Annotated in this window: 227 protein-coding genes and 1 tRNA gene (1 of these 228 only partly in view); 120 read left to right on the forward strand and 108 right to left on the reverse strand. The window is 71.4% G+C overall.

The features are described 5' to 3' along the window. Positions 1-379 precede the first annotated feature (379 nt). On the reverse strand, positions 380-1,687 hold the full coding sequence (locus ACLJQM_RS09540) for an SWIM zinc finger domain-containing protein (RefSeq protein ID WP_410631361.1): 1,308 nt from the start codon (positions 1,685-1,687) through the stop codon (positions 380-382). 114 nt (positions 1,688-1,801) lie between these two features. On the opposite strand from ACLJQM_RS09540, the gene ACLJQM_RS09545 reads away from it, so the two are divergent. Continuing rightward, a complete protein-coding gene (locus ACLJQM_RS09545) occupies positions 1,802-2,311 on the forward strand; it encodes a PadR family transcriptional regulator (protein ID WP_360771868.1) in 510 nt (169 codons plus the stop codon). Further along, a complete protein-coding gene (locus tag ACLJQM_RS09550; protein WP_410630823.1) occupies positions 2,311-2,910 on the forward strand; it encodes a GyrI-like domain-containing protein in 600 nt (199 codons plus the stop codon). Before ACLJQM_RS09545 ends, ACLJQM_RS09550 begins: the two co-directional genes overlap by 1 nt. Here ACLJQM_RS09550 and ACLJQM_RS09555 read toward each other — a convergent pair. The 3 genes from ACLJQM_RS09555 to ACLJQM_RS09565 form a co-directional block, all read right to left on the reverse strand. Next, the gene (locus ACLJQM_RS09555) at positions 2,895-3,158 is read right to left on the reverse strand and encodes a hypothetical protein (protein ID WP_247021658.1); all 264 of its coding nucleotides are present in this window, start codon (positions 3,156-3,158) and stop codon (positions 2,895-2,897) included. The two genes, ACLJQM_RS09550 and ACLJQM_RS09555, sit on opposite strands and share 16 nt — an antisense overlap. After that, complete coding sequence (locus ACLJQM_RS09560; protein WP_410630825.1) at positions 3,158-5,224, reverse strand: AMP-binding protein; 2,067 nt, start codon at positions 5,222-5,224, stop codon at positions 3,158-3,160. Before ACLJQM_RS09560 ends, ACLJQM_RS09555 begins: the two co-directional genes overlap by 1 nt. A gap of 264 nt (positions 5,225-5,488) precedes the next feature. Beyond that, on the reverse strand, positions 5,489-6,427 hold the full coding sequence (locus ACLJQM_RS09565) for a helix-turn-helix transcriptional regulator (protein WP_410630826.1): 939 nt from the start codon (positions 6,425-6,427) through the stop codon (positions 5,489-5,491). Positions 6,428-6,511: 84 nt separating this feature from the next. On the opposite strand from ACLJQM_RS09565, the gene ACLJQM_RS09570 reads away from it, so the two are divergent. From ACLJQM_RS09570 to ACLJQM_RS09595, 6 genes are all read left to right on the forward strand, one after another. Continuing rightward, positions 6,512-6,898, forward strand: coding sequence for a VOC family protein (locus tag ACLJQM_RS09570; protein WP_360771858.1), 387 nt, complete (start codon positions 6,512-6,514; stop codon positions 6,896-6,898). 90 nt (positions 6,899-6,988) lie between these two features. Further along, positions 6,989-7,738, forward strand: coding sequence for a 3-hydroxybutyrate dehydrogenase (locus ACLJQM_RS09575; protein WP_410630827.1), 750 nt, complete (start codon positions 6,989-6,991; stop codon positions 7,736-7,738). A gap of 33 nt (positions 7,739-7,771) precedes the next feature. Beyond that, a complete protein-coding gene (locus ACLJQM_RS09580) occupies positions 7,772-9,100 on the forward strand; it encodes an MFS transporter (protein ID WP_360771852.1) in 1,329 nt (442 codons plus the stop codon). Between the two features lies 1 nt (position 9,101). Further along, complete coding sequence (locus ACLJQM_RS09585; protein WP_410630828.1) at positions 9,102-10,973, forward strand: helix-turn-helix domain-containing protein; 1,872 nt, start codon at positions 9,102-9,104, stop codon at positions 10,971-10,973. Positions 10,974-11,084: 111 nt separating this feature from the next. Further along, on the forward strand, positions 11,085-11,255 hold the full coding sequence (locus ACLJQM_RS09590) for a hypothetical protein (RefSeq protein ID WP_247021672.1): 171 nt from the start codon (positions 11,085-11,087) through the stop codon (positions 11,253-11,255). After that, positions 11,252-13,435 carry a TOMM precursor leader peptide-binding protein gene (locus ACLJQM_RS09595; protein WP_410630829.1) on the forward strand — a complete coding sequence of 728 codons (2,184 nt, stop codon included), beginning with the start codon at positions 11,252-11,254 and terminating at the stop codon, positions 13,433-13,435. Before ACLJQM_RS09590 ends, ACLJQM_RS09595 begins: the two co-directional genes overlap by 4 nt. Here the strand turns inward: ACLJQM_RS09595 and ACLJQM_RS09600 are convergent. Then, positions 13,432-14,634 (reverse strand): alpha/beta hydrolase family esterase, encoded by a 1,203-nt coding sequence (locus ACLJQM_RS09600; protein WP_410630830.1) that lies wholly within the window; start codon positions 14,632-14,634, stop codon positions 13,432-13,434. The two genes, ACLJQM_RS09595 and ACLJQM_RS09600, sit on opposite strands and share 4 nt — an antisense overlap. 174 nt (positions 14,635-14,808) lie before the next feature. On the opposite strand from ACLJQM_RS09600, the gene ACLJQM_RS09605 reads away from it, so the two are divergent. Beyond that, positions 14,809-16,176, forward strand: a complete 1,368-nt coding sequence (locus ACLJQM_RS09605) for a 3-hydroxybutyrate oligomer hydrolase family protein (RefSeq protein ID WP_410630831.1) — start codon at positions 14,809-14,811, stop codon at positions 16,174-16,176. Between the two features lie 252 nt (positions 16,177-16,428). Here ACLJQM_RS09605 and ACLJQM_RS09610 read toward each other — a convergent pair whose 3' ends face one another. Next, complete coding sequence (locus ACLJQM_RS09610) at positions 16,429-17,385, reverse strand: glycoside hydrolase family 6 protein (RefSeq protein WP_410630832.1); 957 nt, start codon at positions 17,383-17,385, stop codon at positions 16,429-16,431. Positions 17,386-17,693: 308 nt separating this feature from the next. On the opposite strand from ACLJQM_RS09610, the gene ACLJQM_RS09615 reads away from it, so the two are divergent. Continuing rightward, positions 17,694-18,092, forward strand: a complete 399-nt coding sequence (locus tag ACLJQM_RS09615; RefSeq protein ID WP_247021680.1) for a hypothetical protein — start codon at positions 17,694-17,696, stop codon at positions 18,090-18,092. 2 nt (positions 18,093-18,094) lie between these two features. On the opposite strand, the gene ACLJQM_RS09620 is transcribed toward ACLJQM_RS09615, so the two are convergent. The 3 genes from ACLJQM_RS09620 to ACLJQM_RS09630 are packed head-to-tail and all read right to left on the reverse strand — an operon-like array spanning position 18,095 to position 21,200. After that, positions 18,095-19,081 carry a hypothetical protein gene (locus tag ACLJQM_RS09620; RefSeq protein WP_410630833.1) on the reverse strand — a complete coding sequence of 329 codons (987 nt, stop codon included), beginning with the start codon at positions 19,079-19,081 and terminating at the stop codon, positions 18,095-18,097. After that, positions 19,078-20,322 carry an MFS transporter gene (locus ACLJQM_RS09625; protein ID WP_360771831.1) on the reverse strand — a complete coding sequence of 415 codons (1,245 nt, stop codon included), beginning with the start codon at positions 20,320-20,322 and terminating at the stop codon, positions 19,078-19,080. The genes ACLJQM_RS09620 and ACLJQM_RS09625 overlap by 4 nt, the downstream gene beginning before the upstream one ends. Before the next feature lie 5 nt (positions 20,323-20,327). Continuing rightward, complete coding sequence (locus ACLJQM_RS09630) at positions 20,328-21,200, reverse strand: alkaline phosphatase family protein (protein ID WP_410630834.1); 873 nt, start codon at positions 21,198-21,200, stop codon at positions 20,328-20,330. Between the two features lie 237 nt (positions 21,201-21,437). On the opposite strand from ACLJQM_RS09630, the gene ACLJQM_RS09635 reads away from it, so the two are divergent. From ACLJQM_RS09635 to ACLJQM_RS09655, 5 genes are read left to right on the forward strand one after another with little or no spacing between them, the layout of a single operon-like run. Further along, positions 21,438-21,692, forward strand: a complete 255-nt coding sequence (locus ACLJQM_RS09635; protein ID WP_360771825.1) for a hypothetical protein — start codon at positions 21,438-21,440, stop codon at positions 21,690-21,692. Continuing rightward, positions 21,689-22,690 (forward strand): FAD:protein FMN transferase, encoded by a 1,002-nt coding sequence (locus ACLJQM_RS09640; protein WP_360771821.1) that lies wholly within the window; start codon positions 21,689-21,691, stop codon positions 22,688-22,690. Before ACLJQM_RS09635 ends, ACLJQM_RS09640 begins: the two co-directional genes overlap by 4 nt. Beyond that, positions 22,687-23,256, forward strand: a complete 570-nt coding sequence (locus ACLJQM_RS09645; protein WP_410630835.1) for a ferric reductase-like transmembrane domain-containing protein — start codon at positions 22,687-22,689, stop codon at positions 23,254-23,256. The genes ACLJQM_RS09640 and ACLJQM_RS09645 overlap by 4 nt, the downstream gene beginning before the upstream one ends. Then, entirely contained in the window at positions 23,253-24,383 is a 1,131-nt protein-coding gene (locus tag ACLJQM_RS09650) for an NADH-ubiquinone oxidoreductase-F iron-sulfur binding region domain-containing protein (RefSeq protein ID WP_360771816.1), read from the forward strand. Before ACLJQM_RS09645 ends, ACLJQM_RS09650 begins: the two co-directional genes overlap by 4 nt. Further along, positions 24,380-24,574 (forward strand): ferredoxin, encoded by a 195-nt coding sequence (locus tag ACLJQM_RS09655; RefSeq protein ID WP_360771814.1) that lies wholly within the window; start codon positions 24,380-24,382, stop codon positions 24,572-24,574. Before ACLJQM_RS09650 ends, ACLJQM_RS09655 begins: the two co-directional genes overlap by 4 nt. Before the next feature lie 65 nt (positions 24,575-24,639). Here the strand turns inward: ACLJQM_RS09655 and ACLJQM_RS09660 are convergent, their stop codons facing one another. Beyond that, the gene (locus tag ACLJQM_RS09660) at positions 24,640-25,845 is read right to left on the reverse strand and encodes a glycosyltransferase (protein ID WP_410631362.1); all 1,206 of its coding nucleotides are present in this window, start codon (positions 25,843-25,845) and stop codon (positions 24,640-24,642) included. Positions 25,846-26,095: 250 nt separating this feature from the next. Here ACLJQM_RS09660 and ACLJQM_RS09665 point away from each other — a divergent pair, with 250 nt between their 5' ends. Next, complete coding sequence (locus ACLJQM_RS09665; RefSeq protein ID WP_360771811.1) at positions 26,096-26,419, forward strand: STAS domain-containing protein; 324 nt, start codon at positions 26,096-26,098, stop codon at positions 26,417-26,419. On the opposite strand, the gene ACLJQM_RS09670 is transcribed toward ACLJQM_RS09665, so the two are convergent. The 6 genes from ACLJQM_RS09670 to ACLJQM_RS09695 form a co-directional block, all read right to left on the reverse strand. Beyond that, positions 26,416-26,724, reverse strand: a complete 309-nt coding sequence (locus ACLJQM_RS09670) for a protease inhibitor I42 family protein (RefSeq protein ID WP_247021700.1) — start codon at positions 26,722-26,724, stop codon at positions 26,416-26,418. The two genes, ACLJQM_RS09665 and ACLJQM_RS09670, sit on opposite strands and share 4 nt — an antisense overlap. 4 nt (positions 26,725-26,728) lie before the next feature. Then, positions 26,729-27,145, reverse strand: coding sequence for a hypothetical protein (locus tag ACLJQM_RS09675; RefSeq protein WP_410630836.1), 417 nt, complete (start codon positions 27,143-27,145; stop codon positions 26,729-26,731). Positions 27,146-27,154: 9 nt separating this feature from the next. Further along, entirely contained in the window at positions 27,155-28,285 is a 1,131-nt protein-coding gene (locus ACLJQM_RS09680; RefSeq protein WP_247021704.1) for a C1 family peptidase, read from the reverse strand. A gap of 137 nt (positions 28,286-28,422) precedes the next feature. Next, entirely contained in the window at positions 28,423-28,713 is a 291-nt protein-coding gene (locus tag ACLJQM_RS09685; protein ID WP_410630837.1) for a hypothetical protein, read from the reverse strand. A 218-nt stretch (positions 28,714-28,931) separates the two neighbouring features. Continuing rightward, positions 28,932-30,818, reverse strand: coding sequence for a serine/threonine-protein kinase (locus tag ACLJQM_RS09690; RefSeq protein WP_410630838.1), 1,887 nt, complete (start codon positions 30,816-30,818; stop codon positions 28,932-28,934). Positions 30,819-30,879: 61 nt separating this feature from the next. Continuing rightward, on the reverse strand, positions 30,880-31,839 hold the full coding sequence (locus tag ACLJQM_RS09695; protein ID WP_410630839.1) for an SDR family NAD(P)-dependent oxidoreductase: 960 nt from the start codon (positions 31,837-31,839) through the stop codon (positions 30,880-30,882). Between the two features lie 105 nt (positions 31,840-31,944). Between ACLJQM_RS09695 and ACLJQM_RS09700 the strand changes: the two genes are divergently transcribed. From ACLJQM_RS09700 to ACLJQM_RS09710, 3 genes are all read left to right on the forward strand, one after another. Next, positions 31,945-32,490 (forward strand): DUF6069 family protein, encoded by a 546-nt coding sequence (locus ACLJQM_RS09700; RefSeq protein WP_410630840.1) that lies wholly within the window; start codon positions 31,945-31,947, stop codon positions 32,488-32,490. After that, complete coding sequence (locus tag ACLJQM_RS09705) at positions 32,490-32,906, forward strand: nitroreductase/quinone reductase family protein (RefSeq protein WP_410630841.1); 417 nt, start codon at positions 32,490-32,492, stop codon at positions 32,904-32,906. Before ACLJQM_RS09700 ends, ACLJQM_RS09705 begins: the two co-directional genes overlap by 1 nt. A 109-nt stretch (positions 32,907-33,015) precedes the next feature. Next, entirely contained in the window at positions 33,016-34,179 is a 1,164-nt protein-coding gene (locus ACLJQM_RS09710; RefSeq protein ID WP_410630842.1) for a pentapeptide repeat-containing protein, read from the forward strand. 64 nt (positions 34,180-34,243) lie between these two features. Here the strand turns inward: ACLJQM_RS09710 and ACLJQM_RS09715 are convergent, their stop codons facing one another. From ACLJQM_RS09715 to ACLJQM_RS09740, 6 genes are all read right to left on the reverse strand, one after another. Then, positions 34,244-35,047, reverse strand: coding sequence for an ABC transporter permease (locus ACLJQM_RS09715; RefSeq protein ID WP_247021718.1), 804 nt, complete (start codon positions 35,045-35,047; stop codon positions 34,244-34,246). Next, positions 35,044-36,021 carry an ATP-binding cassette domain-containing protein gene (locus ACLJQM_RS09720; RefSeq protein WP_247021720.1) on the reverse strand — a complete coding sequence of 326 codons (978 nt, stop codon included), beginning with the start codon at positions 36,019-36,021 and terminating at the stop codon, positions 35,044-35,046. Before ACLJQM_RS09720 ends, ACLJQM_RS09715 begins: the two co-directional genes overlap by 4 nt. Positions 36,022-36,099: 78 nt before the next feature. Further along, complete coding sequence (locus ACLJQM_RS09725) at positions 36,100-36,609, reverse strand: OsmC family protein (RefSeq protein WP_360771784.1); 510 nt, start codon at positions 36,607-36,609, stop codon at positions 36,100-36,102. Between the two features lie 76 nt (positions 36,610-36,685). Further along, positions 36,686-38,905 carry a M4 family metallopeptidase gene (locus ACLJQM_RS09730; RefSeq protein ID WP_410630843.1) on the reverse strand — a complete coding sequence of 740 codons (2,220 nt, stop codon included), beginning with the start codon at positions 38,903-38,905 and terminating at the stop codon, positions 36,686-36,688. 370 nt (positions 38,906-39,275) lie between these two features. After that, positions 39,276-39,791: a peptide-methionine (S)-S-oxide reductase MsrA gene (gene msrA, locus ACLJQM_RS09735; RefSeq protein ID WP_247021727.1), complete on the reverse strand. Its 516-nt coding sequence runs from the start codon at positions 39,789-39,791 to the stop codon at positions 39,276-39,278. Positions 39,792-39,882: 91 nt separating this feature from the next. Further along, on the reverse strand, positions 39,883-40,089 hold the full coding sequence (locus tag ACLJQM_RS09740) for a 4-oxalocrotonate tautomerase family protein (protein ID WP_247021729.1): 207 nt from the start codon (positions 40,087-40,089) through the stop codon (positions 39,883-39,885). Positions 40,090-40,205: 116 nt separating this feature from the next. Between ACLJQM_RS09740 and ACLJQM_RS09745 the strand changes: the two genes are divergently transcribed. From ACLJQM_RS09745 to ACLJQM_RS09755, 3 genes are all read left to right on the forward strand, one after another. Continuing rightward, entirely contained in the window at positions 40,206-40,886 is a 681-nt protein-coding gene (locus ACLJQM_RS09745) for a TetR/AcrR family transcriptional regulator (protein ID WP_410630845.1), read from the forward strand. Positions 40,887-41,029: 143 nt separating this feature from the next. Continuing rightward, on the forward strand, positions 41,030-41,413 hold the full coding sequence (locus ACLJQM_RS09750) for an STAS domain-containing protein (protein WP_410630846.1): 384 nt from the start codon (positions 41,030-41,032) through the stop codon (positions 41,411-41,413). Between the two features lie 298 nt (positions 41,414-41,711). After that, a complete protein-coding gene (locus tag ACLJQM_RS09755) occupies positions 41,712-42,011 on the forward strand; it encodes a hypothetical protein (protein ID WP_410630847.1) in 300 nt (99 codons plus the stop codon). On the opposite strand, the gene ACLJQM_RS09760 is transcribed toward ACLJQM_RS09755, so the two are convergent. Both ACLJQM_RS09760 and ACLJQM_RS09765 read right to left on the reverse strand, forming a co-directional pair. Continuing rightward, a complete protein-coding gene (locus ACLJQM_RS09760) occupies positions 41,983-42,108 on the reverse strand; it encodes a LysR family transcriptional regulator (protein ID WP_410631363.1) in 126 nt (41 codons plus the stop codon). The genes ACLJQM_RS09755 and ACLJQM_RS09760 overlap by 29 nt on opposite strands. A 72-nt stretch (positions 42,109-42,180) precedes the next feature. Next, positions 42,181-42,486, reverse strand: coding sequence for a hypothetical protein (locus tag ACLJQM_RS09765; RefSeq protein WP_247021737.1), 306 nt, complete (start codon positions 42,484-42,486; stop codon positions 42,181-42,183). A 124-nt stretch (positions 42,487-42,610) separates the two neighbouring features. Here ACLJQM_RS09765 and ACLJQM_RS09770 point away from each other — a divergent pair, with 124 nt between their 5' ends. Then, the gene (locus ACLJQM_RS09770) at positions 42,611-43,525 is read left to right on the forward strand and encodes a hypothetical protein (RefSeq protein ID WP_247021739.1); all 915 of its coding nucleotides are present in this window, start codon (positions 42,611-42,613) and stop codon (positions 43,523-43,525) included. 66 nt (positions 43,526-43,591) lie between these two features. Next, positions 43,592-44,029 carry a L,D-transpeptidase gene (locus ACLJQM_RS09775; RefSeq protein ID WP_360771765.1) on the forward strand — a complete coding sequence of 146 codons (438 nt, stop codon included), beginning with the start codon at positions 43,592-43,594 and terminating at the stop codon, positions 44,027-44,029. On the opposite strand, the gene ACLJQM_RS09780 is transcribed toward ACLJQM_RS09775, so the two are convergent. Both ACLJQM_RS09780 and ACLJQM_RS09785 read right to left on the reverse strand, forming a co-directional pair. After that, positions 43,984-44,472, reverse strand: coding sequence for a hypothetical protein (locus tag ACLJQM_RS09780; RefSeq protein WP_410630848.1), 489 nt, complete (start codon positions 44,470-44,472; stop codon positions 43,984-43,986). The two genes, ACLJQM_RS09775 and ACLJQM_RS09780, sit on opposite strands and share 46 nt — an antisense overlap. A gap of 31 nt (positions 44,473-44,503) precedes the next feature. Then, entirely contained in the window at positions 44,504-44,926 is a 423-nt protein-coding gene (locus ACLJQM_RS09785) for a hypothetical protein (RefSeq protein WP_410630849.1), read from the reverse strand. Positions 44,927-45,035: 109 nt separating this feature from the next. On the opposite strand from ACLJQM_RS09785, the gene ACLJQM_RS09790 reads away from it, so the two are divergent. After that, on the forward strand, positions 45,036-46,397 hold the full coding sequence (locus ACLJQM_RS09790) for an NAD-dependent succinate-semialdehyde dehydrogenase (protein ID WP_410630850.1): 1,362 nt from the start codon (positions 45,036-45,038) through the stop codon (positions 46,395-46,397). 3 nt (positions 46,398-46,400) lie between these two features. On the opposite strand, the gene ACLJQM_RS09795 is transcribed toward ACLJQM_RS09790, so the two are convergent. Then, positions 46,401-47,507, reverse strand: a complete 1,107-nt coding sequence (locus tag ACLJQM_RS09795; RefSeq protein WP_410630851.1) for an FAD-dependent oxidoreductase — start codon at positions 47,505-47,507, stop codon at positions 46,401-46,403. A gap of 66 nt (positions 47,508-47,573) precedes the next feature. On the opposite strand from ACLJQM_RS09795, the gene ACLJQM_RS09800 reads away from it, so the two are divergent. After that, complete coding sequence (locus tag ACLJQM_RS09800) at positions 47,574-48,257, forward strand: TetR/AcrR family transcriptional regulator (RefSeq protein WP_410630852.1); 684 nt, start codon at positions 47,574-47,576, stop codon at positions 48,255-48,257. Here the strand turns inward: ACLJQM_RS09800 and ACLJQM_RS09805 are convergent. Beyond that, the gene (locus ACLJQM_RS09805; RefSeq protein WP_410630853.1) at positions 48,247-49,581 is read right to left on the reverse strand and encodes an ABC transporter substrate-binding protein; all 1,335 of its coding nucleotides are present in this window, start codon (positions 49,579-49,581) and stop codon (positions 48,247-48,249) included. The two genes, ACLJQM_RS09800 and ACLJQM_RS09805, sit on opposite strands and share 11 nt — an antisense overlap. A gap of 80 nt (positions 49,582-49,661) precedes the next feature. Between ACLJQM_RS09805 and ACLJQM_RS09810 the strand changes: the two genes are divergently transcribed. Further along, on the forward strand, positions 49,662-50,684 hold the full coding sequence (locus tag ACLJQM_RS09810) for a LacI family DNA-binding transcriptional regulator (protein WP_360771747.1): 1,023 nt from the start codon (positions 49,662-49,664) through the stop codon (positions 50,682-50,684). Between the two features lie 102 nt (positions 50,685-50,786). Next, entirely contained in the window at positions 50,787-51,155 is a 369-nt protein-coding gene (locus ACLJQM_RS09815; RefSeq protein ID WP_360771745.1) for a DUF742 domain-containing protein, read from the forward strand. 8 nt (positions 51,156-51,163) lie between these two features. Here ACLJQM_RS09815 and ACLJQM_RS09820 read toward each other — a convergent pair whose 3' ends face one another. Both ACLJQM_RS09820 and ACLJQM_RS09825 read right to left on the reverse strand, forming a co-directional pair. Further along, positions 51,164-51,994 (reverse strand): alpha/beta fold hydrolase, encoded by an 831-nt coding sequence (locus ACLJQM_RS09820; protein WP_410630855.1) that lies wholly within the window; start codon positions 51,992-51,994, stop codon positions 51,164-51,166. Between the two features lie 40 nt (positions 51,995-52,034). Continuing rightward, positions 52,035-52,640, reverse strand: coding sequence for a TetR/AcrR family transcriptional regulator (locus ACLJQM_RS09825; protein WP_410630856.1), 606 nt, complete (start codon positions 52,638-52,640; stop codon positions 52,035-52,037). Positions 52,641-52,672: 32 nt separating this feature from the next. On the opposite strand from ACLJQM_RS09825, the gene ACLJQM_RS09830 reads away from it, so the two are divergent. From ACLJQM_RS09830 to ACLJQM_RS09865, 8 genes are all read left to right on the forward strand, one after another. Continuing rightward, entirely contained in the window at positions 52,673-53,536 is an 864-nt protein-coding gene (locus ACLJQM_RS09830; protein WP_410630858.1) for an SDR family NAD(P)-dependent oxidoreductase, read from the forward strand. Between the two features lie 106 nt (positions 53,537-53,642). Further along, on the forward strand, positions 53,643-54,971 hold the full coding sequence (locus tag ACLJQM_RS09835) for a purine-cytosine permease family protein (protein ID WP_247021785.1): 1,329 nt from the start codon (positions 53,643-53,645) through the stop codon (positions 54,969-54,971). Positions 54,972-54,982: 11 nt separating this feature from the next. Further along, the gene (locus ACLJQM_RS09840; RefSeq protein ID WP_410630859.1) at positions 54,983-56,524 is read left to right on the forward strand and encodes a hydantoinase/oxoprolinase N-terminal domain-containing protein; all 1,542 of its coding nucleotides are present in this window, start codon (positions 54,983-54,985) and stop codon (positions 56,522-56,524) included. Further along, on the forward strand, positions 56,524-57,594 hold the full coding sequence (locus ACLJQM_RS09845) for a DUF917 domain-containing protein (RefSeq protein ID WP_247021789.1): 1,071 nt from the start codon (positions 56,524-56,526) through the stop codon (positions 57,592-57,594). Before ACLJQM_RS09840 ends, ACLJQM_RS09845 begins: the two co-directional genes overlap by 1 nt. Next, the gene (locus ACLJQM_RS09850; RefSeq protein WP_360771725.1) at positions 57,591-58,685 is read left to right on the forward strand and encodes a DUF917 domain-containing protein; all 1,095 of its coding nucleotides are present in this window, start codon (positions 57,591-57,593) and stop codon (positions 58,683-58,685) included. The genes ACLJQM_RS09845 and ACLJQM_RS09850 overlap by 4 nt, the downstream gene beginning before the upstream one ends. Then, positions 58,682-59,392: an SDR family oxidoreductase gene (locus tag ACLJQM_RS09855; protein ID WP_410630860.1), complete on the forward strand. Its 711-nt coding sequence runs from the start codon at positions 58,682-58,684 to the stop codon at positions 59,390-59,392. The genes ACLJQM_RS09850 and ACLJQM_RS09855 overlap by 4 nt, the downstream gene beginning before the upstream one ends. Before the next feature lie 21 nt (positions 59,393-59,413). Then, positions 59,414-60,484: a DUF917 domain-containing protein gene (locus tag ACLJQM_RS09860; protein ID WP_410630861.1), complete on the forward strand. Its 1,071-nt coding sequence runs from the start codon at positions 59,414-59,416 to the stop codon at positions 60,482-60,484. Positions 60,485-60,530: 46 nt separating this feature from the next. Next, positions 60,531-62,012 carry a PucR family transcriptional regulator gene (locus ACLJQM_RS09865; protein WP_410630862.1) on the forward strand — a complete coding sequence of 494 codons (1,482 nt, stop codon included), beginning with the start codon at positions 60,531-60,533 and terminating at the stop codon, positions 62,010-62,012. Here the strand turns inward: ACLJQM_RS09865 and ACLJQM_RS09870 are convergent, their stop codons facing one another. From ACLJQM_RS09870 to ACLJQM_RS09880, 3 genes are read right to left on the reverse strand one after another with little or no spacing between them, the layout of a single operon-like run. Then, complete coding sequence (locus tag ACLJQM_RS09870; protein ID WP_410630863.1) at positions 62,013-63,737, reverse strand: hypothetical protein; 1,725 nt, start codon at positions 63,735-63,737, stop codon at positions 62,013-62,015. Continuing rightward, positions 63,737-64,051, reverse strand: a complete 315-nt coding sequence (locus ACLJQM_RS09875; protein ID WP_410630864.1) for a hypothetical protein — start codon at positions 64,049-64,051, stop codon at positions 63,737-63,739. Before ACLJQM_RS09875 ends, ACLJQM_RS09870 begins: the two co-directional genes overlap by 1 nt. Continuing rightward, entirely contained in the window at positions 64,048-64,563 is a 516-nt protein-coding gene (locus ACLJQM_RS09880) for a YbaB/EbfC family nucleoid-associated protein (protein ID WP_247021801.1), read from the reverse strand. Before ACLJQM_RS09880 ends, ACLJQM_RS09875 begins: the two co-directional genes overlap by 4 nt. 177 nt (positions 64,564-64,740) lie before the next feature. On the opposite strand from ACLJQM_RS09880, the gene ACLJQM_RS09885 reads away from it, so the two are divergent. Continuing rightward, positions 64,741-65,751 carry an aldo/keto reductase gene (locus tag ACLJQM_RS09885; protein ID WP_360771709.1) on the forward strand — a complete coding sequence of 337 codons (1,011 nt, stop codon included), beginning with the start codon at positions 64,741-64,743 and terminating at the stop codon, positions 65,749-65,751. A 55-nt stretch (positions 65,752-65,806) separates the two neighbouring features. Here the strand turns inward: ACLJQM_RS09885 and ACLJQM_RS09890 are convergent, their stop codons facing one another. Next, positions 65,807-66,274, reverse strand: coding sequence for a hypothetical protein (locus tag ACLJQM_RS09890; RefSeq protein WP_360771706.1), 468 nt, complete (start codon positions 66,272-66,274; stop codon positions 65,807-65,809). A 101-nt stretch (positions 66,275-66,375) separates the two neighbouring features. Between ACLJQM_RS09890 and ACLJQM_RS09895 the strand changes: the two genes are divergently transcribed. The 3 genes from ACLJQM_RS09895 (at position 66,376) to ACLJQM_RS09905 (ending at position 68,841) form a co-directional block, all read left to right on the forward strand. Continuing rightward, positions 66,376-67,065: a response regulator transcription factor gene (locus tag ACLJQM_RS09895; RefSeq protein WP_247021807.1), complete on the forward strand. Its 690-nt coding sequence runs from the start codon at positions 66,376-66,378 to the stop codon at positions 67,063-67,065. Beyond that, positions 67,062-68,333 carry a HAMP domain-containing protein gene (locus ACLJQM_RS09900; RefSeq protein WP_410630865.1) on the forward strand — a complete coding sequence of 424 codons (1,272 nt, stop codon included), beginning with the start codon at positions 67,062-67,064 and terminating at the stop codon, positions 68,331-68,333. Before ACLJQM_RS09895 ends, ACLJQM_RS09900 begins: the two co-directional genes overlap by 4 nt. Before the next feature lie 73 nt (positions 68,334-68,406). Next, on the forward strand, positions 68,407-68,841 hold the full coding sequence (locus tag ACLJQM_RS09905) for a hypothetical protein (RefSeq protein ID WP_410630866.1): 435 nt from the start codon (positions 68,407-68,409) through the stop codon (positions 68,839-68,841). A 113-nt stretch (positions 68,842-68,954) separates the two neighbouring features. On the opposite strand, the gene ACLJQM_RS09910 is transcribed toward ACLJQM_RS09905, so the two are convergent. Further along, on the reverse strand, positions 68,955-72,230 hold the full coding sequence (locus tag ACLJQM_RS09910) for a glucodextranase DOMON-like domain-containing protein (protein ID WP_410630867.1): 3,276 nt from the start codon (positions 72,228-72,230) through the stop codon (positions 68,955-68,957). Positions 72,231-72,354: 124 nt separating this feature from the next. Here ACLJQM_RS09910 and ACLJQM_RS09915 point away from each other — a divergent pair, with 124 nt between their 5' ends. Then, positions 72,355-72,765, forward strand: a complete 411-nt coding sequence (locus ACLJQM_RS09915) for an ATP-binding protein (RefSeq protein ID WP_247021815.1) — start codon at positions 72,355-72,357, stop codon at positions 72,763-72,765. 3 nt (positions 72,766-72,768) lie between these two features. Here ACLJQM_RS09915 and ACLJQM_RS09920 read toward each other — a convergent pair whose 3' ends face one another. The 6 genes from ACLJQM_RS09920 to ACLJQM_RS09945 all read right to left on the reverse strand — a co-directional run bounded on the left by ACLJQM_RS09920 (position 72,769) and on the right by ACLJQM_RS09945 (position 80,634). Next, positions 72,769-73,491 carry an ANTAR domain-containing protein gene (locus ACLJQM_RS09920; protein ID WP_410630869.1) on the reverse strand — a complete coding sequence of 241 codons (723 nt, stop codon included), beginning with the start codon at positions 73,489-73,491 and terminating at the stop codon, positions 72,769-72,771. A gap of 291 nt (positions 73,492-73,782) precedes the next feature. Continuing rightward, a complete protein-coding gene (locus tag ACLJQM_RS09925; protein WP_247021819.1) occupies positions 73,783-74,085 on the reverse strand; it encodes an STAS domain-containing protein in 303 nt (100 codons plus the stop codon). After that, positions 74,082-78,161 (reverse strand): SpoIIE family protein phosphatase, encoded by a 4,080-nt coding sequence (locus ACLJQM_RS09930; protein WP_410630870.1) that lies wholly within the window; start codon positions 78,159-78,161, stop codon positions 74,082-74,084. Before ACLJQM_RS09930 ends, ACLJQM_RS09925 begins: the two co-directional genes overlap by 4 nt. 96 nt (positions 78,162-78,257) lie before the next feature. Then, positions 78,258-78,680: an ATP-binding protein gene (locus ACLJQM_RS09935; protein ID WP_410630871.1), complete on the reverse strand. Its 423-nt coding sequence runs from the start codon at positions 78,678-78,680 to the stop codon at positions 78,258-78,260. Next, the gene (locus ACLJQM_RS09940; RefSeq protein WP_410630872.1) at positions 78,677-80,254 is read right to left on the reverse strand and encodes a PP2C family protein-serine/threonine phosphatase; all 1,578 of its coding nucleotides are present in this window, start codon (positions 80,252-80,254) and stop codon (positions 78,677-78,679) included. The genes ACLJQM_RS09935 and ACLJQM_RS09940 overlap by 4 nt, the downstream gene beginning before the upstream one ends. Then, positions 80,254-80,634, reverse strand: coding sequence for an STAS domain-containing protein (locus tag ACLJQM_RS09945; protein WP_410630874.1), 381 nt, complete (start codon positions 80,632-80,634; stop codon positions 80,254-80,256). The genes ACLJQM_RS09940 and ACLJQM_RS09945 overlap by 1 nt, the downstream gene beginning before the upstream one ends. Positions 80,635-80,802: 168 nt before the next feature. Between ACLJQM_RS09945 and ACLJQM_RS09950 the strand changes: the two genes are divergently transcribed. Next, positions 80,803-81,183, forward strand: coding sequence for an STAS domain-containing protein (locus tag ACLJQM_RS09950; protein ID WP_360771680.1), 381 nt, complete (start codon positions 80,803-80,805; stop codon positions 81,181-81,183). Between the two features lie 20 nt (positions 81,184-81,203). On the opposite strand, the gene ACLJQM_RS09955 is transcribed toward ACLJQM_RS09950, so the two are convergent. Then, positions 81,204-82,427: a PP2C family protein-serine/threonine phosphatase gene (locus ACLJQM_RS09955; protein WP_410630875.1), complete on the reverse strand. Its 1,224-nt coding sequence runs from the start codon at positions 82,425-82,427 to the stop codon at positions 81,204-81,206. 82 nt (positions 82,428-82,509) lie between these two features. Here ACLJQM_RS09955 and ACLJQM_RS09960 point away from each other — a divergent pair, with 82 nt between their 5' ends. Then, the gene (locus ACLJQM_RS09960) at positions 82,510-83,229 is read left to right on the forward strand and encodes a histidine phosphatase family protein (protein ID WP_247021832.1); all 720 of its coding nucleotides are present in this window, start codon (positions 82,510-82,512) and stop codon (positions 83,227-83,229) included. Then, on the forward strand, positions 83,207-84,076 hold the full coding sequence (locus ACLJQM_RS09965; RefSeq protein WP_410630876.1) for an NAD(P)H-hydrate dehydratase: 870 nt from the start codon (positions 83,207-83,209) through the stop codon (positions 84,074-84,076). Before ACLJQM_RS09960 ends, ACLJQM_RS09965 begins: the two co-directional genes overlap by 23 nt. Position 84,077: 1 nt before the next feature. Here ACLJQM_RS09965 and ACLJQM_RS09970 read toward each other — a convergent pair whose 3' ends face one another. From ACLJQM_RS09970 to ACLJQM_RS09985, 4 genes are read right to left on the reverse strand one after another with little or no spacing between them, the layout of a single operon-like run. Continuing rightward, the gene (locus ACLJQM_RS09970) at positions 84,078-84,797 is read right to left on the reverse strand and encodes an SDR family oxidoreductase (RefSeq protein ID WP_247021836.1); all 720 of its coding nucleotides are present in this window, start codon (positions 84,795-84,797) and stop codon (positions 84,078-84,080) included. Next, a complete protein-coding gene (locus ACLJQM_RS09975) occupies positions 84,794-85,645 on the reverse strand; it encodes an oxidoreductase (protein WP_410630877.1) in 852 nt (283 codons plus the stop codon). Before ACLJQM_RS09975 ends, ACLJQM_RS09970 begins: the two co-directional genes overlap by 4 nt. Before the next feature lie 41 nt (positions 85,646-85,686). Continuing rightward, positions 85,687-86,505: a helix-turn-helix transcriptional regulator gene (locus tag ACLJQM_RS09980; protein ID WP_410630879.1), complete on the reverse strand. Its 819-nt coding sequence runs from the start codon at positions 86,503-86,505 to the stop codon at positions 85,687-85,689. 54 nt (positions 86,506-86,559) lie between these two features. After that, the gene (locus ACLJQM_RS09985; RefSeq protein WP_410630881.1) at positions 86,560-88,122 is read right to left on the reverse strand and encodes an alkaline phosphatase D family protein; all 1,563 of its coding nucleotides are present in this window, start codon (positions 88,120-88,122) and stop codon (positions 86,560-86,562) included. Positions 88,123-88,259: 137 nt separating this feature from the next. On the opposite strand from ACLJQM_RS09985, the gene ACLJQM_RS09990 reads away from it, so the two are divergent. Continuing rightward, positions 88,260-90,488 (forward strand): PHB depolymerase family esterase, encoded by a 2,229-nt coding sequence (locus ACLJQM_RS09990; protein WP_360771663.1) that lies wholly within the window; start codon positions 88,260-88,262, stop codon positions 90,486-90,488. 7 nt (positions 90,489-90,495) lie between these two features. Here the strand turns inward: ACLJQM_RS09990 and ACLJQM_RS09995 are convergent, their stop codons facing one another. Together ACLJQM_RS09995 and ACLJQM_RS10000 are read right to left on the reverse strand one after the other, a co-directional pair. After that, positions 90,496-90,990 (reverse strand): methylated-DNA--[protein]-cysteine S-methyltransferase, encoded by a 495-nt coding sequence (locus ACLJQM_RS09995; protein ID WP_360771661.1) that lies wholly within the window; start codon positions 90,988-90,990, stop codon positions 90,496-90,498. A gap of 17 nt (positions 90,991-91,007) precedes the next feature. After that, positions 91,008-91,904 (reverse strand): glycoside hydrolase family 16 protein, encoded by an 897-nt coding sequence (locus ACLJQM_RS10000; RefSeq protein ID WP_410630883.1) that lies wholly within the window; start codon positions 91,902-91,904, stop codon positions 91,008-91,010. 323 nt (positions 91,905-92,227) lie between these two features. Here ACLJQM_RS10000 and ACLJQM_RS10005 point away from each other — a divergent pair, with 323 nt between their 5' ends. Both ACLJQM_RS10005 and ACLJQM_RS10010 read left to right on the forward strand, forming a co-directional pair. After that, positions 92,228-93,400, forward strand: coding sequence for a glycoside hydrolase family 64 protein (locus tag ACLJQM_RS10005; RefSeq protein WP_410630884.1), 1,173 nt, complete (start codon positions 92,228-92,230; stop codon positions 93,398-93,400). Positions 93,401-93,442: 42 nt separating this feature from the next. Beyond that, positions 93,443-93,655, forward strand: coding sequence for a hypothetical protein (locus tag ACLJQM_RS10010; protein WP_247021851.1), 213 nt, complete (start codon positions 93,443-93,445; stop codon positions 93,653-93,655). Between the two features lie 728 nt (positions 93,656-94,383). On the opposite strand, the gene ACLJQM_RS10015 is transcribed toward ACLJQM_RS10010, so the two are convergent. Beyond that, the gene (locus ACLJQM_RS10015) at positions 94,384-94,806 is read right to left on the reverse strand and encodes an ATP-binding protein (protein ID WP_410630885.1); all 423 of its coding nucleotides are present in this window, start codon (positions 94,804-94,806) and stop codon (positions 94,384-94,386) included. 343 nt (positions 94,807-95,149) lie between these two features. Here ACLJQM_RS10015 and rho point away from each other — a divergent pair, with 343 nt between their 5' ends. Beyond that, positions 95,150-96,211: a transcription termination factor Rho gene (rho, locus tag ACLJQM_RS10020; protein WP_410630887.1), complete on the forward strand. Its 1,062-nt coding sequence runs from the start codon at positions 95,150-95,152 to the stop codon at positions 96,209-96,211. A gap of 4 nt (positions 96,212-96,215) precedes the next feature. Here rho and ACLJQM_RS10025 read toward each other — a convergent pair whose 3' ends face one another. The 5 genes from ACLJQM_RS10025 to ACLJQM_RS10045 form a co-directional block, all read right to left on the reverse strand. Then, entirely contained in the window at positions 96,216-96,398 is a 183-nt protein-coding gene (locus ACLJQM_RS10025; RefSeq protein ID WP_410630888.1) for a hypothetical protein, read from the reverse strand. Between the two features lie 6 nt (positions 96,399-96,404). Continuing rightward, complete coding sequence (locus tag ACLJQM_RS10030; protein ID WP_410630889.1) at positions 96,405-96,683, reverse strand: hypothetical protein; 279 nt, start codon at positions 96,681-96,683, stop codon at positions 96,405-96,407. Positions 96,684-96,786: 103 nt separating this feature from the next. Further along, complete coding sequence (locus ACLJQM_RS10035; RefSeq protein WP_360771644.1) at positions 96,787-96,987, reverse strand: DUF3072 domain-containing protein; 201 nt, start codon at positions 96,985-96,987, stop codon at positions 96,787-96,789. A 58-nt stretch (positions 96,988-97,045) separates the two neighbouring features. After that, complete coding sequence (locus ACLJQM_RS10040; protein ID WP_410630890.1) at positions 97,046-97,468, reverse strand: hypothetical protein; 423 nt, start codon at positions 97,466-97,468, stop codon at positions 97,046-97,048. 64 nt (positions 97,469-97,532) lie between these two features. Next, positions 97,533-98,585: an NlpC/P60 family protein gene (locus tag ACLJQM_RS10045; RefSeq protein ID WP_360771639.1), complete on the reverse strand. Its 1,053-nt coding sequence runs from the start codon at positions 98,583-98,585 to the stop codon at positions 97,533-97,535. A 419-nt stretch (positions 98,586-99,004) separates the two neighbouring features. On the opposite strand from ACLJQM_RS10045, the gene ACLJQM_RS10050 reads away from it, so the two are divergent. Together ACLJQM_RS10050 and ACLJQM_RS10055 are read left to right on the forward strand one after the other, a co-directional pair. Further along, on the forward strand, positions 99,005-99,835 hold the full coding sequence (locus ACLJQM_RS10050) for a peptidoglycan-binding domain-containing protein (RefSeq protein ID WP_247021867.1): 831 nt from the start codon (positions 99,005-99,007) through the stop codon (positions 99,833-99,835). A 79-nt stretch (positions 99,836-99,914) separates the two neighbouring features. Then, positions 99,915-100,733 (forward strand): LLM class flavin-dependent oxidoreductase, encoded by an 819-nt coding sequence (locus ACLJQM_RS10055; RefSeq protein ID WP_247021869.1) that lies wholly within the window; start codon positions 99,915-99,917, stop codon positions 100,731-100,733. Here the strand turns inward: ACLJQM_RS10055 and ACLJQM_RS10060 are convergent. Then, positions 100,687-101,631 (reverse strand): threonine/serine dehydratase, encoded by a 945-nt coding sequence (locus ACLJQM_RS10060; protein WP_247021871.1) that lies wholly within the window; start codon positions 101,629-101,631, stop codon positions 100,687-100,689. The two genes, ACLJQM_RS10055 and ACLJQM_RS10060, sit on opposite strands and share 47 nt — an antisense overlap. An 85-nt stretch (positions 101,632-101,716) precedes the next feature. Between ACLJQM_RS10060 and ACLJQM_RS10065 the strand changes: the two genes are divergently transcribed. After that, positions 101,717-102,601, forward strand: a complete 885-nt coding sequence (locus ACLJQM_RS10065; RefSeq protein ID WP_410630891.1) for a LysR family transcriptional regulator — start codon at positions 101,717-101,719, stop codon at positions 102,599-102,601. 15 nt (positions 102,602-102,616) lie between these two features. Here the strand turns inward: ACLJQM_RS10065 and ACLJQM_RS10070 are convergent, their stop codons facing one another. Next, on the reverse strand, positions 102,617-103,534 hold the full coding sequence (locus ACLJQM_RS10070; RefSeq protein WP_360771631.1) for a LysR family transcriptional regulator: 918 nt from the start codon (positions 103,532-103,534) through the stop codon (positions 102,617-102,619). A gap of 73 nt (positions 103,535-103,607) precedes the next feature. On the opposite strand from ACLJQM_RS10070, the gene ACLJQM_RS10075 reads away from it, so the two are divergent. From ACLJQM_RS10075 to ACLJQM_RS10095, 5 genes are all read left to right on the forward strand, one after another. Continuing rightward, positions 103,608-104,537 (forward strand): DMT family transporter, encoded by a 930-nt coding sequence (locus ACLJQM_RS10075; protein ID WP_410630893.1) that lies wholly within the window; start codon positions 103,608-103,610, stop codon positions 104,535-104,537. 10 nt (positions 104,538-104,547) lie between these two features. Further along, entirely contained in the window at positions 104,548-105,444 is an 897-nt protein-coding gene (locus ACLJQM_RS10080) for an NAD(P)H-binding protein (protein WP_360771626.1), read from the forward strand. Next, entirely contained in the window at positions 105,441-106,019 is a 579-nt protein-coding gene (locus ACLJQM_RS10085) for a CPBP family intramembrane glutamic endopeptidase (RefSeq protein ID WP_410630895.1), read from the forward strand. Before ACLJQM_RS10080 ends, ACLJQM_RS10085 begins: the two co-directional genes overlap by 4 nt. 93 nt (positions 106,020-106,112) lie before the next feature. Further along, positions 106,113-107,894: a glycoside hydrolase family 76 protein gene (locus ACLJQM_RS10090; protein ID WP_410630896.1), complete on the forward strand. Its 1,782-nt coding sequence runs from the start codon at positions 106,113-106,115 to the stop codon at positions 107,892-107,894. A 22-nt stretch (positions 107,895-107,916) separates the two neighbouring features. Next, positions 107,917-108,519 carry a SecDF P1 head subdomain-containing protein gene (locus ACLJQM_RS10095; protein ID WP_410630897.1) on the forward strand — a complete coding sequence of 201 codons (603 nt, stop codon included), beginning with the start codon at positions 107,917-107,919 and terminating at the stop codon, positions 108,517-108,519. Positions 108,520-108,523: 4 nt separating this feature from the next. Here the strand turns inward: ACLJQM_RS10095 and ACLJQM_RS10100 are convergent, their stop codons facing one another. Beyond that, positions 108,524-108,997, reverse strand: a complete 474-nt coding sequence (locus tag ACLJQM_RS10100) for a MarR family winged helix-turn-helix transcriptional regulator (RefSeq protein WP_360771614.1) — start codon at positions 108,995-108,997, stop codon at positions 108,524-108,526. Between the two features lie 82 nt (positions 108,998-109,079). Here ACLJQM_RS10100 and ACLJQM_RS10105 point away from each other — a divergent pair, with 82 nt between their 5' ends. The 4 genes from ACLJQM_RS10105 to ACLJQM_RS10120 all read left to right on the forward strand — a co-directional run bounded on the left by ACLJQM_RS10105 (position 109,080) and on the right by ACLJQM_RS10120 (position 112,067). After that, entirely contained in the window at positions 109,080-109,721 is a 642-nt protein-coding gene (locus ACLJQM_RS10105) for an FMN-dependent NADH-azoreductase (protein WP_247021880.1), read from the forward strand. 186 nt (positions 109,722-109,907) lie between these two features. Then, positions 109,908-110,414 (forward strand): ATP-binding protein, encoded by a 507-nt coding sequence (locus ACLJQM_RS10110; protein ID WP_247021881.1) that lies wholly within the window; start codon positions 109,908-109,910, stop codon positions 110,412-110,414. Position 110,415: 1 nt separating this feature from the next. After that, positions 110,416-111,381, forward strand: coding sequence for a GlxA family transcriptional regulator (locus ACLJQM_RS10115; RefSeq protein ID WP_410630898.1), 966 nt, complete (start codon positions 110,416-110,418; stop codon positions 111,379-111,381). A 65-nt stretch (positions 111,382-111,446) separates the two neighbouring features. Further along, the gene (locus ACLJQM_RS10120; RefSeq protein ID WP_247025074.1) at positions 111,447-112,067 is read left to right on the forward strand and encodes a response regulator; all 621 of its coding nucleotides are present in this window, start codon (positions 111,447-111,449) and stop codon (positions 112,065-112,067) included. Here the strand turns inward: ACLJQM_RS10120 and ACLJQM_RS10125 are convergent. Then, a complete protein-coding gene (locus ACLJQM_RS10125; RefSeq protein WP_410630899.1) occupies positions 112,048-115,440 on the reverse strand; it encodes an indolepyruvate ferredoxin oxidoreductase family protein in 3,393 nt (1,130 codons plus the stop codon). The genes ACLJQM_RS10120 and ACLJQM_RS10125 overlap by 20 nt on opposite strands. A gap of 149 nt (positions 115,441-115,589) precedes the next feature. On the opposite strand from ACLJQM_RS10125, the gene ACLJQM_RS10130 reads away from it, so the two are divergent. Together ACLJQM_RS10130 and ACLJQM_RS10135 are read left to right on the forward strand one after the other, a co-directional pair. Next, positions 115,590-116,036, forward strand: a complete 447-nt coding sequence (locus tag ACLJQM_RS10130; RefSeq protein ID WP_247021884.1) for an Lrp/AsnC family transcriptional regulator — start codon at positions 115,590-115,592, stop codon at positions 116,034-116,036. 7 nt (positions 116,037-116,043) lie between these two features. Further along, positions 116,044-116,778, forward strand: coding sequence for a GNAT family N-acetyltransferase (locus ACLJQM_RS10135; RefSeq protein ID WP_410630900.1), 735 nt, complete (start codon positions 116,044-116,046; stop codon positions 116,776-116,778). Here ACLJQM_RS10135 and ACLJQM_RS10140 read toward each other — a convergent pair. From ACLJQM_RS10140 to ACLJQM_RS10150, 3 genes are all read right to left on the reverse strand, one after another. Continuing rightward, positions 116,775-117,764 carry a hypothetical protein gene (locus tag ACLJQM_RS10140; protein WP_410630901.1) on the reverse strand — a complete coding sequence of 330 codons (990 nt, stop codon included), beginning with the start codon at positions 117,762-117,764 and terminating at the stop codon, positions 116,775-116,777. The two genes, ACLJQM_RS10135 and ACLJQM_RS10140, sit on opposite strands and share 4 nt — an antisense overlap. Before the next feature lie 91 nt (positions 117,765-117,855). Then, positions 117,856-119,475: a thiamine pyrophosphate-binding protein gene (locus tag ACLJQM_RS10145; protein ID WP_410630902.1), complete on the reverse strand. Its 1,620-nt coding sequence runs from the start codon at positions 119,473-119,475 to the stop codon at positions 117,856-117,858. After that, on the reverse strand, positions 119,472-120,245 hold the full coding sequence (locus tag ACLJQM_RS10150; protein ID WP_360771600.1) for a cyclase family protein: 774 nt from the start codon (positions 120,243-120,245) through the stop codon (positions 119,472-119,474). Before ACLJQM_RS10150 ends, ACLJQM_RS10145 begins: the two co-directional genes overlap by 4 nt. A 116-nt stretch (positions 120,246-120,361) precedes the next feature. Here ACLJQM_RS10150 and ACLJQM_RS10155 point away from each other — a divergent pair, with 116 nt between their 5' ends. The 3 genes from ACLJQM_RS10155 to ACLJQM_RS10165 are packed head-to-tail and all read left to right on the forward strand — an operon-like array spanning position 120,362 to position 122,572. Then, a complete protein-coding gene (locus ACLJQM_RS10155; protein ID WP_360771597.1) occupies positions 120,362-120,751 on the forward strand; it encodes a GntR family transcriptional regulator in 390 nt (129 codons plus the stop codon). 13 nt (positions 120,752-120,764) lie between these two features. Continuing rightward, a complete protein-coding gene (locus tag ACLJQM_RS10160; RefSeq protein WP_410630903.1) occupies positions 120,765-121,625 on the forward strand; it encodes an ABC transporter ATP-binding protein in 861 nt (286 codons plus the stop codon). Continuing rightward, the gene (locus tag ACLJQM_RS10165) at positions 121,613-122,572 is read left to right on the forward strand and encodes a transporter (RefSeq protein WP_410630904.1); all 960 of its coding nucleotides are present in this window, start codon (positions 121,613-121,615) and stop codon (positions 122,570-122,572) included. The genes ACLJQM_RS10160 and ACLJQM_RS10165 overlap by 13 nt, the downstream gene beginning before the upstream one ends. A 189-nt stretch (positions 122,573-122,761) precedes the next feature. Here the strand turns inward: ACLJQM_RS10165 and ACLJQM_RS10170 are convergent, their stop codons facing one another. After that, complete coding sequence (locus tag ACLJQM_RS10170; RefSeq protein ID WP_410630905.1) at positions 122,762-123,607, reverse strand: SAM-dependent methyltransferase; 846 nt, start codon at positions 123,605-123,607, stop codon at positions 122,762-122,764. Positions 123,608-123,684: 77 nt separating this feature from the next. Then, a complete protein-coding gene (locus ACLJQM_RS10175) occupies positions 123,685-123,879 on the reverse strand; it encodes a hypothetical protein (protein WP_360771586.1) in 195 nt (64 codons plus the stop codon). Between the two features lie 201 nt (positions 123,880-124,080). On the opposite strand from ACLJQM_RS10175, the gene ACLJQM_RS10180 reads away from it, so the two are divergent. Both ACLJQM_RS10180 and ACLJQM_RS10185 read left to right on the forward strand, forming a co-directional pair. Then, positions 124,081-124,815, forward strand: a complete 735-nt coding sequence (locus ACLJQM_RS10180) for a sugar phosphate isomerase/epimerase family protein (protein WP_410630906.1) — start codon at positions 124,081-124,083, stop codon at positions 124,813-124,815. Continuing rightward, positions 124,812-125,915, forward strand: a complete 1,104-nt coding sequence (locus ACLJQM_RS10185) for a Gfo/Idh/MocA family protein (RefSeq protein WP_247021897.1) — start codon at positions 124,812-124,814, stop codon at positions 125,913-125,915. The genes ACLJQM_RS10180 and ACLJQM_RS10185 overlap by 4 nt, the downstream gene beginning before the upstream one ends. On the opposite strand, the gene ACLJQM_RS10190 is transcribed toward ACLJQM_RS10185, so the two are convergent. Further along, a complete protein-coding gene (locus ACLJQM_RS10190; protein ID WP_247021898.1) occupies positions 125,912-126,499 on the reverse strand; it encodes a TetR/AcrR family transcriptional regulator in 588 nt (195 codons plus the stop codon). The genes ACLJQM_RS10185 and ACLJQM_RS10190 overlap by 4 nt on opposite strands. 123 nt (positions 126,500-126,622) lie before the next feature. On the opposite strand from ACLJQM_RS10190, the gene ACLJQM_RS10195 reads away from it, so the two are divergent. Then, entirely contained in the window at positions 126,623-127,405 is a 783-nt protein-coding gene (locus tag ACLJQM_RS10195; protein WP_360771577.1) for a DeoR/GlpR family DNA-binding transcription regulator, read from the forward strand. After that, positions 127,402-128,595: an MFS transporter gene (locus ACLJQM_RS10200; protein ID WP_360771574.1), complete on the forward strand. Its 1,194-nt coding sequence runs from the start codon at positions 127,402-127,404 to the stop codon at positions 128,593-128,595. The genes ACLJQM_RS10195 and ACLJQM_RS10200 overlap by 4 nt, the downstream gene beginning before the upstream one ends. Here the strand turns inward: ACLJQM_RS10200 and ACLJQM_RS10205 are convergent. After that, positions 128,592-129,566 carry a cation diffusion facilitator family transporter gene (locus ACLJQM_RS10205; RefSeq protein ID WP_360771571.1) on the reverse strand — a complete coding sequence of 325 codons (975 nt, stop codon included), beginning with the start codon at positions 129,564-129,566 and terminating at the stop codon, positions 128,592-128,594. The two genes, ACLJQM_RS10200 and ACLJQM_RS10205, sit on opposite strands and share 4 nt — an antisense overlap. 53 nt (positions 129,567-129,619) lie before the next feature. On the opposite strand from ACLJQM_RS10205, the gene ACLJQM_RS10210 reads away from it, so the two are divergent. Then, positions 129,620-129,979, forward strand: a complete 360-nt coding sequence (locus tag ACLJQM_RS10210; RefSeq protein WP_247021902.1) for an ArsR/SmtB family transcription factor — start codon at positions 129,620-129,622, stop codon at positions 129,977-129,979. Here the strand turns inward: ACLJQM_RS10210 and ACLJQM_RS10215 are convergent, their stop codons facing one another. From ACLJQM_RS10215 to ACLJQM_RS10225, 3 genes are all read right to left on the reverse strand, one after another. Continuing rightward, positions 129,980-131,182, reverse strand: coding sequence for an SEFIR domain-containing protein (locus tag ACLJQM_RS10215; RefSeq protein ID WP_410630907.1), 1,203 nt, complete (start codon positions 131,180-131,182; stop codon positions 129,980-129,982). A 121-nt stretch (positions 131,183-131,303) separates the two neighbouring features. After that, positions 131,304-132,107 carry a MerR family transcriptional regulator gene (locus ACLJQM_RS10220; RefSeq protein WP_410630908.1) on the reverse strand — a complete coding sequence of 268 codons (804 nt, stop codon included), beginning with the start codon at positions 132,105-132,107 and terminating at the stop codon, positions 131,304-131,306. A gap of 7 nt (positions 132,108-132,114) precedes the next feature. Continuing rightward, the gene (locus ACLJQM_RS10225; protein WP_410630909.1) at positions 132,115-133,368 is read right to left on the reverse strand and encodes an amidase family protein; all 1,254 of its coding nucleotides are present in this window, start codon (positions 133,366-133,368) and stop codon (positions 132,115-132,117) included. 103 nt (positions 133,369-133,471) lie between these two features. Here ACLJQM_RS10225 and ACLJQM_RS10230 point away from each other — a divergent pair, with 103 nt between their 5' ends. Together ACLJQM_RS10230 and ACLJQM_RS10235 are read left to right on the forward strand one after the other, a co-directional pair. Next, on the forward strand, positions 133,472-133,642 hold the full coding sequence (locus ACLJQM_RS10230) for a hypothetical protein (protein ID WP_360771559.1): 171 nt from the start codon (positions 133,472-133,474) through the stop codon (positions 133,640-133,642). Between the two features lie 46 nt (positions 133,643-133,688). Continuing rightward, positions 133,689-134,135: a nitroreductase family deazaflavin-dependent oxidoreductase gene (locus tag ACLJQM_RS10235; RefSeq protein WP_247021905.1), complete on the forward strand. Its 447-nt coding sequence runs from the start codon at positions 133,689-133,691 to the stop codon at positions 134,133-134,135. On the opposite strand, the gene ACLJQM_RS10240 is transcribed toward ACLJQM_RS10235, so the two are convergent. Then, complete coding sequence (locus tag ACLJQM_RS10240; protein ID WP_410630910.1) at positions 134,132-134,902, reverse strand: ANTAR domain-containing protein; 771 nt, start codon at positions 134,900-134,902, stop codon at positions 134,132-134,134. The genes ACLJQM_RS10235 and ACLJQM_RS10240 overlap by 4 nt on opposite strands. A 95-nt stretch (positions 134,903-134,997) precedes the next feature. On the opposite strand from ACLJQM_RS10240, the gene ACLJQM_RS10245 reads away from it, so the two are divergent. Together ACLJQM_RS10245 and ACLJQM_RS10250 are read left to right on the forward strand one after the other, a co-directional pair. After that, a complete protein-coding gene (locus ACLJQM_RS10245) occupies positions 134,998-135,603 on the forward strand; it encodes an HSP18 transcriptional regulator (RefSeq protein ID WP_360771552.1) in 606 nt (201 codons plus the stop codon). 270 nt (positions 135,604-135,873) lie between these two features. After that, complete coding sequence (locus ACLJQM_RS10250) at positions 135,874-136,044, forward strand: hypothetical protein (RefSeq protein ID WP_247021908.1); 171 nt, start codon at positions 135,874-135,876, stop codon at positions 136,042-136,044. On the opposite strand, the gene ACLJQM_RS10255 is transcribed toward ACLJQM_RS10250, so the two are convergent. The 3 genes from ACLJQM_RS10255 to mdlC are packed head-to-tail and all read right to left on the reverse strand — an operon-like array spanning position 136,041 to position 140,268. Continuing rightward, a complete protein-coding gene (locus tag ACLJQM_RS10255) occupies positions 136,041-137,252 on the reverse strand; it encodes an MFS transporter (protein WP_360771548.1) in 1,212 nt (403 codons plus the stop codon). The two genes, ACLJQM_RS10250 and ACLJQM_RS10255, sit on opposite strands and share 4 nt — an antisense overlap. A gap of 11 nt (positions 137,253-137,263) precedes the next feature. Continuing rightward, positions 137,264-138,691: a benzaldehyde dehydrogenase gene (locus ACLJQM_RS10260; RefSeq protein WP_410630911.1), complete on the reverse strand. Its 1,428-nt coding sequence runs from the start codon at positions 138,689-138,691 to the stop codon at positions 137,264-137,266. Positions 138,692-138,693: 2 nt separating this feature from the next. Further along, positions 138,694-140,268, reverse strand: coding sequence for a benzoylformate decarboxylase (gene mdlC, locus ACLJQM_RS10265; protein ID WP_410630912.1), 1,575 nt, complete (start codon positions 140,266-140,268; stop codon positions 138,694-138,696). Positions 140,269-140,357: 89 nt separating this feature from the next. Between mdlC and ACLJQM_RS10270 the strand changes: the two genes are divergently transcribed. From ACLJQM_RS10270 to ACLJQM_RS10280, 3 genes are all read left to right on the forward strand, one after another. Continuing rightward, positions 140,358-141,260, forward strand: a complete 903-nt coding sequence (locus ACLJQM_RS10270; protein ID WP_410630913.1) for a LysR family transcriptional regulator — start codon at positions 140,358-140,360, stop codon at positions 141,258-141,260. Between the two features lie 133 nt (positions 141,261-141,393). Next, positions 141,394-141,471, forward strand: coding sequence for a tryptorubin family RiPP precursor (locus ACLJQM_RS10275; protein ID WP_360772027.1), 78 nt, complete (start codon positions 141,394-141,396; stop codon positions 141,469-141,471). 55 nt (positions 141,472-141,526) lie between these two features. Then, positions 141,527-142,579 carry a cytochrome P450 gene (locus ACLJQM_RS10280; RefSeq protein WP_410630914.1) on the forward strand — a complete coding sequence of 351 codons (1,053 nt, stop codon included), beginning with the start codon at positions 141,527-141,529 and terminating at the stop codon, positions 142,577-142,579. Here the strand turns inward: ACLJQM_RS10280 and ACLJQM_RS10285 are convergent. Beyond that, positions 142,551-143,306 (reverse strand): cellulose binding domain-containing protein, encoded by a 756-nt coding sequence (locus tag ACLJQM_RS10285; RefSeq protein WP_410630915.1) that lies wholly within the window; start codon positions 143,304-143,306, stop codon positions 142,551-142,553. The genes ACLJQM_RS10280 and ACLJQM_RS10285 overlap by 29 nt on opposite strands. A 156-nt stretch (positions 143,307-143,462) precedes the next feature. Here ACLJQM_RS10285 and ACLJQM_RS10290 point away from each other — a divergent pair, with 156 nt between their 5' ends. The 4 genes from ACLJQM_RS10290 to ACLJQM_RS10305 all read left to right on the forward strand — a co-directional run bounded on the left by ACLJQM_RS10290 (position 143,463) and on the right by ACLJQM_RS10305 (position 147,310). Beyond that, positions 143,463-144,407 carry an NmrA/HSCARG family protein gene (locus ACLJQM_RS10290; protein ID WP_410630917.1) on the forward strand — a complete coding sequence of 315 codons (945 nt, stop codon included), beginning with the start codon at positions 143,463-143,465 and terminating at the stop codon, positions 144,405-144,407. After that, complete coding sequence (locus tag ACLJQM_RS10295; RefSeq protein WP_247021915.1) at positions 144,407-145,423, forward strand: CE1758 family FMN-dependent luciferase-like monooxygenase; 1,017 nt, start codon at positions 144,407-144,409, stop codon at positions 145,421-145,423. Before ACLJQM_RS10290 ends, ACLJQM_RS10295 begins: the two co-directional genes overlap by 1 nt. A 41-nt stretch (positions 145,424-145,464) precedes the next feature. Then, positions 145,465-147,135, forward strand: a complete 1,671-nt coding sequence (locus tag ACLJQM_RS10300; RefSeq protein ID WP_410630918.1) for a BTAD domain-containing putative transcriptional regulator — start codon at positions 145,465-145,467, stop codon at positions 147,133-147,135. 91 nt (positions 147,136-147,226) lie between these two features. Then, positions 147,227-147,310 (forward strand) — tRNA-Leu (locus ACLJQM_RS10305). Here ACLJQM_RS10305 and ACLJQM_RS10310 read toward each other — a convergent pair. After that, positions 147,275-148,945, reverse strand: coding sequence for a recombinase family protein (locus ACLJQM_RS10310; RefSeq protein ID WP_410630919.1), 1,671 nt, complete (start codon positions 148,943-148,945; stop codon positions 147,275-147,277). The two genes, ACLJQM_RS10305 and ACLJQM_RS10310, sit on opposite strands and share 36 nt — an antisense overlap. 1,398 nt (positions 148,946-150,343) lie before the next feature. Between ACLJQM_RS10310 and ACLJQM_RS10315 the strand changes: the two genes are divergently transcribed. From ACLJQM_RS10315 to ACLJQM_RS10330, 4 genes are all read left to right on the forward strand, one after another. Further along, positions 150,344-153,838: a hypothetical protein gene (locus ACLJQM_RS10315; RefSeq protein ID WP_410630920.1), complete on the forward strand. Its 3,495-nt coding sequence runs from the start codon at positions 150,344-150,346 to the stop codon at positions 153,836-153,838. A gap of 68 nt (positions 153,839-153,906) precedes the next feature. Beyond that, positions 153,907-154,056: a hypothetical protein gene (locus tag ACLJQM_RS10320; protein ID WP_410630921.1), complete on the forward strand. Its 150-nt coding sequence runs from the start codon at positions 153,907-153,909 to the stop codon at positions 154,054-154,056. A 307-nt stretch (positions 154,057-154,363) separates the two neighbouring features. Then, positions 154,364-154,936, forward strand: coding sequence for a hypothetical protein (locus ACLJQM_RS10325; protein WP_410630922.1), 573 nt, complete (start codon positions 154,364-154,366; stop codon positions 154,934-154,936). Continuing rightward, positions 154,902-155,636, forward strand: coding sequence for a GNAT family N-acetyltransferase (locus tag ACLJQM_RS10330; RefSeq protein ID WP_410630923.1), 735 nt, complete (start codon positions 154,902-154,904; stop codon positions 155,634-155,636). The genes ACLJQM_RS10325 and ACLJQM_RS10330 overlap by 35 nt, the downstream gene beginning before the upstream one ends. Here ACLJQM_RS10330 and ACLJQM_RS10335 read toward each other — a convergent pair. The 4 genes from ACLJQM_RS10335 to ACLJQM_RS10350 are packed head-to-tail and all read right to left on the reverse strand — an operon-like array spanning position 155,626 to position 158,717. Next, a complete protein-coding gene (locus ACLJQM_RS10335) occupies positions 155,626-156,120 on the reverse strand; it encodes an NUDIX hydrolase (protein ID WP_410630924.1) in 495 nt (164 codons plus the stop codon). The two genes, ACLJQM_RS10330 and ACLJQM_RS10335, sit on opposite strands and share 11 nt — an antisense overlap. 55 nt (positions 156,121-156,175) lie before the next feature. Next, positions 156,176-156,991, reverse strand: a complete 816-nt coding sequence (locus ACLJQM_RS10340) for an endonuclease/exonuclease/phosphatase family protein (protein ID WP_410630925.1) — start codon at positions 156,989-156,991, stop codon at positions 156,176-156,178. Then, complete coding sequence (gene tmk, locus ACLJQM_RS10345; protein ID WP_410630926.1) at positions 156,982-157,614, reverse strand: dTMP kinase; 633 nt, start codon at positions 157,612-157,614, stop codon at positions 156,982-156,984. The genes ACLJQM_RS10340 and tmk overlap by 10 nt, the downstream gene beginning before the upstream one ends. Beyond that, positions 157,611-158,717, reverse strand: a complete 1,107-nt coding sequence (locus ACLJQM_RS10350; RefSeq protein ID WP_410630927.1) for a radical SAM protein — start codon at positions 158,715-158,717, stop codon at positions 157,611-157,613. Before ACLJQM_RS10350 ends, tmk begins: the two co-directional genes overlap by 4 nt. A 177-nt stretch (positions 158,718-158,894) precedes the next feature. Here ACLJQM_RS10350 and ACLJQM_RS10355 point away from each other — a divergent pair, with 177 nt between their 5' ends. Continuing rightward, positions 158,895-159,914, forward strand: coding sequence for a LysR family transcriptional regulator (locus ACLJQM_RS10355; protein ID WP_410630928.1), 1,020 nt, complete (start codon positions 158,895-158,897; stop codon positions 159,912-159,914). Here the strand turns inward: ACLJQM_RS10355 and ACLJQM_RS10360 are convergent. From ACLJQM_RS10360 to ACLJQM_RS10370, 3 genes are all read right to left on the reverse strand, one after another. Further along, entirely contained in the window at positions 159,911-160,711 is an 801-nt protein-coding gene (locus tag ACLJQM_RS10360; RefSeq protein ID WP_410630929.1) for a Scr1 family TA system antitoxin-like transcriptional regulator, read from the reverse strand. The genes ACLJQM_RS10355 and ACLJQM_RS10360 overlap by 4 nt on opposite strands. Further along, positions 160,708-161,040: a hypothetical protein gene (locus tag ACLJQM_RS10365; protein ID WP_410630930.1), complete on the reverse strand. Its 333-nt coding sequence runs from the start codon at positions 161,038-161,040 to the stop codon at positions 160,708-160,710. Before ACLJQM_RS10365 ends, ACLJQM_RS10360 begins: the two co-directional genes overlap by 4 nt. 84 nt (positions 161,041-161,124) lie before the next feature. Further along, the gene (locus ACLJQM_RS10370) at positions 161,125-161,709 is read right to left on the reverse strand and encodes a hypothetical protein (RefSeq protein ID WP_410630931.1); all 585 of its coding nucleotides are present in this window, start codon (positions 161,707-161,709) and stop codon (positions 161,125-161,127) included. A 195-nt stretch (positions 161,710-161,904) separates the two neighbouring features. Between ACLJQM_RS10370 and ACLJQM_RS10375 the strand changes: the two genes are divergently transcribed. Beyond that, on the forward strand, positions 161,905-163,164 hold the full coding sequence (locus ACLJQM_RS10375; RefSeq protein WP_410630932.1) for a helix-turn-helix transcriptional regulator: 1,260 nt from the start codon (positions 161,905-161,907) through the stop codon (positions 163,162-163,164). Here ACLJQM_RS10375 and ACLJQM_RS10380 read toward each other — a convergent pair whose 3' ends face one another. From ACLJQM_RS10380 to ACLJQM_RS10405, 6 genes are all read right to left on the reverse strand, one after another. Continuing rightward, a complete protein-coding gene (locus ACLJQM_RS10380; RefSeq protein ID WP_410630933.1) occupies positions 163,165-163,812 on the reverse strand; it encodes an HAD family hydrolase in 648 nt (215 codons plus the stop codon). It lies immediately after the preceding gene. A 41-nt stretch (positions 163,813-163,853) separates the two neighbouring features. Further along, a complete protein-coding gene (locus tag ACLJQM_RS10385) occupies positions 163,854-165,032 on the reverse strand; it encodes an amidohydrolase family protein (RefSeq protein ID WP_410630934.1) in 1,179 nt (392 codons plus the stop codon). A 9-nt stretch (positions 165,033-165,041) separates the two neighbouring features. Continuing rightward, positions 165,042-165,488, reverse strand: coding sequence for a nitroreductase family deazaflavin-dependent oxidoreductase (locus tag ACLJQM_RS10390; RefSeq protein WP_410630935.1), 447 nt, complete (start codon positions 165,486-165,488; stop codon positions 165,042-165,044). Next, positions 165,485-166,609 (reverse strand): MAB_1171c family putative transporter, encoded by a 1,125-nt coding sequence (locus ACLJQM_RS10395; protein ID WP_410630936.1) that lies wholly within the window; start codon positions 166,607-166,609, stop codon positions 165,485-165,487. The genes ACLJQM_RS10390 and ACLJQM_RS10395 overlap by 4 nt, the downstream gene beginning before the upstream one ends. Further along, positions 166,606-167,157: a hypothetical protein gene (locus ACLJQM_RS10400; RefSeq protein ID WP_410630937.1), complete on the reverse strand. Its 552-nt coding sequence runs from the start codon at positions 167,155-167,157 to the stop codon at positions 166,606-166,608. The genes ACLJQM_RS10395 and ACLJQM_RS10400 overlap by 4 nt, the downstream gene beginning before the upstream one ends. Before the next feature lie 82 nt (positions 167,158-167,239). Next, positions 167,240-167,647 (reverse strand): helix-turn-helix domain-containing protein, encoded by a 408-nt coding sequence (locus ACLJQM_RS10405; protein ID WP_410630938.1) that lies wholly within the window; start codon positions 167,645-167,647, stop codon positions 167,240-167,242. Between the two features lie 235 nt (positions 167,648-167,882). Here ACLJQM_RS10405 and ACLJQM_RS10410 point away from each other — a divergent pair, with 235 nt between their 5' ends. From ACLJQM_RS10410 to ACLJQM_RS10510, 21 genes are all read left to right on the forward strand, one after another. After that, the gene (locus tag ACLJQM_RS10410; protein ID WP_410630939.1) at positions 167,883-170,180 is read left to right on the forward strand and encodes a tetratricopeptide repeat protein; all 2,298 of its coding nucleotides are present in this window, start codon (positions 167,883-167,885) and stop codon (positions 170,178-170,180) included. Positions 170,181-170,638: 458 nt separating this feature from the next. Then, a complete protein-coding gene (locus ACLJQM_RS10415) occupies positions 170,639-170,944 on the forward strand; it encodes a DUF6355 family natural product biosynthesis protein (RefSeq protein ID WP_410630940.1) in 306 nt (101 codons plus the stop codon). Positions 170,945-171,252: 308 nt separating this feature from the next. Then, on the forward strand, positions 171,253-171,684 hold the full coding sequence (locus ACLJQM_RS10420; protein ID WP_410630941.1) for a hypothetical protein: 432 nt from the start codon (positions 171,253-171,255) through the stop codon (positions 171,682-171,684). Between the two features lie 1,050 nt (positions 171,685-172,734). Further along, a complete protein-coding gene (locus tag ACLJQM_RS10425) occupies positions 172,735-173,436 on the forward strand; it encodes an SAF domain-containing protein (protein WP_410630942.1) in 702 nt (233 codons plus the stop codon). Further along, entirely contained in the window at positions 173,436-174,263 is an 828-nt protein-coding gene (locus ACLJQM_RS10430) for a hypothetical protein (RefSeq protein WP_410630943.1), read from the forward strand. Before ACLJQM_RS10425 ends, ACLJQM_RS10430 begins: the two co-directional genes overlap by 1 nt. Then, positions 174,260-175,621 (forward strand): CpaF family protein, encoded by a 1,362-nt coding sequence (locus ACLJQM_RS10435; RefSeq protein ID WP_410630944.1) that lies wholly within the window; start codon positions 174,260-174,262, stop codon positions 175,619-175,621. Before ACLJQM_RS10430 ends, ACLJQM_RS10435 begins: the two co-directional genes overlap by 4 nt. A 233-nt stretch (positions 175,622-175,854) precedes the next feature. Continuing rightward, positions 175,855-176,517, forward strand: a complete 663-nt coding sequence (locus ACLJQM_RS10440) for a type II secretion system F family protein (protein WP_410630945.1) — start codon at positions 175,855-175,857, stop codon at positions 176,515-176,517. After that, positions 176,514-177,401: a secretion system protein gene (locus tag ACLJQM_RS10445; protein ID WP_410630946.1), complete on the forward strand. Its 888-nt coding sequence runs from the start codon at positions 176,514-176,516 to the stop codon at positions 177,399-177,401. Before ACLJQM_RS10440 ends, ACLJQM_RS10445 begins: the two co-directional genes overlap by 4 nt. Positions 177,402-177,419: 18 nt before the next feature. Continuing rightward, positions 177,420-177,614 carry a hypothetical protein gene (locus tag ACLJQM_RS10450; RefSeq protein WP_410630947.1) on the forward strand — a complete coding sequence of 65 codons (195 nt, stop codon included), beginning with the start codon at positions 177,420-177,422 and terminating at the stop codon, positions 177,612-177,614. A gap of 1 nt (position 177,615) precedes the next feature. Continuing rightward, a complete protein-coding gene (locus ACLJQM_RS10455) occupies positions 177,616-177,999 on the forward strand; it encodes a TadE/TadG family type IV pilus assembly protein (protein WP_410630948.1) in 384 nt (127 codons plus the stop codon). After that, complete coding sequence (locus ACLJQM_RS10460; RefSeq protein WP_410630949.1) at positions 177,920-178,891, forward strand: hypothetical protein; 972 nt, start codon at positions 177,920-177,922, stop codon at positions 178,889-178,891. Before ACLJQM_RS10455 ends, ACLJQM_RS10460 begins: the two co-directional genes overlap by 80 nt. A gap of 53 nt (positions 178,892-178,944) precedes the next feature. Beyond that, complete coding sequence (locus tag ACLJQM_RS10465; RefSeq protein ID WP_410630950.1) at positions 178,945-179,346, forward strand: TadE/TadG family type IV pilus assembly protein; 402 nt, start codon at positions 178,945-178,947, stop codon at positions 179,344-179,346. Further along, the gene (locus ACLJQM_RS10470) at positions 179,346-179,780 is read left to right on the forward strand and encodes a pilus assembly protein TadG-related protein (protein ID WP_410630951.1); all 435 of its coding nucleotides are present in this window, start codon (positions 179,346-179,348) and stop codon (positions 179,778-179,780) included. Before ACLJQM_RS10465 ends, ACLJQM_RS10470 begins: the two co-directional genes overlap by 1 nt. A gap of 18 nt (positions 179,781-179,798) precedes the next feature. Beyond that, entirely contained in the window at positions 179,799-180,194 is a 396-nt protein-coding gene (locus ACLJQM_RS10475) for a hypothetical protein (protein WP_410630952.1), read from the forward strand. A 120-nt stretch (positions 180,195-180,314) separates the two neighbouring features. Then, positions 180,315-182,642 carry a BTAD domain-containing putative transcriptional regulator gene (locus ACLJQM_RS10480; RefSeq protein ID WP_410630953.1) on the forward strand — a complete coding sequence of 776 codons (2,328 nt, stop codon included), beginning with the start codon at positions 180,315-180,317 and terminating at the stop codon, positions 182,640-182,642. An 802-nt stretch (positions 182,643-183,444) separates the two neighbouring features. Next, a complete protein-coding gene (locus tag ACLJQM_RS10485; RefSeq protein ID WP_410630954.1) occupies positions 183,445-183,702 on the forward strand; it encodes a hypothetical protein in 258 nt (85 codons plus the stop codon). Positions 183,703-183,746: 44 nt separating this feature from the next. Further along, positions 183,747-184,982 (forward strand): AAA family ATPase, encoded by a 1,236-nt coding sequence (locus tag ACLJQM_RS10490; RefSeq protein ID WP_410630955.1) that lies wholly within the window; start codon positions 183,747-183,749, stop codon positions 184,980-184,982. Between the two features lie 35 nt (positions 184,983-185,017). Next, positions 185,018-186,796: a vWA domain-containing protein gene (locus ACLJQM_RS10495; RefSeq protein WP_410630956.1), complete on the forward strand. Its 1,779-nt coding sequence runs from the start codon at positions 185,018-185,020 to the stop codon at positions 186,794-186,796. A gap of 104 nt (positions 186,797-186,900) precedes the next feature. Next, positions 186,901-187,584 carry a hypothetical protein gene (locus ACLJQM_RS10500; RefSeq protein ID WP_410630957.1) on the forward strand — a complete coding sequence of 228 codons (684 nt, stop codon included), beginning with the start codon at positions 186,901-186,903 and terminating at the stop codon, positions 187,582-187,584. 48 nt (positions 187,585-187,632) lie between these two features. Beyond that, entirely contained in the window at positions 187,633-188,055 is a 423-nt protein-coding gene (locus ACLJQM_RS10505; protein WP_410630958.1) for a hypothetical protein, read from the forward strand. Between the two features lie 40 nt (positions 188,056-188,095). Continuing rightward, on the forward strand, positions 188,096-188,356 hold the full coding sequence (locus tag ACLJQM_RS10510) for a hypothetical protein (protein WP_410630959.1): 261 nt from the start codon (positions 188,096-188,098) through the stop codon (positions 188,354-188,356). A 92-nt stretch (positions 188,357-188,448) separates the two neighbouring features. Here ACLJQM_RS10510 and ACLJQM_RS10515 read toward each other — a convergent pair whose 3' ends face one another. From ACLJQM_RS10515 to ACLJQM_RS10530, 4 genes are all read right to left on the reverse strand, one after another. Beyond that, a complete protein-coding gene (locus tag ACLJQM_RS10515; protein WP_410630960.1) occupies positions 188,449-189,060 on the reverse strand; it encodes a hypothetical protein in 612 nt (203 codons plus the stop codon). Between the two features lie 177 nt (positions 189,061-189,237). Then, complete coding sequence (locus ACLJQM_RS10520) at positions 189,238-190,200, reverse strand: C40 family peptidase (RefSeq protein ID WP_410630962.1); 963 nt, start codon at positions 190,198-190,200, stop codon at positions 189,238-189,240. 18 nt (positions 190,201-190,218) lie between these two features. Next, complete coding sequence (locus ACLJQM_RS10525; protein WP_410630964.1) at positions 190,219-191,256, reverse strand: replication-relaxation family protein; 1,038 nt, start codon at positions 191,254-191,256, stop codon at positions 190,219-190,221. Next, positions 191,253-193,766 carry a type IV secretory system conjugative DNA transfer family protein gene (locus tag ACLJQM_RS10530; protein WP_410630965.1) on the reverse strand — a complete coding sequence of 838 codons (2,514 nt, stop codon included), beginning with the start codon at positions 193,764-193,766 and terminating at the stop codon, positions 191,253-191,255. The genes ACLJQM_RS10525 and ACLJQM_RS10530 overlap by 4 nt, the downstream gene beginning before the upstream one ends. Positions 193,767-194,044: 278 nt before the next feature. On the opposite strand from ACLJQM_RS10530, the gene ACLJQM_RS10535 reads away from it, so the two are divergent. After that, complete coding sequence (locus ACLJQM_RS10535; protein ID WP_410630966.1) at positions 194,045-195,304, forward strand: DUF6236 family protein; 1,260 nt, start codon at positions 194,045-194,047, stop codon at positions 195,302-195,304. A gap of 68 nt (positions 195,305-195,372) precedes the next feature. Here ACLJQM_RS10535 and ACLJQM_RS10540 read toward each other — a convergent pair whose 3' ends face one another. The 5 genes from ACLJQM_RS10540 to ACLJQM_RS10560 all read right to left on the reverse strand — a co-directional run bounded on the left by ACLJQM_RS10540 (position 195,373) and on the right by ACLJQM_RS10560 (position 201,703). Continuing rightward, on the reverse strand, positions 195,373-197,163 hold the full coding sequence (locus ACLJQM_RS10540) for a VirB4 family type IV secretion system protein (RefSeq protein WP_410630967.1): 1,791 nt from the start codon (positions 197,161-197,163) through the stop codon (positions 195,373-195,375). A gap of 5 nt (positions 197,164-197,168) precedes the next feature. Further along, positions 197,169-198,206: a PrgI family protein gene (locus ACLJQM_RS10545; protein WP_410630968.1), complete on the reverse strand. Its 1,038-nt coding sequence runs from the start codon at positions 198,204-198,206 to the stop codon at positions 197,169-197,171. A gap of 12 nt (positions 198,207-198,218) precedes the next feature. After that, complete coding sequence (locus ACLJQM_RS10550; protein ID WP_410630969.1) at positions 198,219-199,961, reverse strand: hypothetical protein; 1,743 nt, start codon at positions 199,959-199,961, stop codon at positions 198,219-198,221. 366 nt (positions 199,962-200,327) lie between these two features. Then, positions 200,328-200,648 (reverse strand): pilin, encoded by a 321-nt coding sequence (locus ACLJQM_RS10555; protein ID WP_410631364.1) that lies wholly within the window; start codon positions 200,646-200,648, stop codon positions 200,328-200,330. Between the two features lie 122 nt (positions 200,649-200,770). Then, on the reverse strand, positions 200,771-201,703 hold the full coding sequence (locus tag ACLJQM_RS10560) for a sigma-70 family RNA polymerase sigma factor (protein ID WP_410630970.1): 933 nt from the start codon (positions 201,701-201,703) through the stop codon (positions 200,771-200,773). A 557-nt stretch (positions 201,704-202,260) separates the two neighbouring features. On the opposite strand from ACLJQM_RS10560, the gene ACLJQM_RS10565 reads away from it, so the two are divergent. After that, the gene (locus ACLJQM_RS10565) at positions 202,261-202,857 is read left to right on the forward strand and encodes a hypothetical protein (protein ID WP_410630971.1); all 597 of its coding nucleotides are present in this window, start codon (positions 202,261-202,263) and stop codon (positions 202,855-202,857) included. A 29-nt stretch (positions 202,858-202,886) separates the two neighbouring features. Beyond that, a complete protein-coding gene (locus ACLJQM_RS10570) occupies positions 202,887-203,921 on the forward strand; it encodes a TRM11 family SAM-dependent methyltransferase (protein ID WP_410630972.1) in 1,035 nt (344 codons plus the stop codon). Between the two features lie 196 nt (positions 203,922-204,117). Here the strand turns inward: ACLJQM_RS10570 and ACLJQM_RS10575 are convergent, their stop codons facing one another. From ACLJQM_RS10575 to ACLJQM_RS10595, 5 genes are all read right to left on the reverse strand, one after another. Further along, entirely contained in the window at positions 204,118-204,531 is a 414-nt protein-coding gene (locus ACLJQM_RS10575; protein WP_410630973.1) for a histone-like nucleoid-structuring protein Lsr2, read from the reverse strand. 243 nt (positions 204,532-204,774) lie between these two features. After that, positions 204,775-205,665 (reverse strand): DUF2510 domain-containing protein, encoded by an 891-nt coding sequence (locus tag ACLJQM_RS10580; RefSeq protein ID WP_410630974.1) that lies wholly within the window; start codon positions 205,663-205,665, stop codon positions 204,775-204,777. A 180-nt stretch (positions 205,666-205,845) separates the two neighbouring features. Then, on the reverse strand, positions 205,846-207,222 hold the full coding sequence (locus ACLJQM_RS10585; RefSeq protein WP_410630975.1) for a ThiF family adenylyltransferase: 1,377 nt from the start codon (positions 207,220-207,222) through the stop codon (positions 205,846-205,848). Further along, positions 207,204-207,590 (reverse strand): hypothetical protein, encoded by a 387-nt coding sequence (locus ACLJQM_RS10590; protein ID WP_410630976.1) that lies wholly within the window; start codon positions 207,588-207,590, stop codon positions 207,204-207,206. Before ACLJQM_RS10590 ends, ACLJQM_RS10585 begins: the two co-directional genes overlap by 19 nt. Next, positions 207,587-207,865, reverse strand: coding sequence for a multiubiquitin domain-containing protein (locus ACLJQM_RS10595; RefSeq protein ID WP_410630977.1), 279 nt, complete (start codon positions 207,863-207,865; stop codon positions 207,587-207,589). Before ACLJQM_RS10595 ends, ACLJQM_RS10590 begins: the two co-directional genes overlap by 4 nt. 167 nt (positions 207,866-208,032) lie before the next feature. Between ACLJQM_RS10595 and ACLJQM_RS10600 the strand changes: the two genes are divergently transcribed. Together ACLJQM_RS10600 and ACLJQM_RS10605 are read left to right on the forward strand one after the other, a co-directional pair. After that, positions 208,033-208,416 carry a helix-turn-helix domain-containing protein gene (locus ACLJQM_RS10600; RefSeq protein ID WP_410630979.1) on the forward strand — a complete coding sequence of 128 codons (384 nt, stop codon included), beginning with the start codon at positions 208,033-208,035 and terminating at the stop codon, positions 208,414-208,416. 30 nt (positions 208,417-208,446) lie between these two features. Further along, a complete protein-coding gene (locus ACLJQM_RS10605; protein WP_410630980.1) occupies positions 208,447-208,995 on the forward strand; it encodes an ImmA/IrrE family metallo-endopeptidase in 549 nt (182 codons plus the stop codon). A gap of 577 nt (positions 208,996-209,572) precedes the next feature. Here the strand turns inward: ACLJQM_RS10605 and ACLJQM_RS10610 are convergent. The 3 genes from ACLJQM_RS10610 to ACLJQM_RS10620 all read right to left on the reverse strand — a co-directional run bounded on the left by ACLJQM_RS10610 (position 209,573) and on the right by ACLJQM_RS10620 (position 211,588). Then, complete coding sequence (locus ACLJQM_RS10610) at positions 209,573-209,704, reverse strand: LysR family transcriptional regulator (protein WP_410630981.1); 132 nt, start codon at positions 209,702-209,704, stop codon at positions 209,573-209,575. A 200-nt stretch (positions 209,705-209,904) separates the two neighbouring features. Continuing rightward, the gene (locus tag ACLJQM_RS10615) at positions 209,905-210,600 is read right to left on the reverse strand and encodes an SRPBCC domain-containing protein (RefSeq protein WP_410630982.1); all 696 of its coding nucleotides are present in this window, start codon (positions 210,598-210,600) and stop codon (positions 209,905-209,907) included. A gap of 55 nt (positions 210,601-210,655) precedes the next feature. After that, on the reverse strand, positions 210,656-211,588 hold the full coding sequence (locus ACLJQM_RS10620; protein ID WP_410630983.1) for an NAD-dependent epimerase/dehydratase family protein: 933 nt from the start codon (positions 211,586-211,588) through the stop codon (positions 210,656-210,658). A 134-nt stretch (positions 211,589-211,722) separates the two neighbouring features. Here ACLJQM_RS10620 and ACLJQM_RS10625 point away from each other — a divergent pair, with 134 nt between their 5' ends. The 3 genes from ACLJQM_RS10625 (at position 211,723) to ACLJQM_RS10635 (ending at position 214,789) form a co-directional block, all read left to right on the forward strand. Then, positions 211,723-212,661 (forward strand): LysR family transcriptional regulator, encoded by a 939-nt coding sequence (locus tag ACLJQM_RS10625; protein ID WP_410630984.1) that lies wholly within the window; start codon positions 211,723-211,725, stop codon positions 212,659-212,661. A gap of 46 nt (positions 212,662-212,707) precedes the next feature. After that, a complete protein-coding gene (locus ACLJQM_RS10630; RefSeq protein WP_410630985.1) occupies positions 212,708-213,295 on the forward strand; it encodes a TetR/AcrR family transcriptional regulator in 588 nt (195 codons plus the stop codon). Positions 213,296-213,376: 81 nt separating this feature from the next. Then, positions 213,377-214,789, forward strand: a complete 1,413-nt coding sequence (locus ACLJQM_RS10635; RefSeq protein ID WP_410630986.1) for an amidase — start codon at positions 213,377-213,379, stop codon at positions 214,787-214,789. Positions 214,790-214,877: 88 nt separating this feature from the next. Here the strand turns inward: ACLJQM_RS10635 and ACLJQM_RS10640 are convergent, their stop codons facing one another. Further along, positions 214,878-215,789 (reverse strand): LysR family transcriptional regulator, encoded by a 912-nt coding sequence (locus tag ACLJQM_RS10640; protein WP_410630987.1) that lies wholly within the window; start codon positions 215,787-215,789, stop codon positions 214,878-214,880. Positions 215,790-215,982: 193 nt separating this feature from the next. On the opposite strand from ACLJQM_RS10640, the gene ACLJQM_RS10645 reads away from it, so the two are divergent. Genes ACLJQM_RS10645 through ACLJQM_RS10655 form a run of 3 tightly spaced genes read left to right on the forward strand, consistent with a single transcriptional unit; the run spans position 215,983 to position 218,258 of the window. Beyond that, complete coding sequence (locus ACLJQM_RS10645) at positions 215,983-216,606, forward strand: NADPH-dependent F420 reductase (RefSeq protein ID WP_410630988.1); 624 nt, start codon at positions 215,983-215,985, stop codon at positions 216,604-216,606. Between the two features lie 34 nt (positions 216,607-216,640). Next, positions 216,641-217,576, forward strand: a complete 936-nt coding sequence (locus ACLJQM_RS10650; protein ID WP_410630989.1) for an SDR family oxidoreductase — start codon at positions 216,641-216,643, stop codon at positions 217,574-217,576. Positions 217,577-217,589: 13 nt separating this feature from the next. After that, positions 217,590-218,258 (forward strand): NADPH-dependent F420 reductase, encoded by a 669-nt coding sequence (locus tag ACLJQM_RS10655; protein ID WP_410630990.1) that lies wholly within the window; start codon positions 217,590-217,592, stop codon positions 218,256-218,258. Between the two features lie 103 nt (positions 218,259-218,361). Here ACLJQM_RS10655 and ACLJQM_RS10660 read toward each other — a convergent pair whose 3' ends face one another. The 3 genes from ACLJQM_RS10660 to ACLJQM_RS10670 all read right to left on the reverse strand — a co-directional run bounded on the left by ACLJQM_RS10660 (position 218,362) and on the right by ACLJQM_RS10670 (position 220,097). Next, on the reverse strand, positions 218,362-218,514 hold the full coding sequence (locus tag ACLJQM_RS10660) for a hypothetical protein (protein WP_410630991.1): 153 nt from the start codon (positions 218,512-218,514) through the stop codon (positions 218,362-218,364). A 167-nt stretch (positions 218,515-218,681) separates the two neighbouring features. Continuing rightward, a complete protein-coding gene (locus tag ACLJQM_RS10665) occupies positions 218,682-219,305 on the reverse strand; it encodes an NADPH-dependent F420 reductase (protein ID WP_410630992.1) in 624 nt (207 codons plus the stop codon). A 57-nt stretch (positions 219,306-219,362) separates the two neighbouring features. Continuing rightward, positions 219,363-220,097 carry an SDR family NAD(P)-dependent oxidoreductase gene (locus tag ACLJQM_RS10670; protein ID WP_410630993.1) on the reverse strand — a complete coding sequence of 245 codons (735 nt, stop codon included), beginning with the start codon at positions 220,095-220,097 and terminating at the stop codon, positions 219,363-219,365. Between the two features lie 132 nt (positions 220,098-220,229). Here ACLJQM_RS10670 and ACLJQM_RS10675 point away from each other — a divergent pair, with 132 nt between their 5' ends. Beyond that, on the forward strand, positions 220,230-220,341 hold the start of the coding sequence (locus ACLJQM_RS10675) for a TetR/AcrR family transcriptional regulator (RefSeq protein ID WP_410630994.1). 515 nt of this gene lie beyond the right edge of the window; only the first 112 of its 627 coding nucleotides appear in the window; the start codon lies at positions 220,230-220,232; the stop codon falls past the right edge of the window.

Raw genomic sequence — 220,341 nt, forward strand, 5'->3', positions numbered from 1 at the left:
CGGGGGCGTGGTGGGTCGGGGTGGCGGCCGGCGCCGGCAGGGTTGGGGCGCGGGTCGCGGGGGCGTGGTGGGTCGGGGTGGCGGCGGGGGCCGGCAGGGTTGGGGCGCGGCTCGCAGGGATGTGGTGGGTCGGGGTGGCGGCCGGCGCCGGCAGGGTTGGGGCGCGGCTCGCAGGGATGTGGTGGGTCGGGGTGGCGGCCGGCGCCGGCAGGGTTGGGGCGCGGCTCGCGGGGGCGTGGTGGGTCGGAGTGGCGGCGGGTGCCGTGGAGTGCGGTGCCGACCGCGCAGGCGCGCTCGGTGAGTGGTGGGTCGGAGTGGCCGCGGGTGCTGGTGCCGGCCGGGATCCGGGTCGGACCAGGTGCAAGGAAGGGGACCTGGTTCACAGCCGCACCGCCCGGTTTTCGTGCCAGCACGTCAGGGGGCGCAAGCCTGCTGGGCTCCACTCGCCCGCCACCGTCAGCGGGTTGCCCGCCGACATCGCCAGCAACGGCCACGGGAACGCGTACGGGACCAGTGGCAGCGCCGTTCCGTCCTTTTCGGACAGACACCAGCCGCCGGGGTGTTCGGCCGGGGTCACCGACGAAAGCAGGACCGGCCAGCGTTCCAGCCACGGGTCCGCCGCCATGGCCTCCGCGTACGCCGCCAGTGCGGCCGGGATCGAGCCGCCCTCGGCAGCCGGGGCCGCGAGGGGGATTCCGCGCTCCACCACCAATGCCCGCAACGGGGCCGCGCCCGGGTAGAACGCCAGCTCCGCCGTCAGCAGGTGCCCGGGTGGCAGCGACGCGTCCAGCGGGCGGCCCGGTGGGGCGAACGACAGCACCAGCGCGTCCCGCCCCGTGCCGAGGCCGCGCAGCCACGTCCGGCGGGTGAGGAGGCGGTCGTTCTCCTCGTCGGCCGCGCCCGTGATCAGCCAATCGTCCGACACCCGCTCGCCGGATTCCAGGACGCGGGCCGTCTCCACCGAGAAGCCGAGCCTGGTCCGGACCGTCTCCGCCAACGGTGGCGGCAGCGAATCCAGCCTCGTGGCCGCGTCCGCCAGCAAGTACAACAGCGACAGTTCCGAAAGGAGCGCCTCCGGCCAGTCACGGCGGCCCACGGTGCCCGCGGCCCGGCGCAAGCCGCCCGCGAGGCCGGACGCCTGTGCGTCGACCATCCGGGCCGCGACCGTGCGCAGTTCCTCGCCGCCGTTGCGGTCGAAGCCCGCGAAGCCGGCGCCGATCCGGTCGGTCAGCCAGACCTTCAGCTCGGCGACACCGCCTTCGACGCGCGCGGCACGTTCGCCCGCCCGCCGCGCGGCGGCTTCCTCGTCCTTCGGCCCGGCCGCTTCCGCGCGTTTTTCCGCCCGCTGGGCGCGGTCGGCGCGCTCGGCCAGCCAGGAGTGCACCCACTCCGGTGGCTCGCCCGCGTCGATCTTCCCGGCCGCCCACAGCATCAGCAGCCCCAGTGCGTGCTTGCACGGGAACTTCCGGCTGGGACAGGAACACCGGAACGCGGGCTCGGCGAGCTCGACGCACGTCTGGTACGGCTTCTTGCCGCTGCCCTGGCAGAAGCCCCACACGGCGTCTTCGGACGCACCCGCGCCCGACCACTTGGCCGGCGCGGCGAGCGCCCGGCCCGCCTTCTCCGACGCGGGATCGGGCGCCAGCCCGGCCACGCGCTCCGCGGTCCACGGCACCGCCGTCACCACCTGTCCCCCCACTGTGCTCCCTCGCTTTCCGGTACTCGCTGAAGCATGCCAGCACCCACCGACAATTTCCGGAAGCGTTGACGAACGCGCCTATTCCAGTACTAGAATAGGCCCGTGCTCACCGACGCGGAACTCACGGTGCTCGGCCTGGTGACCGAGCGGCCGAGGCACGGCTACGAGCTGGACGAAGTCGTCTCCGAACGCGGCATGCGCGAGTGGACGGCGCTCGGCTTCAGTTCGATCTACTACGTGCTCGGCAAACTCCGCGACCGCGGCCTGGTCGCCGAAGTCGAGCAGGACCGCGCGCACGCCAAGGCGAAGAAGACGTACACGGCGACGGACGCGGGCCGGGCGGCGTGCGCGGCCGCCGCGGAAGCCGCCATCGCCGAACTGCGCCCGGTGCACCCGCCGGTGCTCGTCGGGCTGGCGAACAGCCCGGTCGTCGCGCCGGACCGGCTCGCCGCGGCGCTGGCCCGGCGAGCCGACGCGGTGGGGGAGCGGCTGGCCGAGGTCCGCCGCGCCGCCGCGGCCCAGCCGGACGCGCCGCCGTTCGTCCGGGCGATCTTCGACTACTCGATCGCGCAGCTCGAAGCGGAAGCCGCGTGGCTGGAAGGGATGTCCTGATGCCGTACGACCTCAAGAAAGAGCTGAAACCGCTCTACGCGCCCAAGAACACCGACTGGGCCCTGCTCGACGTGCCCGAGCAGCGGTTCCTCGCGATCGACGGCCGCGGCAACCCGAACACGGCCGAGAGCTACGGACAAGCCGTCGAAGCGCTCTACGCCTTCGCGTACACGATCAAGATGACCGCGAAGAAGACCGGCGAGGACTTCGTCGTCGGCCCGCTCGAAGGCCTGTGGTGGGCGGACGACTACGCCGCTTTCACCGTGCGGGCCAAGGACACCTGGCAGTGGACCATGCTCATCGCGCAACCGCCGTGGATCGGCGAAGACGCCGTCGAAGAAGCCCGGGAAACCGTGCGGCGCAAGAAGAAGATCGACGCGCCGGTCCGCCTCGAGAAGCTGCACGAGGGCCGCTGCGCGCAGGTGCTCCACGTCGGTTCGTACGACGACGAAGGCCCGCTGCTGGCCCGCCTGCACGACGAATTCTTGGAGGGCCAAGGATTGAAGCCGACCGGGCTGCACCACGAGGTCTACCTCGGCGACCCGCGCCGGGTCGCGCCCGGGAAGCTCAAGACCGTGCTGCGTCAGCCGGTGGGCTGATCCAGCTCGGCGAGCCCCTTTTCCCAGCGCTCCCGCCGTTGCGCGGAAGTCTGCTCCCACCACGGTTCGCCGCGCTCGCCCAGCGCCACCTTCGCCAGCTGGGTGCGCTCGCGGTCCTGGACGCGCCGGGCCGCCATCAGGTGCTTCTGCAGCCGGTCGCGGACGTCGGCCGGGATCTCCGGGTCGGTCGCGCGCCAGCGGCGGCCGTTGACGACGATGTACCGGCCGTCGGATGTGTGTTCGGGCATCAGTACTCGGAGGTCGCCGGCCAGGTGTCGTCGTGCAGGAGGCGCTTGAGGATCTTGCCCGTCGCGTTGCGGGGCAGGTCCGGGACGAAGTAGACGTCCCGCGGCACGGCGAACCGCGCCAGCCGCTGGTGGATGTACGCGCGGATGTCCTCGGCGTGCAGCGAAGCGCCGCGCCGGGGCACGACGTACGCGGCCAGCCGCTGGCCCCACTCCGCGTCCGCCACCCCGACCACCGCGGCGTCGTGGACGCCGGGCAGCGCGACCAGTGCTTCCTCGACCGGGCGCGGGAAGACGTTCTCGCCACCGGAAACGATCATCTCGTCGGCCCGGCCGGTGACGAACAGCCGTCCCGCGGCGTCGAGGTAGCCGACGTCGCCGGTGGCCATCAGATCCGCCGCGCGCGCCGGGTCGGTGCCGTTGGTGTAGCCGTCGAAGAGCATGTCGTTGCCGACGAAGATCTGGCCCTCGCCGCTCGGCGGCACCGGCTTGCGGTCCTCGTCCAGGATGGCCAGGCGGGTGCCGAGCAGGCAGCGCCCGGCCGTGGTCGGCGCCGCGCGCAGGTCGGCGGGGTCGGCGATGCTCGCCCACGACACTTCGGTCGAGCCGTAGAAGTTGTAGAGGACGTCGCCGAAGGTGTCCATGAACGACGTCACGAACGCCCCGGACATCGCCGAGCCGCTGCTCGCCACGATCCGCAGCGACGACAGGTCGTAGCGTGCGCGGACGCGTTCGGGCAGGTCCATGATCCGCTGCAGCATGATCGGCACGACGAACAGCGCGTCGCACTTCTGCTCGGCGATGGTCCGCAACGTCTCTTCGGCGTCGAACTTGCGGATCAGCGCCAGCGAGGCCCGCAGCGCCATGCCGATCTGCATCGCGGCGAGGCCCCAGCTGTGGAACAGCGGCGCCGCGACGAGGATGCGGTCACCGGCGCGCAGCGGGATGCGGTCGAGGATCGCGGCGGCCGAGCCGAGCCCCTTGGGTGTGGGGCGGCGCGCGCCCTTCGGCGTTCCGGTGGTGCCGGAGGTGAGCACGACCAGCCGGCCCGGCCGCTCGACCGGCTTCGGCGGGTCGGCGGGCGCGGCGTGGATCAGCTCGTCGACGGTCGGGTAGCCGGCGTCGGCGTCCGGCCAGGTGCTGATCCGGGCGAAGTCGCCGGGGACGTTCGCGATGGTCTGCGCGAACTCGTCGTCGGCGAGCACGGCGGACGGCTTGTGCTCGGCGAGCACGTCCTTGACCGAAGCCGCGGACAGGCCGGTGTTCAGCAGGACGACGTCGGTGCCGAGCTTGCTGGCCGCGACGAACGACTCGACCATCGCGGAGTGGTTGCGGCACATCAGCGCGATCCGGTCGCGTTCGCTGACACCGAGTTCGCTCAGTGCGTTGGCGAGCCGGTTGCTGCGCTCCTGGACCTGGCGGAACGTGCGGAGGTTGCGCTCGTCGTGCAGCGCCTGCTCGTCCGGTACGCGGCCCGCGGCAGCCTGGTAGCCGCCCGCGACGGTGGCGCCCCACTGCGCGAGGGACTGGAGCTGGCGGGCCAGCTTGTCCGGCCGCGCCGGGCTCAGCACGCCGGCGCGCAGCAGCACGCTCGTGGTGCGCAGCTTGGTCGCCTTGGTGCCGTCGCGATCGGCTTCGGTGTCGTACTGCCCGGCCAGGTGCAGGTCGAGCCGCCGGCCCAGGGCGCGGACGTCCTTCTTGATCGACGAGACCAGATCCAGGTACGCCGGCGGCAGCATCATCCGGACGAACAGCTCGGTCTTGCCGCCCGCCAGGGGTCTCAGCTCCAGGGAGACCCACGTGCCCTCGTCCGGGACGCCGCACCACACCACGTGCTCGCCCGGCCGGTACACGACGGCCTGCACCTGCGCCTCCAGCATCGGCCCGCGCTCGGGGACGATCCGGATCACACCCTTCGGCCCGCGCCCGCGCGAAGCCGGCTCCTGCACCTCGCACCAGCTGATCTCCGGCACGAACCGCGCGTACCACTCCGGCGATCCGACGATCTGCCACACCACGTCCGGCGTGTGCCCGACCACCGCACTCGCTTCGACCACATCGTCACGCATCGTCTGCCCTCGCCGAAGTGTCACCGAACACACGTTCAGGTCACGGAGGCGTCACAGTAACAGCAAACGGGTGATCACGGATACTCCGAACGGCCAGATACCGGTGAGTAACGGACACTCGTAGTAGGTCTCCCCCATGTCCAAAGTAGACCGATTAACGGGGTTCACCGAGCATAGCGGGCGAACGGCGTTCAAGCGCGGTGCTTCTCGGCGGGCGCTGGCCTGAACAGGCTCGATACCGCGCGTGTTCGGGAGCGTGCGGGATTACCGGGCATAACGGGCAACCAGCTCCGCGCCCAAGCGGGCCAGCTCGGCCTTCACCGACTCCGGACCCTCGACGTCGACCAGCGCGCCCCACCCCGCCAGCTCCTGCGCGATCATGATCGGCGCGGGCGCCGCGACCCGGGCCCGCACCCGGTCGTCCGGCAGCTCGGCGACGAGCTCGCAGTGCCGCCCGAACCGGTCCCGCAGCACGCCGAAGTGGCGCCGGCTCAGCACCACGTCCGCGGTCAGCGACGAACGGCGCTTCTCGACCTCCTCGACGACCTCTTCCCACACCTTCGCCAGCTCCAGGTCCGAGGGCCGGTCGGCGGGCTCCTCGCTGACGGTGGCGGCGGCGATCCGGTCGACGCGGAACGTGCGACGCCCCTTCTCCGTGCCGGCGACCAGGTACCAGACGTCGTCCTTGTCGACCAGGCCCCACGGGTCGACCAGCCGCTCCGACCGCTCGCGGCCGCCGTAGACCAGGTGGACCCGGCGGCGGGCGATGACGGCGTCCCGCAGCAGCTCGACCACCGGCGGCCGCTCCTTCGGGCGCTCGCCCCAGCCCGCCTGGTCGACGACGACCGCGTCCGCGGCGGCCTCGGCGTCCGCCCGGAACGTGCCGGGCAGCGCGCCCATGAGCTTCCGCAGCGCGGACTTGACCTCGGGGGCGCCGGCCGCGGCCGGGCCGGCCAGGAGGAACAGTGCCTGCGCCTCGCGGGCGCTCAGGCCGGAGAGGTCGGTGCGGGCGCCGCCGACGAGCTGCCAGCCGCCGCCGCGACCGGGCTGCGGGTACACGGGCACGCCGGCGGCCGAGAGGGCTTCCAGGTCGCGGCGGGCGGTGGCGACGGAGACCTCCAGCTCGGCGGCCAGCTCGCCCGCGGTGACCCGGCCGCGGGTCTGCATCAGCAGGAGGGTGGCCACGAGGCGGTCGGCGCGCATGGGGGAAGTGTCGCAAACAAAGTGCTCACTCGGTGCACACTTTCACCCCGCATGCTGGCTCCACACCGTCCGAGAGGAGCAGCCGTGCTGCGAGGAATGGCCACCGTTTCGTACTTCGCCGACGACCACGAGGCCGCGAAGGAGTGGTACGCCGGGTTCCTGGGCATCGAGCCGTACTTCGAGCGGCCCGGGTACGCCGAGTTCCGCATCGGCGACCACCAGCACGAACTCGGGCTGATCGACCGGAAGTACGTCCCGGCGAGCATGGGCGGGCCGAGCGGCGAGATCGTCTACTGGCACGTCGACGACCTCGAAGCGACCGTCGCCCGCCTCCACGAGCTGGGCGCGAAGGAGTACGAGCCGATCACCGAGCGCGGGCCGGGGTTCGTGACGGCGTCGGTCGTCGACCCGTTCGGCAACCTCCTCGGCGTCATGACCAACGCGCACTACCTGGCGGTGCTGGCCCGCTGACGAGGTGTGCGGCGGCACCACGGGATCTTCCCGGCTTGTAGCCGCCGCACACATGGTCCGCGACGCGGGTCACGCTTACCGTTCCCGTCCATGACCAGCGATCTGGACGGGCGCACCGCCCTCGTGACCGGCGGGGCCGGGGGCATCGGCCTCGCCTGCGTCCGCGCTCTCGCGGCGGCCGGGGCCAAGGTGCACGTCGTCGACGTGGACGCCGAACGCGCCGAAGCCGCCGCCACCGAAGTCGGGGGCTGGGCGCACGCCGCCGACCTGACCGACCCCGCCGCCATCGGCGCGCTGCCCGCCGAGGTCGACATCCTCGTCAACAACGCCGGCATCCAGCACGTCGCACCGATCGAGGACTTCCCGCCGGACGTCTTCACCCGCATCCAGTCGTTGATGGTCACCGCGCCCTTCCTGCTCATCCGGCACGCGCTGCCGTCGATGTACGCCAGGGGCTGGGGCCGGATCGTCAACATGTCGAGCGTCCACGGGCTGCGTGCCTCCCCGTACAAAGCCGCGTACGTCGCCGCCAAGCACGGGCTCGAAGGGCTCTCCAAGGTCGCCGCCCTCGAAGGGGCCGAGCACGGGGTCACCAGCAACTGCGTCAACCCCGGGTACGTCCGCACCCCGCTGGTCGACGGCCAGATCGACGCGCAGGCCGCCGAGCACGACATCCCGCGCGAGGACGTCGTCGCCGAGGTCCTCCTCCGCCGCGCCGCGATCAAGAAGCTCATCGAACCCGGCGACGTCGCTTCCCTGGTGGTGTGGCTGTGCTCCCCGCGCGCCGGCCACATCACCGGGGCGTCCATCCCGCTCGACGGCGGCTGGACCGCCGCCTAGATCCCGCCCGACCACAAGGAAGTGGAGCCCGCAGTGAGCCAACCCCACCGGTCGGCGATCGCCAAGATCGTCGGCGCGAGCCTGATCGGCACCACCATCGAGTGGTACGACTTCTTCCTCTACACCTCGGCCGCCGCGCTGGTGTTCAACAAGCTGTTCTTCCCGACGGCGGATCCGCTCACCGGCACGCTGCTGGCTTTCCTGACCTACGCGGTCGGGTTCCTCGCCCGCCCGGTCGGCGGCCTGGTGTTCGGCCACTTCGGCGACCGGCTCGGGCGGAAGAAACTGCTCATCGTCAGCCTGTCGCTGATGGGGGGTTCGACCGCGCTCATGGGCGTGCTGCCGACGTACGCCTCGGCGGGCGTCGCGGCGCCGGTGCTGCTGACGCTGCTGCGCCTCGTCCAGGGCTTCGCGCTCGGCGGGGAATGGGGTGGCGCGGTCCTGATCGTCTCCGAGCACGGCGACGACCGCCGCCGCGGGTTCTGGGCGAGCTGGCCGCAGTGCGGGGCGCCGGGCGGCAACCTGCTGGCCACCGCCGTCCTGGCGATCCTGTCCGCGACGCAGACCGACGCGGCGTTCCTGTCCTGGGGCTGGCGGATCCCGTTCCTGCTCTCGGCGGTGCTGCTGCTGATCGGGCTGTGGATCCGGCTGGCCGTTTCCGAGTCGCCGGTGTTCCTCGCCGCGCAGCAGCGGGCCGAGGAGCGCGGCGAGAAGCACGTCCCCGTCGTCGACGTCTTCCGCCACAACTGGCGCGAGGTGCTGGTGACCATCGGCGCGCGGATGGCCGAGAACGTGTCGTACTACGTGATCACCGCGTTCATCCTGGTGTACGTCACGACCGGGCTGCACCTGCCGAAGGGCATGGGCCTGACCGCGGTCCTGATCGGCTCGGCCGTGCACTTCGTGACCATCCCGCTCTGGGGCGCGCTGTCCGACCGCGTCGGCCGCCGTCCGGTCTACCTCTTCGGAGCGATCGGGATGGCCGTGTGGAGCTTCGCGTTCTTCGCGCTGCTGGACACGAAGTCGTCGGTCGTGATCGTGCTGGCCACGACCGTCGGGCTGGTGCTGCACGGCGCGATGTACGGCCCGCAGGCGGCGTTCTTCGCCGAGCAGTTCCCGACCCGCGTCCGCTACACCGGGCTGTCGGTCGGCGGTCAGCTGTCCTCGATCGCCGCCGGCGCCGTCGCGCCGCTGATCGCCGTGGCGCTGTTCTCGGCCTGGGGCAGCACGGTGCCGGTGTCGCTGTACGTCACGGGGATGTGCCTGCTCACCGTGATCGCGCTGCTGGCCGCCCGCGAGACCCGCGGGCAGTCGCTGCACGACGAGGGTGTCCAGGCGGAACAGGCGGCCGTTTCGCCCTAGCATGACCGCCGTGACCGCACCTTCCGACGCGTTGCGCCGGCTGCTCGACCTCCTCGCCTCCGGGGCGAGCACCGAGCAGCTGGCGCACGTCGTCGTGGCCGCCCGCGCCGAAGGCACCCTCGGCGCGGGCGACCTGGCCGCACTGGCCAGCGCCGGCGAGCTGGCCTTGCGGATCCGCGAGACGCTCGCCGAGCACCGGCGCCGTGAAGCCCAGCTCACCGCGCTGTTCGAGACCGCCAGCGAACTCGCCGCGCTGTCCGATCCGGACACCGTGCTGCGCTCGATCGTCCGCCGCGCGCGGGCGCTGCTCGGCGTCGACGTCTCCTACCTTTCGCTGAACCGCGAGGCCGAGAACAAGACCTACGTCCGGGTCAGCGACGGGTCGGTGTCGGCGGAGTTCCAGCAGATCGTGCTGGGCATGGGGGAGGGCCTCGGCGGGCTGGTCGCGCAGACCGCGCGGCCGTACGCGACTTCGGACTACTTCACCGACGAGCGGTTCAAGCACACCCGCCACATCGACTCCGGCGTCAAGGACGAAGGCCTGACCGCGATCCTCGGCGTCCCGCTGGCGATCGGTCCCAAGGTGCTCGGCGTGCTCTTCGCCTCCGACCGCGCCACCCGGGAGTTCACCGCGGACGAAGTAGCCCTGCTGTCCTCGCTGGCCGACCACGCCGCCATCGCGCTCGACAGCGCGAACCTCCTCGACCAGACGCGCCGCGCGGTCGCCGAGCTCAACGAAGCCAACGCGACGATCCGCGCGCAGAACGAGGCGATGGAACGCGCCGAGGACGCCCACGACCGGCTCACCGACCTCGTGCTGCGCGGCGGCGACCTGCCGGACGTCGCCGCCAACGTCGCCGGGGTGCTGCACGGCGACCTCACGGTGTACGACGCCGACGGCACGCTCCTGGCGAGCTCGGCCGCCCCGGCCGCGCTGGACCCGGACGCGCTCGCCGCGGCCCGGACCGCCGGGCGGGCGGTGTCCACAAAGGACTGCTGGGTGTGCGCGGTGCAGGCCGGTCCCGAGCTGCTCGGCAGCCTCGTGCTGGCCGGCCGCGCCGGGCTCACCGACCCCGACCGGCGGCTGTTCGAACGCGCCGGCGTCGTGACGGCGCTGCTGCTGATGCTCCGGCGGTCGGTGGTGCGGGCCGAGGACGAGGTCCGCGGCGAGCTGCTCACCGACCTGCTGACCGCGCCCGACCGCAACCCCCGCGCGCTGCTGGCCCGCGGGCGCCGGCTGGGCATCGACCTGTCGGCCCCGCACGCGGTGCTGGTCGCGCACGCCGACGGCGGTTCGCGGCGGCGGGTGGCGAGCGCCGCCGCCCGGCACGCGACGCTGGTCGGCGTGCACGCGGAGGAGGTCGTGCTGCTCGGCGAAGGCGACCCGGACGAACTGGCCCGCCGGGTGGCCGCCGACCTCGGCGCGGCGACCGGCCGCCCGGTCACGGTGGGCGCGGCCGGTCCGGCGAGCGGCCCGCCGTCGATCGCGGACGCCCACGCCGAAGCCGCCCGCTGCGTACGTGCCCTGCTCGCGCTCGGCCGCACCGGCGAAGGCGCGGCGATGGCCGGGCTCGGCTTCCTCGGCCAGCTGCTGGGCGACCGCGCGGACCTCGACGCGTTCGTCCGGCAGACGCTCGGCCCGGTCCTCGACTACGACGAGCGCCGCGGCACCGAGCTGGTCGCGACGCTGCGGGCGTACTTCGCGAACGGGGCCCAGCTCGCGCGCACGAAGGACGTCCTGCACGTCCACGTGAACACCGTCGTGCAGCGGCTGGAGCGGGTGGCATCGCTGCTGGGCGAAAACTGGCAGGCGCCGGACCGCGCGCTGGAAATCCAGCTGGCCCTGCGCCTGCACCGCCTCGGCTCGCGGTGATTTCTTCCAGCGTGCTGCGGACCAAAGCCCGTTGCGCCGGGCGGCCCTAGCGGGACGCGCCGCCACCGGGCATCGTGGAAGCCGACGGATACCGAGACGATGGGGGTTCTCGTGAAGGAATTCGAAAGCGCGCTCGCGGCGGGGTTCGACGTGGTCCCGGCCGAGGTGCCCGGGCTGGCGATCGACCGGCTCGACGGCGGCCAGTCCACCGGGTCCCCGGCGCGGCTGTGCTACACCTGGGTGGCGGACCCGGTTCGCCCGTCGGTCAGCCCCTGTAGGTGACCGAACCCGCCTCGCCGGTCGTCGGGTTCAAGCGGCACCTCGGTACCGCGGTGGTGCCCGGCGACGCGGTGTACGTGCTCTCCGAAGAAGGCGCGACAGCCTTGCGCGGGCCGCACGTGGAGTCCCTGGTCCCGTTGCTCGACGGCACCAGGGACTTCGCGGCCCTGCGCCGGGAACTGCCGCCCGACGTCCCGGCCGACGAAGCCGCCGGGGTGCTGACGCGGCTCGCCGAAGCCGGGCTGATCGGCCTGCGATCCGCGGTCTCCGACCCCGAATCGGCTTACTGGGACGCGGTGGACGGCGAACCCGCGTCCGGCCGGGTCGCGGTGCTCGGCGCGGACCCCGCGACGGTGGACGTCCTGCGCGCGGCCGGGCTCACCGTGGCCGAGGACGCCGGCCTTTCCCTCGTGCTGTGCCACGACTACCTCGCCGGCCACCTGTCCGATGTGGACGCCGAGCACCGCCGCGCCGGGCGGCCGTGGCTGCTCGCCAAACCACTCGGGGCGCGGGTGTGGCTCGGCCCGTTCTTCACCCCCGGTGAAGGGCCGTGCTGGCACTGCCTGGCCGCCCGGCTGTGGGGCAACCGGCCCGCCGAGGCCCACGTCCGTGCCGCGCTCGGCTTGCCCGGCCCGCTGCCGCGCCCGGAAGTCGCCCTCGCGCCGCTGACCGCCGTCGCGCTCAACCTGGTGGCCCTCGAAGCGCGCAAGTGGCTGGCCGGGCAGCGGTACCCGGGCCAGCGGGCGCTGTGGACGTTCGACAGCCGCGACCTGACCGGCGAGCGGCACGAGGTGCGCGCCCGCCCGCAGTGCGCGTCCTGCGGGAACCCGGAGCTGGTCCGCGACCGGACGCGGCGGCCCGTGGTCCTCGAATCCCGCCCCAAGACCCAGCTCGGCGGCGGCGGGCACCGCGCGTTGCCGCCGGAGCAGGTGCTGGGCGAACACCGGCACCTGGTCAGCCCGCTGACCGGCGTCGTCAAGGAGCTGCGCCGCGACACGCGCGGCCCGGCGCTGTTCGCGTCGTTCCGCTCCGGGCCGAACACCGCGCTGGGCCGGCGTGGTGCCGAGCGGCTGCGCACGGCGCTGCGCAGCGAGAACGGCGGTAAGGGCGTCACCCCGCTCCAGGCCGAGGTCGGCGCGCTGTGCGAGGCCCTCGAACGGCACAGCGGGCACTACGACGGCGACGAGGAACGGGTGCGCGCCAGTTTCCGTTCGCTGGGCGACAAGGCCGTGCACCCCGACACGTGCCAGTTGTTCCACGAACGGCAGTTCGCCGACCGGGCGCGGATCAACGCGCGGCACGGGCCGTTCCAGTTCGTCGGCGAGCCGTTCGACGACGACGAAGTGCTGGACTGGACGCCGGTGTGGTCGTTGACCCGCGGCGAGCACCGGCTGTTCCCGACCGCGCTGCTGTACTTCGACGCGCCCGGGCCGCCGTCCGTGCTCGCCGACTCCAACGGCAACGCCGCGGGCGGCACGCTGGAAGACGCGGTGCTGCAAGGGATGCTGGAGGTCGTGGAACGCGACGCCGTCGCGCTGTGGTGGTACAACCGCACCCGGCAGCCGGCGATCGACCTGGCCGCGTCCGGTGATCCCTGGATCGCCGAACTGCGCGAGGTTTACGCCGGGCTGGGGCGCGAAGTCTGGGTCCTCGACGTCACTTCCGACCTCGGGATCCCCGTGCTGGCCGCCGTCTCCCGGCAGGTCGGCGGGCCCCGCGAGGCGATCATGCTCGGGTTCGGCGCGCACCTCGACCCGGCCGTCGCGCTGCGGCGCGCGCTGACCGAGCTGAACCAGCTGGTGCCCGCGGTCCTCGACGGGTGGGACGGCGGCGACGACACGGACGCGGTGCGGTGGCTGCGGGACGCGACGGTGGCCACCGAGCCGTACCTGCTGCCTGCCCCGGGGCACCCGGTGCTCAGACCCGACGTCTCCTCACCCGACCTGCTGGCCGACGTGCACCTGGTGCGGGCGCGGCTGGAAGCGGCCGGGCTCGAGGTGTTCGTGCTCGACCAGACGCGGCCCGACATCGGCCTGCCCGTGGTCAAGGTGATCGTGCCGGGCCTGCGGGGGTTCTGGGCGCGGTTCGCGCCCGGCCGGCTCTACGACGTGCCCGTGCGGCTCGGCCGGCTGACCGAGCCGCACGGCTACGACGACCTCAACCCGATGCGGATCTTCCTCTAGCACTGGCCGTCGGCGAGCACCCAGTAACCCGACGACGTCTCGCGCAGCGCGTGCGTCGTGAAGGTGTTCCACAGACCCATGGCCTGGTTCGAGCCGTTGGCGTAGGTCTGGCCACCGCTCTGGTGCGCGCGCCCGGCCTGCGTGTGGGCGTAGTTGCTGGCGCTCACGCACGTCCCCGACGGCGGGGCGCTGGTCGTCGTCGTGGTGGTCGGCGGCGCGGCCGTCGTGGTGGTGCCGGTTCCCTTGTCCAGTCCCCAGAACACGCCGGTGTAGTAGCTGGAGCAGATCCCGGCGAGGAAGTACGCGCCGGTGCTGCCGCACTGCGTCGTGCCGCTGCCCGGGTCGACGGCGGTGCCGTGGCCCATGCCGGCGATCGAGTACAGCTGCACCTTGTCGCCGTAGTTCGTCACCGTCGTGCTGCCGGGCAGGGACTGGGTGCTGGTCGGCGTCTGCGAAACGCCGTGCACCGCGGTCCACTGGTCGCGCAGTTCGGTGCCGTTGACCGGGTAGACGGTGTAGTCGCCGGTGCCCTGCCAGATCGCGACACGCGGCCACGGCCCGCCGTAGCCGGGGTTCTGCGCGGTGACCTTCGCGGCCCACTGCGCCGGACTCAGGCTCTGGTTGTTCTGCTGGCAGCCCGACGCCTGCGTGATGCTCGTGGCGCACTGCGCGGGGAGGCCGGCCATGACGCCGCCGCCGGCGAAGACGTCCGGGTACGCGGCGAGCAGGTCCGCGGTCATCCCGCCGCCCGCCGAGAGCCCGGTGACGAACACGCGCTTGGTGTCCGAGCCGTGGTCCGCGACCGCCTTGTCCACCATGGACTTCACCGACGCCGCTTCGCCCTTGCCGCGGGTGTCGTCGGCGGGGTCGAACCAGGTGAAGCACTTCAGCGAGTTGTTCGCGGTCGACGTCTGCGGGAACACCACCTCGAACCGCCACCGGTCGGCCAGCGCGGGCCAGCCGGAGTGGGCGTAGTAGTCCGCGGCGCTCTGCGTGCAGCCGTGCAGGGCGACGACGACCGGGCGGCCGGCTTCGAGCCCGGCGGGGGTGTAGGTGTACATCGCCAGTGCGCCCGGGTTGGCGCCGAAGTCCGGCACCTGGACCAGGGACGACGGCGGCGGGTCGGCGGCGGCCACCCCGACGGTGGTGAGCACGGCGGCGGTGATCGCGGCGAGTCCGGCGAAGGCGAGCTTGCGCAAGGTGAACTCCTTCTCGTCGTTGAGAGGGTTTCCCGCGACGCTAAGTCGGACCGGCGGCCGGGACCATGTGGCCGTCCACCACATCGGCGCCGGAATTCATGGTGCCCGGCGGGGTGGCTCTCCGGCGGTGCGGGCGCTTGAGTTCTGTCTCATCGACGAGACCGGAGGTGGACCGTGCGCGGTTGGCTGACCTGGGTACTGGCGGGTGCGCTCGCGGCGGCGCTGCCCGCGACGGCGTCGGCTTCGGCCGGGCGCTGCCGGGCGGAGGTGCCCGGCGCGGAGAAGTCCGTCGCGGCGTGCCTCGACGACCTGACGACGACCGGCACGCTGAAGTCCGGCCACACGGTCGAGGCCGACTGGGCCGGCTTGACGTCGGCGGGACTCCCGTCGCCGAGCGGTGTCCCGGGCGTCCAGGTCGACGGGTACTTCCCGGACTCCTCGACGTCGAACGCGAACAACGGCTGGAACCACGACTCCCAGTTCGTGCTGCGGATGCCCGACCGCTGGAACGGCGGCCTCGTCGTGGCCGGCTCGCCCGGCGTCCGCCGCCAGTACGCGAACGACCGCGCGATCGGTGACCAGGCGCTGGCCGAGGGCTACGCCTTCGCCGCCACCGACAAGGGCAACACCGGCGCGGCGTTCTACACCGACGGCGTCCGCCCGGGCGACGCGCTGGCGGAGTGGAACACGCGCGTCACGCAGCTGACGCTCGCCGCCCGCGGCGCGCTGACCCGCCACTACGGCCGCCCGCCGGCGAGGACGCTGGCGGCCGGGCTGTCCAACGGCGGGTACCTCGTCCGGTGGCAGCTGGAGAACCGGCCGTGGCTCTACGACGGGGGCGTCGACTGGGAGGGAACGCTGTGGCGTGCCGATGGACCGAACCTGTTCACGTTCCTGCCCCCGGCCCTGCGGGCGTACCCGGCTTACGCGGCGGGGTCGCCGGCCGCCCACCAGTCCATTTTGGACGCGGGCTTCGCGCCGGGCTCGGAGTTCCTGTGGGACTACCACTACCGCGTCTACTGGGACCTGACCCAGCGGATCTACCGCGAGGAGGCCGACCCGTCGTTCGACGGCGCGGTTCTGGCCGGAACCCCTTTCTGCACTTCGGGAACGCCGGCGTGTGACGCGGATTATGCGTACTCGTCCAGGCCTGCTTCGGTAGCGCGGGCGGTGGAGCGGATTTCGCTGACCGGGCGGATCGGGAAGCCGTTGCTGACGCTGCACGGGACGTGGGACACGCTGCTGCCGATCACGCGCGATTCCGATGTCTACGACCGGATGATCAGTGCGTCCGGGCGCGGGTCGCTGCACCGGTACTACCGCATCGAGGGCGGCAACCACGTCGACGGCCTGGTCGACCAGTACCCGGACCGGTTGCGGCCGTTGGGCCCGTGCTTCCGGACGGCGTTCGACGCGCTCGCGGGCTGGCTGCGCGGGGTGCGACCGCCGGCGTCGGCGACGATCGCCCGCCCCGCCGGAGCGACCCCGGCCGAGCTGGCGACCTCGTGCGAGCTGGGTCGGGGGCGGGTCACTCCGGGGTGACGCTGCCGTCTTTCGCGATCGAGCCGGCGGGCCAGACCTCTCCGCGAACCGGACGTTGACGAAGTACCCGGTCCGGCCGAATTCGCTGTCGCCGAACGCCGCCGCCGCGCTCTTCCAGCCGGTGTCGAACGCGTCGCGGTGGTCGGCTCGCGTGCCGCCCCGCAGGATCGCGGCCCCCACGAGAACGGGCGTGGGCGAGCGCCGTCGGTGCCGGGAACCGTGCGTCCTCCCACCACGCCGGGAGCGCCCGGGTCAGTCGCCCTTGATCAGGTGGTTCGCCAAAGCCGGGCTGAACGTCCCGGCCGGCACGCCCGTTCCGTAGCCGCAGCTGCCGTCCGAGTCGCCCGGGACCTTGATCCACAGCTGCAGCTCCGGGCCGCCGCCCGGCTGGGACGTCGCGCCCAGCTTGCGCTTGGGCGGGTTGCACCACTCCGAGTCCGTGCCGTGGCCGGCGCCGTTGCGGCTCGTGTCGACCACGAACGGGGCCGCGTACCCGAGGGCCGAGCCGACCGCCTTGCCGTAGGTGGTCGATTCGGCCGTGGTGGAGAAGTTCGACACGTTGAGCACGAAGCCGTGGATCGACTGGACGCCCACCTGCTTCAACCGGGACGCCATCGTCGGCGCCGGGATCCAGGTCGCGTTGCCGCCGTCCAGGTACGCCCACGTGTTCGGGGCCTTCCGCGCGAGCTGTGTCGCCGCGAACTTCAGCAGGTCGACGCGGTCCGTGCGGGCGGTGCCGGACAGGCAGTCGAGCTGGGCGAGCGCGTCCGGCTCGAGGACGACGATCGCCGGCTTGCCGCCGATGCCGTCGGCGAACGCCGAGATCCAGTCGCGGTAGGCCTGCGGGCCGCCCGCGCCGCCGGTCGACTCGCCGCCGCAGTCGCGGCCCGGGATGTTGTAGGCGACCAGGACCGGGAGCTTGTCGGCGACATCGGCGGCGTAGGTGTACTTGTCGACAGCGGTGCGGATGTCGCCGCTCCAGTTGCCGAACCAGCGGGCGCCGGGCTTCGTCGCGATCGACGTCCGGATCGGGCCCGCGAGGCTGTCGGACGGGTGGTCGCGGACCCAGACCGCCGGGTTCGAGTCGGGGTCGACGGAGAAGCCGTTCGTCTTCTCGAGCGGGTTGCCGTCCGCGGCGAGGGCCGGGGACGCGGGGGCGAGGCCGGTCAGCGCGAGCGCGGCGGCCACGAGCCAGGTCGGAATGCGCATTCCGCGAGTTTGCCGACCGGGTGTACACGGGCCGTACAAAACAAAAGTGAACCGCCGGCGGCGCGCGTCCGTACTACTGGGTGAGGGGCTGTTTCCGGCTACCCCGAAACCGGTCCTGAGCTGCGGTTTCGCCGCCCTGCGGGTCACCTCGTTCGGCTGCTTGCGGCAGTGTCGCCCCCTCGTTCATGATGGGGTTCCGGGGTCCGCGAAATTCGTTCACGTCGAATAGCCAGGTGTCGGCCATGCTTCGGAAGAACCGTCCGTCCGGAAGTGAACGCCATGCTGCTACCCGTCGCCGAGGCCGCCTGATGGCCGCGGACCTGCCCGGCCTCGCCATCGTCGCCGGCCTGCTGCTCCCGGCGCTGGCCGCCGCGGCCTGGGCGATCGCCCTCGAGCGGCGCACGCGCCGCGGCCCCGACGAGCCGGACGAAGAGCCGGACTGGACGGTGGCCGGCATCCAGGCGCGCCTGCGCTTCGAGCAGTCGGCGCGCCGGGTCGCGGAGGCGGGCACGATCGCGCTGCCGACCCTGCCGATCCCGCGGCAGACGGGCCCCGAGTCCTCGCTGGACGGGCTGCCGTGGCGGACGCCGCGGACCCTCCCGCCCCCGCGCCCGATGGGCCGCGTGCCGGCGCCGCAGCTGGCGTTCGCGGCCCCCGACACCGACCTGATGCGCCGCATCCTGGACGGCCTCCGCAAGATGGACTGACTTCAGGGGCCGGCCGTCAACGCCGCCGGCGACTCCGCCTCCGGGATGAGCAGCCGGGGCGCACCCGTGCCGTCCGCCGGCACCGACCAGACGTCCGCGTGGCCCGGCGCCCGGGGTACGCCGTAGCCGATCGTGTGGTCGTCGAGCCAGGCCGGCTGGTCGTCGACGCTGCGGGTCTCCGCCAGCGGTGTCACCTTCGACGCCGCCAGGTCCAGCACCGAAAGCCGCCAGCCGCGGGCCGGGTCGCCGTCCACCGCGGACTTGAACGCCACCCGCGTGCCGTCCGGGGACAGCGACGGGCACTCGACGTTCTCCCGCAGCGTGCGGATCGTGTGCGCGGCGAAGTCGCCCGCGACGAGGTACCGGTGCCCGGCCGAGGACATGGTCGCGTAGAAGTGGCGGTCGTCGGCGGTGAACGTGACGCCCCAGAAGTTGAGGTCGGCCGCCTGGTACGGCTTGCCGTCGACGGTCACCGCGTAGTTCTCGAGCGTGCCGGCCAGGTCGCCGGTCGCGGTGTCCAGGATGCCGGCGCGGGTGGAGAACATGCCGCCGTTGTAGGAGTCGCCGGTGACGAACACCGTCCACGCGAGCATCCGGCCGCTGCCCGACACCCGCGCCCGGTTCGGCAGCCCGACCAGCGGGATCTCCCGCTTCGACGCCAGCCCCGCGTCGAGCACCACCAGCTGGTAGGTGGTCAGGTCGCCGTCCGGGCGCAGGCAGAGCCCGGTGCCGCCGGCGGCGTACACCCGGCTGCACGACAGCGGCGACACGGTCCGCGGTCCGCCCGGGTCGGTGGTCGGCACGGTGGCGACGTGGCCGCGGTCGGCGTCGGCCGTGCTGCGGAACAGCAGCCGCGGGCCGGGGGAGAGGCTGACCGCGCCGGTCGCGGTGCCGGCGTGGCCGCGCGCGCTCGCGAACCCGACGTACGCGACCGCCGCCCCGGCCAGCACGAGCACGCCGGCGACGGCGATCAGGATCCGGACCTTCATGCGGTGGCCTTCCGGGGCGAGAGGACGGCGAACGTCACGCCGATCGCGACCACGGCCCCGCCCGCGGCGACGCCGATCGCGAGCTCGGGACCCCAGAACTGCCAGGCCAGTCCGAAGAGGACGGACGAGGTGAAGTACGCGAGCGCCTGGACGGTCTGCACGAGGGAAATCCCCGTGGTGCGCAACGATTCCGGCAGCAGCGGACCGGCCAGCGCCATCAGCACGCCGTCGGTCGCCGCGTAGAAGGCGCCGTACAACGCCAGCGCCGCGGCGATGAGCGGCCACCCGGACACCGGCCCGGCCAGCAGCAGGTAGACGACGGCCAGCGCGCCGTAGCCGCCGAGCACCACGGGCAGCCGCCCGATCCGGTCGGCCAGCGCGCCCAGCGGCGCGGCGAGCAGCAGGTAGCTGAGGTTCGTGCCGACCGCGAGCAGCGGGAACCAGCCGGTGGCGATGTCCTCCTCGTGCTGCAGCAGCAGGTAGACGAACCCGTCGCCGACCGTGGCCAGCCCGAGCACGCACGCCGCCACCAGCAGCCGTCGCACGCCGCTGCCGCGCAGCAGCGCCGCCGCCGCGCGCGGGGTGACCGGGTTCGCGGCCGCTTTCGGCGTCCGGTGGTCGCGGACGAACAGCACCAGCAGCAGCACGCCGATCGCGGCGACGCAGAAGCTGACGACGAACACGGCGTCGAAGGCTTCGGGTTCGGCGGCGCCGACCGCGGCGAGCACGGCGAGCGCGACCAGCGGGCCGGCGAACGCGCCCACGCTGTCCATCGCGCGGTGCACGCCGAAGGCCCGGCCGAGCAGGGGTTCGGGCGCGGACAACGTGATCAGCGCGTCGCGCGGGGCCGTCCGCAGCCCCTTGCCGGTGCGGTCGAGCGTGATGACCGCGCCGATCGCGGCCGCCGACGCCCCGGCCGCGAGCAGCCCGAGCTTCGCCACCGCGGACAGCGCGTACCCCGCGCCGGCCACGACCTTGCGCCGCCGGACCCGGTCGGCGACGTAGCCGCCGGCGATCCGCAGCACCGCCGTCGCGCCGGTGTAGAGGCCGTCGAACAGCCCGTACGCGGCGGGGCTCAGGTGCAGGCCGAGCACCAGGTAGACCGGCAGGACCGCGGTGACCATCTCCGAGGAGACGTCGGTGACCAGGCTGACCGCGCCGAGCGCGAAGACGTTCGCGCCGACCGCCGAGAGCTTGCCCTTCGCGGCGTGCTCTCGGCGGCCGATGGTGGAGAGGTACACGCGGGTTACTGCCAGACGTCGAGGATCGGCGACTTGCTCGCGGCGCCGCCGATGCCCGGCAGGCCGTAGGACGCCTCGATCGTGCGCAGCACGGTGTAGTGGTTGATCGATTCGCTGTAGCTGCCGACCTTGACGTGGGCGCCGGTGAAGCTGGTGAAGATCTGGTTGACCGACGTGCCGCTGTCCTCGTCGAAGGTGGTGATCAGCAGGCTGTTGTGGGTCTTGGCCCACTGCGCGTAGGCGTCGAGGTGGTTCTTCAGCCAGGTGTCGCCGGTGCCGACGCTGCAATCGTGCATGTCGTTGCACATGTCGGGCGTGACGAACGAAACGGTCGGCAGCTGGGTGAAGTCGGCGGGGAAGCTCGAGTACCGGACGTTGCTCGCGGCGGGGACGTTCGAGAAGTCGACCCAGCTGTTGTGCTTGCGCCGGTAGGTGCCGCTCGAACAGCCGGTGTAGCCGTCGGACGGCATGGCTTCGGAGTAGCCCTTGAACGACTTGCCCGCGCCGATCAGCTGCTGGCCGAGGTTGGCCTTGGCGCCGAGGTTCGCGGGGCAGCTGTCGTCGGTGACGCCCTGCGTCGCGCCGGAGAAGAGGGCGACGTAGTTGGGCTGGCTCGGGTGGGTGATCGCGAACGAGTTGGTGAACTTCGCGCTCTGCGAGGCGAGGGAATTGAAGTAGGGCGCGCTGGAGCTGCCGTTGATCGAGGAGTACTTCTTGTTCTCGAACATCACCAGGACGATGTGGTCGAACGCGGGCACAGTCGCCGCGGTCGGCTGCACGGCGGGCTCCGCCGTCCGGGTGACGACCGCGGTCGTGACCGCGCCCGCGGTGACCAGAGCGGCGGCGGCGAACACGGCGGCGATCCGCTTGCGGATCATGGGTCCTCCAGCGTGTGGTGGGAGAGGGCGCCTCATGATGCCCATCGCGGAGGGCTGCTGCGTGCCGTGTCGTGGTCCGGTTCGTGAACACCTGGAAACCCTCCGGCGGACAACGGAAAGAGTGGGTTAATGCCTTTCCGGTGTCAACCTCCTTTGGTAGGTGTCCACAATGGCCGGTCAGGGAGTTGACAGGTCGTTCCCAGCTCGCTCAAAGGAACGCGGCCGAGACTCGTTCCCATGGACCCCTCGACCACCGCCAGGACCGCTCACCGGGAACGGGGCCGCCGCAAGGCCGCCCTGGTCACGGCGACGGCCGCCCTGCTGGGCGCGGCCGCCGCCGGCGCGATCGGCTTCGGCCTGTCGACGGCGGACGCGGACACCTCGCAGACGACCACCACGACCGATTCCGGAGACCAGGACCAGCTGCAGGCCCCGGACAACGGCCTGAGCTCCGGTTCGGGCTCCGCGCACACGGGATCGGGGGCGTCGTGACGACCGCGGCGACGGCGTTCCGCGCCCTCGGCACGACGGCGGAGCTGCTGGTCACCGACCCGGCCCGGCTGGGTGCGGCGACCGAGCTCCTGCACGGGGAACTGGCGGCGATCGACCTCGCGTGCAGCCGGTTCCGGCCGGACTCGGAGATCTCGCGGTTGCACGAGGCCGCGGGCCGGCAGGTGCGGGTGAGCCCGCTGCTGGCGGAGGCTCTGGGCGTCGCGCTGCGGGCGGCCCGGGTGAGTGACGGGCTGGTCGACCCCACGGTGGGGGACGCGGTGCGCGAGCTGGGCTACGACCGCGACTTCGCCGAGGTGGCGGGGCGCGTCGATGCCGCCGAGGCCGGGCGGGCACCGGGCGAAGAGGACTTGACCGCTTCCGAGCGCGCCGTCGGCGGCTCCGACCTCGCGGCGGCACCCGCCGATTCCGCCCCGCCCACGCCCGCTCCCGGCTGGCACCGCGTGCTCTTCGATCCCGTCCGACGACTCGTCGTCCTGCCCCGCGGTGTCCGCCTCGACCTCGGCGCCACCGCGAAAGCCCTCGCCGCCGACCGGGCCGCGCGGCGGATCCACTCCGTCGTCGGCTGCGGGACGCTCGTCAACCTCGGTGGCGACCTGCGCGCCGCCGGGCGGCCGCCGGCCGGGGGGTGGCAGGTCGCGCTGGCCGACGACCACGCCGGTGCCGTCGCCTCCCCGGACGCCACCGTCGCGCTGCACCGGGACTTCGCCTTGGCCAGCTCGGGGATCACCCGGCGGCGCTGGCGGCTTGGTGGCCGGACGGTGCACCACATCGTCGACCCGCGCACCGGCGACGTCCCGGAACCCCGCTGGCGCACCGCGAGCGTCGCCGCGAAGTCCACTGTGGACGCCAACACGGCGGCCACGGCGGCGATCGTGCTCGGCGCCGCCGCACCGGAGTGGCTGGCCCGGCGGCGGCTGCCCGCGCGGCTCGTCGGCGTCGGCGGCGACGTCGTCACCACGCCCGGGTGGCCGTCGTGAGCACCGCCGTCTGGTACTTCAGCCGCGCGACCGGGCTCGTGTCGCTGGTGCTCTTCACCGGCGTCGTCGTGCTCGGCGCGCTCGGCGCCGGCCGGTTCGCGACGCCCGCGTGGCCGCGGTTCACCGTCGCCGCCGTGCACCGGAACCTCGCGCTGACCAGTCTCGCCTTCCTCGCCGTGCACATCGCGTCGGCGATCCTCGACGGCTACGTCCCGCTGAGCTGGCTCGACGTCGTGCTCCCGTTCGGCGCGGGCTACCAGCCGTTCTGGGTGGGCCTCGGCGCCGTCGCGATCGACCTGCTGCTCGCGATCGTCGTCACCAGCCTGGTCCGGACCCGCTTGCCCGCGCGGGTGTGGCGCGCCGTGCACTGGCCGGCCTACCTGTGCTGGCCGGTCGCGCTGGTGCACGGCATCGGCATGGCCGAGGACGACGCCGCGCGGGGCTGGATCGTCGCGCTCGACGTGCTGTGCGCGCTGGCCGTGCTCGGCGCCGTCGCTTACCGCGCCGGCGTGAAGCACGCCGACACCGAAACCCGCAAGCTCTCGCCGCTGGGAGGCACCCGATGAGCATCCTGCCCCCGCACCGGCTCGACCTGGCCGGTCATCGGCGCCGCAACGGCGTCGTCCCCTGGGTCGCCTACCACGGCGACGACGGCCGCGACCGGCTGGTGGAAGCCGTCGAAGCGGCCGGCCTGCGCGGCCGGGGCGGCGGCGGCTTCCCGACGGCGGTGAAGCTGCGCGCGGCCCGGTCGCGGCGCTCGATCGTCGTCGCGAACGGCTGCGAAGGCGACCCGCTCAGCCGGAAGGACGCCGCGCTGCTGGCGTTGTCACCGCACCTGGTGGTGGACGGCCTGCAGCTCGCCGCGCACGCGATCGGCGCCACCGAGACCGTGCTGTGCGTGCACGCGGGCAGCCCGGTGCTGCCGAGCGTGACCGCGGCGCTGGCCGAGCGCGACGACCGCGTGCCGGTGCGGATCGCGGAGATCCCACGGCGGTACGTCGCCAGCGAGGAGAGCGCGCTGGTCCACTTCCTGACGTCCGGCGACGCGCGGCCGCTGGGCAAGGAGCCGCGGCCCGCCGAACGCGGGGTGCGGGGCCGCCCGACGCTGGTGGACAACGTCGAAACGCTGGCGCAGCTCGCTTCGGTGGTGCTGCTCGGCCCGCACCACTACCGCGCCGCGCGCACGGACCTGGTGACGGTGACCGGCGCGGTCCGCACCCCCGGCGTCGTCGAGCTCCCGGCGGGCCCGTCCCTGACGGCGGTGCTGGCCGCGGCGGGCGGCGAAACCGAGCCGCTGCAGGCGGTCCTCGTCGGCGGCTACGGCGGCACCTGGACGACCGACCTGCGGCTCGGGCTGTCGGGAATCCCGGCGGTGTACGCACTTCCGGCGAGCGCGTGCGGGCTGGAGTACACGGCGAAGGTGCTGGCGTTCCTCGCGGCGGAGTCGGCCCGGCAGTGCGGCCCGTGCATGTTCGGCCTCCCGTCGATCGCGGCGGATTTCGCGGAGCTGGTGCGCGGCGGCCCTGCGGTGCACCGGCTGGCCCACCGCCTCCCGCTGCTGACCGGCCGCGGCGCGTGCGCCCACCCGGATGGCGCGGCCCGCCTGGCGGCGAGCGCGCTGCGCACGTTCGGCGCGGACGTCACCACCCACCAGGCCGGCGGCCGGTGCCGGGTGCTGGAGGGAGTGGCGTGAAGCTCTCGGTGGACCCGATCGCCTGCCGCGGCCACGGGCTGTGCGCGGACCTGCTGCCGGAGCTCGTCCGGCTGGACGAGTGGGGTTACCCGGTAGTGGCGTCGGGGCCGGTTCCGCCGGAGCTGGCGGCCGAGACCCGCCGCGCGGCAAACGCTTGCCCGGCACTGGCGTTGCGGTTGCGGAAGGCGTGATCCGCCGGTTCCGCGCCGGGCGTCGAGGACTTCGACGCTCGATCAGCCGAACGGGAACCGGTGACTCAGGCGGACGTCAGCGGCGCCGTCGCCAGCAGGTGGCTCGCCGCCACGCTTACTCCGTCCGCCCGGACCTCGCCCGCGAACCGGCGCGCCCGGGCCGCCACCTCCGGGCTCAGCGCGACCTCCAGCGCCGCCGTCAACGCGGCCTCGGCCGGCACGCCCGGCTCCGTGGCCGCGCCGATGCCCAGCGTGCCGACGCGGGCGGCGAAGTAGTGCTGGTCGTACATCTGCGGCGCCACCACCTGGGGCGCGCCCGCGCGGGCCGCCGCCGTCGTCGTGCCCGCGCCGCCGTGGTGGACGACCGCCGCCACCCGGCGGAACAACGCCTGCTGGTTCACCTCGCCCACGCCGAAGCAGTCCGAGGCGCCGGGCGCGGCGAGGTCCGCCCAGCCGCGGGCGATGACCGCCCGGCGGCCGTGCGCGCGGGCCGACGCCAGCATCGACTCGGCGAGCTCGCCCGGGGCGCGCATGCTGCCGAACCCGAAGTACACCGGTGGCTCGCTCGCGTCGAGGAACTCCTCGAGCCCGGGTGGCAGCGGGCGCTCGTCCGGCCAGATCCATGCGCCCGTCTGGACGATCCGGGAGTCACCCGGTTCGGGCCACGGCGCCAGCGCCGCGTCGGCCGCCAGCCACGGCCGGTCGGAGAACACGTGCGTCGGCAGGTCGGCGACGGGCGGCTGGCCGGCCGCCGCGCGGTGCTCGTTGACCCGGGCACCGAAGAATGTGTTCCAGCGGTCCGCGTCTTCGGCCCAAAGGGCGCGGTTTTCCGCCTTTCCGGGCGACCGCCACGGCATCGGCGGCGGCGCGTGCAGATCCGACGGCAGGGTGATCGGGCAAAAACTCGCGTAGACGTAGGCGGCGCCGCGGCGCTCGGCGATCGAGCGGGCGGCGAACTGCAGGGCCCCGGCCGCGACCAGGACGTCACAGCCCTCGGCCGCGGCGCCGATCGTCTCGAACTGGGTCGTCACGGTGTCCTCGGCCGCCCTGCGGATCTGCTCCGGTGTCGGCGGAACCCGGTGCGCCGACGCGGTTCCGCGCAGCAGCGGGCCGATCGGCACGACGTCGAACCCGAGCTCGTCGAGTCCGTCCCGGAAGTCGGGCGGCACGCACAGCCGGACGTCCTGCCCGAGCGCGCTCAGTTCCGAGGCCAGCGCCACCACCGGCTGCACTTCGCCCCGCGAGCCGATCGTGGACAGCAGCACGCGCATGGAAAATCCCCTCATCGGAAAATGGTGAGCCCGGATTGTGGACCCGCACCCGGGGCTTGCCGCAAGCCCCGGTATCCGCTATACATTTGAATGGGGAGAGGGAATCTCGTGTCCTCTTCGACTTCTGATCGTGCTGCTTCCGGTGTGCTCTCCTGGCCCGCTCAGCCTGCGCCCACCCGGGGTCCTGCCGTAACCTTTGATGACCGAACCCGGACCCGGTGAGGAAAAACCCGGTCGGCAGGAGGTCAGGATGACACTTCGCAGCGTGCTCCTCGAAGACGAGGTCATCCTGTCCGTGGACGGGGTCTTCGACGGCGGCTTGGCCCCCAGCTACCACCAGGCGATCGAAGACGCCTTCGCCGAAGCGGTCCGCCGCATCGTCGTGGACCTCACGATGGCCACGGCGGTCGACGGCGGCGGCATCGCGGTGCTGGCCGCGACGGCGGCGGGCTGCACCGCCCGCGAGACGCAGCTGATCATCGCGATGCCGCGGGGCGTCGAGGCCGTCATCACGGATCCGGCCCAGGTCAGGCTGCTCCTGCGCAGCTTCGAACCCTGGCAGGACGCCGGCTAGCGGACCCGCACGGTGAACCGGAAGCGGTGCAGCTCGCTCTCCGGCGCCCACGGCCGCGCGTGCCGCGCCACCAGCGTCGTCTCACCCGGCTCGTCCGCGTGCAGGACGAACCGGTGTTCGCCGGTGCCGCCGGCCCGGTCCGCCACCGGGTGGAGGGTCTCTTCGACCACTCGCAGCGGCGGTTCCGGGCCGTCGAGCACCCACTGGTAGCCGGTGCCCGCGTTCTCGGGCAGGCGCAGCTCCAGCCGTTCGCCGGGCGCGACGTCCGCCGCCGCGCCGTCGGCTTCGAGCGTGATCACCCGCACGGGCTCACCACAGGTAGATCTCGTGGATGAAGCCGTCGGCGGCCTCGGGGTAGGTGACCGAGCCGCCCAGTTTCGCCGACGCGGCGAGCATCAACAGCGTTTCGTGCACGCCGTCGCTGTTCGTCGCGAGGTGCTTCCAGCCGACGCCGTCGACGAACGCGTAGCCGTTGCGGGGGGCGTTGTTCGTCCAGAGGGCGAGCACCTTCTTGTTCGACTGCCACGCCGCGGCCGTGGTGACCGGGGCGGCGGCCCGCGCGGCGCCCGGCGGGCTCAGCACCGGTTCGGCGCTCGGTTCGGCGGCGACGGTGGCCGTCGTCGCCGCGGTCAGCTGGTCGGGGGTGAGCGGCTGGGGCGCGTTGTCCGGGCTGGCGGCCGGGGCCACCGCCACGGGAGCGCTGGACGGACTGGTCGATGTGGCCATCGCGGGCTCCTAGAAGACGTAGGTCTCGATGATCGTGCCGTTGTTGCTGAACGCGTTGACCGGACGGCCACCCTGCTTCGCGGCGATCAGCTCGATCAGCATCGCCTTGTTGACCACTTCGCTGTCGGCGGCCAGGTGCAGCCAGCCCATGTTCTGCAGGTACGCCCAGGTGTTGCGCTCCTGGTCGTTGCTCCAGAGGCCGAGCACCGACGTCGAGCCGGTCCACGAGCGCAGGTTCACCGCGCCGACCTGGTGGACTTGCCAGGTCTCGATGCCGCACTCGCCGTAGGCGATCCGGAAGAAGCCGCCGTCGCCCCAGCTGGTGCTCCAGCTGTTCTTCGCGATCCAGCAGCCCTGGCTGTCGTCGTAGCCGACGAGCGTCACGCAGTGACCGCCGGCGAGCGAGCCGGTGACGTGCCGGTAGACGCCGGTCTTGTAGGAGAAGAAGTCCTGGTACACCAGGAAACACGCGACGAGCGCGCCGCGCGCGGCCAGCTGTTCCTTCATCGCCGCGGGGTTGCCGGTCAACGCCGCGTACGACGGCGTGGTCGCGAGCCGGTTCGGCCAGTCGGCGTTCAGCTTGGCGGCGGAGCGGTTGCGTGGGCTGTACGGGAAGTAGTCCTCGTACGTGATGCCGACGTCGTGGCAGAACTTCAGCGCCCGGTCGGGCATCCAGCCGGTGTCGCAGGTCGCGCCGTCGTTCGCGCCGTGGGTGTAGAACAGGTGCGCTTCGGACAGGTCGAGCTGCAGGCCGGGCTGCCCGCGCGTGAACGCGGCGACGGTTTCGATCGTGGCGGCCGTGCCGAAGGAAACGCAGGAACCGCAGTCACCCTGGTCCTTCACCGGCGTGACGTAGTTGGCGCCACCGGTGTTGCGGCTGTCGAACTGCGCGGCGGCGCCGGCTCCGGAAACGGCGGTGGCGCGGGCGGCTTCACCCTGGGCGAGGGATTTCGCCGTCGATTCGAGGTCGTGCCGCTCGGCTTCCGGGGGTAGCGGGACACCCAGCCGGTGGCGGCGCTGGTCCTCTTCGAGGATGGTCATGGAGTTCTCGCCCATGACCCACGGATGGCCCTGCGCGGCGAGTTCCGTGCGGACCCGGTCGAGTTCGACCGGTGACGCGGGGGTTGCGGGATCGGCCATGATGACTCCCCAATCTTCGACGCCTCACGCGGCGGTGGCCGTGCCCGATCGGTTCTACTCCCGCCGCGGTCGTGGTCACCAGAGCGGTCATCCTTTTGCCGAGGAGTAGTTTTGTGGCGACCGGAAAATTGTGGCTGTCAAGAAATCTCGACGCGGTCGGCGATTTCGGAAACGTCTTCCCGGCCGGACAGTTCTTCGGCGAAGATGGTGTCGATCTTCCGGCTCGCGGTCCGCAGTTTCGCGAAGCCCGCCCCGAGCAGCACGAGCACGACGAGCACCGCCGGCGGCCAGACCGCCCCGGCGGTGATCAGTGCCGAAGCCGCAAAAACCGCCCGGCCGGTGACCCGGTGCCACGCGGGACGGGGCTTGGCGTGCCGTCCGCGCGGGGTGTGGGCAACGGGCCGCGCGAGGGCAGCGTGGACACTCATCCAGACCTCCGGAATTTCATCGAACCGGCCGGGACGGGGATTCCCGGCGGAGGCGCCCGCTCGTTCGGCACCACCGGATGTGTCGAGGTGGGAGGCGTTCCGGTTACCGGTCGTTATTGTTTCGAGTCCGAATTCGGGAAAGGGAGTTCGCGATTGTTTCGGCGGCTATTCCACACCAGGGCCGTTAGGCCCGGATCGGCGCGCCGGAGGTCCCGCGCTCAGGTGTCGTCGTGCCCGCCGGCGCCCTTCCCCTTGCCACGGGTTTCCCCCTTGCCGATCTTGCCCGGCTTGGTGGTGGGCGGCGCGGAGCGGGTGGGAGTCGGGTGGGTGACGGCGGCGGGTTCGAGCGAGGGAGGGGTGACCGACGGCCGCGGTTGCTGCTGCGGCTGCGGATCGGGAGTACCCCGGTCGGCGAGCGGCCCGGAAGTGGCGGAGGTGGCGGAGGGCGCGGTGGCCACCGGCGCGGGCGGTTGCGCGGGGGTGGTGGTCCCGGTGTCCCGCTGGGTGAGGAGGCCACCGAGGACGGCGGCGACGGCCACGGTGGCGAGGGCTCCGGCGACGGCCATCCGACGGCGTCGCGCGGGCCGCGGGTCGGCGCTGGGGGAGGTGAGGAGAGCGGTGTCGGGGTACGCGGCGGCAGGGGAGCCGGGCTCGGCGGCGGCAGGGGCGTCGTTTGGGTGGCGGTTGCCGATGTGGTGGTCGAGCTCGGCGGCAGGGGTCGCATCGGTCCGGTAGTGGCCGGCTTGGGCGGCGTGGTGGCCGGGCTCGGCGGCAGGTGTTGCACCGCTCCGGTGGTGGCCGGCTTGGGCGGCGGTGCCGGCGGCGTGGTGGCCGGGCTCGGCGGCTTGGGCCGCGCCGGCGCCTGGGGCACGGTGGTGCGGCTCGGCAGCGGGGACCGCGTCACTCGGGTGCTGACCGCTCCGGGCCGCCTCGGCGGCTGGGGCCGCGCCGGCGGCCGGGGCCCAGTGGTGCGGCTCGGCGGCGGGGATCTCGCCGCTCGGGTGGTGGCTGGATCGGGGGGCTTCGGCGGTGGTGCCTTCGGTGCGGTGGCGAGGCTCAGCCGAGGCCGTTCCCTGGTCGCCTCGGGCGGAGCCGGGAATCGATGCCGCCGCGAGGTCGGTGGCCGCACCATCCGCGACCTCCGCCGGCGTCACCACCTTCAGCCGGCGGCGCCACAACGGCCGCCGGACGAACGGGGTTACCGGCGCCGGTGAGCGCAGCAGCTCGCGCACCTCCTCCGCCGTCGGCCGGTCGCGTGGCTCGCGGCGGGTCATCCGGCGCAACGTGTGCGCCAGCGACGCCGGCACGTCCGCCGGGATCCGCGGTGGCCGGCTGAGGCGGGCCATCGCCGCCTCCACCATCGTGCCCGCGTACTCGCGCTCGCCCGTCAGGCACTCCAGCAGGATCAGGCCCAGCGCGTACACGTCCGCCGGTGGCCCGGCCGGCTCGCCGCTGACCTGCTCCGGAGCCAGGTACGCCGCCGTGCCCGGGACCACGCCCGTGCCCGTGATGTGCGTCGTGTCCAGGGCGTGCGCGATGCCGAAGTCGCCGATCAGCGGACCGGCCGCGGAGAGGAACACATTGGCCGGCTTCAGATCGCGGTGGACGACGCGGCGGGCGTGGACGTGGGCCAGCGCTTCCACCAGCCCGTCCGCCAGCTCCGTGACCTCGGCCGCCGGCATCGGGCCGCTGAGCAGGCGCTCCGCCAGGTTTTCGCCCTCGACCAGCTGCATCACCAGGAACGTGCGGCCGTTGTCGTTGCCGCTGTCGAGCAGCGCCACCACGCCGGGGTGGCTGATGCTGGCCTGGATGGTCGTCTCGCGCAGCCGGCGCCGCTGGTCCACCGGCATCGCGTCGCGGTCGTAGATCTTGACGGCGACCTCGCGCTCCAGCCGGAGGTCGTAAGCGCGGTAGACGCGGGCCGTGCCGCCGCTGCCGATCAGCCTGCCGACCTCGTAACGGCCGGCCAGCAGGGTCGGCGGCCGCTCGTCGTCCGGCTCCCGGCGCGGCCCGGTCGTGAACTCACCCAGTACGTAGCGAGCACACGTGACGTCGTCCGAGGCGCCCGCCGTAGGGCTCCCCGCTCTCCCGGCTTCGTCGGCCACGGGCGCCAGGTACCCGGAACGCGTGCGCGGCAAACGTCGGAAGATCACCGGAAACGGGCGTTCACCGGCCCGCGAACGCGTCCACCCCGGTGAGCTGCGCGGACAGCGTCCACAAGCGAGCGGCCTGTTCGCGGTCCACAGCGTACGGACGGACGCCCGCGGCGCCGGCCTCCCCGGTGTCCTCCGGGAGCAGCTCGGCGACGTCGCAGTCCTCGAGGTACAGCCCGCCGAGCCCGGCCAGCTGCGGTGACGTCGCGGCCCACACCGTCGTCGCCGCCCCCTGCTCCGGCGTCTTGAACGCCATCAGGGTGTTCCCGGCCTCGTCGATCCAGCCGCGCTCGACCATCTCCGCCCGCGGCAGGTGCCGCTGCAACGGCGTCATGATGCCGCCCGGGTGCAGCGCGAACGCGTGGACGCCCTTCGCGGCGCCCAGCTCGTCGAGCCGGACGGCGAACAGCACGTTGGCCGTCTTGGCCTGCCCGTAGGCCGCCCACTTGTCGTAGCCGCGCCCGAACTGGACGTCGTCCCAGCGGATCGGCGAGTTGTGGTGGCCACGTGAGGACAGCGAGATCACCCGCGCGTCGTCGGCGATCGCCGGCCACAGCCGGTTGACCAGCGCGAAGTGGCCGAGGTGGTTGGTCGCGAACTGGGCCTCCCAGCCCGGGCCGACGCGGGTTTCGGGGCAGGCCATGACGCCCGCGTTGCCGATGAAGAGGTCGATCCGCCGCCCGGTGGCGAGGAACCGCTCGGCGAAGCCGCGGACGCTGTCGAGGTCGCCCAGGTCCAGTTCGTCGACCTCCGCCAGGCCGTCCAGCGCCGCTTCGGCGGTCGCGCGGCGGCGGGCCGGAACGACGACGTGCGCGCCGGCGCCGGTCAGCGCGCGGGTGGTTTCGAGGCCGATCCCGGAGTAACCGCCGGTGACGACGGCGAGCTTCCCGGTGAGGTCGATGCCCCCGACGGCTTCGGCCGCGGTGGTGCCGGCGCCGAAGCCCGAGCCGATCTTGTGCTGTGCGGTGCTCATGCACCCGACGGTAAAACCTGGAGTGCGCTCCAGCGCAAATCGCGGCCGGGGCCGAAACAGGGGACAATCGGAGGCGAGAGGCGCAGCCGACCTAGGAAGGCTCTGATGGCCGACTACTACGGGAACCAGCCCCAGGACGTCCGCCCGGGGATCGACGCGCGCCGGCTGTGGGCAGGCGGCGTAGCGACGGCGGTGGTCGCGGCCCTGCTCGCCGTCGTCGGCCTGCTGATCGCGCGCGGCATCTTCGAGGTCGAAGTGCTCGCCCCAAAAGGCGAGGGCGTCTGGGGCAACGCGAGCACCACGACGTACGCGCTGGTCGCCGCCGCGGTGGCCCTGCTCGCCACCGGGCTGATGCACCTGCTGAGCGTGGCGACGCCGGCGCCGTCCCAGTTCTTCGGCTGGATCATGGTGCTGGTCACACTCATCGCCGTGGTGCTGCCGCTGACCCTCACGGTGGCGCCGAGCGCGAAGATCGCGACGGCCGTGATCAACCTGGTGCTCGGCCTGGCCATCGCGATGGTGGTCAACAGCATGGCGGCCAGCGCCCGGACCCTGCACCGGCGCCGCCGCCAGCAGAAGACGGCCCCGCCGCCGCCGACGCAGCAGCAGTGGACCCAGCAGGACCCGCCGACCCGGTACTACGACCGGTGATGGACATCCAGGAGACGAACCGCCGCGTGATCCGGCAGTTCCGCGCGGGCGGCGAGGTCGAGGGGATGCACCGCGAGCGCTTGGTGCTCCTGACGACGACGGGCCGCCGCACGGGCGAGCCCCGCACGGTCCCGATGATGGTCCACCACGACGGCGAGCGGTTGCTGGTGGTGGCGTCCAACATCGGCGCGCCGAAGCACCCGGACTGGTACCTGAACCTGGCGGACGACCCGCGGGTGAAGGTGGAGGTGGACGGCCGGGAGTTCGAAGGAGAGGCCCTGCCGCTGCTGGGCGCGGACTACGTGCGGGCGTGGACGGAGCTGGAGCAGCACTACCCGTTCCTGGCGGAGCACCGGGAAAAGGCCCGGCAGGCACGCCGGGTCATCCCCATCGTGGAGCTGTCCGAAGAGGACTGACCGCCGCTGCTCAGGATGGCGTGGGGATTCCCGGCGCGGTGGACTCCTTGCGACGTCATAGTTGTTGGGTTCTCCCACCGGCCATGTCGCATTATGGGATATTCCTGTGGTGAGCGATCGGAGACAACTGCGGTTGCGCCTGAGCGGCGTGATCCTGGGTGCCGCGGCAGCGGCCATCGTTATCGTCGGAACGTGGCAGTTCTGGTGGCAGGGTTGGTCTCCTGTGGCCACCTGGTTGAAAACGTGGTGGTGGCTGCCAATGGCTGCACTTGTCAGCGCCGCGGGGTGGGGGCTCATCCGAGCATCCCGCTCGGCCACGGCTCTTGCGAACAATTCGGAGGGTGTTGGCTGGGAGACTGTGCCCGGACAGCGCGGGGTGTTGGTCGCCAGGATGGCTGAGATGGCGACTCCGACGCCACTGTCCAGCCATAGTTCGTCCGAAGTGGCTGTTCATCGTTCGATTTTGCCGAAAATAGCGATGGCTGTCGTTCCCTTGCTGGTGGCAGCCTTCGCGTTCGTGCCCAGTATGCAGCAAGTGTCGGCAATGCGCGAACAGGTCAAAATAGCCCAAGATGGGCAAATTGTGGCACGCTTGGATTCGGCTGTTAATCAGATCAGCGCCAAGGGTGTTGACAACTTGCAGGCGCGGCTCGGTGGCATCCGTGCAATGGAAAGACTGGCAGGTGATTCGCCGCGAGACCGGCCCGCCATCGTGGGTCATTTGTCGGCTTTTATTCGGGACAATTTGCCAAAAGCTCGTCCTGTTCTGGGGGTGGGAGGAAAAGAACCATGTCCGCCGCCTTTTGGGTGGCAACCACTGCGTAGTGACGTGCAGGAAGCGTTGACCGTGCTGAGTCGACAGAACCGTGCAAAAGGCAACAATGATTTGTTGGACCTAAAGGGTGTTAGTCTTGCTGGCGCGGATCTCACTGGTGCAAAATTGGAAGGCTTCGACCTTACAAAAGTGGATTTCGAAGGCGCAAGCCTGGTGAACGCTGATCTTTCTGGTGCGCTACTGTCAAGTACGAGCTTTGCCTGCGCGTATCTGCAGGATGCAAGTCTTGTGCACTCACGGGTATATTCGTCGGACTTTTCGGATGCGCATCTTGAAGGTGTCAATTTCAATGGCGTCCAGCTGGGCATGTCTCACTTCGATGGAGCGCATCTTAGAAATGCACTTCACGATCAAGAGACTGAGTTCGCCATGGTGTCGGATATCGACGTCCAGGATGCCTGGTGGCGACCTGGCCAATATGGCGGCGGCGGCGTGTAATAGCCGGATGTGGTGATCGGGCACCCGCCACCGCAAATGCCGTTGACGACGTGTGGACGCCGAGCTACTTGCTCGCCACCCGGCGGTACCGGGCCGTGGCCAGTGGGGCGAAGACCGCGATGATCGCCACGCAGCACACGATCGAATACAACGCCGCGTGCTCCGCCGGCCAGCCCGTCGGTGCCGGGCCGAACCGGTTGCCGAACAGGTCCCTCGTCGCGTTGATCACCGCCGTGAACGGGTTCCAGTCCGCGATCGCCTTCAGGAAGCCGGGGAGGGTCTGCGTCGGGACGAACGCCGAGGAGATGAAGCTCAGCGGGAACATCCAGATCAGGCCGGCGCTCTGCGCGACCTCGACGCTGCGGGCCGCGAGGCCGATCAGCGCGCCGACCCACGACAGGGCCCAGGCGAACATCAGCATCACCAGGTAGCCGAGCAGCGCGTCCCAGAAGCTGCCGCGGATGCGCCAGCCGACGATCAGCCCGCACAGCGACATCACGACCAGCGCCACCACGCTGACCACCAGGTCCGACGTCGTGCGGCCGAGGATCACCGCGATGCGGGACATCGGCAGCGAGCGGAACCGGTCGATGATGCCCTTCTGCAGGTCGTTGGCGAAGCCGATGACGGTGAACGCCGAGTTGAACGCCACCGTCTGGGCGAAGATCCCCGCGATGAGGAACTCGCGGTACGCCGCGCCGCCTGCCTCGCCGCCGATCGCGTTGCCGAAGACGTAGGCGAACAGCAGGACGAACATGATCGGCTGCAGGGTCGCGGCCATCAGCCAGTCCGGGTTGCGGCGGACGTTCACCAGGTTGCGCCAGGTGATGATGCCGCCGTCGGAGATGCCCTTCGCGAGCGCGTTCACTTCGCGGCCTCCTCGGTGGGCTCGGCGCCGTGGCCGGTCAGGGACAGGAAGACGTCGTCGAGCGTCGGCCGGTGCAGGGCGACGTCCTGGACGGCGATGCCCTGCGCGTCGAGCCGCCGCAGGGCCTCGATGAGGGCCTTGGGCCCGGTGTCGACGAAGATCTCCGCGCGCCGCGTGTGGTCGTCGCCCGTCGGGTCGCCGGTGCCCACCTCACGCAGCACCTCGAGGGTGGCGGGCAGGTCGGCCGGGGAGGCGACGACCAGTTCGAGCCGCTCGCCGCCGATCTGGGCCTTGAGCTCGTCGGCCGTGCCGCGCGCGATCACCCGGCCGTGGTCGATCACCACGATCGAGTCGGCCAGCTGGTCGGCTTCTTCGAGGTACTGGGTGGTCAGCAGCACGGTCGTGCCGTCGGCGACCAGTTCCTTGATGACGCCCCAGGTGTCGAGGCGCCCGCCCGGGTCGAGGCCGGTGGTCGGCTCGTCGAGGACGACGACGGTCGGCTCCGCGACCAGCGCGCCGGCCAGGTCGAGCCGCCGCCGCATGCCGCCGGAGTAGCCCTTCGCCGGCCGGTCGGCGGCCTCTTCCAGCGCGAACCGCGCGAGCAGCTCACGGGCGCGCGACCGGGCCGCCGCCTTCCGCCTGCCGTAGAGCCGCCCGACCATGTAGAGGTTCTCGAAACCGGTGAGGTTCTCGTCGACGGCCGCGTACTGCCCGGACAGCCCGATCCGCCGCCGGACTTCGTCGGGCTGGGCCAGGACGTCGTACCCGGCCACGTGCGCCTCGCCGGAGTCCGGTCGCAGCAACGTGGTCAGGATGCGGACGGTGGTGGTCTTCCCGGCCCCGTTCGGGCCGAGCAGGCCGAGCACGCGCCCGGCCGGGATGTCGAGATCGACGCCGTCGAGCGCGCGCGTCGAACCGTAGGTCTTCACCAGCCCGCGTACCTGGACGGCGATGTCCGGTTCCGGCTGTGGCATGTCGGCTCCCCTTCCGGTGACACCGACAAGCTAAGCCACGCTGTCCGCTTTGTCCTCCGGGTTTCTCCCGGAGAAGAATCAATTCGCGGAAAGCGCCACGGCGAACTCCGGCGGCGTCCGCAACGATTGGAACACCACGCAGTAGCGCTCGGTCAGCTTTTTGAGCGTGGCGAGCTCGGTTTCGGAAGCGTCGGTGTCCAGGTCGAAGGACAGCCGGATCGCGCGGAAGCCCACCGGCGCGTCCTTCGCGACGGCCAGCGTGCCGCGGAAGTCGAGGTCGCCCTCGGCGCGCACGCGCCCGCCGCGAACCTCGAGGCCCAGCGACGTCGCCACCGCGCGCAGCGTCACCCCCGCGCACGCGACGAGCGCTTCGAGCAGCATGTCGCCCGAACAGGCGAGGGTGCCGTCGCCGCCGGTCGCCGGGTGCAGGCCCGCCTCGACGACCGCGCGGCCGGTCTCGACCTTGCAGGAGATGCCGAGGCCGTCCAGTTCGGCGTCGGCGTGCAGGGTGACGACCGCGCTCTCCGGGCTTTCGCGGTACTTGTCCTTCAGCGGGGCCTGGGTCGCGCGCAGTTCTTCGGTGTCCATGGGGCGATTCTGCCCCGGAAAACGGAGAAGCGGGGAGACCGGGACGACCCGGTCTCCCCGCTTCAACGGTTCAGCTTCAGCTCAGGGTCACGGCCACGTCGTCGATGACGAACGAGGTCTGCAGCGAGCTGTCTTCGGTGCCGGTGAACTTCAGCGAGAGGGTGCCGGCGGCGGCCGACGAAACGTCGACCGTCTTGAGCACGTACCCGGACGCCTTGTTCAGGTTGGAGTAGCTGCCCAGCGTCGTGCTGCCGTTGGCGACGGTCAGCTTGTCGTAGGCGGTGGTGGTGGTCGTCTCCGCGGAGTCGATGTGCAGGTAGAACGTCAGGCTGGCGTGGCAGCCTGCCGGAATGCTCACCGACTGCGCGAGCGAGTCGGTGTGCGTCGTGCCGTACCCGTCGAGCCACGCGTTGTAGGTGCCGCCGTGCGTCGGCTGGTCGGAACCGTTCTGCCCGATCACGCCGCTGCTGGCGGTCCAGCTCGCGCTACCCGACTCGAACCCGCCGTTGGCCAGCTTCTGGCCGGAGCAGCCGCCGGTGGTGCCGACGGTCCACGTGAACGACGCCGTGCCGGTCTTGTTGGCCGCGTCCTTCGCCGTCACGGTGACGTTCGAGGTGCCCGCGGTGGTCGCGGTGCCCGAGATCGTGCCGGTGGAGGCGTTGATCGACAGGCCGGCCGGGAGACCGGTGGCCGACCAGGTGTACGGCGAGGTGCCACCGCTGGCCGACAGCGGCAGGTTCACCGAACCGCCGGTCGTGGTGGACTGGTTGCCCGGGTTGGAAACCGTGACGGTGCCGGTCGCCGAGCAGGTCGGGTCGGCCGACTGCGCCGGGACGGAGATGGCGTCCCACGCCGCCTTGACGGTGTTGAACTCGGTGCAGCTGCCCGGGAAGAGGTTCTTCGCCGCGGTCAGCGTCCAGGTGCGGTACTTCAGGTACGAGCTGCTGCTGGTCTTGAGCAGCATCGCGTTGTAGAAGATCTTCACCGCGGTCTGCACACCGAGACCGGTGACCGTGGAGCTGTTGCACGTCGAGCTGGTCGGCTGCCCGTTGGTCGGGTTGGTGCCTTCGGCCAGCAGGTAGAACCAGTGGTTGCCGGGGCCGGCGGCCGCGTGCACCTCACCGTTGGGGACGGAGCTGTCGTAGCAGTTCTTGTCGCCCAGCGCCGACGGGTTGTACATGTTGCGGATCGGGCCGGAGCCGACCAGGTTGACCTGCTCGCCGACGAGGAAGTCCGGCACGTCGTAGGGCGAGGGCTCGTTCGCGAACCACTCGGTGGAGGCGCCGAAGACGTCCGCGACGAACTCCTGGGTGCCCGCACCGGAGATGCCGCCCGGGGTGTGGTCGTCGATGCCGTGGCCGTGCTCGTGCGCGACGACGTCGATCGAACCGATCCAGCCACCGGCGGTGTTCTTGCCGATCTGGACCTGGGTGCCGTCGTAGTAGGCGTTCTGGTCGTTGAGGCCGACGCGGATCGGCCAGCCGCCGCCGCTGCCGTCGAAGCTGTTGCGGCCCAGCCACTGCGAGAGCATCTTGTTCTCGGTCTGCGCGGCGAACAGCGCGTCGACGCAGCCGGTTTCGCGGTTGCTGGCGGTGCCGTTGCCCCAGAGGTCGTCCGGTCCGCTGAACGTGGTGTTGTTGGCCGCGTCCTGGCAGGACGTGTTGGTGATCGTCGGGTCCTTCAGCGAGTACGTGCTGCCCGAGTGGGTGGTGTCGAGGTGCACCGGGTTCGGGCCGTTCCAGGCGCTGGTGCCGTCACCGTTGAGGACGTGCTCCTGGGTCTTGAGCACCTTGCCCGTGGCGGCGTCGACGATGACGTCGAGGCGGCTCGGGCCGTCGGCGTCGCGGCCGACGACGGTGCTCTTCCACGCCAGCGTCGGCGTGCCGAGCGCGTAGACGACCTGCTGGGCCGGGCTCACGCTGTCCACGGCGGACAGCTGCTGCCGGGCGGTCACCTCGGCCGCGGCCTTGGAGACCTTGGCGGTGGTGGTGGCGAGGTTGATGGTCTGGTCCTGCGCGACGGAGGTGCCCAGCACCTGGCCCGTCGAGTCGGTCGCGACGACGAAGTCGCCGCCGACGACCGGGAGGCCCTTGTAGCTGCGCTCGTAGGGGACGTACTTGAGCCCGTTGGTCGAGGAAATCGCTTTCTGGGCGAGGAAAACGTCGTCCGCGCTGGCGTGCAGCGCGGCCGGCTTGCTGGCGACCAGGCCGGCCGCCGCGTTGACGGCCAGGGTCTGGGCGTCCGCGGTGGCGTTCGGGGTGGCGGGCTGGGCCTGGGCTGCGGTGGTCGTGCACATAGCGGCTATCAGCGCGCCGCTCGCGGCCAAGACGATGGGACGTCTCAGGTGCATCGAAGGATCTCCTCCGGGCAGGGCGAACCGGCCCGGTGCAGGCCGGGCCGAGAACGGGGGACGGGAAAACGTTGCTACTTGGCGGAAATCAGGATCCGGCGCCGAAGGCTCGTGAACAAGCGACTAACGTACGGTCTTATCTACCGGACGCAATACTTCCCAAAAAGGACATTTCACGCCTTTGAGGGCGAAATTGTTGACCGTCCACACAGGACTGATCGGGGATCACCGCCGTTCGGGTGATCTTTTCCGCGTCCGAACGGCGAAAGGCCCCCACGCCGTGATCGGCGTGGGGGCCTTTCGGTGCTGCTGACGGTCAGGCGGTCTTCTCGCGCTTCGGGAGCTTCCAGCCCGGGCGCACGAAGTGGCAGGTGTACCCGTTCGGAATGCGCTGCAGGTAGTCCTGGTGCTCGGGCTCGGCCTCCCAGAAGTCGCCGGCCGGGCTGACTTCGGTGACGACCTTGCCGGGCCACAGCCCCGATGCCTCGACGTCGGCGATGGTGTCCTCGGCGACCCGCTTCTGCTCGTCGTTCTCGAAGAAGATCGCCGAGCGGTAGCTCACGCCGATGTCGTTGCCCTGGCGGTTCTTCGTCGTCGGGTCGTGCACCTGGAAGAAGAACTCGAGCAGGTCGCGGAACGTGGTCCGCGCGGGGTCGTAGACCACCTCGATGGCCTCGGCGTGCGTGCCGTGGTTGCGGTAGGTGGCGTTCGGGACGTCGCCGCCGCTGTAACCGACCCGGGTCGAGATCACCCCGGGCTGACGGCGGAACAGCTCCTGCATGCCCCAGAAGCAGCCGCCGGCCAGGACGGCCCTTTCGGTTGACGTGGTCACGGCGTCACTCCTTTTCCTCGTGTGGTGCTGCCACCTGTACAACTTCGGTGGTCAGCCGATGATTCCACGCGGGGGTTACGGAAGCCTGACGTCAGCCGGCCTGCAGCTTCGCGAGGGTGAGCACGTCGCCGCCGATGCCCCAGCCGCCGTCGGCGACCTCCTCGACCAGCACCATCGTGTTCGCGCGGGCGCGGTCGCCGTAGATCTCGGCGTACAGGTCGGTGGTGCGGGTGACGAGCTGCTCCTTCTGCTCGGCGGTCAGGGTGCCGGCGGGGACCTTGAAGTTGGCGAACGGCATGGTGGTGCCTCCGGTATCGTCGGTTACGTGCTTTCGTAAGCAACGCTAACACTGAAGTTGGATCGGCGCTACCAAAATCTTGATGACAGTGATAATGCCTGCTAGCGTCGGGTTTCGTGGACCAGAGAACGCGCATTCTGACGGCGGCGGCCGACCTGCTCTCGCGATCGGCGGACGTCTCGACGCGGGCCGTCTGCGAAGCCGCCGGGGTCGGCGCGCCGGCGTTGTACCGGCAGTTCGGCGACAAGGACGGGCTGCTAGCCGCCGTCGTCGACCACGGGTTCGAGCAGTACCTCGCCGGCAAGCGGGCGGCAGCGCCGTCGCCGGATCCGGTGCGCGACCTGCGGGACGGGTGGGACAACCACGTCGCCTTCGCCGTGGGGCACCCGCACCACTACCGCCTGATGTACGCGGGCCTCTCGACGCCGCCCGGCGCGGCCGCCGAGGCCCACGAACTGCTGCTCGCGGTGCTGGAGCGCTGCGCGGCCGCCGGGCGCCTGAAGGTGCCGCCGCCGCTCGCCGCGCAGATGGTGATGGCGGCCAACGCGGGGGTGGCGCTGTCGATGATCACGCGGCCGTCGCTCTACCCGGACCTGGTGTTCTCCGTCCGCGTCCGGGAGAGCGTCCTGGCCGGCATCCTCGCCGAAGAGCGGCCGGAGCCGTCCGCGGACGTCGCCGCCGCGGCGACGACGCTCGGCGCCCTGCTGGGCGACGCGGCCCCGCCGGGACTGAGCGCGAGCGAGGCGTCGCTGCTGCGCGAGTGGCTGGTGCGACTGACTCTCCACAGTGGACATTAGCCCGGACGGTCGTGCCGGGGTTCGTCCGTCCGCCAAGGGAAAACCGATGCGGGAACAGTATCCCGCTTCGGCGCGCTGCGGTCCGGCCGCGGTGGGACCATGGTCCGGGGCCGTCCTCCGACACGGCCCCGAGGAGGCGCGCGATGCGCGACCAAGACGGGATCGCCACCGAACGGACCAGCGGCGTACTGGTCGTCGAAGTGCGAGGCCGGCTCGACATCGACACGGTCACCCAGTGGACGGCGGTGATCGAGGCCACCCTCTGCGAACTGCCGGGACCGCACCGGCTGGTGATCGACCTCGGGCAGCTGGAATTCCTTTCGGCACGCGGGATCCGCGGTCTGCAGCGGGCGTTCGAGCTGTGCCACGAGCGGGGGATTTCCGGCTGCCTGATCGCGAACCCGGGCAGCGCGGTGGAGAAGGTGATCCGGCTGGCGGGCCTGGCGGGACGGGTACCGGTGTTTTCCCACCGGCTGGCGGCGATCGCGGCCTACCAGCCGACGGAGATGCGCTGGCTGCTCGCCTGACGTGATCGGGGTGGCGGCTTCCGCGCCGGCTCGCGCACCCACGGGGCGCGTCGGTGATCGGCACGTAAGCGACGTCCGGCCGCGGGTGGTACCGCCGGCAGCGCGCCCTCCCCGGCGCCGGCCGTCAGCAGCTCCTGCAGGCCCGCCGGGGGCTCGACCGCGGCCTCCGGTGCGTGTTCGTCGAGCCACGGGTCCGGCAACGCGCGCGAGGTCCGCGGTCACCACCGACTCGCGTCGCGGGAACGGGTGGCCCGCCGCGACCGCCGAGAAGCGCGGCTCCCGCACCAGCACCGGGCCGGTGACCAGGTCCGGTGCCTCGAGCGGGAGCCCGGCCGGCACCACGTCCACCTCGCCCTCGCGCAGCCAGGGCAGGACCTCGGCGGGCCGCACCTCGCAAAACTCGGCCCGGTTCCCGCTGCCGGAAGCGCTCGGCCACACGGCCAGGAGCTGCCCGCCCGCCGCGTCGCGGAACGCGACCCGCAGCGTGCCGGTGACCCCGCGGCCGGCCTCCATCGCGCGCGCCAGCGCGGTGCCGACCTCGCCGGAGGTCGCCGACGAGGCCACCGCGGTCAGCTCCACGCGGCGGCTGGTCCGGTGAACAGCGGCACGCCGATCCGCCGTTCGGGCTTCCGGATCGCCTGGCTGACCTGCGCGGTCGAGACGTGCAGCCGCTCCGCCGTGCGGCCGAAGTGCAGCTCCTCGGCGCTCCACCGCTTCGGCCTCGGCCAGGGCCAAAACGCTACGACACCGAGCTGGTCCGCTGAGCGCTACTCGCCGCGCATCGACCGGCGGATCGCGGCCAGTCTGTCCTTCGCCGCCTGGTCGCGGTCGGCGATCTGCTTGTCGAGGGTTTCGGCCGTGGTGTCGGTGCCGAGGCCGGCGACCTCGGCGGCCCCGACCGACGTCGTGTACCGGTTCTCGATCTTGTCGCGCACGAAGTCGAAGCTGGGCACGCCGCCCAGGCTGTAGTCCGGCTCCGGCAGCGGCGACGAGGGCACCGCGATCGCCGCGGTGGGGGTCTCGTCGACGATCTCGCCGTCCAGGACGTTCGGGTCGTCGTCGGGTTTGGTCATCTGCCCAATCTAGCGTCCGAGTGGGCACTCCCGCCGGTACCGCAGTGGGTAATTCGGCCGTTGGGCGGTGCCACGCGGTGCGGAATTCTCGAACCCGCACAGCCGTGTCCGGAAGGAGCAGACCATGAGTGCCGGGGCCTACCGCGCCGAAACCACGGAAATGGGGACGGTCGCCAAGGCGGTCGAAGAAGTCGGGTCGTCCTTCCATTCGGTGACCCGTGACCTGGAGAGCCTGGTGCTCGACGCGTTGTCGTTCGCCGGGATCGGGAGCGGGGTGGCCGCCGCGAACTCGGCGCTGCACTCCTCGCTGGGGAGCGCGCTGCAGAAGTTCCTGAGCCTGATCACGAACGTCAACCAGAACGTCCAGACGGCCGCGAACGGCTACAACGCGGCCGACTCCGACGTCGCGCAGGCCTACGGCGGCGGCCAGGCCCAGGCCGGCGGCGGGGGAGCGGCGGCCGCGGCGGCGCCGCAGCAGCTGGACCCGCGCGTGGTCGATTCGATCATGCGCTCGGAAGGCGCGACCGGCGAGCAGGGCGGCGTGCCGGAGGCGTACGGCTTCCGGCAGAACATGCACAACGGCTACGACCGGATCATCGCCGCGCGCGAGCAGTACGGCATCGGCAGCGCCGAGGAACGCGCCGTCGTCTCGGACCTGATGACGGCGAACGCGCGCACCGCGGGCGCGCTCAACTTCACCGATCCGGGCACGCAGGCCGCGATCATGTCCGGGGCGCACATGCGCGGCGCCGGCGGGGTGCGCGCGATCCTCAACCACATGGGCGGCGACGACATCGTGCGCAGCTCGCGGACCCTGAGCGACACGACGATCCAGCACGTCCAGGGCCTCACGCCGGAACAGTTCCAGCAGGAGTTCCGCGACGCCCGCGTCGAGTACGACCGCCAGATCTACGGTGACACCACCACCCGCCAGGGCGGGCACACGCAGAACTGGTGGGACCGCTACGGAAACGGCCTGACCCAGCGGTACGACCGCGAGCAGGCCGAATTCCTCGGGCTTTCCCAGCCGCGGAACTGAGTGGTTCGAAGATCGAAAAACGGGGCACCTTACCTCCTGTAGCCGAACGACAACGGGAGGCACGCGATGAACCGGAGGATGATCGCACTACTGGGCGGGGTCGCCGCGATGGCGGGGACCGTGGCGTTCGCGGGAACGGCCGAAGCGGCGTCGACGCCGTGCAGTGCCGAAGCGAAGGCCTGCGTCCAGCGCAGTTCGAACACGGCGTGGCTGACGGACGGCGCCGGGAACGTCACCTACGGCGGCGTCCCGATCACCGTCGGGTTGCCGAAGTACCCGACCCCGCTCGGGAAGTTCCACGTGCAGTACAAGGACATCGACCACTACAGCAAGCAGTACAACGGCCCGATGCCCTATTCGGTGTTCTTCACCACCACCGGGGTCGCTTTCCACCAGGGCAGCCTGAAGGCGAAGTCCCATGGGTGCGTGCACCTTTCGCACGCGGCCGCGGTGACGTTCTACAACTCCTTGCACCCGGGTGACGTCGTCGAGGTCGTGCCCTGATCCGTCCTTTTCGGACGGTCGAGCAGGGCGCCGGCGACGGCGCCGAACACCAGGTGGTCGGCCAGCTGCGGCGCGCGGGGAAGCATCCGCACGGCGGGGTAGGCCCGAGCGGCGAGGCCGAGGTCCAGTGCGGCGATCGCCAGCCCGGCCACCGCGCCGCGGGTGACGCCGCGGCAGCGGGCGACGGCGAGGACGCCGGTCCACCCGGCGGCGATGAACAGGTGCGCGACCAGCCCGGCGGCGACGCCGGGCCGGTCGCGCCTGCCGGGGATGAGGGTGCCCGCGGCGCGGGTGGCGGCGAGGAGGTCGCCACCGGTGGCGAGGGCGTGCACGGTCGACGGTATACCGCTGACCACGGCGGCGATCGCCCCCGCTCGCACGACCTGGCGGAGCCGGCGGCGTCGCACTGCCGTGAACGACTCTTTCACCTCGTCCGACGTCATGAACGACTCTTTCATGTCATCGGGCCGGACGTCAGTGGATCGCCAGGTAAGCAGCCACCCGGATCCGCAGCCCGCGCACGTGGGGGAGCGCGATGGCGAACGCCCGTGCCGGCCGGTACCCCGGCCAGAGATCACTGTGCGTGCACGGCCCGAGGAAGTACACGAAGCCGTCTTCGTCGTCGTAGCGGCCGGCTGACCAGCACTGGAGACTGCCCGGCACCCGCGCTTCCCAGTACGTCCAGTGCTTCATCGCGCGAGCTAGCTGGCGGGCGAACCGGGGCAGCTCGGCTTCCGCCAGCCCGAGGCCGCGGCCGCTCCAGACCCGCGGGGTGCGTTCCGGCGTGCGCGCGGGACAGCCGAACGTGACTTCGCCGCCCGCGTAGTGGCGCGTCCAGCGAGCGCTTTCCGTTGCCAGTGCGTCGAATTCGGGGCCGCCGGTGAGCTCCAGCGTCATGGGAAAACGATAGGCGATCAAGCGCGCGGGAGTACCGCCGCGCGGGTGTCGATCAGTGGTCCGATAGTGTATACAGTATCCAGTAGACGCGTCGGATACGGAGGCCGCCATGTACTCAGTCACCGACCCCGCGACGGGTGAGCGGGTCGAGGAGATCCCGAACGCGACCGACGAGGAGGTCCGAGCCGCCATCGGCCGGGTGCACCGCGGGTACGCGGGCTGGCGGGCGCGGCCCGTCGCGGAGCGGGCCGCGATCGTGCGCCGGGCCGCCGGGCTGTTCGCCGAACGCGCCGACGAGCTCGCCGCGATCATGACCCTCGAAATGGGGAAGCGGATCAACGAAGGCCGCGGCGAGGTCGGCGTCGTCGTCGACATCTTCCGCTACTACGGCGAGCGCGGCCCGGAGCTGCTGGCCGACGAGCCGCTGCCGATCCGCGGCGGCGAGGCCGTGCTGACGAAGGAGCCGATCGGGCCACTGCTCGGCGTCATGCCGTGGAACTTCCCGTGCTACCAGGTCGCCCGGTTCGTCGCGCCGAACCTGGTGCTGGGCAACACGATCCTGCTCAAGCACGCGTCGATCTGCCCGCGCTCGGCGGTCGCCATCGAGCGCGTGCTGCGCGACGCCGGCGTGCCCGAAGACGCGTACGTGAACGTCTTCGCGTCGAGCCGTCAGGTCCCGTGGATGCTCGCCGACCCGCGCATCCAGGGCGTGTCGCTGACCGGCAGCGAGCAGGCCGGCATCTCCGTCGCGGCGGAGGCCGGGCGGAACCTCAAGAAGAGCGTCCTCGAGCTCGGCGGCTCGGACCCGCTGATCGTGCTGGACACCGACGACCTGGACGAGACGGTCAAGGTCACCGCGACCGCCCGGATGCGCAACTGCGGCCAGTCGTGCAACGCTCCGAAGCGCATCATCGTGCTGGGCGAGCTCTACGAGGAGTTCGCCGACCGGTTCGCCAAGCGCGTCGCGGCGTACTACGTCCCGGGCGACCCGGCGGACCCGGCGACGACACTCCCGCCCCTGGCCTCACCGGCCGCCGCGGACGAGGTGGCCGCCCAGGTCGAACGCGCCATCACCGAGGGCGCAACCCTGCGCGCGGGCGGCCACCGCATCCCAGGCCCGGGCGCGTACCTGGAGGCGACGGTCCTCACCGACGTAACCCCGCAAATGGCGGCGTACCACGAGGAAATCTTCGGCCCGGTAGCCCTGCTCTTCCGCGCCGAGACGGAGGAGGAAGCGATCGCACTGGCCAACGACACCCCGTTCGGACTGGGCGCGAGCGTCTTCAGCACGGACCGCAACCGCGCGGCCCGCATCGCCCGCGCGATCGACGTGGGAATGGTCTACATCAACAAGTCCGGCGGCTCGGAGGCGGACCTCCCGTTCGGCGGCATCAAACGCTCGGGCATCGGCCGGGAGCTGGGGCCGTTGGGGATCGAGGAGTTCATGAACAAGAAACCGATCCGCCTCTGAAACTCAGCTCGGCTGGAAGAACTCCAGCAACCGGCGGCTCGCGTCCGGGGACATCAGCAGTTCCTGCATCCGCGCCGACATCCGGGCCGCCTTGCCCGTGCGCTCGTACATCTCCCGCTCGTACTCCCCGGTCGCCGACGGGATGTCCGGCTGTTCGGCCAGTGCGAGGCCCAGCACCGCGCCGTCCAGCAGTGCCATGTTCGCGCCCTCGCCCACCGGGGGCATCAGGTGGGCCGCGTCGCCGATCAGTGTCACGTCCGGGCGTGGCGGCCAGGTCAGGCCCGGGGGGAGGGTGGTGATCGTGCGGGGGAGCACCGTGTCGTCGCAGGCCTCGATCAGCGCTGTGATGCCCGGGGCCCAGCCGGGGAGGAGTTCGATCAGGCGGGCGCGGGCGGCGGCCGGGTCGTCGAGCGGGATTCCGGTCGTCGCCAGCCAGTCCTCGCCCGTGTTGTAGAAGCTGAGGCCGATGCGGACGCGGCCGTCGCCGTTGCGCTGGGCCGCCAGGGAAATGCCCTTGCCGAACACCCAGTAGTTGCCGCGGCCGACCATGGCCGCCAGGTCCGGGTGGGTGCGGTCGATGTCGGGGATGCCGAGCTCGACGGTGTTCTGGCCGATGTGCGCCGGGCGGGCGTCGGTGAGCAGGGCTCGGACGCGGGACTGGGCGCCGTCCGCGCCGACCAGCAGGTCGTACTCCGCGCTGCTCCCGTCGGCGAAGTGCACGACGCCGTCGGCGGCGGACGCGTACGCGTGCCCCCAGCGGACCGTGCCGGCGGGGAGGGAGTCCAGCAGCAGGTCGCGCAGGTCGGCGCGGTCGACCTCGGGACGCAGGAGCGGTGCGTCGTCCGGCGTGTCCTCCTGGAGCAGCAGCGTGCCGTCCGGCTCGAGCAGGCGCATGTCCTGGCCCTCGCCGCGGGCGATCGCGAAGAACTCGTCGATCAGGCCGGCCTCGCGCAGCGCCCGCTGCCCGGAATGGATGTCCAGCATCCCGCCCTGGCCGCGGGCTTCGCGCGACGACTCCCGCTCGTAGACGACGGCCTCGACGCCGTTCACGTGCAGCACCCGGGCCAGGGCCAGGCCGCCCAGGCCCGCTCCGACGATGGCGATGGTCATGGCTTCCTCCGATGCACCGTATCGATCGATACACTGTATCGCAGAAGGCGTTGTATTGTCCGCGGCATGGTGGTGTGGGAGCGGCCGGAGCCGCCGGATCGGCCGGTGCCGGCCCCGCTGAGCAGGGAATTGATCGTCCGGGCGGCGGTCCGGCTGGCCGACGCGGACGGCCTCGTGGCGGTTTCGCTGCGCAAGGTCGCCGCGGAGCTGGACGTCGGGCCGATGCGGCTGTACGGCTACATCGCCACCAAGGAAGAGCTGCTCGACCTGATGGCCGACGCGGTCCACGGCGGGATCCGGCCGACCGGGGACGGGTGGCGCGAAGTGCTGCTCTCGCTGGCCGAAGCCACCCGCCAGGCCGTCCGCCGCCACGAGTGGTTCGCCGACCTGATCGGCGGACGGCCCGCGCTCGGGCCGAACGCGCTGGCCAAGGGCGAGGCGGTCGTGGCCGCGCTGGACGGCGTCAGCGTGGACGACGTCATGCCGGTCGTCTCGGCGGTCGACGCGTACGTGATCGGTGCGGTGCGCCGCGAGACCGCCGAACGCCGCGCCGAGCGCAGCTCCGGGATGGACAGGGAACAGTGGCAGCGGTCCTACGGCCCGTACCTGCAGCGGACCCTGGCCGCCGGCCGCTACCCCGCGCTGTCCACGGTCATCCACGACGCCGTCCACCTCGACGCCGACGAGACCTTCCGGCTGGGCCTCGACTTCCTCCTCGACGGCATCGAAGCGCGGCTCGCTAGGGGATGATGCCCCGCGAATCCAGGGCGTCGGCCAAGCGCTCGCGCAGTTCCTTCGCCGTCGCCTGGACGTCGATCTCCGCCGGCGGGGAAAGGACCTTCGACATCACCGTCGACAGGTTTTGGTACGCCGGGGTCAGCGGGCGGACCGCCGCGTCCGTCAGCGCGGCCCGGATGTCGTCCTTCATCGGGTACTGGTCGGCCATCGTCGGGTTTTCCTTGGCGTCGGCCGGTTTCGCCGCGTCGAGCGGGCTGGTGTCTCGGTAGATCGTCGCGATGCTCGGCGGGATACCGTCGACCAGCGCCTGGTACTTCTGGCTCGCCGCGTTCCGCAGGCACAGCGCCGCTTCGAACGCTTCGGGCTTGTGCCGGGAGTACGTGCTGACCGCGAGGTTGAAGCCGCCGATGGTCACCCGGCTCGGCTGGCCCGCGGTCACCGACGGGTAGCGCGTCCACTTGAAGTGGCTGAGGTCCTGCGGCTTTTCCTTGGCGTAGGAGGCGTAGACGAACGGCCAGTTCAGCTCGGTCGCCGCCTGCCCGCGCTGGAACGCCTGGCGGATCTCGTCCTCCTTCTGGTTCGTCAGCGACGGGTCGGTGATCCCCGCGGTGGTGAGCCGCTTGAGGAGCTCCAGCGCGCGCACCGCGCCGTCGTCCATCACGACCGAACGGCCGTCGTCGGACAGGATGTGCCCGCCCGCCGAGGCGACCAGCGTGTTGTAGAAGACGACCAGGCCCTCGTACTGCGCGCCGGTGAACAGCACCTGGTACGGCTTCCCGGCCGCCTTCAGCTGTTCCGCCTGCGTCATCAGCTCGTCGAACGTCTTCGGCGGCGACGGCGTGATCCGGTCGTCGTACCAGAGCAGCTGGACGTTGGTGTTCTTGGTGGCGCCGTAGAGCTTCCCGTTCCACTTGGCCGTGGCGAGCGGGCCGGGCAGCACGTCCCGCGTGGCCGCGGCCGCGTTCGCGCCGGTCCATTCCTCGGCCCAGCCCGCTTCGGCGAACTCCGGCACCCACGTGACGTCGAGGCCGAGCACGTCCAGGGACGCGTCGCCCGCGGCGAGCCGGCGGACCATCTGCTCGCGCTGACCGTCCGCGCCGCGCGGCAGTTTGTTGTAGACGATCTTGTACTTGCCCGCGGCGGCCGCGGTGCAGCGGTCGACCACCGTCTGCAGGTGGTCTTCCGGCGAGATGTACAGGTTGATCGTCAGCCCGGCGGCCGAGGAGCACGCGACGAGCGCGGTGCCGGCCAGCACGGCCGCGGCCGTGAGGGGGAGGAGCTGGCGCATGTCGGCCTCCTTGTCGGACAGGCGACGCGCGATTGCAAGCGCTTGCATCGATGATTATCCTTGATCAAGGCAGGTGTCAATGGCGGCAACTCGGATGGTTGCAAGCGCTTGCAGGGAAGGGGCGGGGCATGCCGGACAAGCTCGACGACGTCGCCCGGGTCGCCGGGGTCTCGGCGGCCACCGTGTCGCGGGCCCTGCGCGGGGTGCCGGGCGTCGCCGAGCGCACGCGGACCCGGGTGCTGGCGGCCGCCGCGCAGCTGGGCTACGCGATCTCGCCCGCGGCGTCGAGCCTGGCCACCGGCCGCACCGGGACGGTCGGCGTGCTCGTCCCCTACGTCGACCGCTGGTACTTCTCGCGCCTCATCTCCGGCGTCGAGCGGGTGCTGCGCGAGGCCGGGATCAGCCTGCTGCTCTACAACCTCGGCGACGACGCGGGCCGCGCGCGGTTCTTCGCCGACCTGCCGCTGCGCCGCCGGGTCGACGCCGTGCTCGTGCTCTCCCTGCCCCTCGCGGCTTTCGAACGCGAGCTGCTGCTGGGGCTCGGCACCCCACTCGTCACGGTCGGCACCGAGGAACCCGGCGCGGACTCGGTCGGCATCGACGACCACGCCGCCGCCGCGGCCGCGATGCGGCACCTGGTCCAGCTCGGGCACCGCGAAATCGCGTTCATCGGCGAGGACGAGCCCGTCCCGCTCGGCTTCACGACGCCGTTGCGGCGGCTCGCGGCCTACCGCGAGGTCTACCACGCGGTGTGCCGGGAGGACGGCCGCGAGCCGGACCCCGCGTTCGAGACCGGTGGCGGCTTCACCGTCGCGGGCGGGGAGCGGGCGATGGGGACGCTGCTCGGCCTGCCCCGCCGGCCGACCGCGGTGTTCGCCGCGTCCGACGAAATGGCGTTCGGGGCGCTGCGGACGCTGCGCCGGGCCGGGCTGCGGGTGCCGTCGGACGTCTCGGTGGTCGGCTTCGACGACCACGACCTCGCCGATCTGCTCGAACTGAGCACCGTGGCGCAGCCGGTGGCGGAGCTCGGGGAGCGGGCCGGGCGGCTGCTGCGCGCGAGGTTGTCCGGCGGAAAAATCGCGACATCGCCCGCGATTGTCGGGACACACCTGGTACTTCGGGGTAGTACTGCACCGCCACCGGGGCGTTGATCAGCGGTTTTTCCGGCACTACTCCGTCCGGTCGATTGCGGGTGAGTCGATCACCCGGTCAAATAATCGCCGACAAGGATTAATCGCCGTGAGGAGCTGGCTGTGCACTGGGGGTCCGTGCTCGAAGAAGGCGGAGCGGGGATGGTCCGTCCGTACTTCCGCACTCATGGCCGTACCCGCCCGACCCGGGACCTGCCGGTCGAGACGCTCGTCTCGATCACGCAGCGGGGGCGGGCGGTGGTGCGGGGGAGCACGCGGGAGGAGACGGAGATCTGCGCGCTGCTCCGGACTTCGCAGTCGGTCGCGGAGGTCGCCGCACGGCGCCGGATCCCGCTGGGGGTGGCGCGGGTCCTGCTGTCGGATCTGGCGGACCGGGGGATCGTCGCCGTGCACACCGCCCGGAAGGGTGCGGGGAACCGGCCGAGCCTCGAACTGATGGAACGCATCCTGCACGGGCTCAGCCGGATCTGAAAGCGCTCTCACGCGGTGGTGAACTCCCGGACCAGCCGGGCGAACTCCGCGGGCTGGTCGAGTGGCAGCAAGGTGTAGCTGTCGTCGACCAGCGCCAGTTTTCCCTTGGGCAGCAACGCGGTCAGCCGTTCGCCGTGCTCCGGCGGCATCACGCGGTCCTCGCGGGCCCACACCACCAGCGCCGGCCGGTCGAACGCCGGCAGCCGCTCGGCCACCGCCACCAGGATTCCCGGCGCCGCGGCGAACTCCCGCAGGACGCGAACCGTGTCGCGGCGGATGCCGGCGTCGCCGAGCAACGGCCGGATCCAGCGTGCCGCGACGGCGTCACCGCGTTTGGTGAGCCGGCCGAACGCGATCGGCAGCCGGCGCACCGCGCGCAGCCGCATCTGCTGCATGAACACGCCGAACAGCGCTGGTGACAGCTTTCCGGTCAGGAACAACGTCTTACCGGTCAGCCCGGGCGGGAAGTTGTCGAACGCGTCGCACGACGCCAGCACCACCCGGCTGACGCGCGCAACGCCGTCGGCCATCAGCAGCTGCACCAGCGCGCCGCCGGTGTCGACGCCGACCAGGGTCACCTCGCGCAGGTCGAGGCCTTCGAGGAACTCCGTCAGCAGCCGGGCGACCCCGGGTAGCGACAGGTCGGCGCCGGGACGCATCGGCTTGCGGTGGGCGCCCAGCGGCAACGTCGGGACCACGCACCGGTGACCGGGCAGCGCGGCGACCGGGCCGTTCCAGAGCGAGCCGTCCATCAGGAGGCCGTGGACGAACACCACGACCGGGCCCGGCCCACCCGTGTCGGTGTACTCGACGGTCCCCGCGGTCAGCTCGATCTGCATGGTTCGAAGTGAACCACGTGGTTCGCAAACTGTCGAGGGCTCAGCCTGCGGCTTCCTCCCGGGCCACCGCGCGCAGCAGCGCCTCGAACCCGGCCTCGGCGCCGGAGCCGTCGTCGCTGGTCAGCAGGTCGACGAGGAAGCCGCGCAGGGTGGCGAGGATCATCGAGGCGACTTCGTGCTTGCGCTGCTCGGGCCAGTCCGCCGGACAGAACGAAAGCAGCGTCGGCAGGTACTGCTGCGACGCTCCGCGGCCGAGCGCCGCGTACCGGCCCGGGTCGTACATCGCCAGGCCCATCGCCTGGTCGAGCACCCGGCGCAGCTCCGACTCCTCGTCGCGCAGGCTCACCCAGGCGGCACGCACGCGGTCGGTCAGTGTCGAGGGTTCCGCCGCGACGGCCGCCAGCGCGTTGCCGATCCGCCGCTCCCGCAACGAAAAGACCACCTGTCGCAGCAGGTCTTCGACGCCGTCGAAGTGGTAGAGCAGCACCTTGTGCGTCGTCCCGGCCGACCGTGCCGCCCGCCGCAGCGAGAAGTCGACGAGACCGTTCTCGGCGACGTCGTCGGTGATCGTCGCCAGCAGCTCCCGGCGCCGGGCCTCGCCGCGGGCCGAGCCGGCCGACCGCCGGTAGCCGGTAGCGTTCTCCATGCGGGACAGCTTGGCACGGGGAGGGGACGTCGATGCGGGTGCTGGTGACCGGCGGCAACGCGGGGATCGGGTATTTCGCCGCGGAGCAGCTGGCTTCGGCGGGCGCGGACGTCGTGCTCGGCAGCCGCGACGCGGCGAAGGCGGAAGCCGCGATCGCGTCGATCCGGTCGCGGGTCGCCGGGGCGGTGGTGACGCACGTCCGGCTCGACCTGGCCGACCTGGCCCAGGTCGCCACCGTCGACACCGGTGAGCTCGACGCCGTCGTCTGCAACGCCGGGGTGCTGCTCGACCACCCGCCCCGCCGCGAGACCGCCGCCGGCCACGAGCTGATGTTCGGCACCAACCACCTCGGCCACTTCGCGCTGATCGCGCGGCTGCTGCCGGTGCTGGCGCCGGACGCGCGCATCGTCACCACCGGCAGCTTCGCCGCGAAGTCCGCGAAGCTCGACTTCGCCGACCTACAGAGCGAAGCCGGCTACGTCCCGAAGCGCGCTTACGAACGCTCCAAGGTCGCCCAGATGCTCTTCGCCGTCGAACTCGACCGGCGGCTGCGGGCAACGGGCTCGAAGCGGCTGAGCGTCATCGCCCACCCCGGTGGCGCCCTGGACTCGCTGACGCCGTCGCGGCCGCCGGTGCACGTCCGCACCACCGGCCAGTGGCTGCGCGGCCTGCCTGCCCGGGTGCTGCTGCACGGCAAGGACGCCGGTGCGCGGCCCGCCGTCCGCGCGGTGCTCGGCCCCGATGTCGCCGGCGGGCAGCTGTGGGGCCCGCGGGTGTTCGGCCTCCGCGGCCGGCCGAAGCTCGAGGAGCGCTGGGCGAACCTGACCGACGAGGCAGCTGCCGAGCGGCTCTGGGCGGAAAGTGCCACGCTGACCGGAGTGGACCCGCTGGCCTGAATGCACAGCGCTGAGGCTCAGGCTGTGCACATCGCACGGTGACGCCGCCGGGACCGCTGCTTACGGTGCGGGGAACCGTTTCCCCCGCACGGAGAAGGAGGTCGGCGTGGCCTCAACAGTCGGTGTCGATGACTATGCCCTCACCAGAGTGCCGGACCACGCCCGGTACTCGTGGTGGTCGGTCGCCGTCCAGCGGTTCGGCCAGGTGTCCGCCCTGTCCCAGTTCCTGCTCGGAGCCACCGTCGGCTTCGGGATGAGCTTCTGGAACGCGGTACTGGCGTTCACGCTCGGCTCGGTCATCCTGGAGCTCATCACCATCCTCGTCGGCGTCATCGGCGTCCGCGAGGGCCTCTCGACGTCCATGATCGCCCGCTGGACCGGCTTCGGCCGCGGCGGCTCGGCGCTCATCGGGCTCGCCATCGGGATCAGCCTCATCGGCTGGTTCGGTATCCAGTCGGCAGTATCCGCGCAGGGCCTCGTCGCGCTCATCGGCGGCCTGCCGGAGTGGGGCTGGGCGCTGCTCTTCGGCCTGCTCGTCACCGCGATCGTCGTGCGCGGCTTCCACTCCATGGCCTGGACGGCCTACCTCACCGTGCCGGCATTCCTGATCCTCGTCGGGTGGTCGGTGATCTCCGAGCTGACCCGCCACGACCTCGGCACGCTCGTGTCCTCGGCCCCGCCCGGCCCGGCACTGAGCCTGTTGCAGGGCACCACGCTGGTGGCGGGCGGCTTCATCGTCGGCGCCGTGATCACCCCGGACATGACCCGCTTCAACCGCACCACCGCCGACGTCGTCAAGCAGACGCTCGTCGGCATCACCCTCGGCGAGTACGTCATCGGCCTGTCCGGCGTCCTGCTCGCGCACGCCGTCGGCAGCGCCGGCATCACCACCATCGTGACGTCGTCGGTCGGCTGGATCGGGCTGCTCATCGTCATCGCGGGCACGATGAAGATCAACGACTGGAACCTGTACTCCTCGGGGCTCGGCGTCGTGAACTTCATCGGCACGGTGTCGGGGCGCAAAGCCCACCGCGGTCTGGTGACGGCCGTGCTCGGCGTCGCGGGCAGCCTGCTCGCCGCGGCCGGGATCCTGGCGAAGTTCACCGACTTCCTCACCGTGCTGGGCGTCGCGTTCCCGCCGATCGCCGGCATCATGGTCGCCGAGTACTTCGTGGTGAAGAAGTGGCGCGGGGACCTGGAATCCGCGCGGGCGCGGGGAACCGTGCCCGAGGACGCGCCGGCGTGGGTGCCCGCCACCCTCGTCGTCTGGGTCGCCGCCGCGTTGTTCGGCGAGTTCGTCGAGTGGGGCCTGCCGAGCATCAACTCGCTCGTCGTCGCCTTCGTCCTGTACGTCGTCGCCGGGAAGCTCGGTCTGGTGCGGGGGATCGGCAGCAGCCGGACCGCCGAGGCCGCTCCCGCCGTCCAGTCTGCTTAAGGAGAACCTTCGTGCGCATCGGCATCGACGTCGGCGGCACCAACACCGACGCTGTCCTGCTCGACGGCCGTCAGGTGCTCGCCTCGGTCAAGACCAGCACGACCGCGGACGTCACCTCGGGCATCGTCGCCGCGATCGACGGCCTGCAGCGGCAACGCGCGTTCGACCCGGCGGCGGTGCGGGCGGTGATGATCGGCACCACGCACTTCATCAACGCCCTCGTCGAGGCCCACCGGCTCGCGCCGACCGCGGCCGTGCGGCTGAGCCTGCCCGCCGGGGCGTCGCTGCCGCCGATGGTCGACTGGCCGCAGCGGCTCGTCGACGCGGTGTCGGGGCGCAGCTACCTGGTCCACGGTGGACACGAGTTCGACGGCCGCCACATCGCGGAGCTCGACGAGAGCGAACTGCGCAAGGCCGCCGACGACATGGGGGCGGCCGGGGTGCGCAGCGTCGCCATCACCTCGGTCTTCTCCCCGGTCAACGCCGAGTTCGAGACCCGCGCGGCCGAGATCATCGGCGCGCAGCTGCCGGACGTCGCGATCTCGCTGTCCCACGAGATCGGCCGGATCGGCCTGCTGGAGCGGGAAAACGCGACGGTGATCAACGCGGCGCTGCGGGAGCTGGCCGCGCACATCGTCGACGGGCTGTCCGCGTCGGTCACCGGCGCGGGCATCACCGCGCCGCTGTACCTGAGCCAGAACGACGGCACGCTGATGGACGTCGACTTCGCCCGCCGCTACCCGGTGGCGACGTTCGCTTCCGGGCCGACGAACTCGATGCGCGGCGCGGCGATCCTGTCCGGTTTGGACACGTGCGCGGTGGTCGACGTCGGCGGCACGACGTCGGACGTCGGTGTGCTGCGGCAGGGTTTTCCCCGTGAGGCGACCACGGACGTCAGCGTGGCCGGCATCCGCACCAACTTCCGGATGCCGGACGTGCTGTCGATCGGCATCGGCGGCGGCAGCCGGGTGCGCGGGATCGTCACCGTCGGCCCGGATTCCGTCGGCTACGAGCTGACGTCGAAGGCGCTCGTCTTCGGCGGGGACACGCTCACCGCGACCGACATCGCGGTCGCCGCCGGCCGCGCGGAAATCGGCGATCCGTCGCTGGTGTCGCATTTGGACAAGGCGCTGGTGCGGGCGGCGCTGGACCGCATCGCCGCCGAGGTGTCCGATGTGGTCGAACGGATGCGGACGTCCGCCGAGCCGTTGCCGGTGGTGGCGGTCGGCGGTGGTTCGGTGCTGCTGCCGGACGAGCTCGCCGGGTGCGGCGAAGTCCACCGGCCCGAGAACTACGCGGTGGCCAACGCGATCGGCGCGGCCATCGCGCAGATCGGCGGTGAGGTCGACCGCGTCTACGTGATCGAGCCCGGCCGCCGCGAAGCGGTCGTCGACGAGGCGAAGCAGGAGGCCGTGGACCGCGCGGTCGCCGCTGGTGCTTCGCCGGCTTCGGTCGGCATCGTCGACTTCGACGAGGTGCCCATCCCGTACCTGCCCGGCAACGCCACGCGCATCCGCGTCAAGGCCGTCGGCGACCTGCAGCTGGGGGCGTGATGCGCGAGATCACCGAGCACGACCTCGACGACATCGCCCGCGGTGCCGCCATCCTCGGCACCGGGGGCGGTGGCGACCCGTACATCGGCAGGCTGCTGGCGCTTTCGGCGGTGCGGGAGCACGGCGCGGTGCCGCTGGTTCCGCTGGCGGAGGTGGGCGACGACGCCGTCGTGCTGCCGGTCGCGATGATGGGCGCGCCGACCGTCATGGTGGAGAAGCTGCCGTCGGCCGAGCAGGTGGGCCTGGCCGCGCGCACGCTCGCCGGCTACCTCGGCAAGGAGCTGACGCACATCGCGTGCGCCGAAGCCGGGGGCGTCAACTCGCTCATCCCGGTCGTCGCGGCCGCGCAGCTCGGCCTGCCGCTGGTCGACGCCGACGGGATGGGGCGCGCGTTCCCCGAACTGCAGATGGTACTTCCCACACTGTATGGAATCCGGGCCACGCCGATGTCGATCGCCGACGAAAAGGGCAACCGCGGAGTATTGGATACCGTCGACAATCGCTGGGCGGAGCGCCTGGCGCGCTCGGCGACCATCGACATGGGCTGCTCGGCGATGATCAGCAACTACGCCATGTCCGGCGGCCAGGCGCGGGAATCCCTGGTGCCGGGCACGCTGAGCCTGTGCGCCGAACTGGGCGCCCTGGTCCGGGCCGCACGTGCCGCGCACGAGGATCCCGTGGCCCGGGTCGTTTCCCGGCTGGGCGGACGGCGGCTGTTCAGCGGCAAGGTCGTCGACGTCGCCCGCCGGACGGTCACCGGGTTCGCCCGCGGCGAAGCGAAACTGTCCGGAATGGACGACGACACCGGAGCGGAACTGGTGCTGCGCTTCCAGAACGAGCACCTGGTGGCCGAGCGCGACGGTGTCGTCCAGGCGTCGGTGCCCGACCTGATCTGCACGCTGGAACGCGAGTCCGGCGAGGCGGTGACGACCGAAGGGCTGCGGTACGGCCAGCGCGTCACGGTGATCGCCGCGCCCGCCGACCCGCGCTGGCACACGCCGGAGGGCATCGCGCTCGCCGGCCCGCGGTACTTCGGCTACGACATCGACCCGATCGGGGTGGCCGGGTGAGCTGGACCCTGACCGAGGACGACCTGCCGGACCTCGCCCGCGGCGCCGCCGTGCTCGGCACCGGCGGCGGTGGCGACCCGTACGTCGGGCGGCTGCTCGTGCGCGAAGCCATCCGCGAGCACGGGCCGATCACGATCCTCGAGCCGTCCGAAGTGGACGACGACGCACTAGTGATCCCGACCGCGCAGATGGGCGCGCCGACCGTCGTGCACGAGAAGCTGCCCAACGGCGCCGAACCCGTGCTGGCGCTGCGGACGCTGGAGAAGCACCTCGGCAGGCGCGCGGACGCCACCATGCCGATCGAGTGCGGGGGCATCAACTCGATGATCCCGCTGATCGTCGGCGCCCGGCTCGGGCTGCCGGTGGTCGACGCCGACGGCATGGGCCGGGCGTTCCCGGAGCTGCAGATGGAAACGTTCGGTGTATACGGTATCCCGGGCTCGCCGATGGCGATCGGCGGCGAACGCGGCGAGACGACGGTGATCGACACCGGCGCGGACAACCGGCGGATGGAGTGGCTGGCCCGCGGGGTCACCATCCGGCTCGGCGGTGTCGCGCACATCGCCGAGTACGCGATGAGCGGCGCCGACGTCAAGCGGACCGCCGTGCCGCGAACGCTTTCGCTGGCGCTGACCGTGGGCCGGACGATCCGGGAAGCGCGGGCGGCCAACGAGGACCCCGTCGACCGGCTCGCTTCGGCGTTGCGCTCGACGCCGTACGAGCACCTGCGGGTGCTGTTCCGCGGCAAGGTGTCCGATGTGGAGCGCCGGACCGAGGCGGGCTTCGCGCGCGGGCGCGCGGCGGCGGTGTCGTTCGACGGTTCGAGCAAGCTGGAGATCCTGTTCCAGAACGAGAACCTGCTGGCCACAGTGGACGGTGAGGTGCGCTGCCTGGTGCCGGACCTGATCTGCGTGCTGGAGTCGGCGACGGCCGAGCCGATCACCACCGAAACCCTGCGCTACGGCCAGCGCGTCACCGTCGTCGGCATCTCGACCCCGCCGCTGATGCGCACGCCGGAAGCCCTGGACACCTTCGGCCCGGCCGCGTTCGGGCTGCCGCACGACTTCGTCCCCGTGGAGGAGATCGGATGAGCTTGGCCGGGAAGCAGGTCGTGATCATCGGTGGCGGTTCGGGCATCGGGCGGGAAGTGGCCCGGCGGGCCGCCGCTTCGGGTGCGTCGGTCCACCTCGGCGGGCGGACGCCGGAGAAGCTGTCGACGGCGGCGAAGGAGGTGGACGGGACCTGGCAGGTCGTCGACAACACCGACCAGGATTCGCTGGCGGCGTTCTTCGGTGCCCTCGACCGCGTCGACCACCTGTTCACGCCCGGCGCGTCCTACACGGTCGGGCCGCTGCGGGAGCTGAGCGACGAGGACGCCGCCAGCCCGTTCACGACGAAGTTCTGGGGCCAGTACCACGCCGTCAAGCACGCGGTGCCGAAGCTGGCGCCGGACGCGTCGATCGTGCTGATGTCGGGCGCGGCGAGCGTCCGGCCGCCCGGTGCCGCGCCCGCGTACGTCGCCTGCAACGCCGCCGTCGAAGGGCTCGGGCGGGGGCTGGCGGTCGAGCTGGCGCCGGTCCGGGTGAACGTCGTCGCGCCGGGCACGATCGACGGCGACCTCTGGGCCGGGCGGCCGGCGGACGTCCGGGAGGCGAGCTTCGACCAGTACTCGCGGGACACGCTGCTGCACCGCGTCGGGAAGGAGTCCGAAGTGGCCGATGCGGTGCTGTACCTGTTCGGCAGCACGTACACCACCGGGTCGACGCTGTACCCCGACGGTGGGTACGCGCTGCGCTGACCTCGTCTACTGTGGTCAGTCATGCGCATCACCGCCGGTGACGTGGCCGCCCTCGAACGCGGGGTGGCCCTGCTCGGGTCCGGCGGTGGCGGGGACACCGTCACCGCCGCCGTGCTGCTGCGCCGGCTGGTCGAAGGCGGTCGCGAACCCGAGGTCTCCGCGATCGGGGAGCTGGCGCCGGACGCGCGGGTCGTGCCGGTCGGGGTCGTCGGTGCGACCGCGGCGTTCACCGAGAAGCTGCCGGGCGGCGACGAGTTCGCGGCCGCGGTGGCCGCCGTCGAACGCTGGACCGGCGAGCGCGCCGACGCGCTGATGTCCATCGAGATCGGCGGCCTCAACGGGCTGCTGCCGCTGGTCGTGGCCCAGCAGCTCGGGCTCGCCTACGCCGACGCCGACCTTTCGGGCCGCGGCCTGCCCCGGCTCGACCAGTTCTCCGTCGCGGCGACCGGCCGCGGGATCGCGCCGGCCGCGCTGGCCGAGCCCGGCGGCCAGGTGGTGGTGCTGGCGGCCGGGTCCGACGCCGTCATCGAGCGGGGAACCCGCGCGTTCCTGGCCGGTTCCGGTGGCTGGGCGGCGTTCGCGCTCGCGCCGATCCCGGCCGGGGAGCTGGCGGAGTGCGCGGTCCCGGGGACTACGAGCGGCGCGCTGGCGCTCGGCCGCCGGGTGCTGGCCGTGGGGGAGAGCCCGGCGCGCGCGGCGCTCGAAACGGCGTTGGACGGCTCGGTGCTGGCCCGCGGCCGCGTCCTCGAGGTGGCGCGGCACGTCGGGCCGGGGCAGCACGGCAGCCCGGGCTTCGGCCGCGGCAGCGTCACGCTGGCCGACCACCGCGACGGCTCGTTGCTGCGGCTGGAAATGGAGAACGAATACCTGCTGGCGCTGCGCGACGGCGCCCCGGTGGCGTCCACTCCGGACGTGCTGTCGGTGCTCGACCACCGCACCGGCGTCCCGGTGTCGTGCGACGCGATCCGCGCGGGCGTGGAGGTCGACGTGGTCCGCCTGGCGGCGGCGCCGTTCTGGACCGACCCGCGCTGGCTGCCGGTGGTGCGCCCCCGCGCGTACGGCATCGACTGCGACCCGGTGGGCCTCCCGTGACCGGCTACCCCCGAGCACCCCGATGTGGCGGGCGGAGGTGGGGCCGGTGAGCCTGCGGCGGGTGCTCGCGCTGCCCGGCTGGGCCGAGCACGTCCGGTTGCTCGCCGGTGCGGCCGGGCTCGACCGTCCACTCGCGACGGTTCAGGCCACTTTGGACGCTTCGCGGACGCCGGTGGCGGGGGAGCTGACCGTCGTCGTCCGGCCGGTCGCCGGGACCGACTGGCAGATCGACGCGCTCCTGCGCCGGTGCGCCGACGCCGGGGCGGCCGCCGTGCTGCTGCCCGGTGCCGCGCCGCTCACCGCGTCACGGCTGCTCGCCGACCGGCTGGCGGTTCCGTTGCTGGGTACCGGTGCGTCGCCGCTGGACCTGCTCGTCGAGGCCCGGCTCATGCTCGCCGCGCCCGAACTGGACCGCGCCGAACTGCTGCTGGCCACCCACCGCGCGCTCGGCGACCGGCTGCGCCCGCCCGAAGAGGTCGTCGCGGTGCTGGGGCGGCTGCTGCGGTCGCCGGTCGCCGTGCTCGACGATCGCGGGGCGCCGCTGGCCGGTGAGGTCACCGGGCGCGTCCGGCTCGACGAGCCGGTCCCGCAGCGGACCGAGCTCGACGACGGCGTGCTGCTGGCCCACCCGGTGCTGCTGCAGCGGCCGGCGCTGTGGCTGGCGGCCGAGCTGCGGGGAACCGAAGCCGCACGGGCCGACGTCGTCCCGCCCGCGCTCGCCGTGGCGGCCGGGGTGCTGCAGCGCTGGCTGCTGGCCAACCGGCTGGAACTGGAACGGGACGCGCGCTCGCGCACGGCGTTGCTCGGCGACCTGCTGCGCCTGGACACCGAGCCCGGCGCGGACCTGCGCCGCCGCGTCGCGGACGCGGGCTGGCGGCTCGGCGGCTGGCACGTCGGGCTGCACATCGGCGTCCCGGCGGCGGTCGACACGGTGGCCCGCACCCAGGACGTCGTGCGGGCGCTGCGGGCCGGCGACGTCGAGGCGGTGGTCGTCGAGCACGGCGACGGCTGGACCGGCTGGGTCACCTTCGACCACGAGCCGACCGCGGCCCGGGTGCGCTCGCTGGCGACCCGGCTGCAGGCGGCGCACCGCACGCTGCGCCTGGGCGCGCACATGGGCGTCGGCCGGCCGCACGCGCGCCCGGAAGGCCTCGCGGCGACGGTCGCGGAAGCCCGCGACGCGGCCCGGCTCGCCGCGACCCGGCCGGAAACCGGGCACTTCCTGCACGTCGACCAGCTCGGCATGGCCCAGCTGCTGCTGGAGTGGACCCGTACGGACACCTTCGAGCCGGCCGCGCGGGCCCTGATCGCCCCGCTGCTGGACGCCCCGGGCGACCTGGTCCGCACCCTGGCGGCCTACCTGGACGCGGAGTCGTCCCTCGCCGAGACGGCCACGGTGCTGGGCGTGCACCGCAACACCGTGGCCGCGCGGGTGGCGCGGATTTCGCAGCTGCTCGGCGTCGACCTGTCCCGCCCGGACGAGAGACTGGCGCTGCACCTCGCGTCCCGGGCGGTGACGTTGGAGTGACTAGTCGTCGTCCCCGCCGCCGGTGACGTTGCCGATGCTGGCAGGCACACCCTTGATCATGTCGACGACGGTCTTGCCCGCGAGGCCCGACTTCCCGAACCACGGGTCGGTCATGACCTTGATGGCCGACTCGAACTTTTCGGCGCCTTCCTTGCCGAAGAGCTTGCCGAGCTCGTGCACGGAGAAGTTGCTGATCTTGTCGAACTTCTGCATGATCTCCGGCGTCACACCGTCCACTTGGGACAGCTTGTTCTTGATGACGTCGGTCATCTGATCGGTGAACGGCTTGTGCGGCTTGGGATCCGGGGTGGGGGCGGGCGCCGGGTCCGGCTTCGGTTCGGGCGTGGCGTCGGGCTTGGGGTCAGGCTTGGGTTCCGGGGTTGCTGAGGATGAGGAGGGCGCGGGTTCCGGTTTTGGTTCGGGCTTGGGCTCGGGTGTGGTGTCGGGCTTGGGCTCGGGTTTGGGTTCCGGGGTGGCCGAGGACGAGGACGGCGCGGGCTCGGGTTTCGGTTCGGGCTTGGGTTCCGGGGTGGCCGACGACGAGGACGGCGCGGGTTCCGGTTTCGGTTCGGGCTTGGGCTCGGGCTTCGGTTCCGGTGTGGCCGAGGACGGGGTGGTGTCCGGCTTGGGTTCGGGCTTGGGTTCCGGTGTGGCCGAGGACGGGGTGGTGTCCGGCTTGGGTTCGGGCTTGGGTTCCGGTGTGGCCGAGGACGGGGTGGTGTCCGGCTTGGGTTCGGGCTTCGGTTCCGGTGTGGCCGAGGACGGGGTGGTGTCCGGTTTCGGCTCGGGCTTGGGGTCCGGCGTCGGGTCCGGCTTGGGTTCCGGTTTCGGGTCCGGCGTCGCCGAAGAGGGTTTCGGGTCCGGCTTCGGCGTCGGGGTCGCGTCCGGCTTCGGGGTGGGCTTCGGGGTGGGCTTCGGGGTTGGTGTCGGCGTCAGGCTGCCCGCCGGGGGCTTCGCCGCCGCCAGGTCGTCGCCTGCCTTGCCCATCTTCGTCAGGGCCTGGAGCAGGTCGCCGAGCTTCTTCGCCAGCTGGGCCAGCTTCGCGCCGATCTTGCCCAGGGCCGTGGCCACCGTGCCGATCGTCGTGCCGATGAAGATGGCGATCGACGCGCCGAACGTCACCGGGGCCAGGGCCGCCGCGATCAGGGCGCCCTTGATGATCGTCGCGAGGAGCATCGCGATCAGGTCGCGCAGGATGCCGCGGAAGGCGCCGACGATGCCGCCCGCGATCTTCATGTTCTTGCCGGCCTGGTCGAGGTACCAGCCGAGGGAGCCCAGCTGCTCGGTGACCGCGTCCATGTCCTTCTTGAACTGGTCCGCGGCGTTGCCGCTCCACTCCTTGAGCAGCGTGTCGAGCGCCTGCTGGTGCTGCGTCGACCACTCCTCGAGCTTCTTCTTCTCCGCGGAAAGCGCTTCACTGGCCGCCGCGATGCCGATCGGGTCGCCCATCAGGATGTCCAGCGGCCAGCGGAGGATCGTGATGTGCTCGATGAGCCAGCCGATCCCGGCCGTGAGGAGGCTGCCGATCGGATCGAGCACGAGGCCGATCGTCTCCAGCGCCATGCCCGCCGAGCCGATGCCGATCGCGACCTTGTCGTTGTCCTTGACAGCTTTGTCCAGGCCGATCGCCGCTTCGAAGAAGCCCGCGCCGGCCGAGGCGTTGTCGCTGTTGAACAGTTCGGAGCCGTGGAGGCTGACGTCCTTGCTCTGGTAGTCGTCGCCCACTAGTCGAACCTCACGATCGAGTTCACGGCGTCCTCTTCACCCGACTGGTAGCGCTTCGCGGCCTCGGTGACCTTGTCGGCGAACTCGCCGATCGTCTTCGAATACGCGTCGAACTGGTGCCGGGCCTTGTCCGTCCACGTGCTCGCACCCGCGGCCATCAGCTGGCACGCCGGGTTGATCCCGAACATGCCGGGGTCGCAGACCATGCCGCCGACGAGGTCCGAAGTGCCCTTGAGGTTGCTCTGCAGCTCGTCGAGGTGCTTGCCGAAGGTGGCCAGTGGCTCCGAAGAGACCTTGAAGCCGCCGCCGCTCACCAGGGGTTCGATTCGTCGTCGAAGTGGTCGTCGGCCGGGGGACGGCGACGCGGGGCGGACGGCGGTGCGGGCGGAGCCGGCGGACGCGGCGGTGCGGGCGGGGCCGGCGGCGGGGTGGTTTCGGGGGGCTCCGGCGCCGCGAAGTCGCCGTCCGGCGGCGGATCCGGGGGCAGGAAGGAGCGGACCATGTCGGTCGACTCGCCGTCGCCGTTGATGGTCGCGAAGGAGTCGGCGACGGCGCGGGCGGTCTGGCGCTGCGCGTCGCGCACCGCGCCCATGATCGTCGCGGTCAGCCGCGCCGGACCCAGTTCGCACGCGCGGTGCCCGAGCTCGAGGTTCGTCAGGGCGCCGTTCGGGGCGAGCGTCACGGTGACCGCGCCGTCGCGGGTGCGGACCGTCGCCCCGGCCGCGGAAATCGCTTCGGTCAGCGCCGCGGCCTTCGTCTGCATCTCCCGGACCTGCCGTTCGAGCAGCAGCTGGAAGTCTTCACCTGGCCCCAGGTTCGGTTGCACGAAATCGACTCCTCGAGACGGGGATCGGGCCGGCGCCCGTGATCCGGCCAGGCTAGCGCACCCCGGACGTTCATCCAGTGCTAGCCGCGGGTATGCCTGGATGTCTCCCCGAAGTTGCCCGCGAATGCCCCCCGATCGGGTTGACCCGGTCCGCGCTCCGGGTTGCACGATCGGGTCATGACCGAACTGGACGACTACCGGCCGCTGGGCCGCTCCGGGCTGCGCGTCTCGCCGCTGGCGCTGGGCGCGCTGACCTTCGGCTCCGGCCCGCACTGCGCCGACGACGACACCGCCCGCGCGGTCTTCCGCGCCTACACCGGGCGCGGCGGCAACTTCGTCGACACCGCCGACAACTACAGCGCCGGGCGCAGCGAAGAGCTCGTCGGCGAATTCCTCCGCGACGTCGACCGCGACGACGTCGTGCTCGCCACCAAGTACTCCGGGCCTGGCTTCGACGGCGGGAAACCGCTTTCCGACCCCCGCCACCGCAGCAACGGCCGCAAGAACATGGTCGCATCGCTGGAGGCGTCGCTGCGGCGGCTCGGCGTCGACCACGTCGACCTGTACTGGCTGCACATCTGGGACGGCTTCACCCCGGCCGAGGAGGTCATGGCGGCGTTCGACGACCTCGTGCGCGCCGGCAAGGTCCGCGCGGTGGGCCTCAGCGACGTCCCGGCGTGGTACGCGACGAAGGCCGCGATGCTCGGCGGCCCGCCGGTGACGGCGCTGCAGCTGGAGTACTCCCTGATCGAGCGCGCGATCGAGGCCGAGTTCGTGCCGCTGGCGCGGGAGTTCGGCATCGCGGTCCAGCCGTGGGGCGCGATCGGCGGCGGGTTCCTGTCCGGCAAGTACACCCGCGACGGCGGCGGGGAAGGCCGGCTCGCCGAAGGCGCGCCCTACCGGTCCGCGGCGGAGACCCGCTGGGCGGTGCTGGACGTCGTCCGCGAAGTCGCGGCCGAGGTGGACGCGACCCCGGCCCAGGTGGCGCTGCACTGGGTGACGCGCCGCCCGTCGATGCCGGCGCCGCTGATCGGCGCCCGGTCACCCGGGCAGCTCGCCGAAACCCTGGGCGCGCTGACGCTGGAGGTGAGCGACGCCCACCTCGACCGGCTGACCGGGGCGAGCGCGCCGGAACTGCCGTTCCCGCACGGCATCCTGGCCCGGCTCAACGCCGGGCTGCCGGGCTAGCCGCGTGTCGCAGGGTGTTCGACGGCCGGGGTCGGCGGACCTCGGCCGCGCGACGCTAGCCGCGGCCGTGGTGGCCGTCGTCGGCGACCGTTTCCGCGTGCGGCTCGCCGTCGCGGCAGGACACGAGCACCACGTTCTCGGTCCCGTCGTCCTTGAACTTCACCGACGCGGTGGCGGCCGGACCGCGGTCGACGTCGTCGGCGCGGAAGCCGGGGGTCGGGCTCCACGACAGCAGCTCGACCCGATCCCCGGTGCACTTCGCGACGAGACTGCCGCCGGGAACGGTCAGGCCACGCGGTTCCGGGGCGCCCGGCGCGGTCGTCGTGGCCGGCGGGACCGGCGCGGAGGTGCTGCTCGCGGGCAGCGTTTCCAGGGCGCGGGCCACGTCGTCGGCCGAGAGCGGCTGGTTCTGCGGGCCGAGGATGCCCGCGCCGACGACGTCGAGGGCCACCGTGCCGACGCCCGCGGTCGCGGCGGCGGCCAGCAGCCAGCCCGTCGCCATCAGCACCCCGCGCCTGTTCATCCGTCCACTGTGCCATCCGGGCGGGTTAAAGCGCGGCTAAGCCGTCCTTAGCGTTCGCCTGGAGCCCGGCGAAGCGGCTTCGCGTGTGTAGCCTCCCGGACATGGCGACCGTGCTGCTCGTCGAGGACGACCCGACCATCCGCACGGCCGTGCTGCGCGCGCTGACCGAGCGCGGGCACGCCGTGACGTCCGCGCCGACCGCGATGGCCGGGCTCCAGGCCGCCGTCACCGACCGGCCCGACGTCGTGCTGCTCGACCTGGGCCTGCCCGACCTCGACGGCCGCGAGGTGCTGCGGATGGTCCGGGCGGTCAGCGCCGTGCCGATCATCGTGGTCACCGCCCGCGGCGCCGAGGAGGAGATCGTCCGGCTGCTCGACGCGGGCGCCGACGACTACGTGGTCAAGCCCTTCGGCGGTGCCCAGCTCGACGCCCGGATCCGCGCCGTGCTGCGGCGCAGCGAGCCGGAGGAGACGACGGCCCCGGTGGTGGTCGGCGGCCTGAGCGTGGACGCGCGGACCCGGCAGGCGTCCCTCGAGGGCGAGCCGCTCGACCTCACCCCGCGCGAGTTCGACCTCCTGCACTACCTCGCGAGCCGGGCGGGGACCGTGGTGAGCAAGCGCGAGCTGCTCACCGACGTCTGGAAGCTGCCCTACGCCGGCGCCGACAAGACCGTCGACGTCCACCTGTCGTGGCTGCGGCGCAAGCTCGGCGAGACCGCGCAGGAACCGCGGTACCTGCACACCGTGCGGCGGGTCGGCGTCCGGCTGGCCGAGCCGGGGGCCGGCGCGTGAGGAAGCGGCTCGCCGTCCTCGTCGCCGCCGCGATGAGCCTGGTGCTGGTGGCGTTCCTGGTGCCGCTGGCGATCCTGCTGCAGTCGGTCACCGCGGACCGCGCGGTCACCGCCGCCACGGCGAAGGCCCAGTCCCTGACGTCCCTCGTGGCGACGGCGGGGACCGCGGCGCTGCGGCCCGCGGTCGACCAGCTGAACACGACCGCGGGCCACCCGGTGACCGTGTTCCTGCCGGACGGCACGGTGCTCGGCGCGCCCGGCCCGCGCACGCCGGGGGTCACGCTGGCCGCGGCCCAGGGCAGCAGCCTGACCGTCGAAGGCGACGACGGCCGGGAGATCCTGGTCGCCGTCCAGGGACTGCCGCGGGGGACCGCCGTCGTGCGGGCCTTCGTGGACCGGGCGGAGCTGACCCGCGGACTGGGCGCGGCCTGGCTGGTCCTGGCCGGGCTGGGGGTGCTGTTGCTTGCGCTCGGAGTGTTCGTGGCCGACCGGCTGGCGCGCTCGATCGTGCGGCCGGTCCACGAGCTCGCGGCGGTTTCGCGCCGGCTCGCCGACGGCGACCTCGATGCCCGCGCGCGGCCCGGCGGCCCGGGGGAGGTGCGGTCGGTCGCGGCCGCGTTGAACCTCCTGGCCGCCCGGATCCGCGACCTGGTCCGGCAGGAACGCGAAGCCGTGGCCGACATCTCGCACCGCCTGCGGACGCCGTTGACCGTGCTGCGGCTGGACGCCGAGGCGTTGCGCGACCCCGAGGAAGCGGACCGGATCACCGGCCACGCCGAAAGCCTGGAGCGCCAGGTGACCGCGCTCATCGACCAGGCGCGGGCGCGGGACGCGGAGCCGGGGGCGTGCGACGCGGCGCTGCTCGTCCGCGAACGAGCGGACTTCTGGGCGGTGCTGGCCCAGGACCAGGACCGCGCGGTGACGGTGGCGATCGACCCGGGCCCGCTGCCGGTCGCGGTCGGCGAGCCCGAGCTGGCGGCGTGCCTGGACGCGTTGCTGGGCAACGTCTTCGCGCACACCCCCGAGGGAACGGCCTACGCGATCCGGTTGTCGGCGGCGCCCGCGGGCGCCCGCCTGGAGGTCTCGGACGAGGGCCCGGGCTTCGACGAGGTCCCGCGCGGCGAGAGCGGCGCCGGTTCGACCGGGCTCGGGCTCGACATCGCCCGCCAGACGGCGCGGGCGTCCGGCGGGACGTTCAGCGTGACCCGCGCGCGGCCGCACGGCGTCCGGATCGCACTGGAACTCGGCGCGGCGTTAGGGATGCCTTAAGGTGCGGGCAGCGCGCCGCTAGCGTCCGGTGCGTGAAGCTCCTTTTCGTTGACAGGCAACGAAAGGAACGCACATGCGCAAGATCCTGGTGATCGCCGCGGCCGGTGCCGCGCTCGCGGTGGGCGGCACGACGGCGGCCCTGGCCCAGTCCGGCGCCGACGACGGTCGCCCGACGACCAGCACCCCCGCAAGCTCGGCGACGACCACGGGCTCCCGGCCGAGCAGCACGCACGACCTGGGTGACGACCACGGGGGCCGGACCACGCCGAGCACGTCCGCGACCCGCAGCCACGACCTGGGCGACGACCACGGTGGCCGGACGACGCCGGGCAGCTACCCGACGCGCACGCACGACCACGGCGGCCGGACCACGCCGGGCAGCTACCCGACGCGCACGCACGACCTCGGCGACGACCACGGCGGCCGCACCGCGGAACCGGGCGACGACCACGGCGGTCACGGCGGCGAGCCGGGTGACGACCACGGGCGCCACGGCCGCGACCACTGACCCCGGCTCGCCGAACGCCGTGAACGACTCTTTCACCACGTCCGACGCGGTGAAAGAGTCGTTCACGGCACCCGGACCGCGCCGGTCCACAGTGGACCGGCCGGGCGAAACCCTCAGCCCACCGGTACCCCGCGCACCTGGACCGGTCCGCGGGCCGGGTCGAGCTCGACCGCCTGCTCCACCCCGGACGGCGTGAGCACGTCGAACGCCTTCGGCGCCGTCGCCGGGTCCGCCGCGCACACCGGGGCGGTGCCACCCGCCGCGCACAGGCCGAACGTGTACTGCCCGGCCGTCGGCGTGAACGGCCTCGCCTGGTCGGGGGAGTTGCCGTCCTGCCCGGTCAGCACGACCGCGAACGTCCACCCGGCCGACGGCGTCCCGAACGCGGCCTTCGCCACGCTGATCGTGATGTACCGCGTCGCCTGCGAAGCCTGCACGGACGGCGAAGCGAGCGAAGCACCCGAAGCGTCGACGAGCGCCGGTTCCGCGAACCCTTGGACCTCGAGGCGCCGGCTCCACGCGTCCTGCGGCGCGATCGCGTACGCCCGGCTCGGGAACGGCGGCGCGGTCGACGTCGCCGTCGCGGCCGGGTCGTGCGCGTAGATCGTCAGCAGCTGGGCGCCCAGCGGGGAGCCGAACGTCGGGGACAGGTCGCGGACCTGCGCCCGGAACACCAGGTTCGCGCCCGAGTCGATGACCTGGAAGCGCTGCAGGTCGAACGCGCCGGCGTGGAAGTCGCCCGCCGTCGGGTAGGTGAACGTGCCCGGGCCGTTGTCGTCGCCGTCCGGGTCGGCCGTGTCGAGCAGGACCGTGCCGGTGACGAAGTCCGAGCTGATCGTCTTTTGCGCGTACCCGGTGCCCGCGCCGGTCGCGGCCGCCGTGACGACGTTCGCGCCGAGCGGGGTCGGCACCGTCGCGCGGAACGTCCCCGCCGCCGAGGCCCGGGTCGACAGCACCGTCGTCGTCCCGGCGTCGGTGGCCGACACCGCGAGGTCGACCCGGCTGCCGGCCGGCGCGGTGCCGGTGACTTCGGCCGTGGCGGCCGACACGGACGCGGGCGCGTCGAGCGTCACCGCCAGTGCCGCGGGCGGCGCGTGCGAGACGTACCGGGCGCGGACGTCGGCGGGCTGCTCGGGCAGCCGCCCGTCGTCGAGCGCCCTGGCCAGCCGCACCGACTGCGACTGCGCCCAGCTCAGCGGCGCCACCGAGCCGACGGACTGCCCGGGTGTGAAGCCGATCGACGCCGTCCGCGGGTCCGACCCGTACGGCGACGCGGGCAGCGCCGGGTTCTCCCAGATCTGCTCGGGGATCAGCCCGGTGCCGCCGGTCTGCGCCCGCATCGCGCGCAGCAGCGCCGCCGCGCCCGCCTGGTCGCCGGTCTGCACGGCGTGCTCGCCGCGTTCCCCGGCGAGCACCGGCCACAGGTGCCCCGACCCGGTGTTCGTCGACGGCCATGGCGCCCCGGTCGGGCCGCAGTTCGTCGGGTCCGGCTCGTAGCAGTCGCCGTAACCGTCTTCGCTGCCCGCCGCCGAAGTGCCGTAGCGGTACCAGCCCGGACCGGCGGGAGTGTCCTTTTTGATCACGCGGTCCACGACGGCGAGCGACGCGGCGACGTCCGGGTCGTTCGCGGGCAGCACGCCGAGGCGCGGCAGCTCGAGGAACCCGGCGTCGACGACCGCGCGCTGGTCGGCGTCGACCGAACCGTTGCCGAGGTTGTAGATCCATTCGGAGTTCGGATCGCCGTTCTTGGTGAGCCGCAGGAAGTACCGGCCGCCGTACGGGCCGGTCGACGTCACGGTCCAGCCCTTGATGCTGCGCTGGAAGTGGTCCGCGGTGGCCCGGTAGACGTTCGCGCGCGCCGGATCGCCGTTGCGGTCGGCGATCACGCCCGCGGCGACGAGCCCGGCGATCTCGGCGGCGATGGTCGAGGGGGAGTAGCCGCCCTGTTCTTCCCAGCGCTCCGAACCGAACGCCGGCCCGTGCGCGACGACGAAGTCCGCCGCCGCCCGGATGTGGCCGGTGTAGAGCGTGCGGTCGCGGTCGAGACCGGCCTGCAGCGCCATCAGGATCGGGTACGCGCTCTCGTCGAGCTGGTCGCCACCGGAGTCGGGCGCCTTCTTGCCGTTGAGCATGGAGTTGCGCGGGAACCGGCCGTCCGGCTGCTGCTGGCGGGTGAACAGCCAGCGCACGCTCGCCCGCGCCGTCTCGCGGTCGCCGGCGGCGAGCAGGCCGGAGAAGCTTTCGTAGAGGTCGCGGGCGAAGATCTCGCGGTAGGAACCGAAGTACACGGGTTTGCCGCCGGGCGCGTCGCCCGCGGAGACCGCCTGGCCCCACGGGCTGCCGAGTGACGCGACCACCGCGCCCGGGAACGTCTTGTCCTCACTGGCCTTCAGCACGTTGACCGACTGGAAGTAGGCAGTGGAGTTTTCGGAGTCCTTGCCGCGCACCGGGATCAGCCCGTTGTCGTAGTCCCGCCACTCACGCGCGTACTGGCGCCGGCTCTGGTCGAACGGCGTGCGCAGGCTCGCCCCGGCAGCGGCGACGGCGGCCCGCGCGTCCGCGCCGAACCCGAGCGCCAGCACGGCGGGCCGGCGTGGCTGCAGGTCCAGCTGCGCGGTCTGCACGACGTTCCCGTTCGCCGCCGACGGCGTCGTGTCGGTGAGCCGGTGGTCGCGGTCGAGCTGCGCGAGCCCGTCGCCCGCGGTGCCGGCGAAGCCGCTGGACGTCGCCAGGAACCGGCGGTCGGCGCGCAGCGCGGCGGCCAGCGGCGTGCCGTAGTCGCGGGCCGGGGCGCTGGAAACGGTGTTCGCGTCGGCGCTGACCAGCGCGCTCGTCGCCGCGTCGACGGTCGCGGTGTCCCCGCCGCCGTTCGCCGGGCCGCCCCCGCCGTTGCCGTTGATGCTCGCGTCGTAGCGGACGTAGACCTTGAGGTCACCGCCGGAGCCGCGCAGCGGTTCCAGCCGGGTGCGGATCAGCACGCCGGTCCGGGCCGGATCGGCCAGGTACTCGGTGACCAGCCGGTACTTCCCGCTGCGCGGGGTCGACGTCACCTCGCAGGCCATCCCGCCCGCGCTCGTGCGGACCGTGTAGGTCATGTCGCGCGCCTGCAGGTCGGTGAACGTGCGCCCGTCGGTGACGGCGAACTGCAGCGACTCGACGTTCGTGTTGTCGATCACCGGCGCGTAGACGTCGGACAGCACGCCGCCCGCGACCGTGAACCACGCCTTGCTCTGCGTGTTCCGCGCGGTGCCCAGGCAGTCCTTGCGGGCCAGGCCGAAGTGCGACACCGCACCCGGCCCCGGCGCGGGCGCCGCGGCGGCCACCGGAACGGACAGCAGGGGCGCGGCCAGCACCGCGCACACCACCACGGACCACGTCGACCGAGTCATCCGCCCATCCGATCACGACGGGCGCACCACGCACCAGGGCCGAACGCAGCAGGGAAAGTCGTTGCTCGTGATTGAGATGCCGAACCGGTGGGTAGCAAACCCACAGTCCCCCGGGGAGGTGAACGTGGAAGAGCTCGGATCGGACGGCTGGCGGTACCGTGGCACGATTTCTCCGCGCACGTTGCCGAGCCTGCGCCGTCATCTGGTTTCGTGGTTGCGGCGGCGGGCCGGCGAGGAGGTCGGCAGACAAGCCGACGACGTCGTGCTGGCGTGCTGGGAAGCGATGGCCAACGTCCTCGACCACGCCTACCGCGGCCGGCCGGGACTGATCGACGTCCGCGCCCGCGTCGACGACGAGGTGCTCGTCATCACCGTCGCCGACCAGGGCCGCTGGGAGTCGATCGCCGAGCGCGCGGACGGCGGCCGCGGCCTGCGCCTGATCCAGGCGCTCGTCGACGGGCTCGACCTCCGCTCCACCGACGACGGCACCGTGATCACGCTGACCTGGCCGTTCCCGGTGCGCCGCACCGCCTGAGGCTCAGCCGGCGGACAGCTCTTCGACGAACCGGGCCGCGACGTCGCGCAGCTTCACGTTGGTGTGCTGGGATTCCGTGACCAGGCGCTTCATCGCGTCGTCGGCGCCGATCCGGTGCACGGCCATCAGGATGCCCTTGGCCTGCTCGATCACCGCCCGCGTGCGCATCGCCGCTTCGAGGTCGTCGGCCTGGCGGCGGGCCTGGTGGTAGCGCCGGGTGGTGCGCAGCCCGAACGAGACGATCGTCGTGTAGAGCCGCAGCAACCGCGAGTCGGCCTCGGCGAACCCGTGGTCGCCGTAGCCGAACAGGTTGAGCGCGCCGGAGAGGTTTTCGTCCACACGCAGCGGTGCGGCCAGGTAGCTGCCCACGCCGAGGCCGCGGGCGTGCTCGGTGAAGTCGGGCCACACGACGTCCGCGGTGGCCAGCGGCAGCCGCACGACCTCGCCGGTCGCCGCGGCCCGCAGGCACGGCCCTTCGCCCGCCGCGTACTGGACCCGGTCGATCTCGACGGCGCGCTCGTCGGTGGAGGCCACGGTCTCCGGCTCGCCGTCGCGGATCGCGGTGATGCTGGCCATGTCGGCACCGGGCACGGCGCGGACGGCTTCCGCGCAGACAGCGTCCAGTATTTCGGCCTCGGCGGGTTCGGACTCCAGCGCGCCGGTGAGGCCCGTCATCGCGGCGGTCAGCTCGTCGAGGTGCTCCTGCGGGATCGGTTCACCGGTCACGCGATCATCTCCGTCCCGGGGTGGCGGTGGTCGAGCGCACCGCTGCTGTTCAACGGAACGGCGAAACCTTACCCGCGTGCGGTGCGTCTTCCGCAACACCCGGCGCATGGCGACGCGGGTGCCGGGGGACCGGCCGGGATCTCGGGACGGGGGAAAGCGGTGGTTCCGGCCCGCGCTCGCTGCTGAACGTCGTGGGTTGGCGCCGGGAACCACCTCACGACGGCCGGCGGCACAACCCACCCCGCGCCCGTCGCTTCGAGTGACTTACCCCGTGCGGAGCGAGTCAACCCTTCAGCGGACGGTCACCTTCGCGACTTGGGCCAGCCCGGAAACCCGCAGCACCCGATCCAGCAGCCGCGGGGCGACCAGCCGCAGGTCGTGCTCGCCGGCCCGGTCGAACAGCACGGCCACGCCCGCGCTGTCGAGGTAGTCCACCCCGGTGAGGTCCACGGTGACCGGGTTCCCCGCCGCCAGTTCGCGGTCCAGTGCCGCGCCGAACTCGGCTGCGTTGCTCATGTCGATCTCGCCGGTCGCGCGCACGGTGCGGCCACCGTCCTCGCCCCGCCCGGCGACCAGCGTGAGAGCCGTCGTCACGAACCGATTCTCCATTCCAGCGTGACGGTGGTGCCGTGGGCATCGTGCCGGATCGTGACCGCGTCGGCCAGCGCTTCCATCATCGGCGTGCCGCGGCCGCGGAGCACGTGGTTGTCCGGGGGCGGCTGCTTCCAGCGGCCGTCGTCGGTGACCACGACCACGAGGCGGGGGCCGGCGAACCGGGCGGAAAGGTGTGCGGTGCCGTCGCCTTCACCGCGGTAGGCGTGCTCGACGGCGTTGGCGCAGGCCTCGCCCGCCGCGACGAGCACGTCCTGCGCGACGTCGGGGTCGAGCTCCGCGTTGGCCAGCCACGCGCGCAGCCAGTGGCGGGTCGAAGCGAGGCTGTCCGGGTGCGCTTCGAAGTCGAGCACCAGCGCCGGCACCGACCGCCGGTAGAGCAGCAGCGCGACGTCGTCTTCGTAGCCGTCGTCGGGCCGGAGCCGGCCCATCAGGGTGGCCGCGAGGTCGGTCAGGTCGGCCTCCCGCACGTCGTGGGCGATTTCGGTGGCCCGGGTGATGCCGTCGTCCAGCGACTCGCGCCGGCGTTCGACGAGCCCGTCGGTGTAGAGCATCAGCAGCGAGCCGACCGGGACGACCGCCGTGGCCTCCGGCCGGTGCGCCGCCACGCGCACGGCGAGCGGCACGCTGCCGCCCGCGTCGAGGAACTCCGACGAGCCGTCGCTGTGCACGAGGGTGGCGGGCGGGTGCCCGGCGCTGCTGTAGGTGAGGGTGCCGGTCGCGGGGTCGAGCACCCCGCAGAAAACGGTGGTGCACAAGGCACCCGGCAGCCGGTCGGCGAAGCGGTCGAGCGTGGTCAGGGTGTGCGCCGGGCCGTTGGCCTCCAGCAGCAGCGCGCGGCAGGCGCTGCGGAGCTGGCCCATCACCGCGGCCGCCGCGAGGCCCCGGCCGACGCAGTCGCCCACGACGATGCCGATCCGGTCGCCGCCCAGCGCGATGACGTCGTACCAGTCGCCGCCGACCTCCAGGGGCGGGGTCGCCGGCTCGTAGCGCACCGCGAAGCCGTCGGGGAGCAGGGCCGGGCCGAGGATCGAGCGCTGCAGCGCGATCGCGACCTCGCGCTGGCGGTCGTCGCGGTGCGCGCGGCGCAGGGCGTGCGCGAGCGTCCCGGCCAGCAACGCCAGCAGGGTCCGGTCTTCGGTGCCGAGCGGACGGCCGGGCGGGGGCTCGACCCAGAGCGTCAGCCGGCCGCCGGGGTGGTCGACGGACGCGCCCGCGCCGCCGTCCGCCGCCGTCGTGTGCAGCGCCGGGACCGAGCGGAGCCCGTCGAGCGTCGCGCGCAGCGGCGCGGCGAGATCGGTCCACCCGCGGTCCCGGGGGTCGGTCGAGGCGACCTCCGGTTCGCCGTCCCGCGGCCAGGTCACCGCGAGGACGCGCTCGGCCTCCCACAGTTCGCACAGCAGCTCCAGCGCGGTGCGGAGCACCTCCGGCACCCCGCTGACGCCGGCCAGGCGCTGGTTCATCGCGGCGAGCGCGTTCTCGCGCTGCACGGCGTAGCGCTCGGCCGTGACGTCGCGGACCGTGCCGACGAGCCGGCGGCGGCCCTCGTCGTCCTGCAGCGCGTTGTAGGCGACGGCGGTCCAGACCCGGTGCCCGTCCACGTGCCGCAGCGGCAGCACGAAGCTGCCGGCCTGCTCGTCCCTGGCCCGCTCGAAGGCTTCGGTGACCTGGCGGTGGGCGTCGGGGTCGGCGTCGCGGTCCGGCCACCACGGGAACGGCTGGCCGTAGGGCAGCCCGTCCGGACCGGCGCCCAGCACTTCGGTGAACGCCGCGTTGATCTCCACGACCCGTCCTTCGGTGTCACTGACGAAGAAGCCCTCCTGAAGCGACTCGATCATCGCCGCGCGCCACCGGGCGTGCTGCGTCCGCAGCCGCGCCAGCTGGATGGTCGTGCGGACGCGGGCGAGCAGCTCCCGCGCCGAGAACGGCTTCACGAGGTAGTCGTCGGCCCCGGCGGCCAGCCCGTCGACCGCGGCCTCCTGCCCGGCCCTGGCCGACAGCAGCAGCACGGGCACGGCGGCGGTGCGCGGGTCGCCGCGCAGCTCGGCGAGCAGGCCGAGGCCGTCCAGCCGGGGCATCATCACGTCGCTGATGATCAGCTCGGGCGGCTCGGCGCACACGGCGTCGAACGCCTCGACGCCGTCCCGCACCGAGGTGACCGCGTAGTCGTCCCGCAGCAGCCGCACGAGGTAGTCGCGCATGTCGGCGTTGTCGTCGGCGACCAGGACCCGGGCGCCGGTGGCCGCCGTGGGCGCGGAGGGCGCGTTCCGGCCGGCGTCCGGCAGCCAGCGCAGGGCTTCCTGCACGTACGGTTCGGCGGTTTCGGTGGCGATCCCGCCGACCGGGGACGCCGCGAAGACCTGCTCGGCCGGCAGGTGCCGGACGCCGAGCGGCAGCCGGATCCGGAACGTCGTCCCGGCGTCGGGCGCGCTCTCCACGGCGACGGTGCCGCCGTGCATGCCGACGAGCTCGCGGACCAGCGCCAGGCCGATCCCGCTGCCCTCGTTGGAGCGGGCCCGCGCCGACGGGATCCGGTGGAACCGCTCGAACAGCCGGGGCAGCTCGGTGGCGTCGATGCCGGTGCCGGTGTCGGACACGGCGACCACGGCGTGCTCGCCATCGAGGGCGGCCGTCACCCGGATCGACCCGTCGAAGGTGAACTTGATCGCGTTCGACAGCAGGTTGTAGACGACCTTCTCCCACATCCCGCGGTCGACGTGCACCAGCTCGCCCAGCGGCGGGCAGTCGACCTCGAACACCAGCCCGGCCCGTTCGGCCGCGGCGCGGAAGACGCTCGCCAGCTCGGCGGTGAACGCGGCGAGGTCCACCGGCTCGAAGCGGGCCTGCATCCGGCCGGCCTCGATCCGGGAGAAGTCGAGCAGGTTGTTGACCAGCCGCCCCAGCCGCAGCGCGTTGCGGTGGATGACGGCCACCTCTTCGCGGATCCGCTCGTCGGCGTCGTCGAGTGCGTCCCGCAGATCGGCCGCCGGGCTCAGGATCAGGGTGAGCGGGGTGCGGAACTCGTGGCTGATGTTGGCGAAGAACGTCGTCTTGGCCGCGTCCAGCGCGGTCAGCTCCTCCGCCCGCTGCTGCTGCCGCCGGTAGGCGAGCGCGCCGTTGACCAGCGCCGCCGTCTGCTGGGCGACGAGGCCGAGGAACGTCCGGTAGGACTCGTCGAGCGCGCGCCCGGCGCTGGCCGCGAGCACGATCACCCCGGCCGCGGGGCTCCCGGGGTCGCCGAGCAGCGGCAGCACCATCGCCTCGGTGGGCGGAGTGGACCAGCCGCCCGGCGGGAGCTCACCGATCGCCGCGTCCGGCACCGTCCGCGGCACCCCGTCGGCGAGCACTTCGCGGAGCGGCCAGACGGCCGGATCCCCGGCGTCTTCGCCGCCGGGGGTGACCGCGGCGGGCGCGAGTTCGCCTTCGTCGTCGCGGATGTGGATGGCGGCGTACGGGACGTCGTCGCCGGCCCGCCCCAGCACGGAGGCGACCAGCTCACAGGCTTCGCCGACGGTCCGGGCGCTGCCGGCCTGGGCACCGAGCTCGCGCAGCGTCGCCATCCGGCGCTCGCCGATCACGCGCTCGGTGGTATCGGTGACGGCGGTGAACACGGCGCGGACCACGCCTTCGTCGTCGTGGACCGGGCTGTAGGAGTACGTCCAGTACGTCTCTTCCCAGTAGCCGTGCCGGTTCATCGGCAGCAGCAGGTCTTCCGACCAGGTCGCCTCGCCGGTGGTCATCACGCTGTCCAGCATCGGGCCGATGATGTGCCAGATCTCGTCCCAGACCAGCGCACCCGGCTTGTCGAGCGCGGGGTGCTTGGTGCCGAGCAGCGGCAGGTAGGCGTCGTTGTAGAGGAAGCGCAGCTCCGGCCCCCACCAGACGATCATGGGGAAGCGGGAGGTGAGGCAGATGCGGACGGCCGTCGTCAGGCTCGTCGGCCAGCCCACCGGGTCGCCCAGCGGCGAGGAAGCCCAGTCGAAGTCCCGCATCCGGGCGGCCATCCGGCTGGTCCCGGGAAACACGGCGCGGTGGCCGGCCTCTTCCCCGACGCTCATCACACTCCCGGTTCGCGCGGCCTGGGGAAAGCCTACTCGACCCGGTAGGCGGCCGCCGCGCGCACGAGCCGACACATCCGGGTGAGCGGGTTCCGGTCAGGCGCCGCCGGTCAGCCAGGTCATGGTGACGGTGGTGCCGTCCTCGCGGTGCACCTTGGCGCTGTGGTCGGCGAGGGTGTCGATGAGCAGCAGGCCGCGGCCGCGCAGGCCGTTCGTCTCGGCGGGCGGCTGCCAGGTGCCGTAGTCGGTGACCGTCACCGTCAGCCGGCCGCCCAGCGATTCGGCGCGGACGTCGATCTGGCCCGCCGCTCCGTCGCGGTACGCGTGTTCGGCCGAGTTGGCCATCGCCTCGTAGCCGGCCAGGACGACGTCCTCCTGCCGTTCCTCGCTGAGCCCGAGCCGGTTGAGCCAGCCGGCCAGCGCCTCGCGCAGGTCGGGCAGCAGCCCGGCGATCGCGGCGGTCCGCCGGTGGAACGAGGTCGCGGGACCGGGGGCGCCCGGCGGGCGGGGGTCGGTCATGGGGCGTCCTCTCCGCGGTGGCGCACGTGGATGACCGCGATGTCGTCGTCGTGCCGTCCGCGCGTCAGTTCTTGGACGAGCTTGTCCCAGGCCGTGCGGAGGTCGGCCGCGGTCAGCAGCCCGGGAATACCCGCCAGCAGCCATTCGATGCCGAGCGTGAGGTCGCGGGTGCGGCTCTCGACCAGCCCGTCGGTGTAGAGCACCAGGTCCGCGCCGACCGGGAACCCGGTGGTGCGCTGGGGGAAGACCGAACCGACGCCCAGCGGCTGCGCCAGCGCCTCGCCGATCTGCTCCGGCGGCTCGCCGAGGCGGATCAGGATCGCGGGCAGGTGACCGGCGTTCGCGTAGGTCAGGGTGCCGTGGTCCGGCCGGTGGACCGCGTAGAAGCAGGTCACGAAGCTTTCGCCGAACAGCCCGCCGGTGAGGTCGGAGACGTGGCGCAGGACCTCCGACGGTGGCAGCTCGAGCCGGGCGTAGCTGCGGATGGCGGTGCGGACCTGGCCCATCACCGTCGCGGCCGTGACGCCGTGGCCGACGACGTCGCCGATGACGAACGCCGTCCCGCCGGACGGCAGCCGGATCACGTCGAACCAGTCGCCGCCCACCTTGCTGCCGGTGACCGCGGGCAGGTACCGGGTGAACACGTCGAGACCCGGCGTGGCCGGAGCGACCGGAAGCATGCTGCGGGACAGCTCGGTGGCCAGCGTGCGCTCGCGTTCGTAGAGACGCGCGTTGTCGAGCGCGATGGCCGTGTACGCGGCGATGCCTTCGGCGAGGTACTCGTGGCGGGCGGTGAAGCGGTCCGGTTCGGGGTGGCCGAAGAAGAACCCGCCCAGCACCTCACCGGAGGTCGGGCTGAGCACCGGCACGGCCAGGTAGCTGCACACGGGCAGGTGCCCTTCGGGCATCCCGTGGTACGGCGCGTTCTTCCCGAACCGCTCGTCCTTCGTGATGTCGGGGCTGCGCACGGTGCCCTCGCCGTCGAAGGTGGGCGCGAAGACCGCGGTGTTGCGCGGCATCGGGAACCGGGCGAACGCCGCGCGCGGCACGCCCGAGATCGTGTACAGCGTGTAGGACTCGCCGAGCTCGTCGACCAGGTTGTAGAAGAACGCGCCGAAGGCGGCGCCGGTCGCCTTCGTGGCGGCGTCGGTCGCGTCCTGCACGAGCGGGTCGATGTCGAGCTGGGCGGTCAGCTGCCGGCCGGTGGAGTGCAGCGCGTCGAGCACCGCGGCTTCGCCCCGCAGCCGCCGGACGGTGGCGGCCAGGTCCGCGGTTGCGGCGTCCACGGCGGCCGCGACGAGCGCGGGCAGCTCACCGACCTGCTCGGTGGTGTAGACCACGGTGCCCTGTTCGCCGTCGGCGACCGCGATCGCGCGGGTGACTTCCGTGCCCGGCAGCAGTTCCGCCAGCACCTCGGGATCGGTCACGACCGCCGCGGCGCGCCCGCCCAGCACCGCGTCCGCCTCGGCGGGGGTGAGGGACCGGACCCCGGTGGCGGCCGGCGTTCCGGCGTCCCCGACGAAGGCGCGGCGCACGGCGTCGAGCACCTCGTCGGACCGCGGACCGGGCGCCATCAGCGCGCCAGTGCTTCGGACAGCGAAGAGTAGATGGCGAGTTCGTCGGTCAGCCGGGTCAGCTCCAGCGGGCGCAGGGTGATGCGGCCGCTGGCGACCACCCGCAGCGGAGTGGCCGCGGTCTGCCCGCGGTGCGCCCGGACGAGCTCGGCCATGCCCGCCGAAGCCAGGAAGGTGACGCCGGTGAGGTCGATGACGAGCGACGCGGGCCGCGACCGGGCGGCGCGTTCCACCAGCTGGCGGAGTTTCGGTGCCAGCGCGAGGTCGAGGGCACCGTCGACGCGCAGCACGGCGGTGCCGTCGCGGTCCTCCAGTGCCACCGAGCCCGCTGAACCAGCCGCGTCGCCGAGTGCGTCCCCGGTCACGTCTCTTTCGGCCATGGCCTTCATCTTGCCTGCTCGGGGAGCCGCCCGAAAGCGGAGGGGGCACTGACACGGCGGTGCGGCGGCGGGACGGGCATGATTGACACCGGTTGAGCAGACAGCCTTCGTGATCACGCACGCCCACCGGGCACCCCGGAGGCGTTGCCGGAGGCAGGAGTACGCGTCATGAGCGAGCACACCCATACTGAAAGCGCGACGACCGCTGTGCCGTTCGGGGAGTTCCGGATCGCCCGAACGGAGCAAGCCGGTGCCGTCGTGGTCGAGGTCGCCGGCGACGTGGACACCACGACCGCGCCTGCTCTCGTGCGGGCCGCGGACGAGGCGCTGGCCGCCGAACCCCCGGTGCTCGTCGTCGACCTGACCCGCGTCGAGTTCCTCGCTTCGCCGGGGCTGACCGCGCTGCTGACGATCCACCGCAACGCCGCCGCGGGGACCGCGGTGCGGATCGTCGCGACCGGCCGGGCCACCCTGCGCCCGATCCAGCTGACCGGTCTCGAGGACAGCCTGTCGCTCTTCCCCACCCGGGAAGCCGCGCTGGCCGGGTGACCGCGCCGTCCCGGTCGCGCTCAGCCGCCGGCCGGGACGGGCAGCCGCCGGATGGCCAGCAGGGCCACGTCGTCCTGGGCCGGCCGGCTGCCGATCATCGCGGTCATGATCTGCGCGCAGAGCCGCTCGGGCTCGCCGGCGTACACCGAGTCGGCCAGCAGCTGCATCCCGGCGTCCACCGGCCGGTCCCGGCGCTCGACCAGACCGTCGGTGTAGAACGTGAGCACGGCGTCCGGCGGGAGGTCGACGACCGTCGTGCGCCGTTCGGGCTCGCCGATGGTCAACCCGATCGGGGGATCCGGGGGCACGTCGACCAGCCGGCCCGTCACACCGGGGGTGACCAGCACCGGCGGCAGGTGCCCGGCCAGCGAGAGCGTCACCGCTTCCCGGTCCGGGCCGATGATCCCGTAGGCCACCGTGGCCATCGCGCCGTGCTCGAAGTGGTTGGCCTTGCGGTCGAGCTTGGCGAGCACGTCGGCCGGGCTTTCGCAGTCGAGGGCGTAGGCGCGCAGCGCGCTGCGCAGGCGTCCCATGATCACGGCCGCGTCGAGGCCGTGGCCCGAAACGTCGCCCATCACAACGCCGAGCCGGTCGCCCGGCAGCGTGAACAGGTCGTACCAGTCCCCGCCGAGGCCGGTCTCCGCGCCGGGCACGTACCGGGCGCCGAACTCCAGCCCGGACACCGCGGGCAGGCTGCTCGGCAGCAGGCTGCGCTGCAGCGCCATGGTGGCGGTGCGGTTCTCTTCCCTGGCCTCCACCTGGATCGTCGCGGCGAGGCGGTCGGCGAGCAGCTGCATCGTGGCCACTTCGGTTTCGCTGAACGGCCGGGGCGTCACCGAGCCGACGTGCAGCACTCCGACGAGCTCGCTGCCGGCGATCATCGGCACGCCGAGCATCGAGTGCAGTCCGCGCTCCCACAGCAGGGAGTTCACGACGGTGGTTTCGTCGACGTGGTCGAGGATCACCGGGGCCCGCTCCAGCGCGACCCGGCCGGCGAACCCGCTGCCGACCGGCACCCGCACGCCCTGGTGGACCTCTTCCTCGATGCCGGCCGCGGCGAACGCCACGAGCTGCCGGGCACTGGGCTGGTAGCGCAGCACGGTCGCGGTGTCGACGCCCATGACCTGGCACAACCGCCGCAACGTCTCGACGAGCACCTCGGCCAGCACGAGGTGACCGGCGGGGGCGCCGATGATCGTCTCCAGTTGCTGCAGCCGGTCGTGGGCGTCGAGACTTCGCGACATGGAACGACCCTAGCCGCAACCCCTTTGCGGGCCTAACCATCCCGCGTTTCGACGGCGGGTCCCCCGGGGTAACCAGCCGGTCGTGAGCGTCGACTTGGAGTGGGTGGCCGTGCTGCGGCACGGGCAGAGCACCGGGAACGTGGCCCGCGAGGAAGCGGAGTCGGCCGGGGCGGACGTGATCGACATCGCCGAGCGCGACGCCGACGTCCCGCTGACGGAACTGGGGGAGGACCAGGCGAAGGCCGCCGGCGGGTTCTTCGCCGAGCGCCCGCCGGACCTCGTGGTCACCTCGACCTACCGCCGGGCCTGGGACACCGCCAGGCTGGCCGCGCCCGACGGCGTCCCGATCGTGCCGGACGAACGGCTGCGCGACCGCGAACTCGGCGTGCTGGACCTGCTGACGTCCCACGGCGTCCGCGAGCGGTGGCCCGACGAACTGCGGCGCAAGCGGCGGCTCGGCAAGTTCTACTACCGGCCGCCGGGCGGCGAATCCTGGGCCGATGTCGTGCTGCGGGTGCGTTCCCTGCTGAACGAGCTGAGCGCCCAGCACGCCGGAAAGCGCGTTCTGCTGGCCGCCCACGAGATGACCGTCTTCGCCCTGCGCTACCTCCTCGAAGGCCTGCCGGAGCCCGATCTGCTCCGCGCGGCCGACGCCACCGAAGTCCCGAACGGCTCGGTGACGGCGTGGGAGCGCGACCACGACCGCGGGTTCACCATGGTGCTCGCCCAGGAGGTCGGGCACCTGCACGCCACCGACACCCCGCCGACGGCGGACGACGATGCCGCGCGACAGCTCTCCTGAGCCGGCGCCGATCAGCCCGGCCCTGTTGCGGGACTGGCGGATCGGCACCGGTGACCGCGGCACGGTGCTCGTCGTCGGCGGTGCCCGCGCGGTGCCCGGCGCGCCCGCGTTGTCCGGGACCGCCGCCCTGCGCGCCGGGGCGGGCACCCTCCAGCTGGCGGTCGCCGAACGCCACGCGACGGCCATCGGCGTTTCGGTACCCGAGTCGTCGGTGTCCGGCCTGCCGGAAACCGAATCCGGCGCGATCGCCGCCGACGCCGCCGGCCGGCTGGCCGACGTCCTCCCCGGCGCCGGCACCGTCGTGGTCGGTCCGGGCCTGACCGGCGCCGAGGAAACCGAAGAACTGCTGCGGCGGCTGGTGCCCGCCATCGCCCCGGACGCGCGGGTGGTGCTCGACGCGTTCGCGCTCGGCGCGCTGAGCCGGGCACCGGAGCTGGCCGAGCCGCTGGCGGACCGGCTCCTCCTCACCCCGAACCGGGTCGAAGCGGCCTTCCTCGACGGGTGCGAGGAAAAGGACGTCGACGACCTGGAGACGGCGGTGCGGATCGCCCGGCGCTACCGCGGCGTGGTGCTGCTGATGGGCGTGGTCGCCACGCCCGGCGGCCGCGTCTGGCGGGACGGCAGCGGCCACGTCGGGCTGGCGACGTCCGGCAGCGGCGACGTGCTGGCCGGGCTGACCGGCGGCTTCCTCGCCCGCGGTGCGGCCGTCGACCAGGCCGCCTGCTGGGCGACGCACGTCCACGCCGTCGCCGGCCAGCGGCTGATCCCGGACACCGGCAGCACCGGGCTGCTGGCGCGGGAGCTCGTCGCCCAGATCCCGCGGGTGATCGCCGAGCTGGAGCGCTGAGTCACCGCTGGGCGGTCGGCCGCACGACGATCTCGTTGACGTCGACGCCGTCCGGCTGCCCGATCGCGTAGGAGATCGCGCCGGCGATGGTGTCCGGCGCCATCGCCACCGCGCGGTAGGTGCGCATCGCCTCCTTCGCCCCCGGATCGGTGATGCTGTCGGCCAGTTCGGACTCGACGACGCCGGGGGAGACGGTCGTGACGCGGATGCCGGGGTCGGCCTCGAGCCGTAGGCCTTCGGTGATCGCGCGGGCCGCGTACTTGGTGGCGCAGTAGACCGCGGCCGTCGGCACCACCTCGTGCGCCCCGGTGGAGGCGACGGTGACGAAGTGCCCGCCGCCTTGGCGCCGGAAGTGCGGCAGGACCGCGGCGATCCCGTGCAGCAGGCCGCGGACGTTGACGTCGATCGTGCGGTCCCACTCCTCGACGAGCAGGGAGTCCAAGCGGGACAACGGCATCACGCCCGCGTTGGCGACGAAGACGTCGAGCCGCCCGTGCGCTTCGACGGCGGCGTCCGCGAACGCGGCGACGTCCGCGCGGTCGGTGACGTCGAGGGGGTGCACGTCGGCGGTGCCGCCGGCGTCGTGGATCTCCTTGGCGAGCGCGGTCAGCCGGTCTTCGCGGCGGGCGCCGAGCACGACGTGGTGGCCTTCGCGGGCCAGGCGCAGTGCGGTGGCGTGCCCGATGCCGCTGCTGGCACCGGTGATGAGGACGGTCTTCACGGGGTTTCCTCTCGGGGGAAGTCGGCGCCGAGGGTGGTCTCGCGCCAGGTGTCGAAAGTGGACTTGAGGGTTTCGAGCCGGGCCGTGGCGATGGTGTAGGCGGCTTCGCCGAGCAGCAGCCGCAGCGGGGGCTCGGCGGCGCCGGCCGCGGCGATGATCGCTTCCGCCGCGCGGGCCGGGTCGCCGGGCTGCCTGCCGTAGGTCGCGGTGGTCGCTTCCCGGCGCGCTCCGGCCGTTTCGGCGTAGTCGTCGATGCGGATCGCCGACTGCCGCATCGACGGGCCGGACCAGGCGGTGCGGAACGCGGCGGGCTCCACGATGGTCACCTTGATGCCCAGCGGGGCCACTTCCGCGGCCAGCGACTCCGACAGCCCCTCCACGGCGAACTTCGTCGCGTGGTAGTAGCCGGTGGCGCCGAAAGCGGCGAGCCCGCCGAGCGACGACACGGTCACGACGTGCCCGCTGCGGCGGGCCCGCATGCCGGGCAGCACCGCGCGGGTGACGTCGGCGAGGCCGAACACGTTGGTGTCGAACAGCTTCCGGATCTCGGCGTCCTCGCCTTCCTCGACGGCGGCGAGGTAGCCGTAGCCGGCGTTGCCGACCAGGACGTCGATCCGGCCGAAGGTCGTTTCCGCCTTTTCGACCGCGGCGGTGACCTGGGCGTGGTCGGTGACGTCGAGCGGCAGCGCCAGTGCGCGGTCGCCGTGCGCCTCGACGAGGTCGCGGACCCGCGCCGGGTCGCGGGCGGTGACGACGGCCCGCCACCCGCGGTCGAGCACGGCTTCGGCGAGTGCGCGGCCGAGGCCGCTGGAGCAGCCGGTGATGAACCAGACAGCGTTTTCGGGCACGACGAAGTACTCCGTCCATGGGGGAACAGCGGAAGGGGTTTTCAGGAAGCGGCGAGGCTGCCCAGGAGGGCGAGGGCCGCTTCCGACGGGCTGCCCGGCTCGGCCTGGTAGACGACCAGCTGCTGGCCGGGCGCGCTGTTCACGGTCAGCGCCTCGTAGCTCAGCACGAGCTCACCGACGAGCCGGTGGTGGAACCGCTTGGTTTCGTGCGTCTTCTGCCGGATGTCGTGGCGCGCCCACAACCGGCGGAACTCCGCGCTCTTGACCGACAGCTCGCCGACCGTCTCGATCAGCCGCGGGTCGTCCGGGTCGATCCCGGCGGCCGCCCGCAGGCCACCGACCGTGTTGACGGCGACGCGCTCCCAGTCCGGGTAGAACTCGCGGGCGTCCGGGTCGAGGAACACCAGCCGGACCAGGTCGGCGCTGTGCTCGTGCCCGCCGAACAACGCCTGGCCCAGCGCGTTGTGCGCGAGCACGTCCAGGCAGCGGCCGAGCACCAGCGCGGGGGTGTCGGGCCAGCCGTCCATCAGGCGCAGCAGGTTCGGGCTGACCTGCTCGCGCCGTGGCCGTCGACGTCGTCTCGGGGCCGGGCTCGCCAGCCGGTGCAGGTGGGCGGTGGCGTCCTCGTCCAGCGCGAGCCCGTGCGCGAGCGCGTCGACGACCTGCGCCGACGGGTTCCGCTCCCGCCCCTGCTCGAGCCGGACGTAGTAGTCGGTGCTGACCCCGGCCAGCACCGCCACCTCCTCGCGGCGCAGCCCGGCGACCCGGCGCGGCCCGCCCGCGGGCAGGCCGAGGTCCGCCGGGCCCACCTGTTCGCGGCGGGCCCGGAGGAACTCACCAAGAGCGTTCTCCGCAGCCATGATCCGAGGCTAACCCGGTGGCGCCGGACTTGGGTGGCCGCGCCGCACCCACCCTCAGGTGAGCCGGATCGGCTCCCCTTCGTGGTCCGGCTGCAGGAGCGTGGCAGTGGCTTCGCGCCCGTCGACGTCCAGCGTCATCACGGCGTTGCCGAAGTGCGGCCCCGAAACGCAGCGCCAGGTCAGCGGCGCGGGCGGCACGCCGACGCGGCGGGCCAGGCCCTCGCTCAGCCGCGTCAGGCTCCGCGCCCAGCCCGCGCGGAACAGCCGGTTCATGTACCACGGCACGGTGTTGTGCACCGGCGAGCAGGTGAGCTGGTGCACCGGTGCGCCCGGCAGGTCGGCCCGGGCGACGTACGCGTGGTGCACGTCGCCCGACAGGACGTTCACCGAGGCGACGCCCCGGTCCGCCACCCGCCCGATGAGCTTGCTCAGCCGGTCGAACGACTCGCGGAACGCCGGCCAGTGCTCCAGGTCGGCGAGCTGGCGGAACCACTCGCTGACCCGGCCGATGAGCCCGGGCCGGGTGCAGAGCCGCTCGTTGACCGACTGCGCGGCCGACAGCGCGGTCGGCATCAGCCACGGCAGCGAGGTGCCGATCAGCAGGTGCTCGAAGTCGCCGCCGGCCTGCTCCTCGATCCAGCGGAACTCGTCCTCGCCGACCATCGAGCGGGTGCCGCCGGCCAGGATCCGCCCGGCCCGCGAGTCGATGACCAGCAGCCGGACCGGGCCGAAGTCGCGCCGGTAGGACCACCGGGTGCCCTTGGCGCCGTCGGCCTCGCGGTCGGCGCGGTCGGCGAACTCCCGCAGCAGCCCGGCGTTGTCCACGCCCGACTTGACCACCTGCTGGTAGACGTCGTCTTCGGCGAGCTCGTCGGGGCCGAGGTTGCCCAGGTGCTGGTACACCCAGTACGAGACCAGCGCGCCCCGGATCCGCTCCGGCCACCACGACGTCCGGGTCATCTCCTCGCGCCACGCGTGCGACGTGTTCCAGTCGTCGCGCACGTCGTGGTCGTCGAAGATCATCGACGTCGGCACGGTCGACATCAGCCAGCGCACCGCCGGATCGCACCACGCCTCGAAGTACAGGTGGCAGTACTCCTCGAAGTCGGCGACCTCGTTGCCCGGCGGTTCGCTCGTGTCACGCCGCTGCGCGAGCCACTCCTGCGTGGCGTCGGTGGTCTCGTCGGCGTAGACCTGATCACCCAGCAGGAGCAGCGATTCCGGCCATTCGGCCTCGTCGAGCGCGGCCATCCGGTGGGCGTACGCGGCGAGTGCGTCCGGGCCGAGCGCGTCCTGCTCCCGCGGTTTGCGGCAGGACCCGAACACCAGGCGGAACCGGGGGTCGCCGGGGGCCAGCGTCCGGATCCGGCTCGGTGGCAGGGTGCTTTCCGGTCCGGGCCAGGCGAGTTCGCCGTCGAGCCGCACTTCGTACGGCGTGCTGCGCCCCGGCTCGAGCCCGGTCAGCACGACGAGGGCGTAGTGGTGCCCGGCGACCTCGAAGGTCCGGGCGGCCGCCTCGGCGACGCGGACTTCGCACGGGCCGTCCGTCTCCACCCAGATCGTCGCCGAGTCGGCGTTCACGTGCCGCAGCAGCGGTCCCAGGAGCAGCTCGGTCATGCCCGGAATCCTCGCAGCAGTCCGGCCCGGCGGCAGTTCGAAAGGTCGCGAAACATCCCGATAATCGTTGACCGGTCCCGGGCGGCGAACGAACGATCGTCACGAGCTGCGCCCCGCCCCCGGAAAGGATTCGTCGAGTGCGAAGACTCTTCACCGCCCTCCTCGCCGCCGCGCTGTCGATCGCCGCTGCCGTCGTGCTGGTGGTTTCGGCGCAGCCCGCGTCGGCGGCCACCTTGACGCGCGTGACCGATTTCGGCAGCAATCCCAGCAACCTCAACATGTACACCTACGTCCCGGACCGGCTGGCGCCGCAGCCGGCGCTGCTGGTCGCGGTCCACTACTGCACCGGCTCGGCCTCCGCCGTGTTCAACGGCTACGCCCGCGACTACGTCACCGCGGCCGACCAGTACGGCTACGTCATCGTCTTCCCGGAAGCCACGCGCAGCGGGCAGTGCTTCGACGTCTCGTCGCCGCAGGCGCTCACCCGCGGCGGCGGCAGCGACCCGGTCGGCATCCTGTCGATGGTCGACTGGGCCAAGCAGCGCTACCACGTCGACCCGGCACGCGTGTTCGTCACCGGCTTCTCCTCCGGCGCGATGATGACCAACGTGCTCGCCGCGGAGTACCCGGACGTGTTCGCGGCCGGCTCGGCGTTCATGGGCGTGCCCGCCGGCTGCTTCGCCACCACCGACGGGTCGAGCTGGAACAGCCAGTGTTCGGGTGGCCAGCTGATCAAGACCGCCCAGCAGTGGGGTGATCAGGCCCGGCAGATGAGCGGCGGGCGCAGCGGCCCGTACCCGCGGATGCAGCTGTGGCACGGCACCGCCGACGACACGCTGCGCTACCCGAACTTCGGCGAAGAGGTCAAGCAGTGGACGAACCTGCGGGGCGTGAGCCAGACGCCGTCGTCGAGTGATTCCCCTCAGTCCGGCTGGACGCGCTCGCGCTACGGCGGCACCGGCGTGCAGGCGCCGGTCGAGGGCATCAGCGTGCAGGGCGCCGGGCATGCGCTGCCGCAGAACGGGATGGTGGCGTACGCCATCGCGTTCCTCGGCCTGAACAGCGCCGGCACTTCGACGACGACGACGTCCGCGCCGCCCGCCGGGAGCACGCTCGGGAGCGCGGCGAGCGGGACCGGCCGGTACTTCGGCACCGCGGTTTCGGCGGGCAGGCTCTCGGACAGCGTCTACACCGGCATCCTGAGCCGCGAGTTCTCCATGATCACGCCGGAGAACGAGATGAAGATCGACGCGACCGAGCCCGCGCAGGGCCAGTTCTCGTACGGCAACGCCGACCGGATCGTCAGCCAGGCGACGAGCCAGGGCGCCCGGATGCGCGGGCACACGCTGGCTTGGTACGCGCAGCAGCCGGGCTGGATGCAGGGTATGGAGGGCTCGTCGCTGCGGTCGGCGATCCTGAACCACATCACCCAGGTCGCGACCCACTACCGCGGCCAGATCTACGCCTGGGACGTCGTCAACGAGGCCTTCGCGGACGGCGGTTCGGGTGCCCGGCGCGACTCCAACCTGCAGCGCACCGGGGACGACTGGATCGAGGCGGCGTTCCGCGCCGCGCGGGCGGCCGACCCGGGCGCGAAGCTCTGCTACAACGACTACAACACCGACGACTGGAACCAGGCGAAGACCCAGGCCGTGTACCGGATGGTGCAGGACTTCAAGTCCCGCGGCGTCCCGATCGACTGCGTCGGCTTCCAGTCGCACTTCAACCCCAACAGCCCGGTGCCGTCGAACTACCGGACCACCCTGCAGAGCTTCGCCGACCTCGGCGTCGACGTGCAGATCACGGAGCTGGACATCGAGGGCTCGGGGACCGCGCAGGCGGACAACTACCGCACGGTGACGAACGCCTGCCTCGCGGTGGCCCGGTGCACCGGGATGACCGTGTGGGGCATCCGGGACACGGACTCGTGGCGGGCGTCCGCCACGCCGTTGCTGTTCGACGGCAACGGCCAGAAGAAGGCCGCCTACACCGCGGTGCTCGACGCGCTGAACGGCGGCACCCCGCCGCCGCCGACCACCACCACGCCGACCACGCCCACCACCCCGCCGCCGACGACGACCACGACCCCGCCGCCGGGCGGGTGCACCGGGACGTACCTCAAGACGGCGGAGTGGAACGTCGGCTTCAACGGCCAGGTGACGGTGACCGGAAGCAACGCCTGGGTGCTCACGATCACCTTCCACTCGCCGCAGAAGGTCATCGGCAGCTGGAACTACACGGGGACGTGGGACAGCACCGGGTACGTGCTGACCGCGCGGCCCAACGGCAGCGGCAACGTCATCGGGTTCACCGTGCAGCACGGCGGGAACCTGACGGCACCGACCGTGACCTGCTCGGCGGGCTAGCGAGTCGTCAAAAGAGCCGGCCGACCTCGGCCGCGGGCGGTTCCTCCAGGCTGAGGAGGAACCGCTTGCGGGTGAGGCCGCCGGCGTACCCGGTCAGGCCGCCGCTGGTGCCGACCACGCGGTGGCAGGGCACGACGACGCTGATCGGGTTCCAGCCGTTGGCGTTCCCGACCGCCTGCGCGGCGCCGGGGTCGCCCAGCTCGGCGGCCAGCTGCCCGTACGTGCGGGTCTCGCCGTAAGGGATCTTGGTGAGCAGGGCCCAGACCTGCTTTTCGAACGCGGAGCCGCGCGGCGCGAGTTCGAGGTCGAACTCGCGCCGCGTGCCCGCGAAGTACTCGCCGAGCTGCCGCTTCGCCGCCTCGAAGCCGTCGTCGTCCCGGGGCCCGAGGTCGGTGATCCTCGGCGTCCGCAGGTGGCCGTCGAAGTAGAGCCCGGCCAGCGCCTCGCCGTCGCCGACCAGGGTCAGCGGTCCGATCGGGGACGCGATGACGGCGTGCTTCATGGCGCCCAGCGTACGGGTCAGCCCTGGCTGGTCTTGACCGAGAGCGAGTCGACGCTCATCTCGGCGCCGGGCGTGATGTCGGCGGACGGGCTCGTGCAGCCGCACACCTTGTTCGGGTACGAGCCGCCGATGGCGACGTCGAAGATGACGAAGAACCCGTGGTCGACGGCGGCCTTCCAGGTGCCCGCGGAGACCTGGTTCTGCTTCACCGCGAACGTCTGGGTGCCGTCGAGGGAGAAGCGCAGCTCTTCGGCGCCGGTGTTGCGACGGTCGACGACGACGGAGTAGGTGTGGTAGCCGTCCTGGCAGCCGGCGCACTCCTGCAGGTCGCTGGTGATGCCGTCCGGGTCGTGGCACTCGCCCTGCCACTGTCCACAGTGGAACGTCGTGGAGTGCTTGCTGAGCGCGTTGACGTCTTCCATGATGTCGAGCTCGCCGATGCTCGGCCAGTTCGTCGCGCCGACCGGGCGGGCGTCCGCGCCCATCGCCCAGAACGCCGGCCAGTAGCCGAGGCCGCCGGCGGGGGAGGGCTGCTTGAGCGTCGCGCTGATCTCCAGCTGGCCGCCTTCGGGGGCGGCGAAGTCGGTGCGCTGGGTCTCGATGCGGCCGGAGGTCCAGTTGCCGGCGGCGTCGCGCAGCGGCTTGATCGCCAGGTGGCCCTGGCCGTCGTGGTAGACGTTGGCGGTCGAGTCCGTCGCGGTCTCGAGTTCGCCGGTGCCCCAGTTCGCCGCGCCGCCGGGGTAGCCGGTTCCCTTGTCGTAGAGCCAGTCCTGGGTGTTCAGGCCGGTGCCCGAGGCGCCGTCGAAGTCGTCCTGGAAGACGGTGGTCCAGGTTTCCGCGGCGTGCGCCGGAGCGGCCGCGGCGAGGAATGACAACGTTGCCAGCACGGCGGCCAGCCGGGTGGGGGTGCGCATGGGGTCTCGCTTCCTGAGGGGAACGGGCCGTCCACGACCTGCGAGGCCGTCCACTGTCGCCGCCGGTCCGCGCCCGCGTCAAGGGATGTGCCCGGAAGTACCCGGCACCCGAGACCCGGGGGCGCACCGGTGGGCGTCGCGTTTGGAATTCGCGGCGGCCGGGCACCGCGCGGGCCGGGTGAGACGGTGGTCTGGACCTTCTTTCGAAGGGTTGCCAGGTAACGAAACCGGAGTCATAGTTTGTTTACGTCCACAACGAATCCTGCGAACCGCCCTCGGTAGTCCTTTATGGACTCCGCCGTTTCCTCAACGTGGAGGACGCCATGATCTCCCGGCGCTCGTTCCTCAGCCTTTCGGCGGCGACGCTCGCCACGGCCACGGTGCTGCCCCTCGCGCGGCCGGCCTACGCCGCGACACCGGACCAGTTCGGCCTGAAGCTCGTCAACAACTCCGGCTCGGGCACCGTGTACGCCTACGTCACGGGCACGACCCCGGACGGCAAGCTGGTGCTGCTGCGCGCCGACGGTACGCCGTACTACCCGGCCTCGCCGGGCGCGCCGACCACCCCGCTGCCGGAAGACTGCGCGATCCCGATCGGCTCGGGCGCGCAGGTATCGGTGCCCAAGATGGGCGGCGCGCGCATCTACGTCGTCACGGACGCGAAGCTGGACTTCTTCCTCGACCCGGGCCCGAACCTGGTCCACCCCAGCTTCCTCAACTCCGGGGATGCGAACTACGGCAAGAACTGGTCGTTCAGCGAGTTCACGTTCAACGACACGCAGCTGTTCGCCAACATCAGCTACGTCGACTTCGTGGGCATCCCGATGGGACTGTCCCTGACGACGGCGGGTTCCGGGACCTCGACGGTCCAGGGGCTGCCGGCGGGCGCGGTGGACCAGATCGCCTCGTCCCTGACGGCGCTGGGCGGCGAGTGGCCGAACCTGGTCCAGACCGGCGGCGGCGCCAACCTGCGCGTGCTGTCCCCGCACCACCACGCGTCCCGGTTCGGTGGCTACCTCGACGGCTACATCGACCAGGTGTGGGCGAAGTACGAGGGCACGGACCTGGTCGTCGACTCGCAGAACCCGGGCATCGGCAAGTTCACCGGCCGCGTCTCGGGCGGCCAGCTGGTCTTCGGTGCGGAATCCTTCGCGAAGCCGGCGACGGCGGACGTGTGGAGCTGCGACAGCGGCCCGTTCGCACTGGCCGCGGGCGCGAGCGACGCGCGCAAGGCCATCGTCCCCCGCCTGGCGGCGGCCCTGAACCGCACGACGTTGCTCGACAACCCGAACCAGCCGGCCGACGAGGACCCGGCACGCTTCTACGCAGGGGAGACGACCAACCACTACGCGCGCATCGTCCACTCGAAACTCCCGGACAACCGGGGTTACGCGTTCCCCTACGACGACGTGAGCCCCGGCCCGGACTTCAGCGGCGCGGTCTTCGCGGGCGACCCGGACGTGCTCACGGTCACAGTCGGTGCCACGCACGGCTGAGGCAGTGCGAAAACTGTCGGTGGTGGCGGCTAGCCTCACTGCATGAACACGGACGACGCGACGGTCCCGGCGCACCAGCTGACCAAGGGCCAGTGGTTCTGGCACGAGCCGGCGCCGGGGCTGCCCGCGTGGCAACTACAGGTGACCTCGGCGGAGCTGGTGGAGGATTCCGTCGAGATCTTCACGACGGATGAAGAGCGCGAACTGGTGCTGTACCCGATGAACCGCCTGGTCCGCCTCGCCAGCGCGGCTTGAGGGGAGACTTTCGGGGGCTTGGGGGGAGTGAGTCGAGGTCGAGCTGCCGGGTGTGGGTTCATCCCGCTGAGCGGCGGCCGTCGGTGGGGGGATCTTCACGTTGAGCGGTGGCCGTCGGTGCGGGGTCTTCGTGTTGAGCGGCGGCCGTCGGTGGGTGGGTCTTCACGTTGAGCGGCGGCCGTCGGTGCCGGCCTTCGTGTCGAGCGGCGGCCGCTGGGGTTTGCGCTGAGCCGCGGTGGCGCCCGGCGTTGGTGCTGAGCCGCCGACCTGCCCGGCGTTGGCGGTGGGTGGTACCGGAGCTTTGAGGGCTTGGCTGCTTGGCTGGCGTGCGCCGCCGACCGCGATCGCGCCGGTGATGGCTGCCCCTGTTGCGTGCAATTCCGCCCATAGCCGGGCGTGCGCTGCGGACCGTGGTGGCGCCGGTCTTGGCCGATTTCCGCCGCGCCGGGCCGCTGCGGCGTGGTATTTCAGTCGGTCGTGCGCCGGACCGTCTGCCGCTTTGCGGCCGGTGCTCGGCCAGCGATGTTCTGTCGCCAAGAGCTGGCGGTGCTTGCGGTCCCCTTCGCGCAATCCTGGCCGCGGTCAGCCGTGCGCTGCCGACCGCGATCGTGCCGATAGTGGCCGCCCCCTTGCGTGCAATCCCGCCGTGGCCGGGCACAAGCTCGCCGGCCCGCTTCGGTGTCTGGTCCTTCGCACCTTGGCGAGCCGGCGATGAGCTCTCGGCTTGCTCAGCTTCCGCTTGCGTCGCGCAGCGAAGCCGGGCGCCAGGTCATCCGGATCGTTGTTCCGGTGTCGCCCGTTTCGATTTCCGACTGGTCCGTCACCTTGTCGATCAGCACCAGGCCGCGACCACCCGAAGTGCGGAGGCCTGCTGCGCGGGGGCGGGTTGCCGGGATTCCGCAGCCCGTGTCGGTGACCGTCACCGTCACCGTGTCGCCGGTGTGGGTGGCTTGGAGGCGGGCCCAGCCGTGGCCGCTCGGGTAGGCGTGGGCCGCGACGTTCGCCAGCGCTTCGTACGTGGCCAGCGTGATGTCGTGCGTGCTCTCCGCGTCGAGTGGCAGTTCGCCCAGCCAGCGGGTCAGCTTGCGGCGCAGGTCGGCCACCTCGTTCGGCAGGGCCGGCGCCAGTTCTTCGAAGGGCGAGACGACCACGGCATCAGCCTTCCTGCGCTGCGGGGCCGTGGTCCCGGTTTGGTCGGCGTCGGTGCTCTCGCCCGTATCGACGCCGGTTTCCGAGGTATGTCGATACACGATCCGCTCCCATCGTCAGCCGCTTTCCCCCGTTTCGGCGGGCTTCTCCTGTGAGCTACCCATCGCGACGGGGTCTTACCCGTTGTGCTTTGTGAAATGTCTCGCTACAGTGGAAGTGCTCCTCGTGGATGTCGGCCCCTTGGCCGCCCGGAGGAAGCTCCCGGATCCAGGCCGCTCGGCCTCTTTCCCCATTCCCGGTCGGCGCCGTGCTACGCCCCGACCGACACCTCATCAGGAGACACTCATGCCTTTTCACGGAATCCTCGACCTGTCCGGAAAAACCCCGTTCGTCCGGCACGGCCACGGCCGCACGCCCGACGACGTCGCGATCCCGCTTTCCTTGGTGCGCAAGTACAAGCTGCGCGCCGGGGACGAAATCACCGGCACCGCCGAAGAGATCATCAGCGTCGACGGCGTCGGCCCGGACGAACCGCGCCCGCACTTCGCCGACCTGGTGCCGGTGCACCCGGATCAGCGGCTGCTGCTCGAAACCACGCCGTCGCGGCTGCTGCCGCGCGTGATCGACCTCGTCACCCCGCTCGGCAAGGGGCAGCGCGCGCTCGTCGTTTCGCCGCCGAAAGCCGGGAAAACCACTGTGCTGCAAGAGATCGGTCACGGTATCGCGGCCAACCACCCGGAGTGCCGGCTGCTCGTGCTGCTCGCCGACGAACGCCCCGAGGAGGTCACCGAACTGAGCCGCACCGTGCGCGGCGAAGTGATCGCGTCCACCTTCGACCGGCCGCCCGCCGAACACGTCGCCGTGGCCGAGCTCACCATCGAGCGCGCGAAACGCCTCGTGGAGCGCGGCGAAGACGTCGTGCTGCTGCTCGACTCCCTCACCCGCCTCGGTCGTGCGTACAACCTTTCGGCGCGCCCCTCCGGCCGCACCCTCTCGGGTGGCGTCGACGCGGCCGCGTTGCAGCCCATGAAGCGCCTCCTCGGCGCCGCCCGCAACGTCGAAGGCGGCGGCTCCCTCACGATCGTCGCGACGGCCCTGGTGGAAACCGGTTCGCTGGCCGACACGGTGTTCTTCGAAGAGCTCAAGAGCACCGGCAACGCCGAACTCAAGCTCGACCGCAAGGCCGCCGAGCGCCGCATCTTCCCGGCTGTCGACCTCCAGGGATCCGGCACCCGGCGCGAAGAACTCTTGGTGACGTCAGGAGAACTCGCGGCGATGCACGAAATCCGGCGCGCTTTGTCGGGCCCGCATGCGATCGAGCAGCTGCTGGACCAGCTCCGCAAGACCGGCTCCAACGCGGAGTTCTTGCTCCGCGTGATGGGCGCGGCGGCACCGAAAGCGGCCTGACAGCTCAGCTTTCGCCTCGCTCCCGCAGTTCGCCGATCACCTTTTGCCCGGCACCACGGGCTTCCTCGACGCTCTCCGGCGGTTCACCTTCGCCGGACCGGTAGAGGTCATCCTCCGCCCGGCCGGGATCTTCAGTCTCGGCCCGTGCGATTTCGGGCTGCTGTTCGTTCGGTCGGGACACGGTCACCGCCGTTCATCGAGGTGGCTGATAGGGAGTGGCGCGCGGGTAGGACGGCCGCTCGGGCCCGCGGTTGAGCGTGGCGACGAGAAATCCGAGCCCGGCGACGATCACGACGAGCGCTCCCGCCCCGGGCGCGAACGCCCACCACCCGACCCCGGCAGCGGCCACGAGCCACGCCGCGACGAGGGTGCGCTTCGCGGTGAGGGGATACGCCTTCGGCAGCTCCCGGACGGCGGTCGCGCCGAGCACGAGCAGCCCACCCAAGGCCACGATCAGCACGATGACGTACATGGGATGTCCTCCTTCGGGGAGTCGGGCATCTCGAACGGGATTACCCGTGAAGGTGGACGACATGCCGTGGCCTCGGGCACACGAAGCCGAGACGGCCGCTCGCTCAGCTGCCGCGGCCCGTGGTCTGCTGCAGGGCGTCGATCCGCGCCGAAGCCTCCGCCTTCGTCAAGTTCTCCGGTACCTCTTCCCCCGCTTCCTGTGCCAGCGTCTGCAGGTACGACTTCTGCGGCCCCGTCATCGGTTCGTCACCCGTGGTCCAATCGCTCGGGTCCTTCTCCGGGTTGGGCTCGACCTGATCCGTCATGACTCCTCCATTTCGAACGTCTGTTCGCACTCTAGCGCGAGGGTCCGACACTCGCCGCTCATCGGCCGGCCGGCGGGGTCGTCGGCGGGCCGGCCTCGTGACCGGCGCGACCGTGGGTCCGGCGGTCGTCCTTCATCTGCTGTTCGTGCAGGTGGCGGCGACCTCCGGTCAGCGACTCCAGCAGCGAACGCTCGAGGTCGCGACAGGCCTTGTAGTACCCGTCGTCGTACTCCTCGACGACCTGGAAAGTCCACCGATCGGGTAACACGTTCAGCCCGATGAGCTCCTCGGAGATCCGCTGCGCCCAGTCCGCGTGGCCCGCCTTCTCGAGCTGCTCCACGGCTTCGCCGAGGGCCAGGTCCGCGCTGCCGGTCAGCTGGTGGAACGAATACAGGTGCCCGCGGGCGCGCTCGATCGTCTCGAGGGCCTCGGTGACCTTGCCGACGGCTTCGACGGTGGCGGCGTCCGGTTTCTCGACCATGACGCGAAAGTGCCCCGTTCCGGGATTTCTACACCTCCCGGAACGGGGCACTCGGCAAAACGACTCACGCCGTCGGGCGCGTGGCTCCCGCGTACTGGCTCATCAGCGGCGAAATCTTCACGACGTCGCCGCTCGTCGGGGCGTGGACCATCTTGCCGTCGCCGATGTACATCCCGATGTGGGACACCGGGGAGTAGTACGCGACCAGGTCGCCCGGCTGCAGCTGGCTGCGCGACACCGCGGTGCCGAAGCCCGCCTGGGCCGACGACGTCCGGGGGAGGCTGATGCCGGCCTGCTTGTACGCCCACTGCATCAGGCCCGAGCAGTCGAACGTGCCCGGCCCGGTGGCGCCCCAGACGTACGCGCTGCCGAGCTTGCTCAGCGCCGCGTTGACGGCCGCCTGGGCCGCCGCGGTCGGCGCCTTGACGTTGGGCGCCGCGCCGCCGGTGTCCTTCTGGGCCGCCTTGTCGGCGGTGCTGAGGGTCCGGCTCTGCGCCTCGATCTGGTCGAGCTGCGCCTGCAGATTCTTCTTCTTGCCCTCGATGTCCGACGCCAGCTTGGCGGCGGCGTCACGGGCGTCCTGGGCGCGCTTCGCCGCGTCCGCCGCCGCCTTCTCGGCCGCGGTGGCCTTGTCGGCCGCGACGCTGAGGTTGTCCATCGCGGCGTTCTTGTCGGTCGCGATGACCTCGAGCGCGGCCGAGCGGTCCAGGAAGTCCTGGGTGGACGTGCCGGCCAGCAGCGCCGACAGCTTGTTCATCTGGGCGCCGCTGGTGAACGACGCGCCGGCGAACTTGTCCACCTGGGTCTGGTACTTCTGCTTCGCCTCGATCGCCTGGGCGCCGGCGTCCTTCGCGGCGGTGACGTCGGCGTTGGCCTTGTCGAGCTGGCCCTGCTTGGCGGTCAGGTCGTCCTGGGCCTTGAGCAGGTCTTCGTTGAGCTTCTCGGCCTGTCCCGCGAGTTCGCGGTACTTGGCCAGCGCGTCCGAGCCCGCGGGCGGGGCCTGCAGGACGGGGATCGGGGCGGCGGTGGCCGGGGGCTGGGCCATGGTGACGACGGCGATCACCGAGGCCGCGGCGAGGGCACCTGACACCACGCGCTTTACGGGATGCGTACGCATTCTCGCGCGGGTCTCCTTTGCTGTTCGGCCGCCGGCGGGTGCCGGACGGGCGAGTCGGGGGCCTCGCCCGGAGCGCGCTCTATCGCAACAGGAAGAGCGCGCTGTGGGTGTCCGGTACCCGGCAGGGGGGTATCGGCGGCGATCTCGCGTCGCCGTCCATCGACGACCGGGGGCCGCGAGATCTCGAACAGGTTACGAAAAGAACACGGCACCGTCCAGTGCGGGTCAGTCGCAACTCTCCGTGACGATGGGAAACACGGCTGGACCAGTGGTAATGGAAAAGGGTGTGGTGGGGATTACACGTCGTCACCGTCGAGAAGTACCCTACCCCCCAAGGGTATGAGCCCGGTTTGTACGTCCCTTGTATTCCGCCGGGTGATCCTCCTGGCCGAAGAGATTCCGACCAGTGGAGGACAGGGATGTTCACGAAGGCCGCCGTGTTGACGGCGCTCACCGCCGCGGCGTTCGCCGTGGCCGCACCGGCTCAGGCCGAAACCGCGGTCACGACGGCGCTGCCCACGGCGAACATGGAGGCCGTGCTCAAGGCGGCCCAGATCGACCCGCGCCGGGCCGACGACACCCAGACGCCGGGCGCGCACGACAGCGTCCTGCTCGTCGAACAGGCGCTGCAGGCGAAGGGGCTCCTCGCGAGCACCTACGTCGACGGCTACTTCGGCACCACCACGATCACGGCGTACTCCCAGTACCAGAAGTCGCTGGGCTACACCGGGATCGACGCCTCCGGCCTGCCGGGCAAGACGTCGCTGGAGAAGCTGGGCGAAGGCCGCTACACGGTCACCGGCCCGGTGTCCGCGGGCAGCCACGTCACCTACCACGGCGTCACGCTCAACACCCGCACCAAGGCGATGCTCGTGGCCGCCGAAGGCATCTTCGGTTCGTCGGTCAGCCTGACGCAGGGCTCGTACAACCCGGGCGGCGTCGACGCCTCGGCCGGGACCCACGACGGCGGCGGCGCGATGGACATCTCGGTGTCCAGCCTGTCCTCGACCAGCCGGACGAACCTGCTGAAGGCGCTGCGCAAGGTCGGGTTCGCGGCCTGGCTGCGCACTCCGGCCCAGGGCTTCGCCTACCACATCCACGCGATGGCGATCTCCGACCCGGACCTGTCCTCGGGCGCCCAGCACCAGACCGGCGACTACTACCTGGGCATGAACGGCCTGGCCGGCCGCGGCGCCGACGACGGCCCGTCGGTCACCAAGGTGACGTGGGAGGAGTACCAGCGCGGCTGACACCGGACGCCCGGCCGTGGTGGCACGGCCGGGCTCGCCGGTGGTTTGATCGGGGGACCAACTCTCTGGGGGTGTCCCGATGGCGGGCAAGGCGTTCCGGTTCGGTGTCGTCGCGGCGGCCGGGGAGGGCGGCGCGAAATGGCGCGAGACCGCCCGGCGCGCGGAAGAGCTCGGCTACTCGACGCTGCTCTCGCCGGACAACCTCAACCTGCCGACGCCGACCGCGTCGCTCGCGGCCGCCGCCGCGGTGACCACCGAGCTGCGCGTCGGCTCGTTCGTCCTGGCCAGTCCGCTGCGCACCGCGCGGGCGGCGGCCTGGGAGGCACACAGCCTGACCGCCGTCACCGACGGCCGGTTCGAACTCGGCCTCGGCACCGGGCTCCCGACGATGCGCCAGCAGGCCGCGGAGCTGGGCCTGCCCTACGGCTCGGGCCAGGAGCGGCTCGACTCGATCTCCGAGACCGTCGACCACGTGCGGCGGCTCGACGGCGACGCGCACACCCCGGTCATGATCGCCGCGGGCGGGCCCAAGGCGCGGGTGCTCGCCGCGAAGAAGGCCGACATCGTCACCCTCGCTGGCGGCGCGCTGACCACCCGCGCGGAAACCGCGGCCTACATCGGCGAAATTCGCGCGGCGGCCGGCGACCGGGACCTCGAGTTCGCGCTCAACATCTGGGTCGTCGGCGAGCAGGTGCCGCCGTGGATCCGCGGGTTCATCGGGGTCGACGCCGAAACGCTGATCGAGCACGACTCGCTCGCCATGCTCCGCGGCGGCACCGACGCCATGGCCGAGGAGCTCGAACGGCGTCGCGAGGAACTCGGCATCTCCTACTTCAGCGTCAACGGGGCGTTCACCGAGGAGTTCGCGCCGCTGGTGGCGCGGCTGGCGGGGAAGTGAGCGTCGCCGGGTCGGTGTTGGCCCCGCAGAGCAGGACGGCGACCCGCTCGCCCGGCGCCGGCCGGTAGGCCCCAGTGCGCAGGGCGGCGAACGCCGTCGCCCCGCCGGGTTCGACGGCGAGGCGGTAGCGGTCCCACAGCGCCGCGCGGGCGTCGAGGATCTCCGCATCGCCGACCAGCACCGAGCCCACGTCCGTGCGGGTGGCGACCGCGAACGCGATGTCCCCGAGCCGGGACGCGCCGAGCGAATCGGCGGCGATCCCGGACACCTCGACCGGGACCGGCTCGCCCGCGGCCAGCGCCGCGTTCAGCGTCGGAGCCGTGCGCGGCTCGACGCCGATCACCCGGGCACGGCCTTCGACCGCGGCGGCGATGCCCGCCAGCAGCCCGCCGCCGCCGACCGCCACCAGGATCGTGTCCAGCCCGTCGACGTCGGCCAGCAGCTCCAGGCCGATCGTGCCCTGGCCGGCGCAGATCTCCGGCTGGTCGTAGGCGTGGCAGAAGAGCGCGCCCGAGTCCGCCGCGTGCTTGACGGCGGCGTCGTAGGCGTCGGCGTACTTGTCGCCGACCAGCTCGACGGCCGCGCCCAGCGTCCGCAGCTTCGCCACCTTCACCGCGGGCGCGTTCGCGGGGACGTAGACCCGCGCGGCCACCCCGAATTCGCGGGCGGCGTGGGCGACCGCGAGCCCGGCGTTGCCGCCCGAGGCGGCCACCACCCCGGCCGCCGAGAGCTCGCCCGCCGCGATGATCCGGTTGAAGGCGCCACGGGCCTTGAACGACCCGGTGTGCTGCAGCTGCTCCAGCTTGAACCACACGCCGTCGTCGGCGAGGACGGGCGTCCGGCGGACCCGGCCCCGGATCCGGGTGGCCGCCAGTTCGACATCCGCGGTGCTGATCATGCGCCCAGCATGCGCGCCGGCCGGCCGTAAGCACCAGCGACGTCTCCTATGCTGCCGTTAGCGGAGCTGATGGCCGGAGGTGATCGTGCTCGACGCCCACCGACTGGCCGTGCTGGCCGAGGTCGCGCACGCCGGCTCGATCGCCGGAGCCGCCCAGCGGCTCTCCTTCACCCCTTCGGCCGTCTCGCAGCAGCTGGCCAAGCTCGAGCGCGACGTCGGGGCCCGGCTGCTGCACCGGCACGCCCGCGGCGTCACCCTGACGCCGGTCGGGGAAGCGCTGCTCGGCCACGCGGAGACGATCGTCGGCGAGCTGCGCACCGCCGAGCGGACGGTCCGCGCCCTGCTCGGCGAGGAGCCCGTGCAGCTCACCGTGGGCACCTTCGCGAGCGCCGGCAGCACGCTCGTGCCCGCCGCCCTCGCCGACTTCCGCCGGGACCACCCCGCGGTGGCGCTGCGGCTGCTGGACCTGGAACCACCCGACGGCTACGGCCTGGTCAGCTCCCGCGACCTCGACCTGCTGATCACCCACCGCTACCCGGGGGCGCCGCTGCCCGACCCGCGCGGGCTCACGCGGAAGCTGCTGCGCTCCGAGCGGTTCCGCCTGATCCTCCCGGCCGGCCACCCGAAGGCGCGGGCCCGGCGGCTCACCCTGCGCGCGCTGTCCGGCGAGGAGTGGATTTCCGGCAGCCCCGGCGCGCCCAACCGCGGCTGCCTCGAGCAGCTCGCCGACGCCGCCGGGGTCGCGCTGCGGGTGGCCTACGAAACCCGGGACTACCAGGTCGTGCTGGCGCTGGTGGAGGCCGGGCTGGGGATCGCGTTCGTGCCCGAGGGCGTGCTCGCCCGGCTGGGCCCGGCGCGGATCGAGGTCCGCGACGCGGCCGACGCGCGGCCGGTCCGTGAGATCTTCCTGGTGCACCACCGGCGGCCCGGCCCGCTGGTGACCGAGATGGTCGCGCTGCTCAGTCGCTAGGGGAGGCGGTGGCCGTCAGCGCGCGCCGGCGGGCTCGAAGCGCGCCGACGCCGCCCGGAGCGCGTCCAGGCACGCGCGCACCGCGCCGACGTTCTCCTCGCCCGCCCGGCAGATCGCGAAGATCGTCCGGTCGAGCGCCGGGCGCGTGGTCAGGATCCGGACGCCGTCGGGCAGCCGGTCGCGGGCCAAGCGGGGTACCAGCGCCGCGCCGATGCCGCCCGCCACCAGGGCCAGCTGGGTCGGGTAGCTGCCGACCGTGCAGCTGATCCGGGGCTCCAGCCGCTGCTCGCGCAGCACCTGCGTGAGCCACTCGTAGCAGCCGGACCCGGCGCTCCACGCGATCCACGCCACGTCGTCCAGCTCGCCCAGGTCGACGGCCTTGCGGTGGGCCAGCCGGTGCCCGGCGGGCAGGGCGAGGTCGGCGACGTCGGCGAACAGCGGGATGCCGGTCGCCGACGGCGGGATCTCCGTGGGGCGGTCGGCCCAGCTCTCCACCACGGCGACGTCGAGTTCGCCGGACACCACCCGCGGGATCGTCTGCTCGGCCTCGCCTTCGTGCAGCGTCACCACCAGCCCGGGGTGCTGCGTCGAGAGCGTGGTGAGCGCGGGCGGCAGCAGCGCGTGCACCGTCGTCGGGATCGCGCCGACCCGCAACGGCCCGAAGACGTCCTCACGCAGCAGTTCCAGGTCCGCCTTCGCCTCGGCGACCTGCGCCAGGATCCGTTCGGCGTGCCCGGCGAGCACCTGGCCCGCCTTGGTCAGCCGGACGCCGCGGCCGTGGGGTTCCAGCAGGGTCTGGCCCGCTTCGCGCTCCAGCTTGGCCAGCTGCTGCGACACCCCGGAGGGCGTGACGTGCAGCGTGGCGGCCGCCGCGGCGACCGAGCCCTGGGTCGCGACGGCGTGCAGCGCCCGCATCCTCTCGAGTCCGAACACAGTAGGGATGCTACCGAATTCCGGGAAGGAACATTCGCTTGTCCTTGACAGTCGTGGCCCCCACGCTGGAGGGGTGACCACGACCGCGCCCCGTCCGACGACGCCCGCACCGACGTTCACCAGCCGGTTCGACCCCCGGCTGCTGGCCGCGCTCGGCAGTTTCTGCATCTCGCTGTCGTCGGTCTTCATCAAGGTCTCGCACACCAGCGGCAGCACGAGCGCGTTCTGGCGCTGCCTGCTGGCCCTGCCGGTGCTGGTCGTGCTCGCCGCGCGCGAACGGCGGAAGGCGGGCTCGGTGCACCGCCGCGTGCTCCTGCCGCTGCTGGCCGGCACCGGGCTCGGCCTCGACTTCGTGCTGTGGGGCGAGGCGATCCCGCGGGTCGGCGCCGGCATCGCCACCGTGCTGCTCGCCGTCCAGGTGGTCATCGTGCCGGTGCTGGCGTTCGCGTTCCTGCGCGAGCGGCCGTCGAAGCGGTTCCTCGTCGTCGCGCCCGTGCTGCTGGGCGGCGTCGTGCTGGCCGGCGGCTTCGCCGGCACCGGCTCGTTCGGCCCGGACCCGGTGACCGGCGCGGTCGCCGCGTTGCTGGCCGGCGCCGGGTACGCGCTCTACCTGTTCCTGATCCGGCTCAGCGGCGCCAAGGGCACCCAGGCGAACTCGCTCGCGCTGGCGACGGTTTCGGCGGGCGTGGTGGCCTTCGTGGCCGGCGTCCCCACCGGCACGCTCGACCTGACCCCGCCGCCGGCGGCCTTCGGCTGGCTGGTCGCGCTCGCCGTCGTCGGCCAGCTGATCGGGTGGATCCTGATCTCCGCCGCGCTGCCCCGGATGTCGGCCACCACCGGCGCGACGCTGATGCTGCTGCAGCCGGTCGGCGCGGTGCTCCTGGGCATCGCCCTGCTGGGTGAGGCACCGAGCGCGCTGCAGCTGATCGGCTGCGCGGGCGTGGTCGCGGCGGTGTGCATCGCCGGTGGCGGACGATCTGCGCGCGACCGGCGTCCCGGCTAACGTCGCGGGCATGCGGGTACTGGTGGCCGGTGCGTCCGGCTTCGTCGGCAGCCGGTTGTGCCCGGCGCTGGAATCGGCCGGGCACGAGGTGCTGGCGATGACCCGCCACCCCGCGAAGTACGGCGGGGCCGGGAAGGCCGTGCGCGGCGACGTCGCCGACGTCGGCTCCCTACGTGACGCGCTCAAGGGCGTCGAAGCGGCTTACTACCTGGTGCATTCACTCGACAGCGCGGACTTCAAGCGCCGTGACGCCGACGCCGCGCGCGCGTTCGCCCGCGCCGCGGCCGACGCCGGCGTAAGCCGGATCGTCTACCTCGGCGGGCTCGGCGACGACGACGACGCGCTGTCGGAGCACCTGGCCAGCCGCCGCGAGGTCGAACGGCTGCTGGGGGAGACCGGCGTCCCGGTCACCGTGCTGCGCGCCGGGATCGTGATCGGCCACGGCGGGACGTCGTGGGAGCTGACGCGGCAGCTGGTCGAGCACCTGCCGGCGATGATCACCCCGCGCTGGGTCGGCACGCGCACCCAGCCGATCGCGATCGCCGACGTCGTCCGCTACCTGGCCGGCGTCCTCGACCACCCGGAGGCCGAGGGGAAGACGTTCGAGATCGGCGGCCCCGAAGTGCTGGCCTACCGGGACATGCTGCAGCGCGTCGCCGCGATCGAAGGCCGGTCGCTGCTGATCCTGCCGGTGCCGCTGCTCTCCCCGCGCCTGTCGTCGTACTGGCTTTCGTTCGTCACCGACATCGACGTGACGACCGGGCGGGCGCTGATCGACTCGATGACCAACGAGGTCGTCGTCCGCGACGACGCGATCCGCCGGATCGTCGAGTTCGAGCCGCTGGGCTACGACGAGGCCGTGCTGCAGGCGCTGGGGGAACGCGCGAAGAGCAGGCGGCCCGCGTGAGACGGGCGCTCCTGGCCGCCGTCACGGCCGCCGGGTCCGGGCTGCTCGGCGCGTCGCTGGCCAGCCGGCCCGGTTCGCGCCGGTTCCACACGCTCACGGCGTCGGTCGCGGCGACGTGGTTCGCCGGGGCGGGCCGGGTGCCGCGCGGCCGCCCGGACGTCGTCCAGCCGCTGGTGGTCGGCGTCGGCGCGTTCGGCGTGTTCTACTGCGGCGCGTTGGTGGCCCGGCACATCCCGCCGCTGCGCCGCGCGATCACCGGCGTGCTCGACCACGCCCACCGCGGTTCGACACCGTCGGTGGCGGTGACGACGCTGGTCACCGGCGTGGCGGAGGAGGCGTTCTTCCGCGGCGCGCTCTACGACGCCTTCGGGGCGCGCGGCGCCACCGCGGTCTACGTCCTGTCGACCACGGCCACGCGGAACCCCGCGCTGGTCCTGGCCTCCGCGGTGATGGGGACGCTCTTCGCCGTGCAGCGCCACCGCGCGGGCGGCGTGCAGGCCCCGATGCTGACCCACGTGGCGTGGTCCGCGCTGATGCTCGCGGTCATGCCGCGGCTGTTCCCGCCGGAGGACTAGACCACTGTTGTCCGGAACCGGACAGAATCCTTCGCCGGACGGCCCCGGTGTTCCTATGCTGGAACGAACCCCGGTGCGTGGAGAGGGATGTCGATGCGGACATTGCTCGTGCTGCTGCTCGTGTTCGGTTCCCCGGCCCCGATCCCCGCGACCGCGGCGACGACCGCCGCCGCGGTGTGCGTCACCTCGTGCGACACCCTCGACCCGTCGCGGGCCGCGCGGGAGAGTTTTCCGTTGCCCTACAAGGTGCTCAACGGGCGCGTGCTGCGGCTGCACGCGTCCGACCCGGACGGCATGGCCTGGGCGAGCATCGACAACGGCGTCCCCGGCGACGCCGTCTGGCTCGACCGCTCCTGGGACGGCGGCGCCACCTGGGAAGGCTTGCTGGGCAAGGCGAGCGTCCCCGGTTCGTGGACCGGCACCCGCACCCTGATGTACAACCTGACCGACCCGGCGCACCACCGCCGTGGCCTGGTCCGCGCGTGCGGCGACGCGCAAGGCGTCGGCTGCACCGCCTGGATCTACCCGGACGTCTGCGACAGCGCGTGCGACCGGAGCGCCCCGGGCGCCGGGGACAGCCAGCCGGTTGCGCCAGCGACGCTTTTCGGCCGCGCGATCCGGCTCCACTTCGACGGCCACGGGCTGGCGTGGGCCGGCATCGAAGCGGGCGGCGCCGGGGACGAGATCTGGCTCGACCGCTCGTGGGACGCCGGTGCGAGCTGGCCCGACGGCTCGTCGCTGGGCCGCACGAGCACCCCCGCGGGCGCGGCCGGCACGCACACGACAGCGTTCGCCACGCGTGATCCCCGCGGCCGGCTCTACGGCGGCGCGGTCCGGGCGTGCGGCCGCGAAGCCACGCACGCGCAGGGCGGCTGCACGGCCTGGGCCCGCCCGGCGACGACCCGCGCGGCCGGCGCGCTCGACGCCCTGATGTGGTCCTCCGAGCCGTACACCGCCTGGTGGCCGTCGAGCTGGTGGAACTCCGCGGTCGCGGTCACGGCGGTCGCGGACGCGGGCGGGTTCGAAAGCGCGCTGGCGCGCACCTTCGACGTCAACCGGGTCGCTTTCCCCGCCGGGGCAAGGAGTTCCGACCCGATCGACGGGCACTTCGTCAGCCGGGCGATCGACGACAGCGCGTGGTGGGGCCTGGCCTGGCTCGCCGTCTACGACCGGACGCACGACGCGCGCTACCTCACCGAGGCGACGACGATCGCGAACTACGTCCAGGGGTTCTGGGACACCGGCACCTGCGGCGGCGGGGTGTGGTGGGACCGCGAGCGGACGTACAAGAACGCCGTCACCGCCGGGCTTCACCTGCGGCTGACCGCGTCCCTGCACCTGCGGATCGCCGGTGACACGCTGTGGGGGCAGCGGGCGCGCACCGCGGGTGACTGGTACCTCGGCAGCGGCATGGTCAACGCGTCCGGGCTGGTGAACGACGGCTTGACCTCCTCCTGCGCCAACAACGGCCAGACGGTCTGGACGTACAACCAGGGGCTCGGGATCGGCGGGCTGCTGGAACTGTGGCGCGGCACCGGCGTCCAGTCCTATTTGGACGCGGCGAAGCGGCTCGCCGACGCGGCGATGACGCGGCTGACGTCCGGTGGCGTGCTCGCCGAGTCCTGCGAGACGGGGTCCTGCGACGACAACCAGAAGCAGTTCAAGGGCATCTTCATGCGGTACTTCGGCGACCTCGCGACCGCGACGGGCTCGGCGGCCTACCGCGCGTTCGCGCGGAAGCAGGCGGACGCGCTGTGGGCGGGCGACCGGGACCCGCTGAACCGGATCGGGCTGCGCTGGACCGGGGCCACCCCGAACGCGGCCGACTGGCGCACGCAGGCGTCCGGGCTGGAAGCGGTGCTGGCGGCCGGGTAGGCGGGCACGCCAGAATGGGCGCGTGCGGATCCTCCTGCTCGCGGCCGTGGCCGTGCTCGCCACCGGGTGCTCGCCCGGGATCGCCGGGCACGCCGTGCCCAAGGGGTTCGTCGTCAAGGACGGGACGGTGCTGCGGTTCCGGCCGGTGCTGACCGAGGCGCCAGCCGGTCCGGTGGCGGGCCCGGCGGCCGGACGGCAGAGCACCGATCCGGCCGCGCAGCAGGCCGCCTTGCTGGGCTTCGACTGCGCGCAGGACGAGCCGGATCCCCTGGACGGCCGGGACGACCCCGCGTTGCCGCTGGTCAGCTGCGACCGCGCGCAGGGCACGAAGTACGTCCTCGGCCCGGGCTTCCTCAGCGGCGCGGACGTGAGCCGGGTGGACGCCGTCGCCGATCCGCGGACCGGGAGCCCGGTCATCACCCTCAGCTTCACGGCCAAGGGCGCGCAGACCTGGGCCGAGTGGACCGGGCAGAACGTCGGCAAGCAGGTCGCGATGGTGCTCAAGAGCCGCGTGCTGACCGCGCCGGCCGTCCAGTCGGCCATCACCGGCGGGGAAACGCAGATCAGCGGCAAGTTCAGCCTGCCGGAGGCCCGGCAGCTGGCGAAGGACATCGCCGGGGGCTGAGCCCTCAGCAGTCCGACACGGCCTCGGTGCAGGCCTGCGTCTCGGACTTGTTCGTCGCCTGGTGCAGCAGTTCGTAGAGCTGCTCGCGCTGGTCGTCGCTCAGCGCGCTGAACACCTCGTCCTCGACCGCGGCGAGCGCGAATTCGGCCCGGACCAGCAGTTTCACGCCGACGTCGGTGAGCTCGACGACGTGCCGGCGCCGGTCGACGGGGGAGCGGCGGCGCTCGATCAGGTTCTCGGCTTCGAGGTCGTTGAGCAGCCCGACGACGTTCGTGCTGTCCATTTCCAGGATCTTCGCCAGGTCCTGCTGCGAGCTGCCGCCCAGGTCGCGCAGGACGGTCAGGGCGATCAGGTGGCGCGGGCGCAGGCCGAGGGGCTTGAGGACCGAATCGCTGCGGGTCTGCAGCCGCCGCGTCAGCTGGCCGAGCAGCGCCCCACAGCGGTGGGGCGGCTGGTTCACGACCGGCAGCGACGTCATGCGCCCAGTATATGGGCGGCTAAACGGTCGGTGTGCTATTAATGGTTTGTCTTACACCAACGATCTATGGACGGCTAACGACATGGCGCACCTCCTCCACATCGACTCGAGCATCCAGGGCGAGCGCTCGGTGAGCCGCCGGCTCAGCGCGCGGGCCGCGGCGGCGTGGCGCGCCGCGCACCCGGACGGCACGGTCACCTACCGCGACCTGGGCGCGCACCCGCTGCCCCACATCGACTCGGCGAGCGGCCTGGCCGGCATGGTGCCGCCGGACCAGCACACGCCGGAGCAGGCGGCCGCGTGGGCGCGCACCGCCGAGCTGGTCGCCGAGATCAAGGCGGCCGACACGGTCCTGCTGGGCCTGCCGCTGTACAACTTCGGCGCACCGAGCAGCGTCAAGACCTGGGTCGACCACCTGATCGCCCCCGGCCTCTCGGTCGACCACGAAACCCGGACGGGCTTGCTGGGCGGCCGCGAGTTCATCGTGCTGGCCTCCCGGGGCGGCGGGTACGGCGAAGGCACGCCCCGCGAGGGCTGGGACCACGCCGAGCAGTGGCTCCCGCACGGCGTCTCGCTGACCGGGCTGGAGCCGCGCTTCATCACGGCGGAGCTGACGCTGGCCCACGTCAACCCGGCGATGGCGGAGCTCATCCCGCTGGCCGACGCGAGCCTGGCGACGGCGGAGCGGACCATCGACGAGCTCTGGGTCCCCGCCCACGTCTGACCGCCCCCGACCACCCCAATGTGGCGTTCGGTGCGTCAGACGCACCGAACGCCACATTGGGGCGCATGGGCCTCACCTCTGGACCCGACGGCGGCGGCGCCGGGCGCGGGCGGTACCGTGCCGCCGCGGGCGGGTTGGCAGTTGCGGCACCCCGCGGAGGCCGCACCTGGGTGAGGAAGGTCAGGTTTGAGCGCGCACACCTCCCAGATGGACGACATCAGGCTCGTCGCGCAGCCCAGTGCGCTGCCGGTCACCGAGCTGTTCGTCCGCCTGATTCTCACGGACTGGTCCCTGCGGCCCATGCTGGAGCAGACCACCGCGGCCGCCAGACGGCTGGTCGAAGCCGTGATCGAGGCCGGCAACCCCAAGGCGCCGTCCTTCGTGACGCTGCGGCTGCGGCTGACCGCCGAGGTGCTGGTGGTCGAGGTCGACGACGACGTCCCCGGCCTGCCGGAACCGAAGGCCGGACCCGGCGAGCGCGTGGGCGTCGAACACGGCGTGGGCGGCGCGCGCACGACCTGGTGCGAGCTGGCGCTGCCCGGCGGGATGAGCGCGCGCCAGGTGCGCCTGCCGCGCCGCCAGGACCGCCGGACCCTGGTCGACGAGCCGGTTTCCGGCGACCCGGTCGCCGCCGACCCGCAGGTGCTCGAGCGCCTGCTGACCCGGCTGAGCGGCTGGTCCGCCGACGGCTGACGTGCGCACCCGGCCCGTCCTCGTCGTCCTCTACGACGGCGTCCGCCTGCTCGACGTCTCGGGCCCGCTGGAGGTCTTCGCCGAGGCCAACGAGCACGGCGGCCGCTACGGACTGCGGACGGCGTCGCCCGGCGGCACCGACGTCCGCACCGGCACCGGGACGCGGCTGGGTGCCGACCTCGACCTCGCGGCGGCGGATCCCCGCGACGCGACCGTGCTGGTGCCCGGCGGTCCCGAGTGGGCCCGCACGATCGCCGACGCCGATCTGATCGCCCAGATCCGCCGGCTCGCCGACGGCGCGGCCCGGACAGCGTCGGTCTGCGCGGGCGCGTTCGCGCTGGCCGCGGCCGGTGTCCTCGACGGCAGGCGCGCCACCACGCACTGGGACCTCACCGACCAGCTCGCCCGCCGCTTCCCCCACGTCCACGTCGACGGCGACGCGATCTTCGTCAAGGACGGCCCGGTCATCACCTCGGCCGGCGTCACCTCCGGCATCGACCTCGCGCTGGCGCTGGTCGAGGAAGACCTCGGCGCGGAGGTGGCCCGGCTGGTCGCCAAGCACCTGGTCGTCTTCCTGCAGCGCCCGGGCGGTCAGTCGCAGTTCAGCGTGCGCCTGGAAACCGGCCGCCCGCGCACGGAGCTGCTCCGCGGTGTCCTGGACGCCGTCGCGGCCGATCCCGCGGGCCCGCACACCCTCGGCGACCTGGCGGCCCGCGCCGGCGTCAGCACCCGGCACCTGACCCGCCTGTTCCGCGAAGAGCTCGGCCGCACCCCGGCGCGGTTCGTCGAGCAGGTCCGGCTGGAGGCCGCCCAGCAGCAGCTGGAGCGCACGACCGACCCGCTGGACGTCGTGGCGCGCCGCGCCGGCTTCGGCACCGCGGAGACGTTGCGACGCGCTTTCGTGCGCAACCTCGGGGTGCCGCCGAGCGACTACCGCGCCCGCTTCCGGACCACCGGCATCGCCTGAACGCTTCCGGCCGCGGATCCGTGCACCAGGCAGGGGAAGTGCGTGGACCGGAGGAGGAAGCCGCCGTGCGGATCGTGATCGCGGAGGACGACGCCCTGCTGCGGGAGGGGCTCGTGCTGCTCCTGCGCAGCGAGGGTTTCGACGTCGTCGAGGCCGTCGACCACCCGGGCGACCTGGTGGCGTCGGTCGTCGCGGCGGCGCCGGACCTGGCCGTCGTCGACGTCCGCCTGCCGCCGACGTTCACCGACGAAGGGCTCCGCGCCGCCCTCGAAGCGCGGCGCCGGGTGCCGGGGCTGGCGATCCTCGCGCTGTCGGCGTTCGTCGAAGACGGTTACGCGGGCGACCTCCTGGCCGCGGGCGGGGGCGGCGCCGGCTACCTGCTCAAGGAGCGCGTCGGCAAGCCCGACGAGTTCCTCGACGCCCTCCGCCGGGTGGCGGCCGGGGGCACGGTGCTGGACCGCGACGTCGTGGCGGTCCAGCTGGCCCGGCGGCGGCCCGGCGACCCGGTGGCCGCGCTGACCGACCGCGAGTGCGAGGTCGTCGCGCTGCTGGCCGAAGGCCATTCGGTGCCGACGATCGGCCGCCTGCTCGGCATCGGCACCGCGGCCGCCCGGCAGCACGCCGGGGACGTCAGCGCAAAGCTGCGCGTCCCCGACCACGGCATGCTCAGCTATTTACGAGCGTGAGCAGCTCCGCCTGCTTCTCCCGGTACCGGGCCACGTTGGCCAGCTTGACGTCTTCGTAGCCGCGCACCAGGTCGGGCAGCTCGGCCAGCGCGAGCACCCGCGCCCGGTCGGCGGCACCGGCGTCGAACGCCCGCAGGATCGTGCCGCGGTAGTCCTCGACCAGCTCGCGCTCGACCCGCCGCACCTCGGCGCGGCCGAACGGGTCGAGCCGGGTGCCGCGCAGCTTGCGCAGCGCGTGCAGCAGCCGGAACGCCGGGCGGAACCACGGGCCGAGGCTGATCTTGCGCTTCATGCCGAGCGCGCGCAGCACCGGCGGGTGCAGCCGGTAGGCGTACTTCGTGCCGTCCCCGAACTGCTCCGCCAGGCCACCGGTGAACGCCGGGTCCAGCGACAGCCGCGCGACCTCGTACTCGTCCTTGTACGCCATGAGCTTGTAGAGGTGCTTCGCGACGGCCTCGGTGATCTCCGTCGGCCCGTCCTCCAGGACCCGCACCCGCTCGACGAACTCGGCGTACGCGCGGGCGTAGCGCTTGTCCTGGTAGGCGACCAGGTCCGGGATCCGGACGTCGAGCAGCCGCGCCAATTCGGAGCCGGGCTCGGCGTGCACCAGCTTGCGCACGGACGGCTGCGTGACCTTGCGCTCCGGCTTCGGAGCCGTCGTGAGGGCTTCGGGTTCGGCCACGAGCTGACGGCCGCGGCGGAACGCCTGCAGGTTCGCGGCCACCGCGGTGCCGTTCAGCTCGATCGCGCGCTCGATCACCGCGGCCGGCAGCGGGATCGCGCCGGTCTGGTACGCGGCGCCGAGCTGGAGGACGTTGGCGAACTGGTCGTCGTCGAAGAGCTCCTCGGCGAGGCCGCGGGCGTCGAGGGAAACCGTGCGCGCGGCCGCGGCCTCCAGCGGGGCGAGGACGCTGCCGGGCGCCGGGAAGGACACGGTCGTGTCGACGACCATCCGGCCGGTCGGGACCTCCGTCGTCGAAACGACCGCGGTGGTCCGCGCGGCGTCGGCCACGGCCAGGTTCGTCGCGTCCGCGCCGACGAGCGCGTCGCACGCCAGGTAGAGGTCGCACTCGCCGGCGGCGAGCTTCGGGGCCTGCTCGACCGGTTCCGCCGTCACCTTGAGGTCGGAGACGACGGCGCCGCCCTTCTGCGCCAGGCCGGTCTGGTCGAGCGTGCGGACGTGGCGCCCGTCGAGCACCGCCGCCGTCGCGAGGATCTGCGTCACGGTGACCACGCCGGTGCCGCCGATGCCGGTGATCCGCACGGTGAAGTCCGTGCCGGCCATCGCGGGCGCGGGGATCGCGTCCGCGGCCAGCTCGGTCAGCTTGCGCCGCTGCTTCTTCCCGGTCGGCACCACGGTGACGAACGACGGGCAGTCGCCGGCGAGGCAGGAGTAGTCGACGTTGCACGACGACTGGTGGATCGTGGTCTTGCGGCCGAACTCGGTCGCCACCGGCTGCACGGACAGGCAGTTCGACTTCGTCCCGCAGTCACCGCAGCCTTCGCAGACGCGCTCGTTGATCACCACGCGGGTCGTCGGGATCGGCTGCTTGCCGCGGCGGCGCTTCCGGCGCTTCTCGGCCGCGCACTCCTGCTCGTGGATCAGCACCGTGACGCCCTTGACGGCGGCGAGTTCCTCTTGCGCGGTCAGGAGTTCGGTGCGGTCGAGCACCTCGACGTCGGCGGGGAGCTTGCGGCGCCGCAGCTTCGCGGGCGCGTCGCTGGTGATCACGACCCGCTTCGCGCCCTCGACGAGGAGCAGTTCGGCGACCTTCTCGACCGGCAGCCCGCCGACCGCGTCCTGGCCGCCGGTCATCGCCACGGCGGAGTTGTAGAGCAGCTTGTAGGTGATGTTGACGCCGGCCGCGACCGCCGCGCGCACCGCGAGGCTGCCGGAGTGGGTGAAGGTGCCGTCGCCGATGTTCTGCACGAAGTGGTCGGCCTCGACGAACGGCGCCATGCCGATCCACTGCGTGCCCTCGCCGCCCATCTGCGTCACGCCGAGGACGGTGCCGACCTGGTCGGGCTCCATGAACAGGGCCATCGTGTGGCAGCCGATGCCGCCGCCGACGAGCGTGCCCTCCGGGACCTTCGTCGACGAGTTGTGCGGGCAGCCCGAGCAGAAGTACGGCGTGCGCGCGAGCAGCGGCACCGAGATGCGCTCGCGGCGACGGCGGCCGCGGTAGGCGTCGACCGGCGGGATGCCCTCGGGCAGCCGCCGGGCCAGCCCGGCCGCGATGCCGTCCGGGTCCAGCTCGCCGAGCTCGGTGAACAGCGTGCGGCCGTCGCGGTCCTTCTTGCCGGTGACCGCGGGGGCGCCGGGAACGCCGTAGAGGACTTCCTTGAGGGCCGTCTCGATGAACGAGCGCTTCTCCTCGAGGACGACGATCTCCTCGAGCCCGTCGGCGAATTCGCGGACGATCGAGGGCTCCAGCGGGTGGATCGCGCCGAGCTTGAGCACGCGGATGCCGTACTTCGCCAGTGCGCCCGCGTCGAGGCCGAGCGCACGCAGCGCCTGCTGGAGGTCCAGGTAGGACTTGCCGGCGGAGACGATGCCGATCCGGTCGGCGGGCCCGCGCGCGGTGATGCGGTTGATCCCGCTCGCGCGCAGGTACTCGGTGACCAGCGGCAACCGGACGGTGAACAGGCTGCGTTCCAGCTCGGCGAGGCTGGTGCCGAGCAGCCGCGAGGTCGGGGTGTGCCGGTACGCCCGCTCGATTTCCGGCGCGGTCCACTGTGGACTCACGGTGGCGGTGCCGGACGCGTCGGCGACGTTCGCGACGACCTTCAGCGACGTCCACACGCCGGCCGCGCGGGACAGCTCGACCGCGTGCATGCCGAGGTCGAGGACGTCCTGCGAGTCGACCGGGTAGAGGATCGGGATCGCCAGGTCGGCGAGGGCGAGCTCGGACGCGCAGGGGACGGTCGAGGACTTCGCGTTCGGGTCGTCGCCGACGAGCGCGACCGCACCGCCGCGCGGGTCGGTCCCGGCGAGGTTGGCGTGGCGCAGCGCGTCGGAGGCGCGGTCGAGGCCGGGGGCCTTGCCGTACCAGAACCCGGTGACGCCGCGCTGCCCGCCGGCGCCCGCGACGAGCTGGCTGCCCATCACCGAGGTCGCGGCCAGCTCCTCGTTGAGGCCGGGCCGGTGCACGACGTCGTGCTTCTCCAGCAGCGTCGAGCGGCGGCCGAGTTCGAGGTCGTACCCGGCCAGCGGCGAGCCCTCGTAGCCCGAGACGAAGACGGCGGGGTCGCCACCCCGGGCGCGGTCGTGGCGGACGCGGTCGAACAGCAGCCGGACCAGGGCCTGCACCCCGGTCAGGTGCACGATTCCCGCTTCCCGCAGATAGCGGTCCTCGAGCGTGAACGTCGCCACGGCGGCTCCTCTCGATGTGCTTCCGGGCACAGTGCGACGCCGGCCACAGCGACGCAACAGGTGTTGGCGTTCCGGGACTCTATACGCAAACTTCGGAGGCCCTGCGCTCCGGCTGGCTCGGAATTTTGCGCGGAGTTAGGCTCCTGCGCATGCCCGAAGAGCTGCTCGACGCGACCGACCACGAGATCCTCGGCCTGCTGCGCGAGGACGCCCGCCGCACGCTGTCCGACATCGCCGGCCGCGTCACGCTCTCGACGGCCGCGGTCAAGCGCCGCATCGACCGGCTGCGCGAGACCGGCGTGATCACGGGCTTCACGGTCCAGGTCGACCACGCGAAGCTGGGCTGGGGCATCGAGGCGTTCACGGAGCTGCGCTTCGTCGGCAACACGAAGGTCGCGGAGATCCTGCGCACGACGACCCGCATGCCGGAGGCCCAGGCGGTGTTCACGATCGCGGGCGACCCGGACGCGCTGGTGTGGCTGCGGGTGCGCGACATGGCGCACCTGCAGAAGACGATCGACGAGATCCGGCGGCACCACCAGGTGACCGGGACGAAGACGTTGATCGCGCTGGAGTCGTGGTCCCGGGGCACCTGAGGTGCTGGTGACGCTGGCCCGGCGGCCGGACCTGGCCGAGGCCGTCTACGCCATCCCGTACCCGCCCGGTTCGCCGGCGTTCATGGCGGGCAGCCTGGCGAGCCTGCTGGTCCGCGGCCGCCGGGTGGCCCGCCGCTGGCCGCACCTGGTCGTGGCCTTGCTCGACGGTGAGCGGCCGATCGCGCGCGGGATCATGGTGCCGTTCCGCGGCCGCGGGTCGCTGCCCGCCCGCGGCTGGGACGAAGTGGCGGTGTGGGCCGCGGAGGACGCGCTCGACGACGTCGTGCCCGACACCGCGTGCGCGCTGGAGATCGCGGTGCACCCGGACCACCAGGGCCGCGGCCACTCGGGCACGGTGCTGGCCGCGATGCGCGAAGCCGCGGCGGCGGCCGGGCTGGAATCGCTGGTGATCCCGGTCCGGCCGCCGGACAAGGCGGCGGTGCCGTCGAAGCCGATGCGCGAGTACGCCGCCGAGACCCGCGCGGACGGGTTGCCCGCCGACCGCTGGCTGCGCACCCACGTCCGCGCGGGCGGCCGCATCGAGGCGATCGCCCCCTGTTCGGCGACGGTCCAGGCCCCGCTGGCGGACTGGCGCCGCTGGACCGGCCTGCCGTTCGACCGCGACGGCGTGGTGACGGTCCCGGGCGCACTCGCCCCGGTGTTCGTCTCGGCGGCCGAGGACTTCGCGGTCTACGTCGAGCCGAACGTCTGGGTCTCGCACCGGCCAGCCGCGCGAAGCTAGCCGCGCAGCAGGACGCCGGACGTGCGCTCCCGCTCGAAGAAGAACTCCGGCCACTCCAGCCCGTCCGGCGGTGCCTGGATCGCGGCCGCCCGGCGCCGGAGTTCGTCGAGGTAGTTCGTGTCCAGGATCGCGCGGGCCGACAACGGTTCGCGCAGCAGCGTGTCCGCGGGACCTTCGTACAGGTACGCGTCCACGCCCGGGAAACCCCGGGTGCCCGGCGGGTAGTCGCGGTTCACCGGGAACGTCGTCGTGTCGAGCCCGCCCAGCCAGGAGTCCTTCAGCGGCACCAAAGCGGGCCACGATCCCAGCCGCCGCTCGAGCCGCGCGTTGTCCACGGTGAACCCGCGGTGGTCGGCGACGACGTACGCCGCACCCGGGTGCGCGCGCTCCAGGCGGGCGACCGCGCCGCTGCCGCCGTCGTGCGTCAAGTGCCCCAGGCCGAACAGCATCAGGACCTTCCGGTGCTTCTGCAGCACCTGCGTCTCCACCACCGAGGCGATCGTCGTGTCGCGGTCCAGGAACGGCTCCAGGTCCGCCGGGGCCCGGACGCGGCTCCAGTCGATCGGCGGGTCGCACGCCAGCACCCGGATCTTCTTCGCGGTGGGCAGCGTCGTGTTGACCTGCCGGACCAAGGCGAACAACTGCTCGTAGAACGTCGAGAACCCGCAGCTCGGCTGGGTCGTGTCACGCCAGACCCGGCTCACGTCGGGGACGTCGCCGCCGGCGGTGTAGTCGTCCAGCAGCGGCTGCAGCCGCGAATTCCCGCACTCCACGGCGATGTCGTTCACGCGGCCGGGGAAGCGCGGGTCGCGCACGAGGTCGGCCAGGAACGTCCCGACGTCCGGGCTGGACTTCGCGACGATCGAGTGGTCGTCGAACGCGGCCAGGAAGGCGCCCGCGGCGTCGGCGGGCGGGTGGGACTGCCCTGCGTCCGCCGGCGCGGCGAACAGGGTGACGGCCGCCAGTACGGCCAGGAAGAGTCGCATCGAAGCTCCATGACTAGTTCCCCCACTGTCCTACGACTGTAGGACAACTCGGCCAGCATTTAGCCCGGCCCCGACGGTTGTCAAGACCGGGTCAGTGCCGGAACGCCTCCGCGAGCCACCACGAACCGCCGTCGTCGGCGATCTTCGCGTCGATCACCAGCGGCGAGGTCCGCGGGCCGGCCAGCCAGTCGCGCACCGCGAACAGGTCCTCGGCCGACCGGACCGTCACGCCCGCGCAGCCGAAACCGCGGCCGATGGCGGCGAGGTCGGAGTCGGGGAAGCGGACCGTCGTCATGTCGGCGTCGCCGAAGTGGTGGATTTCCGCGCCGTACGCGGCATCGTTGTAGACGACGACCACCAGCGGCAGCTCCAGCCGCACCGCGGTGTCCAGTTCGGACAGTGCCATGTGGAACCCGCCGTCGCCGGTGCCCAGCACGGGCAGGCGGTCCGGGCGGGCGAGTGCCGCGCCGATCGCCGTGCCCAGGCCCAGCCCGATGCTCTGGAACGCCTGCGTGAAGCAGAAACCCTGCTCGTCGGGCACGGAGAGGTACGCGCTCGGGTAGCCCATGAAGTTGCCCGAGTCGATCGACACGATCCGCTCGGCCGGCAGCAGGTCGTCGAGGAGCTTGCTCAGCGTCCGCGGGTCGATGCGCCCGCCGCGGGACAGGTCCTCGTGCTCGACGTCGTTCCAGCGCCCGGCCGCGATCCGCGCGGCGACGTCGTCGGTGCGGTACCCCTGGCGCTCCTCCGCCACGGCCAGCACCTCGGCCGCGGTGCCCGCGACGTCGCCGACGACGCCGAGGTCGACCGGCCGGTGCGCGCCGAGGGCCGCCTGCTCGACGTCGACCTGCACGAGCTTCGCGTGCGGGCTGAGCAGCTTGCCGTGCCGGGTCGTCCACGTGTTCAGCGCGCAGCCCCAGCCGACGACGAGGTCGGCGCCGAGGATCAGCTCGGCGGTCGTCGGCGACGCGAACCCACCGGAAATGCCCATCGCGAACGGGTCGCCGTGGAAGAGCCCGTGCGCCACGGCGGACGTCGCCAGCAGCGCGCCGCACCGCGAAGCCAGTTCCCGCAAGGGTTCCCGGCTGCCGCGGGCACCGCGGCCGGCGATGAACACCGGCCGCTCGGCCGCCGCGAGGAGGTCCGCGAACCCGGTCACCGAGGCGGTGTCCGGCCGGACCGCCGCGGGCCCCGGGACGGCCGGCAGCGCGGGGGACGCGGGCGCGGGTTCGGCCTGGACGTCGAGCGGGAGGTTCAGCACGACCGTCCGCCGCTGCTGCCGCGCGGTCCGGAAGGCCCGCACGGTGTCGGCGACCGCGCTCGCGGCCGAGTGCACGCGCTCCGGCACCGCGCCGACCGCCGCGGCCAGGCCGTCCTGGTCGACGCGGAAGTTCGACAGCACCGACGCCCCCGCGGAGTCGGCGGTCAGCACGAGCATCGGCGTCCGGCTCTTGGCGGCTTCGGTGATCCCGGTGACGGCGTTGGTCAGCCCGCAGCCCTGGTGCAGCGACAGCACCGACACCTTCCCGCTCATCCGGGCGTAGGCGTCGGCCATGCTGGCCGCGCCGCCCTCGTGGCGGGCGGCGACGAACCGGACCCCGCCCGCGCGCAGCGCGTTCGTCACCTCGAAGTTGCCGCTGCCCACCACGCCGAACGCCGTGCCGGCGCCGAGGTTCGCGAGGGTGCGGCCGACGAGCTCGGCGACGTTCACCGCTCCACCAGCGCGAGCACGCGGGCCGGGCTGCCGGAGCCGCCGACGATCGGCAGCGGCGAGACCACCAGCATCGTCCCGGTCGGCGGCAGCGAGGCCAGGTTCCGCAGCTGCGTCAGGCCGTGCTTGCCCGCGCCCAGCAGGAGTTCGTGGCACGGGAACATCGGCTCGAGGGCGGGCGCCTGCCCCGCGTCGGTCCCGACGGTCTCGACGCCGAGCCCGGTGATCGGCGTTTCCCCGGCGAGCCACCGCGCGCACTCGGGCGAGACGCCGGGGGAGTGCGACCCGGTTTCGTCGGCGTTGAGGAAGCCGGCCTGGTCCTCGCTGCGCGCGTCCCAGCCGGTGCGGTAGAGCAGCCAGCCGCCGTCGGGCAGCGGCCCGTGCTCGGCCGTCCACGCGCGGACGTCGTCGACCGACAGCAGGAAGTCCGGGTCCTGCGCCGCCCGCGCGGAGAAGTCGAGGACGACGGCGGGCGCGACGAGCGTCTTCAGCGGCACCTGCGAGACGTCGTGACCGTCCTTTCCGGACACCCAGTGGACGGGTGCGTCGAGGTGGGTGCCGGTGTGCTCGCCGGTGTGGATGTCGTTCCAGTACCAGCGCGGGCCGCGCTCGTCGTAGCGGCTGATCTCCTCCAGCCGGAACGGGATGGTGTTGGCGAACGGCTCCGGCAGCTGCAGGATCGGCGTGCTCGAGCTCAGGGGCGCGGTGAGGTCGACGATCTCGATCGCCCCCGACGTGATCGCCTCGCCCAGTCCGTCCAACAACGACATGCCTGCCTCCCGGTGCCGGTGTGCGTCTCGGTCGAGACCCTATGCCCGCGGGCGCCCGCTTGACAGCGCCGTGCTTCCCGGTGTTGTCTTACTGACCTAGGACAGTAGGAGGCCGGGTGATCGAGTTCGTCCTGGACGGCCGTTCCCGGGTCGCCACGTACATGCAGCTCGTCGTGCAGGTGAAGCAGGCGCTGCGGGTCGGCCTGCTGCGCCCCGGCGACCAGCTGCCGAAGGTCCGGGACGTCGCGCAGGACCTGGCGATCAACCCGAACACCGTGCTCAAGGCCTACCGCGAGCTGGTCCTCGAGGGCCTGGCCGAGGGCAGGCCGGGGGTCGGCACGTTCGTCACCGGCGATCTGGCCGGCCCGTCGCTGGGCGCACAGGCGCAGCTGCGGGACGAGCTCGTCGGGTGGCTGGAGCGCGCCGAAGCGGCGGGGATGACGCCGGACGACATCGCGGCGCTGATCGAGACGACGATGCGCGGGACAGCGGCACCGCGCGGGTGAGTGGGGGCCGAACGTGGAGCTGGCGGTGGAAACCCGCGGGCTGGGCAAGCGGTACGGGCGCACCTGGGCGTTGCGTGACTGCGCGCTCGCCGTCCCCGCCGGGCGGATCGTCGCGCTGGCCGGCCCGAACGGCGCCGGCAAGACCACCCTCCTGCACCTGGCCGCCGGGCTGCTGCGGCCGGACTCGGGCGACGTGCGCGTGTTCGGCCACCCGCCCGCCGCCGCGCTCCCCGAGATCGGCTTCGTCGCCCAGGACACGCCGCTCTACCGGGACTTCACCGCGGCCGAGCTGATCACCATGGGCGGCAAGCTGAACCCCCGCCGCTGGGACGCCGCGCCGGCCCGCGAGCGGCTCGCCGCGCTCGGCGTCCCGCTCGACCGCCCGGCCGGCAAGCTCTCGGGCGGGCAACGCGCGCAGGTCGCCCTCGCGCTCGCACTGGCCAAGCGGCCGCGGCTGCTCCTGCTCGACGAGCCCATCGCGAGCCTGGACCCGCTGGCCCGCCGCGAGTTCCTGCGGACGCTGATGGGCGCGGTGGCCGAGGACGGGACCACCGTGCTGCTGTCGTCGCACCTGCTGATCGACCTCGAACGCACCTGCGACCACCTGGTCGTGCTCCAGGACGCCCGCGTCCGGCTGGCCGGGCCGGTCGACGAGCTGCTCGACGCGCACCGCACGGTCGTCGGCCCGCGGGCGGGCAGTGACGAGATCGCGGGCGTCGCCCAGGTCATCCGCGCGCACCACTCCGAACGCCAGGCGACGCTGCTGGTGCGCCGCGCCGGCCCGATCGATCCACTGTGGACGGAACACGAGGTCGGCCTGGAAGACCTGGTGCTCGGCCACCTCGCCGCGGAGGTGCCCGCGTGCTCTGGCTGACCTGGCGCCGCCACCGCAAGCCCGCGCTGTTCGCGCTCGTCGCGTCCGGCCTGCTCGCCGCGGTCATGGTGCCGACCGGGCTGGCGATGCGCGCGAAGTTCGACGCCTTCGGCCTCGGCTCGTGCCGGGCCGCGCTCGGGACGACGTCGATGATCACGCAGACCGAGGCCGTGGCGCGGTGCGAGAGCCTCGGCCACGAATTCCAGCGGGAGTTCGGGAACCTGCAGTTCGTCGCCGTCCTGTTCGTGGTCCTGCCGGCCCTGGTCGGCGTGTTCTTCGGCGCACCGCTGGTGGCCCGCGAGATCGAGCAGGGCACCCACCGTCTGGTGTGGACACAGAGCGTGAGCCGGCTGCGCTGGGCGCTCACGACGTTCGGCGTGACCGGCGCCATCACGGCCGTGCTGGCGACCGGCTACGCGCTGGGCGTGTCGTGGTGGTTCGAGCCACTGGTCGCCGCGAGCACCGGCCGCCTCGCGTTCCTCGCGTTCGACGTCCAGGGGATCGTGCCGGTCGCGTACACGCTGTTCGCGCTCGCGCTGGGGATCTTCGCGGGCACGTACCGGCCGCGCGTGGTCCCGTCGATGGCGCTCGCACTGGCCGGGTACGCCGTGGTCCGCGTCGCGGTGGAGGTCCTCGCCCGCCCGCGCTACCTGCCGGCCGAACTGCTGACGTTCCCGCCGACGGGCACGCAGACCCCGAACCCGGCGTCGGGCGACTGGATCCTGGCCCAGGACGTCCACGACGTCACGGGCCGCCTGGTGCTGCCGGAAGCCCGGATCGGCCCGTGCCCGCCCGGGCAGTGCGCCGCGGGCGACGTGACCAACTGGCTGGAATACCAGCCGGGGGACCGGTTCTGGACGTTCCAGGGCATCGAGACCGCGATCTTCGCGGTGCTGACGGCGGCGCTGGTCTTCTTCGCGATCCGCCGGATCCGCACCATCGCCTGACGCACCGGCACCGGCGAACGGCGGATTCACCACGTTGTATCTGACCGGTAGAACGCCGCGCTCCGCGCCCGGAAGGTCTGCGGCTACAGCTCGACGACCTCCGCGGGCACTGCCGATGTCCACAGTGGACAGCGCGCGGGTGGTGCAGTTCGGCGACACCGGGACCGCCGACCACCTCTGGCGGCTGCGCTAGCGCTTGACGCCGACGATCCCAGCCACACACTTCGCCGAGCCGGACAGCGGGGTGAGGCGGGGCCCGTCCGGCCACCACTCGTCGCACACGGCCAGGCCCGGCGCCGAAGTGGCGTTGGGCTGGACGAACTCGAGCCCCGGCAGCATGCCTTCGATCTCGGCGCGGGTGCGGAACCGGCCGGCGCCGAGCGGGCCCTGGACCAGGATCTGCTCGATGCGCTTGGCGATCTCGGTCAGCTCCGGTACCTCGGGGTCGAAGAAGTGCGAAAGGACCACGTACGAGCCCGGGGCGAGCGCGTCGATGTACGCGCGCATGACGTCGACCACGCCGTCGCCCTCGAAGTGGTGCATCGTGCCGACGTGCAGCAGCGCGACCGGCTCGGTGAAGTCGATGTGCTGGCGCACATCCTCGTTCCCCAGCACCGCTTCGGGCTGGAAGATGTCCGCTTCGACCATGTGCGTGAAGTCGTTCTCGACGAGCAGCGCGCGGCCGTGCGCGAGGACCACCGGGTCGTTGTCGACGTAGACGACCGTGTGGTCCTTGTCGATGCGCTGCACGATCTGGTGCGTGTTCTCCGCCGTCGGCAGGCCGGAGCCGCAGTCGAGGAACTGCCGGATGCCGGTCTGCGCGGCCAGCATGCGCAGCGCCCGGTTGTGGAAGCCGCGGTTGCCACGGGCGATGTCGACCGCTTCGGGGACCGCCGCGCGGATCTTCTCCATCACGACGCGGTCGACCTCGTAGTAGTTGTTGCCGCCGAGGAATCCGTCGTAGATCCGCGCGATGCTCGGCCGGTCGGGGTGGACTCCCACCGGCTTCTGGCTCGGGGACAGCGTCTCGGACATGGCGACCTCGCAGGACTTCGGCGGGTGGCGGTGCGCAACCCAGCGTAGTAGGTCGCGTCCGGGCGGTGAAGGCGAGGTCAGCCGCTGGGGCGCAGCCGCTGGTCCGGGATGTCGTCGCGGGCCCGGGCGGCGCGTTCGCGGCGCAGCCGGGCGAGGTGCTGCTCGATCCGGCGGTCCAGGTCGCGCGCGGCCTCGGACAGTTCTGTCAGGTCGCGGCGGGACCAGGGGTGGCCGATGGCCCCCGGGTCCACTTCGTCCCCTGCCCTGTCCACTCCGGCACCTCCCGCGTCGGTTCGTGTTCCGTCCGCTCATCGGCGTTACTGCCCCGATGGGGCCTCGCCAAAACACGGGCCGTCGTGACGCCGGGCACCTCGTGCCGCCGTCGGAGTGGACCGGGCGCCGATTCCCTGGTGTCAATTCTGACCAGGTGGTAGAAATCTGGGCAGAGCCCACCGTGACTTCAGGAGCTGGGGATGAGCGACCTTTCCGTGCAGCTGTACTCGGTCCGCGACGCCTTCGCGGCCGACCCCGCCGAAACCCTGCGGCGGCTCGCCGCGATCGGCTTCACGCAGGTGGAGCCCTACGGCGTCGTCGAGAACGCCGAGGCCCTGCGGGCCGGGCTGCCCGCGAACGGCCTGAGCGCGCCGACCGCGCACGCCCGCCTGCTCGGCGCCGACCAGGCGGCCGTCTTCGCCGCGGCCGCCGAGCTGGGCATCGGCCTGGTGATCGACCCGCTGGTCAAGCCCGAGCAGTGGCAGGACCCGGCGGACATCGCGGCGACGGCGGAGGCGCTCAACGCCGCCGCCAAGCTCGCGGCCGAGCACGGCGTGCGCGTCGGCTACCACAACCACTGGTGGGAGCTGGAGTCCCGGATCGGCGGCCGCAGCGCGTTCGAGGTCTTCGCCGAGCAGCTCGACCCGGCCGTGGCGCTGGAGGTCGACACCTACTGGGCCACCGCCGGCGGCGAGGACGCCCCCGCCCTGCTGCGGCGCCTCGGCGACCGGGTCCGCGCGATCCACGTCAAGGACGGCGGCCTGGCCACCGACGCCACCGGCCAGCTCCCCGCCGGGCAGGGCCGGGTGCCGATCGCCGGCGTCCTGGCCGCCGCGCCGGACGCGCTGCGCGTGATCGAGTTCGACGCCTTCGACGGCGACCTGTTCGAAGCCATCGCCGCCAGCCACGCCTTCCTGACCGGCGCCGGCCGGTGACCGGCGGCCCGGTCGGCGTCGGGTTCGTCGGCGCCGGCGTCATCAGCGGCACCTACCTCGAGAACCTCACGAGCTTCCCGGACGTCCGCGTGCTCCGGATCGCCGACCTCGACACGGAGCGGGCGGCGGCCCGCGCGGCCGAGTACGGCGTCCCGCGGTCGGGCACGGTGGCCGAGCTGCTCGACGACCCGGACGTCGAGCTCGTGGTCAACCTGACCGTCCCGGTCGCACACGTCGACGTCGGGCTGGCCGCGCTGGAAGCGGGCAAGCACGTCTGGGCGGAGAAGCCGCTCGCCCTGGACCGGCAGACCGGCCGCAAGCTCCTCGATCGGGCACGGGAGAAGAACCTGCGCGTCGCCAGCGCGCCCGACACCGTCCTCGGCGCCGGGCTGCAGACCGCGCGCCAGGCCCTCGACGCGGGCCGGATCGGGCGGCCGCTGACCGCGCTGGCGCTGTTCCAGGTGCCCGGGCCGGAGAGCTGGCACCCGGCGCCGGAGTTCCTCTTCCAGGCCGGCGGCGGGCCGCTGCTGGACATGGGCCCGTACTACCTGACGACGCTGGTGCAGCTGCTCGGGCCGATCCGGCGGGTCACCGGCGCCGGCGGGCGGGCGCGCGACACCCGCGTCATCGGGTCCGGGCCGCGCGCCGGGACGGAGTTCCCGGTGACCGTGCCGACCACGGTGACCGCGCTCGTCGAGTTCGCCGCGGGCGGCTCCGCGCAGCTCGTGCTGAGCTTCGACTCGGGCCTCAAGCGCACCGGGTTCGTCGAGCTGACCGGCACGCTCGGCACCGCCGTGCTCCCGGACCCCAACCGGTTCGACGGCTCGACCGTGCTGCACCTGACCGGCCACGCCGAACCCGAGGAACTGGCGCCGGCCGGGCACGCGGCGTCCCGCGGGACGGGCGCGCTGGAGCTGGCGCGGGCGATCCGGGCCGGGGTGCCCGAACGCGCGTCCGGCGACCTGGCCTACCACGTGCTCGACGCGATGCTGGCGATCGAGGAGTCCTTGACGCGCGGGCAGACCGTCGAAGTCGCGAGCACCGTCGAGGTCCCGCCGGCGCTGCCGCCGGGCTGGGACCCGTACGCGAAGACCCTCTAGACCGGGACGGTGAGCAGGTTCTGCAGGTAGAAGCGCAGCGAGCCGACCAGGTCCACGTCGCCGGGCACGGTCAGCCACTGCACCTGGAGACCGTCCATCAGCGCGATGAACGTCAGCGCCGCCACTGCGGGTTCGACGCCGGCCCGCAGCTGGCCGCGGGCCGCCAGCACCTCGAACGACTCGTGCACGCCCGCGCGGGCGGCCCGGTAGTGGCGCCGGAAGTAGTCGTGCGCGGGGTGGTCCGGCGCGACCGCTTCGGCGGCCAGCCGCGAGTACAGGTCGACGATCCCGGGGTGGCGGACGTTGTGCTCGGCGAGGGCGACGAAGTGGCGCAGGACCTCCAGCCCGGCCGGCACCCCCAGCTGCTCGCGCTCGGAGTCGTCGGCGTCGCGGCGTTCGAGCACGGCGGCGAGCAGCGCTTCCTTGGTGGGGAAGTGGTAGAGGAGGCCGGCGTGCGAAATGCCGACGCGCTTGGCGATCTCGCGCAGCGACGAACCGTGGTAACCGAGCTCGCCGTACGCCACGGCCGCCGCCGTGATGATGTCCTCGCGGCGGATCCGGCCCTTCAGGTAGCCCCCGGTCACGGGGTCGCGGTGGTCTCGGCGGCGTGCACGGCACCATCATGCCGCAGCGGCGGTTCGCACAAACAGCGTGAGCGTCCGAACAAATCGGTTGTGCGAACGAGCGGGACTTGCAAGCATCGCGGGGTGAAGAGCGCGGAACGGCAGCGGGTGATCGTGGAGCGGCTGCGCGACGCCGACCTGGTGGGTGTCGCCGAGCTGGCCTCGGCGACCGGCGCGTCGGAGATGACCGTGCGCCGCGACCTCGACAACCTGGCCTCGCGCGGCGTGCTGCGCCGGGTGCACGGCGGCGCGGTCCCGGCGTCCCCGTCCGGCGTCGAGCCCCCGTTCGCGGCCCGGGCCACGGCGGCGGTCGCGGCGAAGCGGGCCATCGCGGCCGCGGCGGCGGAGCTGATCCGCGACGGCGAGACGATCGTCCTCGACAGCGGCACGACTGCGCTGGAACTGGCACGCCTGCTGCGCGAGCGGCCGGTGACGGTGATGCCGCTGTCCCTGCACGCGGTCCGCGAGCTGGCCGACGCGCCCGGCGTCCGCCTGCTGCTGCCCGGTGGCGAGCCGCGGCCGGGGGAGCAGGCGCTGGTCGGCCCGCTGACGCTGGCTTCGCTGCGGGCGCTGCGGTTCGACGTCGCGGTGCTGAGCCCCTGTGCGTTCGGCGTCGAGGACGGGCTGACCGCGTTCGACCTCGCCGACGCGGAGGTCAAGCGGCAGGCGCTGGCGGTGTCGGCGCGGACGATCGTGCTCGCCGACGGCGCCAAGTGGGGCCGGGCCGCGCTCGCCCACGTCTGCCCCGCCGAGCGCCCGGACGTCGTGATCACCGACCCGGGCGCTCCCGAAGCCCAGCGCGCGGCGCTGACCGAACGCGGCGTGCTGGTGCACGTCGCCGTCCCCACCACCACGGAGAGCCGATGACGACCGCCCCGCCCCGCCCGCGCGCCGCCCGGTTCGCGACCTTCATGTTCTTCGGCCTCAACGGGTTCGGGATGGGCATGTGGGTGGTGCACATCCCGAACGTCGAGCGCGCGACCGGCATCTCGCACACCACGCTGGGCGCGTTGCTGCTCGTGCTCGGCGGCGCCGCGTTCGCGGGCATGCAGGTGGCCGGCCCGCTCGTCGACCGCCTCGGCCACCGGCGGCTCGTGCCCGCCGCGGGGGTGTTCCTCGGCCTCGCGCTGTGCGCGCCCGGCTTCGCGGATTCCTGGTGGGCGCTGGGTCTCGGCCTCGTGCTGTTCGGCTTCGGCAACGGCGCCATCGACGTCGGCATGAACGCGCACGCGGTCGTCGTCGAGCGGGCCTACCCGCGCCCGATCATGGCGGCGTTCCACGCGATGTGGTCGATCGGCGGCGCGATCGCCGCGGTCATCGGTGCCGCGACGCTCGGCGCGGGCGTGCCCACCGGCGTCACGCTCACCGGCACCGGCCTGCTGTGCGTGCTGCTTTCCCTGGTGTCCGCGCGGTTCCTGATGGAGCCGTCCGACGCGCCTTCGGCCGTTTCGGAGGAGCCGGAAGCGGCGCCGGCCCGCCGCCGCACCCCGGGTCGCGTGGTGTGGCTGCTCGGCCTGCTGGCGCTCGCGCTCATGCTGTCCGAGGGCGTGGCGAACGACTGGGCCGCGCTGCACATGGAAAAGGTGCTCGGCACGTCGGCGTCGACCGCGGCGTTCGCGTACGGCGCCTTCGCGGTGGCCATGACGACCGGCCGCTTCCTCACCGACCGCGTCGCGGCCTGGGCGGGCCCGGCGGCGATCGTCCGCTACGGCGCAGCGCTCGCCGCGGTCGGCCTGACGATCGCCGCGGCGGCCCCGTGGGTCCCGGTGTCCCTGGTCGGCTGGGCACTGTTCGGCCTCGGCCTCTCGGGCGGCGTCCCGCAGCTGTTCACGGCGGCGGGCAACCTGGACACCCGCGCGTCGGGCGCCCTGATGGCCCGCGTGGTCGGCCTCGGCTACGTCGGCCTGCTGGCCGGCCCGGCGGTGATCGGCGGCCTGACCCACTGGCTGCCGCTGAACGTGACGTTCGCGCTGCCGGTGATCCTCTGCGTGCTGGCGGCGTTGTCCGCGGGGGTGCTGAGCCCGAAGCCGGAACCGGCGGAGCAACCCGTCGGCTAGGGGTGGTGGGTCACCGCCTCGTGCGCCCGGTCCGCGCCCGCGCTCGGTTCGGTGTGGACGGTGACCGCGGTCAGCCGCGGGATCGTGTGCACCAGCCGGTGTTCCACCTCGTGCGCCAGCGCGTGCGCGGCTTCGACCGTCAGCTCCGCCGCGACGGTGACGGCCAGCTCGGCCCGCAGCTGGTGCCCGATCCACCGCATCCGCAGGTCCCGGGTGCCGAGCACCCCCTCGACGGCCCGCGCGGTGCGTTCGGCCAGCTCGACCGAGGCGGGGTCGACGGCGTCCAGCAACCGCCGGAACACCTCCTTGGCCGCGTCGCGCAGGACGAACAAGATCGCGACGGTGATGCCGAGCCCGACGACCGGGTCCGCGATCGGGAACCCGAGCGCGACACCCGCCGCCCCCGCGACGACCGCGAGCGACGTGAAGCCGTCCGCACGCGCGTGCAGCCCGTCGGCGACCAGCGCGGCCGAGCCGATCTCGCGGCCGACCTCGATCCGGTAGCGCGCGACCAGCTCGTTGCCGGCGAACCCGACCACCCCGGCCGCGGCGACCACCCACGGGTGTCCGACCGGCGCCGGGTGGAGCAGCCGCACCACGGATTCGTACCCGGCGATGGCCGCCGAAGCGGCGACGACCAGCACGACGACCACTCCGGCCAGGTCCTCGGCGCGCCCGAGCCCGTAGGTGTAGCGCCGGGTGGCGGCCCGGCGGCCGAGCAAGAACGCGACGCCGAGCGGCACGGCGGTGAGCGCGTCGGCGAAATTGTGGACGGTGTCGCCCAGCAGCGCCACCGACCCGGTGACCAGCACGAGCCCGAGCTGCACGACGGCGGTGACGAACAGCGCGGCGAAGGACCACACGAGCGTCCGCACCCCACGCCGGCTGGTCTCGAGGGCGTGGTCGACGCGATCGCTGCTGTCGTGGCTGTGCGGGCGCCACCGCGAGTGGCCGTGTCCGTGTCCGGTCATGGCGGAAGTCTATCTGCGCATACACGCAGATACGCAAGTAGTAGGGTTTCGCCATGCACACGTCGCTGCCGGAGTTCGACATGCCCACCGAAGAGCAGGTCCACCTGGCCGCGGAGTCGTTCCGGCTGCTGGCCGACCCGACTCGCATCAAGGTGCTGTGGGCGTTGCTGCAGGGCGAGTCCTCGGTGGCCTGCCTGGCCGAACTGGCCGGCGCGGCCCCGACCGCGGTGAGCCAGCACCTGGCGAAACTGCGGCTGGCGGGCCTGGTCAAGGGCCGCCGAGAGGGAACGTTCGTCTACTACTCGGCGGCGGACGACCACGTCCGCGGCCTGCTGGCCCAGGCCCTGCACCACGCGGAGCACGTGGACCGGCAGATCCCCGCGGGCGACCACGCCCACCACCCGGCTAGCTGATCAGCGCCGGAACGCGGCCGCGAGCCTGGCGACCAGCTCCTCGGCAACGCCTCGGATCGAGTGGCGAAGGTCGGAGGTGGGGAACGCCTCTTCGGCTTCGACCCGGATGTGTTCCGGGACGTTCATCGGTAGTGGTGCACTGGTTGCCGAAATCTCGGCGATTTTCGCAATACGTGTCAGGCTGACCGGCTCCAGGGCGATCGCCGGAGCAAACCTACCCGGAAGGGGGAGGTCGATCTCGAGCAGCGTGTGCAGTCGATCAGCGATCTGCGCCGCCAGGTGCTCCCGGTCGAGGATCCAGCCTATGTTCGCTGCCGGGAGGCCGAACCAGCAGGTGCGCTGGCCGCCCCGTAGTACTGCGAGTCCGCTTTCCCCGGATCGCCAATCCTCGGAGACCGCCCGCGCGGACTCGTCCGAGGAGATGGCGGAGACCGACTGGGTCTGAGTGAAAAGCCGCCGAGAACGACCCAGCGCCACCAAACCTTCGCTGACCCGCTCGAGTTGAAGAACACCGAAACGTGCGACTCGCTCTGCGGGGACCAAATGAACCTCGACGAGTGGACTCTGGGACTGACGGCCGCGCCGCAGCAGGTCCGCGCGCCACACGACCGGAAATTCCTCGAGCAAGGCTGTTCGATTTCGTTCCGGCGCTGGGGTCGCGACCGCTGCGCCGGCACCGGACAGCGGCGGAAGGACCGGAAGCGGACCGAGCGGAGGAAGGGGGTGACGGGGTTGCCGCGTGATGTGCCGGAGCAGGCTGTCGGCTCCTTCCGGCGTGAACGAGGTGACCGGGTAGTGATCATTCGTGTGGGCTGAGAGGAACTGGGGGATCTCGTGGACGCTGTGGCCCGGGAGGATCACCGGGAGCAACTTGCGCGTCCAGTCCTGTCGGTCGCCTTGGAGCAGATTGCGCAGCGTGGCCGCTTCGGCTTGGCCACCGAGGTTGCGATCATTCGGGCCGTACCCGTCGCCCACCCGCTGATAGCCTTCCGACGCCACGACGATCACGAAGTCGGACTCGAGGATGTTCTTCGTTGCCCAAGCTTGCCAGTCTTGTCTCTGGTCGCTGGCCCATTGGTCGAGGATGACATCGATACCCTGTTCGGACCTGAGGAAGGTCGAGAACTCCCGGACTGCGTCGCAGTGCTGAGGGCTGTCGTGGATGTAGGAAACAAAGGCCTTGGGGTGCTCACGCGACGTCATCGGCGACCTCTTCGCCCGGGCCGCGACAGCGGCGTCATTGGGCGGAAGACTAGCAACGACGTTGTTTTTCAGTGCGAAGGGGTGTGCACACATTCAGTGACAAATGTATCCACTGCTCGGGCTAGCTGATCGGCTCCTGCAGCTCCGTCACCCAGCCCGCCGGGTCCGCCGGGCAGTCCAGGTACAACTCCCGCTGCGCCCCCGCCGAAGCCGACCCGTGGTCGGCGATCCACCGCACCACCGCCTGCCAGCTCGGCAGCACCCCGTCGATCGCGCCGCGGTGGACCAGGGTCGCCGCGCGGGTGGCCGGCAGGTCCGCCACCGCGAGGCCGTTCAGGTCGCCCGGGCCGATCGACGCCGGGAGGGCCGCGTGCACCACGACCTCGTCCTCCGCGCGCTGCTCGTAGTAACACGTCAGCCGCCCGGCCGGTGTCACGTCCGCAGTGGACAGCCGGCGGCCCAGTTCCGCGCACAGCGGGCGGACGACCGGGCCGATCGACTCCGGCGCGAACCCCGCCGCGACGCCGGTCAGCTCGACGACCCGCAGCGCCGGCAGCTGCTTGACCACGACGTCGGGCGCGTGGCCTTCGTCTTCGATGGTCCGCAGCCGGGCCTCGACCTGCGCGAGCCGCGCCGCGCCCTCGGCCAGCGCGGTTTCCAGCTCCGCGCGCCGCAGCGCGAGCATGCCGCGCACCTGCTCGGCCGTGACCTCGTCGGCGAGCAGCGTCGCCACCTGCTCCAGCGTGAAGCCGAGGTCCTTCAGCGCGACGATCCGGTTGAGCCGCGCCAGCTGGCCCGCGGTGTAGCTGCGGTACCCGGTCGCGGGGTCGACGCGGGCCGGGCGCAGCAGCCCGAGCGCGTCGTAGTGGCGCAGCATCCGCACCGAAACCCGGCCGTGGCGGGCGAAGTCGCCGATCGAGAACACCGCCCGATCATTCCCCAGGCGCGGCGAACCCGCCGACGACGGCCGCGGCGAGTTCCGCGAACGTGATCGCGGTGCCGTCCTCGTGCGCGGGCCCGATCACCTGCAGTCCCACCGGCAGCGTGCCGCCCGCCGGTGCGCTCACCGCCGGCAGCCCGGGCAGCGACGCCTGCGCGATCCAGAACCCCTGGTCGGCGTAGCGGTCGCCGAGGTCGCGGAACGCCGTCGTGAAGACCGCCGGGCAGAGGAAGACGTCGACGTCCCGGAAGTACCGCTCCCACGCCGCCGTGTAGGCCAGCCGCCGCCGCTCCTGCTCGTCGGCGCCGGGGAGGTCGCCGTGCGCGAAGAACAACTCGACCTGGAACCCGAACGCCTCGCCCTGGCCGGCCGGATCCACGCCGTCCGGCCAGCCTTCGCGGACGTCCACGCCGGCGCGGGCGAGCGCATCGACGGCGTCCGAAAGGGCCTCGCCCACCTCGCCGGTGACCGGGCAGGCCGGGTCGTCGAGGACCACGCCGGCGCGGAAGCCCGCGAGCCGGTCCCGGCGCGACGGCTTGAGCGGCCGGGCCGCCGTCAAGCCGAGCGCGAGCCGCAGATCGGCGGCCGACCTGGCGAGCGGTCCGACCGCGGACGGGAACTCGCGGCTCAGCGCGACCGTCGCTCCCGGTGGCTGGAACCCTTGCAGCGGAACGGTTCCCGCGGTCGGCTTGAGTCCGTAGACGCCGCAGTAGGCCGCCGGGATCCGGATCGAGCCCGCCAGGTCCGAGCCGTAGTCCAAAAAGGACAACCCGGCGGCCAGTGCCGCCGCCGCGCCACCGCTCGAGCCGCCGGGCGTGCGGGTGCGGTCCCAGGGGTTGAGCGTCCGCCCGTAGACCGGGTTCGCGGTCTGCCCGAAGTCGGCGAGCATGTGGTGCGCGTTGGTCTTGCCCACGACGATCGCGCCCGCGGCCCGCAGCCGTTCGACGACCACCGCGTCCCGGTCCGCGCGGTGACCGGCGAACGCGGGCTCGCCCCACGTCGTCGGCAGCCCGGCCACGTCGAAGGCCTCCTTGACGGTGATCGGCACACCGTGCAGGGGCCCGGTGGCGGTACTCCGATCGGCCGCCGTCGCCGCCTCGAGCGCGGGCTCGCGATCGGTGACGACGACGGCGTTGAGGTCGGTGGCGTCGATGCGGGCGAGCAGCTGCCCGGTGAGCTCGCGGGAAGAAAGCGCGCCGCGGCGGATGCCGTCGGCCACCTCGGTGGCGCTGCGGAAGAACGTCATGGGTCCGGGATAGGACCTGACACGGTGTCAGGGTCAAGGCTTCGGGGTAGTTGGCAGGTGATCGCCGTCCGAACCGCGGACGGCGCGTGGCGGAGGGAACCCGATGCCGATCGCAGCGAGCGCGCCCCCGGTGACACCCGAACCGGTCCGGCCCGACCCCGACCTCCCGGCGCCCGGGGCGGAGCCGTCGCCGGTGCTGCCCGATCCGGAGCCCGGCGTCCCGGTGCCCGACCCGGTGCCGCCCGAGACGGAACCGGGCCCCGATCGAACCTGAAACCCAGATCATATGAGAGTCATATGAAATGGTGTACGGTCGGAGCATGACAACAGCGCAGAGCTACCGCCGGATGGTCAACGCCGGCAACAAGATCGTGGTGGGGCTGCAGCGGCTCGGCGTCGCGTTCGGCCCGATGCAGCTGCTCACCGTGCCGGGGCGGCGCACCGGCGTCCCGCGCACGTTCCCCATCGCGGTGCTCCCCATCGACGGGCACCGCTACATCGTCCAGGCCTACCCGAAGGCGGCGTGGGTGGCGAACGTCCGGGCCGCGGGGGAGGTCACGCTCACCCGCGGCCGCCGGACGTCCGCGGCGCGGCTGGCCGAGCTGCCGGTCGAGGAGCGGCGTCCCGTCCTGCGCAAGCTGGTCGAGACGAGCCCGCCGAGCGTGGGCAAGCGGTTCGTGACGACCGGGCTCGCGGAGGCGTCGACGCCCGACGGCGTCGCCGCGGCTGCGGACCGCATCGCGGTCTTCCGCGTCGAAGCGGCCTAACGCCGTTCCAGCTCGCGCAGCAGCTGGGCGGCGGCTTCACGCGCGGCCGCGCCGGGACGGATCACGCGTTCGCCGTCGGGCTGCGTCGCCGGCGCCCCGGCGAGCTGCTCCACCAGCGCGACGGCGAGTTCGCGCACCTTGACGTTCGACGTCTGGCTGGCCTGCCGCAGCGTGGTCCAGGCTTCGCCGGGGTCGCACCGCCGCAGGGCGATGACGATGCCCTTGGCCTCCTCGAGCGCGGCCCGCGACTGCAGGAGGTCCAGCATCTGCGTCATCCGGTCCGGCTGAGCGGCCTCGGTGACGACGAACGCCATCGCGGCGAGCCGTTCGTGGCGCCGCAGGACGTCCAGCGTCTCGTTGGTGGCCGGGCGGTCGAGCGTCACGGACAGCACCAGCGTGCCTTCGGCGTCCCAGGCGACGGGCAGTGCCGCGACGCCGAAGACCCGCGACAAGTCCGCGGCCGAGCCGGGGTCCTGCTCGATCAGCCCGCTCAGGGTGAGCGACGGCCAGCGTTCGTCGGCGCAGACGTCGGCGGTCACGACCGGGAGGCCGGTGCGCCCGGCGGTGGTGACCGGGTCGCCGAAGCCGTGGAGCTGCGCGGGCACCAACACCCCGTGCGCCGCGGCGATCCGGGGCCGTTCGCCGTGGTGGTGCACCGACACCGCCGCGCCGAGCGCGCCCGGCACGTCGGCGGCGATCCGTTCCAGGAGTTCTTCGAGCAGAGCGGTCGCCGGGACTCGCTCGCCCGTCGTCGTTGGGGGACGCAACGCTACCCTCCGCGAAGGGGTCGAACCTCGGTCGAGAATGTCTTACCATGTCGTCTCAGTGACGACAAGAAGAGGGTCGTCGGAAGGATGACGCCATGGACGACGATCCCGCCGCCGCGGCACGCCGGATCCACGACGTGGTCGCGGCCGCCCGAGCGGGCACCGCGGACCAGGACCGGTTGCTGGCCGCACTGACCGGCCTGCGCCTGCTGCGCGAGGAACTGTCCGGCTGGGAACCGGAGTTGATCACGGCGGCCAGAGGAGCGGGCGCGAGCTGGGTGGCGCTGGCCCCGGCCCTGGGCGTGGCGAGCCGCCAGGCCGCGGAACGGCGTTATCTGCGGCTGCAGCCGTCGAACACGGGCGAGCGGACGGGCGAAGCCCGGGTCGGCGCGGAACGCGACCGCCGCGCGGGCGACCGAGCGGTGGCCGACTGGGCCCGCCGCAACTCGGCGGGCTTGCGCCGTTTGGCGGGCCAGGTCAGCGCGTTGCCCGGCTTGGACCCGGCGGCCCAGGAAACGGCGGACCGCCTCGGTGCGGCACTGGGCGACGACGACCCGGCGACACTCCTGTCACCCCTGGCCGCGGCCCGGCCCCACTTGGCCGCGGGGCACGCGGGACTGGCGGAGCAGGTGGGGGAGATTTCGGAGCGCACGGACCAGCTGCGCCGCGACGCCGTCGGGCATCGCCGAGCCCGCGAGTGAGCGCGGCCGGCGGCTGGGGACTCGCCCGCCGGCCCAGCCGCGCGGTCCGCGGGCCGAGTCCGCCCGGCTGCTCGGTCCGCAGGCCGAGTCCGCCCAGCCGCGCCGTCCGGCGGCCGAGTCCGCTCAGCCGCTCGGTCCGGCAGGCCCCCGCCAGGAATGCCGCCCGCCGCTTCCCGTGAAGCTCACCTGGCCGCCTGCCGAGCGGCCACCTTGATCGTCTCGCAGGCTCGCTCGTGTCTGAGACCGCGCCCGAACGGGTACCAGCGACGCATGGACGACACCCCCGACCGCACGGAAACCCGCGCCGAGCTGCTGCCCGAAGAGCAGGCCGTCGAGAGCGAGGACCCCGAAGGCCAGGCCCGCGAGGTCCTGCGCGACTCCGACCGCCGGACCGAGCAGCCGGAGCCCACCATGCGCCGCCGCCCGGAAGAGACGGCCTAGACCGGCACCGGCTCCGCTGTCCGTGACTCCCCACGCAGCGCCAGCACCGCACCCAGCCCGAGCGCGGCCACCACGGCGAAGAAGTAGAACCCCCACGGGTACGCGACGCCCGCGGTGACCAGCGCGCCGGTCACGAACGGGCCCAGGATCGAGCCCAGCCGCCCGACCGCCGACGTCAGCCCGAGCGCCGTGCCCCGCAGCCGCGCCGGGAACACCTGGGCCACGTACCCGTAGATCAGCACTTGCGCGGAGAACACGAACACGCCGGTCAGCAGCACGACCGCGTTCAGCAGGAAAGCGTTCCCGATGCGCAGGCTCAGCGCCGCCAGCAGCACGGCACCCGCGCCGAACCAGATCCGCGCGATCGGCCGGATGCCGAAGCGGTCGGCGATTGTGCCCGCCAGCACCAGCCCGAGCACCGCGCCGATGTTGAGCACCAGCAACAACGTGATCGACGTCGAGATCGGGTACCCCGCGGTCCGCATCAGCTGCGGCAGCCACGTGTTGAGCCCGTAGACCAGCAGCAGCCCCATGAACGACCCGGCCCAGACCGCGATGCTGACCCGCCGGAACCGCGAACCCAGCAGGTCGCGCAGCCCCACCCGCTCGGCCGCCGCGTCCTCGCGCGAAGCCAGGTAGGCCGCGGATTCCGGCAGCTTCCACCACATCAGCGGCACGGCCAGCAGGCCGACGATCCCGCCGCCGTAGAACAGCAGGTGCCAGTCGTCCTTCGCGTACAGCGCCAGGATCGACGTCAGCACCGCCCCGACGTGGTAGCCGGTCATCGTGAACGTGCTCGCGCTGGCGCGCCGCCGGGCGGGCAGGTTCTCCGACATCACCGTCAGCGCCACCGGCATGCACGCGCCGAGCCCCAGACCGGCGACGAACCGGAAGATCCCGAACGTCGCCACGTTCGGCGCGATCGGCGTCAGCAGGGTGAACAGCGAAAAGAGCAGCACCGAGCCGATCAGCATGCCGCGGCGGCCGAACCGGTCGGTGAGCGGGCCGAGGCAGGCCGCGCCGACGGCCACGCCGATCAGCGACACCGTCGCGACCAGCGTCGCGCCGGCCGCGGTGAAGCCGAGGTAGCCGCTCTTGAGCAGCGTCGGGATGGTGGCGCCGAGCGCGACCAGGTCGTAGCCCTCGAGCAGGACGGTCAGCCAGCAGAGGACCGCCGTCCACACCGGACGGACGGGAGACGTCGTCATTGCCGTGCTCCTTAGAAGGGGTAGCCCGCGATGTCCGCGCGGACGGTCAGCCACTGGGTTTCGGTGAAGGCCTCGATGTTGGCCTTGGCCCCGCCGAAGCGGGAGCCGTTGCCGGAGTCGCCGACGCCGCCGAACGGGGCGGTGGGCTCGTCGCCGACGGTCTGCTCGTTGATGTGCACCTTGCCCGAGCGGACCTCGTCGGCCAGCGTCATAGCGGTGCCGACGTCGCCGAGGATGCCGACCGACAGCCCGTATTCGGACGCGTTGACCAGCCGCGCGGCCTCGTCGAGATCGCGGTAGGCGCGCACCGGCGCCACCGGGCCGAAGATCTCCTCGCGCCACGCCGGACTGTCGTCCGAGAGTCCGAAGAGGACGGTCGGCGGGTAGTACGGCGCATCCGCCTTGCCACCGGCCACGACGCGGGCACCCGCCGCCACGCTCCGGTCGACGACGTCGGTGACGTGCGCGAGCTGCCGGTCGTCGATGATCGGGCCCAGTGCGACCTCGCCGGTGGCCGGGTTCCCGACCGGCAGCCGCCGCGCCTTCTCCGCCAGCGCCTCGACGTATTCGTCCACTTGGGACTCGTGCACGAGGTGGCGCCCGGTCGTCATGCAGATCTGGCCCTGGTGCAGGAACGAACCGAACGCGCCCGCCGAGGCGGCCTTGGCGACGTCGGCGCCCGGCAGCACGACGAGCGCGTTGTTCCCGCCCAGCTCCAGGTGCACGCGCTTGAGCGAGCGCGCGGCGGCCTCGCCGACCCTCCGCCCGGCCGCGGTGGACCCGGTGAACGACACGACCGAAACCTCGGGCGCGTCGACGACCGCGGCGCCGACGGCGGCGTCACCGGGCAGCAGGTGCAGCAGCCCTTCCGGCAGCCCGGCCGCCTCGAAGATCCGCACGATGCTCACGCCGCCGGACACCGCGGTCCGCAGGTCCGGCTTGAGCAGCACGGCGTTGCCGAGCGCCAGTGCGGGCGCGACCGAGCGGATCGCCAGGATCAGCGGGAAGTTGAACGGCGAAATCACCGAAACCACGCCGCACGGCTGACGTCGCGCCAGCGACCAGCGCGGTTCGCCGGTGCTCAGCACCTCCCCGAGCGGGTGCGTGGGCAGCGCCGCGGCCTCGAAGCAGATCCCGGCCGCCATCTCGGTTTCGATCCCGGCTTTCGGCCGCGTAGAACCGGCTTCGCGGACGATCCAGTCCTGCACCTCGGCGGCGTGCGCCTCCCACAGCTCACCGGCGCGGCGCAGCACCGCGGCGCGCTCGGCGGGCTTGCGCCGCGCCCAGTCGCGCTGGGCCTTCGCCGCCGTGGCCGCGGCCGCCGCGACGTCCGACGGCGTCGCGATGCCCACGCCGCCGAGGATTTCCCCGGTGGCCGGTTCGACGACCTGGTGCGTGCCGCCGCTGCCGCGGCGGAACTCGTGCTCGAACAACGTCATGATCACTCCGGTGTGGTCGGTTCGGTGTCGACCTGGATCAGCCGCGGGCCGTCCGGGGTCGACTTGAGCTCCTCGTGCAGGTCGCCGAGGTCCCCGACGGTGGTGGCGGGGACGCCGTAGCCGGCCGCGATGGCGGTGAAGTCCAGGCCCGGGATCTCCGTGCCCGGCACGTCCGGCGTGCCGAGCAGCTCACCGAACCACCGCAGGGCGCCGTAAACGCCGTTGCGCAAGATCACGAACGTCACCGGGACGCGGTAGTGCGCCGCGCTCCACAACGCCGTGATGCCGTAGTTCGCCGAGCCGTCGCCGATGACGCCGACGACCGGCCGGTCCGGGCTGCCCATGGCGACGCCGACCGCGGCGGGCAGGCCGAACCCGAGCCCGCCGGCGGCCGGGAAGAAGTACGAACCCTCGCGGCGCAGGTCCATTTGCCGCCACCAGGCCGAATTCGTCGACGTCGATTCGACGACGTACCGGGTGTCGTCGGCCTGGGTCTCGCGCAGGGCAGCGAAAACCTGTTCCGGGTGCAGGGCTTTCGCGCCGGTCTTGGGCTCCGGGTTCGCGACGAACTCGCCGGTCGAGGCTCGCGCGGGCACCCGCGCGAGCAGGGCCTCGAGCACCGGCGCCGGGTCCGCCACGAGCGCCTCGCCCATCGGCGCGCGGGCCGCGGCACCGAAGTCGTCGGTCACCTGGATCAGCCGCGTGCCCTCGGGCAGGTACGCGCCGGGCACGTGCTGGTGGTAGCGGAACACCGATGCGCCGAGCACGAGCACGAGGTCGTGGCCGGTGAACGCGGCCGAAATCGGGGCGATGCCGGCCGGCAGCACACCGCGGAACAGCGGGTGCCGGTTGGGGAAGGGCAGCCGGTGCGGCGACGGCGCCACCCACGTCGGCAGCCCGAGGTGCTCGGCGAGGGCGACGGCGCGGTCGAACAGCCCGGTGGCGTCGACGTCGCCGCCCAGCACCAGCGCGGGGTTCTTCGCCGCGGCCACGGTCGCGGCGAGCTCGTCGAGCTGGGCCTCCGACGGCGTGAGTCCTCTTCGGACGTTCCGGTCCAGCGTCACGGCCGCGTTCGGCGACAGCTCGGCGGCCCAGTCGTCGTAGGGGACCGAGAGGTAGGTCGGGCGCCGGTGCAGTTCGGCCTCGAACACGGCCTGCGCCAGCGAGCGGGGGACGTCGTCCGCGCAGCTCGGCTCGCCGGCCCAGCCGACCAGGGGCCGCATCAGCTGGGTGGCGTCGACGTTGGCGAGCATCGCCTCCAGGCCGATGGCCGACCGGACCTGCTGGCCGGCGGTCAGCACCAGGGGCGAGCGCGAGTAAACGGCGTTGGTCAGCGCGCCCATCGCGTTGCCCGAGCCGGCGGCGGCGTGCAGGTTGACCAGCACCGGACGGCCGGTCGCCTGGGCGTAGCCGTCAGCCATCCCGACGACGGCGCCTTCGTGCAGGCCGAGGACGTACCGGAAGTTCCCCGGCAGCTCGGCGAGGAACGGCAGCTCGTTGGAGCCGGGGTTGCCGAAGATCGTGGTCAGGCCACGGCGGTCCAGGAACTCGTGGGCGAGCCGGCGGGCGGTGGGCATGGCGCGGGTCCTCCTCGGGCGGGGTTGGACCAGACCCTAGGGAGCCCACCGGCCTGTGCTCCAATAAATGTTGTCACGTGGGTTCATAGATGGGATCGATGATGCGGGACTTCGACCTCAACCTGGTCCGGACGTTCGTGCTGCTCTACGAGACCCGCAGCGTGACCGCGACGGCGGAGTCCCTGCACGTCACGCAGCCGACGATCAGCTACAGCCTGCAGAAGCTGCGGCGCCGGTTCTCCGACGAGCTGTTCCGCCGCGGCGGCAGCGGCCTGGTGCCGACGACGACCGCCCGCGCGCTCTACGAGCCGCTGCACAGCGCGCTGTCGGGCATCGAAACGGCGGTCAGCGGCGCCTGGTCGTTCGACCCCTCGACCGCGCGGGCGGCGTTCACGCTGTGCCTGTCGGACCTGGGGGAGATCTCGCTGCTGCCCCGGCTGATGGCCGCGCTGCCTTCGCGAGCGCCCGGCGTGACGCTGACGGTCCGCCCCCTCGACGTCGACCGCGCCGCCGACCAGCTCGGCCGCGGCGAGATCGACGCGTTCATCGCGTCCCCGCTGATCAGCTCCCAGCGCGTGGCGCGGATCCCGCTGTTCTCCGAGGGCTACCTGGGGATGGTGGCGCTGGACCACCCGCGCCTGGAAGCCGAGGTCGATTTCGCCGCGCTGGCGGCCGAGCGCCACGTGACGGTGTTCGGCCCGACCGGCCACGACGGCCCGCGCCGGGCCCTGGAGGCCCACGAGCTCCTGGACCGCGTGGTCCTGGAGGTGACCCGCTTCGCGGCCCTGCCGTACCTGGTCCAGGACAGCGACCTGGTGGCGATGGTCCCGCGCCTGGTGGCGGAGATGTTCGCGGGTGAGCACCGCGTCCGCCTGTTCGACCTGCCGATGGACGTCGAGCCGGCGCAGGTTTCGGTGTACACGCGGCACACGCACGCCCGCAGCCCGGCCCAGCACTGGCTTGTGACATTCATGCGCGAAGTGCTCAGCTGATTTAACACGCATTTTTCTTCGCGCCCATTTCCCGCCGAAAGATCTGGGCCGAACGTGTAGTGCTGGATGCGGAACCGATCCAGCGCTGCCTAGTGTCGATCACGGTCCTGGAACCGAACTAGGGAGGAATCCGGTGAAGCTCGTCCGGCTGGTCAAGAAAGCGCTTCCCAAGAAGAGCCTGAAGTCGTACGCCTGGTACGGCTGGATCTGATCACCCGGCCGGTCCCGGTCACCGGGACCGGCCCCTTCCCGAGGAGTCCCGGAACGTGGTCATCGCCCGCGCGTCCCGCACGGTCGTCTTCGCTCCCCGTCTCGAACAACTGCTCGCCGCGCACACCGGTGACAGCGTTTTCCGGCTCGAACCGGACACCATCGGGATCGCGGACCCGGGAACGATGGACGGCGTGCTCCGGGCTCGTCCGGCCAACGCCGAGGAACGGCCCACCTTCAAGCCGGTGCTGGGCCGCGGCGTCACCCGCACCGAGTCCGCCGCGCTGATGCAGGCGCTGGGCGCCGACGTCCGGGCGGCGTTGAAGCGCCCGGTTGACCGGCCCGATCTCACCGGCACCTGGCCGGACGTCCCGCACGACTACCTGCGCCGGTTCGTCTTCGGCCCGGAGCTGCGCCGCTTCCGCGTGCTCGTGGACCGCCGCCTGGAGCTGACGCCGAAGCTGACGTGGTCGGCGGTCACCGCGGGCGCCGCGCTGGTCCGCCCGCCGGCGCCCGGCACCCCGCTTTCCACGCTCGCGCGCCAGGTCGTGGCCGCCGACAGCCTGGCCGAGCGGCGCTTCCGGATGTACCTCTACCGCCGGGTCGCCGGGCCGATCTGCTTCACGGTGGCGGCCCTGGTCACCAGCGCGGTGTGGCTCGGCGCGCCGTTCGACGACGACGTCCCGAACGAGCACGTCATCCACGAGGCGCTGCGGCTGCTGCCGCCGTCGTGGAACATCCTGCGCGTCCGCTCGCCGGAGTTCGCCGCCGTCGACCCGCGGATCCGGGCCGGGGACGACGTCCTGCTGCTGCCGCTGCTGAGCCACCGGTCACCGGAGCTGTGGGAGGCCCCGGCCGAGTTCCGGCCCCGGCGCTGGGCCGGGCTCGACCTGGACACCCACCCGGGGTACCTGCCGTTCGGGCACGCGAACGAACGCTGCTGGGGCCGGCACCTGGTGCTGCCGCTGGCGAGCAGGCTGCTCGACGTCGTGCGCGCCGAAGGCCTGGTCCCGGACCCGCGCCGGACCCGGGCCCGCGTCGAGCTGGACGGCCTGCTGGAGCCGTCCGGCGTGCGGGTCGTCAGGCCGGGGAGCAACGGGCGCCGTTGAGGGCGAACGCGGCGGGCGCCGGGTTGCCCCGGCCGGAGGCGCCGTTGAAGCCGAAGCCGACGGTCGCGCCCGGGGCGAGGGTGGCGTTGTAGGACGCGGCGGTGATGGTGACCCGGTCGCCGGTCTGGCCGAAGTCGCCGTCCCAGCTGTGGATGACGCGCTGGCCGGCGGTGAACGTCCAGGTCAGCGTCCACGGCGAGCGCGTTTCGCCGCCCTTGTCGGTGACGGTGACGTTCGCGGTGAAGCCGTCGTTCCACTGGTCCGTGACGGAGTAGCGCACGGTGCAGAGCACGGGCTCGGCGGTGGGGGTCGGGGACGGCGGCGCCGAGGAGGTCTGCCGCAGCACGGTGGGGATCGGCGTCGGAGCCGGCTTCGGCACGGGCGTCGTCGAACGCGGGGTCGTCGTCGCGGGGGCGAGCGAGTCGGCCGCCGTCGCCGCCTGCCGTCCCGGCGAGCTTTCCGACGTCACCGCGATGAGCACGAGGCTGCCGAGCACCACCACCGCGCCGCCGGCCGCGAACACCCACCGGATCCGCTGCCCGGCCCGCTGCTGGTGCGCCGCGGCCTCGCGCGCCCGCTGCTCGAGGCGTTCGCGGTAGCCGTCCCCGGTGTCCTCCTCGCGAACCGGCGCGGCTTCGGGCTCGCGGGCGAGCGAGCGCGGGGTCGCCCCGGTCTCCCGGAGCAGCTCGGCGACCGAGATCTCGTCGTCGTCCCGCCGCCGACCCATCCGGAACCTCCCGTTCTGCGGCCCGACCGGCGAATCCTAGGAAGCCGCGGCGACCTTGTAAACCACGTGCACGCGACGTGCACGAGACGGTGATGCCGGGGGAGTTGTCTGGGGTCGTGGCCGGATCACCCGGCCGGTATCCCCAGGAGGTTTCCGATGTCCGAGAAGAAGATCATCGCCGTCGTCGGCGCGACCGGCCAGCAGGGCGGCGGGCTCGCGCGCGCCATCCTCGACGACCCGGAGCGGCGGTTCGCGCTGCGTGCGCTCACCCGCAACCCGGACTCCGAGTCCGCGCGGGCCCTCGCCGCGCGCGGCGCCGAAGTCGTCGCGGCCGACCTCGACGACGAAGCGAGCCTGACGAAGGCGTTCGAAGGCGCGTATGGCGCTTACCTCGTCACGGCGTTCTGGGAGTACAACTCCGTCGAGCGCGAACAGCACCAGGCCCGCGCGATGGCCGCGGCCGCCAAGGCCGCCGGACTGCGGCACGTGATCTGGTCGACCCTGCCCGACACCCGCCTCCACCTGCGTGACGACGACCGCGCGCCGACGCTGCACGGCCGGTACAAGGTCCCGCACTTCGACAGCAAGGCCGAGGCCGAGGCGTTCTTCGTCGAGGCCGGCGTGCCCACGACGTTCCTCTCGACGACGTTCTACTTCGAAGCCTTCCTCGACTTCTTCCGCCCGGTCCGTGACCCCGACGGCGTCGTCGCGCTGCACCTGCCGATGGCCGGCGGCCGGCTGCCGGGCATCGCGGCCGAGGACATCGGGCGCACGGCGTTCGGCGTCCTCGCCCGCGGCCCGGAGCTGGCGGGGGAGACGATCAGCATCTCCGGCGAGAACCTGACCGGCGAGGAGTACGCGGCGGCGTTCGCGAAGCAGCTCGGCACCGACGTCGCGTACCGGCCGATGGACGTCGACCAGCTGCGTGCCTCGGGTGCACCGGGCGCCGACGACCTCGCGAACATGTTCTTCTACTACGCCGAGCACGAAGCCGTGTTCGCCGGCGTGCGCGACCCCGAGGCGGTGCGGCGGCTGAACCCGCGGCTGCAGGACTTCACGACCTGGCTCGCCGGCCACCGCGACGCCTTCGGCGAGCTGTGATGGAGTTCGGGATCTTCGGGGTCGGGGACATCGCCACCGACCCCGTGACCGGCCGGGCGCCGACCGAGCACGAGCGGATCGGGCGGATGGTCGAGCTGGCCGTGCGCGCCGAGGAGGCCGGCCTCGACGTCTACGCGACGGGGGAGCACCACAACCCGCCGTTCGTGCCGTCGTCGCCGACCACGCTGCTGGGGTTCATCGCGGCGCGCACGAGCCGGATCACGCTGTCGACGTCGACGACGCTGATCACCACGAACGACCCGGTCAAGATCGCCGAGGACTACGCGATGCTGCAGCACCTCGCCGACGGCCGCGTCGACCTGATGCTCGGGCGCGGCAACACCGGCCCGGTGTACCCGTGGTTCGGCAAGGACATCCGCGACGGCATCGCACTGGCCGTGGAGAACTACGCGCTGCTGCGGCGGCTGTGGCGGGAGGAGGTCGTGGACTGGTCCGGGCGGTTCCGGACGCCGTTGCAGGGCTTCACGTCGACGCCCCGGCCGCTGGACGGGAAGCCGCCGTTCGTCTGGCACGGGTCGATCCGCAGCCCGCAGATCGCCGAACAGGCCGCGTTCTACGGCGACGGTTTCTTCCACAACAACATCTTCTGGCCGGTCGACCACACCAAGCGGATGGTCGCGTTCTACCGGGAGCGGTTCGAGCACCACGGCCACGGCCCGGCCGGCAGCGCGATCGTCGGCCTCGGCGGCCAGGTGTTCATGCGCCGCCGTTCCCAGGACGCGATCGCGGAGTTCCGCCCGTACTTCGACCATTCGCCGATCTACGGCCACGGCCCGTCGCTCGAGGAGACGATGGCCCAGACACCCCTGGCCGTCGGCAGCCCGCAGCAGGTCATCGACCGCACCATGCGTTTCCGCGAGGACTTCGGCGAGTACCGCAGGCAGTTGTTCAACATCGACGGCATGGGCCTGCCCCATTCGGCGGCGCTGGACCAGATCGACCTGCTGGGCGCGGAGGTGGTCCCGGCCCTGCGATCGTCGTCGCGCGCGGCGTGATGCGGGAATACCGGTCCGTCGCCACGGGTTCACCCGGCGTGATGCGGTACGAGCTGCTGGGCCCGGTCCGAGCGTGGCGCGACGACGTCGAGATCGAGCTGGGCCCACCCCAGCAACGAGCGACCCTGGCGGTGCTCCTCCTGCAGGAAAGCACACCGCTGTCCCCGTCCCAGCTGGTATCGGCCCTGTGGAGCGGCGCCGAGCCCCGGGCGGCGATCGGCATGGTCCGCTCGTACGTGTCCCGCCTGCGCCACGCGGGCGTCCCCATCGAATCCGCGTCCGGCGGCTACGCCCTTGTTGCACCGGCCCTGGACCTGACGGAGTTCCAGCGCCTGCTCGCTTCGGCCCGCTCCTCTGCTTCCTTAAGGGCCGCACTGGCCCTATGGCACGGAACCCCGTTGTCCGGCCTTTCCGGCGCCTACGCGGAGGCGGAGCGAGTGCGGCTGGCGGAGCTGCGCCTGACCGCCCGAGAAGACCTGGCGGCAGCGGACATCGCCGAGGGCCGCCACGCGGAAGCGTCGACGGCCCTGACCGACCTGATCGCCGAGGAGCCGCTGCGTGAGCGCCCCCGCGAGCTGCAGATGCTGGCGCTGTACCGCTCCGGTCGTCAGGCGGAGGCACTGGCGGTGTTCACCAGCACGCAGCAGCTCCTGGAGTCGGAGCTCGGCCTGTACCCCGGCCCGCAGTTGAAGGAGATGCAACGGCGGATCTTGGCGGCGGACCCGACGTTGACTCCGGTCCAGCCGTCCGGCCCCTCCCAGCTGCCACCCCAACTCCCGGAGTTCACGGGCCGCGCCCCGGAGCTGGCGACGCTGGTCGAGGCCCTGAAGCCCATGGATTCGTCAGTCCCGGTCCAAGGCATCGAAGGCCTGGCGGCGATCGGCAAGACAACGCTGGCCGTCCAAGCGGCCCACAAGGTGTCGGGATCCTTCCCGGACGGCCGCCTGTTCGTGGACCTGGCGGCGTCCCCGGACCCGCTGGCGGAGCTGCTACGCGGAATAGGCGTGACGGCGCTGCCCGGTTCGTCCAGCGAGCGCGCGGCTTTGTGGCGAGCCCGGACAACGGGCCTGCGCCTCCTGGTGGTCCTCGACGACGCCCGAAGCGAAGAGGAGATCCGCCCCCTGATCCCAGGCCCAGCCGGCCCGGCGGTGCTCATCACGGCCCGCCAGCGCCTGTACGGCCTGGCGCACGCGCAATGGACCAAACTGGGCGGCTTGAGCCCCTCGGACTCGCTGACGCTGTTGGAGCATCTGCTCGGCCCCGCCCGGCTCGCGGAGGACCCAGCAGCGTCCTTGACCTTGGCGACCCGAACAGCGGGCTTCCCCCAGGTCCTCCAGGCGGTAGCGGCGAGGTTGGCGTCCCGCCCGGCCTGGACGATGTCGGAAGCCCTGACCCGGTTGGGACGTCCGGCCCCAGGAGCCCCGGTGACACCCCCGGAGTGCTGGGCGATCGAGAAGCCGTACGAGTCGACCCTGTCCCAGCTGACCCCGACCCAAGCCGAGGCGTTCCGATCCCTGGCCTCCCCCACCCCGATCTCGGTCCCCACGGCGGCTTCGGTCTTGGGAATACCCCTGAGCGACGCGGCGGTGCTGCTGGAGTCCCTGGTGGACGCCCACTTGCTGGAGCCGTTCGGCACGGACCGCTACCGATACGAGGAGCCGCTGCTGATGTTCGCCCTGGGCCGGCAGGCTGAATCGATGCAGCCGAGCTGAAACTGGGTGATCTTGCCAGAGGGGGCGAGGTGGTGGATGTGCACCCCCCTGAACAAGGGGGAGGGGCGGCCGTATACTCTCTCTTCAGCAGGTCCGAGTGGCGGAATGGCAGACGCGCTAGCTTGAGGTGCTAGTGCCCTTAACGGGCGTGGGGGTTCAAGTCCCCCCTCGGACACTTACCATAACCCCAACCGTGCGGATCGAGATTAGTCTCGATCCGCACTTGTCGTTTACCGGGGTGGTAGGTTGCGTGCAGCTGGAGCTGCCGGTAGACCTCCGCCTTTCGTTCGGTGTCGGCGGTGGTCAGCACGTTCCGGATGTCGCCTAGCCGCTCGATCAGCTCGGCGATCTGCTCCTTGGTCAGCCGTTGCGGCAGGGGGCGTGCGACGAGGCGTGCCTTGGCCTCCGCCCGCCGGGCCTGCGTTTCGGTGATCCAGGCGGTGACCAGCTTGACGTCGGCTCCGGCTTCAAGGGCTGCCCGGTGGCGTCCGAGTGCTCGGTCGCATTCCTCGACTGCCTTGGCGGAGGCTGCTGCGCCGGGGTCGACGTCGAGTTCGGGTTGGGCTGCGTAGAGGTCGTCGATGGTCTCGGCGAGGCGGTGGGGTGCGAAGCAGGTGCTGAGCCAGCTGTCGAGCGGGCCGAGTAGGTCGCGTTCGGCGAGGTAGACGTTGCGGGGGTGCTCGGTCTTGTTGGCCAGCCCATACTCGTTGGGATAGCGGCAGCGGTAGAAGAGCTGGTCGCGGCTCTTCTGGCCCTGCATGCGCCGGCCGCAGATCCCGCAGTGCAGCAGTCCGCGCAGGACGTAGCGGTGCTGGGTGCGGGTCCGTTCGCGGGTCTTGCGGCCGGCGCCTTTAGCGGCGGCGATCTCTTGGGCGCGTTGGAAGGTTTCGACGTCGATGATGGGCTCGTGGACGATCTGCTCAGAGAAGATCCACTTGTCGCGGGTGTTCCAGCGCATCTTGGTTTCGTGGCCGAGTCCGACGTCTTCGACGTCGATGAGGACTTCGTCTTTGCGTTGCTTGTTCCAGACCTGGCGGCCGGTGTAGCGGGGGTTGGTGAGGATGACGCTGACGGCGCCTTTGGCCCAGGCGACGCCGGTGCGGTGGCGGTTGCGGGTGGGGTCGTTGCTTGAGGGGGAGAGGATGCCGTCGCGGGTGAGGGCTTCGGCGATGGCGAATTTCCCGCGGCCGGCGATGTATTCGGCGTAGATGCGCTGCACCACCGGCGCGGTGACGGGGTCGGGTTCCAGGCGATGCAACCGTTTGCCTTCAGCGGCTTTGGCCGGGTTGGGGTGTGGTCCGGCGTCGGCGAGCTGGTAGCCGTAGGGTGGTCGGCCGCCGAGGTAGCGGCCTTCGACGGAGGCTTGGGCGGCCATGGCGGCGCGGACGCGGATCTTGATCCGGTTGCGTTCGCCCTTACTCATCCCGCCGAAGACAGACATGACGAGATCGTGGGCTTCGGACTCCGGCTCGATCGCGCCACCGACTTCGGGCACCCAGAGGCCGACGCCGTAGTGGACCAGTACGGGGAAGGTCAGGCCGTACTGGTTGCCGTAAAACGCGCGTTGCGGTTCGCCGATGACGACGGCGTCGAACCCGCGGTCGGCGTCGCGCATGGCCGCCAGCAGCCGGGTCGCCTCGGGCCGGCGTTTCCAGGGGATCGAGCGGGACTGCCCGATGTCGAAGTACTCGGCGACGATCTCGCCGTGCTTGTCGACCAGTGCCGTGGCCCGGGCCAGCTGCCAGTTTCGGGATGCCTCGGGGTCTTGCTGGTCTTCGGTGGAGACCCGGCCGTAGAACGCGAACCGCATGATCAGGCCGCCTTGTCCGAGTCGAGCAGCAGCCGCAGCAGAGCGCTGGCCGCGCCGTTCGATAACTGCGGCGGGGACGCCGGCAGCAGGACGGTCAGCGGGACTACGTCGCATCGACGACCAGACCGAGGCCGACTGTCGGCCGCGTCCCGGCGTATCAGCGGTCGTGAACGGCGCGGTGCCGGGCTTGATCGTGGAGAAGTGTTCGGTGAAGTCGTCATGTCCGCCCCGGGCTGGTCGCGTTGCAGGGATCGTCCACGACACCGTCGTAGCGGCCAGAGCGGAAGTACCCACTCAGGTCGACTTCGACGGCGCGCGTCTCGACGACCAACTCCGCCTGAGGAGCAGCAGGGAGACACCGCGATACCGAATCGTAAAGGTCATCTGGTCCGATCGCGCAGCCGTCTGACCTCGGGTTACCGTCGCCGAGCGATCGCCAGATAGATGCAGGTTGTCTTCATCCGACGCGTGCTCGTGACTGTGACGGCTCGAAGGAGTTAACCGGAGGGTTCTTGGTTCGAGTCCAAGCGGGGGAGCAAAGCCCAGGTCACAGACCTGGGCTTTCCTGCTACCCCTGAGTAGGGGCGATTTAGTGTCTATCTTGACGGTCGTCCAAACATGGCGGCCTGGTCGGCTGCGGCGTTGCTGTCCGGCCAGCTGGCGGCTGTCTCAGGCGGGTGGCGGGCTTGGGCTGCGCGCGGCAAGCCCGGCCCGGACCGCCCACCTTTCGCCCCGGCACGTCCGCTGAGCCCAGCGGCGCGCTGATGGCGCGTCAGTTGCACTGTTTGGCTGGCGGCCTGCATACAGATTCTGCGTCGTCTATCGGCTCTGGCGAAGGCGGAGTCGCGGGTTCGAGCCTCGTCGGGGCACCACGCCGACCAACAGCGGGCGTTGCTGCGTGGCTGTAGCTCGCCTCCGACGACCACGGCGGTGGAGGCGATCGCGCCGTCGTCACCGTTCTCGACATCGCTCAGCACGTCCCAAATTCGGCCAGCCACCTGCCGTGGCCTCGCCACACCGGGGCGGTCCGGGGGTTCAGGTTCAGCACTGCCGCGGCCGGCAGAGGGCCCAGGCGACGCGGCGATCGAGCGAGTTGTCGCTCTTGGCGCTGGCGCGATCAAGCCAAGCACGGCGGAAGCCCCGAAACCAGTCCAGGCGAAATAACTCGGCTCACCGCGTGCCGGCACGTAGGCTCTGCGAACTTGGCACGCGAGCAGGAGCACCATGAACAGGCGAAGCAAGAGTCGACGGCAGCACACCCCGGCAGAAGTGAATCCCGCCCCGGCCCTCGTCGCACCGTTTGAGACGCGATCGCTGCTAGCGGTATTGGAGGCAGCCAGCGCGTCACCGACCGCGGCTCACCGGAACTTGTCGCTCGGACTTCTCACGGATGCGGTCGTGAACCGCCGGAAGACGGATCGGCAAGGCGGCCGTGCTCCAAGCCGTGTCGCCTGCGCCGCCGACCTGACCGTCTTGGTCAACGAAGTCGGCCGTCTTTTGCCGGACATAGCCAACTTCGAGGACTTCACGCCGTTCGACAATCGCCCCGAGGTTCTGGTCCGTTGGGGAGCAGATCTGTTCCGTCTGATGGCCGGGGCGTTGGAGAGGCCCGTGGCAGTCGTCAACGACCTGTCGTTGCTCGCGCGCGTGATCGACAGGGTCTTGGTCCCCAAGGTCGGGTTCGGATTGGCTGATGCTGGCGAGCTGGTTCTTAGACGCGTCGACCAGGTCGCGAACGCTTTGGCTGAGGTGTGGCCGGACGGGCCGGTAGCAAGCGTTCGGGACGATGCGCACGTCACGCAGGCCGAGGTCGACGCTGTCGCAGCCCTGGCTCCGAGCACTGATCTGCCAGCGCTGTGCTCTTCCCCTGACCGGGCCCTCGCTGCTGCCAATCACTACACCGTCAACGCTCGAGACCTGGTGTGTGATCCTTTCGAGTCGACTTCGATCTTCGGTCAAACGATCGCCGCCCGCGTCCGGGGCAAGACGTTCGCGTTGCCTGCCGTCACCCAGTTGGAGGCCTTGCAGGCGATAGGTGCAGACCTCGCTGGCGTTGCCACGACGACGAACTCACGAATCGAGCCCGCTTACGCGGAGGTGATCAACCGTCGAGTGGTCGGCTTGCTTCGCGGATCCGGGCACACGATCATCGGCCCTGTCCGCCTTGTCTCCGGTGAACAGCTGCATTCGGTCATCATTTACCAGGAGCGGCTGATCCTCGCGTTGAACGTTGTCGGCGGGCTTACTCCCGAGTCCATCCGTGCCTCGCTCGCCCGCGGCGACGCCGCGCTGTCCAAGCTACGACCGGGTGCTGAGCTTCAGACGCCGACGGGCACGCTCCGTCTACGCAGCGACGCCAAGATCGCCCGCGCCAACGTGCTCGCCGGTCCATTGAGCGGGGTACGGCTGGCGTTCCAGCATCCGGTCCTGCCGCTCATGGACCTCGAGTGGATCCAGTCCGCGGTACAGAAGACGCGCGAGGATCTGTGGTATTTCGTGCGTGACATCGACAAGCCGGCAGGCATAGGAGGCATGTTCGCCGCGGATCTCATCGACAAGTTCGAGGTGTGGCGTTCTCGGAAGAGCTTCTACCGGGGCGGCGTGCCCATCAGCTTCATGCACTTCGCACCACACGAGTCGATCGCGGAATGGAAGGACGCCGCAAGCAACGCTGCCGCCGAACGGGCTCTGCACTCCCTCGGGCTTCCACCGTTGCGTGACTGGCCACTGCTCGAACCAGAACACCGCGGTGGGTTCGAAGTTGCGGACCTTGGACTTGATCGGATTTACCAGGTTGTGCCTTCGGCAGTGCCGGTCGCGGTCTCACTGGTCGACCACTCGGGCCACACGGGGGACACGAGGCTGCTGTGGAACGTCGGGACCGACCTGGCATGGAAGATCGTTCATACCGAGGCCACCTTCGTCGGCGCGGCGCGAGCCAGCGGCAGGACCTCCCTGCGGGTGTACTTCCACCGCGACGCCGGTCTCGGTGACGTCCCGCTCGCCTTCCGCTCCCTCGACGGCGACGTCTTGTCGATCAGCTGGGGGGCGGGATTGCAGGACGCGCTTGCAGCCGACTCTTTCGCAGTGGAGCGGTTGCTCGGTGAAATCGTGTCCCGCAGCCTCGACGAGCAGACTCGCCCAGGCTTCGTCGAAGCGTGGGCTGCCGCGCCACCAGGTATCCGGCTCGACGGCCAATACCTGCCGCAACGCGCGCAGTGGCTGCCGGACCCCCTCGAACCGCACGAGGCGGTTCGCAGTACCTTTCTGCGTCGTCTCGGCGAGCATCTGGTGGCCGAAGGGGTCGAGCCGGGTACCCGTGAGAGCGATGACGCCCGCGAGTTCGAGAGTCGAACAGTCTTCCCCTGGCTCCTGCAGGCCTTCCACGAAACGATCGCATCCCTTTCCGGCCCGGACCTGCTCTCTTTCGCGCTCGCCCAGCTCGAACAAGCCACTCGCGCCCGCCAAACGCTCGAACAGCAGGTCCGCTGGCAACAGGGCTTCCCCGTGCGGGAGGACGGGCGAGTTGACGACAACTTGCAAGGTAGGTCCCAGATGATTCGCGTGCTGGCGTTCATCGTCGAGGAAGTGCTGGCCCATCCTCCGACCGGACACGGTGCCACCGATGTTCTGTCCTGGGTGGAAGCTGTCACAGCCGCGGAATTATGTCTGGACTCTTGCCTGCGCAGCGCCGCTCTGCACCACCAGCTCACCCGCACCACCCTGACGATCAGCGACACTTACGAAGTCGACACCGACGACTCCGGCGAGCCCACCGACGTCGACAACGCCGCCTACCAGCAGGTACGCGCGCGCATGACAAGGCCCGAAGGCATCCCGATCAACCCAGGCAACGCTCTCCCGCCCACCGACGACGCACCACCTCGCGCGTTCCTGGAGTCGAAGCCGGAACTCGCCCCGGTAGACACAGCCATGCGTACAACGCTCGGCTTTGGTGTCGACGCCATGGTCGGCGTGCTCAACGTCGCCACTCAGTGGGAAGCCAGCAGCGCCGAGCCCACCCCTGCCACGACGGCTGAGGAGGTCGTCGCTGAATGTGTGTCTCTCGTGGTCGGCGCTGAACCGCACGAGTTCGTAGCGGCGGTCGACTGGCTTACTCTGCGCGCAGAGGACCTTCAAAACGACGTCATCCCCCACTGGGAGACCGAACGGCGTACCAAACGCATCGCCACCAGCCCCCTCGTCGCCACGGCCGAGGGGTTACGGGTTCTGCCCTGGTCATCCGGATATACCTTGCGCATCCTCGCTGCCTACCTGTCCGACGGCCGACTCCCGTGGCCTCAGAAGGCGCTTCCAACTCCAGTCAATAAGGCGCTCGACGAATACCGGCAGACGCAGAACCGTCAGGCGGAAAAGGACTGCGCGGCGAAGCTGACAGTCCCTGGGTTTATTGTGCGTCCCTCTCTGAAGCCGAACAAGGCGGCCAAGATCGGTATTGTCTCGCTTAGGGGAGAAATCGATGTGCTGTGCGTCGACCCGGGCCGGTCAAGGATCTGGGTCGTCGAAGTCAAAGACTCGTACACGCCGTACTCTCCCTATCAGGTTCGTAGGCTGATCGACACATTCAACCAGAAGGACAAGTACGTCGACAAGCTCCTCGCCAATGTCTCCACGGTCTCAGCTTGTGCCACTGCGCTCGCAACGGCTCTGCAAATTGAATCTCCTGGTAGGTCATGGAAAGTGCATGGGCTAATGGCTATTGAGCACCCCGAACCAGCGGCTTACACTGTCGAGGCACGGGTATCGTTCTGCCTGGTGGATGACGTCCTGCAGATCGTGGCCAACGACAAAGACCCCGCGCCTGGACCAAACTTCTCGCTGGTTCCGTTGGCTCAGGAGTTGCAACCGAATACTGTGGATGATTCTGACTAGATGTTCGATGGCGTCGGCGGACACGGCGACGGTACGACCATCGGTACCGAGGCGCCGCACCTCGAGGAATGGATCGCCCGCGGCCGCTGATCCAGGCGAACTCCGGGTCCGGCTCGGTCGCCGCCGTCCTCGTGCTGGTGATCTCCTGTTCGGCGCCCAGGCGGTTGCTGGCGGCGCTGGAGCTCGGGCGCGCGGTTCTGATTCCGGGCTTCCGCTAGATCGTGGACACGCTGATCAAGATGTTCACGCCGGCGCGGGGAGGCACCGGCTCTCGACGGCGCTGATGTGAGCGCGGGCTGTGATCGAGGTCGGGTCGACTTGACAGTGCGGCCGTCATCTCGCAGGATCCGAACAGATGTTCGGTTAGTGTTCGGGTTCGTTCGTGGCTTCCCCACACGTGCGTCTCCGGTGCGTGCTCGTGGTGCTGGAGGCGGTGGCCGGGCTCGCGGCGATCCCTGGCGTCCGCACGCCGCCCAGCTGAGCGAACCGCGCCGGGACACCACGGCACCCGCCGGAATTCTCCGAGTGGCGCAGCCTCTCGCAGGATTGCTGCCGACCGGCGGACTGCGGCGTGGCAGCACCGTGTCGGTCGGCGGCTCGACGTCGCTGGTTCTCGCGCTGCTCGGCGAGGCGACCCAAGAGGGCTCGTGGGCCGCCATCGCCGGTTTGCCACTACTCGGCGCGGTCGCAGCCGCCGAGCTGGGTGTCGCCCTCGACCGGCTCGCGTTGGTACCCGATCCCGGCGGAGAGGTCCTCGCGGTGGTGTCGGCGTTGATCGACGGGTTCGACCTCGTGGTCCTCGGCGCCGCCGTTGCCCGGGGAATTCAGCCGCAGCTCGCTCGCCGGCTCGCCGGCCGCGCGCGCAACCGAGGTTCGGTCCTGTTGGCGATGAGCGGGTGGCCCGGAGCGGATCTGGAACTCCGCGTTCCCCATCGTCGCTGGCAAGGCGTCACCGACGACGGGTTCGGCAACCTGAAGTTTCGCGAGGTCGTCGTGACCAGCCGTGGTCGTGGTGCCGCGGCGCGCCCGCAGACGGTCGCGATTCAGCTGCCAGGTCCCCGTGGTGCGATCGCTGCCGGTGGGCTGCCCGCAGGCTGAAAGCTCATGGAGATCCCCAGATGAAACAGCGATCGCGCTTTCCGATCGCCGACCAACCAGCACGAGCGTCGCGATGACCGGAGGGCAAGCCGGTAGCCAGATTCGCTCGGCTGCACGTGGGGAGTGCGGCGCCCTGATCCCGGTCCGGCCGGCTACTGGCAAACCGCTCGCCTGCCTGCGCGGCCACCGGCTCGCTCTCGACCTCTACGACCAGCTTGCCCCTTACAGCCATCGCTACCGTCTGCACGCCACCCTGTGCGAGGTGTGCCGGGCGCAAGAAGGGCTCGATCCCGCCGCCCGGCGCCTCGCTGAATGGGCCCACCTCGACGTCGCGAACCAGCACACACTGGCCTCCGCGCCCGAGGTCGGCCTGGTCCTCACCGTCGAACCGCCATCGGCCGGGACGCGCAACGGACGGATCGGTCTCCACCTCGACGGGGCCCAGGTCGCGACCGCGACCGCCACCATCTGCGCCCCGTGTCACGCGGCGACCCTCGACTACATCACCGTCGCCGCTGACTACCGCGGCCTGGGTTACGGTCGCACGCTCGTTGCGGCCTCAGTGGCTCGCGCTTCGACCTACCGGTGGACAGCCCCGCTGCCCGCCGGCCCCGTGACACAGTCGTTCCGCGCCCGGATCGCCATGCGCCGCGCCGGAATGCCCTGCGTCCACGCCGGGCGCACCGACGTCAGGCAGTGAGCGCCAGGGGAGCGGCCGGGAAGCAGTCGTCAAGGAGCGCGTACAGCAGGTCAGGAAGCTCGGCGGGCAGGAGCTTGTCCGCGCACTGCGAAAGCTCGTCGATCGACCACCAGCGTCGGTCGATGAGGCCGACGCGCTCGTTCGCCGAGTGACGGAGGGCGACTTGCGGGGCGGTGTCGTCGGTGCGGGCGAGGTAGACGTGGTCGAGGCGGTGGTGTTGGCGGCCGCGGTAGGTGAAGCGGCTTTCGCGGGTCCAGAGCTTCCGCCCGATCGCGTCCAGAACGAGTCCGGTCTCTTCGGCGATCTCGCGGCGGGCGGTGTCCTCGAGCTTCTCGCCGGGGTCCTGGCCGCCGCCGGGGAGTTCCCACCAGTGGTGGCCGGGGTCGTCGGGGTCGCGGGCGTGGATGAGCAGGACTTCGTCGGCGGGGTTGAGGAGCAGGACGCGGGCGCCGACCCGCAGGGCCGGTTCGCTGGCGACGGTCATCCGGTGGGTCCTCGTGCTCGGCAGCTCGGTGGCGGCCGGGCACGAGTACCCAGGTTCAGAAGAGCGTTGCCTCGCGGTCCGCGGCCGGGTTGGACGTTATCAGCGGCGCGGTCGCGGTCAGCGTCAGCTCGACGGCGAGTCCCGAATGGTCCGTCAGGGCGGGCTCGCCGTGGCGGGTGTCGTGGACGTAGGAGCAGCTGGTCAGGTGGTCGAGGAGCGGGGTGGAGGCGTGGGCGTGGTCGTAGCGGTAGCCGAGCTCGGCGCGGCGGGCCCAGCTGTGCTCGACCGCGGTCGGGTGCAGTGCGCGGAAGGCGTCGGTGAGGCCGTGGCGTTGGGTCAGCTCGGTGTAGAAGGCGGTCTCGAACGGAGCGAACTGGCCGGGATGTGGTGGCACATGGCCGGGTTCGAGCACGTTGAGATCACCCAGAAGAAGGACGGGGACGTCGTCGGCGGTGGCTTCGTAGGCGTGGTGGAAGGCGTCGATCCAGGTTCGCTTGCGGGTGGTCTTCGCTTCGGTGGCGTCGCGGGAGGGCACGTAGGCGCCGAGGATGCGCAGCGGTCCCCGGTCGGTGTTTACCACGATGCCGGCCAGCCGGGCGGGGAGGTGGGTCATGGCGGCGCCGATGGGGTCCACTGTGGTCTCGAACCGGGAGAGGAGCATGACGCCGCGTTCCTTGTCGGGGTGGTCGGGGTAGGTGACCGACCAGCCGGCGTCGCGGTAGGAGTCGGCGATGAGGTGGGTGCCGGGTCCGGAGCCGGTTTCGGTGAGCACGAAGACGTCCTCAGGGCGGCGGGCGAGCCAGTCGCGTTGGCGGCGGGCCCGTTCGAGGGCGGGGTTGCCGACGTTGAGGGTGAGGACGGTCAGGGGCATGCCGGGCTCTCCGTGGGGATGCGGTGGATCAGGTCAACGATGGTGCCAGCCGTGGCGCGGGGGTTGTTGGCGCATTCGATCATCTCGACTGGCCAGCCCTGGTCGCGCAGGAAAGTCATGGCCGCCAGGTAGCCGAGCGTTTCGCGGAAGCTGCTTCCAGGGGTGCGCTCGAAGCGGCTGTGCCCGCCGCGGGCGCGTAGCCGCTGTTCGACGTCCTCGGGTGGTGCCTCGAGCGCACACACGAGGTCGGGGCGGTACACATCGTGGTTGAGCGCCCAGACGACATCGAGCGGGATGTCGTCGAGTCCCTGCAGGACCAGCGACGATGCCGCGTACCGGTCGCAGAGCACGATCTTGCCTTCAGCCAGGGCCGGGAGGATCTCGCTGGCCAGCTGGTGGTGACGGTCGGCGGCACAGAGGCAGGCCAGAGCCATGCCGTGGTAGGTGTCGGTGCCATGCCGTGCCAGCTCACCCAGGGGGGCGCGGGAGGGCTGGACGGCGGCATGGACGGGGACCCCGTCGTCGGTGAGAAGGCCGGCCACCAGCTTGGTGATCGTCGTCTTGCCGATACCACCGGGGCCTTCGAAGGTCACCAGCTTGCCGGGCAGGCGCGGCGTGCTCATGCGACGTCCAGGGGCAGCAACCGGTGCTCCTCGGCGACGACGGGGCACTGCTCGGTGTCGACGTCGCCGATGCGGCCGCCGTTGGCGACGACGGCGGCCGGGCAGCCTTTGCCGCAGGATGGTTCGAGGCTGCAGGAGGTGCAGGTCGGGTTGGCGCCGACGGTGAACCGGTCGTGGAAGCGGTAGTTGTCGAGGCGGGTTGCGATGTCGCGGTCGGTGAAGATGTTGCCGACGATGAAGTCGGTGTCGGGGTGGCGGGAGATGGGGGTGCGGGCGGCGAAGACGAGGTAGGGGCAGACGGTTACCTCGCCGGGGGTGAAGACGTAGATGATCGTTCCGGCTTCGCAGCCGGCGAGGGGTTTGCGGTCGGTGTTGGGGAAGCGGATGTGGGCGATGTCGAGGTCGGGGCCGTCGAACGGCGTGGTCAGCTCGAAGATCTCCTGCATGTGCATGGTGGTCTTGGCGAGTTTGCGTTGGGATTTGACGCCGCGGCCCATGCTGCCGAGCGGGTTGAGCAGGACGTAGCGGGCACCGTTCTCGCGGGCGAACGCGCACAGCTGCACGTATTCGTCGTTGGCGGCCAACGTGTTCGGGGTGCAGAGCAGGCCTTGGAGCAGGCCGGCGGCGGCGAGCTTGCGGGTGTTGGCCACGGTGACCTCGAAGGAGTCGCGGTCTCCGCGGAATCGGCCGTGGGACTCGGCGGCGAACCCGTCGAGCGAGACGTTGACGTGGACGTCGGCCGCGGTGAGTTCCCGGATGACCTCGTTGTCGAGTTCGGTGGCGTTCGTGCAGATCCCGACGTCCATACCGGCGTCGCGGAAGGCGTGCACGATGCCGAGGAAGTCCGGGTGGATGGTCGGTTCCCCGCCGGTCAGCGTGACCCGCTGGACCCGGGCTTCGGCCAGCCGGGGGACGACCTTCTTCACGACCTCGGTCAGCGGCATGCGCTTGCCGTGCTTGGTCGCGGAGACGAAGCAGTGGGCGCACCGCAGGTTGCAGTCCTCGTTGATCTGGACGAGAGCCTTGCGGTTCGGGGCGTCGACGGTGGTGCGGAAGTAGCAGCTCGAAGCCTGCTCGTCGACGGCGATCGGACGGACGGTCATCGTTCGGACCTCCAAGTCGGGCGAGCTGGTGGCGGCGAACCGAGTAGACCACCTGTTGCTCGCTGGAACAATAAATAAGCGTGAAGTGCTCGAAAGAAAACTTCAGAGCATTCTGGCTACACTTGCTCGAACTAGAACTGGAACTGTTCGCGTGGAAAACAAGCTAGGGAGATGCTGGTGACGGACTCGGAGGTCGCCGAGCTGCTGGGCTTCCCGGCGGAGCTGCTCGACACCAGCCTCGACCAGCTGCGCACGCTGGCCCTCGTCCACGCCACCGGCAGCGCCCAGCGCGCCGCCCGGGTGCTGGGGCGGTCGCAGTCCAGCGTGCAGAAGCAGCTCGACACCGTGAACGAGCTGGCGGTGCGGCTCATGGGCGAAGCGCTCGTCGCGAAACAAGGGCGCGGGAAGGACTTCCTCTTCACCGGCTCCGGTGAAGAGGTCGTCGCCCTGGCCACGAGCACGCTGCGCGCCTGGACCGAACGCGTCCACGGCGCCCGTCGGCGGGTCGGGTCCACCGTCACCGTGGGCACCACCGAGTTCACGGTCGAGTTCCTCGGCGAGGTCTGGCCGCAGCTGCGCGAGACCTTCGAACGCCGGGGCATCCAGCTCAAGATCGAGCACGTCCGGACCCGCGACCTCCGGACGAAGCTGGACGCCGAGCAGGTCGACCTCGTCTGCGGCTCGTTCGCCGCCGAACACGATCGCGGTCCGGATGTGCCGCATGACTTCCTGGAGTGGCACCGCGAACGCGTTGCACTGCTGACCAACCTGAGCACCCGCGAGCTTCCCGACCGGCCGGTCGCGCGTGATGTGCTGGCCGGGTTGCCGCTGCTCGCACCGACCGCGGGTCTCCTCGCCGACTTCCTGACCCGGTGGTACGGCCCGGAATACCGGGGCAAGCTCCACGTGGTCGCCGACATCGACGCGCTCAACTACGGGCTCAACCTGCTCAGCAGCAAGCTGATGTTCGGCTGCCTGCTCACGACCGAGCGGGTCGCCGACGCGGCCGTCGAAGGACGGCTGCCCGGCGCGAACCTTCGCAAGATCGAGCTCGGAGCGGGTTACGAACCGGCGCTCGAGATCGTCACCGGGATCTTCGCCCGCGCCGGCGAGCGGCAGCGGTACGCCGCCGATCATCCGCTCAACTTGCTCTGGAACGCCTTCGCCGAGGCTGCCCCAGCGGGCCGCGGCGCTTAGCACGCTTCCTTCGCCAGGTACGCGGAAGCCTTCTGGTGGAGCGCCTTGAAGGTCGCCCGGTAGCCCGCGACCGTCGCCGGGTCGGACAGGTAGATGGTCGCGTGCTCGTGCTTCAGGACGACGGTGAAGACCTTCTCCGCCGTCTCGTAGATCATGAACGGCTCGATCGAGGAAGCACCACGTGCCTCGGCCGGGACGATCCGGGTTTCGACCCGTCGCCGGTTGCCCGGATTGGTGACCTCGTTGAGCTGTGCGCGCAGAACCTCGGGGGGAACGCTCTCCAGTGCCAACGCGCCCGCGCCCAGCAGGAGGAAGTGCCGGTGTCGTGGATCCCGGTCGAGCTGCCGTACCTGCCGGGCCAGAACCGCTTGGTCGACATCGTCCGGCAGGGCGGTGCGCGGGCCTGCAACCGCGTGTGCGTAGTCGTATGTCTGCAGGGAATCCGGGATGATCCTCGGCGCCCACGCGAAGGTGCGAAGGGTGTGACGGTCGTAGGCTTGCTGGAGGCTGGTCACACCGTCGTCGACGCTCTCGACGTAGATCGCGCGATCGGACTTCTCGTGAAGCCGGATCAGAAGTTGACATTCATCGGGCTTGACCTTGAGAAGGCCGAGGATCCACCCCAGCGGCACCGCCGGGATGCGCCGCTCTCCCTTCTCCCAGCCGGAAATGGTGCTCGGACCGATCCCCATCAACCGCCCGAGATCGCGGAGGCTCCAACCTCGGTTCTGTCGATGCTGCCGCAGTGCTCCGCCGAGTACGTACAGACTGGGGTGGCTCAGGCATTCGTCGGTCATGCCGCGTCCCGGTCCGTGAGAACGGGGTGAGGCGATGTCGGCACGCTGCCCGTATCACCGGCAGCGGAACGGACCCGAAGGAAGTCCAGCAGCTCTTCGAGCTTGTCGGCGACCTGACGCTGATCGTCCGTCGTTGCGGTCCCTGTCCGCAGCGCTTCGACGAGCTGGGTGGTTTCGCGGGACATCGGGACTCCGGTCGATCGTGGTGGTGATTCTGAAGTGGACAGACGGCGCAACCCGTTGAGCACGCGGCAAAGAAGCACGTACTCGGCGTCCTCCGCGAGAAGCAGATCGGCCGCGGAAGGCCATCGGACTTCGGTCGGCGTCATGGTTGTCCACCTCGGATCTGGCGCTGCCTGGTCGGTGGCGGCGGCGTTGCGGTCGGGGACGCAACGCCGCCGCCGGTCTGGGAGTTATCCGTGCTCGCTCACGTGGTTGACCGCGAATTCCAGAGCGGAGTCGTGGTCGGACGGAGCCAAGGCGATGTTGGCGACTTCCAGGCGCTCGGCGACCTGGCAGACCCAGTGATCCGCAAGGCGCCGAAATCCTCCGTCGTGCTCCTCCTCGCGAGACGTATCGGGCGCGAGGGTCGTTCGGAAGAGCAGGTTGTAGTTCGAGCTGTGGTTCCGCACGAGGTGTTCAAGCTGCTCGATCTTCGCTGGGTCGGGTTCTTCGCCACGGTGCTGCAGCGCGGCGCGGTAGTACGCCAGCGCGTCGGGGACCGCGCCGTTCACGAGGATGACGTCGGCGTGCAGCCAGGCTTCCAGCTCGTCGCTGATGCCCCTCGTGATGAACCACATCGTCGATGCCCAGGAATGGTTGTGGAGGATCGGTATCCCGAGCCGCTGCGCCCGCTCCACGAGCGCGGCGATCGTGGCGACCTGGAAGCCGTTTCGCCGTAGTTCCAAAGCCAAGCGGGAGACGAAGGTGCTCTTGCCCGTCAGGTGCGGTCCCATGATCGCGATGGTCAGCGGCCGTTCGACGGCTCCCGGCATCATCCGATCCGTCCTTCCGCGTTCCTCAAATCAGGTAGTGCTTCGCCGGATACCGGCTTGGCGGTTGTGGTCACCGGTTCCCTCCTGCATCGTGACGTCGGAACGATCACCATGGGACCCTGACCAGCTATGATTCGGTAAGGGGGTAAGCGGTGACCGCTTCGATTTACCCCCCCGCCGAACGAACCGGAGACGGATGTGACCGACGAACGGAGCGACGCGCGGCCCGCGGCCGACGAACTCGCAGCGGAGATCCGGCAGATCCGCGGCGCCGCGGATCTGAGCCAGGCGGCCCTGGCCCGGCGAATCGGTTACACCCGCAACTACGTGTCGATGGCGGAACGGGCGGGCCAGAACCTCCCTTCGCACGAACTCATCGAAGCGCTGGAACGCGGCTTGAACGCGGGTGGCGCGTTGCGCCGCCTCTGGCGGGCGGCGAAGGAAGAGCAGGCAGCTCTGCGGCGTCAGCATCGGCCACAGCGCGCCAGTCAGCTGCGGGACGACGCGGTCCGGGCCGGCATGCCGGCGTTGCGTCGAGCGCTTCTGGCGTGCGATGTGCCGGACGACGGTCCCGTGCGACCACAGCACGAATTGCGGACGGCTGTCGCGCAGGCGACGGAACAACGCGTCGAAGCGCGCTACGCGCAGCTGATCGCCGATCTGCCCGCTCTTCTGCTGGAGCTGGGGCGGGCGCGCCAGCTGGCTGCCGATGAGCGGGCGCGAGCGGACGTCGCGGAGTTGCTGGTTCTCGCTTATCGGGCAGCGGATGGCCTGGCTTTCAAGTACGGCTACGTAGATCTGTCCGCTCAGATCATCACCGCGATACGGCTGGCGGCGTCCGAGATCGACCGGCCGTTCCTTGACGCCGCTGTTGCTTATGTGCGCACCGAAACGTTCTTCGCTACCCAGGATCTGGAGTCTGCCGGGCGGTCACTGGTGCGGGCCATCGATCGCGTACCGGTCTCAAGGTCCACATTGGAGACAGCTGTCGCCCGTGGGTCGCTTTCGATGCGGGCGGCTGTCGTCGCGGCCCGCGCCGGGAAGCCGGACGAGGCCGAGGACCACCTTGCCGGCGCCTACCGGGCCGCAGAGCACGCACCCGAGGGTGTCTACCTCGGCACCGCGTTCGGACCGGCATCCGTCCGCATCCACGAAGTCGCTGTCGCCCAAGAGCTGGGCGACAGCCCGACGGCAGTCCTGCGCGGTACGGGCTGGCACCCACCGCGGGAAATCCCCGCCGAGCGCCGTTCCCACTTCTACATCGACCTCGCCCCGGCCCAGCTCGAAGTCGGCCGTCCCGAAGAAGCCTTCGTGTCGCTCCAGCTGGCCAAGCGGGTCGCGCCGCTACACACGCGAGAGCATCCGCGCGTCAAGGTTGTGCTCAAGTCGCTGTTGCGCGGCCAGCGGACGGTCAGCGACGATCTGGCGACCTTCGCGGCCTGGGCGGACGTGAACTGATCAAGTTCTCGCGACCAGCCGGGGCAGCTCGGTGAGCGAGTCGATGACCCAGTCGGCGTTCGCCTGCACTGCGGGGTCGTCAGCCCATAGGTGTCCCCATGGGCCGCGCCGGATCAAGGCCGTCCACAGCCCGGCGCTGTGCCCCGCGACGACGTCGTTGTCGCGGTGGTCGCCGACGTACAGGAGCTCGTGGGGAGCGACGCCGGCCAGCTCGACGACGTGCCGGAAGAAGGCCGGATCGGGCTTGGCGACACCCCATTCGGCGGAGGTGGCGATGGCGTCGACCGGGAGATCGAGTTTGCGAAGCAGGCTCCCTGCCTTGGCGGTCTGGTTGCCGGCCAGCCCGACCCACAACCCGCTGGCCTGAAGCTCGGCGAGCGCGGGCCGGACGTCCGGGTAGAGGTCGGACTCCTCGATCCGCTCGCCGTTACCGGTCTCCTCCCGGCGTTGCCGTTCGGCGGCCACGTCGAAGTCCGGCTTGAAGTACCGGAACGTCTCGGCGTTGTCCCGCCCCGCTGCGGTGACCGCGCCGAGCACGGTCGAGAACGTGTGCCGGCCGACGCCGATCCAGTCCGCCCAGGCGTGCCACTCGCGCGTGTCGTCGAGCACGGTCTCGCCGATGTCGAGGACGACAGCCCTCACCGGCATGGCGTTTCCCCTCCGTCGGTGACGTTCCGCGGTCGAGTCTGTCACTCGGCCGCCACCGAGACGGTCTGCCCCCTGACAACCACCAGCTGGAGCGCGCGCAGGTTGGCCAGGTCTGCGAGCGGGTCGCCCGCGGTGACCAGCAGGTCCGCTGAAAGACCGGGTGTGAGCTGCCCGGTCGTATTGCCGACGCCCAGGGCTTCCGCGCTCGTGGTCGTGGCCATGTCGATGATGTCGGCGCGGTCGAATCCGAGGTGCTCGTAGAGCTGAAGGGCACCGGGGTAGTCGTCGAACCCCGAGGTCCCGGCGCCCGCGTCGGTGCCGGGGATCATCCGGATGCCGTGGTCGGCCATCCAGGCGAACCGGCTGACCACCTGGTCGGCGCGGGCGGAACCGAGGCGGTCCATGAAGCCGCGCCAGTCCGAGGGCCAGGCGACGCAGGCGAAGATGCCGCGTTCGGCGATCGTGGCGGCGACGTCGTCGCGCAGGTCGTAGCCGCCTCCGCCTTCACAGAGCCAGGTGCAGTGCTCGATGGTGGTGACCCCGGCGTCGGCGGCCGCGGCGATGGCGTCCGTGCCGTGGGCGTGCGCGGCGACGGGCAGGCCGGCCTTCTGGGCTTCGTCGACGATGGCGGCCAGCTCGGCCGTCGTGAACTGGGTGTCCCACATCTTCGGTGAGTTCGGGGTGATCTGGCCGCCGGAGGCCATGACCTTGATGACGTCCGCGCCGAGCTGGGCGTTCTGCCGCACTCGGGCTCGGAGCTCGGCTTCGCCGTCGGCGGCGCCGCCGAGGAACCAGCAGTGCCCTTCCGGGACGGTGACCGGCGGGCCGGACGCGACGATCCGCAGTCCCTGTGGGTTCTGGGTTCGGAACTGGATGGCCAGGCCGTCGCGGTCGCCAAGGTCGCGGACGGTGGTCACGCCGGAGCGCAGGAGCTGGTCCGCCCGGCCGGCCAGCTCCGCGTGGGTCGCCTCGGCGGCTGCTTGCGCCGGGTCGCCGCAGGCGTCGAACACGAGGTGGACGTGGCAGTTGATCAAGCCGGGAAGGATTGTGGCGCCGGGGAAGTCCCGGCGTTCTGCGGTGGGAGACGCGAGGGCTTCGACGTCGGCGCGTGGTCCGAGGAGGAGAATCGTGCCGTTCTGGACGAGCACGGCGCCGTCGGGGATCCGCTCGCCGGCCGGCCCGGGGAGAACCTGGTCGGCGGTGTAGAGCTGCTGGAGCACGGGGGCCTTTCAGGCGGGGACGCAGAGCTGGAAGACGGCGATCTGCCGCATGAAGGGCAGCACCTGCTCCGGCGGTGCGTCACCGGGGAACGGCCATTCGTCGGAGACCCGGGGGAGACGGCGGAGGTACTGGGCGACGGCTGCCGCGCCGGCGGCGTCCTCGACGAGCAGAGCGTTGCGGGTCTCGTGCTCGTCGGGTGCGACGGTGCACCGCCCGGCCGCGAGCAGGTTGCGGACCCAGTCGCGGCGGCGGTCGGGGGAACAGACGTACTGGACGCCGTCGAGCTGCACGAGCGCGATCGGGACGGCGTGCGGCTTGCCGCTGGTCCGGCCGGTCACCGCCAAGACGCGTAGGGCGTAGTAGCCCTCGCGGTGCGGCTGCGGATCCTGCGAGCGGATCCGCTCGAGCACCTGCAGGTTGCGGTCGCGGATCTCGGCGTTCGAAACCGTGGTCACGAGGCTCCTTCCCGGGCCAGCGCCCGCGAGAGGTGGATGAGCTGCCGGACATCGGAGTTGATGTCCACGTCTTCGGGAGCCGCGACGAGCACGCCCGCCCGGCTGGTCGGCGTGTGGCCGCCGGCTTGGAGCTGGAGTGCGCGGCGGAAGGTGTCGAGCTGCTGCTCGGCGGGGCGGCTGGAGTCGAAGCCCGCGTCGACGAGCTGGGGGCTCAGCTGCAGGAGGCCGTCCCGGATCTCGATCACACGCCGCCAGTACCGGTGGCCGATCCGGTGGGGGAGCAGCGTGTCCAGCCAAGACCGGGTCGGTGCGTGGTCGAGGGCGTCGGCGGGGAACACCGCGTGCAGCTCCCGCCACAGCGGCCACAGCTCGACGTAGGCGCGTCGCCGGCGAAGCCACGTCTTTAGCGCGGCGAATCGAGCTGCGAGCCCGACGGAGAACACGCCGAGGAGGAACACGAAGGTGCAGATCGGGACCAGCCGCGTGGTCACCTGCATGAGCGGAGCGCCGTAGCCGGGGTTGCCGGCCCAGCGGATGACCGTAACGACGGTCCGGACGCCGGTCGTGACGGCCGTGGCGACGAGAGCGGCGGCGACCAGGCGGAGCCCGAACCGGGCGCGGCGGCTGGACTCGGCGGCGTACCGCAGGGCCCAGCGCGCCGTTTGCACGGCGGCGTAGAACATGTAGCTGCCGCCGATGATGTAGAAGGGCGCGACGCCGGGATGGCTCATGTCGTTCGGCAGATTCCCGGATAGCGGGTAGGCGGTGTCACGGGCGCCTGGCGGGAGCACGAAGACCGCGGCGGCCATCGCCGAGCAGACGCCGACGAGGATCGCGGTCTCGACGCGCACTCGCCGCCACGACCCGCCTGCCGAGATCAGGAAGAAGAGCAGGAGCGCGTAGCGCGAGGTGTTCAGCGCGACGTTCGTCAGCAGCTTCACGGTGCTGGACGACGGCAGATCGCCGAACACAGTCCTGGCGAACGCGACGAAGGTGGAAGCGCCGAGCAGCTGGCAAGCGATGCTCACCACGACTGCCCAAAGCGCCGGGTCGCGCGGTGAGCGGGCCAGCCGGTAGAGGAACCACGCCAGCACGAGCAGCAGGAAGTTCGTGAGGTTCATAGGACGTCGACCGGGTCGCCGAGGGACGCCTGCGCGCGGCGGGCGCGGCGTGACCCGCTCGGCAACGTGATCTCCTGCGCCTTGGTCGTTGCCTCCAGCAGCACGGTCGCGAGCGCTTCGGCTTCGTGCTCGTACTCGTTCGCGTAGGTCGTGCGCCGCCGCAGTGCGCTCCGGATGACGGCGGGTGGGATGTCGGGCAGCAGCTGGCGCCACATCTCGTCGTCGCCTTCGTCCGACGGGTGATCGGCCAGGAGGTGGCCGAGCTCGTGGGCGATGATGTGCTCCTGGTGGAACCGCGTCGTCCCCGTGCTTTGGTAGAGGATGACGTCGGCGGCCGTCGTCTTGATCCACAGGCCGAACGGGCCCGGGACCTCCATCGGCACGGCCAGCAGGCGGATGGGCTTGCCGCGGCGCTCGCCGAACCGGGCGCAGATCTCCGCCATCGGCGTCGGGCCTTCGATGCCCGCGGCGTTCAGCTCGGATCGCAGCCGACGGCGGAGGCCGGCGATTCGCCGATCACGGCGCACGCGTTGAAGCAGGCTGCTCACGACGGTCCTCCCAGCCCGTTGTCGATCACCTCTGAACGATCGTCGCAGATCAGACGCGGTGTCCGGCGGGTTGGACGGCAAGTCACCCGGACGTGTGGTTCTCGCTGCGGCTGGCCTGGAAGTCGATGAAGTCCAGGACGCTCGACAAGACGTCGGGGGAGAGGGCGCTCGCCCGGAACGCGACATCGCGGACGCCTTGCTGGGACAGCTGCTCGAGGAGCGCGTACTGCCCCTGGATCTCGCGGGCTCGCTCGCTGGTTCCGAAGTACTCCAGCTCGACACCGAAGTAGGCCGCGAGTTCCTGGGCGAAGCGCAGTTTCGGTTCGTTCGCGCCCTTGATCAGGTTGTACAGCTGGCTCTTCGAGATGCCGATTTCCTCGGCGACTTCCGACACGGTGTACGGGCGGCCGTCGTCGTGCTTCTTGAGGTTGATCAGTCGCTCGAGAAGCCGCCCGAAGGGCTCGGGTGGCTGATCACCGGGCTCGGACACGGTCACCCCCTCCGGATCGGGATTCCAACTTTTTGGAATTCCGATCGCAATGCGTCCGATTTGTTTGACTCTGCGTCCATGCTTTCGTACTGTCGAAGTTGATCATTCCAAGTTACTGGACGCGGAGCTGTGCAGGAACCGCCCGATCGAGTGCCTGCCACCTGTCCCGCAGAGATCCGGGTCCCCGCCCACGCTGACGTGCCGACCGGCGCGTCTCGACGCGCGGGGAGGCGCGATGCGAACCATCGACAGCTTCGCGGCGGCGGTGCACCGCAAGCGGAGAGAACGCGGCTTGACGCTCGGAGAAGTAGCCGCGAAAGCGGGCTACAGCGCGAGCTACCTCTCGAAGCTGCTGCACGGCCACCGCGCCCTCCTGCCGACCGTCGTGCACGACCTCGACACCGTGCTCGCGGCGGACGGCGAGCTGGACAAGATCGCCGCGGCGCAGCGGGGTGACTCCCGGGCGGTCACCCGTCCCGTCCAGCTTCCGGCGGCAGCCGCCGATTTCGTCGGCCGCGAAGAACAGCTGCAGGCGATGGACCACGCGCTCATCACCCAAGGACGGCCGGGCGCGACCGTCACCATCGTCATCGAGGGCGGGTTCTGGGTCGGGAAAACGGCCCTGGCCGTGCACTGGGCGGCCAGCGTGCAGGCTCGCTTTCCCGGTGGCTGCCTCTTCGCTGACCTTCGCGGCCTTGCACCCGGCGCGCCGGCCGAACCGGAGGAGGTCCTGGACGGATTCCTCGCGGCGCTCGGCGTGAGCGCCGCCGAGCTGGGCACGTCCAGCTTGCAGACCCGGATCGCCCGCTACCGATCGCTGCTCGCCGAACGTCCGGCGATCGTGATCCTGGACAACGTCGCCGGCTACCGCCAAGCCGAATGGCTGCTCCCCGGTGCCGGCAGCGTGGTGCTGGCGACGAGCCGGGAACGGCAATCCGGCCTGCTTGCGCGTACTGGTGGCACCGCGATAGAGCTGCCGCCGCTTCGCCCCGGACAAGCCATCGAGCTACTCGGCCGCCGGGCGGGTGAGGCTCGCGTGCGAGCCAGCGCGGCCGCCGCGGAACTCGTCGTCGAGCAGTGCGGCTGCCTGCCGATGACGGTCCTCATCGCCGCCGAGCACCTGCAGCGCCACCGGGAGACGACGCTCGACGAGCTGGCTGACCGCCTCAGCTCGGACAAGACCCGTCTCGACCTCTTCACCTCCAGCGACCCCGCGGTGAACATCCACGGCGTTGTCGACGTCTCGTACCTGGCTCTGCCCGCCATGGCAAGGAGGGTGTTCCGGTATCTCGGGGTCGGCCCGGCCAACGTCGTCGGGGCCGAATCGGTCGCCGTGCTCACCGAGCTGGACCTCGAGCGCGCCGGCGAAGCCATGCGGTTGCTCGCGGAGGCCCACCTCGTCGAGCCGCTGGCCGACGGCCGGTACCGGATAAGCCACCTGCTCCGCGCCTACGCCCACCAGCGCGCGCTGGTCGAAGAACGGCTGAGTGAGGTCGAGCGCGCCCATGACTGCGCCCTCCGGTGGTACGCCGCGACGGCGTGGAACGCGAACAACACCCTGATCCCCAGCTGGGCGAACAGCGGAATCACGCCCGAGAACCTGGCAGGCGTAGAGCCGATGTCGTTCAAGGAAGGCGGCTTCGAGGCGGCGATGGCCTGGTGCGAGCGGGAAGTGGCCACCGCTCTCCAGGTGGCGCGGAACGCCCGGACGTACGGCGCGAAGGACGTCCTGTGGTTGCTGCCCACGGCCTTCCTGCCGTACTTCGTGCTCACGCGTAGCTGGAACACCTGGCTGGTCGCGGCGCACGACGGGCTCGCCGCCGCGCGCGCAGCCGGTAGCGACGCCGGAGTTGCGCGGAGCTTGCAGGCCCTCGGCTGGGTGGAGTACGAGCTCGGCCGGACGGATGACGGCATCGCGCACCTCGAGGAAGCCCTCCGTCGACACGACGAGCTCGGAGACGACCGATCCCGAGCCTGGACCGCATACGGCCTCGGCCTCGCGTACGCCGGCAGTGACCGGTTTGCCGAAGCGCGCGAGCTCCACGAGCTTGCCGATCGCTTGTTCGCGGACGCCGCGGTCAAGGTCGGCGCTGCGGTCAACCGGGCCGCGCTCGCTGAGGTCTGCGATCAGCTCGGGCTAGCGAACATGGCGATGGAGTACGCGCTCGACGCGCTGAACCGTGCGCAGGAGTTCAGTTCCAAGGCAGTTCTCGGCATCGCCCATCAACGGATCGGCGTCCTGCTCAGCCGGCACGGGCAACATCGCGCCGCGCTGAAGCACTTCGACGAGGCTCTCGCTGTTCGAGGCCGGAGTTGGCAGAGCTGGGGAGCTGCCGAGACGCTGATCTCGCGGGCTAAGGCCCTCTGCGAACTCGGGCAGGTCGAGCAGGCTCGCGAGACGTATTCGCGCAGTCTCGAACTCCTTGATGCACTGCGTGACATCCGAGCCGTGGACGTCCGGACACGGCTGGCTTCGCTGGAAGCTGGCTCGAGCCCGACCGCGAGGGACCTCGGCTCTGCCTTGACGAATTGACTCCCCGCGGCTCCCACTCGCGTCTTTCCGGCTCGCTAGCACGTCGGTTCAACTTCCACGGGATCGTCGACGAGCCTCATCGGATCGATTGCCCGGCCGGTGCGACAACGTTGAACCCGTCGCCGATCCTGCCCTGGCAGGTTCCGGAAGGTTTCGACCCGTCCCTGACCTTCGTGCTACCAAACTTCCGGCTGCCGTGACCACGGACCAGCGCTGGCCGAGCTGGCGCCCGCGATGCCCGCGCCCTCCGGGGGCCTCGCCGCCTCATTGAGGCATTTCGCTTGTTGAAAACGGTTGGCTTCTTGACTGAACTGGCACAAGAACGCCACCGAATCAGCACAGCGCTGTGCGGCATTCGCGGTTCCTTGAATTCCTTCATGGGTCCAAAGTGGAGTCAACAGAACATACGAGTTCTCCTTGACTCACAAAGAATTCCTGGAGGAAGTATGGCTTCGCAAATGCTGCGAGTCCTCCCGATCTCGGTCTTGGCCGCCTGCGTGATCGCCGCGCACCCGGCGGCGGCCGCGACCGAAGTTCCGGTCCGTGCGCAGTGCGGTTATCTCGGCTGGGGTGAGTACCGGCACTGCGACGGCGGCACCGGCTCGCGGGTCGACCTGGACGTCGAAGACATCTGGGGGAACCTCTACCGCTACTGCGTCGGACCCGGGACCACCAACCTGCAGCCGGTGATCAGATGGGCGATCAGCGGGGCCTGGTGGAACGGCGGAGTCGGCTGCTACCCGGGCTACGAGGGACCGGCCTGACCCACGCACTCGAGGACGACTCCCCGTCCTCGGCCTGTCGGCGCGGCGGGTGCCCTTGCCCCCTCTGCGGCGTCCGCCGCGCCGGCATCAACGTTTGGCGAGCAACAGCGCGTCCTTCCAACGAGTGAACCTCCGCCGAGGCGGTGTTTCGGGTCGGACGTGCAGCTGATCATTGAACCTGGAGGGGATTCATGAACGCGCGTATAGCCGCAGTTGCCTGCTCGGCAGTCATCCTGATCGCGGGCTGCAGCACGAACGAGCCGAATCGGGCCACGACGTCGTCGGCCGCACCGGCGACCACGAACACGATGCAACCCGGCGACCTCGCGAAGCAACAGGCGACCGCGGCGTACCTCGGCATGTGGAACGACATGGCCGATGCCGCGACGACCTCGGACTGGCAGTCGCCGAAGCTCGCGCAGAACGCCACTTCGGACGCACTGCAGACCATCTCGCGCAGCCTTTACGCCGATCACTACAACGGCTTGGTCACCAAAGGCCGCCCGGTGAACCACCCGCGCGTCCAGGCCGCGGATCCGTCGGCCGAGCCGACGACCGTGACGATCGCTGACTGCGGTGATTCCACGAGTTGGCTGAAGTACCGCGCTGACAACGGGCAGCTCGCCGACGACAGCCCCGGAGGCCGGCGGCGGATCGAAGCTCTGGTCAAGAAAGCGATCGACGGCTCCTGGAAGGTCACGACCTTTGCCGTACACGAGGTCGGATCATGCGCCGGGTGACGAGGTGTGCGGCCTCTTCCGCGGTCGCGTTCGGATTGCTCTTGGCCGTGACGCCCGCCGCTCTGGCGGGCGACGGCTGGGGAGATGTGCACTGTGGACAGAACGGAAACCCCTCGTGCCAACTGGGTGCCGGCCGCGGAGGTGGTTCGAAGCCACCGCCACCCGGGCCGCCGGACAGGCCCGCGGCACCGCGCCCAGGTCCCGGGCAAGAGCCGCCGACAGGCGACAGCATCATCGGCGGTGACGACACGTCGGCGGACTGCTCGTACGTCCGCAGCGGCTACCAGCCGCCGACGAATGGCGTGCAAACGGTGATGTATCGGACGGCCTCGGTCGTCCGCAGTGGACAGCCGCAGCCCGGTGGAGGCTGGTACGTCTATCGGTGTTCCGGCCCGGGTTTTCGTGATGGCCTGTACCGAGCGCCGATCTGGCTCCCCGACGGGGTGGCTCCTGCTGAGGCAGCCTTGCCCTCTCCGCAAGAGCTGGCCAAGCAAGCTCGCGCTCGGCTGCGCTTGCCCGCTCCGATTATCGAGGCGAACCCGGCCGGCGACAAGCTGGTGAACCTGCCGACGTGGCTGTGGCTCGACCGCGGTAGCTGGGGAGTGAGGCAGGCGACGGCGGCCGTTCCCGGGGTTTCGGTGACGGCGGTCGCGACGCCGCAGTCCGTTTCCTGGGTGACGGGCGACGGTGGGACCGTGAGCTGCCAGGGCCCGGGAACGCCGTTCACAACCGGCGGAGACGCCTCAGCACCTTCTCCGGATTGCGGCCACACCTATCGCCGGTCGTCGGCGACGGCCCCGGACCAACGCTTTTCGGTAGGCGCGACGATCCACTGGACGGTGACCTGGTCCGGAGCCGGGGCGAGTGGCACCTTCCCCGACCTGACGACGTCAGCGGCGGCAGCGTTCCGCGTCGCCGAGATCCAAGCGCTCGGCACCGGGCTCCGCTGACCAACTGGCTTTCGACAGCCGTCTCGCACATTCCCATCTCCGCTGTGCGCCAGCTTCCGTGAGGCACGCGGCGCGGCCGAACCATGCCTGGAGGCATCTCGTGACCAGCATCCGTACCGGTGAGCGCGATACGGGAATCGAGGCCGGTTCCGTTTCGTGGCTGGGGAAGAAAGGTGAGCCGGCAGCAGTACCGACCGGTCGACGAACCGGACGTCGGCTGCCGCACCTGCTCGTCGGCGTCCTGCTCGTGCTCGTGTGCGTCGGTGGCGCGTTGTGGTGGACCACCAGCGCGCAGGGCCGCGTCACGGTACTGGCGGTCGCTCGGCCGGTGAGTGTCGGGCACGTCCTCGAACGAACGGATGTCCGCGAAGTCGAGATCTCGCCGGCCGACGCGATCGCGACGGTCCCGGCGGAGCAGGCGACCGCGGTGCTCGGGCGGCGGATGGCGACGAGCCTCAGCCCGGGAGCGTTGCTCACCCCGGGCAGCGTCGGCCCGGCATCGGTCCCGGCCACCGGGCACGCCATCGTGGCAGTCGCGCTGAAGCCGGGCCAGTTCCCGCTGGAAATCACGCCCGGGACATCGGTCCTCGTCGCGGTCACCGCGCCGCCCTCGACCGCCGCTTCGCCGCCCGCCCAGGAAAGCGGGCAGATGTGGACGGCCACGGTGACCGGGCTGGCCAAGGCGGAGACCGACCAGGCCACGGTGATCTCGCTGCAGCTCGTGGGCGACGCCGCGCTTGCCCTCGCGCGTGTCCCCGTCGGCCAGGTGTCGCTGGTCATGCTCGCGGGCGGTGAGCGCTGATGCTGATCGCTCTCACCAGCGTGAAGGGCTCGCCGGGCGTCACCACTTTCGCCGTCGCCTTGGCCGCGAGCTGGCCGGCGGGCGCCCGTCGGGTGGTTGTCGAATGCGATCCCGCAGGCGGTGACCTCGCGCAACGATTCGGCCTGGCCGCATCGCCGGGCCTGCTCAGCCTCGCGGCGGCCGCCCGGCAGCCGGTGGATCAGGACGTCGTCTGGAACCACACCCAGCCGCTTCCCGGTGGCATCCAGGTGATGGCGGGACCGCCAGGTGCGCACCAAGCGCGTGCCGCGTTGGGCACCCTGACCTCCGCGACCTCACCGCTCTTCGCCCACCGTCCGGCGGTGGCGGTGTTCGCCGACTGCGGGCGGCTGGACCCGGGTTCGCCCACCGAGGCGGTGATCCGTCACGCGGACGTCCTGCTGGTGATCTCCGGGTCGCACAGCGACGAACTTGCCCACCTCGCCACCCGGGTCCACGATCTCGGCCGGATCGCAGCTCGCGCGTGCTTGGTGCTCGCCGGCGGCGGGCACGCGACCAACGCGGTCGAGCGCGAGCTGGGCATCCCTGTCATGGCGAGGATTCCCGACGATCCGAGCGGGGCCGCGAACTACACCGGGCGAGCAGCGCCCCATCGCCGCCGAGCCGGTGGGCTCGTCCGGGTCGCGAGCGTCGTTGCCCAGGTCCTCGCCGCTGGGCCTTCTCGCGAACCGTCCCCGCCGGTGCTGGATGCCGTTCAGCAGGTGCCAGGCGTACCTGCCCAGCCCACCGCGGCTTCCGGCGTTCGTGTTCTGCGCCCACCTGTCCTGGGGAAGGACGTCCGGTCATGACCGTGCTCGACGAACACCGACGACCCGGCCCGGAAGCCGACTCCGGTCCCCAGGTACGCCTGCGCGAGTTCCTCAGGCGCACCCTCGCCGACGAGCTGCCGAGCCGGACCGTTACCGCCGCGGAACCCCTGACCCCGGCGCGGCGCCGTGAGTGGGCTCGCGACGTCCTCTGCGGTGCCATGGCCGCCCACAGCGAGGCCGAGCTGCAGGCAGGTCGGGTGCTGCTCTCTCCGGGTGCCGAAGAACAACTCGTCGAGACGGTGCTGGACGAGGTGTTCGGGCTGGGCGGGCTGCAGCCGCTGCTGGCGGATCCGAAGGTCGAGACGATCAACGTCAACCGCTTCGACCGCGTCTTCGTCCAGTACGCGGACGGCTCGCGGGCCCAGGTCGCACCGGTCGCGGTCTCGAACGACGAGCTGACCGACTTGGTCCGGACGCTCGCGGCCAGGGCGTCGTCGGAAGAGCGGCGCTTCGACCGCGGCTCGCCGGCGCTGAACCTCCAGCTGCCCGGCGGCGAGCGCCTCTTCGCGGTGCTCGGGCTCACCGCCGACGGGGTGACGGCGTGCTCGATCCGTCGGCACGGCTTCCTGACCACCAGCCTCGCCGAGCTGCGTCGGCGCGGCACCCTCGACGTCGGCCTCGAGCGATTCCTGCGCGCTCTCGTCCGCGCCCGGAAGAACATCCTGATCACCGGCGGCGCCGGCTTCGGCAAGACGACCCTGCTCCGCGCGATGGCGGCGGAGATGGACCCGCTCGAACGCATCGTCACCGTCGAAGACGCCTTCGAACTCGGCCTCGGGCTCGACCACGAGCTGCACGCGGACGTCACCGCGCTGCAGGCTCGGGAAGCCAACGTCGAAGGCGTGGGCGCGATCAGCCAGGCCGAGCTCGTCCGCTGGGGCCTGCGGATGTCCCCGGACCGCGTGATCGTCGGCGAGATCCGCGGGCCCGAGGTCATCCCGATGTGCAACGCGATGTCCCAGGGCAACGACGGCTCGATGGCCACGTTGCACGCGAGCAGCTCCAAGATCGCCTTCACCCGGTTGGCGTCCTACGCTGCCCAGGGCGCTGAACGGCTCTCGCTGGAAGCCACGGCCCTGCTGGTCGCGTCCAGCGTGCACTTCGTCGTACACCTGGCCAAGGCCGCCGACCGCACGACCCGGGTCGTCTCCTCGATCCGCGAGGTCGTCGATGCCGACGGCGGAACCGTCGTCTCCAACGAGGTCTACCGCCCGGGCCCCGATCTGCGTGCGCGTCCGGTTGCCGGCGCGCTGCGCGCCGACACGCTCGACGACCTGGTCGACGCCGGATTCGACCCGGGTCTTCTGGCCGCGCCGGAGGGGTGGTGGGCGAGGTGACCAGCGCTCTCATCGGTTGTACTGCGGGACTCGGTACCGCCGCGGGTCTGCTGCTCGTCATCGTCGGATTCCGTCGACCACCGGCTCGGGTACTTGCTTTCCGGAACGTGCGGCGGCGAACCGATCGAACGCGCCCGCTCCGGTTGGTCGTAGCACTCGGCGCCGGCTCGGTGGCTGGCGCGGCGACCGGCTGGATAGTCGGGGGAGTGCTTGCGGCGGCCGCCGTGTGGTTCTTGCCTGCGTTGGTCGGGCCCGACCGTGCGCACGTCCGCCGGGTTGCGCGGATCGAGGCCGTGGCGTCGTGGACGGAGATGCTGCGCGACATCCTTTCGGCCGCGGCCGGGCTCGAGCAGGCGATCCTCGCGACCGCGCCGCTCGCACCCACGGCGATCCGCGAGGACGTCGGCCGCCTCGCGGCGCGGCTGCGAAGCGGACAACGGCTCGCCGCCGCGTTGCGGCGCCTGGCCGACGAGCTGGCCGACCCGACCGCGGACCTGGTCATCGCCTCGCTGGTCCTGGCAGCCGAACACCACGCTCGCCAGCTCGGCGAGCTGCTCGGCTCGCTGGCGGAGACCGCGCGAGCGCAGGCGGCGATGCGGATGCGGGTAGAAACCGGCCGAGCCCGCACTCGAACGTCCGTCCGGGTCGTCGTCGCCACCACGATCGCGTTCGCCGTCGGGGTCGTGGTGCTCAACCGCGAGTACCTCGTCGCCTACGACAGCCCGGTCGGCCAAGCTGTCCTGCTCGCCATCGGCGCGTTGTTCGGCAGCGGGTTCGGCTGGCTGACCCGGATCGCCGCCGGCCGCCCGGTTGCCAGGGTGCTCTCGCTGGGCGACCCACCCGAGCCCGAGCCGACTGCCGCAGCTGCGGCGGCGTGGGCGGGTGAGCGAGCATGACCGCCGCGATCCCCTTCGGCCTTGGAACGGGCATCGGCCTCTGGTTCATCATGATCTGGGCGATCCCGCCGCAGGCCGCGCTTCGTGGCCGGTTCGCCGACCCGAAGGACGACATCGGCCCGATTGCGGGGGTAGCCGAGACGTCGTGGGCCACCGCACTGGCCCGGCCCGTCATCCCCAGCTTGCGCGCCCTCGGCTTGCCCGGTGTTCGGCTGGGCCCGGATCTCCGCCTCGTGGGCCGCGGCACCGACACCCACCTTGCCATGAAGGCGCTGCTGGCCTGCGCCGGTCTGCTGGCGCCGCTCCTGTTGCAAGGCCTGCTCGCCGCCGTCGACGTGCCGCTCGGCTTCGAGGTACCGCTGGTACTCGCCCTCGCGCTCGCCACAGCCGGGTTCATCGCGCCCGACCTCGACGTCCACGCGAAAGCCGCGCGCGCACGTGCAGAGTTCCGCGCCGCGCTCTCCGCTTTCCTGGACCTCGTCTGGATCAGCCTCGCCGGCGGCTCCGGTGTCGAGGCGGCACTCCTGGCAGCCGCGGACGTCGGGCGCGGCGGCGCCTTCGGCCAGCTGCGCCGCGCCCTCGACGCCGCCCAGCTGACCCGCAGCGCACCATGGTCGACGTTGCGCCGGCTCGGGGAAGAACTGGACATCGCCGAACTCGCCGAGCTGGCGGCGTCCATCTCCCTCGCCGGCACTGAAGGCGCCAAGGTCCGGGCTTCCCTCGCAGCGAAAGCCACTGCGGTACGCACCCACTTGGTCGCCGACGCCGAGGCCGATGCCCAAGCCGCGACCGAGCGCATGGCCCTGCCGGTCACCCTGCTGTTCCTCGGCTTCCTCGGATTCATCGCCTACCCGGCCGTCACCCAGGTCCTCAACGGACTCTGACCGTCCACAGGAGACACCATGCTGACCCACTGCCGAACCCTCTGGAACCTCTTCACCGTAAGGATTCTTCTGCTGCGCAAAGACAGCAGCCGCGGCGAGATCACCACCACGGTCATCGTCACCGCGCTCATGGCGGTGCTCGCCATCGCGCTGATCGCCATCATCGCCGCCAAGCTCACCGCGAAGGCCAACAGCATCGACCTCGGCGGCTGACATGCGGTCTGATTCGGCTGACCGAGGGGCCGCCACCGCCGAGCTGGTGATCGCCACGCCGTTGCTGCTGCTGGCGTTGCTGGCGATCGTCCAGTTCGCCCTTTGGTCGCACGCGACCCACGTCGCGCAGGCGGCCGCAGCCGCCGGGCTGGCCACCGCGCGTTCCCAGGACGGCACCGCCACTGCCGGCCACGCCGCCGCCCAGCGGCTCATCGACGACCTCGCGAACGGTCCGCTCCGGTCGTCGCACGTGGACGTCGAGCGGACCGCGACCTCGGCGTCGGCGAGTGTGCAAGGCGAGGTCGTTGCTGTTCTGCCCGGCCTGCACCTGCACGTGCACGCCGAAACCACAGGCGCGGTCGAAAGGTTCGTTCCCGACGCCTGATCGAAGGGGAGAAATCATGCCATTGCTGGAAAAGCCGGAGCCGGTGACCGTCGGAGATTTCGTCGACGGATCGGACACGATGCTGTGGAACCCAGCCCTCACAACGAAACGCTGGCGGACGGAGGTGCTTCGTACGTTTCTGGTGCGAGTCCTCTCGATCCGCTGCGGAGCAGGGCTGCTCGTCTTCTCCTTCGTGCTGGGCACCGGACGCGGCGAAACCCTCTTGGGCGCGCTGATGAACGGCGGGGCCATCGTGCTCGTGTTGAGCGGGCTGCTGGATGCCTTGATCACCGCGGCCGGTCTGGCCAGCAAGCACCAGCACAAGCCCCGACGTTGCCGGTTGGAACGAACGCCCGGAGAGTTCTTTCTCCGGAGCCGCGACTTCGCCAACCTGGACCAGGCCGCTTTCCGAACCGCAGGACTCCTGGCCGACCTCACCGGCGAGCTGCACGACACATCGGCACGCGACTGGTTCGACCCCGAGCTGCCCGGGCGAGTCCACCAGATCGTCTGGGAGGCGCTGACCCGCCTGCTCGCGACGGACGCTGCTCGCCGGCATGCCGCGCGGGTCGCGACAGCGGGGGAGAGCGACCTCGCGGCCACGATTGCGGCGGCGATCGCGGAGTTCGACGCGCTGCTCGACGACCTGGTCTTCCACCTGCAGGGGTGCGTCACGCTCGCGCGGGAATGGGAAGCCAAGCTGCGGCGCGCCGAGCTGCTCGACCACACCACCGCGATCTGCGCCGAGCTGGAGGCCGTGTCGATCCGTCCGGTGGTCGACATCGCCGCGGAGCTGCCGAGGTCGGTCTTCGCCTTCGTGACCGCGGCCCGGGACCTGACCGGAGCCGGCCCGTTCCCGTGGGAACGCTCGCCGGCGGAGCCGGTCCGGTGAACGCTATCCGGCGCGGCCGGGCAGGGAGCTGGTGGCTTGCCGAGCGCGGGTCGGTGACCGTCGAAGCGGTCCTGATCGCTCCGGTCGTGGTCATGCTGCTGGTGTTCGTCGCCGTGGTGGTCCACCGCGGCGTCGACGCGAAACTCCGGCTCGATGACACTGCCCACCAGGCGGCGCGCGCCGCGAGCCTGCAGCGCACGCCCGCAGCCGCCGCGGCTGCCGCAGAAGCGACCGCCACCTCGGCGCTTGCGCACGCCGGGCCGGTCTGCCGCGACGCCGCCGTCAGCACGAGGACGTCCTCGATCCCGGGCAGCACCGTTGTCGTCAGCGTCCGCTGCACCGTCGACTTCGGCCAGGCCCTGCTGCTCGGCGTGCCCGGATCCCGGGCCCTCAGCGCCACCGCGAGCGAAGTCATCGACACCTACCGCTCCCAGCCCACGGTCGGAGGCGCGTGATGGACGCCCGCACCGCGGCGTGGTGGCGAGCCGACAGGGGCCAGGTCTCGGCGTTCGTTGTCGTGCTGATGGCCGGCTTGCTGGCTTTGGCGGGCCTCGGGCTCGACGGCGGCCTCGCGCTCGCCGCCAAAGTCCGCGCTACCGGCCAGGCCGAGTCCGCTGCACGCGCCGGCGCGCAAGCGATCGACCTCGCCGCGTACCGGGAAACCGGAGCACTCCGGCTGGTACCGGCGAACGCCGACGCGCTGGCCCGCCGGTACCTCGCCGCGGTCAGCGCGACCGGCACGGTGACCGCCACCCTCGACGCCGTGACCGTCACCGTCATGACTAGCCAGCGCACTCAGCTGCTGTCGCTCATCGGCATCCAGGCGATCGGCGCCCACGGCAGCGGCACCGCCCATCCCCAGCGTGGCGTCATCGCGCTCGAGCCCTGAACACCGGAGGAAGAAGCCATGATCACGACCGACGAGATCGAACGGCGCGTCGAGAAGGCCGACGCGGAGAAGAGCGCCAGGAGGACGGCAGCAGCCCGCGAGGTCGGGGAGCTCGCACGCCGGCGAGCCGCGCTGGCCGAAGAGCTGTCGGAGGTCGAACGCACGCTCGGCACCGTGCTCGCCGCGGCGGCGGACGTCATCGGCGTCGACGAGCTGGCCGAGTTCACCGACGTCCCGGCCGCCGACCTCACCGGGTGGCTCACCGCCGGCAAACCCCGCGCTCGCCGCGGTCGGCCACCCGGCAGCCGCCGACCGAAACCGGAAACCCAGCCCGCGACCACTCCGCTGGAACCTCGGTCAGGTCCGCCGGCGCCCGGAATGCAGCCCCCAGCTGTCCACGGCCAGCGAACCTGAGCCACGGACGCTGTCGTGCTCGCTCGTCACGCACTCGTCCTCGGCGTGGGACGGCTAGCGCAGGCCGGAGTAGCGCTCGCGTTGCTGACCGGGTTGTGCGCCGGGCTGCCTTGGGTACTAGTGCGGTTCATCGGCTGGCCTCTCCCGGATCACCTGCCCACCACGGCGGAACTCGGCGAGGTACTAACGGCCGCGCCGTCGACAGGCCTGCTGCTCAACGGGCTCGCTTGCGGCGCGTGGCTGCTGTGGGGCGCGTTCCTTGTCGAGCTGTTCGGGTGCGTGCGGGATCTCGTCCTCGCCGTCGGCAATCCGGATCTCATTCGGCGTGGTGGTCCGCTCCGTCGGGTTGCCGTGGCGCTCATCGCCGCTGTCATCGTCTCGTGCGTCAGCCGCACTGCCCTCGCCGCGCCCAGCGGAAACAGCACGGTCCCGGCCGACACGGCCTCCTCGGCCACCCCGCCGTCGCCCGAGGACGTCGAGCTGGTGCGTCCACCCCACGACGGCGTCCACGATTCGCTGTATCGGATCGCGCAACGCCGCATAGGCGACGGTGATCGGTGGCCGGAGATCTGGCGCCTGAACACCGGGAGCCGCCAGCCCGGTGGTCGTACGTTGACGTCGCCCAGCCTGGTCCACCCAGGCGATCGGATCCACCTCCCGTCGGTGACCAGGCCCGTCGATCCCCGACCACCGCAGCGGCGGTCGCCACCAGCGGAGCCCGCGGCTGTCTCCCCGCCGAGCCCGGCGGCACCGTCCGCCGGTACTCCGAGCTCGGGCTCGTCATGGGAGCCCGGCGTCTACGTTGGGCTGGGCCTGGCAGGCGCGGTCAGCGCGGCGCTGCTCGTAGCCAGACGACGCCACCGCGCCGGCTACCGACCCGGCAGCGGCCGACGCGACGAGCTACCCGTCGCCCCAGTCGTCTACGAGCTGGACCGGGCACACCGGCGTGCCCAAGGCGGACCCGACGAGCTGAACGACGAACCCGATACGGGGATCGAGCTGGGCGAGCCCGGCGACGAGGCAGCCGCAGAGCTGGCGCTGAACGCCGCGGCGACGCACGGCCTCGGACTGGTCGGCCCCGGCAGCCACGCCGCGGCCCGCGCGCTGCTGCTCACGGCCATGACGTCCACCGGCCGAGCGCAAGTCGCCGCGCCGGCCGCGGACTTGCGCGACCTGTTCGGCTTCCCGGAACCCGGCGCCGAGTTGCCGGAATGCGTCCACGCTGCCGACGACCTCGCTGCAGCGCTCGCACACCTCGGGAGCGCTGCGGGCAACCACCTGATCCTCGTGGCCGGTGCACCGGTTGGCGAACCCGACCACACCGGTGTGCAGCGCATCCTCGCCGAAGCTGGCTCCAAGACGACGGTACTGCTGCTCGGGCAGTGGCGCTCCGGCGTCACTGCCTACGTCGACGCCGCGGGGGTCATCACCGCGACCTCACCCGGCCCCGGAGAGGGACTTCGCGGCAGGCGAGCCTTCTCCCTTCCCGAATCCGCGACCCGCGAACTCTTCGCTCTCTTCGATGCTGGACATCGGGCTCCGGACGACCCTGTGCTCGAGCTGACGCATGGGTTGGAGATCGCCGGTCCGCCGGCCCCCGAACCACCCGAATCAGTGGCTGAACCGGGCGTGGTGCTTGCGGTCGACGCTCGGCATCTCGTGGCACCGCTGGTGCTGGCGGTCTTCGGGCCGCCGAGGTTGCTGTGGCGACCGGATGCCAGCCGCCCGGACCACGCCGTCGAGATCACGGGCAGCGTGTCGCAACGGCTGTGGGAGCTCCTGCTTTACCTCGCCCTTCATCCACAGGGAGTTCCACGGGCCGCGATCATCGACAGCCTGTGGGCCAATCGCCCAGCGCAGGATCCGGCCGCGGTGCTGCGCACCGTCCTTTCGCGTCTTCGCGGGAACATCCACAAAGCGACCTCGTCCGAGATCGGCGACCTCGTGATCGCCCAGCACGGCCGGTATCGCATCGACCCCGCTGTCGCCGAGGTCGACTACTGGTCCTTCGCCGAAGCGCTCGCTCGCCGCCGCGCAACAACCGAAGACGAGCAGCGAGCCGCAGCCAACGCCGCGATCGTCTCCAGCTACGGCGGCGAGCTGGCGGCCGGCGTCGAGGCCGAATGGCTGACCGCGCTGCGCGAGGGAGTCCGCCGCGACGCCCTCGACGCCGTTGCAGCACTTGCTCGCGCACAGGTTCAGAATGATCCCGAGGCCACCTTGGAGCTACTCGAATCGGCGCGGGACTTCGACCCTTACAACGAGCTGCTCTACCGCGACATCATGCGCCTCGAACACAACCTCGGCCGGCACGACGCGATCCCCAGAACGCTGCGCTTGCTCGAAGCGCGCCTCGCTGAGATCGACGAGACTCCGACACCCGCGACAGTCGAGCTCGCCGAGCGCCTCCGACAATTTCACGTCGGGATCGCACCTGCTGCACCCTGATCCCGCGATGACACCTGGTTATCGAGAAGGCTCGCTGCCTCAGCGCGTGTCGGCGCCTTCGAAATACCTCGATGCTGAAATGGCTGATTCGCAGCGACGGATGTTAGTGTCGACGTGCTGATCGTCGTCGCACAAGAAAAGCCTCGTGGTGCTTTCGTTCGAAGTCGTTGTAATTCGTGGGTTCGCCACCGGTGTCTTGGTGCTCTTTCCTGGTGTGTGCATGGTGTTGTGCTGCCGGCACCTCGGGAGTTCATCGGCTTGGGGGGTCGCCCCGTCTTCACCGGGCTGCCACTGGGGGTTCCCGTGCACCCGCCGATCGCCCTGCCGCTCTGCGGGCCGCCTAAGGTGGATCCTCCGTGGGCGCGCATACGTGCAGGTCAGAGGCTCCGCTGGGGGATCCGCTGATACCCCAGACTCGCTTGGCGACAAGCAGGTAAGCACATCGGGCCCGTCTTGTCTGCCAGGCTCCCGTGTTCAGGTGCCCGTGGCTCTACTTCGATGGTTATCTCGCCTTGTGCCGATGGGTGCCTTCCTATCTGGTTCATTGCAAGAGGAATGCACATTCGCCTATCTGTGCAGAAGCGTTGTTGACCGCCGAGATGTCCGTCGGCCTGTGTTAATGCATTCCGCTGGTAATTGCCTTCTATTCCTTGAATGGTGTCAAATGTGTCACCCGAACGGGGTGCGAAAACCTATTGTGCGGCGCTGGTTTGTCGAGTTACGTTTGTCGTGTCACCGGAAAATCCGGAAACAAATCCAACGGCCGCCCGGAGCGGGCGCCGTCAATGAAACGGGGAACCTCATGTCCAACGACCCGGGAACCGGTCCCATTGTCAGCCGCAACGGTGAGGGTGTCGCCGAACTGGCCTACCGGGTCACGATGGACGGCCGGAAAATCACCGTTCACGGTCCGGACGGCGCCCGGACCCGCACGTGCCGCCGTTGCGGTGGATACGCGCAAGCCGCCGCGCTCCGGGAAATGGGTTACCACGACGTGTTCGCGTTGTGCCCTGACGGCACCGACGACGTGTTTTGCTACGCGGCCCCACTGCCGCGCTGATTGCGTCAAGCCACCCGCCCGCCTACGCGTGAAAGGAAACCGCGATGACCAGGCCCACCCCGCCCGCTACGGCATCCGTCACCGGGCCGACCACCCCGGCCGGAGCGAAAGCGACGCGGCTCCGCAACGGCGAACTTCGCGCGATGGTTGCCAAGGTGCTCGCCGACGACCCCGCAACCACCCACAGCCCGGGCAGCATCGCGCGTACCCTGAACCGCTCATCCGGCGCGGTCGGCAACGCCTGCAAAACGCTGGCGGACGCCGGGGCAGCCGAACTGGCGAGCACCGCGCCGCTGGGCTACCGCGCGACCGCGATGACGGCGGCCGCCGCTGCGCCCGTCATCACCCCCGCCCCGCCATGCACGCCGCGCGCACCCCGCCGTAAGCCGCCCGCGACGGCCCGCGTCGCGTCTTCGACGCCGTCCGTGTCTTCCAGCACCGCCGGTGTCACCACGCGACCGGCGACGACGGTCACTGGCACGGTGAAACGTCCTAACGGGATGGACTATCACCCCCGGCTCCTGTCCGGGATGCCGGACGTGACCGCGCTGCAGCGGTTGCGCGACGCAGCGGTGGCCGCGCTCCTGTACGGACCGCCGGGCACCGGGAAGACGTCAGTAGTGGAAGCGGCTTTCAACGACTGCCTCACCGTCCAAGGTGATTGCGATACCGTGGTCGCCGATCTCGTGGGCGACTTCACCAAAATCCCGGGCGGCGACTTCGTGTTCGTCCACGGCCCGCTGGTCCGCGCGATGCGCGAAGGGCTGCCGCTGTTCATCGACGACGCGACGCTGATTCCGCCGACCGTGCTCGCCGTGGTCTATCCGGCGATGGACGGACGCCGCGAGATCGTCGTCAAGCCCAACGGCAGCGAAGTCGTCAAGGCTGCGCCAGGGTTCTATGTCGTCGCCGGGCACAACCCCGGCGTGCACGGGGCCATCCTCACCGACGCGCTGTCTTCCCGGTTCTCCGTGCACATCCAGGTTTCCAGCGACTACGCCCTCGCCGAACAACTGGGAGTCGACAAGAAGGCCGTGCGGGTGGCGCGCAACCTTGCGACCCGTCAGGAAAAGGGCGAGATCGGGTGGGCGCCCCAGCTGCGCGAGCTTCTGGCGTTCAAGAAGCTCGCCGACGCGTGGGACCTCGACGCCGCCGCCGGGAACCTGGTTGGCATCGCGCCGGAAGAGGATCGCGTCACCGTCGCCGCCGTGGTGCGCGACGTGTTCGGAAAGACCGTCGCCCCGCTCGCCCTCGGCGCCCGCGTCACCGCCAAACCCTGAACCCGCCCGGCGAACCGCGCGAAAGGACTGACGCCATGAGCGCCCACTTCACTGCCGATCCGGCCGCCACCGGTGCCGCCGTGTTCCCCGCCCGTCCGGAGTGGCTGAGCCTGTCCGCCGCGTTCGCCGACGAGGTCCCCGTGATCGCCGACCGCGACGACCTCGTGGTCAGCGTTGCCCCCGGCGCGGGCGGCGGTGCCCCCGCGTGCTTCTACCCGCACCGCGCGCTGATCGAGGTCGACGGTGACCACTTGGGCGTGGATCCCGCGACCGTGGACCCCGCCAACCTGTCCGACCGTCCCCGCTACGCCTCCGCATGGGGTGCCCTGACCCACGAGTGCGGACACGCCAAACACACAGCGTGGGAACCGCCGGACGACGCTCCGCCCGCCGTGGTCGCGGCCGCGCTGTTGCTGGAAGAGCCGCGTATGGAAGCGGCGCACATCCGCCGCCGTCCGGACGACCGGCATTGGCTGCGCGCGTGCGTGAAGGGCATCGTCGCGACCGACCTGGACCTCTACGCCGACCCCGACACCGCTCCGAAGATGACCGCCGCCGACGCCGCGCGTTCCGCCGCCCTGCTGCTGGGACGGGCCGACGGCGGGGTGCTCACCCCGGCCGAGGTCCAACCCGTCACCCGGGTCGTCGAGGACGTGCTCGGCAAGGACGTCCTCGACAAGCTGCGGGAGGTGTGGCGGCAAGCGCTGCGGATCGCCGACGACGCAGGCGAGGAGATGCTTGACCTCGGGCGGCAATGGTGCGAGATCCTCGGCACCGACCCCGACAGTCCGCACCCGACCTCGCCGCCGGCCTCGCCCGGGACCTCCGACCCGCTGGGCGGCTTGCCCGGCCCCGGAACTCCGGCCGCCCCGTCACCGTTGGCGGACGCCATCGGCGCCGTGCTGGGCGGCGTGGCGGCGAAGGTCGCGGGGGAGAAGGCGCCCGAGGACCCTGCCGCCGTCGCTGCCGCCGCGAAGGAACGCGAAGAGGCTGCTGAGAAGAAGGCGGGCGCAGTGGCACGGCGCGTGTTCGGCACCGGCGGACCCCGTAGCGGCGACACCAGGACGTCGGGCACCCGCTCGCCCACACCGGAGGAGCGCACGGCCACGCGGGTGCTCGCGCGGGCGCTGGACACCGCCGGAACCCCGGAACGAGTGGCCGTGCGCTCGACCTCGGAGGTGCCGCCGGGACGGCTGCGGATGCGCGGTGTGCGTGCGGCCGAAGCCCAGCGTGCGGCCGGGGCCGTGGTGACTGCCGAGCCGTTCACCCGCACCATCCGCACGCCGGTCACCGTGCCGCCGCTGCGCGTCGGGATCGCGTGCGACGTGTCCGGTTCAATGGACTGGGTAAGTGCTCACGTGGCGTCAGCGGCCTGGATCCTGGCCAACGCCGCCCGTCACACCCGGGTGCCCGCCGACACCGCGAGCGTGATCTTCGGCCACCACGTGCGCCCGCTGACCCACCCGGGCAAGCCGCCCGCCAAGGTCACCGAATTCTGCTCGAACGACAACTACGAGGACATCCCCCGCGCGCTCGACGCGCTCGACGGCGCCCTCGGCCTGTCCCGCCCCGGCGCGGCCCGGCTGGTGGTGATCGTGTCGGATGGCAACTTCCGCGCCGATCCCCGCCGCGACGGGCAGAAGAAGCTCGATCGGCTGCGCGCGTCCGGGTGCGCGGTGCTGTGGTTGGCCACCAGCGATTCCGACACCCCGCTCGACGGGGCGACCGTCCACGTGCTGAACGACCCCACCTCGGCCGCTCGCGCCATCGGGCATGCCGCGACCAAGGCACTCCGTGCCGCCGCCCGCCGCTAGCTCCATCTCGCGCTGACGGTCGCCGCCGCGATGTGTGGGCCTGTACGTGACCTCGGCGCCACAGGGCGTTACCAGCGTTGACAATCGAAAGGGACTGAACCGCCATGGCACCTACACGCGAAGAACGTATCGTCCGCGCGGCATTCGACCTGGCATCCGAACTGGCCGGATCGTGGGGCCTCGCCGTCTGCAGGGGCAATGCTGGCTACGAACAAAGCCTGTACGGCCGTTTGGTCATGTTCGGCCCCGCGGGCGAGGCCCTCTGCGTCGAGTCGGTCAAGCGCGCCCGGCCATGGGCCTACACCATCAGGCCGGTCCTGCCTTACGACGAGGACCAGTTCTCGACCGGTTGGACGGATTGCGGCGAATATGTCGATCACCGCCTGAAGTACCCGGCGGGCTGGTTCTTCCCGGACGACCAGCGCCCACGCCCCGTTCTCATCGAGACCCGGACGCCGCCGAGGGACGTCGCTGACCGTCTTGAAGAGGACGTACTTCCCTCGTATCGAAACTGGCTTGGTCGTATTCGCGAGCGGAACATCCGGCGACGCGAGCGGCTGGCGGAAGAACGCGACGTGACATTGAGCCTGGCGCAGGCGTTCGGCGGACCCGTGCGTGTCGTACCGGTTATGCACAACGCTACACGGTGCACGCTGGCGGATGGGCGATCGAGTATCGAACTGCGTACCTGCTCGCCCGACGTCAGGTTTTCGATCGTCGTCTCCCGTGAACACGCCGCCGAGGTTGCGGATGATCTGGCCAAGCTGCTGGGGATCGTGCCGTCCTGACTGGTTTTGAAAAGGGAAACTGTTGAAACCTCACAAAGGGAGGAACCCGTGCTCATCGAAGACAACTGGAAGCCGGGCGTGTGGATCGACGGTGACCAATCTTCCGGTGCGTCCAACGGCGACGCCATCGGTATGTTCGTTCACCTCATTCACGACGATCTGCTTGCCGCGCGTGCTACCGGACGCGTCGCCGCGCATGTCGAGATCACGATCAGTGCTTCCATCATCAGGCCTCTGTGGGGAGACGAGCCTCCCGTCTGGTTGGTGCACGTCCGATTCACCGGAATCGCCGACCCGCTAAGCGCTCCTGTCCGCGCCGAGGTGACGGCCGAGGCTCTCGCTAGCTTGGACAGGCGCGGCCGTGAGCAGGTGCCGCTTGACATGGTCGACCGGTACGCCGGTCGGCTGTTCTTCGTTGACGGAACCGGAAATCCGCAATATGACCGCGCACACCACCTTCGCGCGACGTGACCACCGAACGCTCACTCTTACCGTCCACAAAGGAACAGACATGAATCCCGCTGCAGTGCCCATGTCCACCCTTCCCGCTCATCTGATCGTCGAGCGTCTGACTGATTGCACGGTCGACCAGCTCAGGGCTGCGGTCGTTGCCGCCTTGAGGGGACTCGACAACGTTGCGGTCGATGAGGTGTATTCCGCCACCTACGTTGACGGAACCGCTGTGAGCACGCTGAACGCGGTAGCCGCTGCCGTCGGGCTGGCCAGCATCGAGCCTGACGATCTCGACGACGAAGACGACTTCTTCGTGTGAGCGAAGTTGGGTTCGTCGCCGACTGCGGATAGCAACGAACTCGGTCCGGTTGCTGGGATGGCGACCGGACCGAGTTCGTCCGTGGCAGCAGGTCAGTTGGCGGTAAAGCGCTTCGGTGCCTCGCTCGTTTTCGTTGCCAGGCCCTTGATGACGAGCTTTTCCAATGCGTTGCTCACTGCGCCGCTGGACTTGACCAGTTCCGTGCCGATCTTGGCGGGTCCGAACTCTTCGCCGGGATGCGCCTTCAGGAATTTCAGCACCATGTCGTACAGCGCGCCCTTTGGCAGTCGTTCCTTTTTCGGCGCGCCCACCGTTGCGGCTCCCGGCGTTGCCGGGTCGCAGGCGTCGCCGACGTCGGCCGCGGGTGAAGGGTCGGGCTCCTGTGCGTCAGGTTCAGTGGTGGGAGCGTCCACGTGCTGATCTGCCGCGTCTCCGGTCGCCACTTCGTCGGTGTCGTCGTTCTGGTCGTCGATCAACGCCCAGGTGACGGGGACTGACTGGTCCTTGCCTGCCGTCCGGGTCACCAGCCCTTCGGCTGCCCAGCGGGAGAGGATCTTGGTAGCGGTGGAGCGGCCGATTCCCGCCGCGCTGGCCAGTTTTGCCGCAGTCGCGCCTGGGGCTGCTGCTTCGAGGGCTCGACGAACCTTGGTTTCCGCCGTTTCGGGTTTGGCGTCGTTGGCTGTGGTGTCCAAAGCTGCGGGCATGACGGGCTCCGTTTCGGTGAAAGCGGTGGATGGTCATGCCCCGGCCGGGGCGTTCGCCCGCCGGTGCGCATCCGGTGGTTCGGGCTACATGTCTATGGACGCTCCATCAACCGGTTCGTGTCAAGCCATCGTCCAAACAAGACATATGTATCGCCCGGAAGTGGTTGTCCGACAGTGTCAACCCGGTACGGTCGGCCTGGTCGCACCGAGATAGTTGTCACCAGGATGGCGGAACGGCTCCACCTTCACGGCTTGCCCGAAGTCCGGCGCGTCGATCATGTACCCGTTGCCGATGTACAGGCCGACGTGGTGGACGCGTCCGGCCGTGGCATAGAAAACGAGGTCGCCGGGCAGAAGCGGTGCGCCGGACGGCACGCGCGGCCCGGCCGCGTACTGCTCGCTAGAGGTCCGCGGCAACGCGATGCCGGCTGCGCCGTAGGCGGCTCGAGTCAGGCCGCTGCAGTCGAAACCGGCGTCACCGTGTACAGGTCCGTTGCCGCCCCAGACGTAGGGCAGCCCGCGTTGCCCACACGCGTAGTTGATGGCGGTGAGCGCGGCGGGCGTCGGCGCGGCGATGTTCGCGCAGTCCCCGCCGCGGGTGTGCTCGCAGGCCACTCCGGCGACAGCGGTCACGATGGCTTCGGCGATCGTCTCGTGGCGGCCGTAGGCGTCGGGTGTCCCGGACCGCTGAACAGCCTGGGCGGCGTCGTTGAGGCTCATCCGTTGCCATCCGGACACGGCTTGCAGGTGCCGGTAGAACTGCGTCGCCGCGTAGGTCGGGTTCATGATCTGCTCGGGCGTGCCCCAGCCCTGGGACGGGCGCTGCTGGAAGAGGCCGAGGCTGTCCCGGTCGCCGTGGTCGAGGTTGCGCAACGTGGACTCCTGGATGGCGACCGCGACCGCGATGACCCACCCCGGCTCGGGCACCTGCAACTGTTTGCCGGTCGAGGTGATGATCGCGGCGTTACCGAGCTGGTCAGGTCCGTAGCCAGCCACGGTGCCCGGGGCGGTCCTGCTGGGCGTGCAAGTCGTGCTGCCGACGCCGGTGAGCGAGGTGACGACGGCTTGCGGCACCGCGCCCAGCAGCAGCGGAAGTATTGCGAGCACGACGGCGACGCCGACCGCGATCTTGGATCCCATCAAGCACTCCTCGCGCGATCAGGCCCCGGGACGCCGACTCCGGACGGGCGTGGCCTCCGGGGGCATGGGACACGGCGGCGGTAACCGGTAAGCCACGGCTTGGCTTGCCGGGGCGTCGAGGTCGGCTGTGGTTGGTGCGAGGGCCGGCCAGGCGTGCGCCAGCTCGCCGAGCGAGTACCGCGGGGACGCGGTCCGGTTCGAGGACCTCTCGCCGAGCGGGAGCCAGATCTCGCCGGCCGCGTTTCCTAAACTCGAAGCGGCGAGGTCGGCGGCCGCAGTGGCGACGGGGACGTCGGCGCGCTGATCGAGGTCGGCGTGGACACGGGCGAGCGCCGATCGCGCGTTGGCCTCGCGGCGGCTCGTCGGCAGCCAGAAGAGGACCGGGGTGGCGATGCCGGTGGAGTCGGCGAGCCGGGCGTAGGCGAGCAGCTTGCGGGACAGCTTGGTCAGCGACTCGCTGCCGGTGTCGTATTCGAGGAAGAACTCGAGTTCGCCCCAGCGGGCGTAGGCGTCAGGGATGACGAGGTCGCCGAAGTGTCGGGCGCAGCGGGTTTCCGACCACCAAGCTGTGATTCCGTTGCCGTCCCGTGAGCGTCGGCTGTGCGCGATGAGCGAGGTGAAGAAGCCGCTCACGCCGACGGTGTGGGCGAGGCGCTGGTTGTGCGCGATGGCCATCGCGCGGTCGTGCCGGTAGCCGAGTTCCTTCACCTCCAGGCCGTGCTCGGCAGCCAGCACGACGGCGCCGGCGGGCCCGAGGACGTAGTGCATCGGTGCGGAGCCGAGCTGGCGGAAGGGCTGGAACCGACTGACGGCGCGCCAGAGGTACAGCTCGCGCAGACGCTGCCGGGTCGAGCGGCCCGAGGGGAAGGCGGCTTCTTGGATCTGGGCGGAGGTCAGGACGCGGTGTTCGTAGAGCAGGGCCAGCAGCCACTTGTCCCGCGGCGTGAGGCGCGTCGCGAGCGCCGCCTGGTGCTCGATCGAGTTGGCGGCGCGGGCGGCGGTTCCGCCGGGAAGGTGCTGGCGCAGCTGGTGCTGCCTGGTCGTGGTGATGATCAACGGGCACCTCCGCGATCGGAGACTCGCGCGCGGCGGGGATCGGTCTTGCGGCTGTGGGCCGGCGGCCTCGAGCTGCCACGGTTCGTCCGGTCCGCGGGCCGGGACCGGCTACGGCGGAGGACTGCCCGGATTTCTCGGGCCCGCCCGGGAACCGCGGGGGGCGGCGGTGTCGTCGTCATGGTGAAGGGCTCGGTTTCGGCGCCGTTGACGACCAGGCGGGCGGCGACGTGGTAGGCGCCGAGGTGGGCGAGGTCGTGTTCGGACAGCCGTGGTGCGGTGTGGCGGGCGAGCTCGCGGGCGTCCTCGGGGGAGGCGTTGAAGAAGATCTTCGACCGGGCGTTGGTCGAGATGCCTTCTTTGAGCTCGCGGGGGAGCTGGCCGAGGTGCTGGTGGGCGAGCGTCATGGCCAGCCGGAAGCCGCGGGCTTCGGCGAGCATGTCCTCGAGCGGGTACGGCAGGTTCAGGAAGTTGTGGCACTCGTCGATGACGAGGGAGGCGTCGGGGCGTTCGCGTTGCGGGACGCGGGCGCGGGCTGTGGTTGCTTGCCAGGTTCGAGCGACGACCAGCGAGCCGACGAGCCGGGTGGTCTCGTCGCCGAGCGAGCCTTTGGGGATCCGGACGAGGCAGATGCCGCCCTGGTTGAGCACGTCGTTCAGGTCGACGGTCGAGCGGCCGCCGGCGATGGCGTCCTTGACGAACGGGCGCAGCAGGAAGGCGCGGAGCTTGTTCATCAGCGGGGAGATGACCTGGCTGCGGCTGGACTCGGTGAGCTCGTCGTACCACTCCCAGAACCCGGCCAGCACCGGGTCGGTCAGCCCGCTGGTGATCCGGGTGCGGAAGGCCGCGCTGGTCAGCAGCTTGGGCAGGTCGGCGAGCGTCGGGACGCCATCCTGGGCGCGCAGGGTCAGGCAGGCGGCGCGCATGAGGTCGTCGGTGCGCGGGCCCCAGAACGCGGAGTAGACGCGGCGGAAGACGGAGACGAGGTTGTCGACCTCGCGGTCGGTCTCGCCGCCTTCGAGCGGGTTGAGACAGGGCGGGCGTTGCCGGGAGTCGGCGTCGAAGAGCACGACCCGATCGGCGGCCTCGCGCGGGAGCCGGGAGAGGACGTCGGTGACGAGGTCGCCCTTGGGATCGATTAGGACGACGCCGCGGCCGGCGTCCGCGTCGTCGAGGATCAGGTTCCCGAGCAGCGTCGACTTCCCGGACCCGGTGGCGCCGAGCACGTGCAGGTGGTGGCGGGCGTCCGGCACGCGGAGCCCGATGGGGCGGGCGTTGCCGGTGTCGGCGACGCCGAGCGGTTTGACCTCGGGTCCGGGCACGGCGATGCCTGGCGGTGGCGCGACGGCCTTGGCGCCGGCGCGCTCGATGCCTGGGATTTCGGCGTCGACCGGTAGGTGGGCGATCGCGGCCAGCTCCGGCACGGACAGCAGATCGCCGCGGTCGAGGCGTCGGGTCCCGAGCGCGAGAGCTGGGCGGTGAAGGCGGATGCGGTGGAAGTGGTTGTGCTCGGTGTAGGCGGCGAAGCTTGCGGCGAGGGCGTGTGCGCGGCCGCGGGCAGTGTCGCGGGTCCGCCGGATGTCTGCTTCGGCGGAGTCGTCCGGCAGGTGGGTGGTGACGGCGTAGCGGACGACGACCTCGTACTGGGAGCCGCGCTGCTTGCCGACGATCGCGCGGTTCTGCGCGGAGTACTCCAGCGACAGCTGTGGATCTCGGCTGATTCGCCGGGCGTCGCGCACACGTCCGGAGCGAGTTGCCGTGGTGCCCGGCGTGACGAGGTCGAGCAGCCGGCCACCAAGTCGTCCGGACGCGCCGGCATGGACTCGCCGTGCCGCCCGACGGGCTCGGCGGACCCGCCGGCCGGTGACCGGCCGGGCGAGGATCTGAACGCCGGCGTACTCGTCGCGGCCGAGGCCGACCGGCGCGCCGAGCAGTGCGCGGATCGGGTCGGCATCGAAGGCCGTGCGGATCGGCAGGGCTTCGGGCCGTGCGAGGCACAGCTGGCCGCCGACGGTGATGGCGCGCAGTCCGGACTTCGGCTCGGGCAGCGGCGGGTCGGCCGCGACCGTGCGGGTGCGGGCGCCGGGCCAGGCGGCTTCGATCGCCCGCTCGGCCAGGCCCGGTGGGATCACGCCCGGGACCCACAGCCGCAGGGTGACGCCGTGTTCGGAGAACCGGTATTCCCACGCGAGGTGCGGCTGGCCGGTGAACCATCGCCGCCAGCTCGGCCGCAGCAGGCCGACGAGGTTGGACCACAGCAGGATCCCGCCGGCGGGATCGACGGTAGGCGGCGCGAGCACGGTGACGCACCGCGCGTCAGCCAGCAGCGCGGTGTGGCAGCGGCCTCGCCACCAGCGTCGGCTGACGGCCAGGCCCGAAACGAGGATGGCGAGCGCCGGAACGGCGATCGGGCCCCAGCTCGTCGCCACGTCGATGACGCCAGCGAGCAGCTGGTGGACCGCGTCCCACGGATCAGTCAGGTAGCCGCCGACCCATCCCGCGTGCCGGGTCACGAGTCGACCTCCGCGTCTGCGGGGCCGAGATCGACGACGTCCTCGACCGCCGGGTCGCCGAAGTCTTGGGCGATCTCGGCGAGCTCGGCTGGGTCGGTTATGGGAAGTTTCCGGCGTTCATGCTGGGCGTCTCTTATGTCTGGACGCCGGTGCTGCTCAGGCCAGCCGTGCCGGGGTGAGCACCTGTGGAAATCCGACACGCCATCAGGATTTCCGACGGAACGCCGGGGTTCGTGAGCTATTGTAGGGTTGGGCGAGCAGAGGGGGCGAATGCTGAGGTGTCGACGCCGCTGGACCCGTTTGCCCTGTACTACCCCGACATCCACATTCGCGATGACACCTGGCTGAAGTACGCCGCACTGTACTGGCCAAAGATGGCGCGGCTGCGCCCGAACGGCTACCCAACCGACGACTCGACAGTTGCACGTGTTCTGCAGGACGAGGCGCGATGGCTGATCGACCTCACGCCCCCGGCATGGGCAGCCGCCGATGTCGGGGAACCGTTCCTGCAATTGATCAACGCTCATGCGGTTACGCTTCGGAACCGCTTTGGGATCGACCGGATCCCGCTTTGGTCGTCTGGTAGGCGAGTGCCGCCGATCGGCTGGTCCAACATCGCTTCCGTCGACCGTGCCGGTTACTCCTACGAGTTGTTGGACCCCGCATTGGGGTACATTCATGCCAGCAAGATCGACATTGGTGTAGCTGCCATGCTGGAAGACTTCGGGCTTGCGGTCATCGAGCCCGGTAGAGGCGGTCAATGGGTGGGAATGCATCCGGAACTGGCCTCCGCCTACATCTGCGCCTTGACCGAACGCATCGCGACCGAGGATCGCCTGCATCCAGTCAGCAACCAAGTGTTGCCCCATGCGGCCCTGTCGGGCTGGACATTGGAGCGTCTGGTGCAGACGTTGGTGGACGAACCACTCGTCGACGCGAACGAGCTTCACCGCCGAAATACGGCCATGCGCCGATTCCGAATCCGACGAACTCAAGATGACCTGTTGGATTCGTTCGTGTTCCTGGCGTTCGAGACCGTGATACCCGCCAACCTCGATACCGTTCCGGTCGAGAAGGTCATCGAAGCCCGCGCCCGTTTCGGTGCCGAACTGGACACCTTCCGCAGCTACGTGACCGATCAGGCCCAGCAGTTGGCCGAACTGCAAGATGTCCGGGACTTGCCAGTCTTCCAGGAGCACCTCCGCACCGAAGTCCAGCACGTCGTGACCATGCAATTGACCCAGTTGCGTGAGCGGTTGCGCAGCGTCGGTCTGGACTCCGTCAAGGCTGTGGCCAATATCAAGTCGGTGGCGCTGCCGCCGCTGGCCGATGCCGCTGCCCAAACCGCAGGGCTGCCTCCTGCCATCACCGGCTCCGCCGCCCTGGCCGCATGTGTCCTCAGCGCGCCGGTCCAGTGGCGACGGCAACGTCGGGACGCCATCCGTGCGTGCCCGGTCGGCTACTTGTTCCAGCTCGAGCGGAAACTCAATCCGGCAACGATGATCGAAAAGCTGCGTAGTTCTTGGCCTCGGCGGTAAGCAACGATCTCCACCACAGGACTCCCGTTGACCTGAGTAGCACGAACCCGCGGGCCGCCGAAGTACCGTCATGAAAGCTCCACCCACCCTGCGTTCGTTTCGGAATCCTGAATAGCTGCTAGGAATTTCGGGTCCGTCGTGACCAGGACGTTCTCCGTCGGCGACGCGAGTGCCTGGAAGGCGACCCATTCGGTGCCGGAGCCGAGCAGCCCTTGGCCGCGGTCGGTGGTGAGCAGGAACTGGCGCTGGCCCTCGGACAGGTTGAAGGTCGCCGCGATCTGGTCGATGGCCTGGGGGGACTGGCGCAGCAGCACGGACGTTGCCGCGTTGGCCACGATCGCGCGGCCGAGCGCGCTGCCCAGGAAGTCCTCGATATCCTGACTGGCGACGGTGAGTCCGGCCCAGTGCTTCCGGAACGTCTTCGCCATCCGGTGCAGGAACTTCGCGCCTTCCGGTGACTGCATCAGCAGCCACGCCTCGTCCACGACCACCAGCCGCCGACGACGGTCGGCCGGATTGGACACCCGCCGCCAGACCGCGTCGAGGGTCAGCAGGGTGCCGATCGCTTTGAGCTCGTCGGGCAGGTCCCGTAGGGAGAACACGACGAGGTGGCCGTCCGGTGTGGTGGTCGTAGGGCCGGAGAACAGGTCGGCGAAGGCGCCGTCGACGAACGGGTGCAGCCGGGCGGCGAGGTCCGCGCCGCCTTCGGCTGCCGCCAAGGTGTCGCGGAGGTCGCGCATCAGCGGTGCGGGCCGGGTCCAGGTGCGCGGGTCGTTGGTGATCCCGGCGTTCGCGTAGGTCGCGATGAGGGCGTTGTCGAGGACGGCGCGTTCGCCGGCGGTCAGCTCGGCACCGAGGCATACGGCGAGCACGGTGTGCAGAAACAGGGCTCGGCGGTTCAGCGCGTCGTGCGGTGCGGTTCGCCTGCCGGACGCGGTGGTGTGGATGGGCAGGTCGAAGGGGTTGAGCCGGACGCCTCCGCCGCCGAGGTGGACGTAGGCGCCGCCGACCTGGTCGGCGAGGCGGGCGTATTCGTCTTCGGGGTCGATGACGAACGCCTGGATGTCGCGGTACAGGCTGCGCAGGGTTTCGAGCTTGACCAGGTAGGACTTGCCAGAGCCGGATCGGCCGAGGACGACGGAGTTGTGGTTGTCGCAGGCGAACCGGTCCCAGTGCACGAGGGCTTGGGAGCCGACGTTGTAGCCGTAGAGCACGCCGCTGGGCGAGGTCGACGTCGGATCGACCGCGGGCAGGTCCGGTGATGTGAAAGGAAATGCCGCGGACGCGGCTGAAGTGTCGAACGTCCTTTTCAGACCAAGGGAGTCCAGCCCGAGCGGAAGCGTGGTGACCCAGCCCTGCAACGATCGGTACGTGGCGGGCTTGGCGTCCAGCAGCAGGGACGCGCACAGCGACCGCAGCGCCGATACCTCCTCGGCGAGCGCCTGCTCGTCGGCGGCGTGGATGGTCAGGTAGAGGCCGAACTTGAACAGCCGGCCTTCACCGCGAGCGATCCGCCGCGACAGGTCGGCGGCGTCGTCGGCCGCGGCGTCGAGGTCCGGGTCGTCGAGCTGGTCGTGGCGGGCGTGGTGGCGTCGGGTGGACTCGAGCCGGGCCCGCTGCTTCTTCAGGCCGCTGGCAGCGGTGACCGGGTCGACCGGCTGGACGTGGACGGAGACGTCGAGGCGGGCGGGGTAGGTGAGCAGCGGGGCGAGCCAGCCGGGGTAGACCTCCTGCGGGTAGCCGGTGACGCCGAAGGAGGCGACCCATTCGTTGCCGACCTCGAGATGCCGTGCGCCGATCGACAGCGAGTCCGGCGTGAACGTCGCCGTTGCCGAGCCGGGTTGCCGTGTGCGGGGCATTTCGCTCACCGTCCTTCGAATTCGTCGTAGAGGTCGGCGGCGGTCACGACGTCGCCGGCACCGGCCAGCGCGGCCGAGGGTGGGAGGAAGGTGTCGGGGTTGCACGCCGCGGCGAGCACACCTGTCGCGGTCGCCGCGTCCAGCGCGGTGACGACGATTCCGGCCGCGGTGAGCAGCTCGACCGCTTCGTTGAGCCGCCGGATGAGACGCTGCTCGGAGGCCTGGCGCGCCGCCCGATCGACCGCAGGTGCTTCGGGCTGTCGCCGGAGGCGTCCCAACGCCGAGCTGACGCTGTCGACGACTGCGGGACGCGTCGGTTCGCGCAGCACGAGCAGTACCTGGCGGCGCAGCAAGTCAGCATGCTGGCTGAGCTGGACCAGGTAGTCGGCGTGGTCGAGTGCGGCGGCTTCGAGTGCGGGGTGGGGGAGTCCGCCGGCGCGGTCGCGCAGCTCGGTGATCTGCGGGGCGAGGTCGAGGCGTTCGGCGCGTACGAGGAACTGCACGGGCGCGGTCAGCGAATGCAGATAGCGTGCGAATGAGCTGACGAGCGCTTCCTGCTCGGCGGGCGTGCGCAGCGAGAAGTTGACGGTCGAGCAGGCGGCGATCACCGCGATGCCGTCGTCGCCGAGGTCGACGACGCCGGCGGTCTGCCCGTTGTCGATACCGCGCGCGGGTAGCTCCAGCGGTGTCGGTGCCACCGTTTCCTGCTCGGGTTCGGCGGTGAGCCAGGCTGGAACCGGCCCGACGCCCTCTGGAGCGGAGACTTGGTGGCGCGGCGCGCGGCGCTGGCGGATCGCGGCCAGCAGCAGGCGGTCGAGCGGGACGCCGTCGCGGTGGCCGAGCGCGACCACGGTGACCGCGAGTCCGATCGGGATCGCGACGAGCAGGAACAGCGGCAGGGGCACGACGCTGCGGGTGGCGCCGTAGAGGGCGTAGAGCAGCAGGCCGGTGACGCTGAGGATCGTCAGCTGCCGCGCGGTGAGCGGGCCGAGTACGCGGTCGGGGCGGTCGACATCGGCGGGAATGCGCACGGGACGGGACATGACCTCGCCACCTCACTTCCTGGGCTGGCGCCGCGGCAGATCCAGCGGCAGGGGCAGCTGCTTGCCGCCGGGCTTACGCACCGGCGTGGGTGCTGCTGGGGGTACGGGTTTCGGCTGGCGGCGGACGCCGAGGGGGAGCGGGTACTGCCCGGACGCGAGCGGCCGGTTCCCGCTGAACGCGTCGGGCGCGGGACGGCGGTGAGCGCGTGCAGCGCGGTTGATTTGTCCCGAGGGCGTGATCAGGCCCGGCCCGGTCTGCGGTGCGCTGGTGGTCCGGGCGGGGTCGGCGAGCTCGTCGGCGAGGCTGCGCCGCGCGGGCCGCGGCGTCTGCGGCGGCAGGTGGATCGGCAGCATGCCCGCGCTCGGCGCGATCAGCGCGTTCGGCAGCTTCGCCGGCGGTCGCGCGTTGCGGCTGATCCGCCCGTCCGGCGTCAGCAGGCCCGGCTGCCGCGCTGGCCGAGCGGTCGGCAGCGGTGCGGTGAGGTCGTCGGCGAGCGTGCGTCGCGGTCGCCGGTCGGGCTCGTGTCGCACAGTGATCGGGAGCCCGAGCTGGTCGGCGGGCAGCGCGTTCGGCAAGTCCTTCAGCGGCAACGCGCGCGGGTTGGCCCGCACCGTCGAGTCGCCGGTGCGGGTCGTGAACAACGACAGCTGGCCCGGCCCGGGCGTTCCGTCGAGCGCGCCGCCGCGGGGGAGTTCGTCCCATCCTCGGCGCGGGTTTTGGCGCGAGCTGGTGGAGCGGCGCAGTTTCATCGGCAGCATGAACTGCCCGGACCGGGTCGCCGGCGGGTCCGGCGGCGCGCTCGGCCCGGCGAGGCGAACTCGCGAGGTGCCGCGGGCCGCTGTTGCGCCGGAGAGCAGGCCCATCGTCTTGTAGGCGATCACGCCGCGCGCGATCCGCCCGAGCAACGAGGGACGGCCGGAGCGTAGCGGGGCCAGGAACCAGAACGGGATTTTGATGAGTACGTACATCAGCGCGATGCACAGAAGGAGGTTCATCAGCGACGAGAGCGACGGGCCGAAGATGGTGAACCCGCCCGGCGCGAAGAACACCCGCACGGTGACCACGAGCGTCAACGACTGCCCGACCTGGATCGCCAGCACTCCGCCGGAAGCCTTCCACCAGAGGTAGGCGATGCCTTCGGTGTGGGGGAGGGCGTGCAACATCAGCGCGATCGGCGCGGCGGCGATCAACAGGATCGTCAGCATGACTCGGACGATGAAGACGACGAGCAGGACCAGGAGCATCGCGACCAGTCCGAGCCCGAGGATGCCGAGGAAGATGCCGCCGCCGTGCAGCGAGTTCTGCACCATCGTGATCAAGCTGCGGGTCATCTCGGCAGGGTCGGTACCCTCGCCGAGCACGGCGGCCGAGAGTGCGTTGGCGACCTGGATGCCCTTGGTCATCAGGAACAGCGAGAGAGTGCCGGCGAGGAAACCGATGACGAGCCGGGGTGCGATTTCCTTGACGGTGTAGCGAGCTTGCAGCGTCTGGTAGCTCATGATGATCAACCCGGCCAGAAGCACGAGGATCACGTAGGCGGTGAGCAGGATGTGCCACGATCCGGTCCAGACGGCGCCGAGACCGGGCAGTTGATCCGGCTCCGGCGTCGTCAGCAGCGTCTTGCCGAGCAGCTCGAGCAGCGGGTTCAGCCCGGCGGCGACGACCGCGGCGAACAACGCGCTCGCGGCGACGACCATGCAGCCGGTGAGGTTGGTCAGCCCGCACTCGGCACCGTCGGCGACACTGTTCGGCACGGGAACCGGCGGCGGCGTGCTGGGGACGAGCGTAGACGGCTGCGGGATGCAGTTCGGCCCCTGGCACGGCGTGTCGGCGCTGCTCGGCGGCAAGGGAGCCGTCGGCACCGTAGTCGCGGTCGGAAGGTGGCAGGCCGACTCGGCGGAACCCGGTGCGCAACCCGGGTTCGGCGGAAGTGGCAGTGGAGGTGGCGCCGGATCGAGCTGGACCGCGGCGGGCTGTGGGCGTGCTGTTGCCGAGCCGACGGCGATCGCGCTGAGCACGGTCGTCAGCAGCGCGGCCATGACGACGAGCCAAAAGACGCGTCGATCTCGACGTGGACTCCCGACCGCAGCGATCGGGCCGGTGGTGTGGGCGGTCATCGTCTACACCCCGCCGACGATCGTCTTGAGGATTTCGACGACGAGCGGCGCGAGTGCGGCGAGACCAAAGCCGACCCCGGAGGCTTTGAACGCGCCCTTCGCCTTCTCGATTTCGCCGGGGTCGTTGGACCCCATCAGATAGCGGAGCCCGCCGATGGTGAAGAACACGAGCGCGATGCCGGCGAGGATGCCCATGATCCACGTCCGGATGTTCGACAGGACTTGGTCGACCGACTGCGCGAGCGCGACGTACTGCACCGTCTCGGCGTGCGCGGTGGATCCGCCGAGCAGCAGCGCCAACGCGGCCAGGTTGCAGCCGAGCACAAGCGCCGGGTACCTTCGCGATCGGATCGGAGACGTCGGAGCTTCTGGCACAAAATCAGTCCGCAGGTCGTTCGCCCAGGCTCGGTTCGCCGCTTCGATGCGGTGGCTGGGGCTGTGCGAGATCAGTCGCATGAGGACGCCTCCTGAACGGCGCCCGGTTCCGAGGTGGACCGGGATGGGCGAGAGCGCGCGGGCAGGCGCGTCCCGTGGTCACCAACTCCGGATCTCGGCGGTCGGGGAGACACCGGACGCCGCGTCTTCTCGGACGCGCGGGCAGAGCTGCGTCGCACCTTGCGGCGCGGATCCGCTTCGTCGTCGCTGAGATACTCGGCCAGCTTGCGCTCGGCGCGGTGCCGGGCTTGTTGCGTCGCCTTGTACGTCTGGCCGCGGGCCTGCGCGGCGTCAGCCAGGGACAGCTCGCCAAATCTCGTCTCGCCGATCAGCGTGGCCTCCGCGGCGGTCAGGACTCCCGCCTCGACGGCCGCGAGCAAAACAAAATCCGGGTGTCCGCCGGTGTGCTCCGGCCCGGGCGCGCGAGCGCCTAGGTCGGCGACCGGAGCCGCGGCGTCGAGCGCCTCCCGGAGGGCGCGGTGGCCGGCGCGATAGGCAGCCCAGCGCAGCCGGACGAGGATGGCCGGCCGGGTGAGGTCGACGTCGGCGAGCGCTTCGAGGAAGCCGGTCAGCACGGCTGCGTGGATGTCGTGAACTTCGCCGCGGAACCGGTTGGTCAGCTTCGCCGCGACCGGCAGCAACACCGGCAACGCGAGCCCGACGCACGCGACCGTCCACGTGCCGCCTTCGGCACGCGATCGCGTCACCAGCGCCGTCCACACCGCGTCCCGTGTCTGCTGTGGACATCCTTTCGCGATAGTCAGCTTGCCGACTTCGTCCAGTGGCACCAGCCGCGGCGGCAGTCCGCGCACGGTTCGGCCGTCGATGGCGACCGGGTGCGGTCCGGTGACGAGCCAGGCGAAAGCCGTACGCGCGGTATCGAACACGCCAGGCTCACCGCGCGGACGTGAGGTGGATTGCTTTCGTGTCGAGGAATTCTCCATGGCGTGACTCCTGAGCGAGCGGAATGTGATGTCGCCAGGAAGCCCGCCGCGGCGCCTCAAAATCGCTTCAAGACCAGGTCAGGAGCGTGACGAAGCCGCTTCAAAGCCGTGTCACGCCTGCAAACGGGCCTAGGAATCCCTGCCCCGACCGGCTGCAGGTCTGTCGAAGTTCGCGACGGACCTTTATCGGCTCGTACGCAGGAACACGGGTTCGCTGTGGCGGTGTCTCTTGCTGACCTCGTTGCCGGAGTTAGCCGGCGACCGCGCAGAAACCGCCGACCAGAGCAGTCGGCCACCAGCCTCCGGAGGTTCCGCTCGTGACTCGACGCCCGCCGTCTTCGGCCAGCCGGCCGTCCAATCGGGACGACTCCACCCGTCCACCGCGAACTCGAACCGTCAACGGTGTTCCGTACCCGGGTGCTGCCGCTCCGGTCCGCCCCGGCCCGCGCACTACGCGCACGTCGAAGCAGGCGAACACCACACGTGAACTCACACCGATTCCGCCAACGGTATGGACGGTCGGCCCTGACCCGATCGATCCAGCCGCCGCATGGCCGGTGCCGATCATCGAGGGCATCACGACGAGCTTCTCGGCGTCCAGCGCTCGGGTATTGCTCGCGCCATGGCCGGCGGTTCAGGGAGCCGCAACCTGCGCAGCCGGTGCCGGTGAACTGGATGCCGCACTCGACGCCGTCCACGCACTCGGTCGCCATCCGGCAGTGACGAAGCTCGTGCCGGAGGGCGGCGACGAGACGACACCAGGCACGGCGGAGTCGATCGACCGAGCCGACTTGGTCATCACGTCACTGCCGCCGGAAGGCGGAGCCGGCGGTTCAGCGGAGGCGGTGGCGATCGCGGCGGCTCAGGCGCTGGTGTTCGGCGGAATTCTCGCGGTTTATACGTGCAGCGACTGGTCGAGCGGCCGGTTGAGCGATCCGTCGGGTCCGATGATCGCGGCCGCGCAAAACGCCGACTTGCTGTACCTCCAGCACATCGTCACCTTGCTCACCCCGATCCGGAAGTGCCGCTTACAGCCGCTCACCGCGACGGAGCGAGCCGACGTCGCGCCGAGGACGCACGTACGGGCGCACAGCGACGTCCTCGTCTTCGCGCAGGCTCACGCCGGCGCCGCGCAGCCGGAAGACGTCCGATGACCAGCCGACCGAAAGGCACAGGCACCGCCATGACCACCACGCAGAAAGACTCGCAAGTTCCGGGCGACGAGCCGACGACGCCGCTGTCCCGCGCGTTCATCGACGACCTCGACACCGCCCTGCGGGCCGACCCGTCGACGGACTTCGGCGAGCTGCCGGTGTCGGTGTGGGCGACCGCGCAGACCTCGCCTGCCGTGCAACGCAAAGGCCGGTACGTGCCGGAGTCGACCGCGCACCCGGCGAAGATGCTGCCCGCCGTCGCCGCGCACGCGATCGAGCACTACACGAAGCCGGGGGAGGTGGTGCTGGATCCGATGTGCGGGATCGGCACCACGCTGGTCGAGGCGATCGACCTCGGGCGCCGTGCGGTCGGTGTCGAGTACGAGCCGCACTGGGTCGACGTCGCCCGTGCGAACCTGCGCTTCGCCCGCGAGCGCGGTCACGATCACGAAGGTCAGGTCGTCCGTGGTGACGCCCGCCAGCTCGAGACGCTGCTGCCGGCCGAGTACGTCGGCCAGGTCGGACTGGTCGTGACCTCGCCGCCGTACGGCCCATCGGTGCACGGCCTGGTCAACACGAACCGGGAGGCGGGCGTCGACAAGGTCCGCAAGCGCCATTACCGCTACGGCAGCGCGCTCGACCGCGGCAACCTGGCCAACATCGGCCACCACCGACTGCTGGCCGGCTTCACCCGAATTCTCACTGCGTGCGCGCGTGTCCTCCGTCCGGGTGGCCACGTGGCGATCACGGTCCGGCCGTGGCGCGAGCACGCAGAGCTGATCGACCTGCCCTCCCAGGTCATCGCCTGCGGCGTCGCGGCCGGTCTGGTGCCGGTCGAGCGATGCGTCGCGTTGCTGGCCCGTGTCGCGGAGAACGAACTGGTCGCGCGTGGCAGTTTCTTCCAGCGCGACTTCATCCGCAAGCAGCGTGAAGCTGGTCTGCCGCTGCACCTGATCGCGCACGAGGACATCATCATCCTGCAGGCGGAGGATGGACACGCGAACCGACGTATTGCGGCGCGTCACGAGTACGGCGCGATTGGACCTGGGCATTGGGCCGCGTGACAGGTGACGGCTCGGTCCGGGCTGGGAGGTCGGTTGGGCTATCCGGAGCCGGCGGGGCGGCCGGACCGTTGCACCGACACAACGCCGCGGTCGGATTCGTCCTTCACCGCGTCAGGACCGGTGCAAAGCTGAGGGCGACGTGGATGACCTCGTCGCCGACGGGACAGCTTCCTCGGGTGACCGGCCGCCACCTTGCTTACTTCTTCGCGGCAGCGGCCTTTTTACGCGCAGGTCGCCTGCGGGGAGCCGGTGTGCTGTCCACGGGCTCGGGCGCCTGAGCCCGCTCGAACGCGGCGATCACCTCTGCGGCCAGCCGTCCTCGTGCCGAGACTTCGTAGCCGTTGGCGTACGCCCAGGATCGGATCTGCTGAGTGCGCTCGCGACCGGTCGAGCTGAACGTGGTTGATTGTCCGGTGGCGACACGAACCCTGCGGCCACCCGTGCGACGGCCGGACTCGATGTACCGCGCGAGTTCGTCGCGGAGCGCGGCCGCATTGTCGTCGGAAAGGTCGATCTCGTAGGTGATGCCGTCGAGGGCGAACGGGACGGTGTGGGTGGCCGGGCTCCCGTCGATGTCGTCGAGAATCTCGACGAATACCTTCTGGGCCATTTTTACTCCTTGAATCAGTCTCGGTAAGTCGCCTCGAAAGGACTGTTGTCAACTCCGATTGATTCTATCCGTAGTGATTGTGTAGTTGAAACCGGTCCTGCTCACGACTCGTGGCAACCCGAAAATCCCTCTGTAAAGAACTCGGTCGAAGCGACGATCCGCCAAAGGGCGGTCACGAGTAGGTTGGAAACGAGACAGGGGGCAAGGCGCTCGGCGCAGTTGGTCGTGCCCGGGTGGCTGGCGTTACCAGGTCAATGGAAAGCGGATGCTCACCTGGCGTCCGGCTTTAATCTGGTACACCTGCGCCTCGAACTGCATTCGGGTCAGTCCGGGGTGTCTGGTGGTCCACGCCGTCCGCAAGCCGGCGGCCCGATCGGGGTCGAGGCTTGGCAACGGCATTCCGTCCATGGTCGCCGTGATCTCGAATCCCGCCCGGGTGAGCACGACCCAAGCGGAGCGGGCTGCCCCTGACCACCAGCGTTCAGTCGCCGAGTCCACCAGCGCGTGCTCGGCTTTGACTCGCGCCAAGGTCAGGCCACCGGCTCGGTCCTCAGCGGGGAACACGGCGATCGTGGTGTCCAGATCGTTGGCGGGGACGAGCATGTCCGGGCTCGGGAGGTACAGCTTGAGATGGACTCCGGGGTGCCCGTCCGCGTCGATGAGGATGATGCCGCTGGACTCGATCGGGTGTCCTGCCCATTTCAGCACGGAGCAGTACGTCGCGGTGTCCATGGCGCTGAGCGTGCCGACTCGTGTGCTGCCGACGCTCACCTGCACCTCGGTGCCGACCAGGTGCACGATCGCGTCGTCGACCCGCAAGGATTTCGGACCGCTCCGGCCCCGTGCGGTGATCACTTTGTTCAACGCGCGCTCATTGGATGGGGAACTGCCGACTTCGATCCAGCGATCCCCGAAGCTCGTTCCTCGCAGGGCGCCCGCGGTGACAGTGGCAGGCGCAGTGGTGGCGACCGGCTGCCGGGGCGCGGTTTGCGGAACGGTGAGCCGCTCGGCTGAGGGAACTTCGGTGGTGGGCGCGGGCAGCGAGGCTCTGTGCCCGGTCCACGCCGTTCCGTCCCACCAGCGGACGCCGCGGCCATCCGGGTACCACCCGGCTGGTGGGGTCGCCGCGTCCACGTGTTCTCCGTTCCTGGTTCGAACGCCAGAGTTCGACTCGAAGTCGGGGGAGCCTGACTCGGCGTTACGTGACCGTGTGGCGACGAGGCAACTCCACATAACTCCACGGTTGTGCACAAATGCTGTCGATCATCGCAATGATGGTGATCGCGACCGTGTGCGTGGTGTCGAGGCCGCGGACTAGCGTTCCGCGACGGCTGGCGCGTCGCCTTGGGCGAGGATGCCGGCCGGGGAGCAGGTCAGGCAGTTCGCGGTCTGGCGCGACCGTTGAAGGACGTGCTCCCCGCTTCGCGGAAAAAGCAGGCGAGAGTGCTCGCCGTTGTCCGTGTGGAGGCCGGTGACCGCGAGCATGAAGTGGTTCACGGCTTCGCCGGCGGCGAGGCTGTTGAGCGCGATGACGCTGGGCGCGGGAACGCCATCGACATAGCGGGCTTGCTCGCGGACGCGGTCCGGCAGCATGTCCAGCGCGAGTTCGGTGGGGCTGATCAGCTTGTTGCACCACATGCAGCCGCGGCCCGGGACGAGCTGGCGGACAGCGACGTGGATCCGGCCGACCGTGCCGTGCTCGTCGACGGGAACCTTGACGCCGGCCTGGGTGGCCGGGATCAGGTACTGGTGGACGGTCCGGTCGACCCAGTGCCGGGCCGCGTTGGTGTCGGCGGCGAGGAAGATCCAGTCGCAGCCGACGAGCGCTCGCAGAGCGTCCGGATGCTGCACGTTCTCGGTGACGACAGTGAGTTCGATGTCGGGGTTGGCGCGTCGGGCGTTACGGACGGCGAGCTCGGTCTTGAGCCGGCCGACGTCGTCCGGTTCCGCAGCAACCAGGCGGGGAAGGTTCGTTTCGTCGATTGTGTCGGCGTCGATGAGGACGAGGTGCCCGACGCCGAGCCGGGCGAGGAGTTCGGTGGCGATGCTGCCGACGCCGCCGAGACCGACGACGGCGGCGCGCATCCGCCCGAACGCCTGCTGCCCTCGGTCGCCGAACAGGCGGGCTTGGCGGTCGTGCCGGGTGTCGCTGGTCTCGACCGTGGTCGGTGCAGGGGTGAGGCGGACGAGGCTGCCGCCGGGGACGGTGACCTCGGCGAGGAGGTGCCGGGTCCCGTCGGGCAGCCAGAGGTCTCCGGCCGCGGCTTGCGGGGTCAAGACCAGCGCGCCGACGAGCTGCTTGGTGATCTTCCGCAGGGCGGGATAGCCGCGTTCGTGGCTGGCGAAGTCGACGGGGGAGAAGTTCGCGCTGGTGGTGCCGAAGTGGTTGTGGACCGCGAGGTAGGCGAGTTTCTCGGTACGGGCACGCAGGGCCGCGTCCCGGACGAACTCCGGTCGGAGGGCGCGATAACCGGTGGTACCGGCGACGTAGTCGATGCCATCCTCGGCGAGCAGGAGTTCGCGAGCGAGTAGCCGTGGGCCGCGGGGGCCGTAGGCGAGGCCGGCGAGGATCACGGCGCCGTGCTCGTCGTCATCGTCTCGGAACAGGTGTTGCTCGAGCTCGGCCCAGAGCGGGGGTGGAGCGGTGAGGCTCCATCCCCGCTGGGGCGGATTCACGCTGCGGTGAACCACGTGATCACCTTCTCCGCTTTGAGGGCGGCGTTGTCGCGTGCCGGATTCCAGCCGGGGGACCGGCGGGAGAGCTGAAGAGCGGCCCGGCTGTTCCAGTCGACCGGCTGTACGGCCTGGCCGTGGGGATGGCCGTCCACGCGGGCGACCCGGCCGATGTAGTGCGGGTAGACGTCGGCGTGGGGGTAGGCGGCGCTGATGTGGAAGCCGATCCAGGTGGTGCGGGGCGTGTAGCGGTCGCCGAGGTCGACGTCCTCGATGATGAGGGTGGCGCCGCCGGCGCCGTCCGGGAGGACCTCGACCGGCTTCCCGGCGAAGTGTGCCCGGACGGCGGCGACGGCGGCCTCGACCGCGGTGGTCGGGGTGGTCACGAGTTGTCGTCCGCGGCGACGGCGACGAACTTGTCGTGCTCGTGGACGGTGATCACCTCGTCGTCGCCGACGACGTCGAAGTGATGGCCGCGCTCGACCGAGAGCTGGAAGTCGATCTGCAGGTCGGCGCCCTGTTCGACGGCTGCGGACTTGATCTGGGCTCCGCTGAGCCGGTGCTCGGACAGGATCACCGGGTCGTCGTTGACGGTGACGGCGATCCGGACCGGGGGCTTGCCGTGGTGACCGGGAGCCTGGCGTTCGCTGGTGGTGGACATGGCGTCCTCCTCGGGTCGGGGCTGGGACCACACCTCGGGGGTTAGGTGTGCCTATCTTCTGTCGGTGTTCGACATGTCGAGCACCCACGAATGGAGGGTAGCATGAATGCTCGACTTGTCGAACAATGAGCGACGACAGACCAGCAACTGCAGGAACAGGAGCCCGGGTGGCCAACGCGAGCATCGATGTGATCGCTCTACACGGGGCGCTGGACGCGGCCCGCGAGGCCAGGGAGTTGTCGTGGCGCCAGCTGGCCAAACAGCTCGACGTCAGCCCGTCGACGATGTCGAGGCTGGCGAACGGGAAGAACCCGGACGTCGACGCCTTCGCCGCGATGGTGCGCTGGCTCGACGTGCCGGCCGAGAAGTTCATGATCGACGACGCCGAGCTGGAGAGACGCACCGCGGAGCCGCCTGACTTGGTCGCCGAGCTGGCGCCCCTCCTGCGGGCCCGGCCGGACCTGCAGCCGCAGGACGTCGAGCACCTGGAGGAGCTGATCGGCTCCGCGGTGCGCCGCTTCAACGCCGACCGGCAGGCGAAGGCGGACTGAGCCATGGGGGCGCGGTGGACGCAGGCAGAAATGCGGAAGGTCGCCGCGGAAGAACGAGCGGGTCTCGGGTTGTCCCGGCACGCGCCTTTGGATCCCTACCTGCTCGCCGAGGAGCACGGCATCCGGGTGTACCCGATTGATGAGCTCGGCGACTGCCCCCGGGCCGACGTCGCTGTCCGCTACTTCACGTCGGTGCGCTCGACGATGTGGTCGGCCGCCATCATCCCCGTCGGCACCTGCCGCATCATCATCGAGAACACGGCCCACTCCGAGGCCCGCCGTCGCGCCAGCCTGGCTCACGAGTTGGCGCACCACCTTCTCGAACACGAGTTCGCCGAATTGCTGATGGGCGAGGACGGCTGCAGGCGCTTCGATCTCGCGAAGGAGAAAGAAGCCAAATACCTTTCGGGTCAGCTGCTCGTTCCTGACGATGCTGCGACGCGGGCAGCGTTCGACGACAAGGACAATGCCCAGGTAGCTGCCTTCTACGGGGTGAGCGAGCAGTTCGCCCAGATGCGGATGTCCGGGGCGCGTGTGATGGCGCGGCACGCGCGCGCCAAGCAAGCCCGCTTCCGCTGAGAGGTCGTTCCTGTCATCGGCCGGCAGCAGGTCCGCGACAGGGCCGGCGCATCACCCCGTCCGAAACGGCCACGTCGCCATCCGGGAAAGGCGGCCGATCGAGGGGGCGGAAGGTCGCGGCCAGCTCGTCGACGGCCGCATCGAGGGCGTCGTGCCGCCTGCCGGGGGTTCGCGAGCCCCAGCGATCGCCAGCTCGCTGGCCTCTCAGCTGCTGACCTTGTCGAACGGGACCAGCTTGAACGCCGGAGGCGAGAACACCTAGCCGAGGTAGGAATTGGGTGCGTAAGGGACGATCACAGCCAACCGGCGGGACCGGACCTGTGCCGCGGTCTCGACCTCGCTGCCGCGGCCGGTCGGGCTGTCCTGGACGAGCTTGGCGATCCCGCGACGGTGGCCGATGCATCAGATTCGCCAGCATGAACAGGTTGGCGCCGGCGAAGTCGACGGCGACCTCCCGGTCGCGCAGGTCGTTCGACGGTGATGGCGTCATTCGCGGCAAGCGGATCGTCGCCGCGCACCGCGATTCCGCTGCGGTACCTCGCGACGACGCGGTAGTCGACGCGTTCGTCGGTGGCAGTCAAGCCAGCCGCACTTCGTGGTAGTCGCGTTGGAACAGCGCGCCGCCGAGCTCGCGTTCGAGCAGCTTGATCTGCTTGCTCAACAGCGGCGGCGTGTTGTGCAGCCGCTCGGCGGCGCGCTTGAAGTGCAATTCCTCCGCGCGAGCGCGGCGAAGGGGCTGGGCGTCACCCGCTCGACGACGTCCCGGATGTACCCGCCGCGCGCCGGTCGACGAGTCGAGCTGGCGAGGGATACGGCTACGCCTCCTCGCCGGCATGCCTGGACGGCATTAGCCCAGCGATCTGAGGCTGCCGCCGATGCCAGTTCCTCGCCGCCCGGGCCGAGTGACACTCAGCGTCCGCGGGTGTTCTGAAACTGCCGCAGGTAGTCGATCCCGGTGTCCAGTGCGGCCTCAAGACTGGTCGTGCTCCCTGTCGACATCAGATTGGTCGCGCCGCCCTGGATGGCGGCCACGAGGGCGGCGGCCGTCCGCTTCGCATCCAGCCGCCGCGAGATCTTCCCCGTTTCCTGCATGCTGTTGATCCCCGCGAGCACGGCGGCGTCCCACCGTGCCAGCAGCTGGCTGGTGACCTCCTGGGCCGCGGGGGAGGTCTGACCCAGCCCGCTGACCAGCACTCCCAGAGGGCAGTGTCGGCCCTGCTGTCGGTCCTGCTTCGCCCGCTCGTTCCAGAGCGGGCCCCTCATCGTTTCCTCGGTCCAGAGATGGCTGCCCTTCGGCGTGGGGGTGATGATCCAGGCGTGATAAGCCCTGGATGCTTCGGAAGCCTTGGGATAGCCACCCCAGGCGATCCGCGTCCGCGGCTGGAACTCCTGCACGGACGCGAAGACGTCCTGGCCGGCAAGGTTGGTTTCGAATCGGGTTCCGAGGCGCAGCGAGTGGTGGCCGTCGAGCAGCCGGACGTGTTCGACGCCCGGGTAGAAGGCGGGCCAGGTCCGAGGGTCCACGAGCACTGCCCAGACCGTTTCCGGAGAAGCTTCGACCTCGAGTTCGTTGGTGAAATGGATGGGGGAGCGGCTGGGAGTCATGGCCTCCGGCCACTTTATTGCTTCAAACATGGAAATCTCCGCAGATCGGACCGCTTCACGCGCGGCTGAGGGCCACCGAGTTCCGGACGGCGTCCAGGCCGGCGGCGTGTTCGACAACGGGCTCGTAGCCGAGTTCGGTCGCGGCCTTGTCCGTCCGCAGGGTGCATTGCTGTCCGAGGAACCATCGAACGGGAACGGGGACTTCTTCGGCGGCGGTTTCGGCGTCCATGTCGGGGATGGGGACGTCGACGCCATAGATCTCGAATTGCTCCTCCAGGAACGCGCGGAGGGTGACGCGGTGCCGGTCGGTGACGAAGTAGGCCTGACCGGGACGGCCGCCCTGCCATCCGAGCACGAGGCCCTCGACGGCGTTCTCGACGAACGTGACGTTGGTCGTGTGCCGGCCTCCGTCGATCCACGCGAACTGTCCCGCTTTCGCTGCCGCGACCAGGCCCTCGACGAGGAAGCTGTCGGGCCCCCAGACGAACCGCGGGCGAATCGACACCGTGGCGAAGCCCGGGGCATTCGCGTCGAGCACGATCTTCTCGGCCGCGGCCTTCGCGGCGCTGTAAGCGGCGTCCGAGTCGGGTCGCAGCGGCGCGGTCTCGTCGACCTCGACGAGCGGGTCGCCGGCGAGCAGCGCGGCTTCACTCCCGCAGTGGACGAAACGCGGAACGCGCGCGAAGCGGGCGGCATCGACTGCTGCCTGTGTGCCGCGAACCGTCACCAGCTCATGACGCGCGCGATCAGCGGCGACATCCGTCTCGGCGGCGAGGTGGAACACCGCCGCACTGCCCGTCAGGTCGTCCCGCCAGGTGAGCGGATCAGTCAACTCGCCCCGCACGGGCTTCGCGCCCAGCGCCGAGATCTTCGCGGCCGACGCCTCGCTCCGGACCAGAACACCTACCGAGTGCCCCGCACCGACGAGCCGACGCACCAGCGCCTGGCCGATGAATCCGGAACCCCCGGTGACGAACACCTGTGCCATCAACTTCTCCCTCGCGCTGTGCGAGCCCCTCGCCGACTCCGGGCGAGAAGGTCTCGTCGGTTAGAGCAACCAGGGGCCCGGATGCCTTCCCCCCATCGCAGTCATGTTTCGAAGGTCTGCGATAACATTCTTGGATGGCTTCTCTGCGGGCACTGGAGTGCCTCGTCGCCGTCGCGGACACTGGATCGATCACACAGGCCGCGCTGCTGCTGCATTCGTCGCAACCCGCCGTCTCGCATCAGCTTGCTTCGCTGGAACACGAGACTCGGACGGTCCTGCTTCGCCGCGAGCCTCGCGGGGTCAAGCTCACTTCAGCGGGGCGTGCCGCCGTCGCGGATGCCAGGCGGGCGATCGAAGCGGCCGCCTCCGCGGTGCGGTCGGCGCGTGCGGCTGGTCAAGCGGCCGGGGGCGTCCTGCGCGTGGTCTGCGCGCAGAGCCTGACGGTGCCGCTGCTCGCCGCCGTCATTCGTCAGTGGCATCGCCGTCATCCCGACGTCGCGATCGCCCTGCGCGAGTCCACGGCGATGGACGAGGCGCTGGGTTTGGTCGACTCCGACGAGGCCGACGTGGCAGTGCTGACCGCTCCCTCGGCCGGGCGCTTCACCATCACCGCCATCGCGGAGGAGGAAATCGTGGTGGCGACGCCCGTCGATCATCCGCTGGCCGAGCGGCCGTCAGTGCGTCTCGAGGATCTTGAAGGCGCGCCGCTCGTTCACTTCGCGCCGGACAACGGCCTCAGCGCCTGGCTCGACCAGTCCTTCGCTCGCGCGGGAGTCCACCCGGAGACGGTGATGAGGACATCGGTGACGGCGACGGCACCACAGCTCGCGGCTGCCGGATTGGGAGTCGCCGTGTGTCCCGTGAGTGCGGTCAGCCCCGGCTTTCCGGGGGCAGTGCGCTCGTTTGCTCCGCGCTGGGCAAGGCAACTGGCAGCGGTGACGGCCGCGGAGCCGGATCCGCTCGTCGCCCGGTTCATCGGCGATCTGCGCGTTCGCGGCCTGAGCGTGCCTCGCAAGGTGCGGGACCAGCTCGCCCAGGACGGTCCCGCGGGTCAGGCGTCGAACCGCCGCTGACGGGGCGCTCTAGACGACCGGTCTAATCCGGTGCTACGGTCTGCCCATGCCGGTAGCCAGGTCGGAAACGCGTCAAAGTCTTCTGGAAACGGCACGACGGATCGTGGCCGTGAAGGGCTACGCCGCCGTCGGCATCAACGAGGTCCTCGCCGCGGCGGGCGTCCCGAAGGGGTCGTTCTACCACTACTTCGCCTCCAAGGACGCCTTCGGCGAGGCCATGCTGCAGAGCTACTTCGACGACTACTTCGCGGCCATGGACGGCATCGTCGCCGACAAGGGCAAGAGTTCCGCGGAGCATCTGATGAGCTACTGGCAGAGGTTCTACGACACGCAGGCCGCGAACGACTGCCAGGGCGGGTGCCTGGTCGTCAAGCTCGGCGCGGAGGTCGCCGACCTCTCCGAGGTGATGAGGGCGACGACGGAAATCGGCACCGCCGCGATCGTCGACCGCCTGGAGCGGATGATCGCCGACGGCATCGCGGACGGATCCGTGTCCGTCGACGAGAGTCCGCGCACGACGGCCGAGGTGCTCTACGACCTGTGGCTCGGGGCGAGCATGATGGCGAAGATTCATCGCAGCGCGCGCCATCTCGACCGCGCCCTGACTGTCACCCGCCAGGTCCTCCACGCCTGACAAACCCCGTCGCCCGTCTCGCGCCGGGTCCGGGCGGCAAGCTCTCCTCTTCTAGTAGACCGGTCTAATCGGAAGGCCATCGTGAACGCCGATCTCATCTACTCCGACGCGAGCGAACTCGCTGAGCTGATCCGCACCAAGGAGGTCACATCCGTCGAGGTGGTGCGGGCGCACCTCGATCGCATCGCGGCCGTCGATCAGAAGGTCAATGCCGTCGTCACGCTCGCCGACGGGGCGCTGGAGTCCGCGAAGGCCGCGGACGTGGCAGTGGCGGCCGGCGCGGAGGTCGGGCCGTTGCACGGCGTGCCGTTCACGGCCAAGGATTCGTTCGACACCGCCGGGGTGCTGACCCAGCGCGGTTCCCCGATCTTCGCGGGCCGCGTCCCGGACACCGACGCCACCAGCGTGGCCCGCCTGAAGCGCGCCGGCGCGATCCTCCTCGCGAAGACCAACCTCCCGGAGTTCTCGTACTCGACCGAGTCCGACAACCTCCTGACCGGCAGGACGAACAACCCCTGGAACCTCGACCGCACGCCCGGCGGTTCCAGCGGCGGCGAATCAGTGGCGATCGCGGCCGGCATGTCGCCCCTCGGTCTCGGCAGCGACCTGGCCATCTCGGTGCGCGGGCCGGCCGCGCACACCGGAATCGCCGCCCTCAAGGCAACGCACGGGCGCATCCCGATGACCGGAGTCTGGCCGCGGGCGCCCCGCCGCGACTGGCACGCCGGCCCGATGGCCCGCACCATCCGAGACCTCGCACTGGCCTATTCGCTGCTGTCCGGCCCGGACGGCGCCGACGGCTTCGCCACGGTTCCACACGAATTCGACACCGGCCTCGGCGCGTCGCCGGACCGGCCCGTCCGCGTCGGATGGCTGACCGACTCCGGACTCGGCCCGATCGACCCCGAGGTGGCCGCCACTGTGCGGAATGCCGCCGAATCCCTGCGGGACAACGGGATTCCCACCGAAGAGGTGAACATTCCCGCGCTCGAACGGGACAACCCGCTCGACCTCTTCTACCGGCAGCACGTCATGGAGGTGAAGCCGACCTTCCAGGACGTCACCGCCGGTCACGAGGACCAGATGGCCAAGGTCTCGAAGCACATGCTCGCAACCCCCGACACGTCGCTGCGCGACTACGTCCTGGCCGAACAAGGCGTCGAACGCCTCCGGGACGCCTTCGCCGAGTACTTCCAGCGGTACGACGTCCTGCTGCTCCCGGTCCTGCCCATCCCCGCCCACGAACACGGACTCGCCCGGTTCACCATCAACGGCCGGACAGTGCACGCCGCCCACATCCAGACCGCGACCGTTCCGTTCAACCTGACCGGGCTCCCGGCCCTGTCGATGCGGTTCGGCACCAGCGGCGACGGCATGCCGATCGGTGTGCAGATCGCCGCCGCCTGGCACGCCGAGTCGACGATCCTGCACATCGCCTCGCTGCTGGAGACGCTCAGCCCGGTCCGCGACCAGCACCCGGTGATCGGGTCGTAGCAGCCTGCCGAATCAACGCACCCGTCCTGAATTCTCTCTCCGAGCGGGGCTAACGAGACAGCCGCTCAGCTGCGACCCAGCGATCTGCTCAACCGTGCTGTGCAGCGGCAGGGCCGCCACGCTGCCACATTTCATGGTTCCCGCATTCTGCTGTGATTTCGGCTGCCGCCTGAGCCGCGGTGAAGAAATCTTCGGCCGGCGGCGAGAGGTGCGATGCCGCCATCGCGAGGCACACTTGTTCGGGCGCCAGATCCGGGACGGGCACGTAAACGACGTCCGGGTGTGCGTAGAACACGGTCGCCGAACGGGCCAGGAACGAGATGCCCCGGCCGGCCGCGACATGCTCGAGTGTTTCGTCCACCCCGCGTGCCAGGTAACCGGCATTGGGGTGCGGGCGCTTGGTGGGCTGCGTGCTCGTGTCGGCGTGCCAGACCAGCGGCTCGCCGGCCAGGTCGGCCTCGGTGAGTTCTTCCTTGCCTGCCAATCGGTGGCCGACGGGCAGCACCGCCACCCGTGGCTCGGTGTAGAGCGGGGCGACGCGCAGGCCGGTCTCGTCGATGGGCAGCCGCACGTAGCCGATGTCGATGCGGCCGTCGAGCAGCATCGGGGCCTGTTCGTCGGCTTCGATGCGTTGCACGTCCACCCGGACGTCCGGGTGCTGGGCGGCGAACTGTTGTACCGCCGGGGCGACGGCGATGCCTGCGCGGAAGCCGACCATGAGCCGCTGGCTGCCCCGCGCGGCCGCGGTCACCCGGCGGCGGGCCGCGTGCGCGGAGGCCAGCAGCGGGCCGGAGTCGGCCAGTAGCTGTTTGCCGGCATCGGTCAGCGCCACGCCGTGGCTGTCCCTGGTCAGCAGCGGGGTGCCGAGATCGTGTTCCAGCGCGCGGATCTGCCGGCTGAGTACGGGCTGTGCGATGTGCAGCTGCTCGGCGGCGCGGCCGAAGTGGAGCGTGTCGGCGACGGCGACGAAGTAGCGCAGCTTGCGCAGGTCCAGATCCACGATGCCTCCCGGTCCGGCGATGCCTTCAGGGTATCGCAACCGCTGAAAGAGGTCTTGGACAGCGATTCAGGCCGATGGCAATCATGGAATCGAGCGTCATCCAGGCGCCTCGTTCGACGGCGCCGACGACACAACCCGTCTCACCCGGCGGGGTCGGCAAGGGCGTCTATCCGACTCCAGAAAGCAGCACACCATGAGCAGCATCAGCATCATCGGCCTGGGGACCATGGCCCGCGCCATCGCCGCCCGCGCGATCGAGGGCGGCAACGTCGTCGAGGTCATCGGCCGCGACGCGGCCAAGGCGAAACTCCTGGCCGCCGAGCTCGGCGGCGGCGCCACGGCCGGGACATTCGGCACCACCCCGGCCGGCGACCTCGTCTTCCTCGCCGTGCCCTACGCCAGCGCCGTGCCGATCGTCGCCCAGTACGGAGACGCGCTCGCCGGCAAGGTCATCATCGACCTCACCAACACGTCCAACCCCGACGCCACCGGGCTGGTCACCCCCGACGACACCTCCGGTGCGCAGGAGATCGCCAAGGCCGCCCCGGCGAGCGCGCACGTCGTGAAGGCGTTCAACACCGTCTTCGGCCACATCCTGGCCCAGGGCGGCCCGCTGGACGTGCTTTTCGCCGGCGACGACGCGCAGGCCAAGACGAGCGTCTCGACGTTGATCGAGACCCTCGGGCTGCGCCCGCTGGATGCCGGCGGTCTCAACGTGGCGCACTGGCTGGAAGGGGCGGGACTGGTGATGATCAGCCTGGCCCGCCACGGCGTGGGGAACTTCAACTTCTCCCTTGGCGTCACCCTCGCCGGCTGAGCACCCCTTCTACCTACTCTCGCAAGGAAAAGTCGTGCACGTTTTCGTTACTGGCGGGACCGGCCACACCGGTTCCCACATCATCCCCGAGCTCATCGCCGCCGGGCACGAGGTCACCGGCCTGGCGCGCTCGGACACGGCTGCGACAGCGCTGTCCGCGCTCGGCGCGACGGTGCGCCGCGGCGACCTCGAAGATCTCGACGGGCTCAAGGAGGCCGCCGCGGATTCCGACGGCGTCGTCCACGTCGCGCACCGGCAAGCCCTGCTCGCATCCGGCGGGATCGACGCCGTAGCCGCCGCCGAGGTCCCCATCATGCTCGCCTACGGCGAAGCCCTCGCGGGAACCGGAAAGCCGCTGGTCGCAGCGGGCAGCATCGGCTCGCCCGGCAACCTGGGCCGGCCGGCCACCGAAGCGGACCCGGCCCTGCCCGGCGGCAGCGAGCACACGGGCACCCTGCGGGTTCGCAACATCGTGGAAACCACCGTCATCGGCCTCGCCGAGCAAGGAGTGCGGTCCTCGATCGTGCGGATCGCCAACATCGCGCACAGCACGACCGATCAAGCCGGCTTCCTCCAGCAGCTGATCGCACTCGCCAAGGAGAAGGGCGTCGTCGGCTACCCGGGAGACGGCGCGAACCTGTGGAACGCCGTGCACGCCCGCGATGCCGCCTCCGTGTTCCGCTTGGCGCTGGAGAAGGGCACGGCAGGCAGCTACTGGCACGCGGTCGCGGACGGGGCCATCCCGCTCCGCGACATTGCCGAGGCCATCGGCAGCCGGCTGGGCCTGCCCGTCGTGAGCATCCCCGCCGACGTCCTGATGGTGCCCGGATACTTCGGGTTCCTCGCCAACATCGTCACGCAGACCTACCCGGCGTCCAACCTCATCACCCGCCAGGCGCTCGGCTGGGAACCCGCCCAGCCCGGCCTGCTCGCCGATCTGGACAACGGCCACTACTTCCCCGCCGGCTGAGAACAGGAACCCAATGACGACCGTGGGACTCATCGGAAGCGGAAACATCGGCATCACCGTCGCGCAGCTCGCCATCGAGGCCGGCCACCAGGTCGTGCTCAGCAACTCGCGCGGTCCCGGAACGCTCGTGAACACGGCCGCGAAGCTGGGGCCGCGAGCGTTCGCGGCGACGAGCGAACAGGCCGCGGCGGCCGGCGACATCGTCGCGATCACGGTGCCGGTCAAGGCCTTCGCCAACCTGCCGGCTGCGCCACTGGCCGGCAAAACGGTGATCGACACGTGCAACTACGGCCCCGAGCGTGACGGGCACATCCCCGAACTCGACAGCAACGCGCTCACCTCAAGCGAACTGCTGCTGCGATACATCCCGGACGCCATGCTCGTGAAGGCGTTCAACAACATCTTCTACAAGCACCTGCTGTCACTCGCCCGCCCAGCAGGGGCGGCCGGCCGCTCGTTCCTGCCAATCGCCGGGGACTCCCCACAGGCAAAGGCGGCGGTGACCGAGTTCATCGACTCCATCGGGTACGGCGTCGTGGACGCGGGAGGGCTGGCCGGTAGCTGGCGGCAGGCGACGGGCACGCCGGTGTGGGGCACCCCGTACGGGCCCTACTCGGACGAGAAGGGCCGGCCGGCCGGCGAGGACGCCGTCCGCGCGGCGCTGGCCGCCGCAGCGCGGTAACCGCGGGTCGGCGCGCAGCGGGCGAATACCTGTGCTGAGGGGTGGTCAGCGCGCTCGCAGAGTTGTGAAACCCTTGAAGGTCACAACCTGCCGGTGCGCTCGATCACCTGGCCGGCGAAGTCGCTTCGTCCACACCGGACTCGGCGTAGCGCTTGAGGATGTCCGCGAGCACGTCGATCGACACGTCCGGGTCGAGGTTGATTCGCATCGCCGTTTTCAGCGCGTCAGGGATCGCGGCCGGCGTCTCGCGCCGCACTGCGGGCGACCGACCACCTGTGGTCGTCGCCCGCAGTGCGGCAGTCCCTCGAACCCGAGCCGGCCGGTGCCGCTGACAGAGGGACCGACCATGGGAATCGCGAAACCAAGCGAATGCTCTCCGGGCAGACCATCGCCCGCCGACATCGATATCGAGGGCAGTGCAGGTCAGCCGGGAAGTTCGGTGACGCCGAGGGCGAAGTCCCAGTTCCCCACGCCGTGGCGGGCCAGGCCCATCGTGACCACGCCCGCACCCTCCAGCCAGTACGCCATCTTCAGGTCACCGACGTCCAGCGGGCGCAGTCCGAGGCTCTTGATGAACGCCTCCACGCCTGCCTTGGCGCGCGCATCGTCGCCGGCGAGGAAGACGACGGGTCGGCCCTTCTCGAGGACATGACGGAAGATCGTGTTGAATGCCTTCACCACGCTGGCGCTGGCCGGGGCCGCCTTGGCGACTTCCTGTGCGATCGAGGTGCCCTCGCCGTGGGCCAGCCCGTCGGCCGCGGAATTGAACGGGTTGCTGATTTCGACGATGACCTTGCCCGCGAGGGCGTCTCCGTAGTGGGCGACGACCGGAACGACGCTCGCGTACAGCAGTGCCACGATGACGATGTCCCCGGCCGGGACGGCGCCCCACTGCCCCGTCGTGGCGCCGCCGCCGAGAGCCTTGGCCAGGTCGGCGGCTTTGGCCTGATCGCGGCCCATGATCTCGACGGTGGCGCCGCCCGCTACCGCCAGCGCGCCGATGGTGCGGGCCATGTTCCCGGTCCCGATGATGCTGATGCTGCTCATGAGTTGTCCTGTCTTGACTGACGATCGAAAGGTTGAACTGCGCCGGCTTTCTGCCGCTCAGATCGCCGCGGTGCCGCCGTCGACGGTCAGCTCCATCCCGTTCACATAGCTCGAGTCGTCCGAGGCGAGGAACAACGCGACCGTCGCGATCTCCTCGGGGCGGCCCATCTCTCCCCGCGGGATCAGGGATTCGAACTGGCGCTTCGTCGTCTCGTCGAACAGCTCCTCCTGCTTCGGCGTGGCGACCTGGCCGGGGGTCAGCACGTTCACCCGGATCCGCCTGTCCTTCAGCTCGGACAGCCACACGCGGGCGTAGGCCTGCTGCACGGCCTTGCTCGCCGCGTACACACTCCACTCGGGATAGCCCTTGAGCGAAGCGTTCGACCCGGTCATGAAGATCGAGCCGCCGTCGTTGAACAGCGGCAGCGCCTTCTGCACCGTGAACAGCGTGCCGCGCGCGTTGAGCCCGAAGGCGGCGTCGAAGTGCTCCTCGGTGATCTCGCCGAGCTTGCGCTGCTCGCCGACGCCGGCACTGGCCCACAGCACGTCGATCGCGCCCTTTTCCTGCCTGACCGTGTCGAACAAGCGGTCCAGGTCGTCCAGATCGGCCGCGTCGCCTTGCACGGCGGTCACGTTTCGGCCGATCAGCTCGATGGCGTCGTCCAGTGCCTCCTTCCGCCGGCCCGAGATGAAAACGTGCGCTCCTTCGTCGACGAACAGCTTTGCGCCGGCCAGCGCCATGCCGCTCGATCCACCCGTGATCACCGCTACCTTGCCGTCGAGCTTTCCCACGATCACTCCATTGCCTTGGTGGGTATGCGAAAACCGTTATGTACACCGGTCTGTGTGCTTAACGTATCAGGCGGCCAACCCTGACGCAAGCTATGTACACCGGTCGTTACCCACTTCGGCTATGCTGGAGGCATGACGGAGTTGGAGAAGGGCCCTCAAGGCCGGCGCCGCGGCAGAGGCGCGCGCGAGCGCATCCTCAGCGCGTCACAACAACTGTTCCGCGAGCAAGGCATCAACCAGACCG

It is taken from the genome of Amycolatopsis sp. cmx-4-83 (genome assembly GCF_046548815.1).
Taxonomy (GTDB): Bacteria; Actinomycetota; Actinomycetes; order Mycobacteriales; family Pseudonocardiaceae; genus Amycolatopsis; species Amycolatopsis pretoriensis_A.

What these genes read in the sequence shown, in the direction of transcription:
- ACLJQM_RS09550 (WP_410630823.1), top strand. Translation starts at nt 2,311, where the DNA reads ATGCCGTACGACCTCAAGAAAGAGCTGAAACCGCTCTACGCGCCCAAG.
- ACLJQM_RS09555 (WP_247021658.1), bottom strand. Translation starts at nt 3,158, where the DNA reads ATGCCCGAACACACATCCGACGGCCGGTACATCGTCGTCAACGGCCGC.
- ACLJQM_RS09560 (WP_410630825.1), bottom strand. Translation starts at nt 5,224, where the DNA reads ATGCGTGACGATGTGGTCGAAGCGAGTGCGGTGGTCGGGCACACGCCG.
- ACLJQM_RS09565 (WP_410630826.1), bottom strand. Translation starts at nt 6,427, where the DNA reads ATGCGCGCCGACCGCCTCGTGGCCACCCTCCTGCTGATGCAGACCCGC.
- ACLJQM_RS09575 (WP_410630827.1), top strand. Translation starts at nt 6,989, where the DNA reads ATGACCAGCGATCTGGACGGGCGCACCGCCCTCGTGACCGGCGGGGCC.
- ACLJQM_RS09585 (WP_410630828.1), top strand. Translation starts at nt 9,102, where the DNA reads ATGACCGCCGTGACCGCACCTTCCGACGCGTTGCGCCGGCTGCTCGAC.
- ACLJQM_RS09610 (WP_410630832.1), bottom strand. Translation starts at nt 17,385, where the DNA reads ATGCGCATTCCGACCTGGCTCGTGGCCGCCGCGCTCGCGCTGACCGGC.
- ACLJQM_RS09615 (WP_247021680.1), top strand. Translation starts at nt 17,694, where the DNA reads ATGGCCGCGGACCTGCCCGGCCTCGCCATCGTCGCCGGCCTGCTGCTC.
- ACLJQM_RS09620 (WP_410630833.1), bottom strand. Translation starts at nt 19,081, where the DNA reads ATGAAGGTCCGGATCCTGATCGCCGTCGCCGGCGTGCTCGTGCTGGCC.
- ACLJQM_RS09630 (WP_410630834.1), bottom strand. Translation starts at nt 21,200, where the DNA reads ATGATCCGCAAGCGGATCGCCGCCGTGTTCGCCGCCGCCGCTCTGGTC.
- ACLJQM_RS09635 (WP_360771825.1), top strand. Translation starts at nt 21,438, where the DNA reads ATGGACCCCTCGACCACCGCCAGGACCGCTCACCGGGAACGGGGCCGC.
- ACLJQM_RS09650 (WP_360771816.1), top strand. Translation starts at nt 23,253, where the DNA reads ATGAGCATCCTGCCCCCGCACCGGCTCGACCTGGCCGGTCATCGGCGC.
- ACLJQM_RS09660 (WP_410631362.1), bottom strand. Translation starts at nt 25,845, where the DNA reads ATGCGCGTGCTGCTGTCCACGATCGGCTCGCGGGGCGAAGTGCAGCCG.
- ACLJQM_RS09665 (WP_360771811.1), top strand. Translation starts at nt 26,096, where the DNA reads ATGACACTTCGCAGCGTGCTCCTCGAAGACGAGGTCATCCTGTCCGTG.
- ACLJQM_RS09675 (WP_410630836.1), bottom strand. Translation starts at nt 27,145, where the DNA reads ATGGCCACATCGACCAGTCCGTCCAGCGCTCCCGTGGCGGTGGCCCCG.
- ACLJQM_RS09680 (WP_247021704.1), bottom strand. Translation starts at nt 28,285, where the DNA reads ATGGCCGATCCCGCAACCCCCGCGTCACCGGTCGAACTCGACCGGGTC.
- ACLJQM_RS09685 (WP_410630837.1), bottom strand. Translation starts at nt 28,713, where the DNA reads ATGAGTGTCCACGCTGCCCTCGCGCGGCCCGTTGCCCACACCCCGCGC.
- ACLJQM_RS09695 (WP_410630839.1), bottom strand. Translation starts at nt 31,839, where the DNA reads ATGAGCACCGCACAGCACAAGATCGGCTCGGGCTTCGGCGCCGGCACC.
- ACLJQM_RS09700 (WP_410630840.1), top strand. Translation starts at nt 31,945, where the DNA reads ATGGCCGACTACTACGGGAACCAGCCCCAGGACGTCCGCCCGGGGATC.
- ACLJQM_RS09705 (WP_410630841.1), top strand. Translation starts at nt 32,490, where the DNA reads ATGGACATCCAGGAGACGAACCGCCGCGTGATCCGGCAGTTCCGCGCG.
- ACLJQM_RS09720 (WP_247021720.1), bottom strand. Translation starts at nt 36,021, where the DNA reads ATGCCACAGCCGGAACCGGACATCGCCGTCCAGGTACGCGGGCTGGTG.
- ACLJQM_RS09725 (WP_360771784.1), bottom strand. Translation starts at nt 36,609, where the DNA reads ATGGACACCGAAGAACTGCGCGCGACCCAGGCCCCGCTGAAGGACAAG.
- ACLJQM_RS09730 (WP_410630843.1), bottom strand. Translation starts at nt 38,905, where the DNA reads ATGTGCACGACCACCGCAGCCCAGGCCCAGCCCGCCACCCCGAACGCC.
- ACLJQM_RS09740 (WP_247021729.1), bottom strand. Translation starts at nt 40,089, where the DNA reads ATGCCGTTCGCCAACTTCAAGGTCCCCGCCGGCACCCTGACCGCCGAG.
- ACLJQM_RS09750 (WP_410630846.1), top strand. Translation starts at nt 41,030, where the DNA reads ATGCGCGACCAAGACGGGATCGCCACCGAACGGACCAGCGGCGTACTG.
- ACLJQM_RS09765 (WP_247021737.1), bottom strand. Translation starts at nt 42,486, where the DNA reads ATGACCAAACCCGACGACGACCCGAACGTCCTGGACGGCGAGATCGTC.
- ACLJQM_RS09770 (WP_247021739.1), top strand. Translation starts at nt 42,611, where the DNA reads ATGAGTGCCGGGGCCTACCGCGCCGAAACCACGGAAATGGGGACGGTC.
- ACLJQM_RS09775 (WP_360771765.1), top strand. Translation starts at nt 43,592, where the DNA reads ATGAACCGGAGGATGATCGCACTACTGGGCGGGGTCGCCGCGATGGCG.
- ACLJQM_RS09780 (WP_410630848.1), bottom strand. Translation starts at nt 44,472, where the DNA reads ATGACGTCGGACGAGGTGAAAGAGTCGTTCACGGCAGTGCGACGCCGC.
- ACLJQM_RS09785 (WP_410630849.1), bottom strand. Translation starts at nt 44,926, where the DNA reads ATGACGCTGGAGCTCACCGGCGGCCCCGAATTCGACGCACTGGCAACG.
- ACLJQM_RS09790 (WP_410630850.1), top strand. Translation starts at nt 45,036, where the DNA reads ATGTACTCAGTCACCGACCCCGCGACGGGTGAGCGGGTCGAGGAGATC.
- ACLJQM_RS09795 (WP_410630851.1), bottom strand. Translation starts at nt 47,507, where the DNA reads ATGACCATCGCCATCGTCGGAGCGGGCCTGGGCGGCCTGGCCCTGGCC.
- ACLJQM_RS09800 (WP_410630852.1), top strand. Translation starts at nt 47,574, where the DNA reads ATGGTGGTGTGGGAGCGGCCGGAGCCGCCGGATCGGCCGGTGCCGGCC.
- ACLJQM_RS09805 (WP_410630853.1), bottom strand. Translation starts at nt 49,581, where the DNA reads ATGCAAGCGCTTGCAATCGCGCGTCGCCTGTCCGACAAGGAGGCCGAC.
- ACLJQM_RS09810 (WP_360771747.1), top strand. Translation starts at nt 49,662, where the DNA reads ATGCCGGACAAGCTCGACGACGTCGCCCGGGTCGCCGGGGTCTCGGCG.
- ACLJQM_RS09820 (WP_410630855.1), bottom strand. Translation starts at nt 51,994, where the DNA reads ATGCAGATCGAGCTGACCGCGGGGACCGTCGAGTACACCGACACGGGT.
- ACLJQM_RS09825 (WP_410630856.1), bottom strand. Translation starts at nt 52,640, where the DNA reads ATGGAGAACGCTACCGGCTACCGGCGGTCGGCCGGCTCGGCCCGCGGC.
- ACLJQM_RS09830 (WP_410630858.1), top strand. Translation starts at nt 52,673, where the DNA reads ATGCGGGTGCTGGTGACCGGCGGCAACGCGGGGATCGGGTATTTCGCC.
- ACLJQM_RS09845 (WP_247021789.1), top strand. Translation starts at nt 56,524, where the DNA reads ATGCGCGAGATCACCGAGCACGACCTCGACGACATCGCCCGCGGTGCC.
- ACLJQM_RS09855 (WP_410630860.1), top strand. Translation starts at nt 58,682, where the DNA reads ATGAGCTTGGCCGGGAAGCAGGTCGTGATCATCGGTGGCGGTTCGGGC.
- ACLJQM_RS09860 (WP_410630861.1), top strand. Translation starts at nt 59,414, where the DNA reads ATGCGCATCACCGCCGGTGACGTGGCCGCCCTCGAACGCGGGGTGGCC.
- ACLJQM_RS09885 (WP_360771709.1), top strand. Translation starts at nt 64,741, where the DNA reads ATGACCGAACTGGACGACTACCGGCCGCTGGGCCGCTCCGGGCTGCGC.
- ACLJQM_RS09890 (WP_360771706.1), bottom strand. Translation starts at nt 66,274, where the DNA reads ATGAACAGGCGCGGGGTGCTGATGGCGACGGGCTGGCTGCTGGCCGCC.
- ACLJQM_RS09895 (WP_247021807.1), top strand. Translation starts at nt 66,376, where the DNA reads ATGGCGACCGTGCTGCTCGTCGAGGACGACCCGACCATCCGCACGGCC.
- ACLJQM_RS09905 (WP_410630866.1), top strand. Translation starts at nt 68,407, where the DNA reads ATGCGCAAGATCCTGGTGATCGCCGCGGCCGGTGCCGCGCTCGCGGTG.
- ACLJQM_RS09910 (WP_410630867.1), bottom strand. Translation starts at nt 72,230, where the DNA reads ATGACTCGGTCGACGTGGTCCGTGGTGGTGTGCGCGGTGCTGGCCGCG.
- ACLJQM_RS09930 (WP_410630870.1), bottom strand. Translation starts at nt 78,161, where the DNA reads ATGAGCGTCGGGGAAGAGGCCGGCCACCGCGCCGTGTTTCCCGGGACC.
- ACLJQM_RS09935 (WP_410630871.1), bottom strand. Translation starts at nt 78,680, where the DNA reads ATGACCGACCCCCGCCCGCCGGGCGCCCCCGGTCCCGCGACCTCGTTC.
- ACLJQM_RS09940 (WP_410630872.1), bottom strand. Translation starts at nt 80,254, where the DNA reads ATGGCGCCCGGTCCGCGGTCCGACGAGGTGCTCGACGCCGTGCGCCGC.
- ACLJQM_RS09945 (WP_410630874.1), bottom strand. Translation starts at nt 80,634, where the DNA reads ATGGCCGAAAGAGACGTGACCGGGGACGCACTCGGCGACGCGGCTGGT.
- ACLJQM_RS09950 (WP_360771680.1), top strand. Translation starts at nt 80,803, where the DNA reads ATGAGCGAGCACACCCATACTGAAAGCGCGACGACCGCTGTGCCGTTC.
- ACLJQM_RS09955 (WP_410630875.1), bottom strand. Translation starts at nt 82,427, where the DNA reads ATGTCGCGAAGTCTCGACGCCCACGACCGGCTGCAGCAACTGGAGACG.
- ACLJQM_RS09965 (WP_410630876.1), top strand. Translation starts at nt 83,207, where the DNA reads ATGCCGCGCGACAGCTCTCCTGAGCCGGCGCCGATCAGCCCGGCCCTG.
- ACLJQM_RS09980 (WP_410630879.1), bottom strand. Translation starts at nt 86,505, where the DNA reads ATGGCTGCGGAGAACGCTCTTGGTGAGTTCCTCCGGGCCCGCCGCGAA.
- ACLJQM_RS09985 (WP_410630881.1), bottom strand. Translation starts at nt 88,122, where the DNA reads ATGACCGAGCTGCTCCTGGGACCGCTGCTGCGGCACGTGAACGCCGAC.
- ACLJQM_RS09995 (WP_360771661.1), bottom strand. Translation starts at nt 90,990, where the DNA reads ATGAAGCACGCCGTCATCGCGTCCCCGATCGGACCGCTGACCCTGGTC.
- ACLJQM_RS10000 (WP_410630883.1), bottom strand. Translation starts at nt 91,904, where the DNA reads ATGCGCACCCCCACCCGGCTGGCCGCCGTGCTGGCAACGTTGTCATTC.
- ACLJQM_RS10005 (WP_410630884.1), top strand. Translation starts at nt 92,228, where the DNA reads ATGATCTCCCGGCGCTCGTTCCTCAGCCTTTCGGCGGCGACGCTCGCC.
- ACLJQM_RS10010 (WP_247021851.1), top strand. Translation starts at nt 93,443, where the DNA reads ATGAACACGGACGACGCGACGGTCCCGGCGCACCAGCTGACCAAGGGC.
- rho (WP_410630887.1), top strand. Translation starts at nt 95,150, where the DNA reads ATGCCTTTTCACGGAATCCTCGACCTGTCCGGAAAAACCCCGTTCGTC.
- ACLJQM_RS10030 (WP_410630889.1), bottom strand. Translation starts at nt 96,683, where the DNA reads ATGTACGTCATCGTGCTGATCGTGGCCTTGGGTGGGCTGCTCGTGCTC.
- ACLJQM_RS10035 (WP_360771644.1), bottom strand. Translation starts at nt 96,987, where the DNA reads ATGACGGATCAGGTCGAGCCCAACCCGGAGAAGGACCCGAGCGATTGG.
- ACLJQM_RS10040 (WP_410630890.1), bottom strand. Translation starts at nt 97,468, where the DNA reads ATGGTCGAGAAACCGGACGCCGCCACCGTCGAAGCCGTCGGCAAGGTC.
- ACLJQM_RS10045 (WP_360771639.1), bottom strand. Translation starts at nt 98,585, where the DNA reads ATGCGTACGCATCCCGTAAAGCGCGTGGTGTCAGGTGCCCTCGCCGCG.
- ACLJQM_RS10050 (WP_247021867.1), top strand. Translation starts at nt 99,005, where the DNA reads ATGTTCACGAAGGCCGCCGTGTTGACGGCGCTCACCGCCGCGGCGTTC.
- ACLJQM_RS10055 (WP_247021869.1), top strand. Translation starts at nt 99,915, where the DNA reads ATGGCGGGCAAGGCGTTCCGGTTCGGTGTCGTCGCGGCGGCCGGGGAG.
- ACLJQM_RS10060 (WP_247021871.1), bottom strand. Translation starts at nt 101,631, where the DNA reads ATGATCAGCACCGCGGATGTCGAACTGGCGGCCACCCGGATCCGGGGC.
- ACLJQM_RS10080 (WP_360771626.1), top strand. Translation starts at nt 104,548, where the DNA reads ATGCGGGTACTGGTGGCCGGTGCGTCCGGCTTCGTCGGCAGCCGGTTG.
- ACLJQM_RS10090 (WP_410630896.1), top strand. Translation starts at nt 106,113, where the DNA reads ATGCGGACATTGCTCGTGCTGCTGCTCGTGTTCGGTTCCCCGGCCCCG.
- ACLJQM_RS10100 (WP_360771614.1), bottom strand. Translation starts at nt 108,997, where the DNA reads ATGACGTCGCTGCCGGTCGTGAACCAGCCGCCCCACCGCTGTGGGGCG.
- ACLJQM_RS10105 (WP_247021880.1), top strand. Translation starts at nt 109,080, where the DNA reads ATGGCGCACCTCCTCCACATCGACTCGAGCATCCAGGGCGAGCGCTCG.
- ACLJQM_RS10130 (WP_247021884.1), top strand. Translation starts at nt 115,590, where the DNA reads ATGCCCGAAGAGCTGCTCGACGCGACCGACCACGAGATCCTCGGCCTG.
- ACLJQM_RS10140 (WP_410630901.1), bottom strand. Translation starts at nt 117,764, where the DNA reads ATGCGACTCTTCCTGGCCGTACTGGCGGCCGTCACCCTGTTCGCCGCG.
- ACLJQM_RS10150 (WP_360771600.1), bottom strand. Translation starts at nt 120,245, where the DNA reads ATGTCGTTGTTGGACGGACTGGGCGAGGCGATCACGTCGGGGGCGATC.
- ACLJQM_RS10170 (WP_410630905.1), bottom strand. Translation starts at nt 123,607, where the DNA reads ATGTCCGAGACGCTGTCCCCGAGCCAGAAGCCGGTGGGAGTCCACCCC.
- ACLJQM_RS10180 (WP_410630906.1), top strand. Translation starts at nt 124,081, where the DNA reads ATGAGCGACCTTTCCGTGCAGCTGTACTCGGTCCGCGACGCCTTCGCG.
- ACLJQM_RS10200 (WP_360771574.1), top strand. Translation starts at nt 127,402, where the DNA reads ATGACGACCGCCCCGCCCCGCCCGCGCGCCGCCCGGTTCGCGACCTTC.
- ACLJQM_RS10205 (WP_360771571.1), bottom strand. Translation starts at nt 129,566, where the DNA reads ATGACCGGACACGGACACGGCCACTCGCGGTGGCGCCCGCACAGCCAC.
- ACLJQM_RS10210 (WP_247021902.1), top strand. Translation starts at nt 129,620, where the DNA reads ATGCACACGTCGCTGCCGGAGTTCGACATGCCCACCGAAGAGCAGGTC.
- ACLJQM_RS10215 (WP_410630907.1), bottom strand. Translation starts at nt 131,182, where the DNA reads ATGACGTCGCGTGAGCACCCCAAGGCCTTTGTTTCCTACATCCACGAC.
- ACLJQM_RS10225 (WP_410630909.1), bottom strand. Translation starts at nt 133,368, where the DNA reads ATGACGTTCTTCCGCAGCGCCACCGAGGTGGCCGACGGCATCCGCCGC.
- ACLJQM_RS10230 (WP_360771559.1), top strand. Translation starts at nt 133,472, where the DNA reads ATGCCGATCGCAGCGAGCGCGCCCCCGGTGACACCCGAACCGGTCCGG.
- ACLJQM_RS10235 (WP_247021905.1), top strand. Translation starts at nt 133,689, where the DNA reads ATGACAACAGCGCAGAGCTACCGCCGGATGGTCAACGCCGGCAACAAG.
- ACLJQM_RS10245 (WP_360771552.1), top strand. Translation starts at nt 134,998, where the DNA reads ATGGACGACGATCCCGCCGCCGCGGCACGCCGGATCCACGACGTGGTC.
- ACLJQM_RS10250 (WP_247021908.1), top strand. Translation starts at nt 135,874, where the DNA reads ATGGACGACACCCCCGACCGCACGGAAACCCGCGCCGAGCTGCTGCCC.
- ACLJQM_RS10255 (WP_360771548.1), bottom strand. Translation starts at nt 137,252, where the DNA reads ATGACGACGTCTCCCGTCCGTCCGGTGTGGACGGCGGTCCTCTGCTGG.
- ACLJQM_RS10260 (WP_410630911.1), bottom strand. Translation starts at nt 138,691, where the DNA reads ATGACGTTGTTCGAGCACGAGTTCCGCCGCGGCAGCGGCGGCACGCAC.
- mdlC (WP_410630912.1), bottom strand. Translation starts at nt 140,268, where the DNA reads ATGCCCACCGCCCGCCGGCTCGCCCACGAGTTCCTGGACCGCCGTGGC.
- ACLJQM_RS10270 (WP_410630913.1), top strand. Translation starts at nt 140,358, where the DNA reads ATGGGATCGATGATGCGGGACTTCGACCTCAACCTGGTCCGGACGTTC.
- ACLJQM_RS10285 (WP_410630915.1), bottom strand. Translation starts at nt 143,306, where the DNA reads ATGGGTCGGCGGCGGGACGACGACGAGATCTCGGTCGCCGAGCTGCTC.
- ACLJQM_RS10290 (WP_410630917.1), top strand. Translation starts at nt 143,463, where the DNA reads ATGTCCGAGAAGAAGATCATCGCCGTCGTCGGCGCGACCGGCCAGCAG.
- ACLJQM_RS10295 (WP_247021915.1), top strand. Translation starts at nt 144,407, where the DNA reads ATGGAGTTCGGGATCTTCGGGGTCGGGGACATCGCCACCGACCCCGTG.
- ACLJQM_RS10300 (WP_410630918.1), top strand. Translation starts at nt 145,465, where the DNA reads ATGCGGTACGAGCTGCTGGGCCCGGTCCGAGCGTGGCGCGACGACGTC.
- ACLJQM_RS10310 (WP_410630919.1), bottom strand. Translation starts at nt 148,945, where the DNA reads ATGCGGTTCGCGTTCTACGGCCGGGTCTCCACCGAAGACCAGCAAGAC.
- ACLJQM_RS10320 (WP_410630921.1), top strand. Translation starts at nt 153,907, where the DNA reads ATGGATCGCCCGCGGCCGCTGATCCAGGCGAACTCCGGGTCCGGCTCG.
- ACLJQM_RS10335 (WP_410630924.1), bottom strand. Translation starts at nt 156,120, where the DNA reads ATGACCGTCGCCAGCGAACCGGCCCTGCGGGTCGGCGCCCGCGTCCTG.
- ACLJQM_RS10340 (WP_410630925.1), bottom strand. Translation starts at nt 156,991, where the DNA reads ATGCCCCTGACCGTCCTCACCCTCAACGTCGGCAACCCCGCCCTCGAA.
- tmk (WP_410630926.1), bottom strand. Translation starts at nt 157,614, where the DNA reads ATGAGCACGCCGCGCCTGCCCGGCAAGCTGGTGACCTTCGAAGGCCCC.
- ACLJQM_RS10350 (WP_410630927.1), bottom strand. Translation starts at nt 158,717, where the DNA reads ATGACCGTCCGTCCGATCGCCGTCGACGAGCAGGCTTCGAGCTGCTAC.
- ACLJQM_RS10360 (WP_410630929.1), bottom strand. Translation starts at nt 160,711, where the DNA reads ATGACCGACGAATGCCTGAGCCACCCCAGTCTGTACGTACTCGGCGGA.
- ACLJQM_RS10365 (WP_410630930.1), bottom strand. Translation starts at nt 161,040, where the DNA reads ATGACGCCGACCGAAGTCCGATGGCCTTCCGCGGCCGATCTGCTTCTC.
- ACLJQM_RS10370 (WP_410630931.1), bottom strand. Translation starts at nt 161,709, where the DNA reads ATGATGCCGGGAGCCGTCGAACGGCCGCTGACCATCGCGATCATGGGA.
- ACLJQM_RS10380 (WP_410630933.1), bottom strand. Translation starts at nt 163,812, where the DNA reads ATGCCGGTGAGGGCTGTCGTCCTCGACATCGGCGAGACCGTGCTCGAC.
- ACLJQM_RS10395 (WP_410630936.1), bottom strand. Translation starts at nt 166,609, where the DNA reads ATGAACCTCACGAACTTCCTGCTGCTCGTGCTGGCGTGGTTCCTCTAC.
- ACLJQM_RS10410 (WP_410630939.1), top strand. Translation starts at nt 167,883, where the DNA reads ATGCGAACCATCGACAGCTTCGCGGCGGCGGTGCACCGCAAGCGGAGA.
- ACLJQM_RS10415 (WP_410630940.1), top strand. Translation starts at nt 170,639, where the DNA reads ATGCTGCGAGTCCTCCCGATCTCGGTCTTGGCCGCCTGCGTGATCGCC.
- ACLJQM_RS10420 (WP_410630941.1), top strand. Translation starts at nt 171,253, where the DNA reads ATGCAACCCGGCGACCTCGCGAAGCAACAGGCGACCGCGGCGTACCTC.
- ACLJQM_RS10430 (WP_410630943.1), top strand. Translation starts at nt 173,436, where the DNA reads ATGCTGATCGCTCTCACCAGCGTGAAGGGCTCGCCGGGCGTCACCACT.
- ACLJQM_RS10435 (WP_410630944.1), top strand. Translation starts at nt 174,260, where the DNA reads ATGACCGTGCTCGACGAACACCGACGACCCGGCCCGGAAGCCGACTCC.
- ACLJQM_RS10445 (WP_410630946.1), top strand. Translation starts at nt 176,514, where the DNA reads ATGACCGCCGCGATCCCCTTCGGCCTTGGAACGGGCATCGGCCTCTGG.
- ACLJQM_RS10450 (WP_410630947.1), top strand. Translation starts at nt 177,420, where the DNA reads ATGCTGACCCACTGCCGAACCCTCTGGAACCTCTTCACCGTAAGGATT.
- ACLJQM_RS10455 (WP_410630948.1), top strand. Translation starts at nt 177,616, where the DNA reads ATGCGGTCTGATTCGGCTGACCGAGGGGCCGCCACCGCCGAGCTGGTG.
- ACLJQM_RS10470 (WP_410630951.1), top strand. Translation starts at nt 179,346, where the DNA reads ATGGACGCCCGCACCGCGGCGTGGTGGCGAGCCGACAGGGGCCAGGTC.
- ACLJQM_RS10475 (WP_410630952.1), top strand. Translation starts at nt 179,799, where the DNA reads ATGATCACGACCGACGAGATCGAACGGCGCGTCGAGAAGGCCGACGCG.
- ACLJQM_RS10485 (WP_410630954.1), top strand. Translation starts at nt 183,445, where the DNA reads ATGTCCAACGACCCGGGAACCGGTCCCATTGTCAGCCGCAACGGTGAG.
- ACLJQM_RS10490 (WP_410630955.1), top strand. Translation starts at nt 183,747, where the DNA reads ATGACCAGGCCCACCCCGCCCGCTACGGCATCCGTCACCGGGCCGACC.
- ACLJQM_RS10495 (WP_410630956.1), top strand. Translation starts at nt 185,018, where the DNA reads ATGAGCGCCCACTTCACTGCCGATCCGGCCGCCACCGGTGCCGCCGTG.
- ACLJQM_RS10500 (WP_410630957.1), top strand. Translation starts at nt 186,901, where the DNA reads ATGGCACCTACACGCGAAGAACGTATCGTCCGCGCGGCATTCGACCTG.
- ACLJQM_RS10510 (WP_410630959.1), top strand. Translation starts at nt 188,096, where the DNA reads ATGAATCCCGCTGCAGTGCCCATGTCCACCCTTCCCGCTCATCTGATC.
- ACLJQM_RS10515 (WP_410630960.1), bottom strand. Translation starts at nt 189,060, where the DNA reads ATGCCCGCAGCTTTGGACACCACAGCCAACGACGCCAAACCCGAAACG.
- ACLJQM_RS10520 (WP_410630962.1), bottom strand. Translation starts at nt 190,200, where the DNA reads ATGGGATCCAAGATCGCGGTCGGCGTCGCCGTCGTGCTCGCAATACTT.
- ACLJQM_RS10540 (WP_410630967.1), bottom strand. Translation starts at nt 197,163, where the DNA reads ATGCCCCGCACACGGCAACCCGGCTCGGCAACGGCGACGTTCACGCCG.
- ACLJQM_RS10545 (WP_410630968.1), bottom strand. Translation starts at nt 198,206, where the DNA reads ATGTCCCGTCCCGTGCGCATTCCCGCCGATGTCGACCGCCCCGACCGC.
- ACLJQM_RS10560 (WP_410630970.1), bottom strand. Translation starts at nt 201,703, where the DNA reads ATGGAGAATTCCTCGACACGAAAGCAATCCACCTCACGTCCGCGCGGT.
- ACLJQM_RS10570 (WP_410630972.1), top strand. Translation starts at nt 202,887, where the DNA reads ATGACCACCACGCAGAAAGACTCGCAAGTTCCGGGCGACGAGCCGACG.
- ACLJQM_RS10575 (WP_410630973.1), bottom strand. Translation starts at nt 204,531, where the DNA reads ATGGCCCAGAAGGTATTCGTCGAGATTCTCGACGACATCGACGGGAGC.
- ACLJQM_RS10595 (WP_410630977.1), bottom strand. Translation starts at nt 207,865, where the DNA reads ATGTCCACCACCAGCGAACGCCAGGCTCCCGGTCACCACGGCAAGCCC.
- ACLJQM_RS10605 (WP_410630980.1), top strand. Translation starts at nt 208,447, where the DNA reads ATGCGGAAGGTCGCCGCGGAAGAACGAGCGGGTCTCGGGTTGTCCCGG.
- ACLJQM_RS10615 (WP_410630982.1), bottom strand. Translation starts at nt 210,600, where the DNA reads ATGACTCCCAGCCGCTCCCCCATCCATTTCACCAACGAACTCGAGGTC.
- ACLJQM_RS10620 (WP_410630983.1), bottom strand. Translation starts at nt 211,588, where the DNA reads ATGGCACAGGTGTTCGTCACCGGGGGTTCCGGATTCATCGGCCAGGCG.
- ACLJQM_RS10625 (WP_410630984.1), top strand. Translation starts at nt 211,723, where the DNA reads ATGGCTTCTCTGCGGGCACTGGAGTGCCTCGTCGCCGTCGCGGACACT.
- ACLJQM_RS10630 (WP_410630985.1), top strand. Translation starts at nt 212,708, where the DNA reads ATGCCGGTAGCCAGGTCGGAAACGCGTCAAAGTCTTCTGGAAACGGCA.
- ACLJQM_RS10645 (WP_410630988.1), top strand. Translation starts at nt 215,983, where the DNA reads ATGAGCAGCATCAGCATCATCGGCCTGGGGACCATGGCCCGCGCCATC.
- ACLJQM_RS10655 (WP_410630990.1), top strand. Translation starts at nt 217,590, where the DNA reads ATGACGACCGTGGGACTCATCGGAAGCGGAAACATCGGCATCACCGTC.
- ACLJQM_RS10665 (WP_410630992.1), bottom strand. Translation starts at nt 219,305, where the DNA reads ATGAGCAGCATCAGCATCATCGGGACCGGGAACATGGCCCGCACCATC.